Here is a 225,842-nt window from a genome sequence, read left to right as displayed (position 1 = left end):
CCAAGTCTCCATGATTTGGGTGTGCTGTTTCTGGTTGCCTGTTTTGCCACACTTGGACACTATCTGATGACCTTGGCCCTGCAGGCCGCCCCCGTAGCAGTGACGCAGCCCGTCACATTCTTACAGCTGATCTGGGCCACGCTGGTTGGGGCGTTGGTTTTCCACGAAAGCGTAGATTTGTGGGTGGTCGCCGGGGGCACGCTGATTCTGTTGGCAGTCAGTTTTATTGCCTGGCGCGAGGCCGTGTTGAACCGCAGCAGCCTGACGACCCCCAGTATTGCACCTAAACTTTAGCCGATTTCGGCCGAAAAAACGTTATTAATTGACGAGTCAATAAAAATCTCCTAGCGTTTTTCTATCAAAAGCAGTTGAGGGGTACGGATGCCGAAACTCGGAATGGAGCCAATCCGCCGTGATGCGATCGTAAAGGCAACGATTGCTGAGCTCGGGTCGAAAAAATCCCTCGATGTAACCGTCAGCCAGATCGCTAAGCGGGCTGGCATGTCCAGCGCGCTGGCACATCACTATTTCGGCGGTAAAGATCAGATTTTTCTGGCAGCGATGCGTCGCATCCTGTCGGATTTCGGGGCAGAGGTCCGGTCCGAACTGAAAGCAGCCACGCCAAGTGGACGCGCGCAGGCGATCATCCGGGCATGCTTTGCCCCATCCTGTTTCACGCCGGATGTGACGGCAGCGTGGATGACGTTCTACGTTCTTGCGCAGACCAATGACGACGCTCTGCGATTGTGGCAGATTTATCAGGCCCGTATCCGGTCGAACCTGGTTTATGCGCTTCGCCCGCATTTGGCCGATCCGGTTGAGGCGGCCGGGAACATGATCGCCTTGATCGACGGACTTTATATCCACGCCGCGCTGAGCGCCCCGGAAGAACCGCAACTGGCTGTAAACCACGCGATGCGCGTGCTCAGCACCTTGCTCGAGGCTGAGAAATGACAAAACCTAATATTCTGATCCTGATGGTGGATCAGTTGAACGGGACCCTTTTTCCTGACGGTCCTGTCGATTGGCTGCATGCGCCAAACCTGAAAAAGCTGGCCGAACGATCCACGCGATTTGCGAATGCCTATACGGCGTCGCCCCTGTGCGCGCCGGGTCGGGCCAGTTTTATGTCCGGTCAGTTGCCGTCGCGCACTGGTGTCTATGACAATGCCGCCGAGTTTGGCAGTGATATTCCGACATATGCCCACCATCTGCGCCGTGCAGGGTACTATACCTGTCTGTCGGGCAAGATGCATTTCGTCGGGCCCGATCAGTTGCACGGGTTTGAAGATCGCCTAACCACCGACATCTACCCCGCCGATTTCGGCTGGACCCCGGACTACCGTAAACCAGGCGAGCGGATTGACTGGTGGTATCACAATATGGGTTCGGTCACGGGCGCAGGTGTAGCCGAGATTTCCAACCAAATGGAATATGACGACGAGGTGGCCTATAACGCCAAGTCCAAGCTATACGATCTGGCCCGTGGCAAGGACGACCGTCCATGGTGCCTGACTGTAAGCTTTACCCACCCGCATGATCCCTATGTTGCACGTCGCAAATACTGGGACCTGTACGAAGATTGCGAGCACCTTCTGCCCGAGATTGCCGACCTTGGTTATGATAATCAGGACCCGCATTCGAAACGGATTTTTGACGCCAATGACTGGCGCAGCTTTGACATCACTCAAGAAGATACCCGCAAATCACGCCGCGCCTATTTCGCCAATATCTCTTATCTGGACGACAAGGTCGGAGAAATCCTCGAGGTGTTAGAGACCACGCGGCAAGAGGCGATCATTCTGTTCGTTTCGGATCATGGCGATATGCTTGGTGAACGCGGATTGTGGTTCAAGATGACCTTCTATGAAGGGTCATCCCGCGTCCCGCTGATGATCTGTGCGCCCGATCTGCCAGCGGGCCGGATCGACGCTCCGGTTTCGACCATAGATGTGACGCCGACCTTGGGTGCTCTTGCCGGTGTCGATATGGCAGAGATCGCGCCGTGGACAGATGGCGAAAACCTTGTGCCGCTGGCCATGGGGCACGAGCGCAGTGAGCCGGTCGCGATGGAATATGCAGCCGAGGCCTCTTATGCGCCACTGGTGTCCTTGCGCTATGGCAAATGGAAATACAACCGATGTGCGCTAGACCCTGATCAACTGTTCGACCTCGAGGCGGACCCTTCCGAGTTGGAGAACCTTGCAGACAGGCCAGAGCATGCAGGAACGTTACAGACCTTGCGTGCCAAGTCCGATGCCCGTTGGGATCTGGATCGGTTCGACGCCGAAGTTCGCGCCAGCCAGGCGCGTCGCTGGGTCGTGTACGAGGCGTTGCGCCAGGGCGGGTATTATCCTTGGGACTACCAGCCCCTGCAGAAAGCATCTGAGCGGTACATGCGTAACCACATGGATCTGAATATCGTCGAGGAAAGCCAACGCTTTCCACGCGGAGAGTAACAACCCGAATTAACAAGACCCTCTCCGGTCAGGCAGAGATTTTTCGATGAAAAATCTTGGCTCCGGTTGAGAATGGAGACCCGAAAATGGAAGCAGATTTCGTCATCGTCGGCGCAGGTTCCGCAGGCTGCGCGATGGCATATCGTTTGAGTGAGGCCGGCGCCTCGGTTCTGGTGATCGAGCATGGCGGTACCGACATGGGCCCGTTTATCCAGATGCCCGCCGCGCTAAGCTATCCGATGAACATGTCGCGCTATGACTGGGGCTATCAATCCGAGCCTGAGCCGCATCTGAACAACCGCCGCCTGGCCTGCCCGCGAGGGAAGGTGATTGGTGGGTCCTCTTCGATCAACGGAATGGTTTATGTGCGCGGCCACGCCCGGGACTTCGATACTTGGGCCGAGATGGGCGCGGATGGCTGGTCTTATGCGGATGTGCTGCCATATTACAAACGGATGGAGACCTGGCATGACGGCGGTCATGGTGGGGATTCCGCGTGGCGGGGCACTGACGGGCCGCTGCATGTGTCGCGGGGCCCGCGTGCGAACCCGCTGTTCCAGGCCTTTGTCGATGCGGGCCAGCAAGCCGGGTATGAAGTCACGGGCGACTATAACGGTGAAAAGCAAGAAGGCTTCGGCCCGATGGAGCAGACCGTCTGGAAAGGGCGGCGCTGGTCGGCGGCAAATGCCTATCTGCGGCCTGCGCTCAAGCGCGAGAACTGCGATATCGTGCGCGGTCTTGCGACCCGGATTGTTCTGGAAAACGGAAGCGCTGTTGGTGTTGAACTGATCCGTGGCGGCAAGACAGAGGTCATCCGCGCCCGCCGCGAAGTGGTCATCGCAGCCTCGTCCATCAACTCGCCGAAGCTGTTGATGCTGTCTGGAATCGGCCCGGCTGCGCATTTGGCTGAGCAGGGGATCGGAGTTGTTGCAGACCGTCCGGGAGTTGGCGCAAATCTACAGGACCATTTGGAGCTGTATATCCAGCAAGCCTCGCTTCAGCCGATCACGCTCTACAAACACTGGAACCTGGTCAGCAAAGGCCTGATCGGGGCGCAATGGCTGTTCACCAAGACCGGCCTTGGTGCCTCGAACCAGTTCGAAAGCGCGGCCTTCATCCGATCAAGGCCGGGTGTCGAATACCCCGACATCCAGTACCACTTCCTGCCGATGGCGGTGCGCTATGACGGGCAGGCTGCGGCCGAGGGGCACGGGTTCCAAGCACATGTGGGTCCGATGCGATCGGAATCACGGGGTGCTGTGACATTGCGCTCGGCTCGACCCGAGGACGCACCTGTCATCCGGTTCAATTACATGAGCCAGGAAAAAGACTGGGAGGAGTTCCGCACCTGTATCCGCCTGACGCGAGAGATTTTCGGGCAAGAGGCGTTCAGACCCTTTGCCGGGAAAGAGATTCAGCCCGGTGCTGCGGTACAAACAGATGAAGAGTTGAACGCCTTTATCGCTGAGCATGCCGAAAGTGCCTATCATCCCTGCGGCACCTGCAGGATGGGACGGCTGGATGACCAGAACGCGGTTGTCGACTCCGAAGGCCGGGTGATCGGCGTGGATCGGCTGCGTGTGGCGGACAGTTCGATCTTTCCGCAAATCACCAACGGCAACCTTAATGCGCCGTCGATCATGGTGGGCGAGAAAGTCTCAGATCATCTGCTGGGCAAAGACCCGTTGCCCAAAGCCAATGATCAGCCTTGGATTCATCCGCAATGGGCTTCGGCGCAGCGCTGATTTGATCCGCGTCAAAGCGGAGGGAGTGGGACCAATATAGACCTGAATCGCAACGCATTTTCTAAGGAGCGAACAGGAATGTCCCACACCCCGCACGAATTGGCCGAAGAGTTTCCCGACAAGGTCGAATTGATCAGTCAGCTTAAACAGTCCGATGCGCATTTTTCTCGGCTGGCCGAAGAGTATCATGAGGTCAATCGTATCGTGCACCGCGCGGAAACCAACGTCGAGCCGATGGAGGATCTTGCCGAAGGCGAGCTGCGCAAGAAACGCGCCGCACTGAAGGATGAGATCTGGGCGATTTTGTCGAACGCTTAAGGGTTGGGCGGGGGCATTGCCCCCGTTTCGGCTGGCCGCGGTTTTAGGCCGGGTAAAGCTCAGGTGACTTCATAGGGTAGGGTTCCGCGGGTATGAGTGTCGATGGACAGGCGACGTTCCAGCGGAGGAACTGACCGTTGGTGGCAGTTCTGGCGTTCGCAGATCCGGCACGAGATACCTATGGGCTCGTAGGCACTGGCGTTTGAGATATCCAGATTGTCCGCATAGACCAACGCTTCGGCGTGGCGGACCTCGCATCCCAGCGCAATCGCATAGCGCCGGACAGGCGCTCCGTACGAACCGCCCGATTTCGAAACATCCCGCGCTAGCGAGATATAGCGGACCCCGTCCGGGGTTTCGGCAAGCTGCCGCAGGAAGTGACCCGGAGTTTCAAAGGCGCGGTGCACATTCCACAACGGGCACGCACCGCCAAAGCGCGCAAATTGCAGGCGCGTGGCGGAGTGGCGTTTTGTGATCGTTCCGGCCTGATCCACCCGAACAAAGAAGAATGGTATCCCCTTTGCACCGGGGCGCTGCAGCGTCGAAAGCCTGTGGGCCACCTGTTCGATGGATGCTCCAAAACGATTGCTGAGCAATTCCAAATCATGGCGGTAAAGCTGGGCTGCACTGAGAAATTCGCCATAGGGCATCAGAGAGGCGCCAGCGAAATAATTCGCCAAGCCGATCTTCGCAATCGCGCGCGCCTCATCACTGTGAAATTTGGCGAAATCCAGTGTCGCTTCAAGCAGCTTGTCCTGATTGATTAGGGATACCTGCAAGAGCAGCTGAAACACTTGTGTTTGCGGTGCAATCCGTGATGACAGCAGCAATGTTTTGCTATCCGCATCGTATTTCCGGGTTTCTTCGATATCCGGGAACTGAACGCGAATACCATTTTCACCCAAGCTTTCGATTGCGGCGGCGCGAATTCCGCCTTTGTCCTGGGCGCGGCCAGAAAATCGTTCCGCAGCCCGGTCAACCGCGTCAATGTAGTTGTCGCAATAATGGAAAAAGTCTCGCACTTCTTCCCAGGGGCTGGCCTGAATCTGTGCGTCTTCACGTCCCAGGGCTTCGTCCAGCGAGGCCAGCCTTTCATGCGTCTGGCGATACGTGCGGTGCAGGGCGATAAACGCTCGGGCCATTGCGGGGGCGTTTGAAGCTGTCAGGCGCAGATCAGCGAGCGGTGGCATGGCGTCATCAAACACGGGGTCCGCCAGCGCCTCGCGCAGGTCTGAGACCAGACGTTCGCTGTCGCCAGTGCTAAGTTCGGTCACGTCCATGCCGAATTCCTGCGCCAGAGCCAGAACAACCGTGGTCGAGATCGGGCGGTTGTTATTCTCCATCTGGTTCAGATAGGGAAGCGAAACCCCCAGTTTGGCTGCGAATTCCTTTTGTGTCAGCGTCAGGCGCGTGCGCATTTCACGCAGTTTTGCACCAGCATAGAGCTTTTGGGTCGCCATGGCGTGCCTTTGCAACTTTTCTAATCTTGAACGCTAGCTTTGCAAACCGTCCTGCGCAAGGCGTGTTACAGGCCCAAATACCGTTCGCGCCGGATCACGATGGCAATAGCAACGATGGCAAATGTTGCAGAGGCCAACATCAGCCACAGCAGCGGCATCGCGCCTGTTTCATGGGTTAGTATTGCGCCCGTGAGCGCGCTCAGGCCAGCTCCGCCGCCCAGCATGATGGCCCCGCTCAGCCCAGATGCTGTCGCGGCCAGGTGCGGGCGGACGGACAGTGCGCCTGAAGTTGCGTTTGGAATGGTCATACCATTGCCCACACCAACAATGGTCATGAACCCAAAGAAGCTGAGAACCGAGCCGAAGCCCGTAAGGAACACGATAGTCGACAGTGCAACGCCGGTTGCGTTCATCCAGCACCCCCAAAGAACCATCCGGTTCACGCCAAAGCGGACAGAGAACCTGCCGCTGAAGAAGTTGCCGAAGAAATAACCCACCGCAGGGGCGCCGAAGTAAATGCCCAGTTCTGACGCTGTTAGGCCGAACAGTTCAGTCCCGACGAAAGGCGCGCCGCCCAGATAGGCGAAAAAAGCGCCCGACGACAGGGCTGAGGCCATGGAATAGCCCCAGAACCGAGGGGATCTGAGCAATTCCGGGTATTCACGAAACTGCTGCAGCAAGGTCAGCCCGCTTTTGCGGGATGTTTCTCCGAAGTCGGAATAGGTCAGCATTAGCGCCAGTAGACCCAGCCCGAAAGGAAGCCAGAAATTTGCCTTCCAGCCAAAGCTCTCTTCCAGAAAGCCGCCGATGGCAGGGCCAATCATTGGAACAATGGCCATTCCCATGGTGACATAGCCGATCATCGAAGCGGCCTGATCTGCTTCGTAAAGGTCTCGCACCGCTGCACGGCTAAGGACCATTCCAACTGCGACGACCGCTTGAAACATCCTGAAGGCCAGAAATACTTCGGCGTTCGGGGAGTAGATGCAACCCAGTGTCGCAATCAGAAACAGAACCAATCCCCAGAGAATAACTGGCCTGCGGCCAACCTTATCTGCGATGGGGCCGATCAGAATTTGGATTACTGCGCTGATCATCAGATACAGAGCGATCGACAGCTGCATGACTTTGTAGTCTGCGTCAAAATACGCGGCCATATTGGGCAGGCTGGGAAGGAAAAGATTCAAGCTCAGCGCTGACAGCCCGGATAGCATCACAAGTGTGGCAATGGTGGGGGGCGAACGACGCGCTGGCGAAAAAGTAAACTGCATGGTTCACATGTATAGTGACGGTTTTTGGGATTGCCATCCGTGACCGTGTCTCAGTGCGAAACTTTGCATGTTTACAATTACCCGAAACTGTATTTTCAAAGATTTGCAAATTTGCCGAATGAGGCTTTGGTCTGAACGAAACTAAGTATAGTGTCGCGCCAAATTTCAAAGGGGATCATCGTTATGAAAGACATCCTTTCCGAGCTTGAAGGCCGCCGCAACGATGCACGGCTGGGAGGTGGGCAAAAACGTATTGATGCGCAGCATGCGCGGGGCAAGCTCACCGCACGCGAACGCATAGAGCTGTTGGTGGATGAAGGCAGTTTCGAAGAATTCGACATGTTTGTCAGCCATCGTTGCACGGATTTCGGGATGGAAAATCAAAAGCCTGCAGGCGATGGTGTCGTCACCGGATGGGGCACAATCAATGGTCGTATGGTCTATGTCTTCAGCCAGGACTTCACCGTTTTCGGCGGGTCTCTGTCGGAAACCCACGCGCAGAAAATCTGCAAGATCATGGACATGGCAATCCAGAATGGTGCTCCGGTGATCGGCATCAACGATTCGGGTGGTGCGCGAATCCAGGAAGGTGTGGCCTCGCTTGCGGGTTATGCCGAGGTGTTCCAGCGTAACATCATGGCCTCGGGCGTGGTTCCGCAGATCAGTGTGATCATGGGCCCCTGCGCCGGTGGCGCCGTCTACAGTCCGGCGATGACCGACTTTATCTTTATGGTCAAAGACACCTCGTACATGTTTGTGACAGGCCCCGATGTCGTCAAGACAGTCACCAATGAGGTTGTAACCGCCGAAGAGCTGGGTGGTGCATCGACCCATACCAAGAAATCCTCGGTTGCCGACGGTGCATTCGAAAATGATGTCGAAGCACTGGCCGAAGTGCGCCGTCTTGTCGATTTCCTACCGTTGAACAACAAGGAAAAACCGCCCGTTCGTCCCTTCTTTGACGAGCCGGGCCGGATTGAGGCTTCGCTGGATACGTTGATTCCGGACAACCCGAACACGCCTTATGACATGAAAGAACTCATTGCCAAAGTGGCGGACGAGGGTGATTTTTACGAAATTCAAGAAGATTACGCCAAGAACATCATCACGGGCTTTATCCGTCTGGAAGGTCAGACCGTAGGTGTTGTAGCCAACCAGCCGATGGTGCTGGCCGGCTGTCTGGATATCGACAGCAGCCGAAAAGCCGCGCGCTTCGTCCGGTTCTGTGATTGCTTTGAAATTCCGATTTTGACACTGGTCGACGTGCCGGGCTTTTTGCCGGGAACCTCGCAGGAATATGGCGGTGTGATCAAACATGGCGCAAAACTGCTGTTTGCCTATGGCGAGGCGACCGTTCCGAAGGTCACAGTGATCACCCGAAAGGCCTATGGCGGTGCCTATGACGTGATGGCATCCAAACATCTGCGTGGCGATTTCAACTATGCCTGGCCAACCGCCGAGATCGCGGTGATGGGGGCCAAGGGCGCGACCGAAATCATCCACCGTGCGGATCTGGGCGATGCCGAGAAAATCGCACAGCACGCTCAGGACTATGAGGACCGGTTCGCCAATCCGTTTGTGGCTGCGGAACGTGGATTCATTGATGAGGTGATCATGCCGCATTCGACCCGCCGCCGCGTATCGCGAGCTTTTGCAAGCTTGCGTAACAAGCAACTGAAAAACCCCTGGAAAAAGCACGATAACATTCCGCTGTAAGCTGAAGGTCGCGGGGCAGGTGCTCTGGTGTGCCTGCCTCTCGGCACGTTGGTGTAAAGACCCCCAAACGGCGAATTTGACTTTGAGAGCAAAGCTGCTAGATGAAATGCCTTATTGGACATAGAAAAGCGCGGGCCAGTAGGCATGCGCGCGCGATCCCGGAGAGAGGAGCTCGCCTTTGGTGGGTCTGGGATCGCGCCTTATGTCTGGCAATTCTCTGTCTTGGTTCGCCTACATTCGCTGAAGCATTGGTGCCGGTGCCCTCTGGGCAGCCTGTACATCTGAACGACGTCCTGCTGGACAACAATCCGGGCGAGTTATGGCTGCGCTTTCGGTTCATCGCGCCAAAGATCGGCTCGGATGTGGGACGCATTGGATATGATGTCGCCACGATCGACATGGAGCACCTGTGTCAGACGCTGGCAGTGGCCTATGTCGCGCACCACAACCTGGAACCAGCCAGGGTTGTGATTTCCCTGTCGAACAAGCCGATAGATTTTGGCCATACCGCGCCGGATGCCACGCAGTTCTTCGAAGCGTATCTTCTGCAGGATTCCCAATGTGTCTGGGATGGAGGGATTTGAGAATGGTTGTCAATTACCACAATTTCTGTGCATTCCCCTTCGCCTCAAAGGACCTTAGCGAAGAGGCGCTGAAATGTTGAAACATCGCGGATTTCCCGGCCGTCTGACCGGGACGGATTATCAATTCACTATCAGACGGGCCAACCCAAAGGGTGTTACCCCACTGACAACGCGTGAACGGTTCCGGGATCGTAAACCTGCTGATCGTCGCGCGGATGCAGCCTTTATCGAGGCCTTGTGGGAGCATTTCGGCGACCAGCCATTCGAACGTGGCAATCTGGATGCCGGTCGCCTGAGCTGGTTTTTCGGGCGTGAGGTCATTCCGGCGGAGGATCCGTTTGACCCCGCCAGCTATGATGCATTGCTGGTCATTGATCCGAGCGTGGCCAGAGCCTCGTTTCCTGACATTTTCGGCGGGGATAGCTGAAGGTGATCGACGTCGTCGCACATAAACGCCTTGGAAATTCCAACAGGGTTTCTTTGCCCCGGTTGGGCCAAGAAGGATATGTGCGCTGTGCAGATCGGGCGCGTGACAATCGCGCAAAATACCTGAGGGAAACGGCGCAAACCGCTGATTCTATGGCGTGTATCACCCGTGGCTTGGTGGTGGGAGAACCTTCAAGGCTTGGGCAGGAAAAAGGCCAGTCGGCGGGGGGTGGCCGCGGCGACTTAGGATCGAATTCTTCAGGTCATTCGCTCTCAGGTAGCGCTGATAAAACAAAGGTTTGCGTAACTGTCGGGGCGCGAATTTCACCCTGCTCAACCAAAGTTCACGCAAGCGGAATCGGCGCGTTTCTGCGCGATATTTCGCTGAATGGGCAGATTCTGGCCGGAAATTTCACCACTGGCCAATCCCGGTTTGCAGGTGCAACCGGGCCGTGCATGGTGAGCGGGTCGTGCGGCTCTACTTTGCCTGCGTCGCACGCGCACCTACTATTCCGTACCCCTTCCTTCCGCGGGCAGGCTTGTGGTTTTCACAATGTCCTGCCCGCGTTTTTCTTTGTGCAAACTTCAGTCATTGGATGGCATAAAACTGCGCAAATGGGCATTTCGGTAGGCTCGTTATTGAATAACAGTGGCGATTTCCCGCATCTGGCTCTGAAATTGTTAAAAAACCAAAAAGGGCAGACATCATGCGAATCTCGAAAGTCATTCTTGCAATGGCGACCTGTGCAGGGCTCGCGGCGTGCGGAGACTCGACCGGGGAGCAGGCGTTGCTTGGCGGCGGAGCCGGCGCCGTTGGCGCGGCAGTCGTCAGTGCCGACCCGCTGTTGGGTGCCGTGGTCGGCGCGGCAGGCAACGTGCTTTACTGCAAGACCCAGAACAACTGTAGATAACGAAATCTTCGGGGCCCCCGTCGCCCCGACCGTCATCGCGCGACACGCCGTCGTGGGGCCATTGCCCCGCGGCGGCGTTTTGCGTTTCCAGAACTTCAAGACAGAGGACGTTCCATGTTCAACAAGATCCTGATCGCCAACCGGGGCGAGATCGCCTGCCGGGTTATCAAAACCGCCCGCAAGATGGGCATCGGCACGGTCGCCATCTATTCTGACGCGGACAAGAACGCCCTGCATGTATCGATGGCGGATGAGGCGGTGCATATTGGCCCACCGCCTGCAAACCAGTCCTATATCGTCATCGACCGGGTGATGGAGGCAATCCGTCAGAGCGGCGCACAGGCGGTTCACCCGGGGTATGGTTTTCTGTCGGAAAACTCGAGATTCGCCCAAGCGCTGGATGCCGAAGGCGTGGCCTTTATCGGCCCTCCGGTCGGTGCGATTGAAAGCATGGGTGACAAGATCACCTCTAAAAAGATCGCGCAAGAGGCCGGCGTCTCTACGGTTCCGGGCTATATGGGCCTGATTGAAGACGCCGACGAGGCCGTCAAGATTTCGAATGAGATCGGATATCCGGTCATGATCAAGGCCAGTGCTGGTGGCGGTGGTAAGGGTATGCGGATCGCATGGACCGACGACGAGGCGCGCGAAGGGTTCCAGTCCTCCAAGAATGAAGCCGCGAATTCCTTTGGCGATGACCGGATTTTCATTGAGAAGTTCGTGACCCAACCCCGTCACATCGAGATTCAGGTTCTGTGCGACAGCCATGGTAATGGCATCTATCTGGGCGAACGCGAATGCTCGATTCAGCGCCGAAACCAGAAGGTTGTGGAAGAGGCGCCATCGCCTTTCCTGGACGAGGCGACACGCAAGGCGATGGGCGAACAGGCGGTGGCCTTGGCCAAGGCTGTGGATTATGCCAGCGCTGGCACGGTCGAGTTTATCGTTGATGGTGACAAGAACTTCTATTTTCTGGAAATGAACACACGCCTGCAGGTGGAACACCCGGTGACCGAACTGATCACCGGTGTCGATCTGGTCGAACAGATGATCCGCGTCGCGGCCGGTGAGAAGCTGTCGATCTCGCAGGACGATGTCACACTGACCGGCTGGGCGATTGAAAACCGTTTGTATGCCGAAGATCCTTATCGTGGTTTCTTGCCGTCCATTGGTCGTTTGACGCGCTACCGCCCGCCTCAGGAAACTGCCGCTGGTCCGCTGTTGGTAAATGACAAATGGCAGGGTGAGGCCCCCGGCGGAGAGGCCGCCGTTCGCAACGATACCGGCGTCTATGAAGGCGGCGAGATCAGTATGTATTACGATCCAATGATCGCCAAATTGTGCACCTGGGCCCCGACCCGTGATCAAGCGATTGAGGCGATGCGGGTGGCGCTGGACAGTTTCGAGGTCGAAGGCATCGGGCACAATCTGCCGTTCCTGTCGGCAGTGATGGATCACCCGATCTTCATCAAGGGCGAGATGACTACCGCGTTCATCGAAGAACAGTACCCCGATGGGTTCCAGGGCGTAGAGCTGCCCGAGGCTGACCTGCGCCAGATCGCAGCCTCTTGCGCCGCCATGCACCGGGTGGCCGAGATTCGCCGCACCCGTGTATCGGGCCGGATGGACAACCATGAACGCAAGGTCGGCAAACGCTGGGTCGTGACCCTGCAGGGCCAGGAATACGCAGTTCAGGTGAATGCCGATAAAGAGGGCGCGACGGTCAAATTCGAAGACGGCGCGACATTGCGCGTGGCCTCGGAGTGGACGCCGGGCGACCAACTGGCGGTGCTGGACGTAGACGGTAGCCCGCTGGTTCTGAAGGCCGACAAAATCTCGGGCGGGTTCCGGATCCGCAACCGGGGCGCGGATATGAAGGTGCATGTGCGCCGTCCGCGTCAGGCGGAACTGGCCAAGCTGATGCCCGAGAAACTGCCGCCGGATACCTCGAAACTGCTGCTCTGCCCGATGCCCGGCCTGATTGTGAAGGTCAATGTCGAAGTGGGCCAAGAAGTGCAGGAAGGTCAGGCGCTGTGCACCATCGAGGCGATGAAGATGGAAAACATCCTGCGCGCCGAGAAAAAAGGCACCGTTGCCAAGATCAACGCAGGCCCCGGCGACAGCCTTGCCGTGGATGATGTGATCATCGAGTTTGAATGATCATGACCGTGCGTTTGTCATATCCTGCAAGGGAACCGGCGGTCGCCGCCGGGGCCGCCGGGTATGGGAAACGCGTTCAGCCGCCCTCGCGCCGTTCACGGATTTCGCGTTGGCGCAGGGGGGTCTTGTCGATGGAGCGACCGATTTCACGCACGCTCCAAGGGGAAGGTTTGCGCAGTTTGACCACGCCGTCCTTGTCGACAAACACCATCTGGAACCCGCGCGGGCGCAGTTTTGACCGGATGGGCGAGCGGGCGTCAGGGTCAGTGTCGATCAGAACGACCACATCGCGGTCGCGCATGACGTCCTCCCCTTCCAAAAGCATGTCGACCTGCTGCTGGAATCGCGGGTCAGCAGGTGTATCGGCAAAGACAACAATGGGCCGCTTGATCCACAGATATTCGCTGAGCTCGCTATCCCCCACAGGGCGGATAAATTCATCGTCAGCCGGGGCTGCCCCGTCAGCTGCAAGGGCCGCCAGTGGAAATAGCGCCGAAAAAACAAAGGCTAGCGTTCGTGTCATTGGGCCTCCTGTTGGATTGAATATAGTCCCTGCGCGCCCGAATGCGACCAACGAAATGCACGCAGCCCATAAAATATTGCGTCCCACCCAATTCGAATGGGCGCAACCACGGATGATAACGCGCGGGCCATGCCCTTGCGCGACCCGAATTGAGAAAAGGATATCGCAATGACCAATAGGAAAGACTGGCAGGCGCTGGCCGAGAAAGAGCTGCGCGGTCGCCCGTTGGACGACCTGACAAAAGAGACGCTGGAAGGCATCGCCGTCAAGCCACTCTATACACAGGAAGATACGGCTGATCTGCCGCATATGGGCTCCATGCCCGGGTTTGGGCCTTTCACGCGCGGGGTGAAGGCCACGATGTATGCCGGTCGTCCCTGGACGATCCGCCAATATGCTGGGTTTTCCACCGCCGAAGAATCGAATGCCTTCTACCGTCGCAATCTGGCGGCGGGTCAGCAGGGGGTCTCGGTGGCTTTCGATCTGGCCACGCACCGCGGATATGACAGCGACCACCCACGCGTTGTCGGCGATGTGGGCAAGGCCGGTGTGGCCATCGACAGCGTAGAGGACATGAAAATCCTGTTCGACGGCATCCCGTTGGACAAGGTCTCGGTCTCGATGACCATGAACGGTGCCGTGGTTCCTATCCTGGCAAGTTTCATTGTAGCGGGTGAGGAACAGGGCCACGACAAATCCGTCCTGTCCGGCACTATTCAGAATGACATTCTGAAAGAATTCATGGTGCGTAACACCTATATCTACCCGCCTGAGCCTTCGATGAAGATTATCTCGGACATCATCGAATATACGTCGAATGATATGCCCAAATTCAACTCGATCTCAATCTCGGGCTATCACATGCAAGAGGCCGGGGCGAACCTGGTGCAGGAGCTGGCCTATACGCTGGCTGACGGGCGCGAATACGTTCGTGCAGCGACACAGGCCGGAATGGATGTCGACAAATTCGCTGGTCGCTTGTCGTTCTTTTTTGCCATTGGCATGAATTTCTTCATGGAAATTGCCAAGCTGCGTGCGGCCCGTACCCTTTGGCATCGGGTAATGACCGATTTCGGCGCGAAATCCGAGCGCTCTAAGATGCTGCGCACCCATTGCCAGACCTCGGGCGTGTCGCTGCAAGAACAAGACCCCTATAACAACGTGATCCGCACCGCCTATGAGGCGATGAGTGCGGTTCTGGGCGGCACCCAATCGCTGCATACTAACGCCTTGGACGAGGCGATTGCGCTGCCCACCGATTTCTCTGCTCGCATTGCACGGAACACTCAGTTGGTGCTGCAAGAGGAAACCGGGGTGACCGATGTGGTCGATCCGCTGGCCGGGTCTTACTATGTTGAAAGCCTGACCAATGAGCTGGTCGAAAAAGCCTGGGCTCTTATGGAAGAGGTCGAGGAAATGGGCGGCATGACCAAGGCCGTCGCATCCGGCATGCCAAAGCTTCGGATAGAAGAAAGCGCCGCCCGACGGCAGGCGATGATCGACCGGGGTGACGAGGTAATCGTCGGCGTCAACAAGTACCGCAAGGAACGGGAAGACCCGATAGACATTCTGGATGTCGACAACGTGGCTGTCCGCGAGGCGCAGTTGGCACGTCTGGAACGCATCCGTGCCACGCGCGATGAGGCTGCCTGCCAAAAGGCGCTGGACACCCTGACGACCACCGCCCGCGATGGCGGCAACCTGCTGGCCGCTGCTGTCGAAGCCGCCCGTGCCCGCGCATCCGTAGGAGAGATCAGCATGGCAATGGAAAAGGAATTTGGTCGCCACCGCGCCGAGGTCAAAACGCTGGCCGGTGTTTATGGGGCCGCCTATGAGGGCGACGAAGGCTTTGCCGCCATCCAGAAGTCCATTGAGGATTTTGCTGAGGCCGAAGGCCGTCGCCCGCGCCTGCTGGTCGTCAAGATGGGGCAGGACGGGCATGACCGGGGGGCCAAGGTGATCGCCACAGCCTTTGCCGATATCGGCTTTGACGTGGACGTTGGCCCGCTGTTCCAAACGCCAGCCGAGGCAGCACAAGACGCGGTGGACAATGACGTCCATGTCGTCGGCATTTCGTCTCAGGCAGCCGGGCACAAGACGCTGGCCCCGCAGCTGGTCGAAGAACTGAAAAAGGCGGGGGCTGAGGATATCATCGTCATCTGCGGAGGTGTCATCCCACAACAGGATTATAAGTTCCTCTATGATCACGGGGTTAAGGCGATCTTTGGTCCGGGTACGAACATCCCAGAGGCGGCACAAGATATCCTGAGTTTGATCGGCGAAGCCAAAGATTGACCCGGCGCCAAGTTTTTTCGTCGAAAAATCTTGTGATCCAGCGCCTTTGAGGAAAACATACGGCCAGACCCTTGCGGTCTGACCGTTTGTCATCTGGGGGGCTCATCCGTGTTACTTGATCACTTGGCGGTTGCTGGCGAAACGCTTGAACAGGCTTCGGCTCATGTCGAACAGGCGCTGGGCGTACCCTTGCAGGACGGCGGCAAGCACGAGAAATTCGGAACTCATAACCGGTTGTTGGGCCTGCGGGACGGTTTGTATCTGGAAGCCATCGCGATTGACCCCGATGCACCCAATCCGCAAAGAACCCGCTGGTTCGATCTAGATCGGTTTCAGGGCGCTCCCCGCTTGACCAACTGGATTTGCCAGGTTCCGGATATCGAGGGCTCGCTGACGGTCTTTCCGGACGGAGTCGGTCAACCGATCGACCTAAACCGTGGCGCGCTGCGTTGGCGCATGGCGGTGCCTCCCAATGGGCGCCTGCCGTTTGATAATCTTTTCCCGGCGCTCATCCAGTGGCAGGGTGATCTTCACCCGGCAAACATGCTGAACGACTGTGGCTGCCAGCTGCGCCGCCTAGTCGTCTATCACCCTGATGCGCTGGATCTCGCCAAAGCGGTGGGGCCGTTGGGGCAAGTTGAGTTCGACAGCGGTCCGGCGGCGTTGCGTGCCGAAATCGACACACCGCACGGGGTACGGGTATTGGAATGAACATCCGGCAAGCCCAGCCAGAAGATGCACCCGCTGTTGCGGCAATCTGGAATGCGATAATCCGCGATACGCTGATCACATTCACCACTGAATTGCGCAACGATGACGCCGTTGCCTTGGATATCGTCTCCAGGGGGGCGACGTTTCTGGTGGCCGAGCGTGACGGCGTTGTTCTGGGCTTCGCAACCTATGGTGCGTTTCGGTCAGGGCCGGGCTATGCCCATACGCGTGAACACTCGATCCTGTTGGCACCGCAGGCGCGGGGCCAGGGGATAGGCCGCGCATTGTTGCAGGCCTTGGAAGCCCGCGCACAGATGGACAATGTTCATGTTCTGATTGCGGGCATTTCCTCGGCCAACCCTGCGGCCATCGCTTTCCATACGGCTGCCGGATTTACACAAGTGGGCCTGATGCCCGAGGTGGGGTTTAAATGCGGTCAGTGGTTGGATCTTGTGCTGATGCAGAAAATTCTTGCCCCGCAGTGATCTGTCGCACCTGACAGTCGCGAAGGAGCGGGTTAGGGTGCACTCATGTCGATTTGGACCCGTATATCCGATGCGCTAAGCGCGCTTGCACAGGGCGAAAGCCTGACGGCCGTGTTCGAGAAACTGCGCACGCCGCCGGAACGCTCGGTCGCCTTTGCGATTGCGGTCATCGCCCTGGGGGCCAAGATGGCCAAGGCCGACGGGCAGGTCACGCGAGACGAGGTTACTGCCTTTCGGGATGTATTTCAGATCGCACGCGAAGATGAGGCCGGTGCAGCTCGAGTCTTTGACATGGCGCGCACCGATGTCGCCGGGTATCAGGAATATGCCAGCAAAATTGCCTATATGTTCGCAGAAGACAGCACCACCTTGTGCGACCTGATGGAGGGGCTGTTTCATATCGCAATGGCCGACGGGTTTTATCATCCCAACGAAAATAAGTTTCTGGAAGATGTCAGCCGGATATTCGGTCAGACCGATGCTCAGTTTCTGGCCTTACGCGCACGGTTTGTACCGGATGCACCAAAGGATCCTTATACGGTGCTGGGTGTGCCGCGGAATATGCCTCTGCCCGACATTCGTAAGGTCTGGCGGCAACTTGTACGCGACACTCATCCCGACGCCATGATGTCACGAGGCGTTCCGGAAGAGGCCATTCGTCTGGCCGAAAAAAAGATGATCGACATCAATCGCGCCTGGGATGAAATCAAAGGCGCGCAGGCCTGAACCGATGCGATTGGCAACCTACAATATTGAATGGTTCGCCAATCTCTTCGACCGGCAAGACCGTTTGATCGTAGATGACAGCTGGTCCGGCAGATACAATGTCACCAAAGCTGAACAGATCGAGGCCATCGCAAAAGTGCTGACGGCAATCGACGCGGATGCCGTACTGATTGTTGAAGCTCCGAATACTGGTAAGACGCAGAACACCGTGCGTGCGCTGCAAGGGTTTGCCGAAGCGTTCGATCTCCGCATAGGAAACGCGATCATGGGGTTTCCGAACGATACCCATCAGGAACTTGCGTTTCTTTTCGATCCTCAGATCCTGTCATTGCGCCATGATCCCAAAGGAAACAAGGAGGGAAAAGGGGCTGCCCCTCGTTTTGATGGCGTGTTCAAGATCGACCTGGATATAGATGCAACCGAGGATCATGTGCGCTTTTCCAAGCCGCCAATGGAGTTGTCAGCGCAAACGTCAGGCGGGGCGACGTTTCGACTGATCGGAGCGCATCTGAAATCCAAAGCCCCGCATGGGGCAGAAAGCCGCGATGAGGCGATCCGGATATCCATCGCCAATCGACGCAAACAGCTTGCACAGGCTGTCTGGTTGGGGCGGCGAGTACAGGCACATATTGCGGCTGACGAGCATGTCATCCTTTTGGGCGATCTCAACGACGGGCCGGGCTTGGATGAGTTTGAAAACCTGTTCGGACGCTCATCTGTCGAAATCCTGTTGCAGACCGGTCTGTTCGATCCGCATGCGGTGATGGCAAACGAGGCTGAACCCGAAATCTTACCCTCGTCCGCGCGCTTTGTTCGCCGCGACAGGGCTGATCATCTTGAGGCGCTGTTGGACTATGTCATGATCAGCGAAGGGCTGCGTGTTAAGCGCCCGAAATGGCGCATATGGCATCCTTTCCAGGACCCTGCATGCTATGCCTCGCGGGACCTGCACGAGGCGCTGCTGACAGCCTCGGATCATTTCCCTGTCACGCTGGATATTGATCTGTGACCTTTCATCGCCGGCGTGGGCGACTTATATCTGAAGCATGAAAAAGTTCATTTCAATATGCGTGGTCACAGCGGCCATGGGCGTTCCGGCACAGGCAGAGGACGACACAGGCAAATCCTTGATGGAACAAGGGGCTGAGTTGTTCTTTGAAGGGCTGCGTCAGGAAATGGAACCCGCGCTTGAAGATTTGTTGGGGCTGGCAGATCAATTCGGCCCCGCGATGCAGTCGTTTTTTGAGGAAATGGGACCGGCCCTGGCGGAACTGGCCGCCGAAGTACAGGACTGGAGTGTTTATGAGGCTCCGGAATTCCTGCCGAACGGGGATATTATTATCCGCAAAAAGCCGCCCGAGCCCGAGGTTGAGCCGGAAAAACCCGAAAATGAGCCCGAAGGCGAGATTGATATCTGAGGGTCAGCCTTTGATGATCAAGCGGGGTTCGGATTTCAGCGTGCTTGCCAATGAGTTCAGTCGTGCTTCGGCCACTTCGCTAAAGAGAGGGGCTGCGGCTTCGGGCAAAATCAGCTCTAGCTGACGTTTTTTAGGGTATAGCCGAAGCGTGCCCATCGTGGCTTCGTTCTGCATCCACAGCATTGCACCAAAGCGCATGGCTTTGCCCAGAATCTCGGCCTGTTCCTGATCTTTTTCGCCCAACAAGTCATAGAGAGGGGTAAACCGGTTGCCCTCACGCTTGTTGCGATACCTGTGCTGCAGGGCCAGCCCGATATAAACCCGTTCGGAATGCTTTAATCCGCCCAAGTTGGCGCGAGTTACGTAATCAAAGCAGGTTTCAGCCCGGTAATCCGGATGGGCGCGCCAACTGACATCGTGCAAAAGACACGCAGCCTTGATCAGCCTGACCCGCGCGGCCGGCGCGGATTTGAACAGAGGCATGACGAATTCGAACAGATGTTTGCCAAACCCGGGCAGGCGGGCATCTTTGGCTTCGGAAAAGTAGCTGGCTTCGATCAAAGGGTCACGATCGCGCAGGATTTGTGGCATCTGTTCGTAAAGCAGGCCTTCGCGGATGCCATAGCTGGAAACGGCAATGTCCTTGGGTTTGAACGTTCGCACCAGTCGCGCAAGCACATCCATAGCATAAGGGATCAGCGCCATCCGAGAACCCGAGACGCCTGCCAGACTGCGCAGTTTTTCCGGGTCACCCTTTTCGATGAATTTGATGGTCTGATGCACCTGCTTTGTCGTCATCCGATATTCATGCAGCACGTTCAGGGGATATCCCCGGCGCAGCATGTCGAGCCTTGCAAAGGCCCGCCAGCTTCCGCCCACCAGAAACAGACGATCGCGCTGAGGGCCCATCTGGTCGCGCAGGTTTTCCATCGTCTCCTTGATTTGCGCCTTGCGCGCGCGACGACCGCCCTTGATATCCCGCAGCTTCAGCGGACCTAGGGCCGACGACAGGCGACGACCAACGTCTCCGCCACCGATCTCGGCCAGCTCCATCGAGGACCCGCCGATATCACAGATCAGACCATATGCACCGGGCCAGCCCAGTAAAACGCCCTGAGCGGACAGGCGTGCCTCTTCCCCGCCGTCGATGACCGAGACCGTCAACCCGGTTAGCGCGTGAACTTCGGCGCAGAAATCCGGGCCATCCTTGGCCTCTCGCACGGCGGCGGTGGCCACGACGTGCAGCCCCGGCAGACCCAGATCGTCTGACAGCCGGGAAAAACGCTTCAACGCAGCCAGGGCACGTATCCTGCCAAGCGGGTTCAGGCGGCCGGTCTCGGACAGGCCCGCGCCAAGCTCGCACATGACTTTTTCATTGTAGAAATAGGCAGGCGATCGCGCCGCACCATCAAAGATCACCATCCTGACCGAGTTTGACCCTACATCAACAACGCCGACGCGCGACAGGGCGCGGGCCTCGGGGTTGTCAAACAACGGCTTTCCGAAAGGTCCCCAGTCGGGAATGTTGGTATCTACGGCTTGATCCATATCTCGTCCAGATATTCCAGGCTTAAGATGCGAAATCACCGGGGACGGGTCAATCGCTGGTTTCGGCATCTTCCAGTTCCGCACTCAGTACTCGTACGGCCAGAGCCCGCGTGATGTCTCGTTTCTCAGACAGCGCCAGTTGATCCAGCAGCGCCACAGTGCTGGCGGCGGTTTCGAAACGGCGATCCATATGTTTGACGAGGTAAGCGATGACCTCGGGTCCGGGGTTCAGCTGTCGGTCTACGAACAGTTTGGCCAGCACGGCGCCCAGTAGCGCGTCATCGGGCGGGTCCAGCGCAACGTGATGTGCGCCTTCGATCCTGCTTTGCAGGTCAGGCAAGGGCAACTGCCAGAAATTTGGCGCCAGGCGCCCGGTCATCAGCAGGGCGTGGCCTTCTGCCAACACAAGATTGTGCAAATGGAATAGAGTTTTCTGCTGGTCCATATCGCCAGCAATCATGGGGACATCTTCCACTGCGATCGGTGTTTGGGCGAGGTCAGGAACCTCGTCGTGCTTGATCTGCGAGGCCTGCACAATTCGACCACCGGTCTCTGCCGCCCACACATGGGCCAGATGTGTCTTGCCCGCGCCAGCAGGTCCGCTGAGCACCAGTTTATTCCCCGGCCATGAGGTGGCCGAGATCATGGCTACGGCCAGAGCATTTGCGGGCGAGACGAAAAAATCCTCGCGCCCCAGCGCAGTCTTGGCCGGTAGATCAAAGCTCAGCTGTAGGGCCATTCAATCGTTTTCCTGGTCCAAACCCACAAGGCCAGTATACAGACGGCTATCCAAATAGATCGACGTGGCAAAGCGCGCCAGAACGCCAAGTGCTGCAGCGACCGGCACCGCGATCAGCATCCCGACAAATCCGAACAGGGCGCCAAAGACCGACAATGCCAGCAACAGCCAGACCGGGTGCAACCCGACCGAGCTGCCGACGAGCTTTGGCGTCAGAAAATTGCCCTCGGCCACCTGACCCAATGCAAAGACCGCTGCGACCAGCCCAATTTGCGTCCAGTCTCCCCAGAACTGGAACAGTGCCAAACCAATGGCCAGTGAGCCCCCGATCAGGGCGCCCAGATAAGGGATAAACGTGACTAAGCCGGCGATAAATCCAACGACCAGCCCGAACTGCAGTCCGACGGCCATCAGCGCGACGGCGTAATAGGTGCCCAGGATCAGGCAGACTGTGCCCATTCCACGTACAAATGAGGCCAGAACGCTGTCAATCTCACCAGCCAGCCGCTTGATGGTGGGGGCGTGGTCGCGGGGCAAAAGCTCTGCGATACGAGCAATCATGCGGTCCCAGTCCAACAACATGTAGACGGTGACCACTGGGACAATCACCAGCAGAACCACCACGTTGATGGCTGATCCAAGCGACGCAGCGACAGATTGCAGGACATCACCAGTTTTGGACTGAAGCGTCTCACCCAAGGACACCAGAAACTGGTGCGTGTTGGATTCGCGGTCCAAAAGCGACGGGAATTGCTGTTCGATAAACCCTCTTAGCTGCTTGAGAAGGCTGGGCATAACCTCGACCAGGTCGATCAACTGGGTGATCAGCGCCGGAACGACCATCAAGATAAGCAGTACGAAACCCAAAACGCCGACAACCGTGATTACCCCCGTAGCGGCCATGCGGGACAGGCCCAGCTTTTCAAGCCTATCCGCAACAGGATCAAGGAAATAGGCAATCGCGCCACCGATTACAAAGGGCAGCAATACATCGCCAAGTGCCCACAACAGCAGTACAATAACCACTGCGGCGATGCCCCAGTACCTGAGTTGATCTCTTACCGGCAAAGCCATGGTGGTCCCCTTGTTTCGGCACGTGCAAATGTTCTTGGCGTATGCGGCCCCACGATGCAAGCGCTTCATGACCCGCCAGAATCGCGCGGGGCTAGTCGCTTAACGTGCCCAGTTCAGGGGTGGCGTCATGGGCTGTTTCGTCGGGCCAGTTGGTGCGCCAGATTTCGGCAGACCAATGGCCGCAATGAACGGATGGACGGTCAAAGCCGGGCAGAGGCGTCAAAAGCGGTTCGACAACCACATCATGCCGCGGCACCGCGAAATACGGGAAGGAATAGCGTTCTTGACCCGATCGGTTGACCACCCTGTGAGGGGTGGATTTCAACCGGCCACCCGACCAAAGCTCTAGCATGTCGCCGATATTGACGACAAATCCATCCGGCGGGCAGTCGGGTGTGATCCAGCCGCCATCGCGGGTCTGAACTTCAAGCCCGCCGACCGGGTCAGGGGCGATGATGGTCAGCGCATCTGTGTCCTTATGCGGGTGGATGCCATAGCCGGTATCGTCCGGGGCCTGCGGGGGATAGTGCAGCAGGGACATATTGGTCATAGGATCATGAAACGCGTCTCGCAACTGGTTCGCAGGTAGCTTCAAACCCACCTCCAGCGCGCCCAGCAGCATATGCGCGACACCGTCCAGCTTTGACCAGTAATCCAGAATCACTGCCTGTGCCCGTGGAACATGGCGGGGCCAGATATTTGGGCCATAGAGGGCACAATCTCGGCGGATGGGCGCTTCGATGGCCATTTGAAAGTGCAGCTTATAACCCTCGTATTTATCCGCTTTGCCCGACCCGTCATTCGGGGTGAAAAATCCCATGGGTATGTATCCGCGATAGTTCTCGCGTGTGATCGCCTGATCCCATTTCGCTTCATCGTCGATGTCGAAAATCGCCCTGACGCAAGTGCGCATGTTGTTGACGGTGTCCCGCGAAACGCCGGTGCCGGTAATCGACAGGAACCCAATCCGGGTGCAGGCATCCATGACTGCCTGAACGGTTGCGTAGAAATCGGGGTGGCTGGCGTCACCCAGCGGAGCAATGTCGATTGTTGGGATGTGGTCCATCAGCGTATCCTCACGCCTTGCCGTGCCAGTTCTTTATGCACCGGGGCAAGGTTCAATTTATCGAGGTCTTGGTTGCTTTTGAGTGAAAGCGCAGCAGCAATCCCCGCGCCCTGACCCATGACCGCACAGCAAGCCATGTTGCGCGTCGCCGCATGGGCAACCCGGTCCGCCCCATGTGACCGGCCCGCGACCAGCAAGCCTCTGATCCCTTTGGGCAACATCGACCGATAGGGGATATGCATGTACCGACCAGTCGTGGGCAGGATCAGAATGCCATAGCCGTCGATGAATTCGGGATAGATGCCGATGGTGTCTTCGAACCGGCCCTGATGGCGGGCATCATCCTCGGTCATGTTGTACACCGCGTCGATCTTGCGGGTGTCGCGGATGCCGATGGTCATCCCGAAATTCCGCAGCCGGGCGTTCTCACACCCGGGCATGAACCGGCGCAGCGCCTCGATGGCGAGCATTGACTGACGCCGCCCTTCGATCTCACCGCGGGTCATGCTGTCGGGATCGGTGCCATCGATCTCGGCCAGATGAATAAGGTTCATATAGGTCAGCTCACCGGTGTCATGCATCGCGCCCCAAGTACCCGCGATGGTGTTCAGATGTGCTGGGATCAGCCCCTGATCAATCGCCTGCTGGAACGGTTTGTGCACAAAGGGCGAGTACATGTCGTCCTCTTTACCGCTGGTCTCAATGTTCCATTCGCTACCACCGCCCCAGTCCTTATAGGTCTGGGGGTCGGCCTTGACGCCTTCGATAAAGGCGCGCTTGTCGACGCCCGCCAGATGGAACATGACCGAGGCCGCCATCATGTCTTCGCGTGCGGTCTTGTGTGTGGGCGCACCGGCGCGATGGGCGACATCTGCGTCCCCGGTAGCGTCAATGACAACCTTCGCCAGTATCGCCTCGCGCCCGGCTTTGGATTCGGTGATGATGCCGGTGATCCGGTCGCCGTCCATGATCGGAGCCACGAATTGCCGGTGCAGCATCGGATGCACACCGGCCTCTTCGATCAGTTTGTCGGCGACCAATTTGAACCCTTCGCTATCCAGCTCATAACTCAGCGACTGGCTTTCTGGCACCGCCGCGCCCATTTCTTTGGCGCGGGTTTCGAACTCCATGCCGATGCCGCCAGCCTCGACCGTTTGCTCGTGGCGATACCAGGCAAAGCCTTCAACGCCGACAGCAGTGATATTGCCGCCCATGCAGCCGAAGCGGTCGACCAGCGACACTTCGGCCCCGGCCCGTGCGGCCGCCAGCGCTGCGGCCAGACCTGCAGGGCCAGAGCCTACGACAAGAATATCTGTGCCGTGCACAACCGGGATCTGACGGGCGGGTTCTTGAATGGTCTGCATGGGCGCCTCGGTGACTTTACATTGCCGCCACATTTGACGCAGCTAACTGGCGGGTCAATCAAAAAACCGACAGGCCCGTGGTCGTAAAACCCCAATGCGTGATTGCCCCCGGCGGGGCTTTGGCATAATCACCTTTGAAGTCGAATTTTACCTCTAAAGGTCAAGCCATGCGCCTCAGCCGTTACTTTCTGCCCGTTCTCAAGGAAAACCCCTCCGAGGCTCAGATCGTCAGCCACCGGCTGATGCTGCGCGCGGGCATGATCAAGCAGGCCGCTGCTGGGATCTATTCCTGGCTCCCGCTGGGGTTCAAAGTTCTGCGCAAGCTGGAAAACATCGTGCACGAAGAACAGGCGCGAGCGGGTCACATCGCCATTCAGATGCCTGTCATGCAATCGGCAGATCTGTGGCGCGAATCCGGACGTTATGACGACTACGGCCAGGAAATGTTGCGAATGAAAGACCGGCATGACCGGGACATGCTTTTTACCCCGACTGCAGAGGAACTGGTGACCGACATTTTTCGGGGTCATGTCAGTAGCTACAAGGACCTGCCGCTGACGCTCTATCAGATCCAGTGGAAATTCCGCGATGAAATCCGTCCGCGTTTCGGCGTGATGCGGGGCCGCGAGTTCTATATGAAGGACGGTTATAATTTCGACCTGACCAAAGAGGATGCGTTGCACGCCTATAACCGCCACCTGGTTACATATCTGCGCACCTATGAGCGCATGGGTTTGCAGGCGATCCCGATGCGCGCCGATTCCGGCCCAATCGGTGGCGACGATACGCATGAATTCCTGGTTTTGGCTGAAACCGGCGAGTCTGAGGTATTCTATGACAGCGCCGTCACCGACCTGACTTTTGGCGACCGTCAGATTGACTATGACGACCGTGGTCAATGTCAGTCCATTCTGGAAGAGTTCACTTCAAAATACGCCCGCACCGACGAGACGCATGACGAGGCGCTGTTCAATCAGGTGCCGGAAGATCGGCGCCGTGTGGCGCGCGGGATCGAAGTTGGCCAGATCTTCTATTTCGGCACAAAATATTCCGAACCTCTTGGGGCAACCGTTCAAGGCCCCGATGGCAAACCAGTTCCGGTCCATATGGGTAGCCACGGCATCGGTGTCAGCCGCTTGGTTGGCGCGATCATTGAAGCCAGCCATGACGACAAGGGCATCATCTGGCCAGAGGGTGTGACCCCGTTCCATTGCGGTATCGTGAACCTGAAACAAGGCGATGACGAAGCGGACGCAGCCTGTGAAAAACTCTATGCCGCGCTGACCGTGCTGGGGTTGGAGCCACTTTATGATGACCGTAACGAACGGGCAGGCGGTAAATTCGCCACGATGGATTTGATCGGCCTGCCTTGGCGGATCACGGTCGGTCCGCGCGGCCTGAAGAACGGTGTGGTGGAACTGACTTGCCGCCGCACAGGCGAAAGCGAAGAGTTGAGCCCCGAAGCCGCCGTCACCAAGATCGCCGAGATCTATGAGCGTATCGCCTGAAACCGACGCGCCGCTGATCTCGGTCATCACGGCGACATATAACCTACTGTCCCAAGGGCGGCAGGACAGTTTCCGCGAAGTCATAGCCTGTATGGCCCGGCAGAGTTGCGACCGGGCCGAACATATCATTCAGGATGGCGCATCGGATGACGGCACTGTGGCGTTTCTGGAAGAGCTGACGGCAGGTGCACCACGAACGCGCGTGATCAGCGCGCCTGATACTGGCCTGTATGATGCCATGAACAAAGGCGCCGAGGCTGCACAGGGTGAATATCTGCTGTTCCTGAACTCGGATGACTCGCTGGCATCGGATGGCATTTTGAACACCCTTGCCGACCTGCTTGCGGAATCTCGACCGGATTTCCTGTATGGCTCGACCCTGCGCAAATACGAGGACGGTTCGGAAAGTCGGGAAAAGCGCATGTCGCTCAAAGCGATCCTGCAGCGGATGCCGTTCTGCCACAATTCGGTGTTGCTGCGGCGGGATGTGTTTCAGGCGCTTGGCGGGCATGACACGCAGTTTCGGGTGGCTGCGGATTATGACCTGATGCTGAGGCTTGTCGCTACCGGATATCAGGGAGAGCGCACGGATGAGCCTGTTTCCATGTTCTGGGGCAGAGGCGTAACCAGCGACATTGTCAAAACCGCCGAGGATTATGCCCGCGTCTGGGTTCAATTCTATTCAGGTTTCAATGCAGCGCGGACCCTGACCCAACAGGATTTCTTCCGGTTCTACCGCCGCGGACATATGCCCGCCAATCTGATGATTGAATTGCTGCGGCGCCCAGATACTCCGGTCGGGATCAAACTGGCGGCACGCCATAGCCTATGGAAAACGGCCCGCCGATCCGTACAGTTTTGGCGGCGCTATTAGTGGCCTGTCGCAGTCGGTCGGACGGATAGCAGATCGCCATCAGCCTCGGATCCGCGTGGAACAACGATCGGACGGCCCAAGCGATTGACCAGGTCCTTAAATTCGAACCCCAGAAAGCGTATTCCGCAAACACGGTCGCCAGTCATGCGATCGGTGATACAGAGCCGCCCCTGTCGAAACGCCAAATGGTACCCTTTATCTTTCAGGATATCCGTCAGATTGCCCCAGCTTGCGGCACCGGAAAATATCGGGCGTATCGCCGCGCGCAGCAGTGCTGCGGTCTCGCAATCAATTTCTGTAGATAGTTTCCGGGCCGAAATTGCGCCCGGTTGTTCTGTTTCAGTACGAATATTCATGAGCGACCCCCGCTCTGGAAATGAATTCCCCCACAAAGTAGGGTGACAAAGTTTCTTTAAATAATCAAAAAGCGAAATAATATTGCGCCTAAAATGTTGCATTTTGAGTGCAGTTTCACCCTGAATGCTCACATTGACTTCATAGCTGAAACAATGCGGTGCTGTCTGTGAAGGGCTTCACAACCAAGGGTATAATGCGGCATGTGGAAATCATCCGTATTTTGAAAAACCCCGACCTGATTCGCCGATGGTTGAATTTCTTGCGGAATTGGATCACCTGGAATTTGCTGATACACGGGCCGAAAATCACAAAAGGATCCACGGTTTGCTGAGCTTCACAACCGTCGTCTATTCCAAAGACTTCCCCTTGCTTGAATTGCAGGCATTGTCTTTTGCCCGATTTGTTGACCCTGATCAGGTCGGCTCGATCCGGGTGATCATGAACGATGTGGGCGAACCGGCACTGCGCGCGATGGTGGAACCGATTTTGGCTTCTTACGGTCCGTTGCGACCCAAAGTTGAAGTCCTGAGCGGCGATGACGTTTTGCTGGCTCCTGGGCAATGCGCGCGCCGGTCGATCTCGGACAGGATATTGGTCGAAAACCGATACCGCATTCCGGGCGCGCGCAAGGGTGGATGGCGTGGCAACAACGGATACCGGACACAGCAAGTTTTGAAATTGGGATCTGCTCGGGCTGCCTCGACAGAAAACATTGTAATACTGGACACCAAGAACCTGTTTCTGCGCCCCTTTCAGGAGGCCGAGTTTTTCTCGGACAGTGGTGCGGCGCGGATTCCGTTTATCGGTGTGAACAGCGATTATCATAGACGCTGGCTGGAACAGAGCTTTGATGCGCTGGGCGCGTCGATCCCGGAAACGGACGGCATTCAGACAACAAATTTCGCAACGCCGTATCCTGTGCGCCGGTCGCTGATCCTGAATCTGCTGCAAGAGATAAATGCGCGCCACGGATCGGTTCAGTCGCTATTTGCCTCTCGCAGGCGCCCGTCTGAGTTTATGTTGTTGAATGCATTTTGTCTGAAATCCGAAGCCGGTTTTGCGCCTTGGTTCGAACCCTCGGGAAACACTAGCATAGGGCTGTGGCCATCCTTTTCGGCGCAGAAACTGACTGATGAACTTTCCCGCCTCGACGATCCGGAAACTCTGACCCTAGGCTTGCATAACAGAGCGCTTTACAAGCTGCCCGCCGACATTCGAAACCGGGTGTTTCACGAGCTGGAAAGCCGCGGTATCTGCGATCGTTCCATCGCCGAGGTCGCCTTGAACAGAACCGCTGCTTTGACGGGGCAAGTCGAAGTGGGCGGATAACCGGCTTGACCCCCGGTCGATTTGCCGAGAGGGTCGCCACAAAACAAAACCAGCGGAGCAGACATGGCCAAGAAACCACCGCCATTTGCGCTTTTTGAGTGGAAAATCGCTTGGCGATACCTGCGTGCGCGCCGTGCTGAAGGTGGCGTCAGCGTGATGACATGGATTTCGCTGATTGGGATTACCCTGGCAGTGTTTGCGCTGATCGCCACATTGGCCGTCAGGTCCGGTTTCCGGTCCGAATTTGTTGGAACCATTCTGGGGGCTAACGCCCATGTGACCGTGTATTCATCGGGTGAGTTCACTGCGCAGGGGCAGGTCGATCGCACCATTGCGGATTATATGGACATGGCCGACCGGGTCGCTCAGGTACCGGGCGTTCAGCGTGCAGCACCTTTGGTGAAAGGCCAGGTTCTGATCACCAATCGCGACCGCAGCAGCGGGGTTGAGGTATTTGGCATCCAGCCCGAAGATTTGCTGGAGCTGCCCGGTGTCGCCGAAAGCGAACAGGCGGTTGGTGATCTGTCGATGTTTCAGAACGGCCAGGACGTCATTGCCATAGGTTCAGGCGTCGCGCGCAGCATCGGGGCGACGGTGGGCGATACCATCAAGCTGACCTCACCCAATGGGGTGAAGACCGCGTTTGGCACCTCTCCCCGAGTGAATGCCTACCAGGTGGTTTATGTGTTTTCTGCTGGGCGTTATGACATCGACCGGACGCGGGTCTATATGCCCTTCGAACAGGCGCAGGGTTTTTTCAACCGCGAGGGCGTGGCTGATGAGATCGAAGTTATGGTTGACCGCCCCGAAGAGCTGACGCCGATCCTGATCCCTATCCTTGAAGCCGCAGGCGAGCGCAGTCAGATCTGGACATGGCAGGATGCCTCGGGCGGGTTCCTCCGCGCGCTTGAAGTGGAAGACAACGTCATGTTCATCATCCTGTCGATCCTGGTTCTGATCGCGGCGATGAACATCGTCTCGGGTCTGATCATGCTGGTGAAAAACAAGGGCCGAGACATAGGCATCTTACGCACCATCGGGCTGAGCGAAGGCTCGATCCTGCGCGTGTTCTTTATCTGCGGGGCATTTACGGGGATCATCGGCACTGCGTTGGGCGTGGTGCTGGGCTGTCTCTTTGCAATCTATATCGACCCAATCTTCAGTTTTGTGAACTTTGTGATGGGGGGCGGGGTTTGGGATCCGTCCATCCGCGGCATCTATGCGCTGCCTGCCGAGCTGCATCTTTCGGATGTGCTCAAGGCCGTTGGCCTATCTCTGGGCTTGTCATTCCTGGTCACTTATTTCCCCGCCCGTCGCGCGGCGCGGCTGAACCCTGTTGAGGCGCTGCGCTATGAGTGATGTAATGATGCGATTGGCCGGTCTGACCAAGACTTACCTCAAAGGCACGCCGGGCGAAGTTCAGGTGTTGCGCGGTGTCGATTTGGACTTGCATGCGGGCGAGGCCGTGGCCCTGGTCGCGCCCTCGGGTGCCGGTAAGTCGACGCTGTTGCATATTGCCGGATTGTTGGACACACCCGACACAGGATCGGTTGAGATTGCAGGCCAGAACGTGACCGGGAAAGGTGATCGCACACGAACTGCGTTGCGGCGGCAGGATGTCGGCTTTGTCTATCAGTTCCACCATCTGTTGCCGGAATTCACCGCGCTGGAAAATATCACCCTGCCGCAGCTGGCCAATGGCGTGTCCGAGAAGGCCGCTCAGGAACGGGCGATGTCCCTTCTGGATCATGTCGGCGTCGCCGCGCGCGCCGATCACCGGCCGGCCGCCCTGTCTGGCGGTGAGCAGCAACGCGTGGCCTTCTGCCGCGCATTGGCTAACAAGCCGCGGGTTCTGCTTGCGGATGAGCCGACGGGCAATCTGGATCCTGAAACCTCGGATCAGGTGTTTGACGCTTTGATGGCTTTGGTGCGGGACGAGGGGCTCTCGGCTCTGATCGCCACGCATAACATGCAGCTTGCCGCCCGGATGGACCGAACACTGAGGCTGGACGGAGGCGCGCTTAGGCCAGTTGAGTGATGGCAACGCCTGCAGCCATCACTGCGATACCGCTTGCGCGAATCCATGTCAGCGGGGTGACCTGCGCGCCAAACAAGCCGAAGTGGTCGATGGCTGCAGTGCTGACGAGTTGCCCAAGAAGGACAAAGAACACCGCGTTGCCGACCCCAAAATGTGGCGCAACATGGGTGATCGACAGAACGTAAAAGGCGACAAGCACACCGGCCAGAAGCAGGTGCTTGGGGGCATCGGCAATTTTTGAAAGGGCTCCAAAGCCGGGAAAAACCACCATCAACGCTGCACTTGATGCAAAGGCTATCGCAAACAGGACCACAGCCGCTGTTGTTGGCGACCCGATCAATTTGCCCAATGCGGCATTCAACGCGGCAAGGATCGGAACCCCAATTCCAGCCACAAGCATAATAGCAGCATATTGTGTCATGCGGTTTTCCTATTGCCTCGTTGATCTGGATCATTGCGCCAAGCCCAGGCACGGGCAAGCCTGAAAATGTCAAATCTGACAGGAGGATGTGATGATCAGACAGGCAATGGGGGCGCTATCGATAGCGGCGTTTGTGACGGCGTCTCAGGTCAGCGCGCAGGATGCAGATACCGGCGCCGAGCTGTACCAGCATTATTGTGCAACCTGCCACGGGATCGACGCGACGGGCTATGGTCCAATGGCAGGCGTCCTTGTTATTCAGCCAACTGACCTGACGCGGCTTGCAAGCAGCGAAGGGGTATTCCCGACCGCTCGTGTTGTGGCGCGCATAGATGGACGAGACCCGCTGGTCAGCCATGGCAGCCCGATGCCAGTCTATGGACCGTATTTCGAAGGGCAGGATACGGCGATGAAAACACCAGATGGGCAGCCGATCCTGACCAGCCAGCCGATCGTGGATCTGGTGGCTTATCTGCAGACGCTGCAGGCCAACTGAACGTCACCGACAGATTCCTTCGATCTCGGCATCGGCCCAGGGGATGACCACTGCGCTTTGACGCTTGTCACCACGTAGCGGAGCCAGATCGAAATGTGCGCCCAGCATCTCGTGCAGACGTCTGGTGCGGGGTGCCGAAGGATCCAGCGCCCGGCAACAAATGTATTCTTCGACAATGGCGCCCTGCTGTTCGAACCCGTAGGAAAGGAAATCTGGCGAGCTCTCCAGGTCGAATTGATAGGGGTCGTTATTCCCGCCATGCTCGGCTGCGGCGCGCAGCGGATGATAGCCGGTCTTCTTGCGGTTTTGCCATTGCCACACATGGGTCAGTTCATGACCCAGCAACATCGCCGCGATCAGGTTCATCCGATCCGGGAATTCGGACATATAATCGTCCAGATACCAGTCCCGGGTGAAATAGACTTTGTTGAACAGGGCCACTGCCGCGGGTTTTGCGGTGACGACACCTTCTTTCGGGGCGGGAAAAATGCGCTCGCGGCAGGCAAGGCGTGACCGATCTTTACGATAGAAAGTTATTGGCGCGACTGGTGCGCCTTCGACCAACCGCACTTTGTTGAGTTTCAGCGTATCACCCTGAAGTGTGCGGGTAAAAGCAGCCTCCTGATCAGTCAGGGGGCGACCGCAAGCGGTGAATACCAAAAGGGACGTCATCAAAATGAGGCGCAACATGACAAAAAATCTATTCTGGCAGCACTCGTGTGCAAATGGTTTTTTACAGGCTCATTGCCAGGACGCGGCTGATTTCCGTCAGAGATCGCCCGGACTGTTCCATCCATGTGTTGAATGCCGCTTGAACCGAGGCCATTGCCTTTTTCGATGTCGGCGGCTTATCGACCACGCCCTCGGCCACCAGCCGTGCGGTCACATCCTGCGAAAGGATGAAACTGTCACGCCCCGCAAATCGCATCGCATATTGCGCCGATGCGCCACCCAGGCGCGACCCTCGCTTGCTCAGCATGTTCAGCAAACCGACATAGTCATCCGAAGGCCACCCTCCCAGAATCTTTCCGACGCCACCTTCTTGGCGCAGTTCCAGCAAAAAGGCAGCATTGTCGCGGACCGTGGCGATCTTAGTGCCATTGCGCACGATCCGAGTGTCCTGCAGCAGAGCATCGAATTTTTCGTCGTCCATAAAGGCGCAGCGTCCAATGTAGAACCCGTCAAAAGCAGTTTCGAACCCGTCCCATTTGTTTTCTATGACCTTCCAGTTAAACCCGGCCTGAAAGATGCATTTCGTGATAATCGACAGCCAGCGATCTTCGGGCATTTCAGCCAGTTCCGCAGGGCTTTTGGGTTTGGAAAGCTTGTTGCTCAGGGCATCTGTCCCGCCGTGACGGCTGGCGGCTATGGCGAAAATCTCGTCGAAATGGCGCATCTGAAGAATCCTCCAAACCTAGCGTCGCGTTTTGCGGTCGGTGTTGCAAGGTGGCCCGGGACACATGCCTGCCAAGGTAAAAAAAACATCCCAAGCCCAAAAGAAATGCTCGACAAAGTGGGTGATTCTGGTTTGTGATTGACTCGTCAATCAATATCCGCACCGCAATGCTGGGGAAATGCAGTGGGCGCGGGCGCCTAGCATGATGCTGAAAGAGGGAAAACACTGGGGCAAAGGGGCGAGTTATTCCGTACCGCGCCGAACTGTCTGCTTCCCTTCTTCGCCAGTTTTTGTGCATGTTGCGACATGGATTTGTCACATGACAAGCCGACTGGCGCGTAACAGCGCGCCGGACCGGGCAAAACGAATATTGCAGGGAGAAAATCAATGAAAAAACTGAGTGTAAGCCTGATGGCGCTGACCGTTGCAGGTTCTGCCTATGCCGCCGAGATGGGGGCCGTGGATCAGCCGATCAAACTGGCGATCAACGAATGGACTGGCCAGCACGTGACCACCCATGTCGCGGGTGAGATGCTGAAAGCTGCCGGGTACAATGTGGAATATGTGACCGCAGGCATGATGAATCAGTTCCAGGCGCTGGCCGATGGTGACATCGACGCGACCCTGGAAATCTGGTCGTCCAACGTATCGGATGAATATGCCAAGAAGATCGACGAAGGCACCGTCGTTGAAATCGGCGATCTGGGCCTCGACGCCAAAGAAGGCATCGCCTATCCCGCGCATGTGGCTGACCTGTGTCCCGGCCTGCCCGCATGGGAAGCGCTGAAGGACTGCGCGCAGGTATTTGCGACGGCCGAAACACTGCCCGGGGGCCGTCTGGTCGATTACCCGGCTGATTGGGGTACGCCCGGCGCTGACCGTATGGTGGGCCTGGATCTGCCGTTCAAAGCGGTTCCCGCAGGTTCCGAGGGGGCTTTGATAGCCGAGCTTCGGGCCTCGACCGAGCGCAACTCGCCGCTGCTGATCACCTTCTGGCAGCCGCATTGGGCCATGTCGGCCTATGATGTGCAATTCGTCGAACTGCCAGCCGGAGAAGACGCCTGTTTCACCGATCCCGCTTGGGGCCCGAACCCGAACGCTGTGAACGATTGCGATTTCTCGCCGTCGCGCATCTTCAAGGCGGGTTGGAGCGGCATGGAAGACAAATGGCCCGCAGCCTATGAAATCCTGACTAACTATCAGCTGGCGGTCGAAGATCAGCAGCCGATGATGGGTGCGATCGACGTTGATGGTGGTTCCGTCGAAGAGGTCGTCGCCGCTTGGATGGCTGAAAACGAAGGCAAATGGCGCCCTGTTGTTGACGCGGCAACGCAGTGAGCTGACATCAGTGACTGACGTAGATTCGCCAGCCATCGCCTGCCAGAATCTCTGGCAGGTGTTTGGCCCCGGCGCTGACAAAGCCCTGACCGACGCGCTGTCTCGGTCAGGGAATGACGCTGACAAAGCCGCTGCCGATCTGCGGGAAAACGGGTTCATCCCCGCCGTTCAGGATGCCAATTTCGAGGTCAAGGAGGGCGAGCTGTTTGTGATCATGGGCCTGTCCGGTTCGGGCAAGTCCACTTTGATCCGCTGTATCTCGCAGCTTTTGCCGGGCACGGGTGGCGAAATCCGTGTGGATGGCGAGAACGTCATCGGCGCGTCAAAGAAAGCCATGACCGAGCTGCGCCGCAAAAAGCTGGGCATGGTATTTCAGCATTTCGGCCTGTTCCCGCATATGACCGTTGCCGAAAACGTCGCCTATCCGCTGCGTGTTCAGGGTGTTAGCGGCAAAGAGCGGATGGCCCGCGCGCAGGAGGTGATCTCGTTGGTCGGGCTGGAAGGGCGCGAAGACAGCTTCCCGCGTCAGCTTTCGGGTGGTCAGCGGCAGCGTGTCGGGATTGCCCGGTCTCTGGCCGTGAACCCCGATATCTGGTTTTTGGACGAACCGTTCTCGGCCCTCGATCCCTTGATCCGCCGTCAGTTGCAGGATGAATTCCTGCGCATTCAGGCGACGTTGCAGAAATCCATCGTCTTCATCACCCACGATATTCAAGAGGCGCTGAAACTGGCCGACCGGATTGCCATCATGCGCGACGGCAAGATAGTCCAGATCGGTACACCCACCGATATCGTACTGCGCCCGGTGGATGATTACGTGCGAGAGTTTTCAAAGGATGTCGCCAAGGGTCAGCATGCCAAGGTCGCATCGGTCATGCGCCAAGACGGAGAGCGGGGACCAGATGACCCTGGCCTGACAACATCGATGACATTGGACGCTGCATTGGCGCATTGCATGGAGTTATATGAACCGGTGCCCGTCAGGGATGCCGATGGTAACATCGTCGGAACGGTTCATCCGTCCGATCTGGCCGCCGCCCTGCAGGTTGATGAAACATGACTGTAGCGACGGAAGTTTCTGTGCCGCAGGCGCGCCTGAGCATTGGCGCGCGCGCCGCACTGATCACAGTGATCGTCGGTGCGTTGTGTCTGGCGCTGGAAGGCGTCGCGCCCTGGCTGGTCAAATGGCCCGCAGGCTGGGAACTGCCTGCAACGCAATGGGTCGGCACGTTTCTGGACTGGTTCCTGAACGGGATCAAACCGGTGGCGCGGCTGTTTTCCGATCTCATGGCCTATCCCATGAACTGGGCCAACTTTGTTCTCGGCAATACGCCATGGCCCATCCTGATCGGTCTGGTGACTGCGCTGGGTTGGTATCTGGGCGGCTTGCCGATGGCGGCGCTGGGCTTTGTGGGCCTTAGCTTTGTGTTGGCATCGGGCTATTGGGCCGAAAGTATGAACACCCTAGCGTTAGTGGCCGTTTCCGTGCCGGTTGCGCTGATCATGGGCGGAGCTATCGGTATCCTTGCCAACGAAGTTCCGCGCGTGAAGTCATTTGTGCAGGCCGTGCTGGACGTGATGCAGACCGTGCCGACATTCGCTTATCTGACGCCGCTGCTGCTGCTGTTTGGTTTCGGTCCTGTGGTTGGGCTGATCGCCTCGGCCATCTATGCGGCCCCTCCGATGGCGCGCAACGTGATGTTGGGGCTGGAGCGGGTCGAACCGGAAATCAAAGAGGCTGCCATCATGTCCGGCGGCACGCGGTTTCAACAGCTGTTTCAGGTCGAGATCCCGGCTGCAGCCACGCAGATCATGGTCGGTGTGAACCAGTGCCTAATGGCTGCGCTGTCGATGGTTATCATCGCAGCCGTCATTGGCGGCTTCAACGATATCGGTTGGGAGGTTCTTCTGACCATGCGCAAGGCACAGTTCGGCGAAGCCTTGATGGCCGGTCTGGTGATCGTGGTCTTTGCCGTCGTCATCGACCGGATGAGCGGGACGCTGGCGACCGAACGTAAACGCTATGACCAGCGTGTCGCCTGGGCAGTAATTGGCGTTGCCGTGCTGTTCACCGCTGTCTTCTGGTCCAGGCTGCCGAACCCGTCCGAACTGACCATTCTCGACCCGCTGGCCGGGGTGATTGACGGCGGGCTGACGGCGTTTACCCAGGCTAATGGGCCTTGGCTTGACGCGCTCAAGAACAACTCTTTGTTCTATGTGCTGCTGCCGCTTCGGATTGGTTTGGACCAGGCCGTGCTGCCGTTCACATGGGGTTTTCAGTGGACGCCCGTGATGAGCTATGGCCTGTTCGCCGCCGCCGCAGCGATTGCTGTGCTAATGGCATGGCGCGGACACCTGACCGGCGGGCTGGTGATGCTGATCCTGATCGGGATGCTGGAAACCGGCATTGCCAATCTGCCCTGGCCTTTCGTTCTGACTGCCGCCGCCGCGTTGGGTTGGGTGGCAGGGGGCTGGCGATTGGCGGCGCTTTCGGTCGGATTGCTCTGTACCATTCTTGTCTCGGGCCTGTGGGAACGCGCGCTGTTATCGCTGTATCTGAGCGGTGCTGCGGTGTTTTCCTGTGCCGTAGTCGGTGGTGTGATTGGTCTGGCCAGTGCAGTCTGGTTGCCTGTTTGGAAGGTGGTCCGCCCCGTCTGTGACATGTTGCAGACGATCCCACTGTTCGTGTTCTTGATTCCTGTACTGATGGTGTTTCAGATCGGCGAGTTTTCGGCCTTTCTGGCAATTTGCGCCTATGCCGTTGTTCCGATGATCCGCTACACACGGCACGGGCTGGTCAATACACCGGATGAGATGATGGAGGCCGCCATCTCTAGTGGCGCGACCGAGTGGCAGATCATGCGTGACGTGCGCGCGCCTTATGCTGCGCCGACTATCTTACTGGGTCTGAACCAGACCATCCTTTACGCCTTTGCCATGCTGGTGATCGCTGCGCTGATCGGAACCACCGGTCTGGGCCAGTCGATCTACCTGGCGCTGGGCCAGGCGGATGTGGGATTGGGGATTTCAGCAGGGGCGGCGATGGCTATCCTTGCGCTGATAGCTGACCGCATCGTGCAGGGCTTTGCCGAGGAACGTCGCAAGGCGCTGGGCCTGTAAACATCGGTAGAAAGGCGGAACAACCGCCTCTCTGCCTCATTTGATTTCGGGCAAGGACGTTCCGGCGCAGGTGATTAAACCTGGCGCAAATGATCGGAGACTACCATGGCAGGCTGGCCCCTATTCTTTGCTGCACTGATAGCGTTTCTGGCGACCCATGCGATACCAGCGCGCCCCGCTGTGCGCGATCGCCTGATCACTACGTTCGGACGGCGCGGGTATTTCGTGGCTTATTCCATCTTGTCTCTGCTGGTTCTGGGTTGGTTGATCATCGCCGCAGCGCAAGCCCCGTATGTCGAGGTGATCCCACCCATTTGGATATTCCGCTGGATTCCCGTTCTGATGATGCCCGTTGTGTGCTGGCTCGCGGTTGCGGGCTTGACGATCCAGAACCCGTTTTCATTTGGTGGCTTGGGCCAGCGCCCGTTCGATCCGGAAAAGCCCGGCATTCTGCGCACCACGCGCCACCCGGTTTTGGTGGCGCTGTTGGTGTGGGCTGTCGCTCATCTGCTGGCCAATGGCAGCCTGTCCCACGTGATTTTGTTCGGTTTGTTTGCGGTATTTGCTGCGATGGGGCTGCCGCTGATTGATCGACGCAAGTCCCGTCAGATGGGTGCTGAATGGGGTCGGCTGTCGCGCAACACTGCAAGGTTTTCTTTGCGTGCGCCACGCCCTTGGCCGCCTGTTTGGATCGGGTTTGTAGCGCTGGTGGCATTTGCAATCCTGCTTCACCTACACAAACCGGTGATCGGATTGTCTCCGCTGCCATAAGCTGAGTGGTGGTCGGGGCGGGTCGTGCGTGCTATTTGATGTTTCGAATTGTTGCGACAAGGGGATTTGCATGTACCTCGCCTATGTTACGACCACCGACCGCGGTGCAACCGACCGTCTGCTGAGCGCGGCTGCGGATCGCCTTTTGGCCGCAGATGCGCAGTTGGCGGGTGTGGTGCAAACCAACACCGAATGCGCCGACAGCAGCAAGTGCGACATGGACGTCCGTGTCCTGCCCGAGGGCGAGACCATCCGGATTTCGCAGTCTTTGGGTACACAGTCGCGCGGCTGCCGTCTGGACCCTGCGGCACTTGAGCGGGCAGTTGGATATGTGACGGCATCGCTGGCAGAGAATCCCCATTTGCTGATCGTTAACAAGTTCGGCAAGCACGAGGCGGATGGGCGCGGTTTTCGCCCGGTCATCGCTGAAGCACTGGCGCAGGACATTCCGGTTCTTGTCGGGGTGAACGGTTTGAACACGGCCAAATTCGAAGAATTCACGGGCGGCGGTGCCGAGCAGATTGAGCCCGACCTTGAGGCGATCTTGGCCTGGTTTGACCGGGTCACTGCGCAACGTGAAGCTGCCGCCTGACAGAACGGTCATAAGGCGGGGCCATCGGTCCTGCCAATTTCTGCTTGGTACGGTGTGATCAGCCATCCATCACTCGCGCTGGCAAAGCTTGCTGAATGTCTGGAAGAAAATGGTGGGCGACCCTGGAATCGAACCAGGCGTGCGTCTCCGCGAGGGAGTTACAGTCCCCTGCCACACCTTGCGGCCTGTCGCCCACTGTCAGGCGTTGCACCTGACGTGGAGGCGTGATTACTAGCGCTCTAAAGGAGCGTCAACAGGAAAATACTGCTTTGACGCAGGAAACCGAATTCGCGGCCCGGAGGCCAAAGAAATGAAGAAACCCAAGTGGGTCGTCGAAAAAGAACAGGCGCGCAAAGCTGCCGCATCCGAAACTGTTTGGCTGTTTGGTCTGCATGCGGTGCGGGATGCGCTGATGAACCCAAACCGCACAAAATTGCACCTGATTGTGACGCGGAATGCGCGGGACAAGCTGGTGGAAGCCATTGAATTTGCAGGTATTGAGCCCGAGATGGTTGATCCACGCAAATTTACCGCTCCGATCGACCCGGGGTCGGTTCATCAGGGCGCGGCCCTTGAGGTTAAGCCTTTGGAATGGGGTGGTCTGGCGGAAAACTGCATCGGGCGCGAACACCCGCGCGTCATTTTGTTAGACCGCGTAACCGACCCCCATAATGTCGGAGCGATTCTACGGTCAGCTGAGGTTCTTGGGGCCAGCGCTGTAGTCGGTATGCGCCATCACGCGGCGCCGGAAACTGGCGCGCTGGCCAAGACCGCCAGCGGCGCACTGGAACGTCAACCCTATCTGCGGGTGCGTAACCTGGCTGATGCCATTGTCGAGTTGCAGGGAATGGGGTTTCTGGTCCTAGGACTGGACGGCGAGGCGGACGACACGATCGAGGCCGCCTTGGGAGGTAACCCGGACCAGCCAGTGGCATTGGTGTTAGGCGCAGAGGGACCGGGCCTGAGGCAAAAAACCAAAGAAACCGTCGACAAGTTGGTCAAAATTGACGCTGTGGGCGGGTTTGGTTCTCTCAATGTCTCAAATGCGGCGGCGATTGCCCTATATGCTTCTAGGCAAAGATAACGACAGGAGAACGCCATTTCCACGCCATCCAAAATTGCGACCTGCTGTTATTGTGGGACCCGGGCAGCGCTTGTTCTAAAAGGCACGCAGCGCCAAGAGCTCAGTTGTTCAAGCTGCGGTGCCCCGCTGCATAACCTCAAGATGATGCCAAAGCGCAAACTGGACGATGCCAAGGCGAACCGTCAAACAGCCAAGCAGGATCGTCCCTACAAAGGCAAAAAGAAGAAGAAAAAAGGCGTTTTCTCACGGGTGCTGGATGAAGCCTGGGATGTGATCGAGGACATTTTCGACTAAAGGCTGGCGTTGCCGGTTCGAATGTTCACAAGCGCGTTAAAAGGGGTTTCAGTTGCGATAATAAATTGCATCTTGATACCCTGAGTTTCTATTTGTGATCCGATGACCATGAACAGACGTTTCCTTTTTGGCGCGATTGCCGCCAGTGTGATTGCTCTTCCTGCGTTTGCGCAGGATCTGCCCGTCTTCTATCGGACGGACGGTGCAGCCATGGCCGGATATGATGCGGTGTCCTATTTCAATGGCGAAACACCTGTTCGGGGTCAGCCTGAATACGCGGTTATGTGGAAAGGCGCCGAATGGCACTTTGCCACCGCTGAGAATCGGGACGCGTTTGAGATGAATCCGCGTGCCTATGCACCTCAGTTCGGCGGGTACTGCGCCTTCGCAATGGCGCAAGGAGAGCTTGTCAGCACCGATCCGACTATTTGGCAGGTGATTGACGGTCGGCTATATCTGACCCACTCGCCAGAAATCGAGCGCATCTGGCAACGCGATACCGCAGCTTATATCCGCGAGGCCGAGGCGCATTGGCCAAGCGTTCTATATGAATAACAGGGCGGCGGCCGTTTTTTCTGATCTGTCATCACAAAATCGCGCGCTACCTCTTTTTTTCTCTGAACTCATGCTTAAATGTCACAGTGACCGCGGAACGGAACTGCCGCGGGTCATTTCACTGTCCCTCGTTCCAACAACTGGCGCTCAGGTATTCCTGGGCGCTTTTTTCTTTTGAAAACGGCGGCTAGGGTGGTCGAATGACTGAGTATTCCGATGAATTCCTGACCCAGATCCTGAAACATACCAAAACCGTTGCTGTGGTTGGGGTGTCGATGAATCCTGTGCGACCCAGCTATAATGTGGCGCGGTATTTGTCACTCAAAGGATACAAGGTGATCCCTGTTAACCCCGGTCATGCGGGCAAGATCCTGTTTGGCCAGACAATCCGTGCGTCGCTATCCGAGATTTCCGAACCGGTAGACATGGTCGATATCTTTCGCCGATCCGAAGCTGTACCGCCCATAGTGGACGAGGCGCTTGAGGCGTTTCCCAATCTGCGCACAATCTGGATGCAGATTGGGATAGAACATGCCACGGCTGCGGCCACAGCGCAGGCGCGCGGGGTGGATGTCGTGATGAACCGCTGTCCGAAGATCGAATATCAGCGTTTGTTCGGCGAATTGCGCATGGGTGGTTTTGCCACCGGAATGATTTCGTCGAAACTCTGAGCGGTTATTCACCGAGATATGGTTGCAGTTCGCCGAATTGTTCCAAACGCCGCTTTTCCAGAACCACTTCGCGCGGGACCCAGTCATAGCGCGTGTCTTGTGGTAAGGGCGTCCAGTACAGCACGCCGCCATAGCGCCAGGGGTCCAGCACAACACCGTCATACATTGTCTCGCCTTTGCGACTGATGATTGCCGTGCTGTGGTCGATCCGGAATGGGTTGTCGGCATTAGCGATGGCGCGGTGCATTTCCAGCGTCTGGAAGTTTTCCTGATCCAGCCGCCGTTCGATATCCTCGGCCCAGTGCCAACACAGTCCTCGCGGCTTCAGGCCCTTGTTGACTTTGGCATTGTGGATCAGTGGCGGGTCGGTGATCTGGTATTCCTGAGCCAGTTGATCGGTGTAGGCATAGGCAATGCGCGCGGCGCGGTTGGCCTCTTCAGGGTCGATGTCAGGCCCGAGGTTGCGGATTTCAGACGCCAGGCGCTGAACTTCATCACTGGTGGACGGCGGGGCAATTGCGCAGGACCCCAGAACGGCTAGCGCCAGTCCAAATACCAAAGCTCTGATCATCTGCGCGCCCTTTGACCTGCGAACCTGTCAGGATCAGAATAAAGGATCGACAACACCTGCGTCACCCCTTGGGTCGCGCGGCCTTTTCCGCGATGCCGCTGGTGCCCTGACGCCGCACCAGTTCGGCCAACACATCATCCAGCGCCACATCGCGCGCGGCCAGCATGACCAGCAGGTGATACAGTACATCCGCCGCCTCTGAGGTCAGCTTGGCCTGGTCGCCCTTGACCGCCTCAATGATGGCCTCAACCGCCTCTTCGCCGAATTTCTCGGCGCATTTCTCGGGGCCTTTGGCCAACAGCTTGGCGGTCCAGCTGCCTTCAGGATCCGTCCCTTTGCGGGCCTCAATCGTTTGGGCCAGGTCGTGGAGAATGCTCATGTCAGCCTCATCGGGATGCCAGCGGCGGCCATGTGTTCCTTGGCCTCGCGGATGGTGTATTCGCCGAAGTGAAAGATCGATGCGGCAAGGACAGCGCTGGCACCGCCTTCGGTGACGCCTTCCACCAGATGATCCAGAGTTCCAACCCCGCCCGAGGCGATCACTGGCACATTCACAGCATCCGAAATGGCGCGTGTCAGCGGCAAGTTGAACCCGGCTTTGGTACCATCGCGATCCATCGAGGTCAGCAGAATTTCACCCGCGCCCTTGGCGACGACGGTTTTGGCGAACTCGACCGCGTCGATGCCAGTGGGCTTGCGTCCGCCATGAGTAAAAATTTCCCACTTGCCGGGACTGACAGTCTTGGCGTCGATGGCACAGACAATGCACTGGCTGCCGAATTGATCGGCGGCTTGGGCGATCACATCCGGGTTTGCCACTGCCGCCGAGTTGAAGCTGACCTTGTCTGCACCGGCCAGCAACAGAGCGCGCACGTCTTCCTTGGTCCGCACGCCGCCGCCAACGGTCAGCGGTACAAAGCACTGTTCCGCTGTGCGCTGCACCACATCGAACATGGTCCCGCGGTTTTCATGGGTGGCATGGATGTCCAGAAAGCAAATCTCGTCAGCGCCTGCCGCGTCATAGGCCTTGGCGGATTCCACCGGGTCACCCGCATCGCGCAGGCCAACAAAGTTAACGCCTTTGACAACGCGGCCATCGGCGACATCCAGACAGGGTATGATACGGGTTTTCAGCATCTCTCGTCCTTTGTTGGCGCACCTCTAACGGCAAAGCCCCGCCGATGCCAGACTTGTGATTGTCACAACTCTGGAACCTGTGAAAACTGTCCCCAATTCATCAGGAGATCAATGAGATGCGTAGACTCTTTTTAGCAACCACTTTCATTTTCGCAGGAGCAGCTGCCGCAATGGCTGACGATATCATCAAGATGAAGACCGACAAATCGGTGACCCAGGCGCTGGACGCGCTTGAGACGGCGATTGGCAACGCTGGTGCAACGGTTTTTGCGCGGGTTGACCACGCGGCCGGGGCCGAAAAGATCGGAACGCCAATACCACCCAATCAGGTGCTGATCTTCGGCAATCCTGCGCTAGGTACGCCTGCAATGCAGATCGACCCGCGTGCCGGACTGTTCCTGCCGCTCAAGGTGCAAGCGTATGAAGATTCCGACGGTCAGGTTTGGCTGATCTATGAAGATCCAAAAGAGACGATGGATGAGTTCGACGCGGTCGAAAACTCTCCCATCATCGAGAAAATGCGCGGGGCGCTGGCAAAGCTGACTGCGGCTGCCGCGCAGTAAATCAGGTCAGGGCGCGAATGGCCTCTGCCAGGTCAATCGCGCCGTCATACAGCGCCCGACCGGAAATCGCGCCGTTCAGTTCCACACCGCAATCACGCAGAGCAATCAGATCATCCAATGAGCTGACGCCGCCTGACGCGATCACCGGGATCGATACGGCACGGGCCAAGTCCGCGGTGGCCTCAATGTTAGGGCCCTGCATCGCGCCATCGCGGTTGATATCAGTATAGATGATTGCAGCAACACCGGCATCCTCGAAGCTGCGCGCCAGATCAGTGACCTGCACATTCGTCTCTTCAGCCCAGCCTTTGGTCGCGACCATGCCGTTGCGGGCATCAATGCCAACGGCAACTTTGCCGGGAAAGGTTTTGGCCGCTTCGCGCACCAGATCCGGATTCTCGACCGCGATTGTGCCCAGAATCACTCGGGCCAGACCTTTGTGGATCCAGGTTTCAATGGTGGCCATGTCGCGGATACCGCCACCAAGCTGGGCGGGAACGTTGCATTCCTTCAGAATTGCCTCGACTGGGGCGGCGTTGACCGGCTCACCGGCAAAGGCACCGTTCAGGTCAACCAGATGTAGCCATTCGCACCCCGCGTCGACAAAGGCACGGGCCTGGGCGGCGGGGTCTTCATTGAACACGGTCGCTTTGTCCATTTCTCCGCGCAGCAGGCGCACGGCCTGTCCGTCTTTGAGGTCGATGGCAGGATAGAGGATCATGTTGTCAGGCCTTGAATCGCTGTTTTCCCGGCGGGATATCGCACAGGCAGGGCAGGGGATGCAACGCGACGCAAAGTCAATCTTGCCCCACGTCCACCAGCGCGCCAGACTGCTGGTCAAATAGGGAGGATTTTATGAAGAAAACAACTTTTGCAGCAGCCTTGGGGCTGGCATCTCTGATTTCGGGAGCGGCGATGGCCGACCCGGTAGACGGTCTTTGGAAAACCCAGCCCGGAGACACCGGCGGATATCTGCATGTTTCGATCGCCGAATGCGGCAGCGCGATTTGCGGTACCATCGATACCGCTTTTGACAAAGACGGGAATGAACAGTTGGAATATGAAAACCTCGGCAAGCAGATCATCTGGGATATGGTGCCCGATGGCGACGGCACCTATGGCGGAGGCAAGATCTGGGCTCCGGACAGAGACAAGACCTACAGCTCGAAAATGACCCTGGACAGCCAGAACAAGCTGACCGTCAAAGGTTGTGTTGCGGGTGGATTGGTGTGTCGCGGGCAGGACTGGACACGGGTTCAGTAACCACTCAGGGCGTCCAGGTCAGGAAATTCCCGATCATGCGCAGGCCCACATCCTGGCTTTTCTCAGGATGGAACTGCATCCCGACCATAGTGTCACGGCCAATTACGGCCGTGACGTCCTGACCGTAATCCACATAGGCCAGACGCTGTGCCGGATCGCTGACCCGGAAATGGTATGAGTGGACGAAATAGGCGTGATCGCCTGATGTGACCCCGGCAAAGACAGGGTGTTCGCTTTCCAACACCAGATCGTTCCAACCCATATGCGGCACTTTCAGCGACCGGTCTGACGGCGCAATCTGCACCACATCCCCGGCAATCCAGTCCAACCCATCGGTGTCAGTGTACTCATGACCTTTCGAGGCCATCAGCTGCATACCCACGCAGATACCCAAAAATGGGCGGGCTTTCTGCTCGACCGCTTCGACCATCGCGTCATAGATACCCTTGTGCCCGCGCAGCTCAGCCGCGCAGGCAGGGAAAGCGCCGTCGCCGGGCAGCACCAGCCGGTCGGCGCGTGCAACGACATCCGCGTCTGAAGTTACTACGACCTCGCCGGCGTCCAGTTCCCGCGCCATGCGCTGAAACGCCTTTTCAGCGGAATGCAGATTGCCGCTTTCATAGTCGATAATGGCGGTGAGCATTTACAACGCGCCCTTGGTCGACGGAATCGCATCTGCTTTGCGCGCATCGGTCTCAACCGCGTCGCGCAATGCGCGCGCGACAGCTTTGAACGCCGCTTCTGCGATGTGGTGGCTGTTGAACCCGTGCAACTGGTCGATATGCAGCGTGATGCCGCCATGAGTGGCCAGTGCCTGAAAGAACTCGCGCACCAGTTCAGTGTCGAAGGCGCCAATCTTGGGTGTCGGCAGGTCTACGTTCCAGATCAGAAACGGTCGCCCTGACAGATCCAACGCACAGCGCACCTGTGCATCGTCCATCGGCAGGTGACATTCGCCATACCGCCGGATGCCCTTTTTGTCGCCCAAGGCCTGTGTCAACGCTTGCCCCAGTGCGATTCCGGTATCCTCGACCGTGTGGTGGTCGTCGATGTGGTAATCGCCCTTGGCGCGGATCGTCATGTCGATCAGAGAATGGCGCGCTAACTGATCCAGCATGTGGTCAAAGAAACCGACGCCGGTCTGATTGTCATACTGGCCAGTCCCATCCAGATTGACCTTGACCGTGATCTCGGTTTCGGCGGTCTGACGGCTGATCTTTGCGCTGCGCATGGGCGAATTCCTTTTACTACAGGCGTGCTTATAGACGGGGTAGGGCGGGTTGATCCAGACCATCCGTCGCAATCGCCGCAAACTGTTGCAGGGGATTGCGCCCGGGCGCAGCCCATGTCAGCCTGCGGCCAACTCAACCAACAAGGCTCGGCCCATGTCCACTTGTGTTTTCATCCAGATCCGCTGCAAACCTGGCACCACTTACAAGGTGGCTGAAGAGATCGCGTTGCGCGAAATCCACTCGGAGCTCTACTCTACCAGCGGCGAATATGACCTGCTGCTGAAGCTTTACATCCCCGAGGCCGAGGATGTGGGACATTTCATCAATGAAAATCTGCTGGTGATCTCGGGTATAGAACGCTCGCTGACCACAATGACGTTCAAGGCCTTCTAGCCCTGCTCAAACGTGGTCACGCGGAAGATTCGGTCCGGGTCGTGATTGGAGTACTTCGGCGCGGTGTCAAAGACGTTCTTACGCGCCGTCCGCGCGGCCAATGTGAAGGCGGCTTTGTTCGGTTGCGGCATATGAACATATACGCGGGTCATGCTTTTCAGCAGGCCGCGCCATAAGAAAACAGCGTTGAGTGAGAGGGTTTGTATCTGGAGCGGGCGAGGCGATTCGAACGCCCGACCCTAACCTTGGCAAGGTTATGCTCTACCCCTGAGCTACGCCCGCATCAGATACATATTTGGTCCGGAGACCTCTCAATGGAGCGGGCGAGGCGATTCGAACGCCCGACCCTAACCTTGGCAAGGTTATGCTCTACCCCTGAGCTACGCCCGCGCCGTTGAGTGAGGCGTGAAGTATTAATTCTGGCGGAAAGCTGCAAGGGGAAAAACGCGACTTTTGCAAAAAATCTTCTCGTGCGGAGGAAATCCAGACAGACTTGACCTCGCGTAGCAGCAGCCCGGTTCAACTGGACCGGTCGAGATTCCGCGTTAAGCTTTGCCCAGAGCTTAGGAATATTAATAGACGGAGCCACCCATGCTGACAATTACACCGGTTTATGCGGCATTAGCCGCCTTTTTGTATCTGGCGCTGAGCCTTCGGGTCATTGGCCACCGACGGGGCGAAAAGGTTTCCTACGGGGATGGTGGCAAGGGGCAAATGATCAAGGCGATCCGAACTCATGGCAATTTCGCGGAATACGCGCCGTTTGCGCTGTTATTGATGGCGATGGTTGAATTGCAGGGCGCCAGCGGGTTGCTGTTGAACCTGTTGGGATTGGCCTTGCTGGGTGGTCGCCTGCTTCATGCATATGGGTTTGGCAGGTCTCCGCAGATCGTTATCCTCAGGCAAATCGGAATGCTGCTGACATTTGGTTCAATCCTCGTAGCTGCAATAGCCAATATTGTGCTGGCGGTGTGAGCGCGGTGGGTCGCTCACGCCGAAAAAGGCCACCGTTTTACCCAAATTCAATTATTAACTAACTGTCAACATTATCTCAGGCGCTTGATTTTGTGGTATCTGCTGCCACTGCTCAAGAAGGACAGGTGAATAATATGAAACGGTTCCTGTTACTTTCGCGTGTAGTTGCGACCTCATTTCTGCTGCTTGGCGCTGTAAGCTTTGTGGCAGTTGTTGCCGCACCTGATATGGCCATCGCCAAAAATGGTGGCGGCAAAGGTAATGGCGGTGGCAAAGGCAATGGCGGTGGCAAAGGCAATGGTGGTGGAAATGGGAACGGCGCGGATAAGTCTGGCGACAAGTCCTCACAGGTGAAAGGTGGCAAGTCCTCGGGTAAAAAGGGGACGGGCAAAGGGTTGCTCGCCAGTCTTGGCCTGAAAAAGCAAAAAACTGCCAAAACGGGCGCTACGACTCAAAAGAAAAACGGGCTGGTCGCTTCGATTGGTAATCTGGTCAAGGGCAATAAGAAACCTGCCAAGATGACCAAAGTTACCACTGCTGTCGTTGATGAGAAGCCGGTTCACCCCAACAAGCACGGCAAAATTGCATCGGAGCTTAAAGGTCTGAACGCGGCCCATGCCAGCCAAACGGCTCTCATGAATGCGTCCCCGAACAGTATGCCAGGAAAGCTGTACTCTTATCAGCAGAACATCCTTGGTCATACCGACGCGACGACAGATCTGCAGGATAAGAACGACGAACTGGAAGACCTGCAGGAACTGACCGCAGAAGAGATCGAAGAGGCCTATGAGCCGACCGAGGACGAGCTTGCCGAGGGCATCACCGCTCAGGACAAGTACGACGACGCGGTCGAAGCGGCTGAGCTGGCTGTAGAGGAGGCCGAGACAAACCTGGCCGGATCTTCTGACCCGCAAGAGGCTCTGGATACTCTGACCGGCGGTCGCGAGTTGTCTGACGACGCCCTGAACGAGCTGCACGACCTGCTGGGTCTGCCGGCGCTTGCGGATTATGATGTTTCTGATGATGAAACAGAAAAGGCATTGGTCGAAGATGAGGTTGAAGAAGAAACCGTAGACGGCTGAACCTTAACCCAATGAAATGGAAAAGGCGCGCCCCAGAGGCGCGCCTTTTTTTGCTATTCCAGCTCGATCAGCAGGTCCTTGGCGTCAATTTGACCGCCTGGCTGAACGTGGATGGCTTTGACTACGGCGTCCCTTTCGGCGTGAATGCCAGTCTCCATCTTCATGGCCTCGATGGTCAAAAGCATATCGCCTTCTTTGACCTCTTGTCCCGAAGTAACCGCAACGGTTGCCACGACACCCGGCATCGGTGCGCCGATATGTGCGAGGTTGCCGATTTCCGCTTTGGGTCGGGCCTGCGTGGTTGACGTCACCAGACGGTTTGGCACCCGGATCACACGGGGCTGACCGTTCAGTTCAAAGAACACTTTGACCTCACCATTTTCATCGGTTTCACCGATGGCCTGACAGCGAATTTCCAGAGTCTTGCCGGGATCGATTTCCGCGGCGATCTCTTCGCCGGGCTCCATTCCATAGAAGAATGTGCGCGTGGGCAGGGTGCGGACGGGGCCATAAATCCGGTGGCGACCCATGTAATCAAGGAACACCTTGGGATACATCAGGTATCCGATCAGATCCTCGTCGTCGACCTCTTTGCCGTCAAGTTGTTTGGACAGTTCGGCGCGCGTTTCCTCCAGATCGACCGGGGGTACGTCTTTGCCGGGGCGGTCAGTGTTGGGGCTTTCGCCCTTAAGCGCCTTGCTGATGATCGCATCAGGGAACCCGCCCGGAGGCTGCCCCAGATTGCCGCGCATCATGTCGATGACCGAATCCGGGAAGGCCACGTCCGAGTCCGGGTTTTCGACATCGGCGCGCGTCAGCCCTTGGCTGACCATCATCAGCGCCATGTCGCCAACCACTTTTGACGAAGGCGTGACTTTGACGATATCGCCGAACATCTGGTTCACGTCCGCATACATCTGCGCCACTTCATGCCAACGCTCTTCCAGGCCAAGGCTGCGCGCCTGAGCCTTGAGGTTAGTGAACTGGCCACCGGGCATCTCGTGCAGATATACCTCGGATGCAGGGGCCTGCAGGCTGGATTCAAAGGCCGCATACTGGCCTCGGACCACCTCGAAATAGTCGCTGATTTCGCGGATGGCCTTGATGTCCAGACCGGTGTCGCGTTCCGTATGGCGCAGCGCTTCGACCACAGTGCCCAATGTCGCCTGAGAAGTGTTGCCACTGAAGCTGTCCATCGCGCAATCCACTGCGTCCACACCCGCCTCGGAGGCGGCCAGAATGGTGGCGCTGGCGATACCGGCAGTGTCGTGCGTGTGGAAGTGGATTGGCAACCCGACCTCTTCTTTCAGCGCACGGATCAAAATCTTGGCCGAGGCTGGTTTCAGCAGGCCGGCCATGTCTTTCAGGCCCAGAATATGAGCCCCGGCATCGCGCAGCTCTTTCGCCATGCCAACATAGTATTTTAGGTCATATTTGGCACGGTTCGGGTCCAGAATATCGCCAGTATAGCAAACGGTGCCTTCACAGATTTTACCGTTCTCGACCACCGCATCCATCGCGACACGCATATTTTCGACCCAGTTGAGAGAGTCGAAGACGCGGAACACGTCGATATTTTCCGACGCCTGACGAACGAATTCCTGCACCACGTTGTCGGGGTAATTGGTGTATCCAACCCCGTTTGCGCCGCGCAAAAGCATCTGGGTCATCAGGTTCGGCATCACCTCGCGCAGGTCACGCAGACGTTGCCACGGACATTCCTGCAAGAACCGATAAGCCACATCGAAAGTGGCGCCGCCCCAGCATTCGACGCTGAACAGCTGCGGCAGGTTGGCCGCATAGCTCGGGGCCACTTTGATCATGTCGATCGACCGCATCCGCGTCGCCAGCAGCGACTGGTGCCCGTCGCGCATCGTGGTGTCGGTGATCAGCAACTGGCGCTGAGCCTTCATCCAATCGGCCACCGCCTGCGGGCCCTTTTGTTCTAGCAGATTGCGGGTGCCCATCTGCGGTTCACTTTTCAGAGCCGGGGCCTTGGCCTCTTTCAGATCGGTACGCGGTTCGGGACGATCCTTGGTTTCGGGATGCCCATTCACGGTGATATCCGCAATATAGGTCAGAACCTTGGTGCCCCTGTCACGGCGTCGTTTAAAGGTGAACAGCTCGGGCGTCGTGTCAATGAACTTGGTGGTGTATTCATTCGACAGGAAGGTCGGGTGTTTCAGCAGGTTGATGACAAAGTCGATATTGGTGCTGACGCCACGAATACGGAACTCGCGCAGCGCTCGGTCCATTCGCGAAATCGCGGCCTGTGGCGTCGGGGCCCAGGCCGTGACCTTGGTCAGCAGCGAGTCGTAGTACCGCGTGATTACACCACCCGCATAGGCCGTGCCGCCATCCAGGCGAATACCCATGCCAGTAGCCGAGCGGTATGCGGTGATGCGACCGTAGTCGGGAATGAAGTTGTTCTGCGGGTCTTCGGTTGTGATCCGGGTCTGAAGGGCATGACCGTTCAGGTGCACATCCGCTTGGCTGGCGGCGCCGGTGGCTTCGGCCAACGATTTACCCTCGGCAATCAGGATCTGTGCCTGCACAATGTCGATACCTGTGACTTCCTCGGTGACGGTATGTTCCACCTGAACGCGCGGGTTCACCTCGATGAAGTAGAACTTGCTGGTTTCCATATCCATCAGGAACTCGACGGTGCCTGCGCATTCATAATTTACATGGGCGCAAATCTTGCGGCCCAGTTCGCAGATTTCCGCGCGTTGTTCTTCGCTGAGATACGGGGCAGGCGCGCGTTCCACGACTTTCTGATTACGGCGCTGGACCGAGCAGTCGCGCTCATACAGGTGGTAAATTTCGCCATGTTTGTCGCCCAGAATCTGCACCTCGACATGGCGGGCGCGGATAATCATCTTTTCCAAATAGCCCTCGCCATTGCCAAAGGCAGCCTCGGCTTCGCGGCGGCCTTCCAGGACCTTTTCTTCCAGTTCGTCCTCGGATTCGATTGGGCGCATGCCGCGGCCACCTCCGCCCCAGGATGCTTTGAGCATCAGGGGATATCCGATCTCTTTGGCTTGTGACCGGATCGCGTCCATATCGTCGCCCAGCACTTCGGTCGCTGGGATCACCGGAACTCCGGCGGCGATGGCCACGCGGCGGGCGCTGGCCTTGTCGCCCAAGGCGCGCATGGTTTCGGCCTTTGGTCCAATGAAGGTGATCCCGTTCTGGACGCAGGCATCCACGAAATCTGGGTTTTCCGACAACAAGCCATAGCCCGGGTGGATGGCATCCGCACCACATTCCTTGGCCACGCGAATAATCTCGTCAATGCTGAGGTAAGCGGCAACCGGCCCCATCCCCTCGCCGATGCGATAGGCCTCGTCCGCCTTGAAACGGTGCAAGCCAAGCTTGTCCTCTTCCGCATATACGGCGACTGTGCGTTTGCCCATCTCATTCGCTGCGCGCATCACGCGAATGGCAATCTCGCCGCGGTTGGCGATCAGGATCTTGTCGAAATGTGTCATATCAGGTCCCGGTCCTGTTTGTTTGGCGAACTTCTAGGCGAACAATACGCGCAGGTATATCGGTGATTTGGGTAGAACCGGCATGTTAACGCTCGCAAACGCCTCCTGTTGGTGAATGCTTGATAGCCTTGCTGCGCTGCGGCATCAAGACTGGTGAATTGCGGCGTGATTTGGCGTGTTCATTAAAGACTTTTTGGCCACGGTCGGCAGGTGCTTTCCCAAGTTTCGACATAGCAGGCAAGTTGCGCGCATGGTCGTGCCGGGTGCCGAGCCGATTGACTTCAAGCACGTTGGGAATGAAAGGCCTGACCGCGCCCGGTTTTCGTGGATGTGCAGCCCCGAGAGGTTTCGGGCAGATCGTTTGCGTACCGCTTGCCTCAAATCATTGCGTCACTTCTTTATCCGATCCTCTGAAAGATCACCGACCGTTTAAGAGTCTAGGGATTGTGCTGCTCAAAAGCGATAGGGCTGGCTAGGACGGTTGGCAAGATCGCGATGTGGCCAAGATCTTGGAGAAAGCTAACAAGTATAGAAGTGGCTACCTTGCCCGCGCAGTCAGGCGCCGGGTAACTGAAGTTTTTGCTAAGTATTAGCAAGAGCTTCACGCCGCCGCGACTGGGCCTGAAGTCCGAACCTTTTGGCCGTTGCTATCAGCGGACCCGGTTTCGGTTGGCGTTCCCTTGGCGACTTGCACCTGATTGCGCCCTTTGTCTTTTGCCATATATAGCGCGTCATCAGCGGCGCGCATCAAATCTTGCGGCATGGTGCCATGCGCCGGGTAATGCGATACACCAACCGAAATCGTTATTCGCGGCAGCGACTTGTCACCGTATCGGACCGAGACCGCTTCGACCGACTGCCGTAATTTCTCGGCACGGCTCACCGCGTCATCCGGGGTGTTGTCCGGCAAGATCAGCATGAATTCCTCACCACCAATACGGCAGGCAACCTCGTCCCGGTCACAGCCCTGTTCCAAGGCGGCTCCGACTGCGCGCAGCACCATGTCGCCTGCATCATGGCCATGAGTGTCGTTGAACTTCTTGAAATGATCGACATCAACGGCGATCAGGCTCAGCGGTACACCGGTCTGTTGACTGCGTGAAATAGACTTGCGCAGGGTTTCCGTCATATGACGACGGTTGAACAGTCCGGTCAAAGGATCACGCACGGACTGGTCGTGCAGCTGATCGCGCATCCTCACATTTGCAATGGCCATGCTGATCTGTTCAGCGCAGAGCTGCGCCAGTTTCCTGCTGACGTGAAACTCTTCTTCGCAGTTTTCATGTGCCCGAAGATGCAACAATCCAACCGTCTCGCCATGAGCCAGAATCGGAAAGCAGAAATATTGGCGCCCGTCATGCGGTTCAGCATGCTCGCAGATGAAATCAATCTCGGAGGCGCCGAATTCATAGGTACGCCCCCGGCGCAGACCCCAGCACCCCTCGGGGTGGATATGCGCTTTATGGGTGCCGCCGTTCCAGCTGGCACATCCATCCAGCACATCGCGCGAGTTCGAGTAGACGTAAACGCTGCCCTCTGCTTCGGGCAGGATATGGGTCATAAAACGTGAGACCATGTCGAACAGCTCATCCAGAGAACGGCTGGATTGCAGCCATTCGTTTAGCTCTCCCAGCAGCCGCACCTCACGCGCCAGCCGCAACTGGTCAGCCATCAGATCACGCTCTTTCTCGGATTGTTTGTGCAAAGAGCGCAGTTGCGCCCGGTTGGTCCTGTAGGTCACCAATGACACCATCGCCAGCGCCAACAGGGCCACACCGCTTAGAACGATCAGCGAAATTCTCAGCCGGGTTATGAAGGTCGCCCGCAAATCCGAGATATCGGTAAAAAACTCTATCGCACCGATGAAGCGACCGTTTTTTGTAACCGGCATAAAGACTTTGACTATGTGATGCGCACTGGAGATCTGAATGTTGCCTGTGTGCAAATCCAAGCCGTCAATCTCGGATAGGGGCACAACCTCTTGTAAATAGTACACCATTCCCCGGGCAACATCGGCGCGAAAGAACGCGCTGTCTTCGCGCAGGCCGACCTCACCTTGACGAGTGGACCAGACCACGCGTCCACTCGTGTCGAACAACCTGAACCGGTAGACATCCGATGCTTCGGGCATCGAGGTCAGAAACTCTGCGTCATGCCCGTCTATATGGCCGGTTCGCAGCGTTGTTTCGGGGTCTTCAAGGTGCAAAACAACCCTGCGTTTCCACAATTCTGACTGCTTGAGGATATCTGTCCGCAGCATCCGTTCCACCAAGGGCGCAGGGAGCCTATAGACACCCCAGCCCGCTCCAATGGCGAGGCTGATCAGCAATAGGGTGATCCCGGTCCATTTGAGTCGATGATTGATCGTCCCCCGCTCAGCCAATGCCATATCCATATGCTCCCAAACCTTTGAGCCAAGCATCTGACCTAAGGCTTTACAGAGAGTTAATGGCATCAGTCGAACACCGCTTCATTTGGTTAGAATTGAACGCAAGGAAAATCTTAAAAGCTTGTGAACAAGCCGTGAACAAAGCCTTTCCCTTTGCGCCCATCCGGCGTAGTTTGAGAGTATGAGCAGTTTTGACGAAATGGACGCCTTCGAGGGCGCATCGCTGTCGGCGCGGGCGATGCCTGCGGTGGCTGCCGACTATTTGAACGACCTCAACCCGGCACAGCGCGAAGCGGTCGAGCGGCTGGACGGTCCGGTTTTGATGCTGGCAGGTGCCGGCACGGGCAAGACCAAGGCACTGACCGCGCGGATCACCCATCTGCTCAGATCGCATCGGGTACGCGAGAACGAGATTTTGGCCGTGACCTTCACCAACAAGGCCGCGCGCGAGATGAAAGAACGGGTCGGGCGCATGCTGGGCCGACCTGCCGAAGGGATGCCGTGGCTGGGAACGTTCCACGCGATCTGCGTCAAACTGTTGCGCCGCCATGCCGAACTGGCGGGCCTCAAGTCGAATTTTACCATTTTGGATACGGATGACCAAAAGCGCTTGCTCAAGCAACTGACTCAGGCAGCCAATATCGACGACAAACGCTGGCCTGCGCGGATGCTGGCCGGGATCATTGATGACTGGAAAAACCGCGCGCTGACACCAGATAGAGTGCCTGCTGCGGATGCCGGAGCTTATAATAACAAAGGCATTGAGCTTTATGCCCAATACCAGACCCGCCTGCGTGAGCTGAATGCGGTGGATTTCGGCGATCTGCTGTTGCACGTGGTGACGATCTTTCAAACCCACCCGGATGTGCTGGAGCAATACCAACGCTGGTTCCGCTACATCCTTGTCGACGAGTATCAGGATACCAATGTCGCCCAATATCTCTGGCTGCGTCTGCTGGCCGGGGGGCATAAGAATATCTGCTGTGTTGGCGATGACGATCAGTCGATCTATGGCTGGCGCGGGGCTGAGGTGGGTAACATCCTGCGGTTTGAAAAGGATTTCCCCGGCGCTTTCGTGGTGCGGTTGGAGCAGAACTATCGCTCGACCCCGCATATTCTGGCCGCCGCCTCGAATGTGATCCGTGGCAATGAAAAACGACTGGGTAAAGAGCTTTGGACCGACCGGGAAGAGGGCGAAAAGGTTCGCCTGATCGGCCATTGGGATGGCGAGGAAGAGGCGCGTTGGATCGGCGAAGAGCTTGACGCGATGCAGGTCGGGACGCGTGGCGTGCGCCCGATGAACTTGGACGAAATGGCTATCCTCGTGCGTGCGTCGCACCAGATGCGCGCGTTTGAGGATCGGTTCCTGACTATCGGGATGCCCTATAAGGTGATCGGCGGGCCGCGGTTTTACGAGCGGATGGAGGTTCGCGATGCCATGGCCTATTTCCGGTTGGTGGTCAGCCCCGAGGATGATCTGGCGTTCGAGAGGATCGTGAACACGCCCAAGCGCGGCCTTGGGGACAAGGCGCAGCAGACCATTCAGGTGGTGGCGCGTGAAAACGGAGTGTCTCTGGTCGAGGGCGCGCGGATCGTAGTCGAGCAGGGGTTGATCAAGGGCAAGGGCGGCAAGGCGCTGCGCGAGTTGATCGACGGGCTGGCTCGGTGGAATGCGATGACACGTGGACCACGGATTGAAGTGGATGATGACACCCTTATTGATGACGGGGTGTCTCCGATCCGCTATGGCGCGCCCGAGCACACGCATATCGAACTGGCGCAGATCGTGCTGGACGAGTCCGGCTATACCGCCCATTGGCAGAATGAGAAAACGCCCGAGGCGCCGGGGCGGCTGGAAAACCTCAAGGAACTGGTCAACCAGCTGGACAATTTCGAGAACCTGCAAGGGTTTTTGGAACATGTCAGCCTGGTCATGGACAATGAAAAGGAAACGGATGGGGCAAAGGTCTCGATCATGACGTTGCATGCGGCCAAAGGGCTGGAGTTTCCTGCTGTATTTCTGCCGGGGTGGGAGGATGGCTTGTTTCCGTCGCAGCGGTCGATGGACGAGACCGGAATCAAGGGGCTCGAAGAGGAACGGCGTCTAGCCTATGTGGGCATCACCCGTGCCGAAGAGGTCTGTACGATTTCCTTTGCCGCCAACCGCCGGGTGTTCGGGCAATGGCAGAATTCGATGCCATCACGGTTTATTGACGAACTGCCCGAGGAGCATGTCGAGGTTCTGACGCCTCCGGGGCTCTATGGCGGGGGGCAGCCCTCGGCCGGGATCGAAACCCGCGCGGCTGAGGCAAATGTCTATAACTCACCCGGCTGGAAACGGCTGCAGGCGCGGCAGGGACAATATGGCATGTCGCAACCGCGCGAAACACGCAACACGGTGATCGACGCAACCGCGGTGGCAAGTTTCACACTGGGTGAACGGGTGTTTCACAAGAAATTCGGCTATGGCGCAGTGGAGGGCATCGAGGGCGACAAGGTTGAGGTCGCGTTCGACAAGGCGGGCACCAAGAAGGTTGTTGCCCAGTATCTTTTTCCGAAGGACGACGTTCCGTTTTAACCAAAAGGAATGCGCCTGACGGCGCATGCTCAATGTTTTGAAAGGCGCCTGGGTGGGCGCCTTTTTCTTTGGGGGAAACGAAAAACGGCGGTTCCCAGGGAGGAGGAAGGAAACCGCCGTTCTTTTCAACACCAAGGCAGGGAGGAGGAGAGCCCCGATGTATCCGAACCCGGGTTTGATCCCGGTATGAGGAAGACGCGGCGACGTCAGGGAGGAGGAGAGACGTCGCCGCGTACTTTCAACATCAGGGCAGGGAGGAGGAGAGCCCCGATGTATCTGCTTCCGGCGTTCAGGGCCGGTATAAAAGGCGGCAACGTCAGGGAGGAGGAGAGACGTTGCCGCAGATTACTGACCCAAGGGAGGAGTAGGGTCTGATCTCTGTATTGCTGTGCGCTTAACGCGCGAATTGTTCTTCTGCGGCCTGCATTGCCAGCCGACGGATCATTGAGCGGTGCAGGCCCAGGTCGGCCAACTCGCGATCGGACAGCTCGGACAGTTCGTTAACCGTCTGGCGGTAGGCCCGATAGCGTGCAAACCGGGTCTTTGCGGTTTCGATCATCGAGGCCAGGCCGAATGCCGGAGCGCTTCTCAGAGCGGTTTGTTGTGTTGCTACACCCATCTGCGTAACCCGTTTCGTATGTTGGTGCCGAAGTGTATCGGCGTTTGCTTGAGGATGAAAATAAGCAAATGCTGCGATTGCACAATAGTTGACGTCGTCAATGCTGCTATGCAGCAAATGCATGGATATCAAAGAGTTGGATGTTGGCAATCGAAAATGCCTTAAAAATATGGGTTTGAGTTGCGCCAAGGGTGTCGCTTCTAATGCGGTTCCACTGAAAACCATAGGATCGTGACGTAAGGTCCGATTGCTTCGGTACGGTTATCGAAGAAGCCGAATGGCTGTGGTCGTGCGTTTATGGGAAATCGTGGGTTCAGGTGGTTTTTAGTAACTTGGGAGTGCGTGGGAACCGAGCCACCTTTGTTGATTCGTAGTTTGGAATGGAGGATTTGCTGGCTCTATCTACGGGGAATCGATGAAAGTGAAAAAATGTTGGGAATTCATGGGATGCTCATAATTTCTCTGATTTGTCTATATATGGTTGCTTTGAGGTAGTTGTGTTCTAATTCTGGTGTATAAATAGAGCTTCCATTCATTTTCTTATCGATTGCATTGTGAGTTGGGACGTGAGTGTGAGAAATTTTCTATTGATTTCCATGAATTCCCATGCCATCCCTTGGTTATCCGATGAGGACGAGGCACATGGGGCGCTAAACGACCCCGAACCAATAAAATCAGGTTTCATACAGGCATCTCGCTTTCATCAATCAAGAGATCCGGCGCGCGGGCGAGCAGACATCCCCCCAGGTGGCGCGCGCAGCTGGACATCCCGCAAAGCGGGTCAATGCGGCGGGTTGATCAGTGGCAGCAGATCAACCCGCCGTTTTAATTCTGGGGGGAGTGAGAATTTCAAGTGGGGCGCAAGCGAAAGGGACAGTCGTCTTGGCGCGCAGGTTTAGAGGTGAAAGCCGCCATAAGGTGGACACGAAGGGCAGGGTCTCGATCCCGGCCTCGTTTCGCCGTGTGCTTGAAGCTTCTGATCCCAACTGGCAGCCCGGTGACAATCCCGAACTTGTAATTGTTTATGGCGACCACCGGCGCAAATTCCTTGAATGCTATACTATGCAGGCGATTGACGAAGTTGACGCCAAGATTGATGCGCTTCCACGGGGCTCAATGCAGCGGAAGACATTGCAGCGCATGTTCCACGGACAATCCTTTCCGACAAACGTGGATGAGACCGGGCGTCTGGTTCTACCCGCCAAGCTGCGCAGCAAGATTGACCTAGAGGGTGAAGCCTTCTTTATTGCCGCTGGCGACACGTTCCAGATCTGGAAGCCTGAAACCTACGAGTCTGATGAATTGGCGGCGGCCGAAGAATGGCTGGATGATCAGCCCGAAGATTTTGACCCTCTGGTGTTCCTAGATGGCGTCGGGGACGCGTGACGGCATGGCCGGTGCGCAACCCTCTTCTGACAAACCACATATTCCGGTATTATTGCGCCCCTTGCTGGCTGCGGTCTCTCCGGTTTCGGGTGTTTGGTTGGACGGAACCTTTGGTGCCGGGGGATATACCCGTGGCCTGCTCGAGGCAGGCGCGGACAAGGTCGTCGGCGTTGATCGTGATCCGCTGGCCTTTGAAATGGCCGCGGACTGGGCCAAGGGCTATGGCGATCGGCTGGTGATGCAGCCCGGCGTCTTTTCGCGTCTGGACGAATACGCGCAGGACTTGGACGGGGTGGTGCTTGACCTTGGGGTTTCCTCCATGCAGCTGGATTTGGCCGAGCGTGGCTTTTCCTTTATGAAGGACGGCCCGCTGGACATGCGCATGAGCCAGGACGGCGAAAGCGCGGCTGATCTGGTCAACACTGCAAGCGAAGCGCAGCTCGCCGACATCCTGTTTCACTATGGTGAAGAACGCGCCAGCAGGCGAATTGCCAGGGCTATCGTAAAGGCGCGGGCGGAAGAGCCGATCACAACCACTTTGCGGTTGGTGGGGCTTATCGAATCCTGTCTGCCTAGGCCCAAACCCGGTCAATCGCATCCCGCGACACGCAGCTTTCAGGGGCTGCGCATCGCGGTGAATGCAGAATATGAAGAATTGTTCCAGGGCCTGATGGCCGCTGAGCGTGCGCTGAAACCTGGCGGGCAGCTGGCTGTTGTGACGTTTCATTCGATCGAAGACCGCATGGTCAAGCGGTTCTTTCAGTCGCGGGCTGGCAAAACAGGTCGGGCAAATCGCTATGCGCCCGAAATTGCGCAGGACCAGCCGCAATTTACGCTCAAAACCCGTAAGGCAGTGGGGCCGGACGAGCAGGAATTACAAGAAAATCCGCGTTCGCGCTCAGCCAAGCTGCGTGTCGCTGTGCGCACCGAGGCTCCGGCGGGGGAAATTGAAGCTCGCGCCATTGGGATGCCGCAACTAGGGGGAAGGGCAAAATGAAGAGTGTATTGTATGTGTTGACTGCCTTGGCCGTGTTCGGGGTGGCCCTTTGGGCGTATCAAGAGAACTACCGCACCCAGCAAGTTGTGAAAGAAACGCAAACACTGCAACGAGAGATCGGCGTGGCACAGGTCCGACTGGCCGTTCTGAATGCGGAATGGGCTTATTTGAACCGTCCTGATCGTCTTCGAGAGCTGGCGGATCTGAATTTTGAACGTCTCGGCCTGCTGCCCTTGCGAGCAGAGCAGTTCGGACGCGCGGATCAGGTTGCCTATGCCGAGGATCCTGATCTTCCGATTGTCGATCCCATCGAATTGCAGGCGATAACCAACATTAAGGCGTTGGGAGAGGTGCAGTTCCCATGACGCGCACGCCCCTCCGCCCTCTGGCCCGTGTCCTGGATGCGCGCGCACGCGGTGAAAACCCCAAGGTGATCGAGCGCGAAAACATCCAGAAACGCCACGAAGATATGAAGGACAGAGCCCGCGCTCGGGCCGAGGGCCGTTTGCTGGTGCTGGGTCTTTTCTTCTTTTGCGCCTTCTCGGTGGTTGGCGTTCGGATGGGGATGCTTGCGACATCCGAGGCGCAAGAACCCTTGGCCAACGCCCCCGGTGCCACAATCGCGATGCAGCGCGCCAATATTGTTGACCGTGAAGGGCGCATTCTGGCGACCAACCTAGACACCTATTCCGTCTATGCCCAGCCGCCGTTGATGATCGACCCGATTGCCGCCGCGGATCAACTGGTGGCAATCTTCCCGGATTTGGAAAAAGAGCGTCTGATCAAGGATTTCACCGGCAACCGCAAGTTCCTGTGGATCAAAAAGCGTATCTCGCCCGAGCAGAAGCAAGCCGTGCATGACATCGGTGATCCAGGTATTCTGTTTGGCCCCCGCGAAATGCGCCTTTACCCGAATGGCAAGCTGGCAGCACATATCCTTGGCGGGTCAGGTTTTGGGCGTGAAGGCGTGAGCGCTGCCGAGGTGATAGGCGTGGCCGGGATTGAAAAGCAGTTCGACGATTATCTGCGGGACCCTGCCAACGGAAACAAGCCGCTGCAACTCTCGCTGGATCTGACTGTACAGGCCGCTGTCGAACAGGTGCTTTTTGGTGGCATGAAGATCATGAACGCCAAAGGCGCCTCAGCCGTTTTGATGGATGCGCATACGGGCGAGGTCATCTCGGCGGCGTCGCTGCCATCCTTTGATCCCAATGATCGCCCGCGCCCCCCGACCTCGGGGTTCGATCCATCGGACAGCCCCTTGTTCAACCGCTATGTGCAGGGCGTGTACGAGTTGGGATCGGTGTTCAAGATATTCACCGCCGCGCAGGCAATTCAGCTTGGTCTGGTGAATTCTGAAACGATCATCGACACCTCGGGTCCGATGAAAATCGGTCGTTTTCCGATTGGTGAGTTCAACGGCAAGAATTACGGCAAGATCAGCGTGGCGGATGTGATCGTCCACAGCTCGAACCGGGGTACTGGGCGTCTGGCGCTGCAAATTGGCGCGCAGCGGCAACAGGAATTCCTGCGTTCGCTGGGCATGTTCGAACCGACCCCGTTCGAGATTGTCGAAGCAAAAGGTGGGGAGCCGCTCAAGCCCAAGAAATGGGGTGAGCTGAGCACAGTGACCATTTCTTATGGCCATGGCTTGTCGACCAGCCCGATGCATCTGGCTGCGGGGTATGCGGCGATTGCCAATGGCGGATACTATGTCAGCCCAACGATTCTGCGCAGGAGCGGGTCACAATATGGCCCGCGCGTGATGTCGTTGGGGGCGGCCACTCAGGCGCAGAAGATGCTGCGCAAGGTTGTCACCGACGGCACAGCGAGCTTTGGCGATGTCGCCGGCTATGACGTGGCAGGTAAAACCGGTACGGCAGACAAACCGAAGCCGCGCGGTGGGTACTATGATGACAAAGTCATCGCCACTTTTGCGACGATCTTCCCGGCCTATGATCCGAAGTACGTACTTATCGTCACTCTGGATGAACCTTCCATCGTGGCCTATGGCGAAAAACGCCGTACAGCAGGGTGGACAGCCGTACCTGTGGCTGCGGAGCTGATCGGGCGTATCGCGCCTTTGTTGGGATTGCGCCCCCGGCTTGAGCCTGAGGCGCGCGCTGCTATAACGCTGACCTCGAATTAGGCGTCCGGCGAAAGGTGGGTCATGGGCACTAGGACTAAGAAACTCAGCCAACTGGCCCTGACCGCACGTGCGGGTGCAAACCCTGAGATTACCGGGTTGGCCGTTGATAGCCGCGAGGTCAAAGACGGTTATCTGTTTGCGGCACTTCCGGGAACGCGGGTCCATGGCGCAGAGTTCATTCAATATGCTCTGCGCATGGGGGCCGCCGCAATCCTCACCGATGCCGAAGGGGCCGAGGTCGCAGCGGGCGTGCTTGCGGGGACGGATGCCGCGCTGGTGGTGGTTGAAGACCCAAGGCAGGCGCTGGCAGGATGCGCAGCACTGTGGTTCGGAAAGCAGCCTCAGACCATCGTGGCTGTGACGGGGACCAATGGTAAAACCTCTGTCGCGACCTTTGTCCGCCAAATCTGGATGGAACTGGGTCATGCGGCCGTCAACCTGGGCACAACCGGGGTCGAGGGCGCATGGACTGCCCCTCTGGCGCATACAACGCCCGAACCGATCACCCTGCATCGGTGTTTGGCCGAGGCGGCTGAGAACGGTGTGACACATGCCGCGATGGAGGCATCCTCGCATGGTCTCGAGCAGCGCCGCCTCGACGGGGTACAGTTGGCGGCAGCGGGTTTCTCGAATTTCACCCAGGATCATCTGGATTATCACGAAACCTTCGAGGCGTATTTTGCCGCCAAAGCAGGACTTTTCGACCGCGTGTTGCCTCAGGACGGCACGGTTGTGGTCAACATGAGCGATCCAAAGGGTGGGCAGGTTCGTCGTATCGCTGAAACCCGTGGACAAAATGTGCTGACCGTTGGATTGGGTGATGCAGATCTGTGTCTGCTCAATCAGCGCTTTGATGCAACCGGGCAGGATCTGCGGTTTTCGTGGCAGGGTAAGGTGTATCAGACCCGATTGAACCTGATCGGTGGGTTCCAGGCTGAAAACATCCTGCTGGCATGTGGGCTGGTGATCGCTGGTGGCGAAGATCCCACGCGTGTTTTCGAGACCCTGCCGCATCTGACGACGGTCCGGGGACGGATGCAACTGGCTGCGACGCGTGAAAACGGGGCTGCTGTGTTTGTCGATTACGCCCATACGCCAGATGCTTTGGCCACGGCACTCAAGGCTTTGCGCCCTCATGTTATGGGCCGGCTGATTGCCGTCATCGGTGCCGGCGGAGATCGTGATGCGACCAAGCGCCCGCTGATGGGCAAGGCTGCGGCCAATAACGCTGATGTGGTATTTGTCACCGACGACAATCCCCGCACAGAAGACCCAGCTACCATTCGTACTGCGGTGATGCTGGGCGCGCCCGAGGCGACCGAGGTGGGTGATCGTGCCGAAGCCATCCTGCGCGGCATAGATGCCCTGCAACCGGGTGATGCGCTGCTGATCGCCGGAAAAGGGCACGAGACGGGCCAAATCGTGGGCGATCAGGTTTTGCCGTTCGACGACGTAGAACAGGCCAGCATCAGCGTGGTCGCCCTCGATGGGAGGGTGGCATGACGCTCTGGACTGCGGCTGAGGCTGTTGCGGCCACTGGCGGGCGTGCCACCGCCGATTGGCAGGTCAATGGCGTATCCATCGACACCCGCACATTGCAGCCCGGAGATCTGTTTGTTGCGCTGAAGGCGGCGCGCGATGGTCACGACTTTGTGACGCAAGCGCTTGAGAAGGGCGCAGGCGCAGCGCTGGTCTCGCAGATACCCGAAGGCGTTTCCCCGGACGCGCCGTTACTGATCGTCGAGGACGTGCAGACCGGGCTTGAGGCGCTGGGGCAGGCGGCCCGCGCGCGGACAGAGGCGCGCGTGATTGGCGTGACCGGGAGTGTCGGCAAGACATCGACCAAGGAAATGCTGGCCAATATTCTGGAAACGCAGGGGAAAACCCATGCCAGCGTTGCCAGTTACAACAACCATTGGGGTGTGCCGCTGACGCTTGCCCGGATGCCGCGCGACACTGAATTTGCCGTGATAGAAATCGGGATGAACCACCCCGGAGAGATTGCTCCGCTGGCGCGTCAGGCCCGCCCGCATGTGGCCTTGGTTACCACCGTCGCGGCAGTCCATCTGGAAGCCTTCGAGTCCGTCGCAGGTATAGCGAAAGAGAAAGCCGCGATATTCGAAGGGTTGGTCCCGGGCGGTGCGGCCATCGTGAATGCGGATATCGAACACGCCGACATCCTGCGCCAATACGCAGATGAGGCCGGAGCAGTGATCGTCGATTTTGGGCGCGCTGCGTCAGATTACGTGCTGACCGATGTTGCGCAGAAACCGGACTCGGTCCATGCAACGGCCAGGGTCGACGGAAAAGCCATCTCCTTTGATGTGCAATCAGCAGGCACTCATTTTGTCATGAATGCACTTGGGGCATTGGCGGCCTGCGTTGAACTTGGTGTCGACCTGAACGAAGCCATCGCAGGCTTGGGCAACTGGTTGCCGGTAAAAGGTCGCGGCGTTCGCGAGCAGATTTCACTGGCGGATGGTGGTCAGGTCGAATTGCTGGACGACAGCTATAACGCCAATCCAACTTCGATGGAGGCTGCCTTGGAAGTTTTGGCCGCCTCACAGGGCAGGCGCCGGATCGCGTTTCTGGGTGATATGAAAGAGCTGGGCGCGCAAGAGATCCCCATGCATGCAGCGATGGCGAATGTCGCGGCTATGACGCAGATGGATCAGGTTCACTGCATTGGCCCGCTTATGAAAGCGCTTTACGATGCGTTGCCAGCGGAAAAGCGCGGACTTTGGTTTGAGACCAGCGTTGAGATGGCTGAACGGCTGCCAGAGCTGATCTGCGCAGGCGACACTGTTCTGGCCAAAGGATCACTCAGCATGGCGCTGGCGCGAATTGTTGACGGTTTGCGGGAAATGGGGCAAGGGGACGCGCTTGAGCCATGATCGCCGCACGGGAAAGGTATTGATATGCTCTATTGGTTGACCGGCCTGTCGGACGGAGGGGATTTTTTCAACCTCTTCAGGTACATCACGTTCCGGGCAGGCGGTGCCTTTATGACAGCGCTGATTTTCGGGTTTATTTTTGGCAAACCGCTGATCAATGTTCTGCGTCGCAAGCAGGGCAAAGGGCAACCGATCCGGGATGATGGCCCCGAGGGGCACTTTTCCAAGGCGGGTACGCCGACCATGGGCGGCTTGCTGATCGTGGGCGCGCTTGTCACATCGACACTGGTTTGGGCACGGTGGGACAACCCCTATGTCTGGATGGTCTTATTCGTAACGTTGGCCTATGCCGCCATTGGGTTTGCAGATGACTATGCCAAGGTCTCCAAGCAAAACACCAAAGGTGTTTCTGGAAAAATGCGGTTAGGACTTGGTGTGATTATCGCGGTTCTGGCGTCTATTTGGGCCACGATGCACCACCCTGAGTCGCTGCAGAATCAGCTTGCGGTGCCGGTATTCAAAGACACGCTGCTCAATCTGGGGATATTCTACATTCCCTTCGCGATTGTCGTGATCGTTGGGTCAGCAAATGCGGTGAACCTGACCGACGGGCTGGACGGGCTGGCGATCATGCCCGCAATGATCGCCGCATCGACCCTGGGGATTATCGCCTATGCGGTGGGCCGGGTCGACTTTACCGAGTATCTGGATGTGCATTATGTGCCCGGAACCGGCGAAATCTTCATTTTCACTTCGGCCCTGTTCGGTGCTGGCCTTGGGTTTCTATGGTACAACGCGCCGCCTGCTGCCGTGTTCATGGGCGATACTGGATCGCTTGCCTTGGGCGGCGCTTTGGGAGCGATTGCGGTGGCCACCAAACACGAATTGGTGTTGGCTGTCGTCGGAGGTCTGTTCGTGGTCGAAGCGCTGAGCGTGATCATCCAAGTGCTGTATTTCAAGCGCACTGGTCGTCGCGTGTTCCTGATGGCCCCGATCCATCATCACTATGAGAAAAAGGGGTGGGCAGAACCCACCATCGTGATCCGGTTCTGGATCATCTCTCTGATCTTGGCGATGATTGGGCTTGCGACGCTGAAGGTCCGGTAGGCTCCCGCCAGGTTCGGAGGACAGCCGGCCCGCCGCCTCCTGTTGGGCCGGGCTCGCGCTGCGCACGAACCTGCTGTCGATCTTGCCAATGGCAGGTTCATCTGTGCAGTGTGTCGGCGCATTTGAAGTCGAAAGAAGGTGGGAAATATGATCCCGGTCAAAGGGTTTTCAGGACAGAAAGTTGCGGTTCTGGGGCTGGGTCGGTCTGGCCTGACCACGGCGCGCGCCTTGCGGGCCGGTAAGGCTGAACCCGTTTGCTGGGATGACAACCCGGCGGCTCGTGCGGGGGCCGAAGCCGAAGGGTTTACGTGTCAGGATCTTGGGCGTCACGGGGCGTTCGATGAGGTTGCCTGTCTGATTGTCTCGCCCGGGATACCGCATCTCTACCCATCGCCGAACCCTGTGGTGGCGGCGGCGCTTGAGGCCGGGGTGCCGGTGGATAACGATATCGGTTTGTTTTTCCGCTCTTTTGCCGGGCCGGAATGGGACAATCTGGATACTCCGCCCCGCGTGGTCGCGGTGACCGGGTCGAACGGCAAATCAACCACCGCCGCCCTTATCCATCATATCCTGACCGAAGCTGGCCGTGAGGCACAGCTGGCGGGGAATATCGGCCGAGGCGTATTGGACATTGATCCAGGGGGCAATGGCTCGGTCGTGGTGTTGGAGTTGTCGAGCTATCAGACAGAGCTTGCGCGGTCGCTGACACCTGATGTGGCCGTTTTCACCAATCTGTCACCGGATCATCTGGATCGTCACGGTGGCTTGGGTGGCTATTTCGCCGCCAAGCGCCGTCTGTTTGCCGAAGGTGGCCCTGACCGTGCCGTGATCGGAGTGGATGAGGACGAAGGCGCCTTTCTGGCCGGTCAGCTGGCCGAAGCGCCAACGGATGACCGGGTGATCCGTATATCAGTTGCCCGCAAGTTGACCGGACCCGGATGGCAGGTATTTGCGCGCAAAGGGTTCCTGTCGGAGTATCGCAAGGGGCGACAGGCGGGGTCGATTGACCTGCGCGAGATCAAAGGTCTGCCCGGTGCACATAATCACCAGAATGCCTGTGCCGCCTACGCCACGTGCCGCGCGTTGGGGTTGGCCCCTCGGATCATTCAGGATGCTTTGCACAGCTATCCGGGCTTGCCGCATCGCAGTCAGATCATCGCCGAAGCGGATGGGGTCACCTATGTGAACGATTCAAAGGCGACCAATGTCGACAGCGCAGTAAAGGCGTTGAACGCGTTCAAGAAGGTCCGCTGGATCTGTGGCGGGCTTGAGAAAGAGGGCGGGTTGTCTGCACTCAACTCAGCCAGTGAACATGTGCTCAAGGCTTATGTGATCGGGCGCGAAGCTGCCGGATTTGCAATGCAGTTACAGGCAGATACCCTGGTTTGCACCACAATGGCAGAAGCCGTTGAACAGGCAATGAACGACGCGCAGTCGGGCGAGACGATTTTGCTAGCCCCTGCCGCAGCCAGTTTTGATCAATATGACAATTTCGAACAACGCGGTGAGGATTTTGCCGAACAGGTTCGCAAACGGCTTTAGGACACGCCATTTGCAATAGATCGCCGGTTGGGCCAAGCTGAGAAGCTATCAGCTTGACGCGCCATATTTTTTGGTTTTGCTACCCGTCAAATTCAACACGAGGTTATGACTATGCCATATCGTAAGTTTTCCCTGATCCTGCCTGCCATTCTGATTGCGGGTGCCTGCACCAACACTGGCGCAAACTACCAGCCGATCATTGATGGTCCGGTTGGCCCTAATTACAACGTTGATCTGCAGCAGTGCCAACAGCTTGCGGCATCGCAGGCATCTGTTGATGGCACCACGGCCGGGAATGCAGCCATCGGCGCCGTTGGCGCAGCCGCAGTGACCGGGATCGTACAGGACAGCAGCGATAATCTGGGCCGTGCTGCAGTTGCAGGTGCGTTGGTTGGCGCCGGTGCGGACGTGATCAACAAGAACCAGAACAAAGAAGTGTTGGTGCGTAACTGCATGCGTGGCCGTGGGTACAACGTCGTCGGCTAGTGCCGCGCAAATACCGTGTCGGCTAACCACGGCTGGCGATTGCAGTTCCAGCGGCATGGCCTGAGGACCATGCCCATTGGAAATTGTACCCGCCCAGCCAACCGGTGACATCCACCGCTTCACCTATCGCATAGAGGCCGGGGACATCCCTGGCCTCCATCGTTTTTGACGACAGATCATCGGTGTCGATGCCGCCCAGCGTGACCTCGGCGGTGCGATAGCCTTCGGTCCCGGACGGGGTCAGATGCCAGTTCGACAGGGCCTCGACCAGGTCCGAAAGGGCGGTGTCCGATTGGTCGGCCAAATTGCCTTGCATGGGAATGTGTTGGCTCAGGAAATCGACCAATCGCGCGGGTAACTGCCGGGAAAGTTCAGTAGTCAGGGCTTTGCGTCCGCTGTTTTGGCGCTGATCTCGCAGCAGGTCGAACAGTGGCATATCCTGGATCAGGTTGACCCGGATCGCCTCACCCTCGCGCCAGTATGAGGATAGTTGCAGCGCAGCTGGTCCGCTGAGGCCGCGATGGGTGAAAAGCAAAGCCTCGTCAAAGCTGGTCCGGTCGTTCGACAGCCGCGTCGGCAGCGAGACACCGGACAGGTCCTTGAACCTGCCATCGGAAAAGGTGAACGGCACCAGAGCCGCGCGTGTCTCGGTCATCCGCAATCCAAACTGGTGCGCGATGTCATAAGCCAGACCTGTCGCCCCCATTTTAGGGATCGACTTGCCGCCTGTGGCCAGTACCAGATTGGTGCAGGTCAGGGCATGACGCTGCCCCTCGCGCTCAACCGTCAGCGCGAAACCAGTGTCGGTTTTGCACAGGTCCTTCATCTCGGTCCTTACCCACAGCTCGGCCCCGGCGCGCTCTATTTCATCCAGCAACATTTGGATGATCTGTTTCGAGGAACCGTCGCAGAACAGCTGTCCCAGTGTTTTCTCGTGCCACGCGATGTCATGACGCCCGACCATTTCAATGAAATCCCACTGCGTGTAGCGCGCCAATGCGGACTTACAGAAATGCGGGTTCTGAGACAGGAAGTTGCCCGGCCCCGCGTACATATTGGTGAAATTACACCGCCCGCCGCCCGAGATGCGGATTTTCTCGCCCGGCGCCTTGGCGTGGTCGATCACCAGAACGCGCCCGCCGCAATGGGTCGCGCACATCATGCCAGCAGCACCGGCGCCAAGGATGATCGTGTCATAGGTCATGCGCAGCCCTTGGCCCGGATTGCCCGCGATGGCAAGCCGAAGTCGGTCCCGGCAGGGGTGTTTTATCCGCCTGGTCTGCATGATCAGTGCCTGCAAGCCCCCAAAACCTGCCGTCAGATCCCGGAACAGGCCACGCGGGCCGAGGGCATTTTGATGTATCATGGACACAGTTATGCCTGCACATATCTGCGGTGCTTGACCGGTTCTGGTAAGGCTCTCTATCAATTCTCAACCGTGACCCTGGTTAAGGGCCCGTTACAGAGTTTGGTGGAGTATCACCCCGATGCCGACAACAATCTTTGGCGCATTGCGCAGCGATTCAACCCTGACGGATGCCGGGGCCTCGTCTGCAGTTGTGGGGTCGATCTTCGAGATCTCGGAATACAGCCAGATCACCATTGAGGAAGGCGCTGACGGGACAGTTTTTGACGGTGACAATATTTCCAATGAAACCGCGAATGATCCGACCCAGACACTGAACGGTGACATCATATTCTGGGACTTCACAGTCGAGGTGACGGATGGCACCAATACCTACCTGATCGGCCTGTTCGACTATGATCTCAACAGTGATGGGGATTCGATCGGCGTTGATGCCGAAGACGGGTATTTCATGGCGTTTATCGATGGCACCATACCCCCGTTGGATACGCCGCTTGAGATCGTGGCGATTGTCGATAACGGGCCCAACATCGATATCGATACCGTTGTTCCCTGTTTCGTTTCCGGCACCGGTATCCGGACGCCCAAGGGGGTGCGGCGGATCGAAACGCTCAAGGCAGGGGATGTGGTTGATACCCTGGATAATGGCCCACAGGTGATCCGTTGGATCGGATCGCGGTCGCTGGACGGTATTGACCTGACACTCAAACCCAAACTGCGCCCGATCCGTTTTGCACAAGGTTCTCTGGGGCAAGGTCTTCCCGAACGTGATCTGTTGGTGTCGCCTCAGCATCGCATGCTCGTCCGCTCCGTCATCGCTGCCAGAATGTTCGCCAAGCAAGAGGTGCTGATCGCCGCCCATAAGCTGGTTGGAATGCAGGGCGTTACGGTCGAAGAAGACGCGCAGAACGTCACCTATTTCCACATGCTGTTCGACCGGCACGAGGTCATTTTTGCCGAAGGCGCCCCCTCGGAAAGCCTGTTCACCGGCCCCGAAGCGCTCAGGGGCATCGGACAAGCAGCCGTGGCTGAAATTCAGGCTCTCTTCCCCGAGATAAGCGCGGACCAATACGCTCCTCAGCTGGCCCGGCTGACCCCGGCGAAAGGGAAACAGGTCCGCACGATGGTCGAACGGCACAAGAAAAACGGCAAACCGCTGTTATCCTGACCGTCAAGCCACCCAAAGCCCGTAATGATCACGTCTTGGCGAATTTCCCAAACCGCTGTCATTCCACTGGCCCAAACGCAAAAATACCGGTAAACTCTCAATCAGATCCCGAAAACGGGACGTTAACGAGGCAGATAGTGGCGGTATCTCATGACTGAGATGGTGTATGGCGCGGTCCAGGACCAGCGCGGAGAACCGATTCTACCAAAGTGGTGGCGGACGATTGATCGTTGGACGATGTCCTGCGTTCTGATCCTGTTTGTCATCGGGCTGTTGCTGGGGCTGGCCTCATCGCCGCCGCTGGCCGGTCGTAACGGGTTCGACCCGTTCCATTACGTCGAACGCCAGGCGTTGTTCGGCGGAATGGCGCTTGTTGCGATGCTGCTGACTTCGATGATGTCACCCACGCTTGTGCGGCGTCTGGCGGTGTTGGGGTTTCTTGCTGCTTTTGTCGCGCTGGTCTTCCTTCCCGTCTTTGGCACAGATTTTGGCAAAGGTGCGGTGCGTTGGTATTCGCTTGGCTTTGCCTCGCTGCAGCCGTCTGAATTTCTGAAACCCGGGTTTATCGTTGTGGCGGCCTGGTTGCTGGCCGCGTCACAACAGATCAACGGCCCGCCCGGTCGGCTATGGTCTTTTGCGCTGTGCATGGCGATTGTCGCCATGTTGGTTATGCAGCCCGATTTTGGTCAGGCCTGCCTGATCCTGTTTGGCTGGGGCGTGATGTATTTCGTTGCCGGTGCGCCGATGTTGTTGCTGGTTGGTATGGCGGGGTTTGTCGTGCTTGGCGGTATGTTCGCCTATTCCAACTCGGAACATTTCGCCCGACGCATTGACGGGTTCCTGAACCAAGAGGTCGATCCGACCACTCAGCTGGGCTATGCCACCAATGCGATCCGCGAGGGCGGGCTTTTCGGTGTCGGTGTGGGTGAAGGGCAGGTGAAATGGTCGCTGCCCGATGCGCATACGGATTTCATCATCGCTGTCGCGGCCGAAGAATATGGCCTGATCCTGGTGTTGATCATCATTGCACTGTATTCGCTGATCGTCGTGCGGTCATTGCTGCGGCTGATGCGCGAGCGCGACATGTTCATCCGTCTGGCGGGTACCGGTCTGGCCTGCATGTTCGGGGTTCAGGCGATGATCAATATGGGCGTCGCCGTGCGCCTTTTGCCTGCCAAAGGCATGACTTTGCCGTTCGTCAGCTATGGTGGGTCCTCGCTGATTGCAGGTGGTATTGCAATCGGCATGCTTCTGGCGTTTACCCGCACCCGCCCTCAGGGCGAACTTGGTGATATTCTACGCGGACGAGGCTGATGGGCAAACCCTACCTTCTGATTGCGGCTGGCGGGACCGGGGGCCACATGTTCCCGGCTCAGGCGCTGGCCGAGGCGATGCTGCACAGGGGCTGGCGTGTGCGCTTGTCCACCGATACGCGCGGCGCACGATATACGGGTGGCTTTCCGCATTCGACTGAAATTGTCGAGGCGTCCTCGGCCACATTCGCCCGTGGCGGACTGCCCGCCAAACTGATGGTCGGTCCCAAGATCGCAGGTGGTGTCGCCGGTATGGCGTTTCAGATGTTGCGCGACCGACCGGACGTCGTGGTCGGCTTTGGCGGCTATCCCTCAATCCCGGCGCTGGGCGCTGCGACGATGTCGAAGATCCCGCGCATGATCCATGAACAGAATGGCGTTTTGGGCCGTGTGAATCAGCTGTTTGCGACTCGCGTGGCGCAGGTGGCTTGTGGTGTCTGGCCGACTGATCTGCCGGACGGTGCAAAGGGCATACATACCGGCAACCCGGTTCGGGCCGCTGTGCTGGACCGGGCTGCGGCGGGCTATATCCCACCAGGTGATTACCCGATGTCGATCCTGGTGATGGGTGGCTCGCAAGGCGCGCGCATCCTTAGCAAGATTGTGCCCGAAGCGATTGCCGCGCTGCCTGATGAGATGCGCCGCCATATTCGTGTCGCGCATCAGGCCCGCGACGAAGACGGTGCCCGTGTTTCCGCGTTTTATGACGACCACGGTATCCGTGCCGAAGTGAAACCGTTCTTTCAGGATGTGCCCCGTCGTATGTCCGATGCGCAGCTGGTGATATCACGCTCAGGTGCGTCAAGTGTGGCGGATATATCCGTCATCGGGCGGCCCTCGATCCTGATCCCGTATGCCGCCGCCGCGGGCGATCATCAGACCGCCAATGCACGCGGGCTGGTTCAGGCCGGAGGGGCAATCATGATCCCCGAGAACCTGCTTGACGTTCCTTCGCTGACGCAGCAAATCACCGCAGTTCTGACAAACCCTGAAGCCGCACAAAAGATGGCCCATGCCGCCTTATCGACCGGCGCACCGGACGCGACCGAGCGTTTGGTCGCCCAGGTCGAACAGTTGGCCCAGAAGGAGACCGCATGACCCCAGCAACCAAACTGCCGCAGGATGTCGGGCCGATCCATTTCGTGGGTATCGGCGGGATCGGGATGTCGGGCATTGCCGAGGTGCTTTTGAATCTGGGCTACCGGGTGCAGGGCTCGGACCTGAAAGCGTCGAAAATCACCGACCGCCTTGCTGGTCTGGGCGCCGAGATCTTTGTCGGTCAAAGCGCTGAAAACCTTGAGAACGCCGCCGTGGTTGTGGTGTCGACCGCGATCAAACCGGGCAACCCGGAGCTGGACGGTGCCCGTGCGCGGGGCCTGCCAGTGGTGCGTCGGGCCGATATGCTGGCCGAGTTGATGCGCTTGAAATCCAACATTGCCATTGCCGGAACCCACGGCAAGACCACCACCACCACGATGATGGCTGAACTGATGGTGGCAGGGGAATTTGACCCGACCGTGATCAATGGCGGTATCATTCACGCTTATGGCTCGAATGCGCGAATGGGGCAGGGCGAATGGATGGTGGTCGAGGCGGACGAATCCGACGGCTCGTTCAACCGTCTGCCTGCGACCATTGCCATTGTCACCAATATCGACCCCGAGCATATGGAGCATTGGGGCGATTTCGACCAGCTGCGCGACGGGTTCTACGAATTTGTCTCGAACCTGCCGTTTTACGGGCTTGCCGTCTGCTGCACCGACCACGCCGAAGTGCAAACACTGGTGGGTCGCATCACAGACCGGCGCGTGCGGACTTATGGTTTCAACGCGCAGGCGGATGTGCGGGCCGAGAACCTGACCTATAAGGGCGGCGTCGCACATTTCGACATTCACCTGCAATACGAAGACAAGAGGATCGAGGGCTGCACCCTGCCGATGCCAGGCGACCACAACGTCTCGAACGCGTTGTCTGCGGTTGCTGTTGCCCGCCATCTGGGCATGAAAGCCGCCGAAATCCGCGAAGCGTTGGCTAATTTCGGTGGCGTCAATCGTCGCTTTACCAAAGTGGGTGAGGTCGATGGTGTCACGATCATCGACGATTACGGTCACCACCCGGTTGAAATCGCAGCGGTTCTGAAAGCCGCACGCCAGGCCACCGAAGGCCGTGTGATCGCGGTCCATCAACCCCACAGGTATTCGCGTTTGTCTCATCTGTTCGATGATTTCTGTACCTGTTTCAATGACGCCGACGTTGTTGCCATCGCCGATATTTTCGCTGCCGGAGAGGACCCGATCGAAGGGGCGTCCCGCGATGACCTGGTTCAGGGGCTCATCCGGCATGGGCATCGACATGCCCGCGCTTTGATGGACGAATCCGATCTTGAACGTCTGGTTCGTGAACAGGCCCGCCCCGGAGACATGGTTGTCTGCCTTGGAGCCGGTACGATCAGCGCCTGGGCCAATGGCCTGCCTTCGCGCTTGCAGAAATAACAGGCGATGTGACGTAATGGACTCTTTTGTGGTGCAACCCTAAAGAGTGATCGTGCAACCGCAGAAAAAGCGGTCTCGGAGGCAAGATTTGGCGTACTCGGTATTATTTGCAGGGTTGTGGGTCATAGCGTCGACTATCGTGGCCATGCTACCGATGCGCCTGCAATTTCCACCGGGGATTGTGTTGGTTATCGTTGCGCCGGCGCTGATTGTCTGGCTGGGTTACGATTTCGGCTGGTTCTTTTCGGTCCTGGGCTTTGCGGCTTTTGCATCCATGTTCCGCAACCCAATTCGCCACTATTGGCAACGTTGGACAGGCCGAGGGGACGACGAATGAATTGGTCCATTGCCCTTGCCGCCCTGTGGGGAGTTGTTGCGAATGTCCTGGCGATGATCCCCAGCAAGGATAATCACTGGACCCGCGCCTATTTCTTGATTGCTGCGGGTATTCCTATCGTTGGCTATGTCACGCTGCAGAACGGCCCATGGATCGGGTTGATTGTTCTGGTTGCTGGGATCTCGGTACTGCGTTGGCCCGTGATTTATCTGGGCCGGTGGTTGCGGCGGATCCTGGGTGCCGCGCAATAGCGGATACAGCTTGCTTTGGCGGTTCAAATCCGCGAATTATCGGCCATGACTTCTGTTCCCTCGCCACGCGGCAAGCTCACCCAGAACCGCCCGCTGAATGATCTGACCTGGTTGCAGGTCGGAGGACCGGCGGATTACCTTTTTCAACCCGCCGACCAGGAAGACCTGCAGCAGTTTCTGCGCGACTTGCCTGACGATATCACGGTTTTCCCGATGGGCGTCGGCTCGAACCTGATCGTTCGGGACGGAGGGCTGCGCGCCGTAGTGATCCGGTTGGGCCGGGGATTTAATGGCATCTCGATTGAGGGCAACATTGTCACCGCAGGCGCGGCGGCGCTGGATGGGCATGTGGCGCGCAAGGCAGCTGATGCGGGCGTGGACCTGACGTTTTTGCGAACCATTCCGGGGTCGATTGGCGGCGCTGTGCGGATGAATGCGGGATGTTATGGCAGCTATACGGCGGATGTTCTGTGCAGGGCGACGATCATCACGCGGCAAGGGCAGGTCGTCGATCTGACGCCCGAAGAACTGAATTTTCGCTATCGTCAGTCGGATCTGCCTGAGGGTGCGGTGCTGATCTCGGCCACGTTCGAAGGCCTCCTAGGTGATCCTGATGAACTGCATGCCCGCATGGACACGCAGTTGAAAAAGCGGGATGAGACCCAGCCGACCAAAGATCGCAGCGCGGGCTCGACCTTTCGCAATCCGGCGGGGTTTTCCTCAACGGGCCGCGCAGATGATGTGCATGACCTCAAGGCCTGGAAGGTGATCGACGACGCGGGAATGCGGGGTGCCATGCAGGGCGGAGCGCAGATGAGCCCCAAGCATTCGAATTTCCTGATCAACACCGGCACCGCAACCGCCGCCGACCTCGAAGGGTTGGGCGAAGAGGTGCGAAAAAAGGTTTACGAAACAAGCGGCATCACGCTAGAGTGGGAAATCATGCGGGTCGGTGATCCGCTGACAAATTAAAGCTCCGACCGTCAGACCCAAAACAGGCAAAATAGGGCGACGGATCAAAGGCATAAAGCAGGACGGACCACCACATAAGGTCCGCAGGATTTGAGGCGCACGACGTGGGTAGTTCGAGCAGGACAAACCCCAAAGTGGCGGTATTGATGGGTGGACCCTCGGCGGAACGTGAGGTGTCTCTCAGCTCTGGGCGCGAATGCGCAGCCGCCCTAAGGGGAGAAGGCTTTGAAGTGGTCGAACTGGACGCGGGTCCGGACCTCTATGCGCGCCTTTTGGATATCAAGCCGGATGTGGTCTTCAACGCTCTGCATGGTCGCTGGGGCGAGGATGGCTGCGTGCAGGGTCTGCTGGAGTGGTTGCGTATTCCCTATACCCATTCGGGTGTGCTGGCTTCGGCGTTGGCCATGGACAAGCAGCGCAGCAAAGCGGCGTTTGGTATTGCGGGCCTGCCAATTGCCGACAGTGTGATCGAGGCCAAATCCGAAGTTGCCGCGCGTCACACGATGGAACCGCCCTATGTGGTCAAGCCCAACAACGAGGGTTCCAGCGTCGGCATTTATCTGGTGCATGAGGGCGCCAACACTCCACCGAAACTGGCAGACGACATGCCCGAACTGGTAATGGTCGAACAATATGTGGCTGGCCGCGAGTTGACCGTCACAGTCATGGGCGACCGCGCTTTGACCGTGACAGAAATCATGACGGATGGCTGGTACGATTACGATGCCAAGTACAAGCCGGGCGGGTCGTGGCATGTGCTGCCTGCTGAAATCCCGCAGGACATTTTTGACCTGTGTATGGGCTTTGCCAAACAGGCGCATGATCTGTTGGGTTGCAAAGGCGTCAGCCGCACAGATTTTCGGTGGGATGACAGCAAGGGCGCAGAGGGCTTGTTCCTGCTGGAAACCAACACCCAGCCAGGAATGACGCCGACGTCACTGGCTCCGGAACAGGGCGCGCATTGCGGGATAACCTTCGGCCAGTTTTGCGCATGGATGGTGGAGGACGCATCATGCGACCGCTGACAGCCACCCGTGCGCCGGTTATCCATCGGTCAAAGCCACTTGCCGGTCCGGATGCCGATTTCGCTTCGGGGGACCGCAACAATGTAGAACCCAAGTTCCGCCTGCGGCGACTTTGGGGGCGTAAGTCATCGGCGTTTGATCCGGCGCCGTCCCGCCTAAGCTATCGGTTGCAGCGCTGGATGTTGACGCCTGGTGTTCGCCGTGGCCTGAAATACGGGCTGCCGGTCTTCGCTGTGTGTGCTGCGCTTGGCGGGTATTTCAGCTCTCAGGACCGGCGCGAAGCGATTGTGGCTCATGTCCATGATGTGAAAATCTCGATCCAGCAGCGACCAGAATTCATGGTCAACCTGATGGCGATTGATGGGGCGGGAACCAACCTTTCGGAAGACATTCGTGAAGTGGTGCCGCTGGACTTCCCAATCAGTTCTTGGGACCTGGATGTCGAACAGATGCGCGAAACGATCACAGGGCTGGATCCGGTTAAATCCGCCTCTGTGCGCATCCGTCCCGGAGGTATCCTGCAGGTGGATGTTGTCGAACGGCAGCCCGCCATTGTCTGGCGTACCCGCCGAGGGGTCGAATTGCTGGATGAAACCGGCGCGCATGTTGAAATCATCGCATCGCGGCAGGATCACTCCAATCTGCCACTGATCGCGGGTGAGGGCGCGGATTCCTATGTACCCGAAGCGCTGCAACTGACGGCCACAGCCAGCAGTCTTGGCAATCGGGTGCGCGGTCTGGTGCGAATTGGGGAACGTCGCTGGGATCTGGTTCTGGATCGCGGTCAGCGCATCATGTTGCCGACAGAACGGCCAGTGCGCGCATTGGAACGCGTGTTGGCTGTGAACGAGGTTCAGGATCTTCTGGAACGCGATGTGGCCGCGGTGGATATGCGCCTGGGTCAGCGACCGACAATCCGAATGACCAAAGCCGCCAGCGAAGACTGGTGGAATACAAAAGTAGATGTGAGTAGCGGGCAGTAACGACAATGATGACCGATCTTTATCAGTCCCAACGGGCGATGCGGCAGATGCGCAGGCAGGCAATGCAACGCGGCGTCGTCGCCATTCTGGATGTCGGGAGTTCGAAGATCTCCTGCCTTGTGTTGCGGTTCGACGGTGCCGGACGCCTGCACGAGGACAGCGGCATCGGGTCTCTGGCCGGACAATCCGGGTTTCGGGTGATCGGTGCCGCGACCACGCGTTCCCGTGGTGTGCAATTTGGCGAAGTCACTGCGATGCAGGAGACCGAGCGCGCCATTCGAACCGCGCTTCAGGCCGCGCAGAAAATGGCGGATATCCGTGTCGACCATGTGATCGCCTGTTTCTCGGGGGCAAACCCGCGGTCCTATGGTTTGGATGCCCAGGTGGATCTGGAAGGTCAGCTGGTAACCGAGGCCGAAGTCGGCCGGGTTCTCAATGCCTGTGACGTGCCCGACTATGGTGCGGGCCGCGAAGTCCTACATGCTCAGCCGGTGAATTTTGCGCTGGATAACCGATCGGGCTTGATCGACCCAAGGGGTCAGATGGGGCAATCGCTGGCCGTCGATATGCACATGCTGACCGTGGACGCGGTTGCAATCCAGAATATCGTGCGCTGTATCAAGCGTTGCGATCTCGAATTGGCCGGTATCGCGAATTCGGCCTATGTCTCGGGCATCTCGGCGCTGGTTGAGGATGAACAGGAACTGGGTGCCGCCTGTATCGACATGGGCGGTGGCACCACGAGCGTGTCAATATTTATGAAGAAACACATGATCTATGCCGATTGCGTGCGCATGGGTGGGGATCATGTGACCAGTGACATCTCGATGGGGCTGGGCGTTCCGGCGTCTGTTGCCGAACGGATCAAGACATTCAATGGCGGCGTTCACGCGACCGGCGCGGATGACCGCGACCTGATCGACATTGGCGGTGATACCGGCGATTGGGAACATGACCGCCGTACCGTCAGCCGGGCAGAGTTGATAGGTATCATGCGTCCACGTGTCGAAGAAATCCTGGAGGAAGTGCGTGTACGGCTGGATGCGGCTGGCTTTGAGCACATGCCCAGCCAGCAGATCGTCCTGACCGGAGGCGGCAGCCAAATCATGGGGCTGGACGGGTTGGCCTCTCGTATTCTGGGGCAGCGTGTTCGCCTTGGTCGCCCGCTGCGGGTCCATGGGTTGCCGCAATCGGCCACAGGGCCGGGGTTCTCTTCGGTTGTGGGGCTAAGCCTGTTTGCAGCCAACCCACAGGATGAATGGTGGGATTTTGAAATCCCCGTAGACACCTATTCCGCACGCCCGTTCAAGCGCGCTGTGCGGTGGTTCCGTGACAACTGGTAAAGCCGCGATCGCGGCGCTGGTCATGGCTGTGCCGTCAGCGATAGAGGCTCAGACCCGTATCACACCCGAAGCCTTCCTGGGGGCCGTTCAAGGAAAGACCGTAAAGTTTCACGTCTATGACAGCGGTATGCTGGTCGGCACCGAAGAGTTCCTGAGCCCGACTCTCTCGGTCTGGCGTATGGAGGGCAAGGGTTGTGTGTACGGGAAAATTACAACTCCTAATGGGCAGATTTGCTTTCTGTACGACGATGACGAGGATGGTCTGCCAGTTTGCTGGTGGCCGTTTTTGTATGAAGACCAGTTGATGGTGCGAATGGTCGGTTTCTCCAGGACAGAAATTCAAGAGGTCAGGGACATTTCTGAGAATGGTCTTAACTGCCCAAGTGCCCCAATTAGCTAAAGAAATATCTTGCAGGGGCTGTCAAAATCCCGCAAGATATCCACAGGGCCCGTCAGAGGCCTTGCGAGAGGGCTTGAGCAGTTTTCCGCAGACAGAATGTGAATGAATTGCAAGTGACGCGCCCGTCAATAGTGGCGCGAGCGTCGCATGTTTTGTGGTGCTTTGAGATAATTCCGCAACATCTGGCAATCTCTGCCAAATACTGTTTCCAGGTGCCTTATTTCCTCCATATTTTGTGGATTTTCGCGATTTTTGGCGTGACGTTTGCCGTTTGGATCGGTAGGATTGTTAGTGGATAGGTAAGAAAAACACCGCGTTGGCGGGTTATATAAACAGGCGGACAGAAGCATGACATTGAATCTTTCGATGCCCGGGCACGACGAGCTGAAGCCTCGGATTACAGTTTTTGGCGTTGGCGGAGCGGGCGGTAACGCCGTCAACAACATGATTGAAAAACAGTTGGACGGTGTCGATTTTGTCGTTGCCAACACCGATGCCCAGGCGCTGCAGCAAAGCCAGTCTTCGTCACGAGTTCAACTAGGCGTGAAAGTCACCGAAGGTCTGGGTGCGGGCGCGCGTCCGACAGTGGGTGCGGCAGCAGCCGAAGAAAGCATCGAGCAGATTGTAGACCATCTGGCAGGCGCGCATATGTGCTTCATCACGGCCGGTATGGGCGGTGGCACCGGCACGGGTGCCGCACCGATCATCGCGCAGGCAGCGCGTGAATTGGGTGTTTTGACCGTCGGTGTTGTGACCAAGCCTTTCCAGTTCGAAGGCGCCAAGCGGATGCGTCAGGCCGAAGACGGTGTTGAAGCCTTGCAGCGCGTTGTCGACACGCTGATCATCATTCCAAACCAGAACCTGTTCCGTCTGGCCAACGAAAAGACCACGTTTACCGAGGCGTTTTCGATGGCGGATGACGTTCTGTATCAGGGTGTCAAAGGCGTGACCGACCTGATGGTGCGTCCGGGCCTGATCAACCTCGACTTCGCGGATGTTCGCGCCGTTATGGACGAGATGGGCAAGGCGATGATGGGCACGGGCGAAGCCACCGGCGAAGATCGCGCCGTACAGGCCGCCGAGAAGGCCATCGCGAACCCGCTGTTGGATGAAATCAGCCTCAAGGGCGCCAAGGGCGTTCTGATCAACATCACCGGCAGCCACGACCTGACCCTGTTCGAACTGGACGAAGCCGCAAACCGTATCCGTGAGGAAGTGGATCCTGAGGCGAATATCATCGTCGGCTCCACGCTGGATACCGCAATGGAAGGCGGCATGCGCGTTTCGGTTGTGGCAACAGGTATCGACGCCAGCGAAAAGCAGGATGATGTGCCTGTCGCGCGTCGTTCGATGTCGGCACCGCTGACCCGTTCGGTTTCTGCAGAGGAAGCGGCCCTGGAAGAAATGTCAGTGGCGGCAAGCGCCGAACCTGAACCTCAGCCCGAACCAACGCGTGAACCTTCGCTGTTTGAGGCAACTGAAGAGCCGATGGAACCGCAGTTCCAACCGCGCGCAGAACAGGATGATGACGGCCTGCCACCCCCGGCTTATCAACCGCGCGTGGCCGAATTCGAGCCGACTCCCGAGCCGGTCGAATACGCCCCAGAAAGCTTTGTCGCACCTCAGCCGCAAGCACCCGCAGGATCGCCGTCACCTGAAGCGCTGAGGCGCTTGCAGGCAGCCGTCCAGAATGTACCTCCGGCTGAAAGAGGTCATCCTGCGCCTCGGCCACAGGAGGTCTCCGATAGTCATGGAGATGCCGACCGCCCGCGGTTTGGTTTTAACCGCCTGATTGATCGCATGACCGGCCACGCAGCCGATACTCCGGCGCAGCAACCGGCCCGCCAGCAGCCGGTATTGCGCCAATCTGACGCTACGGCACCTGCACATGTCGAGGACGACCCGGAGCAGGATCGGATCGAAATACCGGCCTTCCTTCGCCGTCAAGCCAACTGATCGCGGTAACAATATACTAAAGAGGGGCTGCCATTTGGCGGCCCTTTCTTATTTTAAAACAGTGCATTATCCCTATGTGAGCAGGGTTTTGCCGACCTGTCACATTCATGTTTCATTCGGTTGCAAAGAGTGAGTTGAGCCTTTTGACCTGCTTCCTTAGTTGAATGCCAACACGGCCATCACAGGTCGGACGCCACTCACTGAGGTCACACTTGCAACATACGCTCAAATCTCCGATCACGTTTACAGGCCTCGGGCTGCACAGCGGTAAGCCTGCGACGATGATCCTGAAGCCGGCTGCTGCTGGCCACGGCATCTGGTTCAAACGGACGGATATCGAGCTGGGCAATGCGTTGATCCCTGCAATCTACGATGTGGTCGATCGTACCCCGCTTTGTACCCGACTGGTCAATGAAGCGGGCGTTACGGTTTCCACCGTCGAGCATATCATGGCAGCTTTGGCTGGATGCGGTGTCCACAATGCGCTGATCGAGATTGATGGCCCCGAGGTGCCGATCATGGACGGGTCTTCGATTGAATTCGTTCGTGGCATCATGTTGAAAGGCGTGCGTCGACAGGCAAGCCCGGTCCTGGCCTATGAGGTTCTTAAACCTGTGACCGCAACCCGTGAGGGTGCCAGTGCTTCGATTGCGCCTGCGGACGGTTTGATTATCGATTTTCATATCGATTTTGAAGACAGCGCCATTGGTCGTCAGACTAAGAGGCTGGATATGTGCAATGGCTCTTTTGCACGCGAGCTTAGTGATTGCCGGACATTCTGCCGTCGTACCGACGTCGAAGCGATGCGCGAGAACGGCTTGGCTCTTGGCGGCACGCTTGAAAATGCTGTGGTCGTTCAGGGCGACGAAGTTCTGACCCCGGGTGGCCTTCGCCACGCAGACGAGGCAGTGCGTCACAAGATGCTAGATGCTCTGGGTGACTTGTATTTGGCGGGTGGACCGATTCTGGGTCATTTCACCGGCGACAAGTCTGGTCATGCGATGACAAACACGCTGCTGCGCAAGCTGTTTGAAACGCCCGGTGCTGTGCGTCCGATCCTGTGTACCCCCGAACAGGCCGCGCGTCTGCCCGGGCAGGGTCTGGTCTGGGACGAAATCCCCGAAGTCGCCTGATTGGTTCCACTCTGCTGACAAATCCGCCAAAGGGCCTACTAAGGCGTTTTGCACTGGAATTTTATGTGCTAGACCAAGGCCCAAACCGGGGTATTCCCATTAAGCAAGACGACAAGGATTGGCGGAATGATAGGCACCAAAGCGGCGGTCAGATTCGCAGGGGCGGTACTTCTGACAGCAGTTTTGACAGCGTGCAACAGCGGGGGCGCTGACCGCAATCAGAACCTAGAAGGGTTCACCCCCGAACAGATTTTCACGCGTGGGGAATTTGAGCTGTCGGAGAATCGTTCCGACGATGCGGCGTGGTACTTCTCCGAGGTTGAACGTCTTTACCCTTACTCTGACTGGGCAAAGCGCGCGCTGATCATGCAGGCGTTTTCGTACCATGCAGATGAGAATTACGAAGAAAGCCGTGCAGCAGCACAGCGCTATATAGATTTCTATCCAACTGACGAAGATGCGGCCTATGCCCAATATCTGTTGGCACTCAGCTATTATGACCAGATTGACGAGGTGGGCCGCGATCAGGGCCTGACGTTCCAGGCGCTTCAGTCATTGCGCACGGTGATCGAGGTCTATCCGGACAGCGAATATGCCACCTCCGCCGTGTTGAAATTCGATCTGGCCTTTGACCATCTGGCTGGCAAAGAAATGGAGATCGGACGTTATTATCTGCGTCAGGATCACTATACTGCCGCGATCAACCGGTTCCGCGTTGTGGTAGAGGATTTTCAGACAACTTCGCATACCGCTGAAGCGCTCTATCGCCTGATCGAGGCCTATCTCTCGTTGGGTCTGGTGGATGAGGCGCAATCGGCCGGTGCAATTCTGGGTTACAACTACCAATCCTCGGAATGGTATGACGCTGGCTATAAGCTGCTGACCTCTCGCGGGCTGAAACTCAAAAGCCGCGGCAACAACTGGCTCAGCACGATTTATCGCCAGACCGTCAAAGGTCAGTGGTTGTAATCGCCATGGCTAAAGGCGTGGGACGCTGAGACCCGATGCTGCGCGCCCTTGATATCCGCGATATGCTGATCATCGACCGGTTGGAACTGACGTTCCAGCCGGGATTGAACGCGTTGACCGGCGAAACCGGCGCGGGCAAGTCGATCCTACTGGATTCGCTTGGGTTCGTTCTGGGCTGGCGCGGGCGGGCAGAGCTGGTACGTCAGGGGGCCGCTCAGGGCGAAGTTGTGGCCGAGTTCGAGCTGCACGAAAACCACCCCGCACATGCGATTTTGGCCGAAGCCGGATTGCCCGGAGGCGAAGAGCTGATCCTGCGCCGCGTGAACACAGCCGAGGGTCGGAAAACCGCATGGGTCAATGACAGGCGTTGCTCGGGCGAGGTGCTGCGGGCCTTGTCGGAAACCCTGGTGGAACTGCATGGCCAGCACGATGATCGCGGCCTGCTGAACCCACGTGGCCACCGCGCGATGCTGGATGATTTTGCCGGGGCAGGGGGGCAACTGGCCACTGTGCGCTCCGCATGGTCCGAGATGTCGCGCGCGCGCAAGCTTTTGTCTGAGGTCGAATCTGCCTTGGCTGCCATGCGGGCAGAGGAAGAATTTCTGCGCCATGCGGTCACTGAGCTTGATAAGCTTGATCCGCAGCCCGGCGAGGATGCCGAACTGGATGCAAGGCGCCGCATGATGCAGGGGGCAGAGCGGATTCGCGATGACGTCGCCCGTGCCTATGACTTGCTTGGCAGCGATGGGGCCGAGGGCGCGATGTCTGATGCTCTGCGCTGGTTGGAAGGCGTGTCCGATAATGCGGGCGGGCAGTTAGAAGAGCCTGTTGCCGCACTGGGGCGTGCACTGGTCGAATTGGGCGAGGCGCAAGATGGCGTTAATGCCAGTCTTCAGGTGCTGGACTTCAATCCGGCTGAACTGGAGGCAGTCGAGGAACGGCTTTTCGCCATTCGTGCGTTGGCCCGAAAGCATGACGTTGCCCCGGACGACTTGGGTGGGTTCGCGGAGACCCTGCGTGAGCGGCTGAACCGTTTGGATGCTGGTGACGCTGATCTGGCCGACAGGCGCTTTGCGGTTGAGACTGCGCAGGCAGTTTATCACAAGGCTGCGGAAGCACTCAGTAGCCTGCGCCAACGGGCAGCGGGTGAACTTGACACCGCTGTGATGGCCGAGCTTGCACCGCTGAAAATGGAACGCGCTGTGTTCCAGACCGAGATCACCCCGTCCGATCCCGGCCCCGAAGGTGCGGATGCTGTGGCGTTCACCGTTGCCACCAACCCCGGTGCACCGTCTGGACCGTTGAACAAAATCGCCTCGGGCGGTGAACTGAGCCGCTTCTTGCTGGCGCTCAAGGTCTGTCTGTCCGGCGATGACAGCGCGCGCACGATGATCTTTGATGAGATCGACAGGGGTGTTGGCGGCGCGACCGCGGATGCTGTTGGTAGGCGTCTGGCTGCGCTCGCGCAGGGCGGGCAGGTATTGGTCGTGACGCATTCCCCGCAGGTCGCCGCACGTGCCGCCTATCACTGGCGTGTTCAGAAACATGTGACCGATGGGCAAACTCTGTCGACCGTGGTGCCCTTGGCCCAGGCCGACCGGGTGGACGAGATCGCCAGGATGGTCGCCGGAGACACGATCACGGACGAAGCGCGCGCCGCTGCCCGTGCTCTTCTGGACGCATAGGCCCTCACAGACGCGCGATCCGGCTTTTAACCGTGCCCTCCGTGGCTTAGTAAGGGGTGTATTCTGATCCCCCGAGGGCAAATGACCCAGTCAACCCGCACCGTTCTGCGCAACCAGCTCAATCAGGCTCTGGCCGCGATGAAGGACGCGTGGCGGGTGATGCGCAGGCGCGGGCCCAGCCAAATTCAGTTCTGGTTCATCGCGCTGGCGATTGGGATTGCCGCAGGCTTTATGGCATTGGGATTTCGTAAGGCAATTCAGGCATTGCAGGCCTATGTCTACGACACCGGGGATATCTCGTTACTGCACAGCCATGTGGAAAAGCTACCCTGGTTCCTGATCCTGATCACACCGATCATCGGCGGTCTTATCGTTGGCATCATCCTGCACCGGTATACCGATGACGGGCGCGTGCGTTCAGTTGCCGACGTAATCGAAGGCGCTGCCCTCACCGATGGTCGGGTCGAAGGCAAGGCGGGTATCGCGTCTTTTTTCTCCTCGCTGATTACGCTCAGCACAGGTGGGTCCACGGGTCGAGAAGGGCCGGTTGTGCATATGGCAGGCGTGATCTCGACCTGGGTCAGTAATCGTATCCATGCCGACGGAATTACCGGGCGTGATTTGCTGGGATGTGCGGTGGCGGCGGCAGTTTCGGCCAGTTTCAACTCACCCATTGCCGGTGCTTTGTTCGCACTTGAGGTGGTGTTGCGCCATTTCGCGGTGCATGCTTTTGCGCCCATCGTTATCGCTTCGGTCGCCGGGACGGTGATTAACCGGCTGGAATACGGCGACGTGACCGAATTCACTCTGGATACGCCCGGATCCCTGCAATTCTATGTCGAGCTGCCCGCGTTTCTGATCCTTGGGTTGATCTGCGGGTTGGTGGCCTTGCTTCTGATGCGGTCGATCTTCTTTGCAGAAGATATTGGCAATCACATTCAAAGCCGGCTGTCCTTGCCCGGATGGCTGCGTCCTGCTGTATCAGGCGCAATGTTGGGACTGATCGCGATCTGGTTTCCCCACATCATCGGCGTTGGATACGAAACCACGATCCGGGCTCTGGCCGGAGATTTGGTTCTGACAACCGCCATCCTGTTCGCAATCATCAAAACTGTGGCTGTTGCGATCACGATGGGGGGACGTATGGGTGGCGGTGTGTTTTCACCCTCGCTGATGATAGGTGCGTTAACCGGGTTGGCATTCGGGTTGATTGCAACGGGTTTGCTGCCCAATGTATCGGGGACCCATACCCTTTATGCATTTGCCGGGATGGGCGCGGTGGCCGCTGCCGTGCTTGGTGCCCCGATTTCGACCACGATGATTGTCTTTGAACTGACCGGAGATTGGCAGATCGGTCTGGCGGTGATGGTGTCGGTTTCAATGTCCACGGCGCTGGCTTCGCGCCTCGTGGATCGATCCTTCTTCCTGACACAACTGGAACGGCGCAATGTGCATCTGGCCGCGGGGCCACAAGCCTATCTTCTGGCAATGTTGCGCGCAGGCGCAGTGATGCGACCGCTTGGCGATGCACGTTCAATCACCCGGGAAGAAGCACAGGTTTTGATTGATCAAGGTCTTTTTGTTCAAGCAAGCGCTACGCTTGAGGCGGCGATGCCGTTCTTCGACCGAGACGAAATCCTCTGCATACCGGTGGTTGTGAGCGGTGATGACGGAGCTGAGACCCCAGTCGGTACGCTCTACCATATTGATGCGCTAAAGGCCTATAACCGCGCGTTGGCAGCCACGGCTGCAGAAGAACATTCATAACAGGGGCCCCTGCAACATTGGTCCTTGTCAATCTTGTTCCTTGAAACAGGCGAGGCATTAACGCGATACGATCTTTGGATCTGCACTTGCCGGGCGTGGCCAGTCGAAATCCAGAGGCTCATGTGTTCGATCTGACAAGCTGTGCAGAACTGAGCTTTCTAGCTGAAAAACATTAGGCCTTGGAGCGCTGGTGAAGGACTAACTTTACCTCACTGACGCTCTGGAATTTGTGGAACGACGCGCAACTTTGAGCCGTCGACAGCTTCCCAGGATATTTTCGAGCCAGCGGGTCATGCAATATTGGCCGTAACATCGAGAAATTCTGATCTATTGCGGACTCTTGTCGGTATCTGGCCAAAAAACGGCTGTGCGGCGTAGCCCAGTTCCGCTGCGGCTGCACCAATGTCTGATTTTGAAAGTTAGATTCAATTTCCGCAGAATCCGATTTGCACACTCCTTGTCTGTCATCGCGCTCTGAGGGCAACAATCCGAGCGAGTGATGAACTATGCGCCAACACCGCTCCTTACGATCTGTTGGCATTCGCCGCTGGAAGGAGGCCATCCGGGCGTAACAGCAACAACAAGATGACTGAGGCCAGAACCATTGCATCCCGGTATGGGGCCAGACTGTCTGGCAGGAAAGCCTGTAGCAGAACCTCCAGCCCGCCGACGATGAACCCACCAAGGACAGCGCCGCCCAAGCTGCCCAAACCCCCAAGTACGGTCGCAATGAAGGCCTTGAGAACGGGGAAAAATCCCATCAGTGGATCCACTGACCCGCGTTGTGCCGTCCAGATGACAGCGGCAATACCCGCAAGTAGCCCTGACAGGGCAAAAGCTACAGCAACGACCCGGTTGGCCTTGATACCCAGCAGTTTGAGCATCTCGATATCTTCGGCAGCGGCGCGCATGGCCATGCCAATCGTTGTGCGCCGCAACACGAATGTCAGGCCTGCAAGGGCTGAAAATGTTACGATGATTGATACGGTCGGGATAATGCCAAATGTCGTCTGGCCGATATGATAGGTGCCAGACCATGACGCTGGAAAAGAGATCGGGACGGGTCTGGCGGAAATTCCGTTCTGGAACAGAACTTTGAGGATCTCGGACACAGCGAAAGATGTGATCAAAAGTGCAACGACATCCGCGCCGCGCATGGCGCGAAACGCTGTACGCTCCATTGCCATGGCCATGAACACAGAAGCCCCAAGCCCGACAACAAGAGCGGCGATCGGCGGCAGGCCAAAGCTCATGGCCAGAAAGATGCCATAGCCCCCGAACGTCATGATTTCGCCATGCGCGAAATTGATCAATCGCACAATAGAGAACACAATCGCCAGCCCCAGGGCCAGCATCGCATAAATTCCCCCAAGGCTAAGCGCGTTGATCATTTGTTGAAGAAGAACTTCCATCGCTCAAGCCGCCAGATATGCGGATTGCAAGACCGCGTTATTTGCTAGTTCCGACGGTGCACCGGCAGCGGCAACAGCGCCATTCGCCAGCACTACGGCATGATCGGCAATGTCCAGGGCAAGAGCCGCGTTTTGCTCGACCAGAAGCACTGAAATACCGTCGGCTTTCAATTCTTCTACGATGTCGAAAATCTGATCCACGACCTGCGGCGCAAGGCCAAGCGACGGTTCGTCCAGCAACAGCAAGCGCGGTCCGCTCATCAAGGCACGTCCCACCGCCAGCATCTGTTGTTCGCCCCCCGACAAAAGCCCCGCCATCTGACGGCGGCGTTCGCCCAGGATCGGGAAGCGCTCTTTCATCTCGGCCAAACGTTTGGCGCTGAGCGTCTCGTCGCCCAGAATTGATCCGGCCAGCACAAGATTTTCTTCGACCGTCAGCTGCGCAAACACGCGGCGTCCTTCCGGTGAGATGGCCACACCCGCCCGCACAATGGCGTCGGGTGTGGCCCCTGTCATATCCTTGCCAAAAAGGGAAACAGCGCCCGATACCACGGGCAAAGCACCTGCGATGGCCATGACCGTCGTTGTCTTGCCTGCGCCATTGGCCCCTAAAAGCGCCGTTATGCCGCCTTTGGGGACGATCAGGTCAATGCCCTGAACCGCGCGGATTGGGCCATAGCGGACGTGCAAGCCTTGGATATCGAGTGCTGTTTCCATTGGGTTCAGACCTTACGGCTGTGGCAGGATTGCGGGATCAGCTGAGGTGCGCAGGACAAACTCTTTTTCGCCTGCATCGGTAATCCGTGCGACCACAACATCACGCAGAGGCATCCGGTCGGTCCCCGCGAAAGTGAAGTTGGACATGATACCCTCACCATTCTCAATGCCGGCCATTGCGGCAGTCACGGCAGCAGGGTCTGTCGTGCCAGCCGCTGCGACAGCATCCTCGATCATATGCGCAATATCGCAGCCATTGACGTAGTAATTGTTGTCAGGCGTGATCCCCTTTGCAGCAGAGAACCGCGCGATGAAATCGGCATAGGCAGAGCCTTCGTCTGGGAAGCCACCAGATGTATGCGCTACGCCTGTGACGACATCACCAAGGCCGCGTACGGTTGGTGAATCGAGTACGTCACCTCCCATCACCTGGGTATCAACCCCGGCACCGCGCAGCGCACGGATGAAGGCAGGGAAATCAGGCTCCCAAGCCCATGTGACGATCACATCCGGGGTGGTATCCGCATTCTTGATGGTCGTCACGATGGCAGAAAAGTCGGGCTGGTTCAGCGAATAGTTGCTTTCCCCGACAACGGCACCACCAAGCGATGTGAAGGCCTCGCCAAAGTACTCGGGCCCACCCAATGTGTAGGCACTGTCTGGGGATTTCACGAGCCAGACACGTTCGAACCCTTGCTCGCGTGCGTGGCCTGCTAGTACGGCGGCCTGCTGGTTGTCCGCAGGGTAACTGCCAAAGACATGTTCACCGACTTGCGTCAGAACCGGGGCTGTTCCGGCAAAGGTCATTGTTGGGATGCTGTCAGCCGCTGTGATCTGGGCCGCGGCGATTGTCGGATCGGCATCGGCTGACGCCACGATGAACTGCGCGCCGTCATCGATCATTTCCTGTACAACTTTAACGCCTTCGGCGATGTCAGACCGGGTGTCGCGCACAATCAACTCAACCGGTGTTGTGCCGTTCAGGCCCCCCTTGGCGTTCATTTCGTCAATGCAGAACTGGAACCCGGCATAGGCGGGTCCGTCATAGGGGGCCAGATAGCCCGATTGCGCGGACATTACGCCGATTTTATAACTCTCAGCCATCGCTGTTCCAGCCAGGCCGGTGATAACTGCTGTTGAAAGAAGAAGGGCATTACGTATCATTTTATTGCTACCTCTGTTGGTTGACTTCGGTTGGTTTCGCTAATTTCTGCTTTTTGGGCTGTGCGCCCTTTGCCGATGTAAGCCTCGATGACTTTGGGATTTGCGCGCACGTCTTCAGGCGTGCCTTGCGCGATGACGCCACCTTGGTGCATCACCACGATCCAGTCCGACAGGCGGTTCACGAACCTCAGGTCATGATCGATCAGAAGGACACCGGTGCCGCGTGTTTTGCCGACCTTAATCAGCCGATCAGCCAGGTCATCTGTTTCGCCGGGATTCATGCCAGCGGCCGGTTCATCCAGTAAAAGAATCTTAGGGTCTTGTGCCAAAGCGCGGGCGATTTCCAGGCGCTTGCGGGCACCATATGGCAGGCTGTCGGCGCGATACCCGGCGACTTCCCCAAGATCAAAGGCATCCAGTTCACGCAGGGTGATAGCCGCGGCAGTCTTGCGGTCGTGACCTGCGGCCAAAGCGGCAACAAGAACATTTTCATAGGCTGTCAGACCGCTGAACAGGCGCAAGTTCTGGAAGCTACGCGAGACACCAAAGCCTGGCACTTTGTGATGCGCGACACGGGTCAGGTCAACCTCGCCCATATGCGCAGAACCGGTGTCCGCCTGATAGGCGCGTGTCAGCAAGTTAACAAGCGTGGACTTGCCAGCACCGTTGGGGCCAATCAGGCCAGTGATGCGCCCAGTCGGAGCTTCGAAACTGACGTCTCTTACGGCTTTGACGCCTGCGAAACTTTTTGACAGGTTTGATGCTTTCAGCGTGGCTGGGACGACGGGCTCGGGCGTGCGCGCAGGAGTTACTCGGGACTTCAGGCGCCCGAGCAGATTTGCATCGGCGCCAGGGCCAAGTTCAAAGCCTCCGACCAGACCCTGAGGTCGCGCCCAGATCACCAGCAGGATGGCAAGCCCCAAGACAATCGTCGTCAGGCCAAAGACCTCGGGCAAGGTGACGCCAAGCACAGTTGAGCCGCCTTCGAACTGGCGCACAGTGTCCTGCAGCAGCGTCACCGCGATCACCCCGACCACTGCGCCGCCAACCGATGACATTCCGCCGACAATCATCATGACCACCTGCGCAAAGACGAGCCCAAGGTAGAAGGATGCGGGTGAAAATGCCCCCAGCATATGCCCGTAAAGTGCACCCGCGACTGTCGCCATGGTACCAGAGGCACACCAAGCGATGAATCTTGTGCGTCGGGCATTGATGCCAAGTGCTGTTGCGGCATCCTCATCGTCACGGGCCGCGCGGGAAAACAGGCCCAAACGGCTTTCGCGATACCAACGGGCCAGCAGGATTGCGACCGTGGCCGCGCCGAGGGCCAGAACCAGATCTGTCACCCTTGGCACACCGTAAAACGTCTGGCTGCCGCGTGTGATCTCGCGTGCGGCGATGGCCACGCCATGGGCGATGATCAGCAGGCCAAGCGTGGCAATCGTGGCAGACGCACCCACAAGCCGAGCGATGGCGCTTCCGGTTAGAGCTGCAAAGGCAAGTCCAGCAAGGGCGACCACCGGCAGCGACACCCAGATCGTTACTTCATGGCCTGCCAGAAATGACGGTAGATCCGGTAGGGCAGAACGTTGAAGAGCAGCAGGCATGGTGAGAATGCCTGACAGATAAGCGCCTAGCGCCAAAAACGCGCCATGCCCGAAAGACACAATGCCCGTGTTGCCGCAATAAATCGCAAGGGCCACTACAGCGACCACATTGACACACATCTGTACAGCAATCCGCTCGCCAGTGCGTCCAAAAATCAACGTCAGCCCAAGCACCACAGCCAGCAGCACAGCAACCGCCGCCGCCGTCCGGAGCAAGTTGGACGCCCGCAAGCGTCCGGGATGTGTATGAAGGGGGGCGATGCTCATGAGGGAATGTCCGCTACCGCTGTAAGGATTGCGTCTGCCAGCAGATCCGCCCACAGCCCGACTTGTGATTGTTCGCGGATTTGATCGTTTCGAATTTCAATCAGGCAATGCACAAGCTCACGGGGTTCTGCATGCGCTGGAATAAACCAATCGCCCTCAGTTTCGATCTGATAGGGCTTGTTCAACGCAAAGGTCATGTCAGGGCGGTGCTGCGCGATATGTGCCATCAATGCTTTGGCAGCACCGCCTGTACCGCGGCTTAAAAAGCCTGCCTGCCAAGGCCGGTCCTTGCCATCGAGATGCGGTGTAAAGGAATGGATCGAAAACGCGGCACGACGCGGACGGTTGGCAAAGAGCCGATTCAACTCTGCATCCATAGGTCGAAAGATTTCATCGACACGCATGGCCCGGCTCAATTCGGTGATCGCGCTGTTCCCCGGCACCTCAACCTGGTCGCTGATCGCAGGGACCGCCAAGGGGCTGTCAGGGGGACGGTTACAGTCAAATACCAGCCGTGAGTAATTTTGGACGACGAGAGGCGCGTTCAACTGTTCAGCCAACTGGCGCGCTACATTCTGAGCACCAATGTCCCAGCCGCGGTGGCTTTCAATGACGTCGCGGTGGACGCCCAAATCTCCAAGCATCTCGGGGACCGCATTGCCTGCATGCTCACACAGCAGCACGATCTCCGACGTGCTATCTGCATTAACGACGTCAATCGGCGCAGGATCGTTCGGCCCCAATAAGGTATGAGTACACAAATTCATGCAGCTTGGACCGCACGGTGTGTGTATCGTCTTATCATACCGAGCAGATCCTTGGGATCGTGCGGGTCGGCAATCAGATCCAGCATTTCGCTTGGGGCGCCGTCAGTCGCTTTTTTGTGCAGCCAGCGCGTGGCCGAGAAATCCTCGACCACAAAGCCAACACCATCGAAAACCGTGATCTGGTCTTCGGAGGTTCGTCCCTTTTTAGAACCCGTTAGAACCTGCCACAGTTCGTTGACCGCGTGATCCGGGTCGAGTTGCTGGATATCGCCCTCGATGCGCGTCTGTTTTGGGTACTCTACAGAAATGTCATTGCGCATCAGAATATCCCGTTGCCGATACTCGCAGCGGTTTTAGCTGATTTGGGGGCCAGTATACGCGTCACCATCGCCGTTGTTGCCGCCGTGCGAAGCGCCGTCAGAAGGGTCATTTCAGAAATGAGTCGTCGATAGCCGGTATCTACAGAGTCCAGCACACCAACGGCGGTTAGGGTTTGCAGGCCGACCTTGGTGTTCGATCGGTGCCCGTTCCTGGACTTGAAGGTGTGATCCACACCATCAGAGGTTGGCATCAGTTCAATCGCACCGACCTTAGAATGGGACGCCACGCGCGGTGTCTTGTCAAATACCGGCCAGCGTTTGAAATCGGCTTCGATCATATTGGCCAATTCTGTAAGGCAGTCCCATAGGCCATGCTTATGGACCAGGGCCCGCATGTTTTCGACGCTGACAAATGGAACCAATGCTCTGTCAGAGGGCGCGCTCATCAGTATGTTCCTTCATACGCGGCGCATTTCTGTGCTGTGTCCATGTCTTTTACCGCGTCGATTTCTGCAGCCTTATGGGCGGCGTAGACACTCGCGAAATCTGGTCCGAACCAACCGGTGACTGTCGTATCCGCCTGAAACGCCTCAAGGGCGGCCTCAAGCGTTTCGGGCAGGCGCACAAAACCACGCGCCGTGAGATCATCCGCTGACAGAAGCGACAGGTCTTCCTCGGTCGGCGCAGGCGCTTTCAGCCCATCTTCGATCCCCTGAACACCAGCATGTACAACAGCGGCCAAAGCCAGGTAAGGCGACGCCGCTGCATCCGCCGCGCGGTATTCAATGTTGAATTGTCTGGCGATTGAAGCGGGGTCCTTTGCCGTCACAGGGCAGACCCTTAACGAGGCCTCGCGGTCTCGGAACCCGAGATTGTTATACGCAGCCGACCACCGGTGCGGAGTAAGGCGTTCGTATGACACGACAGACGGTGCCGTCAGCGCTAAAATGTTAGGCAGGTATTTTAGCACGCCAGCAGCGAACCCATCAGTAAGTCTGGACATCCCGCAGGGGCCGCTTGCATCAAATGTGACCGGCTCGCCGGCATCGTCGACAAAGCTCATGTGGATATGAACGCCATTGCCGACGCTCGCCACATCGCGGATTGGCGTAAAGGTTGCAGCCTCACCCAGGTGACGCGCTGCCGAGCGAGTAAGCTCGCGCAGGATTACTGCCGCATCTGCCGAGCGCACACCTTTGGCAGGGCCGATAACGACCTCGTATTGATTGGGGCCGAATTCCTTCATGATACTGTCTGGCTCGAGCCCGTTTTCGGCGAGTGTCGCCATCAGCACTTCGCAAAGCTTCCGCTGAATCTCGAACCCTTCGCGTCCGTATCCCTGGTTTTCCACCGCCGGTGGGCTTTTCAGTTGAAACTCGTGCTCGAACGCCGAGATCAGATGAACGCCTGCTACATCATGCAGGCGCTTCAGCGCGGATTTGAGGATAGCGCGCGTACAAAAGGCCCAAGGATCCCCGTCAAGCGTGACGACATCGCCCATCAGGAAATGCTCGGTCACATCTCCAAATGTCGCCCGGGCCTCTGCGTTTGCATCGGGAATCAAAAGCAAATCACCTAGCGCGCCGAACGGGCTGTCAGCGATTATGTCGAAACAGGTGATCTGCACATTGGTAGGGGTCCAGCCGACCCCCCGCACCAGCCGTTTCTCCAACTGATCAGCGGGAAAGGCTTTGCCGCGCACCTTTCCGGCAACATCGGATATGGCAGCAAAAATTAGCGGCAGGGTCATTTTTCATTTTCCTCTTGAGTAAAGCGCAAAGCATCCCAGGCCTTGATACGTTCTCGGGTCTGATCCCAGTTGTCCTCGGCGATCCGCGTCACGATGGCCTCGGTCACCGAGAGAGCCGCTGAGTAAGTATCCCACAAGGTGCCGCTATCAATTGGCACCGGCATGACCTCATGGGCGTGTTTGGCAATCGGTGAAATCCATTTGTCCGTCATCAGGATCACACGGGCACTCCGATCGCGTGAGGCAACAAGCGACAGCTGCTCCAGCGCGGGTTGGTAGCGGCGAAAATCAACAGCATAAAGGATATCCCCGGGCCGCATCCGCAACAGATATTCTGGCCAGCCTTCAGGCGTATCAGGCAGATGAAACACATCCTTGCGGATCTGACGCAGGTGGAACGAAAGATGCTTGGCGATCGTATCGCTGATCCGGCCACCCAGCACGTAAACGCTGCGTTTCGGGTCGGTCAGAAGGGTGCAGATCTGGTTAAACTGATCTTCGGTGATAGCATCAGCCGCCATGGCCATCTGGCTGGCCGATTTGGAAATAAAGTCCTTCAGATATCCCTCATGAACGGGCCGTTCCGCCTGGTGGAGTTGAACCGGCGAGCGGTGCCCTTCTTTCAATTCCGCGATAAGATCACGTTGGAAATCCTGATATCCATCAAGTCCAATCTTGGTAACAAACCGTGAGATTGAAGGCGGTGACACCTCGGCGTGTTTTGCCAGCTCCTGGATCGAGGAAAGGCCGGCAAATGGGTAATCCGACAGGATAGCTGCAGCAAGTTTGCGCTCTCCGCTGGTTAGCATATCGGCTGCGTTTTCGATGCGGTCTCTGATCAACATGCGCTATATGGTGATGGAAAAATATTTTCTGTCAATCTAAATTGAATTGACTTTGGAATTTTATTTTCTTTAAGTATGGACGTCATGATCGCCCTCATTCATAAAATTAAACCTCTTGGGCAAATATTTGAAAGCAGAGACAGACATGGAAATGACCCGCGATCTTCCACTAGAACATGACCAATCGGGATTGCTGTTTATTGACGTGCAGAACTTTGCAGCCCACAGGGATGGTGCCGAATTCGAAGGGCTGACAAATGCCGATTTTGACGCAAAGTTTGGCTGGTTTTTTGAGCAGCTGAAATCCCGTATCGTACCTAATATGCAAGCCTTGCAAAAGGGATTTCGCGCGGCAGGAATCGAGGTTCTTTACACAACGATTGAAAGTCTGACCAAAGACGGGCGCGACAGATCTCTGGATTACAAAATCACGGGCTTCAACGTGCCCAAAGGATCCTGGGACGGCAAGGTGATCGACGAACTGGCACCAGCCGATGATGAGATCGTGTTTCCAAAATCTTCGTCCTCAGTCTTTGTCTCGACCCACATAGATTACGTGTTGCGCAATCTCGGCATAAAGCAATTGGTGCTGGCGGGGATCGTGACCGATCAATGCGTCGAAAGCGCAATTCGCGATGCCTGTGATCTGGGCTATCTGGTCACCCAAGTGACGGATGCTTGCATGACCTACACGCAAGAGCGTCACGACAATTCCCTGCAAACGATCAAAGGCTACTGCCGTCAGGTGACGACAGCCGAATTGCTTGACGAAATCGGTCGTGGCTAGGTCGGTGAGGCGCCCAGCCGATCCGTTTGACGGCGCGTCTCAGGCGTTACCCACACCCGTTTTCTCGCCAAATTCCGATTTTCCCCTGCGCGTCAGTTCAACCTGTCATCATCCAAAAATTCGCTCAGAAATATTTGGCGAGGCACACTCAAAACAGCATGTGAGATCAGAGACAAATCCACACTTTTCGGTAAAACGTCCGAGCATTATCTGCCCTCACTACATGTTTTCCTTGATGCAGCGAATGCCAGTTTCAGAGTGACATACTAAAAAGGCTACATAAGTGGTCACGGATTTGCCGATACACAAAGCAAATGCCAGGTTGAAACCATTTTTTTGATCGGTATCGGGGCCTTGGGAACAGCGGTAAGGCCACGAGCGTTGTAATTGCGTCTCCAAGTGGTTATATAGGAACCACTAAAGTTCTGGTTTTCTGCAGCCCAGGCGTATCGCCTGCTAGAGTGAACTAAGTTCTTCCATCATGAAAATTCAGCTGTCACGTCCTCTACTTGGATATGATGTTTGGGAAAGTTGCCGATGTTTTCGCGCACGACCACATCGCTTGTGACGTTAGTTGATCCGTTTGTGGTGATCAGACGCACCGATGGCTTGCCAATAAACCACAACGCAACCGTTGATCAAATGAGCTTCCGATAGGCAAGAACTGCGCCTATCGACCATCGCGTCCTGGGATTGGCCCGGGCGCAAGATCAAGATTGCGCAGAAAGACATAAAACAGCGAGGCGGCGCTTTCTCCGCCAGAGGATCGAAAATGACATTTCCAGAATGGACGAAACCAGGCATCTACGGTGCTTTGTGTGGTGCGGTTGCGGTCTCAATCCTTGGCTTTACCTGGGGCGGATGGACAACCAGCGGCAGCGCTCAAGAGTTGGCGAAAGACCATGCAAGCGAAGAAGTAACGCTTGCGATGGTGCCGGTCTGCCTGAACAGGTCAACCGCTGATCCCAAGCGCGAAGAAATAATCGAAACACTGCAAGAGGCCTCTGGCTTCAACCGCCGCAAGGCCATGATGGATACAGGTTGGGCAACACTGCCGGGGTCAGATTCGCCAAGCCGCGACCTCGCAGATGCCTGTATCGCGGGGCTTGAGCTGGATGGATCATAAGGCAAAGGCAATGCCGCAACTCTTTCGGACGACTTGGCGCGCAAATCTGTCACTAGGCATTCAGATGAGTGCGGCGCTGATTGGGTTTACACTCGGTGCTTTGCTTTTATTTTCGATGCCTGCATTCGCTCAATCTACATCGCAATCGGTGCCAGAAAATGCCACTGCAACGAGCTACGGCGACGGTTGGAAATGCAACGCCGGGTATAGGTTGAGTGGCGACGTCTGCGCAGCTGTCGTAGTGCCAGAAAATGCCTATCCGACCAACCGTACCTATGGTTTGGGTTGGGAATGTCTTCATGGTTTTCGCGAGAACGATGAAGCGACCTGTGTTGCGGTGATTGTACCCGATGGCGGATTCCTTGATTCATCAGGTGAACGTTGGCATTGCTCTCGCGGTTTTCTCAAAATCGACGATACGTGCCAAGAAATTGTCGTACCCGCAAACGCTTATCTGGCTGATACGACCTATGGACCCGCGTGGGAATGCAAACGTGGGTTCGAAGCATTGGACGACCGTTGCGTCGCCATTGTGGTCCCGGCCAACGCGTATCTGAATTCATCAGGATACGGCCAACCCTGGACATGTGAACGTGGATATTTTGTACAGGATGGCACGTGCGCGGCCGTCGTGATCCCTGAACATGCCTACTTGGACGATGCAACGTACGGCACGGGATGGAAGTGCGAGCGGGGATACGCGACCTCAGGTGTGAATTGCGAAACAATAGAGCTTCCTGCGAATGCCCATCTTGACAGGTCCGGAAACCGTTGGAACTGCAACAAGAATTTCAAGTCATCTAAAGGCCTGTGCGTTCTCGATAACTGAGCGCGCGGCGCGACTATTTCGACTTTGGTATCCGATGGTGACGACCGTGTTGCCTTGGGTGTCGACCACACAAAGGAAACATCATGAAAACCGACTTTAACGTGGCAAACACGATCCGTCGTCCTGTTAGCGGGGCGCAGGCGCCGCCATTGACCAGCGACGAACCCATAAGATCAACTTCTGCCACTCAGATCATCTTGCCGCCAACTGCGATTGTCTATTGCCAAGGTAACTTTGCCAAGGCGGATGGCAAAACTGCAAATGGCCTCGTTCGCCATTCAGAGGCCTACAGGATCCTGTCTGTCATAGATAGCGATCACGACGGCAAAGACAGCGGGTTGGTTCTTGACGATACTGTAAACCACATTCCGGTCTTCAGAAGTCTGGACGCTGCTGTTGTCCATGAAGCCGTAATCCCAGATACCCTCATTTACGGGATGGCACCATCTACAGGCAGGCTCTCATCGACAGATCGTGACGTTGTTCTCGACGCGATATCACTTGGTATGAACATCGTCAGTGGATTGCATGAGTATCTGGGCGATGATCCAGAAATCGCCTCTTTTGCGGCCGAACGCAAAGTCACCATCCGAGATATTCGCAAACCTAAACCCAGCAAGGATATGCGCCTGTTCGATGGAAGTATTGCAGGTGTGAAAGCACTGCGCATAGCGGTTCTTGGAACCGACTGCGCCATTGGAAAACGGACAACAGCGACCGTATTGGCCCGTGCTTTGAACGCAAGAGGCATCAAGACTGTCCTTGTTGGTACGGGCCAGACAGGTTTGATGCAGGGTGCAAAATATGGGGTGGCAATGGATGCCGTGCCGCCGCAGTTCTGTTGCGGCGAACTTGAAGGCGCGATTGTTGACGCATCCGAGGTTGAACGACCCGATGTCATATTGATCGAAGGCCAAGGGGCGTTGAGCCATCCGGCATTCTGCACATCCGCCTTTATCCTGCGGGGCAGCCAGCCGGACGCCGTAATCCTCCAGCACGCTCCAAAGCGCGCGCATCGCTGTGACTTTCCCAATATGCCGATGCCCAAGCCTGCAAGTGAGATTGCCCTTATCGAAGCATTTGCTGACACAAAGGTCATTGGTGTCACGCTCAATCATGAGGGGATGTCCGAGGCCGAGGTAACCGACACGATCGCCGCACAGTCACAAATACTCGGGCTGCCGGTAACGGATGTACTCAGCCGGCCGGCTTCGCATTTGCTTGCAATGGTTGTTGCCGCTTATCCTGGGTTACATCACTCGACACCCGTGGCTGCGATATGAGTACCCCTCGCATTGAGGTGCATCTGAGCAAGATACGTCACAATGCGAAGACTGTTGTCGAGCGCCTCAAGACACGCGGCATCGGTGTCACCGGTGTGACCAAGGCAGTGTGCGGGCATCCAGCCATCGCTCAGGCAATGCTCGACGGCGGCGCTGTGGGGCTTGCGGAAGCGCGGCTTAGTAACGTGCGAAGGTTACGCAACGCGGGCATGACATGCCCGATCACATTGATCCGTACACCAACGCTGAGCCAGGTCGATCAGGTCATCCAATACTGTGAGGCGAGCTACAATACAGAAATCCTCGTGATTACCGCTCTGGCCGCCGCCGCGATCCGGAAAGACTGCATTCACGGCATTATCCTGATGGTTGAGATGGGCGATCTGCGCGAAGGGATCATGCCAAAGGACCTCGGCTCGGTTGCACAGCAAGTGGTGGACATGCCCGGCGTTACGCTGAAAGGCATCGGAGCGAACTTTGCATGTCTGGGGGGAATTGCCCCGAATGCTGCAGATATGGAGGCCCTATCTGACCTGGCGAATGAAACAGAGGGGCAGTGTGGTCCCTTCCTTCACACGGTATCTGGCGGAAACTCGGCCAACCTTCCTTGGGCCCTCGGCGGACACCCAGTTTGTCGCATCAATGATCTAAGGCTGGGGGAAGCAATACTTCTGGGCGTTGATCCGGTTTCCGGAGATCAGATAGGCGGGATGTATACGGATGCATTCACGCTTGTCGCTGAGGTAATTGAAACAGGGTCCAAACCTGCATCTCACCCTCAGAGCATCTGCGATCCGGTATTCAAAAGACTTCACCTCGTCCCGAAAAGCGGACAGAGCACACAAATAATTCTGGCCGTTGGTCAGCAAGATACGGACATTTTGGGGCTTTCGATGCCCCCTGGATACAGGTTTATCGGTGCAACAAGCGATCATCTTGTCGTTGGCACTTACCATTCGACGCAAAGCGTAGGATCGGAAATGAAGTTCCAAATGAACTATAGTGCATTGATGAATGCTATTTCCGCTCCTGACGTTAAGACAAAGCTGCTCCGTGGCAGTCATTCACGACACGCGCATGTCTCTCAAGGATCAGGCAATCACCTGGCATCGATTTGAACACTCAACTGATAAATGCACCGTTGAAAACGGTTAGGAGAATAACCATTGGCAAAGCTGACAAAAAAAACTGTCTTCAATGCACACGTTCCCAAGGCGGAAACACCGATGGACAAAACAACGCGGATCGTTAGAGAAATGGTCAACGAAGAAGCAGAGCAAAGACAGATCAAGAATGCCCGGCTCCGCAAAACTCGGCTCGAAAGGGATGCGAATACATTATCTGAAGCCTGTCCGCCGAAGCCCGTCAAAAAGCGGTGACAGGATAGTCGCCCCTTCTTTTTGCGCGACTGGAATGATCGAAACACGAACAAAGCGGCTAGCGAGCATTTTTTTTCCCATGCATCAATCGCACCCATACTCATTTTACGGATACTGCCATGACAATCTCAGATGAGAGCTCAGAAAAAATTCACTATATCTGCCAGACATATGTGGAAAATAAGCCCGGTCGCGGAGGGCAAGGAAGCTTGAAAATTGGCAAGCAATTTGAATATTCCACGGCAGCAGAGGCACAAAACAGAGCAGAAAGGGAAGCGCTATCCGACGATTGCGCTGGCGCTGATGCCTACATGGTCAGTGAGGACCCGAACAGTGGCGAGGTCGGGGCGCCGAGTTTCATCATTAGGCTTGGAAATGTTCCGGAATTTGATGAGTTTTAGATCTTGAGCAGGCTTCAGTTTAACTCTCTAAACTCACATTAATTGCGGCATTAGATCGACAAAAAGTAAATCTATTTGGTGCCAGAAAAACAGACCATTTTGGGCGTGGGTTTTGCCAAGAAACTGCGCCATGAATACCGGAAAAAAGCAGTTTTTAGTGTAGGCGCAGCGAGAAATCCCAAGGTGCAGGTCGGGCTCGTTTGATACTTTCGTGGTATCCAGCGTAAAGGATCGTTCTCTTACTTCGAGCCAGATTTTGACGTGAAGGCCAAAGCGATCTGGCCTTTCATATTGTGCAACAACTAGATTGAGTAGAGGTATTGCGCATCTGGGACATACGTCAGATTTGTTCGACCTTCACGGAATCAAGCGGGTAGAAGGCGACATGGCCTTTGATGTCTAAGGCAGAATGGATCGGGTCTTCATAGCTCCAAGCAGCGTTTTCAGTGACCGAGGATTTGTTGACGATCGAAAAATGCGTGGCTTGGCCCTTGTGTTTGCACTGCGTGACCTTGTCGGTAACATCCAGAAATGCCATCGCGATATCGGTACGAGGGAAATAGATGACCGGATCAAGATCGCCCTCGAGCAATTCCAGAGCATTTGTGGTTTCACCCAGAATGGCGCCTCCTGAACGGACGCTCCATTTGCCTGGTGTCTTGCGAATGGTGATCTCGGTCATCTTTGCTCTTTCCTCTGGTCCGGTTTCCCGCTTGTCCACTGCCCGGTATATGTAACGATGCGGTGTCAGATCAGTGCGGTTGCGGCATCCAACCACAGTTGGGCGTCATCTCCCAGCCTTGGTCGAACTTTTTCGGCAACTTCGCGGTGATATGCGTTCAGCCAGTCGCGTTCGACTGCCGTCAGCATATCGGTCAGAACCAAGCGTCGGTCGATAGGGACATAGGTCAATGTGCGCCATTCCAACATGGGACGTTCCGCGTCACCACTGGGCAGGGTAGGGGCAGATTGCACCACCAAAAGGTTTTCAATCCGGATTCCAAAGGCACCTTCGCGGTAATAACCCGGCTCATTCGACAAGATCATGCCCGGCAGCAAGGGCTCATGGCTGGCTTTGGACAGACGCTGAGGACCCTCATGCACACTCAGATAGGCACCGACGCCGTGCCCGACACCGTGATTAAAGTCCTGACCCGCTGCCCATAGGGGCACACGCGCCACGGATTCGATATCACGTCCAGCCAACCCGGCAGGCCAGCGCAGCATAGACATGGCGATCATGCCTTTCAGCACGCGAGTAAAGCAGGCTTTTTCTTCTTCACCCACATTGCCGATAGCAATGGTCCGGGTAATATCAGTCGTGCCATCCAAATATTGTCCGCCGCTGTCCAGCACCAGGATATGACCGTCTTGCAGCAGGTTGTCGGTTTCCTCGGTCACCCGGTAATGCATGATCGCGCCATTGGGTCCTGTCCCTGCAATCGTATCGAACGAGATATCCTGCAGGGCATTATCCTTACGCCGGTTCTCCTCAAGCCGAGTGACCACCTGCGTTTCCGTAACATTGCCAGCGGCCTGCGCATCCAGCCAGCACAGCGTTTCGATCACAGCGACAGCATCGCGCAGATGTGCCTCGGCACTGCCTGCGATTTCGGCAGCGTTCTTGCAGGCTTTGGGCAGCCCACAAGGGTCGCCGCCATCGACCATCTGCCCCTCTAGCACATCGGCCACTGCCTGTGGCAGCGTACCAAGATCAACCTGGACCTTGCCGTCAAGCGCTGCGACAGCCGTTAAAAACGTGTCCGGCGCATGAACTGTGACTGAATCGGCCATCGCCACGTTCAGCTTTTGGTGCGCCATGAACAGATCCACGCGGCCATCCGCATGCAGTATAGCAAACCCATGCGCCACCGGGTTGTACCCGATATCGGAGCCCCGAATATTCAACAACCACATGATCGAGTCGGGCAGGGTAATCACCGCTGCGCCACAGCCCGCGTCCTGCAGGGACTGCGCCAGACGCGCGATTTTGCTGTCTGCGCTTTCGCCCGCGAATTCGATCGGGTGCAGCTTTACCGGGTTCATTGGTGGATCGGGTTGATCCCGCCAAACCCGGTCCACCAGATTGTCGCTGCGCACCAGTGTAATATCTCGGCCTTCAAGGTCGGTCTGCGTTTTCGCGATCTGACCCGCCGAATGTAGCCACGGATCAAAGCCAACCCGACCACCCTGCGGGAGTTGTTCCTTTAGCCACGCGGCAAGGCTGACCTCGGGCCATGGAACAGGTGTGTAATCGGCGGCGACCTGCGCTTTGACCTGCGTGCGATAACGTCCGTCAATGAAGACGCCGGCCTTATCTGCCAAAACCACGCAGAACCCGGCCGAACCTGTGAACCCGGTCAGCCAGGCAAGCCGTTCGTCGCGCGGGGCCACATACTCGCCTTGATGCACATCCGCGCGCGGGACCAGGAAACCGTCCAGCCCATCGCGTGCCAATTCGGTCCGCAGATCGGCCAGCCGGGGCGGGCCCTGTTCCGGCCGTGCGGTCACGGCGAAGGACTGAAACATGTCATACCTCTATCAGTTTGGAGCGCGCGACGCCATGTTATGGAAAAGGCGATTCAGCCTACTCTCTTCATTCCCATCACCCGTGCTCGTGCGCGCGGATCACTGTCAAACAGAGCGGCCAGTTGCTCGGTCATGGCTCCGGCCAGTTGCTCGACATCCGTGATGGTCACGGCGCGGTCGTAATACCGGGTCACGTCATGGCCGATGCCGATGGCAAGCAATTCCACCATCTTGCGCTTTTCGACCATCCCGATCACATCGCGCAGGTGCTTTTCCAGATAGTTTGCTGGGTTCACGCTGAGCGTTGAATCATCGACCGGCGCCCCGTCCGAGATTACCATCAAAATCTTACGCTGCTCGCGCCTTGCCGTCATCCGGCGATGCGCCCATTCCAGCGCCTCGCCGTCGATATTTTCCTTCAGCAGACCTTCTTTCATCATCAGCCCCAGATTGGGCCGGGCGCGTCGCCACGGGGCATCTGCGCCTTTGTAGATGATATGGCGCAGATCGTTCAGACGACCGGGCTGCTGTGGGCGGCCATCGTTCAGCCAGGCCTCGCGCGCCAACCCGCCTTTCCACGCTCGCGTGGTAAAGCCCAGAATCTCGACCTTGACGTTGCAGCGTTCCAGCGTGCGTGCCAGAACATCCGCGCAGATCGCCGCGATCGAAATAGGTCGCCCGCGCATCGAGCCCGAATTATCCAACAGCAGCGTCACCACCGTATCGCGGAACTCAGTGTCCTTCTCGACCTTAAAGCTCAGCGGTGTGGTTGGGCTTGCAACAACACGCGCCAGACGGCCCGCGTCCAGAATGCCTTCTTCGCGGTCGAATTCCCAGCTGCGGTTCTGTTGCGCCTGCAACCGGCGCTGCAATTTGTTGGCCAAACGGCTGACGGCGCCTTTCAGCGGTTCTAGCTGTTGATCCAGATAGGCCCGAAGGCGTTCCAGCTCAGCGGGCTCCGCCAGATCCTCGGCGGCGATCTCTTCGTCATGGGTGCTCAGGTAGACCTTATAGTCGGGATCAGCATCGGATGCAGGCGGAGGGGCAGGCGGCTCCAACGGGGCCTCGCCCTCGGGCATCTCGGCCTCTTCTCCCATTTCATCCTCGGCCATCTCATCCATGGAGACTTGGGCCTGAGACTGATCCTGCTGTTCTTCCTGTGACTGCTCAGGCGTCGCATCCGCGTCCTGTTCGTCCTGATCATCCTGACCAGTGCTGTCGGGGTCGGGCTGTTCTTCGGCGTCGTCTTCGGCCTGATCTTCCTGATCTTCGTCCAGCTCATCCGGGTCATCGCCCAGCTGATCGCCATAGCCCAGATCCTTGATCATCTGGCGTGCAAACTTGGCGAATTCGGCCTGGTCCGAAAGCACCTCGTCAAGGTTCTCCAGTACGCCCCCTGCCTGATCTTCGATAAACCCGCGCCACAGGTTCATGACATTGTCAGCCGCAGGCGGCAGGTCGCGACCAGTGGCCAGGTGCCGGATCAGATAGCCGGCGGCCACCGAAAGAGGCGCGTCAGCTGGCTGTTTGCACTGATCATACCCACGCCGGATCGCTTCGTGCCCGATCTTGACGTCGATGTTGGACGCAGTGCCTGGCATGTCCCGCGCACCCATCGCTTCGCACCGGGCAACCTCCATCGCCTCATACAGATCGCGGGCCATGTCACCCGGAGGCGCATAGCGATTATGAGTAGCATCATCGTGATAGCGTCGCTGCAAAGCCAAAGCATCCGCGGTCCCGCGCGCCAACAGAACCTCTTCCCGCGTCATGCGCCGCGAGACCTGAGGCAACCGCATCGACTCACCCGACAGGCCCGACGGGTCGACCGTATAGCTCACCGTAAGTTCCGGATCGTCGGCCATCACTTTGGTGGCTTCGGCCAGAGCTTTTTTGAACGGATCAGCGGGGTTGTCTTTGGGTTTGCTCATCGGTGGCAGGTCCGGTCTTGTTCTACTTGGGCAACCTAGAGCCAATCATAGGTCTTGACCATAGGGTCGGCCTTGTTTTCCGGGTAATCAGCGGCACGCCCGAATTGCAAAAACGCCGGACTTGTAGAAAAGGGGCAACGCCCGGCTTCTGCGTGGCCTGTGATTCTAACTGGGGGTGACTTTTCCATCAGTACAATGCAAAACGAACGGTACACGAACGCGTGATATAGTTATTTGTTTGGGACGGTTTTATGGGACTCTGAAGACAAATTCGAAAATTGTTCGGGATCAAAAGGCAGACCATAGATTTACAGCCCTCGGGCTGGCTAGCCGAGAATGTTTTCTGTCAGTCACCCTCAACGCCGCTGAGTGAGATAGTTCACGTTTTCGATCCCAAATACAAAGATCCTGACCCAATCAACCTAGTGCATATCGTCAATTTCTTTTCTGTCGACGGAGCGATGAATGATGTCCAGCGCGCTACGTTGGATAGCATGGTGACTGCCTAATCAGATCCGTTGGCTGGTGAAGGTGAAACAACTTTGGTGTAGGTTCCGGTGCATGGGGACGAAGATCTGATTCAGGCCCATTACGGCCTGCAAGTTGCGACAAAACTGAAACGCACGGTTCTGGATGTCGGAACGTTTCGAATTCCTCGGCCTTTGCCACTTTTGTTTGATGTTCTGGAAAAGGGTGCATCCGTTGCGAAACCCGGAGATTTTGTAATCTACACTAATGCAGATATTTGTCTTCAGCCCTATTTTTATGGCGCGGTACGTCAGCTTATTGCGGGTGGTTTCGATGCCATCACGATCAATTGTCGGACATTTGGCGATGCGCATGGGTTTTCCCATGACCCCCTGTCTATGGGTGAGGTCGGTATGCAGCATCCGGGTTTCGACTGCTTTATTTTTTCCAAAGAAGTTTTCGATCAATTTGTCCGCACAGATTCCTGCCTCGGGATGTCTGGGGTCATACAGCCAATGCTATTCAATCTCGCTGCGCACTCGAAACGAATGCTGATGCTCAAGAATGTCAGTCTGACGTTTCATTTCGGCGATGATCGGCCGTGGAAAACCCAGGACTTTGATGATTATGCCATGCATAACTTCACAGAGGCGGCAGATAGTTTAACCAAATTGGCGGAAGACGTCAGTAAACGCGGTCATCTTCGCGAATTCTGTGACAATCACATTGGAATCTGGAAACTTGACGACGATGGATTGTTGGCTCCAGATGCGGCTCAAGAAGTTGCACAGGCACATTTGGCCAATAATGCATAAAGGCTAACTTTCGTAGCATTTGATGATGTGGCCCTACCAGAGCTTCCGAAAGCCTGTGCCACGCACAAGCCCCCGGCAATTCCGTATAATTTGTTATCCCAAGCTGGTGCTTGCAGCGCTTTCCGGGAGTTCCTCGTCAAAACACCGCTGATAGAACTCGGCCACTGTCTGGCGCTCCAGCTCGTCGCATTTGTTCAGAAAGGATAGGCGGAAAGCATAGCCGACATTGCGGAAAATCTCGGCGTTTTGGGCCCAGTTGATTACCGTTCGGGGGCTCATCACGGTCGAAAGATCACCGTTCATGAACGCAGTCCGAGTCAGATCGGCAACGGTGACCATCTGAGCGACGATCTTGCGGCCCTCGGCAGTGTTGTAATGCGGCGCTTTGGACAGAACGATCATCGTTTCTGCGTCATGGCTAAGGTAGTTCAGCGTCGCGACCAGAGACCAACGGTCCATCTGGGCTTGGTTGATCTGTTGTGTGCCGTGATACAGGCCGGTCGTGTCACCCAGGCCAACAGTATTGGCGGTGGCAAACAGGCGGAAATACTTGTGCGGGGTCAGAATCTCGTTCTGGTCCAGCAGGGTCAGGCTGCCATTGGTTTCCAGAACGCGCTGGATCACAAACATCACGTCTGCGCGCCCGGCGTCGTATTCGTCAAAGACGATCGCAACAGGGTTACGCAGAGCCCAGGGCAGAATTCCTTCGTGGAAATCCGTAACCTGCTTGCCGTCGCGCAGTTTGATCGCGTCCTTGCCGATCAGGTCGATCCGGCTGATATGGCTGTCGAGGTTCACACGCACAGCCGGCCAATTCAGGCGTGCGGCAACCTGTTCGATATGGGTCGATTTACCGGTGCCGTGATAACCCTGAATCATCACGCGGCGGTTATGGGTAAACCCTGCGAGGATTGCCAGCGTCGTATCTGGGTCGAACTTATATGTCGGGTCGATCTCGGGAACCCGTTCTGTCTGTTCGTAAAAGCGTTTGACCTGCATGTCAGAATCGATGCCGAACACATCTCGGACCGAAATCTCTTCTGTTGGTTTTGCGTTTGCGTCAATCGGCCAATCCATGCCTGTCGTCCTTATCCTGATACCGCGGCCCCCGCGCGGGCTTCTGAACCCGTGTGTGGTGCAACATATTGCGGGTAAGGGCAAGAGGAAGCGGCGAGGCTAAAAGGCTGAGGCGCAGTTTCATTCGTATTGACGCACTCGGCATACCGCCTCCGTTCGTTTCAGATAAAGGCACAGTGCCCAATCGGTTTACACATAAGGAGATGGTCGTGGTGAAATTGCACTTTTACATCAGGCGATATTGTTGGCCAGCAGGCAACAATATGCATTCAAATATGAAAATATCACTTAGTTTGGGGGTAACTGTGTTTTAGACTGAACATATTGGTGAGTTTTGATGGGTTCCGAGTGAGGTGGTTTATGAGAAGCTTGGTTCAGGCTGCATTCAGTTCTGTACTTTCCATGGTCATTTGTTGGTGCACTCGCTCGTCGGCATCCTGGGCTTGACCAATGGCTTTTGATGCCCTTCTCCATACTGTCAACAGAACCGGCCGCGGAGACCTGATCGTTCAGGACACGACCGTTCCTGCCATTATCTCTGGCTCTACGATCTCGTTCGACGGTGGGGCAACGTTCCAGACCTACACATATCTTGGCCAAGGCAATTACCGTGGCACAGGGGAATCTGGCGAGTTCATTCGGGTGGGCGGCCAGGTTTATGCCTGGGACACGGCGAACCCGACGGGCCCGATGACATTGGGGAACTGGAAGATCACGACCTCGGATCTTGATCCAACAGACCCACCCTGTTTTGTTTCCGGGACTTTGATTGATACCGACAACGGACCGGTTCCGGTCGAGAAATTGGTTGTTGGCGATAGGGTGCTCGTCTCGAATGGCGGGGCACTGCCTATTGTCTGGATCGGCAAAAGGGCTCTTAGCACTATGGCTTTGCACAGCAGGCCAAAGTTCAGACCTGTCTGCATCCGGAGAAATGCCCTGGGCAAAGGGGTGCCGGATCAGGATTTGTACGTGTCGCCTCAGCATCGGATCGTGCTGGAAGGCTGGCGGGCCGAGTTATTGTTTGGCGAAGCAAAGGTTTTTTCGGCTGCCATCCATTTGGTCAATGGCGATACGGTCTATCAAGTATCGCCCGATAAGCCGGTAGAATATTTTCACATTGCCTGCGAACGGCACGAGATTTTGACATCCAATGGCGTGCGCAGCGAAAGCCTGTTTCTGGGCGACAGAGCGCTGCAATCCTTTCACCGCGAAGACGTCGACGAATTGCGCGCGCTATTCCCTGAACTGTGTGCTGAGGCGTCGGTTCCTCGAACGCGGTTACGTTGCTTGAAGCGCCCCGAAGTGCTGGCGCTGCAGGGTATGGCCAGCAATTAAAACGCCTATTTAAAGTTCCGGCTGTCTTTGATCTGGTCCCAGGCCCAGACAACCTCTTGCAGCTGCTCTTCCTGCGAGCGGTCGCCGCCGTTCATATCGGGGTGCAACACCTTGATCAGCTTTTTATAGGTCTTTCGGATTTCGGCCTTGGACCAGCTGTCATTGGCTTCCAGAATCTCGATAGCGCGACGTTCGGTCGGGGGCAGGCGGCGGCCGCCTCCGCCTGTAGTGCGCCCTTTGTTCTGGGTACTGTTCGCGCCCAGCACCTGGTGCGGGTCTTCGATTCCCAAACGGGCCCAGGCACGTGCCTCGGGATCGCCCATGGGTTTGGTTTCACGCTCCCAGACTTTGTCCTTAGACTGTTGAGCATTCATTTCGGCCTCGGTCGTGCCGTCGAAGAAATTCCATTTCTGGTTATACTCGCGCACATGCTGCTGGCAGAACCAGAAGAAATCATCCAAAACATCCGGTGCTTTCGGGGCCCGAAATTTACCAGGCTCTTCACAGCCCTCATGGTCACAGATTCGCACCGAAGTTTCAGACGCGCCAGACATACCACGCCGTCCACGCGGGTTTTTTTTCTTCGCGCTGGAGACGGACATATCGAATCCAAATGGGTCTGATTTCGTCATGCTATGATCCTTAAGAACGCATCTTCTCGACTCGGAGGCAGCAGTTTAGTCTAAGCAGCCGAAAGTAGAAGAGGGGGGCGGTAATATTTTTGCCGCTGAGCGTAAAAATGACCGTGACCGAAGAAATGCGAAGCCGCCTGCAATCGGCGTTTGATCCACATGAGCTTGAAATCGTTGACGACAGCGAAAGCCACCGCGGGCATGCCGGATTCCAAGAAGGTGGTGAAAGCCATTTCAACATCCGAATCCGCGCGGCTGCATTCGAGGGGCAATCTCGCGTTGCCCGCCACCGCGCAGTGCACAAGGCGCTTGGAGATATCGTGCCGCGGATCCATGCTCTGGCATTGGATATAGGTGTTTAGGCAGGCTTTTGTAACGCGGCCCGGAACGGTCGCACCCCTGCAGAGAAGACAATTCGCGGGTTTTGCCGTGATCGTTCAGAGATTGGTACAGGGTCGCGGGTTGGATAGGTGAAAGCCGGCCGGTAATTTTTCGGTGTTTTGGTGATTTCGACCGGTTTCTTGCACTGATTGCAACAAATCAGGAAATTCAGCCTGAATGTGAAAACATTCCATGCATAACAGTTGCTCGAACGCGGGCCCTAATCTACCCTCCATTGACGGGATGTTTTTCAGGTATTTGGTTTTGAGAGTTCTTTTTGTGCAGGCTGGATTTGGGCCTGGGGGGGCAGAGAAAGTAATCGCCATGGTTTCAGGGCATTTTGCCCGGCGCGGTTGTGCTGTTCACGTTACCGGTTTTCAGATGCCGACCGATGGTCCCTATTTCCCGATGCATCTCGATGTTGCACTCAGCGTTGCAGAAAAGGCGACGGGACAGGCGTCACGTATTACGCATATCCGCTCTGTCATAAAGAAATTCCGACCGGACGTTGTAATCTCATTCCTGACCAAGGTGAATGTTCAGACTCTTCTGGCAAGCGTTGGAACCGGGATTCCCGTTATCATTTCTGAACGCAACAATCCGCTGCGACAGGACGCACATCCCCTTTGGGCACCGCTTCAGGGGATTGCGGGGATAAAGGCAGCAAAGGTTGTCGGGCTGACACATCGCGGATTGGCGGATCTTCCCTTCACTTTGCGCAAGAAGGGGATGGTTATTCCGAACCCGATCCTCCCCTTTGAGCGAGTTGAAACCTCTGGCACGAGGCGGGGTGTGCAACTGGTCGCGGTTGGCCGCCTCGTTCGGCAAAAGGGGTTCGACATGCTGCTGCAGGCGATGCAGCGCATTCATTCCCAAGCTCCAGATACCAGGCTGATTATCTATGGTGAGGGCAGCGAGCGGGAAAATCTGCAGAAACTGCGCGATGATCTGGGGCTACAGTCGGTTGCTCGGCTGCCCGGCAATACGATCGAAGTCGGGGAATGGGCGCAGCGCGCAGACATTCTGGTAGCGACCTCGCGGTTCGAAGGGTTTCACAATGTCGTCGCTGAGGCGGCGGTCAGCGGGATACCGGTCGTGTCTTTCGATTGCGATTACGGTCCGTCAGAGTTTATTCAAAACGGACGGAACGGATATCTGGTTCCCGTCAACGATGTCAGTGGTTTGGAACAGGCAGTGCTGAAGCTGATCCATGAACCCGACCTCAGGGCGCAGATGTCCAAGGTGTCACCTACGCTAAAGGCCGATCTGTCCCCGGATCAGGTCTTTGCCCAATGGGACACGCTAATTCGCGACGTCACGAGCTGAGATTCAAAACGCTACTCCTGACAGCTGTTTTTGACAGACCCGGTAAGGGCAATCAGGTTTTTTGACCTTCAGTCTCTGCAGTTTCGTCTTCCGATTTTTCTGTTTCAGCACCTTTCAGCGACAAAGGCGGCTCTTTGGCCTGTTCAGCAATGGGGGCCGGGGCCTGAACGGTATCGGGACCAGGAACAGGTTGAGCAAGAGCAACGCCATCCTTTGTTTCGGTCGGGCCAGGTGTCGGGGCAACAGGCACATCAATTTCACGGCGGAATATCAGCACATTGCGCCAGTTCACGGTGCTGCCGGTCAGGCCGGAGCGTTCCTCGCTGGGCAACAACTCGGCGCGTTGATATTCCCAGCCATCCTGCCCCATCTGGTTTAGCACTTGTTCAATAGAAGCAGCGAAACGTCCCTCGGCTGACTTTTCACCCTTGGTCTTGGCAGACTTTTGGGGGGAAGGGACAACTTTGTATTCGTAGCGGGGCATCGGAATTCCTACCTGTAAGTTCCGGGTAATCTAGCAGGTTGATCACAATGGGAAAGTCATCATAGCGCAGCGGGCGAATTCCGGCACATCTGCTGGTGCGGGCCTGGTGCCACAAATGACAAGCGGCGGGACTTTGCGCAAAGGCTAAAGTCCCGCCGCCGAAATCAGTAAAACCGAAAGATCTACGATCCCAGTTTCTTGGCAATCAGCTCGTTAACGGCCTTGGGATTGGCCTTGCCGCCAGTCGCCTTCATTACCTGACCAACGAACCAGCCGGCCAGTTTCGGGTTTACCTTGGCCTTCTCGACCTGTGCCGGATTGGCGGCGATGATCTCGTCCAAAGCGGCCTCGATCGCGCCCGTGTCCGTCACCTGCTTCATGCCGCGGTCTTCGACGATCTGCGCCGGATCTCCGCCTTCGGTATAGACGATTTCGAATAGGTCCTTGGCGATCTTGCCCGAGATCGCGTCCGAGGAAATCAGGTCGATGATGCCGCCAAGCTGTGCAGGTGAAACCGGCGAGTCGGTGATCTCGTGATCTTCCTTTTTCAGGCGGCCAAACAGTTCGTTAATGACCCAGTTTGCAGCCAGTTTGCCATTGCGACCCTGCGCGACCTCTTCGAAATAGGCAGCCGATTCAACATCAGCAGTCAGCACCGATGCGTCATAGTCCGTCAGTCCGAACGTGCTGATAAAACGCGCTTTTTTATCGTCAGGCAGCTCGGGAAGGTTGGCGGCGATGTCGTCAACCCAGGCCTGCTCGATCTCTAGCGGCAGCAGGTCAGGGTCAGGGAAGTAGCGATAGTCATGCGCTTCTTCCTTGGACCGCATCGAACGCGTCTCGCCCTTGTCCGGGTCATACAGGCGGGTTTCCTGATCGACCTTGCCACCACCTTCGACGATGGCGATCTGGCGGCGGGCCTCGACCTCAATGGCTTGCTGGATGAAGCGCATCGAGTTCATGTTCTTGATCTCACAACGGGTGCCCAGATGCGAGAAATCCTGTGTTTCCTGATACTTTTCATAGGCCCCCGGCAAACAGATCGAGACGTTCACGTCTGCCCGCAAATTGCCGTTCTGCATGTTGCCATCACAGGTGCCCAGATAGCGCAGGATCTGACGCAACTTGGCGATATAGGCGGCGGCCTCTTCCGGGCCGCGAATGTCGGGGCGGCTGACGATCTCCATCAGGCAAACACCGGTTCGGTTCAGGTCGACGAAGGACATATGCGGGTCCATGTCGTGGATCGACTTGCCCGCGTCCTGTTCCATGTGGATGCGTTCGATCCGCACCATGCGCGCGGTGCCGTCGCCCATCTCGACCAAAACTTCACCTTCGCCGACAATAGGCTGATAAAGCTGGGAAATCTGATAACCCTGCGGAAGGTCGGGGTAGAAATAATTCTTGCGGTCAAAAGCCGATTTCAGGTTGATATCGGCTTTCAGGCCCAATCCAGTGCGCACGGCCTGTTCGACGCAATATTCGTTGATCACCGGCAGCATCCCCGGCATTGCCGCGTCCACAAAGGCCACGTTCGAGTTCGGCTCGGCCCCGAATTGGGTCGACGCGCCAGAGAACAGCTTGGCATTGGACGAGACCTGCGCATGCACCTCCATCCCGATTACCAGTTCCCAATCGTGCTTGGCCCCGGCAATGGTTTTGGGCTTAGGCATTTCGTATGTCAGGTCGAGCATGGCGCGCCTCATTTCCGCAGAAGTCTAAGCCTGCGTATTAGGCCCGGCGCGCCAAAGGGGCAAGGGGGAATCAGTGTCCTGACAGGTGCAACCCTGTCGGAGTAAAGGTCACATCCATGCCGCTGCGCAGTTCCTCGCGAAACAGGTCACCGATTGCCCGCAACGCATCGCGGTGCCCGCGGGCTGCAAACCGTTCGGGCGAGTTGATGCGGACCGAGTTATTGAACCCTTGTGCCGCATGGGCCCAGATCAGCGGATGCAGTTCGGTCAGGTGATCACGGATCAGCCAGTTGGCCGCGTCGTGGATCTGAGCGCGCACCGCGTCGGCCTTTTCATTCCCCCCAAGGCCGTTCTGGATGGTTATCGCACAATAGGCAGCCAGCATATTGACCATCTGCTGGTCGGGGCGGTTGCGCAGAATATCGTGCAAACCCTGCAGGAAATATTCGATATCCAGCCGTGCGCAGGCTTCGTCGTCCAGGGCGATGGCATCAAACTGGACCCAAGTGTAGCCACCGGCGCCCCAAAGGTCATGGGTACGGGCTGCATTGCGCAGGGCCTGAACCTCAAGCTCTTCATAGCTGCCGAACCAGCGTGGCAGCAAGTGGGTGCCCATTGCACGCATATGGCGTTGGTTATGCGGGTCCAGCGTAATCAACTGTTCATACTGATCAGCCACGCGCAGATTGGACTTGCGCTGACCTGCCAGCAGAGCACAGCCAACAGCCGCAACCAGCGCATTGTTGGGCGCGGCTTCGCGGCATTTTGGCAGGATATCGGCCGCGCGGTCGAAATGGGCGGTGCAGCGAGACCGGTGCAAGGGGGGAAGAACTGCGTTTGTCGCAGTGCCGCGCCACGCCCAGGCCAGGTCAATATGCGCCATAGCCACAACAAGGGCGATCATCGGATCATCCTCATGCGCCCGCATTTCATCCTCAAGCTCAGAAATTCCGCCAAGAAGATCATAGTCTGACAATGCCCGATAATCGGACAGAGCGTGTTCGACCGCCAGCACTACATCGGACCGAGCGCCGAATGCCAGCAAATCCGCGATTGGCATCCCATCGGGCGCAGTTTCGCGCGCGTCATCGGCGGCACGCATCTTTGCAGAAAGGTCTGCCCACCGATCCTGGCGGGCCAGATCGCGGCCAAGTTCGATGACGTCCTGACCGATCAGTTCATCGGCCGAGACATTTGCGACGGGGATATTTACCGAACCCTGATCTGGCAGAGCAGCGGCCAGCACTGCATCGGCGGCGTCGAAATCTGACGCAATTTTCAAGGATTGGTGTGGAACGCGGGCCTTTTGGGCCATCAGAAACCGGAACATGCTTACACTCGAAACAAAAAAAATCGTAACCTAGCTTTAGAGACTGGCCTCTATTTGGCTCAAATTCAAGCTACAACCGTCTTATTGTCGCTTTGTTCCGGTCAATGCGCCCTGAGGCTCGAGATCGTTTCAAAATGGGCCGAAATGATGCCGTTCAACCTTTAGACCAGCCTCTTTCAGGCGGGACTCGAGTTTCTTATGCGGAGGGGTCGACTCATCGGGCAGGCGAATCCGCTTTTCCGAGGTCAGCACCAGCGACATGCGCACCGAGAAATCCCAGCGTGTATCCAGACGCACATGGTCGATTTCGCTCAATCTTACGCCAGCCTCGCGCCGCCCCGAGAACCACCGCAGCCCATCCTGATCCAGCCGGAGCCCCGAACGGGTGTTTTGTGCAAAGTCCCATAATGCGGGCAGGGTGAACAGGGCCAGCAGGCCAATCAGCCACCAGACGGCATCAAAGGCGATGACCAACACAGCCAGCGCGGAATAGACCGACAGCAGAATGGCGATGACCTGCGGTGACCTGTTATGCCGTGTATAGGAATAGGGGGTCATGCGTTCAGGATGCGCGTCACCATTTCGGTCGTGTCCCGTGAAAGGTCTGGCGTTTCGGCGATGCGAGTCAGCTGGGTGCGGATAAGGGCCTGGCGATCTACGTCATAGCGCTTCCACGTCTGGAATGCCGAACACATCCGCGCCGTGGTCTGCGGATTGACCGGATCTAGTTTGATCAGCCAGTCCGCCAGCAGAGAATAACCAGCTCCATCAGCACGGTGGAAACCGGCGTGATTCGTCGCCAACGCCCCCAGAACAGCCCGGAAACGGTTCGGGTTCCTCCAGTTGAAATCCGGGTGCCCGGTCAGGTGGCTTACGATATCTGCTGTCTCTGCCGGGGCTGACATCGCCACCTGCAGGCCGAACCATTTGTCCATCACCAGCCGGTCATCTTGCCACCGGTCATAAAACGCGTTCAGTTCCTGTTCCCCTTTGCCCGCACGCAACAAGCAGGACAAAGCCGAAAGCTGAAGGGTCATGTTATCGGCGCGCTGATAATCCTCGGCCGCTTTTGCACCCCCGTCCAGCCGTGAGGTCAACGCCAATGCGGCCCCACCCAGAGCCCGCTGGCCGGCTTGTTCTGCGTCCGGGCTAAAGGCGGCTTCGATGCTGGTTTCGCTGTGCAGGCGGGGCAGCAGATCCTGAACGTGCTGGGCCGTTACCTGCCGCAGCGTTTCAACAGCGGTCCAAATGGCCATCGGGTCGGGCGTGACACCCTGTTCATGCATCATCGCAGCAAGTTCAGATTGGGAGGGCAACCCCAGCATCAAGGCACGATAAGACGGGTCAAGATCGCTGTCGCGCAATACGGCGAGGATGCCATCGAGATAATCCGTTTCCGGTGCCGCATCCGTCAAGATCATCTTGATCAGCGTGTCTTCGGCTAAAGATCGCCCTGCTTGCCAGCGGTTGAACGGGTCGCTGTCATGAGCCAGCAAAAAAGCTCGCTCAGCGCTGCTCTGGTCATGTTCCAGAATCACGGGGGCCGAGAAATCGCGCAGGATTGAGGCCGTGGGTTTGGGCGGATTGGCACCGGACACGCGTTCCGCTCCTTCGCAACCCTGCAAGCGCCAGCCTTCTGCTGTGTATTCGAAAGCAAAGCTCTGGGTTTCCTGCGTGAACTCCAGAATGGTTGTGGGCATGGTTTCATCCCCGTTCGCGCCGATCAGCCCGACCGCAACGGGGATAACCTGCGGCAGTTTTTCTGACTGTCCGGGGGTCGGGTCGGTGCGCTGTCTCAGCGTCAAGGTGTAGATGCCATCAGTCCATTCTTCGGTCACCGATACGCGCGGGGTGCCAGATTGGCTGTACCAGCGTTTGAACTGGGTCAGGTCGCGACCTGTGGTGTCTTCAAACACCTTGATCCAGTCCTCGATGGTGCAGGCCTGACCATCATGCCGATCAAAATACAGCTCCAGCGCCTGTGCATAGGCCTCGTCACCTACCAGACGTTTCAGCATTCCGATCACCTCGGCGCCTTTTTCGTAGACCGTCGCGGTGTAGAAGTTGTTGATCTCCTGAAAGCTCTCTGGCCTTACCGGATGTGAAAGCGGGCCGTTATCCTCGGCGAACTGGCGCGCCCGCAGGTCTATGGCATCGTGGATGCGCTTCACCGGGGCTGAACGCATGTCCGAGGTGAATTGCGCATCGCGGAACACGGTCAGACCCTCTTTCAGGCACAGCTGAAACCAGTCGCGGCAAGTGATGCGGTTGCCGGTCCAGTTGTGGAAATACTCATGCGCAATGATCGCCTCGATCCGTTCGAAATTCATATCGGTGGATGTCTCAGGGCTGGCCAGCACGGCGGACGAGTTGAAAATGTTCAGACCCTTGTTTTCCATCGCCCCCATGTTGAAATCATCGACGGCGACGATGTTAAAGACATCCAAGTCGTATTCGCGGCCATAGACGTCCTCGTCCCATTTCATCGACTTCTTCAGCGCCTCCATACCGAAGGCGCATTTTCCCTCATCACCGGGGCGCACCCACAGGTTCAGTTCAACCTCGCGGCCCGATTTGGTTGTGAACTGACCGGGATGTGTAATCAGGTCGCCTGCGACAAGGGCGAACAGATAGGCGGGTTTGGGCCAGGGGTCATTCCATTCGGCCCAGCCATCCCCCTTGCCGGTCGGGTTGCCGTTCGAGAGCAGAACCGGCAACGCGCCATTAATGCGTACGGTGAAGATCGACATCACGTCGGGTCGGTCGGGATAGAAGGTGATCTTGCGAAACCCCTCGGCCTCGCATTGGGTGCAATACATGCCGTTCGACATGTAGAGCCCCTCAAGCGCAGTGTTGTTGCCTGGGTCGATTTCGACTTCGGCTTCCCAGACAAATGCCGCGTCGGGGACAACCGCTGTCAGGCCGGTCTCTGTAACGTCTGGAGTGATCTCAACCCCGTCAACAGTAGCACGGATCAGTTTCAGTTGCTCACCATGCAGGAAAAACTGACGGTCTGAGGCATCAGGATTGGGCCGGAAGGTGATGCGCGAAGTCACTCGGGTCGCATTTGGGGCCAGATCAAAGGTCAGATGTACGCTGTCCACCAGATAACCAAACGGTGTGTAGTCTTTCAGATAGATCGTCGTGGGGGCTGCGTCGCGCATCGGTGGCCTCGAATGGGTTGGTATCAGGCGCGACGTTATGGGTTGCTGCGATGGGCTGCAAGCGGTGCAAGTAAGCTTGCTCAATAGGCGATAAGTATCTGTCGATGTCGAAGTGGCCTGACGACCAAAGACCCAAACTGACCAAGACATGTTGCCTATCGGAAATATCCGCCCTAATTGGGGCCTGTATACAACGGCGTACATACGAGGGAATGTGGCATGAGCAGCAGACAGGTGCGGAGCGGACTCAAGGTCGACGGGATTCTGACCGAATTCATAGAAGGGCATGCTCTGTCTGGAACAGGCGTTGCGGCTGACACCTTCTGGAACGGGCTTGCGCAGATGGTTCACGAGTTGGGCCCAAAGAACCGTACACTTTTGGCAAAGCGGGCCGATATCCAGGGGCGCGTCGATGCCTGGCATCTGGAAAACAATGGCCAGCCGCATAATGCTGCCGCCTATCAGGATTTCCTGCGCGAGATCGGTTATTTGGTGGCTGAAGGCAGGGATTTTCAGATCGAAACTGACAATGTGGATCCCGAGATCGCGTTGATTCCCGGTCCTCAGCTGGTGGTTCCTATTACCAATGCGCGTTTTGCACTGAACGCTGCGAATGCGCGCTGGGGCAGCTTGTATGACGCGCTTTATGGCACCGACGCGATGGGCGATCTTCCCGTCGGTGGTGGTTATGATGATGCGCGCGGAGCACGCGTGATTGCTTGGGCCAAAGCGTTTCTGGACGATGCCGCCCCGCTGGCCAGCGGATCGTGGGCTGAAATGTCAGAACTGCGCGTTGAAAATGGGGTTCTGGTGCCTGCGCTGGCAGATCCAGCGCAGTTTGTGGGTTTTGGCGGTGCCGCTGAAAACCCGGACTTTGTTCTGCTGAAGAACAACGGTCTGCATGTCAAAGTCGTGATTGACGCTTCCAGCACCATTGGCGCCACCGACCCGGCCGGTATTGCTGACGTGCATCTTGAATCGGCGCTGTCGACGATTATGGACTGCGAAGATTCAGTCGCCTGTGTTGATGCCGAGGACAAGGTGGTTGCCTATGGCAACTGGCTGGGCCTGATGAAGGGTGATCTGACCGAAGAGGTCAGCAAAGGCGGCACGACTTTTACACGCAAACTGTCCGATGACCTGACCTTTACCGCGGCGGACGGTGGCGCTGGTGTTCTTAAGGGCCGGTCGCTGATGCTGGTCCGCAATGTGGGGCACCTGATGACCAACCCCGCCGTTCTGGATGCCGAAGGGCGCGAGATCGGCGAAGGTCTGATGGACGCGCTGTGCACCACTCTGATTGCGATGCACGACCTGCAGCGCGATGGCGGCAACTCGGTCACTGGTTCGGTCTACGTGGTAAAGCCTAAGATGCACGGACCTGAAGAGGTTGCCTTTGCCGTCGAAATTTTCGATATGGTTGAAGACATCCTTGGCCTGCCGCGGAATACCGTTAAGCTCGGTATTATGGATGAAGAGCGCCGCACCTCGGCGAACCTCAAGGAATGTATCCGCGCCGCCAAATCGCGCGTGGCCTTCATCAACACCGGCTTTCTGGACCGGACCGGGGATGAGATCCACACCTCGATGGAGGCAGGACCAATGCTGCCCAAGGGCGACATCAAGAACACGCCGTGGATTGTGTCTTATGAAGATCGCAATGTTGATATCGGTCTGGCATGTGGCTTGAAGGGCAAGGCACAGATTGGCAAAGGCATGTGGGCGATGCCCGACCGTATGGGTGACATGCTGGACGCCAAGATCGGTCACCCGAAATCGGGCGCAACTTGCGCCTGGGTGCCGTCGCCGACTGCCGCGACACTGCACGCAACACATTATCATAAGGTCAACGTCCTAGAGCGCCAGGACGAATTGGCTGCCGGTGGCGCACGTGGTACGCTGGATGATCTGCTGACTGTGCCTTTGCTGGGCGGCCGCAACCTCAGCGATGATGAGATTGCGCGTGAGATCGAAAACAACGCGCAAGGCATCCTGGGCTATGTGGTTCGCTGGGTCGATCAAGGCGTTGGCTGTTCGAAAGTGCCGGACATCAATGATGTTGGCCTGATGGAAGACCGTGCCACCTGCCGGATTTCGTCTCAGGCCTTGGCCAACTGGCTGCATCATGGCACTGTCGATGAGGCGCAAGTCATGGCCGCGATGCGGAAAATGGCCGTAGTGGTCGATCGGCAGAATGATAGCGATCCGGCGTATCGCCCAATGGCTCCCGGTTTCGACGGCATCGCCTTCCAGGCGGCCTGTGATCTGGTTTTCAAAGGCCGTGTTCAGCCCTCGGGTTATACTGAACCTGTCTTGCACGCCCGCCGTCTGGAGATGAAAGCCAGCCTTTAACCCAACAGAAATGACTGGATCGAATATGGTAATTTCTTTGCGCAAAGCCCGTACCCTTATCCGCAAAGCCCTTGAAAAAGGGCGCGAGTTGGGGCTGAAACCCCTCTCGGTCATCGTTCTTGATGCTGGTGGCCACGTCATCGCGTTTGAGCGTGAAGACGGTGCTGCCCCTGGTCGTTTTGCGATTGCGCAGGGCAAGGCCTATGGCTCGGTCATGCTGGGGATGGCGGGCACAGCCCAGATGCAACGCGCCGAGGCGCAGGCCTATTTCATGGCCGCCGTAAACGGTGTTTATGGCGGTCAGGTCGTGCCGGTTCCGGGCGGTGTTCTGCTGCGTGACCGAAAAGGTGCCGTAATCGGCGCAGTCGGTGTGACCGGCGACACGTCGGATAACGACGCCATCGCTGCCATGGCCGGGATCGAAGCGGCCGGGCTGACTGGCGAAGTTTGACCTTTGGTGAACTCGGAGAGCCGGCAAAGGCTCTCCGATCTTTACGCGGCACAAGCGGCGCGCAAAGCGAACAGGGCCTATTCGGCGGTGGTCCGATCAGGCCCCTTGTTGTGCAGGGGTGAACAGAGACTTGCGCTGACACACAGGCTATGTGCTATTGCGCGCCTGTGACCCTGTCGATACCTTTCCCGGAACGTGCGGAAAGAACTAGGAAAGAATAATGGCTCGACCTGTCGTCGGTATCATCGGCAATTCATATTTGATGAACGATCAATATCCGACTCATGCCGGCGGCACGATGAACTCGGATGCGGTGGCCAATGTCTCGGGTTGCTTGCCGATGCTGATCCCTGCCGACCCGCGGTATGTCTGTGTTGAGGAACTGTTGCAAGTCTGTGATGGCTTCCTGCTGACAGGAGGACGCCCCAATGTACATCCCGAGGAATATGGCGAACCCGCAACCGAAGCACACGGTGATTTCGACCGGGCTCGCGATGCGATCACGTTACCTTTGGTGCGGGCCTGTGTCGAAAGGGGGCAGCCCTTTTTCGGTATCTGCCGCGGCTTTCAAGAAGTTAACGTGGCCATGGGCGGAACACTTTATCCAGAAATCCGGAATTTGCCGGGGCGAATGAACCACCGGATGCCACCCGACGGCACGTTGGAAGAAAAATTTGCCCTGCGCCATGTGGTCAACCTGACCGAGGGGGGCGTGTTTCATCGGTTGATGGGCGCTGCCGAGGTGATGACCAACACGCTGCACGGGCAGGGGATCAAAACGGTTGGACATCGCATTGTGATTGACGGCGCTGCACCAGACGGCACGCCCGAGGCGATTTATGTGCAGGACGCGCCCGGTTTCACCCTGTCGGTGCAATGGCACCCGGAATGGGACGCGGTCAATGACCCTGTCTCGCGGCCGCTTTTTGAGGCGTTTGGCGATGCGGCACGCGACTGGTCCGCAGGAGTGCGATCGGGATTGGTTAAACAAACCGCCTGAGTCCCTGCGCCGGCCCTGATTGAAGGGACCGGCGCTTTGCTATCAAACCAGCAGATCGAATTGGTTGATCAACGGCAAGCTGCGGGCGCGCTTGCCGGTAAGGTCGAATAGGGCGTTGCCAAGTGCTGGCATCGACGGAGGCGTCCCCGGCTCGCCCACACCACCCAGATGGCGATTGGTTTCCAGAATGCGGACCTCGGTCACCGGGGCATTATGCATCCGCAGCGCGTCATAGTCGGGGAAGTTATATTGCTCGACCTCACCGTCGGCGAAGGTGATCTCACCCATCACGGCTGCTGACAGGCCATAGATCATGCCACCGAACATCTGCGCCTCAATCGTTCCGGGATCCAGCGCCAGCCCCACATCGCAGGCAATCCACGCCTTTGCGATGCGAATGGTGCCGTCCTCATCGACCACCTCGATCACCTGCGCCACCGGGGTGCCAAAGCTATAGGTCATTGCCACGCCACGACCAACACCGGCAGGCGTATCACCCGTCCAACCTGACATTTCCTTGACGGCTTGCAGGACAGCTGCCGAAGGCGCGTGCTCATTTTGGGCCAGCTCAAGTCGGAATTCCAGCGGATCGCGACCGGCGACCAGGGCCAGCTCGTCCATGAATGTCTCGTGGAAGAACCCGTTATGGCTGTTGCCGACAGAGCGCCAGAACCCCACAGGTACATCCAGATCGGCGATGTGGCCGCTGACGCGGTAGTTCGGCACGGCATAGGGCTGGTTAAAAAGACCTTCGACCAGGACCTTGTCGGGGCCAGCGCCGGGCAGGCCCGATATGCGTTCCACGGCCTGTTGCGTGCAGGATTGCGATGCAACTCTGGCGTCGATCAAAACCGCCTTGCCGTCTTTGACTGCGCCACGCATCCGCGCCAGTGCACCGGGTCGGTAGAAGTCATGGCGCATGTCCTCCTCGCGGCTCCAGGTGGTCTGGACCGGAGTATTGGGCATGGCCATGGCAACTTTGGTTGCGATTTCGATGAAATCCAGCTCTCCACGACGACCAAATCCGCCCCCAAGATAGGTGGTGTGAATCTCGACCGCTTCTTTATCCAGATTCGCCGTGTTTGCAGCGCGGGTCAGAAGGAAAGTCGGCGCCTGGTTGCCACACCACAGCTCGAGCCTGGAACCAGTGAACAGCGCGGTGGCGTTCATGGGCTCCATCGTGGAATGCGCCAGATAGGGTACCTGATATTCAGCGGTGATTTCGGTGGCCCCTTCGGGCAAGGTTTCAACATCGCCATCGTCACGCATGGTCGAATTTGGCGAGTCGTCAAACGCCTCGGCAATTTTTGCGAATATACCGTCAGTATCCGGCGGGTATGGGGCGTCGGCCCAATCGACGTCTATGGCCTCAACCGCTTGAATGGCCAGCCAGGTGTTATTGGCAATAATCGCCACGCCGTTGCCCAGATCGACCACCTTTTCCACGCCGGGCATGGATTCCGCAGCGCTGGCGTCAAAGCCGTTCATCGCACCGCCCAGTTTTGGGTTCATCCGGACCGAGGCGAATTTCATACCTTCGGGGCGCACGTCGATGCCAAACTCGGCCGTGCCCGTGGATTTTCCAACCATGTCGACTCGTGGCAGATTCTGTCCCAGCAAACGCCAGTCTGAGGGATCGCGCAGCTCGACCTGCATGGGTTCGATCTGCCCGGCGGCCTCAGCCAGTTCGGTATAGGGAATGCGCGTCCCGTCCGGCGCGATCACGGCGCCGTTTTCGGTCTTCAACTGGTCACGCTCCAGGCCCAGACGATCAGCCGCTGCTTGTTTCAGCGTTTCCCGGGCTGTGGCCCCGGCTTCGCGCATGCGTTCGAACCCATCGCGCATCGAGGTCGAGCCGCCTGTGACCTGCAGACTGACAACCTTGCCCAGAACGCCCAACGACTGTGCCAGATTGTGCTGGAAATTCGAGATGTCATATCCCTTGTTCGGCAGGCTCTCACCCAAAATGGCCGAGTTGTAATAGGCGGCTGCCGCAGGCCCGTGAAGGACCCGGATATCGTCCAATTCGACGTCCAGTTCTTCGGCAATTAGGGCTGCCCAAGTGGTCATTACGCCCTGTCCCATCTCGGCACGTGGCGCGAACAGGGTTACGCCCTGCTGATCAATCAGGATGAACGGGCTAAGCGCGGTTTCCCCATCGCCAGGCTTCAGCGGGTTGCCTGCCGGGCGGCTGACATAATAGGCGCCAAACGCGACGCCGCCAACAATGGCGGCTGAGCCGATGAGAAACGTGCGGCGAAGAATTTTTCCTACGGAGGCCATCGCTTATGCCTCCTTCAGTCTGGAGGCTGCGTCATGGATCGCGGCACGGATACGGGGATAGGTGCCGCAGCGGCACAGATTGCCCTGCATCGCATCGTCTATGTCCTGATCCGTGGGGCTGGGGTTCTCGGCCAATAGCGCGGCGGCATGCATGACCTGACCCGACTGGCAATAACCGCATTGCGCAACCTGATGGTCAACCCAGGCCTGCTGTATCTTGGCCATCGCGTCCGGGCTGCCCAGACCTTCGATTGTGGTGACGTCACCCCAGACATCGGACAAGGCAACCTGGCAAGAGCGCACGGCTTCTCCGTCTATATGAACGGTACAGGCGCCGCATGCCGCAACCCCGCAGCCAAACTTGGTGCCGGTCAGTCCGATCTCGTCGCGCAGAACCCATAAAAGGGGGACATCCTCGGGTAGATCGACCTCATATGACGTCCCATTTATCTTTAAGCTGGCCGTCATGGCTGCGTCTCCCTCTTGGCATTTAGTGACGTTCTGACATAAATGGGTGTGAGTGTCAGAGTGTCAACTGACAAATTGAGTGAAAAGTGTCAAAAGGTTCAGATGAGAGATTTCGTGCTAGACGCAAAGTACCTTGCCATACTGGAATCGGCGCGTAAGGCATTCGCGGCTTACGGCTTTAAAAAGACGTCGATGGATGAAATCGCAAAGGGCGTGGGGATCTCGCGCCCTGCATTGTATCTGTATTTCGACAACAAAGAGGCGATCCTGCGCAGACTCACCGAGTTGCACTATGAGGAGAAGATCGAAGCCGTTGCGAAAGCCCTTCATGCAGACGGCTCGGTTTCGCAGATCATCGGCCAGGCAATCCACGTGCAGACCGATGGTATGGCTCAGATCATGTCCTCTCCACACGGGATGGAACTGTTGGATGCAGGAAAGTCGCTGGCCTCGGATATAATCACGCAGGGCGAGGCCCGGCTGCAATCTTTATATACCGGGTGGCTACAGAAAGAAGCGTCGAATGATCGTGTCCGTTTGTTTGATGGCGCAAGAGAGACTGCGGAGACCATTGCCTCTGCGCTGCGGGGAAACAAAATCAGCGCGACGGATTTTCAAGAATTCGACCGGATGAACTCGAACCTTGCCGCCATGATTGGTGCAGCGTTGGAAATCAGGTAACCCGCTGTCTGACTTTGTATTCCGGTGCGTCCCATAACCGGTTGGTCATGATGTCGGCCAGAATGTCCACCGCGCCGTTTACATCCTGCTCATCGATATAGAGCGGGGTGAACCCAAAGCGCATGATGTCCGGGGCGCGGAAATCACCGATCACGCCGCGCGCGATCAAGGCCTGCATTGCGGCATAGCCATCGGCGAAACGGAATGAAACCTGACTGCCACGCTGCGCAGGGTCGCGGGGGCTGGCCAGTTTCAGGTTAGGGCAGGTGGCCTCGACGCCCGAAATAAACAGCTCGGTCAGTTCGATTGACTTGGCGCGCACGTCTTTGATGTTGGCCATGTCCCAGATGTCCATCGCCGCAGACAGCGCGGTCATCTGGATGATCGGAGGTGTGCCGACACGCATCCGCTCGATACCCTGTCCGGGGCGGTAATCTAGATCGAACGTGAACGGGGCTTCATGGCCCAGCCACCCGGATAATGCAGGGCGCACGCGATCCGCATGGCGGGGCGCCACATAGATGAACGCCGGCGCGCCAGGGCCTCCGTTCAGATACTTATAGCTGCAGCCAACGGCAAAATCCGCATTGCAGCTGGACAACTCAACCGGGATCGCCCCTGCGGAATGGGCCAAATCCCAAACGGTTATTGTGCCGTTCGCATGGGCCTGTTCCGTCAGCGCCTTCATGTCATGGATCCGGCCAGACCGGTAATCGACCTCGGTCAGCATCAGAACCGCGACGTCTTTGGTGATGTTTTCGGAAACTTCCTCGGGTGCGACCACCCGTAATTCGTATTCCGATCCGAGTGAACGCAGCAGGCCGTCGACCATATAAAGGTCCGAAGGGAAATTGCCGTTATCAGACAGCACAACCTTGCGGTCGGGGCAAAGCTCCAGCGCCGAGGCAACAGCCTGATAGACCTTGATCGACAGGGTATCGCCGGTCACGATGGTACCCGGTTCCGCCCCGATCAACCGCCCGATACGGTCGCCAAGCCCGGTCGGAAGCCCCATCCACCCGGCCTTGTTCCAACCGGTGATCAGCATTTGACCCCATTCGTGTGTCATCATTCCACTCACCCGCTCGGCGGCAGCACGTGGCAATGGGCCAAGCGAGTTGCCGTCCAGATAAATGGTTCCATTCGGCAGATCGAACATGGCTTTGGTTGCAGCGAAATCAGTCATGGAGGTCCTGTGCAGAATTCTGACAAATGTCTGACTAAAGGGCTATCTGATCAGTTCTGCCGTGTCTACGCGTTCGGCCGAAAATGCACAGATGCGACCAACTGTGGTTTTGCTTTCGTGGATGCAAAGCGGTACATACCCCGACAAATGCGACATCCATACCGCAGGATCAGAGGAACAAGCATGAAGCGCAAACTCGACATTCCGCCCGCTTGGTTGGTGGCCTTTGCTGTTCTCGCCTGGCTGCAGGCGACCTATGCGTCCTTCGGTCTGTCGCTGGCCAGCGGGTTTACCGACCTGCTCAGCGGCCTTCTGATCGGGGGCGGCGTCGTTCTTGTCGTGCTGGCGATTGCCGAGTTTCGTCGGCATCGAACGACCGTCCTGCCGCATGAAACTCCATCGAGTCTGGTTCAAACAGGTATCTTCAAGCGCAGCCGCAATCCGATCTACGTTGGCGATGTACTTATTCTGGCCGGCATGATTCTGCGTTTCGACGCGGTGCTGTCCTTGGTGTTGTTGCCTGTTTTTGTCTGGATTTTGGAACGCAGGTTTATTGTGCCGGAAGAAAGCCGTATGCGCCGTGCCTTTCGCACGGATTTCGCCAGATATGAAAGGCAAACCCGCCGCTGGATCTGAGGTGGACGGGATTTTACACGACGTAACAATGCTGCGCTTGCGAAATAATCTTGCGCAGTTAAAACTGGTTCTTCAGATAGAATGCCAACTATCCTTGCGAACTGACCGAAAATTAGGGGGACGCGCCGTTGAAGATTGGAACGCCAAAGGAAACATTTGACGGTGAGAACCGGGTCGCGATGACTCCGGATTCAGCCCGTCAACTGCAAAAGCTCGGGTATGAGTGCCTGATCGAGAAAGGGGCCGGCGCTGCGGCCGGGTTCTCGGACGCCACATATAAAGAGGCGGGTGTCGAGGTTATCGGAACCGCGGCTGCGCTGTGGAAAGCCGCCGACATCGTCGCCAAGGTACGTCAGCCAAATGAAACCGAGCTGAAGCGTCTTGCCAAGGGCAAGACATTGATCTCGTTCTTCAACCCCGCAGGGAATGAAAAGGGCATGGAGGCCGCCAAGTCCAAGGGCGCCAACGTGATCGCCATGGAAATGGTGCCGCGTATCAGTCGTGCCCAGAAGATGGACGCTCTGTCGTCGATGGCCAACATAGCGGGCTACCGCGCGGTGATCGAAGCGGGTAACAACTTTGGCCGGTTCTTCACCGGTCAGGTGACGGCTGCTGGTAAAGTACCGCCTGCCAAGGTTCTGATCGTAGGTGCCGGTGTGGCCGGTCTGGCCGCCATTGGCACCTCGACCTCTCTGGGTGCGATCACCTATGCGTTCGACGTACGCCCCGAAGTGGCGGAGCAGGTTGAATCCATGGGCGCCGAATTCGTCTATCTGGACTTCGAAGAAGACCAGCAGGACGGCGCGGCAACCGGCGGTTACGCGAGTGTTCAGTCCGATGAATTCCGCGAGGCACAGCTGGCCAAGTTCCGCGAGCTTGCTCCGGAAATGGACATCGTGATCACCACCGCGTTGATCCCCAACCGCGAAGCGCCCGAGCTTTGGACCAAGGACATGGTCGAAGCGATGAAACCGGGTTCGGTGATCGTGGACCTTGCGGCGGAAAAAGGCGGCAACTGCAAGCTGACCGTTGCTGACGAGAAGATCGTGACCGATAATGGCGTGACCATCATCGGCTATACCGATTTCCCAAGCCGGATGGCGGCACAGTCTTCGTCGCTTTACGCAACCAACATCCGTCACATGATGACAGACCTGACGCCTGAAAAGGACGGTCAGATCAACCATGACATGGAAGACGACGTGATCCGCGGCGCAACCGTGACGCATGCAGGTGAAATCACCTTCCCGCCACCGCCGCCGAAAGTTCAGGCGATTGCCGCTCAGAAAAAGCCTGAGGTCAGGGAGCTGACCCCGGAGGAGAAAAAGGCGCAGGAAGTTGCGGCCTTCAAGGCGCAAACCAAACAGCAGTTCACCTTGCTGGGTATCGGCGGTGCGCTAATGCTGTTGATCGGTCTGATTGCTCCGGCCAGCTTCATGCAGCACTTCATCGTCTTTGTGCTGGCGATCTTCGTGGGATTCCAGGTGATCTGGGGCGTCGCGCACAGCCTGCACACGCCTCTGATGGCGATTACCAACGCGATCTCGTCGATCATCATCGTTGGCGCAGTGATGCAGATCGGATCCGGGTCGTTCCTGGTTATTCTGCTGGCGGCTCTGTCCGTATTCATGGCCGGGATCAACATCTTCGGTGGCTTCCTCGTAACTCGGCGCATGCTTGCCATGTTCCAGAAATCTTAAGGAGGCCGGGCACATGGATTATGGCTTCACCACTGCCGCCTACGTTGTTGCGGCTGTTCTGTTCATCCTCTCGCTTGGCGGCCTTTCGAACCAGGAAAGCGCCAAGCGCGCTGTCTGGTATGGCATCGTCGGTATGGCGCTGGCGGTTTTCGCTACGCTGGTCGGCCCCGGTTCGGGCTTGTGGCTGCTGTCACTGCTGCTGATCATAGGTGGTGGTCTGATCGGTCAATATGTGGCGCAGCGCGTCCAGATGACCGAGATGCCACAGCTTGTGGCTGCGATGCATTCGCTGGTTGGTTTGGCGGCTGTGTTCGTGGGTTTCAACGCGCATTTTGAAATCAAGAATGTCGCCGAAGTTTTTGCGGTTGTTGATGCCGCCAAAGACGTCGACCTGTCCGACCTGGGCGCGTTTGCCAAGCTGATCGCCAAGAAGACAGCGGCAGAGCTGGCAATCCTGCACGTGGAACTGTTCCTGGGCATCTTCATCGGCGCGATCACCTTTACCGGTTCGGTCGTGGCTTATGGCAAGCTGGCTGGCAAGGTCACATCGACGGCAACCAAACTGCCCGGTGGTCACGCGCTGAATGCGTCTGCGGCGGGGCTCTCGCTGATCTGTCTGGTCTGGTACACGTCCACGGGCGGATTCCTGCCCCTGTTCCTGATGACGCTGGCCGCCTTGTTTATTGGTTATCACCTGATCATGGGCATCGGCGGTGCCGACATGCCGGTGGTTGTGTCGATGCTGAACAGCTATTCAGGCTGGGCGGCTGCGGCCATCGGCTTTTCGCTGGGCAACGACCTGCTGATCGTGGTCGGTGCGCTTGTGGGCTCGTCCGGTGCGATCCTCTCCTACATCATGTGTAAGGCGATGAACCGGCACTTTGTCAGTGTGATCCTGGGTGGCTTTGGTGGTCCGCAAGGTGAGCAGATGGCTGTCGAAGGCGAGCAGATTGCAATCGAGGCCGACGGTGTTGCCGCAGCCCTGAATGACGCCGACAGCGTGGTGATCATTCCGGGCTATGGCATGGCCGTCGCGCAGGCACAGCAATCGGTGTCCGAACTGGTTCGCAAGCTGCGGGCGCAGGGCAAGAATGTGCGCTTTGCGATCCACCCGGTTGCCGGTCGTTTGCCGGGCCACATGAACGTTCTGCTGGCCGAGGCCAAGGTGCCGTATGACATCGTTCTGGAAATGGACGAGATCAACGAGGACTTCCCGGAAACGGATGTTGCCATCGTCATCGGTTCGAATGACATCGTGAACCCTGCAGCACAGGAAGACCCCAACAGCCCCATCGCCGGGATGCCGGTTCTGGAATGCTGGAAGGCCAAGCAGGTGTTCGTGTCCAAACGTGGTCAGGGTACGGGGTATTCGGGTATCGAAAACCCGCTGTTCTTCAAAGAGAACACCCGCATGTTCTATGGCGACGCCAAAGCAAGCTTGGACAAGCTGCTGCCGATGATCGATTGATCTAAAGCCTTAACCAAAATGCAAAGGGCGCCTTCGGGCGCCCTTTTCTTGTTTGTCATGTTGGGGGCTTTGCCTCCAAGCCCCCAAGATTTTTCTGGCCAGATGAGGCGGGCGGAATGTGGTATCCTTGGGCTATTATAGAAAGACTAGGAGGTGCCCCATGGAAAAGGTCAACGGCATAGGTGGCGTGTTTTTTCGCGCCAGAGATCCGGAAGCGCTGCGGGATTGGTACGAGACCCATCTTGGCGTTCATCATTACGATCCCGTCCCCTGGAAGCAGCGCGAAGGCTATACGGTCTTTGCCCCGTTTGCGCAGGACACCGATTATTTTGGCCGCGCCGAGCAGCAGTGGATGATCAATTTTCGGGTTGATGATCTGTCTGCCATGACGACCCAGTTGCAAGCCGCAGGCATTGCCGTCGAGACCAATCCGGAATGGGATAGCGAGGTTGGAAAATTCGCACGTATTCACGACCCTGAGGGCAACCCAATCGAACTGTGGCAGCCAAATCAATGACATAAGGGGTTTGTATACCGTAGTATCCATGTAAGTTATTGAAATAAAAAGATAATTGATGTATTTTTGAACTGTCGTATAGTGCGCCGGACAACGCCGGAGCATTCAATGACGCCGATCGACGATCATCCATTGCGCTATTCGCTGGCCAACGAGTTGCATGCGCGCCCGTTTCCCGTGGCCTCGACGCCATGCACCGTTGCGTTTTTGGCCATCAAGAAACCCGTGGCGGCGGTAGCGAGGGACCGGAGCGAAGACATTGCCCATCTGGTCAATCTTCTGGACCGTCACGGTGCGCAGCACCCGCAGCCGGACGCGACGCATTACGCGGGTCAGATCGGGCGTCACTGGCTCAAGTGGGAGCAGCACACGGAATTTGTGACCTATACGGCGATCACCCGGAATGTCAGTGACCGGGCCTTCAACCCCGCTGATTTTGAAGCTTTCCCACCTGATTGGCTGATGGCCAGCCCGGGCCAGAGGATAACCTCGGCCATGGTTCGGGTGACTGAAAGACCAGATGATGAGGCGGTAAAAGCCGCGCTGGCCGAATGGTTCGAACCCGAAAGCCTTGCGGTTGCGCGCGTGCTGGATGATGCTGCGATTTGTGCCAGTGACTTTCGGATTGATCCGGCTGGGCATATGCGCTTCGCGCTCTTCGTGACCAAGGGAACAGGACAGCGCCGAACCGGGCGCATCATCCAGCGCCTGTGCGAGATCGAAACCTACAAAGCCATGTCCATGTTGGGCTTTGCTCGAATCAAGCAACTGATGCCGAAAATCGGAGAGCTGGATGGAAAGTTGACCCGGCTTATGGGGCAGATGACAGATAACTCGGCGCATCCTGACGAACTACTGCCCGATCTGCTGTCAACATCCATCGAATTGGAAACACTTTCTGCCCGATGCGCATTTCGCTTTGGGGCTACCGGGGCCTATGAGGCCATCGTGAACCAACGGATCGAGGTATTGCGCGAGGAAAGGTTCGAGGGCCGTCAGTCCTTTGCCGATTTCATGATGCGCAGGTATGAGCCCGCAATTCGGACAGTGAAAGCCACGGAAAGTCGGCTGCAGACCTTGTCCGACCGGGCGATCCGGGGGGGTGAGTTGCTGCGGACCCGGGTAGATGTGGAACGCAGCGCCCAGAATCAGGCCTTGCTGGAAAGTATGGACCGCCGTGCTGATCTGGCCCTGAGGTTGCAGCACACAGTCGAGGGGCTTTCCGTGGTGGCGATTAGCTATTATGCGGTCTCACTGGCCAGCTATCTGTTGTACCCGTTGACCGCCACCGGGATCAGCAAGGGGATGCTGACCGCGGCGGCAACCTTGCCGGTTGTCCTGTGTGTCTGGCTGGGTATCAGGCATATACGAAAGCGGTTGGCCTAATCCGCGTTTGCTAAACCTTCCCTAGGCTGTAGAACTGACAGGGGCGGGCGCGGAGCAAAGGAAAATACGTGATCGGAATTATGGCCGCTTGGCGGGCCGTGGCGGCCATGTTCATTTTGAACGGCGCTTTGTTCGGGATCTGGGCCTCGCGTATTCCCGCAGTCAGGGATCACCTGGACCTGTCGCACGAAGCGCTTGGCTACGGCTTGCTGTTCATGGCGGCTGGGGCTGTGTGTTCGTTCCCGGTTACCGGACGTCTGACAGATCGGTTCGGGGCTGTGGTGATCACACGGATCATCGCCATTCTTTATACCGCATCCCTTATCTTGCTGGCCTTTGCCGGAAGCTTTTGGGCATTGGCGTTTTTCCTGTTCGTATTCGGGGCCTTCCACGGCTCAATGGATGTGGCGATGAACGCCTGGGCAGCAGAGGTTGAGCGCGCTTATGACAGGCCCGTTATGTCGTCTTTTCACGCGATGTGGAGCCTGGGGGCCGGTCTGGGAGCGCTGAGCGGATTTGGTGCGATACAGATGGGCCTGACGGTGTCACAGCACTTTTTACTGGCCGGTGGCATCGTAGTTGGGCTGACACTGGCTCTGTCCCGTGTGCAGTGGAATTCGCACCGTGTTGTGGCCGCGGGCGGGGCGATATTTGCACTTCCGTCGGGTGCGTTGATACTTGTCGGATTTATTGCCCTGTGCGGGGCATTGGGTGAAGGGGCCGTCGCGGACTGGAGCGCGATTTTCCTGCGGGATGTGACTGGTGCGCCCGAAAGCGTCGCAGCGCTGGGATATGCAGTCTTTTCGGTGACAATGGTCGCGTTCCGTCTGGTGGGTGGTGTCGTGATCGCGCGGTTCGGACCAACCGCGACGGCCCGTTTCGGAGGGGTATGCGCCGCTTTGGGGGTGCTGGCTGTGGTATCGGCCTATGATGCCGGGATTGCTCTGGTTGGGTTTGGACTGATGGGGCTTGGATATGCAGTGATCATGCCGCTTGCGTTCAGCAGGGCGGCAAATGATCCGCATGTCCCGCCTGGTCAAGCCATCGCCAGCGTGGCCACATTAGGGTATGGCGGGTTGTTGATTGGCCCGCCCCTTATTGGGTTTCTGGCAGAGATGCTTACATTGCGTCTTGCATTCATGGCCTTGCTGCCGCTGGCTGTTTTCATTGTCCTGTTGTCAGGCGCGTTGCGTCCCGGTGACAGCGACGAACGATGATTTTGGGAGATACACATGCCGATCAAAAACCGGTTCGCAGAACTGCAGAGTGAAATCACGGAATGGCGGCGTGATATCCACCAAAATCCAGAGATCCTGTTTGAAACCCATCGCACCAGTGCGCTGGTGGCGGAAAAGCTGAAAGAGTTCGGCTGCGATGAGGTGGTAACCGGAATTGGCCGAACGGGCGTGGTGGGTGTGATCAAGGGCAAGGCGGACACGGGCGGTAAGGTTATCGGTTTGCGTGCCGATATGGATGCGCTGCCGATCCATGAGGCGACCGGATTGGACTATGCCTCGAATACCGATGGGGCGATGCACGCCTGCGGCCATGATGGTCATACTGCGATGTTGTTGGGGGCGGCGAAATACCTTTCGGAAACGCGGAATTTTGACGGGACAGTGGTGGTCATTTTCCAACCTGCCGAAGAAGGTGGCGGCGGTGGTCGTGAGATGTGTGAAGACGGGATGATGGATCGCTGGGGCATTCAGGAAGTATACGGAATGCATAACTGGCCCGGCCGTCCGGTGGGCAGTTTCGCCATCCGTCCTGGCGCGTTTTTCGCAGCTACTGATCAGTTCGACATCGTTTTCGAAGGCAAAGGCGGCCACGCAGCCAAGCCGCACGAAACCGTGGATACAACTGTGATGGCGGCGCAGGCGGTTCTGGCGCTCCAGACCATCGCGGCGCGAAACGCTGACCCGGTGGATCAGGTGGTTGTTTCGGTGACCTCCTTCGAAACCTCTTCAACCGCATTCAACGTGATCCCTCAGACTGTAAAGCTGCGCGGTACGGTCCGTACAATGAGCCGGGACATGCGGGATATGGCCGAAAAGCGCGTGACCGAGATCTGCACCGGAGTGGCCGCCACATTTGGAGGAGCGGTTGAGGTGACCTATTACCGGGGATATCCGGTAATGGTGAACAGCGATGATCAAACCGATTTCGCAGCCCAGGTGGCGCGGTCGGTCTCGGGCGATTGTGACCAGGCACCGCTGATCATGGGCGGCGAGGATTTCGCCTTTATGCTCGAAGAGCGTCCGGGTGCCTATATTTTGGTGGGTAATGGGGACACCGCAGCAGTTCACCATCCCGAATATAACTTCAACGATGAGGCTATCCCTGCAGGATGCAGCTGGTGGGCCGAAATCGTGGAGCAAAGGATGCCAGCGGCGTGATCCCAAGGGGCAGGCAGGTGCTCTGCCCCTAAACGCCGGTGGTCTTCAGGCCAAGCCGGTCGCACAGGGTCTCGACAATGGAATCGAGCGCGGATTTCTGCGTGTTGACGCAGGATTTTGCGGCATCGCGCGCTGTATCCAGCGCGTCCTGATCGCTGAGCCAAACCGCGACCGCGTCTGCCAGGGCCTGCGCCGAGTTCACCTCAACCGCGCCACCGGTTTCGATGAGCGGCGCAAAGGTCTCGGCAAAGTTGAAGTATCCGGGACCGGTTATTACCGCCGCCCCAGCCTGCGCGGGTTCGAACGGGTTATGGCCGCCGATCTCGTGCAGCGAACCGCCCAGAAATACGATTGGGCACAGCGCATACCACGTGCCCGTCTCGCCCAGTGTGTCGGCAACAAAGACCTGTGTTTCAGTTTCGATCCGCCCCTCCGATGTTCGGAAAACTGCGGATTGACCGGCCTGTTTCAACAGCGCGGCCACATCCTGTCTGCGTTCGGGGTGGCGCGGGATCAACAACAGCAGCAGGTCGGGCCAACGTTCCAGCAATTTTGCATGGGCAGCCAGAACGATTTCTTCTTCTCCGGCATGGGTCGAGCTGGCGATCCACACAGGACGCCCTGCAATCTGGGTCTGAATATCTTCCAACACAGAATTATCGACCGGAAGCGGATCGGACATCGCTTTGAGGTTGGTTCCCGGTTGCACGCGGTCCGCCACAGCCCCCATGTCCACCAGATTAGCGGCGGTTTTGCCATTCTGGGTCAGGAACAGGCTGAAATTGTCCAAAATGAATCGTGCGGTTTGTGGACGTTTTTTCCAACCTTCGACGGATTTATCTGAAAGGCGCGCATTCAACAGGGCCAGAGGGATTCCCCGTCCAGCCGCGTCAACGATCAGGCGTGGCCAGATTTCGCTTTCGACAAATACTCCGGCTTCGGGGCGCCAGTGATCCAGAAATCGCCGGACCGGCCCTGCGGTGTCCAGCGGCGGATACTGGTGTCGCGTACGGGGTGGCATCCGTTTTTCGATCAGCGCCGCCGAAGTTGGGGTGCCCGAGGTAACCAGGAACTGGGCATCCGGCAGGCGTTCACCCAGCCGTTTGATCAGGCTGATGACCGACAGGGTTTCCCCCACACTTGCAGCGTGGAACCAGATCAATCGGCCCTTGGGGCGTGGTAGGCTGGCATGGCCGAGCCTTTCATGCTGGCGAATTGTCGGGACATCTGCCGCCAGGAGTTTCTTGCGCACGGTGCGCCAAGCCAAAGGTGCAGCAACGGCGGTCAGGCTGCAATACAAACGGTAAAGCAGCGTCGGCTGGCCAGAGGGGGCGGTCATGTCAGCCGCCCGTATGGCTCATATGGCGGCTCATCTTGCCGTCGACCGCCTGGCGGGAATAGTCGAAGTCGTGGCCTTTGGGCTTAAGATTTATCGCCGCGCGGATGGCCTGTTCCAGCGGCGCCTCGGTATCGAGATGATCTCGCAGGGGGGCACGCAGATCGGCCATATCCTCTTGCCCCAGACACATATACAGCTCACCCGTACAGGTCAGGCGGACGCGATTGCAGCTTTCGCAGAAATTATGCGACAGCGGTGTGATAAAGCCGATCTTCTGGCCCGTTTCTTCAAGCCGCGCATATCGCGCTGGTCCACCAGTGCGTTCTGCCAGATCGGAGACGGTATAGTGGCTTTCATATTCCTTGCGGACATCCTTGAGCGACCAGTACTGATCCAGACGGTTCTCGTTCCCGATATCGCCCATCGGCATCACCTCGATCCAGGTCAGATCCATGTCGCGCTCAGCGCACCATTGGGTGATTGTTGGAAGTTCGGCCTCGTTGAAACCCTTCAGGGCCACAGCGTTGATCTTGACCCGCAGGCCAGCCTTTTGGGCAGTATCAATTCCGTTCAGAACCTGTTTCAACCGGCCCCAACGGGTGATCTGGCTGAATTTCTCATCATCCAACGTGTCCAGCGACACATTCACCCGGCGCACGCCCGCCGCATAGAGATCGTCAGCAAAGCGGTGCAGTTGCGAGCCATTGGTTGTCAGCGTCAGCTCTTTCAACGCGCCGCTGTCCAGATGCCGGGTCATGGCATTGAAGAATGACATGATGTTTCGGCGGACCAGCGGCTCGCCCCCGGTGATGCGCAGCTTTTCCACGCCCATCTTCACGAAGGTCGTGCACATACGGTCCAGCTCTTCCAGCGTCAGCAGGTCCTTTTTCGGCAGGAACTTCATGTCTTCGGACATGCAGTAAACACAGCGAAAATCACAGCGATCCGTAACGGAGACGCGGAGATAGGTGATGGCACGTGCGAACGGGTCGATAAGCGGAGCTGTCATGCGTCATACGTAAAGCGGCGACTGGCCTGCGACAAGCCTGAACTGTGCTTTGTGCTGGCACAGTCCTGTGAGGGGGGCTAAGTTCAGGCCATGAAATACGCTCTGCTGACCATTTGTATCCTTGTTGCAGGCTGTGACACTGTCCGCTCGACAACTGATCGAGTTTTCGGTCGCGACAAACCTGCGGCTGAACCAGAGGTCGCCGCGGAAGCTGACGTCACCGAATCCGTTCCGGTCCCCGCAACCGCCGCTGGTTGGGTTGGCGCCAAGACCACCATTGCCAGCTTGGGTGATCCGACAACGCCTGGACGCTGGATGGAAACGCCTTTGGTCGAGACAGAGTTCACAGGACGTGTTGTTGTGCCCAGAACAGGGGCGCAGGCCTATATCACGCTGGTCCCGGCCCGTGGGCCCGAAAGCGGCGGCAGCAGGCTGTCGCTGGATGCAATGCGGGCGCTGCTTTTGCCTTATGACGAACTTGTCGAGCTGGAAGTTTATTCCAACTGACCTTTCAGATATTTGCCAGCTTCACGCCGGGCAAAGGGCTTCATGGCCGCACTATGGTCGCGCAGAAAGTTAACCACTCGGTCCGCGTCATGTTTCGACAGCTCGCGCAGCCACCATGCGATTGCTTTCTGGATGAACCAGTCACGGTCGGGCACATAGCCCGCTGCCCAGCCAAGAATACGGTCGCGCCGGTTCAGGTCTTCTGGCTTGGGGTGGTTCTGCTTGGTCCAAGGCAGGGTGGCCACCAGCGCGGCGCGCCGTGTCCACATGTGGTCTGACGCTGTCCAGCTTTCGACCTGTTCCAACCGCGCCGGGTCCGCAGACAAGCGTTTCTGCATCGCCATACAGGCGTGATCTGCCACCGCCCAGGCGTCGAAATCTGGTAACCAGCTTTGCAGCAGGTCCCAAGCAGCCTCATCGGGGCGGATACGGGCTTGGGTTAGCAACTTGGCTGCGGCCAGACGGCCCTCATGGATATCGGTCTGCCAGAGGGCGTCAGCCAGATCCACCCGCGCAGCAACGTCCAGTTCCTGTCGCCATAGTTTGCTCAGGTCGTTCAGAACCGGATTTGCAACGCCCAGATAGAGGCGTTCGACCTTGTGATAAGCCGCCATCTGCACGGCGCGCTCTGGGTCGGCATGGGCCCGGATCTGGTCAAGATAGGTGACGGGCGTCATAGGTCCGCAGCGCGTGTTGGCTTGCCGTCGATCGTCTGATGGTTCCGCTCAACCCAATAATCGCGGATATCGTCATCGGACTTACCGTCGACCCATTTCTGCATCGTGTCCCGTTCGGACTGGTATTCCATGAACGGTACGGCATATCCGCAAGAGGTCTGAACCATGTCAATCGCAAGGTCATAGATCTGGCGGGCGCTGCGGTGGTCGGGAAACAGCCCGGCCAACGCGTCCCAGCCCTCGTCCCCGGCATGCAATGTACGCGCGGTGCCATAGGTCCGCAGGATCAGCGGGCGTGTGGTGAAGGAACACCACATGAGGGTCATGCGATTGACCTCCAGCAAATGTCCGGCGGTTTCATTGCCACTGCCGGTCAGGTTCATCCAGACAATCCGATTGGGCCCCAGTACCTGCAGCGAGTCCATCCCTTTGGGAGAGATATTGACCCGTCCTTCAGGTCCGGCGGTGCCGACGAAGAACAGATGCTGATCCTCGATAAACTTGCGATGGGCGTCATCCAGCGCCGGAAATTTCTTGGACATGTGTCACTCCACCGTTACGGATTTCGCCAGATTGCGCGGCTGGTCCACATCCGTACCCTTGGCCACCGCCGTATGATAGGCCAGCAACTGAGCGGGCACCGAATAGAGGATCGGTGCAAGGCTGGGGTGCACATGCGGCATGCGGATCGTGCTCCAGACCCCGTCTTCGGCCTCGGCGATGCCGTCATCATCGGACACCAGGATGACTTTACCCTTGCGTGCCATGACCTCTTGCATATTCGACACGGTTTTGTCGAACACCGTGTCTCGCGGGGCCAGAACCACCACGGGCATGTGTTTATCGATCAGGGCAATGGGGCCGTGCTTTAGCTCACCCGAAGCATAACCTTCGGCATGGATATAGCTTATTTCCTTGAGTTTCAGCGCCCCTTCCATCGCCAGCGGGTACATCAGGCCGCGTCCCAGAAACAGAACATCGCGCGCCTCGGACAAGCGCTGGGCGGATTTCCTGATGGCCCGGTTCTGATCCAACGCGGTGTTCAGCACCGAAGGCAGCCCGCGCAACGCGGCGGCGTGATCGGCAAGTTCCTCGTCGCTCAACGTGCCACGGTCCGCAGCAGCCTTGAGCGCCAGCATCAGCAACACGCTCAGCTGACAGGTGAAGGCTTTGGTCGAGGCGACGCCGATCTCGACCCCGGCATGGATCGGCAGGGCGATGTCGCTTTCACGTGCGATCGAGCTTTCTGGAACATTGACGACTGAGACGACCTTGTCCGCTTTGCCGTCGCAATACCGCAGGGCGGCCAGCGTGTCGGCGGTTTCACCCGATTGGCTGACAAACAGCGCCATAGTGCGTTCCGGGATCGGAGGTTCACGATAGCGAAATTCGCTGGCGATATCGACTTCGACCGGTATTCTGGCAAGTTGCTCGAACCAGTATTTGGCGGTCAAACAGGCGTAGAAAGCAGTCCCGCAAGCGACCATCGTCAAACGGTCCAGCTTGGTGAAATCCAGATCCCCCGGCAGAACGACCTGATCACCGGCGGCGGGCAGGTAGGACCGGATCGCCTCGGCAACCACAATCGGCTGTTCCGCGATTTCCTTGGCCATGAAATGCTTGTGCCCGGCCTTGTCAGCGCGGCTGTGATCCACTTTGATCTTGCGGGTTTCGCGATTGGCAAGCTCACCTGCTTCGTTGCGGATTTCCAGCGATGTGCGAGTCAGAACCGCACGGTCACCTTCTTCCAGATAGGTGATGCGATCCGTCAGCGGCGCTAGAGCGATGGCGTCCGAGCCGACAAACATCTCTCCGTCCCCGTGCCCGATTGCCAGTGGCGAGCCTTTGCGCGCGGCTACGATCAGGTCATCTTCGCCGTCAAACAGAAAGGCCAGGGCAAATGCGCCGACCAACCGGTCGATGGTATTATAGGCGGCCTCAACCGGGGACAGCCCTGATTTGAGGTAATGTTCCGCCATCAGGGCGACGGTTTCCGTATCGGTTTCGGTTTCGAACCCGATCCCGTGTTCCGCCAGCTCTGTCCGCAGCTCCCGATAGTTTTCAACGATGCCGTTGTGAACAACGGCAACCGGCCCGGCCCGGTGGGGATGCGCATTCGAAACTGTCGGCGCGCCATGGGTGGCCCAGCGGGTATGGCCGATACCGGATTTACCCGGAAGCGGGTCATGCACCAGCAGGTCGCTGAGGTTTACCAGCTTGCCTACAGCCCGACGCCGACCCAGGGATCCGCCATTGACCGTAGCAATGCCTGCACTGTCATACCCCCTGTATTCCAGCCGTTTTAGGGCCTCGACCAGGATAGGGGCAGCTTCGTGCTTGCCCAATACGCCTACAATCCCACACATCTGTCAGGCTCCTTTGTCGCGACGAGCCTTCTTCGCCGTCAACATGTCAAACAATTTACGCGCATAACCGGGCTTGTTGTCCTGCTTGGCGCGCGCAACGGCCAAAGCATCCGCTTCCACATCGCGCGTCACCACGGTTCCGGTGGCCGTCATCGCGCCGTCACCAATGGTGACAGGTGCCACCAACATGGTGTTCGATCCGACAAAGACGTTCTGGCCGATGGTCGTTTGGTGCTTCATCACGCCATCATAGTTGCAGGTGATCGTGCCCGCGCCGATATTTGTCGCCGCCCCAACCGTTGCGTCCCCGATATAGCTGAGATGGTTGACCTTGGCGCCTTCGGCGATTTCAGCATTCTTGATTTCAACAAAATTTCCGACGCGGGTGTTTTCTGCCAGCTCAGCGCCGGGGCGCAGGCGGGCATAGGGGCCGACGATGGCGCCGCGGCTGACATGGCAGCCCTCAAGATGCGAAAACGCGCGGATCGTTGCACCGCTTTCCACCGTGACACCGGGGCCAAAGACCACGTTGGGTTCGATCACCGTATCGCGGCCAATGACGGTATCAGCGGCCAGATAGACGGTTTCCGGCGCCATCAGCGTGACCCCCAAATCCAGCAGTTCGGCGCGGGCACGGGCCTGAAAAACCGCATCCGCAGCGGCCAGGTCAACGCGTGAGTTCACACCCAGCGTCTGTGCCTCGTCACAGGCGACTGCGGTGACATTCAGGCCACGGGATCGGGCGATTGCCACGACATCCGGCAGGTAATATTCACCGGCGGCATTGTCATTTCCCACGCTGTCGATCAGCGAAAACAGTAATTCAGCGTTACAGGCCAAAAGACCAGAGTTACAAAGTGTTATATCGCGCTCTTTATCCGAGGCGTCTTTGTATTCGACGATGCGTTCAAGGGCCTGTCCGTTCATGACCAACCGGCCATAGCGTGCAGGATCTGCGGCCTCAAAACCCAGAATAACCAGATCGTTCTTGGCCCGTGCTTCGATCATACGTTCCAACGTATCGGGTTGCAAAAAGGGCGTGTCCCCGTACAGAACAACCACGTCGCCGTTGAAACCCTGCAGCGCTTCGCGCGCCTGTGCGACAGCATGGGCGGTGCCCAGCTGTTCGGCCTGAATGGCGATTTGTGCGGTCTCGTCCTCGGCCAGGGTTGCTTTGGCAACGGCTTCGGACCCGTGCCCGGTGACAATGACGGTCCGCTCGGGCGACAGAACAGCACCAGCGCGCATGGCATGGACCAGCATAGGCGCCTGAGCAATCGGGTGCAGGACTTTCGGGATATCCGAATTCATCCTGGTGCCTTTACCGGCAGCAAGGATGACAAGGGCGATACTCATGAAATCGTTTTCTCTTTGTGTTTTGTTGCAGTCCGTTTTATCCGCTGAGGGTAAAGTCGCAAGCGGTTCAGCCATCAAACTAGATTGCCGTTTGCAACAAGACGTGGCGAAAACCCGCCGAGGCAGGAGGCGTAATGCGAACAGTCATCTTTGATCTGGACGGGACACTGGCGGATACTTCCGGGGATTTGCTGGAGGCCGCAAACCATTGTTTTCGCGATATGGGGCACGGCGATGTGCTGGTCCACGGGCAGGATGCTGGTATTGCTTTGCGTGGTGGGCGGATGATGCTGACCCACGGTTTGAAGCGGGTTGGGGCCTATGACGAGCAGGCTGTTCACGCTTATTACCCGATGCTTTTAGAAGCGTACTCGGAGGCGATTGACACCCATACCCGGTTTTATCCAGGCGCGCTGGACGCGGTTGGAAAGTTGAAAGAGGCCGGCTATGGCGTTGGTATCTGCACTAATAAACCCGAGGCTCTGGCACATCAGTTGCTGACCCAAATGGGTGTGCGCGACCGGTTCGGCTCACTCGTCGGTGCGGATACTTTGCCGGTTCGCAAACCCGATCCGGAGCCCCTGCGTGAAGCTGCCCGCCGGGCCGGCGGACACCCGGATCTGTGCGTTCTGATCGGGGATTCCGACACCGACCGGAATACGGCGCGTGCTGCAGGTGTACCTTCGGTGCTTGTAACATTCGGGCCATCTGGCGACGACATGGCTGCGCTGAAACCCGAAGCGCTGTTGCATCATTTTGATGACCTGCCGAAACTTGTTTTTGATTTGGTCGGAGCTGCAGCCTGACCCCTTGACCCCGGCCCATCGCGGCCGCAAGAGCGAAAAGATGACTGAGAAGTTTACTGGCAATTTCACCCAGCAGGAACCAATCCCGGATGAGGCGATCGAGGCGGCTCTGGCCGTTTTGCGTCATGGCCGGCTGCACAGATATAACGTGTCGCCCGGCGAACTGGCCGAGACCGCCCTGTTAGAACAGGAATTTGCCGCGCAGACCGGCGCAAAATATTGTCTGGCGGTCTCCTCGGGCGGCTATGCACTGGCGACAGCATTGCGCGCGATAGGGGTGCAGCCCGGAGATACGGTTCTGACCAACGCTTTCACCCTGGCGCCGGTGCCGGGGGCGATTGCCTCGATCGGAGCCAAGCCGGTATTTGTCGGTGTGACCGAAGCGCTGACGATTGATCTGGATGATCTCGAAAGCAAACTGGATCAGTCTGATGTGCTGATGCTCAGCCATATGCGCGGGCATCTGTGCGACATGGATCGGTTGATGCAAATCTGCGATGCCGCCGGTGTGGCTGTGATCGAAGATTGCGCGCACACGATGGGCGCCGCATGGTGCGGGCAAAAATCCGGACGGCAGGGCGTTATCGGGTGTTATTCCTGCCAGACCTACAAGCACATAAATTCCGGTGAAGGCGGGTTGTTGATCACCGATGACGAGGAACTGGCTGCCAAGGCGACGGTCCTTTCAGGATCCTACATGCTGTATGAGCGCCACCTTGCAGCGCCGGGCCCAGAGGTGTTCGAGCGGATCAAGTACACCACGCCCAACGTCTCAGGGCGCATGGACAATTTGAGGGCCGCGATCCTTAGGCCGCAGCTTCGCAATCTGGAACAACAGATTGACCGGTGGAATGAGCGCTATGTCGAGATCGAAAAAGGGCTGCGCGGCACGCCGGGACTTACCATTGTCGAACGGCCCGAGGCGGAAACTTATGTGGGCTCGTCTATTCAGTTCTTGCTGCTGGACTGGTCACCCGAACGGATTGCTCTTGTGATGCAGCGCTGCGCGGCGCGTGGTGTGGATCTGAAATGGTTCGGCGGAGCAGAGCCCACCGGGTTTACCTCGCGCTATGACAGTTGGCGATATGTGGAAAGCGCGCCTCTGCCTGCGAGTGACCGCATTTTGACCGGGATCATGGATATGCGAGTGCCATTGACTTTTTCACTGGATGATTGCCGGTTGATCGCACGGATCATTCGCTCCGAAGTCGGCGCGGTGTTCCAGTCCTGATCACATTACCTGTGACTCGAGCGGGGATTTTTGGTTCTTCCGCAGCCGCTCGACCAGTCTTTTTTGCAGCCGAATTTCAGGGATCGGATAAGACGGCACCGTATTCTTGGCTTCCAGCAGATTCGGAAAGATCATTTGGATTTCTTCGCGGGCCTGCGCCGTAACGGATGCCAGCGACGTGTCGGTCAGCAACAGGCTTTCGCTCGGGGCGCCATTTGCAAAAACGATTTCGTGGTTGTCGAACAGCAGGTGGTAATACACAACCTGATCAAGGCTGTTGTCTATCTCGATTCCCGGCAATTCCGACAGCTTGATGGCCGCGACCAGCACATCCGGCGATCCGAACATGCGCTGCGCCACCGCCGAAGAGATTTGCATTCTGTGCTGCCGGGAAACCAATAGATCCTGTTTCGGCAAACCGTCCCCCAATGCGGATTTCGCGATTCGAACCGGATTCAGGTTTGGATTGATTGCCAGATCGGTTGCCGAAAGATGCCGCTGTCCGATCCATCTGACAGGTTTCAGCCCCGATCGGGTCAGCACAAGATCACCTTCACGCAAGGTTTCAACGGGACGTTCCCCGAATTCCGTCTCGATCAGGGTGCCCTGACAAAAACACACCAGTAACTCGATGTTATCGACAATGGCGCCAAGGCTATCATTAGGGCCAAGTTCGGAAAGGCGCAGGGTATAGTCACCGGCGGAAGGGAAATCGACCTGCATGGTGAATGTGGAAAAGCTGTTCGCAGTCGGCAGAACAGTCATCGAGGCGATAACGACGCCGTTGCTGTCCAGAATCTCGACGGTAAATCCTTCGCTGCCTGCATTCGAGTTAGATGCCGTCCTAAGTGCGGAATCCAGACTAAGCTCGCCGGATTTGGGGTCATCCAGCGTAAAGGTTTGCTCCATCACCGTGACTTGGCTTGCGTTGCCATCCATTTCGGCCACACGATTCGATGAACCATTCCCGAGATAGGCACCTTCAGTGTGGTCAGCTTCGATATCCGTACCAGACCAATTTGCGGAACCGCTATTAAAAGTACCATTTACGATGACATTGGTTGGGGCCATTCGCAGAATCCTAGAAGCAAAAAACCTTAACGGCTTTGGCGATCTAATCGTCGAGTATGGTGAATTTGTGACGCTCCGGATCGGCTCGCGGGTGAACCTTTTTCGGTCAGCGCTTGACCCGGGTTCATGGTCATGGCAGATTATTTGAACAATCGTTCATTTACTGGGAGAGTTCGATGTTCACGGCGGCCATGCAATTCGATCTGGGTGAAGATGTGAACGCACTGCGTGAAATGGTGCATCGCTGGGCGCAAGAGCGGGTGAAGCCGATGGCCGCGAAGGTCGATGCCTCGAACGCGTTTCCCAATGAGCTTTGGCGCGAGATGGGCGAATTGGGCCTGCTGGGAATTACAGTGTCCGAGGAATATGGTGGCGCGGCCATGTCCTATCTGGCCCATACCGTCGCAGTCGAAGAATTGGCGCGGGCCTCTGCCTCAATCTCATTGTCATACGGGGCGCATTCAAACCTGTGCGTCAATCAGATCAAGCTGAACGGCAGCCCCGAGCAAAAGGCGAAATATCTGCCTCGGTTGATTTCCGGCGAACATGTGGGCGCGCTGGCCATGTCTGAGGCGTCCGCCGGATCAGACGTCGTTTCGATGAAGCTGAAGGCGGAAAAGCGCAACGACCACTACCGGCTGAACGGAAGCAAATACTGGATCACGAACGGGCCGGACGCGGATACTCTGGTCGTTTACGCCAAGACGGATCCTGATGCTGGATCCAAAGGGATCACCGCCTTTCTGGTCGAAAAAGAGATGACGGGCTTTTCCACGTCGCCCCATTTCGACAAGCTGGGCATGCGCGGATCAAACACGGCGGAATTGATTTTCGATGACGTCGAGGTGCCCTTTGAAAATGTTCTGGGCGAGGAGGGTAAGGGTGTCGCGGTTCTGATGTCAGGGCTGGATTACGAACGCGTCGTGCTCGCCGGGATCGGAACCGGAATCATGGCCGCCTGTCTGGACGAAGTCATGCCGTATTTGGCCGAGCGCAAGCAGTTCGGCAAACCGATTGGCAGCTTTCAGCTGATGCAAGGCAAGATTGCTGACATGTACACGGCCATGAATTCTGCCCGGGCTTATGTCTACGAGGTCGCCAAGGCCTGTGACCGTGGGGATGTGACCCGGCAAGATGCGGCAGCGTGCTGTCTGTATGCTTCGGAACAGGCCATGACGCAGGCCCATCAGGCAGTTCAGGCTATGGGCGGCGCGGGGTTCCTGTCGGATTCGCCGGTCAGCCGCATATTCCGCGACGCCAAGCTGATGGAAATCGGCGCCGGTACCAGCGAAATCCGCCGGATGCTGATCGGACGGGAACTGATGAACGAAATGCTCTGAGCAAAAAAAAACGCCCCGCCGACGAGGGAACGGCAGGGCGTTCTGTGTAAAGGATCAGAAGCGGTGAACGTAGGATACGCCGACCAGCCAAGGATCGATTTCAGCGGTGCCGATATCGGTGCCATTCAGTTTGACGTCCGAGTCGATGTCGAACCAGCGTACGTTCAAACGCACGGCGCCTTTTTCGGTGACCATATAGTCCAGACCGGCCTGCAGTGCGAGGCCGACCGAGTTGTCGAGTTCGAGATCACCCAGAGCCGATTTTTCGTCGAAGAAGATGGTATAATTGATACCCGCACCGACATAGGGTTTCCAGACCGAGTTGGTCGGGAAGTGATAGTTCAGCGACAGTGTGGGCGGCAGGTGTTTGACGGTCCCAGCGTCGAGGCTGCCACCCAGTGTGACCTCATGGCTGAACGGTGTGGCGGCCAGCAGCTCGATACCCAGATTATCCCGAACGAAATACTCGGCAGTAAAGATCGGGCGTGTGTCGGAATCGACATCTGCATCCAGCCCGGCGAGGGACCCATTGTCGGATTTCGGGTCGAGATAGCCGACACCGACACCAACGGTCCAGTCGCCCTGATTTTGGGCGAAAACGGGCGCAGCAAACGCGACGAGCGCGGTCGAAAGAGTCAAAGCGGCGAGTTTCTTGGTCATTTTACGGCCTTTGGATTTGTTGATGACCGGGTTTTGCATGAAGCAAAGCCCGCCGACTCTGATCTGCATCAAATTCCCGTGACCGTCTTTGGTGGCTCGATTCAGAAAAGAACGAGAAAAACAAAGGGTTTCGGTAATGTGTCCCGCTGAAAGCATACCTGGTTTGCATCAGGGTGGGGGCTGGGACCTGCCGGACCGGTTGAACATGGCGCGGCAATGCTTGGAACAGCCCCTAGAGCAGACGGCGATCATCGACCTGACCGGGGGTGAGGGCAAGGTCGTCACGTTTGCACAACTCGGACGCTTGGCCGATGACATCGCACTCGCCTTGCTCGATCGGGTGCGGCCTGGGGATCGCGTTGGAGTACTGCTCAGCCAGTCACCCGGCTGCGCGGCGGCGCATCTTGCGATCTGGAAGATCGGCGCGATTTCGGTGCCTTTGTTTAAATTGTTCAAACATGACGCGCTGGCCTCGCGTGTCGCGGATGCAGGGGCGCAACTGGTGTTGACAGACGCAGAGGGTGCTGCGCTGCTGGGGGATTTGGCCGTACCGGTTCGGGTCGATCAGATAGCTCCGTCTGATGATCCGGTGCCCTTTGCGGATACCGGCCCCGAGGATCCGGCAGTTCTGATCTATACTTCCGGCACCACGGGCAGCCCCAAAGGCGCGCTGCATGGGCATCGGGTTTTGACCGGCCATTTGCCGGGGGTCTCGATCAGCCACAACCATCTGCGCGAAGGTGACTGTCTGTGGACGCCCGCCGACTGGGCATGGATTGGCGGGTTGTTCGATGTGTTGATGCCAGGGCTGGCGCTGGGCATTCCCGTTGTGGCGGCCCGGCTTGAGAAATTCACCCCAGAGGCCTGTGTGGATGTTATCGCACGTGGCGGGGTACGGAACGTGTTCTTTCCGCCTACCGCATTGCGGATGCTCAAGGCCACGGATCAGGCGATCCCCGGTCTGCGCTCGGTCGCTTCCGGAGGGGAGCCGCTGGGTGCCGAGATGTTGGAATGGGGGAAGCAGGCGTTCGGCCTGACGTTCAACGAATTCTACGGCCAGACCGAATGCAACATGGTGGTGTCTTCCTGCGCTCAGGATTTTCCCGTGCGCCCGGGTTGCATCGGTAAACCGGTTCCGGGGCATGAAGTTGCAGTGATCGACCAGGATGGCCAGCCCACAGATCAAGAGGGCGACGTGGCCATCCGCCGAGGCTCGGCCTCGATGCTGCTGGAATACTGGAACCGGCCTGAGGCCACGGCCGAGAAGTTCCGCGGCGATTGGCTGATCACCGGAGATCGCGGCGTGTGGGAGGGTGAGTACTTACGCTTTGTTGGCCGCGATGACGATGTGATCACTTCCGCCGGGTATCGCATCGGCCCCGCCGAGATCGAGGATTGCCTACTGACCCACCCGGCGGTGGCGACAGTTGGTGTGGTCGGCAAGCCCGATCCGTTGCGGACCGAGATCGTGAAGGCGTATGTGGTGTTGAAACCGGGAGCCACGGTTGCGGAGCGAGAGTTGCAGGATTGGGTCAAAGACCGTCTGGCGCAGTATTCCTATCCGCGCGAGGTGGCGTTTCTGGAGGAACTGCCGATGACTGTGACGGGGAAAGTGATCCGGAAGGAATTGAAGGCGCGGGCGGCGGGGGAAACTGAAACGCAGAAGAGGCCGAAATCATGAGTAAGATGTTTTGGCCGGGGTTGGTTGCACTGCTAATTTCCGCGGCGGCCCTTGAGGCGGACGAAAGCATGGGGCAAGCTTTGGAGCCGGTCATAGGTGTCGAAAACTGGTTGGATGGGTGTACGCAACTTAGCAAAACGACGGTGATGTCTGTTCCAAAAATGACGTTGGATATGGATTGTGTTGCATCTGCCTTGGATTATTGCACAAATAATCAGGAAAACTCCTACCAGGACATTTGTCACGAGATTTTAATTGAGCACATTCGTCTCAGAAGTGCAGAAATTTCGGGGAATTTACCAGCGAACCCAAACCTCAAGGGTTTCAAGCGCTCCTCTTATGCGAATGCGCGGCGGCGAACTTCCGAAGATTTTCAAACGAAATGCGAAGCCGACATGTCTGAAAATGAATGCCTATTGTTAGATGCTACTATGAAGTGGCTGAACTTGCGATTGGTCGAACGGCTTTTGGAGGGTAAACACCAATGAAACTCACATCCAAAGCCATGCCCGCCTCTGAGGGTTTCAAAGCAAACCGCGCGGCCCATCTCGACGCGCTGGCGCAGATCTCTGCCGCTGCTGAAGCGGCTCGTATGGGGGGCGGCGAAAAGTCCCGCGCGCGGCATGAATCGCGGGGCAAGATGCTGCCCCGGCGCCGGGTTGCGAACCTGCTGGACCCGGGGTCCCCGTTTCTGGAAATCGGCGCGACGGCGGCGCATGGGATGTATGGTGATGCCGCGCCAAGCGCTGGTGTGATTGCGGGCATTGGCCGGGTGCTGGGGCGCGAGGTCATGGTGGTTTGCAACGACGCCACCGTGAAGGGCGGCACTTATTATCCGATGTCGGTCAAGAAACACCTGCGCGCGCAGGAGATTGCCGAGGAAAGCCAACTCCCCTGTATCTATCTGGTCGACAGCGGCGGGGCGAACCTGCCCAACCAGGATGAGGTCTTTCCCGACCGCGACCACTTTGGCCGCATCTTCTATAATCAGGCCCGAATGAGTGCCAAAGGAATCCCTCAGATCGCGGTGGTCATGGGTTCGTGTACGGCGGGCGGGGCCTATGTGCCCGCGATGTCGGATGTGACGATCATCGTCAAAGATCAGGGCACGATCTTTCTGGCCGGTCCGCCCTTGGTCAAAGCCGCGACCGGAGAGGTTGTCAGCGCCGAGAATCTGGGCGGTGGCGACGTCCATACCCGTCTGTCCGGCGTGGCCGATTACCTGGCTGAGGACGACGCCCACGCGCTGGCCTTGGCGCGGCAAGCGGTGGGATCGTTAAACCTGCGCAAGCCGCGGACCGTGGATTGGGCCAGCCCCGAAGATCCGGCCTATGACCCCGAGGAAATTCTGGGCGTTGTCCCCGCCGATCTACGCACGCCCTATGATATCCGCGAGGTGATCGCGCGGCTGGTCGATGGCTCGCGCTTCGACGAATTCAAACCGCGCTTCGGTGAGACATTGGTGACCGGATTTGCCCATGTAAAAGGTTGCCCCGTCGGGATCATCGCCAACAACGGCGTCCTGTTTTCCGAGGCCGCCCAAAAGGGCGCGCATTTTGTCGAGCTGTGCTCGCAACGCAAAATCCCGCTGGTCTTCCTGCAAAATATCACCGGCTTTATGGTGGGCCGCAAATACGAAAACGAAGGCATCGCGCGGCACGGGGCAAAGATGGTGACAGCCGTTGCCACGACCTCGGTGCCCAAGATCACCATGCTGGTGGGCGGCTCGTTCGGGGCCGGGAACTATGGCATGGCGGGGCGGGCCTATCAGCCCAGGTTCCTGTGGACTTGGCCGAACTCGCGTATTTCTGTAATGGGGGGCGAGCAGGCGGCGGGCGTGCTGGCCACCGTCAAACGAGACGGGATCGAGCGGCAGGGTGGCAGTTGGTCGGCTGAGGAAGAGATCGAATTCAAGCGCCCAACATTGGATATGTTCGAGGAACAATCTCACCCACTCTATGCCTCGGCGCGCCTATGGGACGACGGCATCATCGACCCGCGCAAAAGTCGCGATGTTCTGGCCTTGTCGCTGAGTGCCGCCCTGAATGCCCCGATTGAGGAGACACGTTTCGGCGTGTTCAGGATGTAAGATGAACGTTTCTTTGAATGATGTCATGGCCCGCTATCCGGGTGCTCAGACTTTCAAGTTTGGTGACAACGCAACGTTGAGCGCAGAACTTTTGGCCTTAGTGCGTGCAGGAAGGAAAACAGCAACCTGCGGTGCTTTGCGAGACTATCCCGAAGGCAGTGCTGATACTCCGGTCGTTGGGCGGCGCGATATCGCTTTGGACTGGGATGGCCGTCCCGCGCTGGTGATCGAAACGATTGAGGTAACGACCTGCCGATATTGCGATGTGACCGAGGATTTTGCGCTGGCCGAGGGCGAGAATGAGACGCTTGAAGGATGGCGCGAAGATCACCGCCGGTATTTCGAGCGAAACGGCGGGTTTGATCCCGAAATGGAATTGCTCTGCGAGCGGTTCCGACTTGTCGAAGATCTCGGGGTTGAGGGGTAAGCCATGTTCAGCAAAATCTTGATTGCCAACCGGGGTGAGATTGCCTGTCGGGTGATGGAAACGGCTCAGAAAATGGGTGTGTCCTGTGTTGCAGTGTATTCGGACGCGGACGCCTCGGCCAAGCATGTGCAAATGGCGGATGAGGCGGTGCATATCGGTGGAGCGGCCCCGGCGGACAGCTATTTAAAGGGTGATGTGATCATTCAGGCAGCGTTGGATACAGGCGCGCAGGCGATCCACCCCGGCTATGGGTTTCTGTCTGAAAACCCCGGTTTCGTTGACGCGGTTGAGGCTGCGGGTCTGATCTTTATCGGGCCCTCGGCGGATGCGATCCGCAAGATGGGCCTCAAAGACGCGGCAAAAGTGTTGATGGAGCAGGCGGGCGTGCCCGTGGTTCCGGGTTATCACGGCGATAACCAAGACCCTGATCATCTGGCGGGCGCGGCCCAGACCATCGGCTATCCAGTGCTGATCAAAGCCGTTGCGGGGGGCGGCGGCAAGGGGATGCGGCTGGTAGAGCACCCCGAAGACTTTACTGAGGCTCTAGACAGTGCGCGGGGAGAGGCAAAAACCGCCTTTGGCAACGATGCCGTTCTGGTCGAAAAATTCGTATCCAAGCCCCGGCATATCGAGGTGCAAGTGTTCGGCGATGGCACCCAAGCGGTGCATCTGTTCGAACGCGATTGTTCGCTGCAACGGCGGCACCAGAAAGTGATCGAAGAGGCCCCGGCTCCTGGAATGACAACTGAAATGCGTGAGGCCATGGGGCAGGCGGGCGTGCGCGCCGCCGAGGCGATTGGCTACAAGGGCGCAGGCACGGTTGAGTTCATCGTCGATGCCTCGGACGGGCTGCGCCCGGATCGGTTCTGGTTCATGGAGATGAACACGCGCTTGCAGGTGGAACACCCCGTGACCGAGGCGATTACCGGCGTTGATCTGGTCGAATGGCAGTTGCGAGTCGCTTCGGGTGAGGCGTTGCCAAAAACGCAGGATGACCTGACGATCAACGGGCATGCGTTCGAAGCCCGGCTTTACGCCGAGGACGTGCCCAAAGGGTTTCTGCCCGCAACAGGTACGCTGACACATCTGCGCTTTCCTGCGGAATGCCGCGCCGATAGCGGAGTGCGGTCCGGCGATACAATCAGCCCCTGGTACGATCCGATGATTGCCAAGGTCGTGGTGCATGGCCCGACGCGTGCGGTGGCGCTGGAAAACCTGCACCGGGTTCTGCGGCGGACCGAGGTTGCCGGGACGGTCACGAATCTCTCGTTTCTTGGCGCGCTGACCCGGCACCCTGGATTTGCGGCGGGCGATGTCGATACCGGGCTGATCGGTCGGGATATCGACGGGCTGGTCCGAACTTCTGACGCGGGCGCGCGCTTGATTGTTGCAGCAGCCATGACGGCGCTTGATCTGGTCGAGACCGGGCCCGACACGGGTTTCAGCCTGTGGGCGCCGCTGCACCGGGCCGTCCAGTTGAAGTGCGATAGCGAGCTCATTGATCTAGACGTACAGGTCGAAGGACCTGACCGGCAGGTCTGGCAGATCAAGGACACAACGGTTCTGGCGCAACGGCGCAATGGAGGCTGGTACATAGATGACCGCCCGATGCCGCCCGTGGCACTGGCTGATGCGACAATCACAGTATTCGATGACTATGGGCAAGTGTTTGAGCATGTCGATCCGCTGGATCGCGATGCAAGCGCCTTGGGCGATACGAATGTGGTCGAGGCGCCGATGCCCGGTCTGGTCAAGGCCATGTTCGCCACCGTAGGGCAAGCCGTCTCAGAAGGTGATCGACTGGCCATTTTGGAAGCGATGAAAATGGAACATTCCTTGCTGGCCGCCCGCGATGGCGTGATCGCCGAGGTGCTGGCCGAAACCGGCGCTCAGGTCGAGGCCGGCGCGGCGCTGGTCCGGCTGGAGGAGGAATGATCTGTCCCGCTGCGCCGCAACGTGGCACAGTCGGGACAACACGGCATAACGGGAGGCGAAAGCTATGGGTGAACGGGTCGACATTTTTGAAGTAGGGCCACGTGATGGGCTGCAGAACGAACAGCGGGAAATTCCTGTTGCCGAGAAGGTCGCTCTGATCGATTGCCTGAGCAAGGCGGGCTTCAATCGGATCGAAGTTGCCAGTTTTGTGTCTCCGAAATGGGTGCCCCAGATGGCTGGCAGTGCCGATGTTCTGGCCGGGATCCAGCGGGTTGGTAAGGTGCGCTATGCGGCGCTGACGCCGAATATGCGCGGGTACGAGGACGCCTTGTCTGCCAAAGCGGATGAGATTGCCGTATTCGCATCTGCCTCGGAAGGGTTCTCGAAGGCCAATCTCAACGCGACCATCGCCGAATCCATTGAGAGGTTCAAACCGATCCTAGAGGCTGCGCGCCATATTGACCTGCCGGTGCGCGGTTACGTGTCCTGCGTGACCGACTGCCCCTATGATGGTCCGACCCCACCCGAGAAGGTGGCCGAGATTGCGGACACATTATTTGCGCTGGGCTGCTATGAGGTATCGCTGGGGGATACGATCGGGCAGGGAACACCGGACACTATCGCCCATATGCTTCTGGCGGTGCGTGAGACGGTGCCTGTTACCCGCTTGGCGGGACATTTCCACGACACCAATGGTCGGGCCATCGACAATATCGACGCTGCATTGGCGCTGGGCGTGCGGACATTTGACTCAGCAGTCGGGGGGCTGGGCGGTTGCCCCTATGCACCCGGCGCCGCAGGGAACGTGGCCACCGAAGCCGTGGTCGCGCATCTAGAGCGTCTTGGATACGAAACGGGGCTTGATCTGGGGATCGTGGAACAAGCGGCACAAATGGCACTGGCCATGAGGGCGGAGTAGGCGATGTTTGAAACGATCTCGGTCACGGTTGATCCACGTGGCGTTGCAACCCTGACGCTGAACCGCCCCGAAAAGCATAATGCGATGTCCGCGCAGATGATCCGGGAACTGACACAAGCGGCGGTGCAGTTGGGCGGCGATGGCACTGTGCGCGTCGTCGTTCTGACCGGAGCAGGCAAAAGCTTTTGTGCCGGTGGGGATCTGGGCTGGATGCAAGACCAGATGGCGGCGGATCCTGAGACACGCTTTGTCGAGGCGCGAAAGCTGGCCGAGATGTTGCAGGCGTTGAACGTGATGCCCAAACCGCTGATCGGAGCGTTACAGGGCAACGCCTTTGGTGGCGGCGTGGGCCTTGCCGCCGTCTGCGACGTGGCAATAGGTGTCGAGACCCTGAAAATGGGCTTGACCGAGACGCGACTGGGCCTGATCCCGGCCACCATCGGCCCCTATGTTGTCGCTCGGATGGGGGCGGCACGTGCGCGGCGGGTCTTTATGTCGGCCCGATTGTTTTACGCGGCCGAGGCCGTCAATTTGGGCCTATTGGCCAAAACGGCCTCAGCAGAAGATCTGGCGGACGCTGTCGAGGCCGAGGTTGAACCTTATTTGTCATGTGCGCCTGGTGCGGTGGCCTCGGCCAAGGCCTTGGTCCATAGTCTGGGGCCGCGTGTTGACGATCCCGTTATCGACCAAACGATCCGGGCGCTGGTTGCGCGCTGGGAAACCGACGAGGCGCATGAGGGAATCAGCGCATTCTTCGACAAGCGAAAACCTGTATGGAATAGTTAGGTTTACGTTCTGTCGGTCTGTGCGTTTCACGGATCGAAGTTCGGCTGGAATGAAACGGAATATTAGGGTGCCATGCGGTTGTGTTTGGTTGACCCTCTGACCCCGCGCGGATAGAGAATGTCCAGTCAACACGCTAATTGACGGCGCTCCCCTACGGGGCACGCGCAGGAAAGGAGCTATTCGTGGAAGACCTGCTGCGGGAGTACCTCCCGATCCTGGTGTTTCTGGTCGTCGCTGCGGGCCTTGGAATCGTCTTGATTCTTGCCGCTGTGGTGCTGGCCGTCCGCAATCCCGACCCTGAAAAGGTCAGCGCTTATGAATGCGGCTTCAACGCCTTCGACGATGCGCGGATGAAATTCGACGTCCGGTTTTACCTGGTTTCGATTCTCTTCATCATCTTCGATCTGGAAATCGCGTTCCTGTTTCCCTGGGCCGTCGGTTTCAAGGACATCAGCGATGTGGGCTTCTGGTCCATGATAGTATTCCTGGGCGTTCTGACCATCGGCTTTGCCTATGAATGGAAGAAAGGGGCCCTGGAATGGGAGTGATGACGGGTGCAAACACCGCCGGCGTCGACAAAGAAGTCGCCACCCAGGCCCTGAATGCCGAGCTGCAGGACAAAGGCTTTCTGCTGACCTCGACGGAGGACATCATCAACTGGGCCCGAACCGGGTCGTTGCACTGGATGACCTTCGGGCTGGCCTGTTGCGCAGTTGAGATGATGCACACCTCGATGCCGCGTTATGATGCAGAACGGTTCGGTATCGCGCCACGCGCGTCCCCACGTCAGTCAGACGTTATGATTGTGGCCGGAACGCTGACCAACAAGATGGCACCGGCGTTGCGCAAGGTCTATGACCAGATGCCCGAGCCGCGCTATGTGATCTCGATGGGGTCCTGCGCCAATGGCGGCGGTTATTATCATTATTCCTATTCTGTTGTGCGCGGCTGTGACCGCATTGTGCCGGTCGATATCTACGTGCCCGGTTGCCCTCCGACGGCTGAGGCGCTGTTGTATGGTCTGATGCAGCTGCAGCGCAAAATCCGCCGCACCGGCACCATTGTACGCTGAGGAGGGGGTAATGAGCGAAGCACTCAAAGAACTCGGCGCGCAGCTGGAACTCAAACGGACCGATTGCGTTCTGTCCTGGGATGTCACCCATGATGAGTTGAACGTGGACGTGGCCCCGTCGAGTCTTGTGGAATTTATCGAATTCCTGAAGGGCGATGCCAGTTGCAAGTATTCGACCCTGGTGGACATCACAGCCGTTGACTATCCCGAACGGGCCAAGCGGTTCGATGTGGTCTATCACTTCCTGTCGATGTATCAGAACCAGCGTATCCGCCTGCGCGTGTCGATCCGTGAGGATGACATGGTGCCGTCGATTGTCGACGTTCACCCCTCGGCCAACTGGTTCGAGCGCGAGGTGTTCGATATGTTCGGCATCCTTTTCTCGGGCCATCCTGATCTGCGGCGAATCCTGACCGACTATGGCTTTCGTGGCTATCCGCTGCGCAAGGATTTCCCGACCACCGGTTATACCGAAGTCCGTTATGACGAGGCGCAAAAGCGTGTGGTCTATGAGCCGGTCAATCTGGTGCAGGAATACCGTCAGTTTGATTTCATGTCTCCGTGGGAGGGTGCGAATTACATCCTGCCCGGCGATGAGAAACAGGAGAACGAATAATGGGTGGCATTTGGTGGCTGATCCTATCTGCACTGACTATCATCCCGATGGTGAAGATTTTGCCGTTCTTCGGGATTAACAAATACTGGTGCCTGCTCTGTCTGATTCCCTTTGGCACGATCGCGTTGCTGTGGTGGGTCGGGCTGAAACTGCAAGAGCTGGAGCGCCGCTGAGATGATGATGCTGGGGGAACTGATCGTGCTGGGTGCGCTGGGGGTCCTTCTGGCGGGGGCTGCAGCCAAGGCTGCCGAGGCCGAAAAGGTCCGGGTTCGGGCTGATGCAAAAAAGAATAAGCGGGGGCGTTGATGGACGGCTCAAGATACGATGACGGCAGCACGGACGCGCTGAGCGGAGAACAGAAGATCCGCAATTTCAACATTAACTTTGGTCCGCAACACCCTGCAGCGCACGGGGTTTTGCGGCTTGTACTTGAGCTGGATGGCGAGATTGTTGAGCGTTGCGACCCGCATATCGGTTTGCTGCACCGTGGCACCGAAAAGCTTATGGAAAGCCGGACGTATCTGCAGAACCTGCCGTATTTCGACCGTCTGGACTATGTGGCGCCGATGAACCAGGAACATGCCTGGTGTCTGGCCATCGAAAAGCTGACCGGGGTCGAGGTGCCGCGCCGCGGCTCATTGATCCGGGTACTGTATTCCGAGATCGGGCGCATTCTGAACCACTTGCTGAACGTGACCACCCAGGCGATGGATGTGGGCGCGTTGACCCCGCCGCTTTGGGGTTTCGAAGAGCGCGAAAAGCTGATGGTGTTCTATGAACGCGCCTGCGGTGCCCGCCTGCACGCGGCCTATTTTCGCCCCGGCGGCGTACATCAGGACCTGCCGCCGGAACTGCTGGACGATATCGAGACGTGGAGCCATGAATTCCCCACCATTCTCGACGATATTGACGGTCTGCTGACCGAGAACCGCATCTTCAAACAGCGCAACGCCGATATTGGTGTGGTGACTGAGGATGACATCCAGAAATACGGTTTTTCGGGTGTAATGGTCCGTGGATCGGGTCTGGCCTGGGACCTGCGTCGCGCGCAGCCCTATGAATGCTATGATGAATTCGAGTTCCAGATCCCCGTCGGCAAGAACGGCGACTGCTATGACCGCTATCTCTGCCGCATGGAAGAGATGCGTCAATCACTGCACATCATCCGTCAGGCCATCGCCAAAATCCGGGAATGCCCCGGAGACGTTCTGGCCCGTGGCAAGATCACCCCGCCCAAACGCTCGGACATGAAGACCTCGATGGAAAGCCTGATCCATCACTTCAAGCTGTACACCGAAGGCTTCCACGTGCCTGCGGGCGAGGTCTATGCCGCCGTCGAGGCCCCGAAGGGCGAATTCGGCGTCTATCTGGTCGCCGATGGCACCAACAAGCCTTACAGAGCCAAACTGCGCGCGCCGGGCTTCCTGCACCTGCAAGCCATGGACCACATTGCCGGAGGCCACCAACTGGCCGACGTCGCCGCCATCATCGGCACCATGGATGTCGTATTTGGAGAGATTGACCGCTAATGCTCCGCCGTCTTCATCCCGAACAACCCGAAAGCTTCGCCTTTACCGCTGCCAACCAGCAATGGGCCAAAGCGCAGATCACCAAATACCCCGAGGGGCGTCAGGCCAGCGCAGTCATCCCACTGCTGTGGCGCGCGCAAGAACAAGAGGGCTGGCTGAGCCGTCCGGCGATTGAATCCGTCGCCGATATGCTGGGCATGGCCTATATCCGCGTGCTCGAAGTCGCCTCGTTCTATTTCATGTTCCAGCTGCAGCCAGTTGGATCGGTGGCGCATATTCAGGTGTGCGGGACTACCTCTTGCATGATCTGCGGGGCCGAGGATTTGATTGCGGTCTGCAAGGACAAGATCGCCGCCAAGCCGCATGCTTTGTCCGCCGATGGCAAGCTGAGCTGGGAAGAGGTCGAATGCCTTGGCTCTTGCACCAACGCGCCAATGGCGCAGATCGGCAAGGACTATTACGAAGACCTGACCGCCGAGGGTTTTGGCAAGATCATCGACGATCTGGCCGCTGGCAAGGTACCGACACCGGGCCCGCAGAACGGGCGCTATGCGGCAGAGCCCTTGAAGGGACTGACCAGCCTGTCAGAGTATGACAGCGGCCGAACCCAGTATAATGCCAGCGTTCAGTTGGCGACTGATCTGGGGGATACCGTCAAACGCATCGACGGGACCGAGGTTCCGATCCTTACGCCATGGCTGGGCAAGGATGGCAAGGCAGCGGCGACAAAGGCTGCTCCGAAACCTCCCAAGGCCCCCGCACCTGCCAAACCTGCGGTGAAACAAGCGGCTGAAGCGAAGGCGGTCAAAGAAGACCAGCCCGACACGCTTTCGGGTGCGCGGGACGGCAAGTCGGACGATCTGAAGCTGCTTAAAGGTGTCGGGCCTAAGCTTGAGAAGACGCTGAACGAGCTGGGCTTCTATCATTATGATCAGATCGCCAAATGGACGCCCGAGCAGGTTGCCTGGGTTGATGCGCGGTTGAAGTTCAAAGGCCGGATAGAGAGAGACGGCTGGATTGATCAGGCCACCAAGCTGGCGGCGGGTGAAGAAACCGAGTTCGCCAAGCGGGCCAAGAACGACGGTACATACGAAGACTAGGATGCGTGCCCGCTCTGGGCATTTAGGACAAGATGGACAAGGACAAGGAACAGGCCATGGCCCGCAAGGGTCGACATATCGGGGTGGTCATCGCCGTGACCATGCTGCTTTGGCTTGCCATGACGATGTTCATTGGCCCCGCGATGGAACTGCCGGGACGCTATGCGCTGCTGTTTGATTTTGCCGCACTGGCCGGGTTCATCTATGCGGGCGTCAACATTTTTCAACTCTGGCGCATGCGTCAGGACAGCTGAAGGTAACACATGATGCTGAAGGATCAGGACAGGATCTTTACCAACATCTACGGGATGCATGAGCGTACATTACGCGGTGCACAGGCCCGGGGGCATTGGGACGGCACCGCTAGCCTGATCGGCAACGGGCGCGACTGGATCATCCAGACGATGAAGGATTCAGGGCTGCGCGGCCGGGGCGGCGCGGGTTTCCCAACCGGTCTGAAGTGGTCCTTCATGCCCAAGGAAAGTGACGGTCGCCCGTCCTATCTGGTGGTAAATGCGGATGAATCCGAGCCTGGCACCTGCAAAGACCGTGAAATCATGCGCCACGATCCGCATACGCTGATCGAAGGCTGCCTGATAGCCTCTTTCGCGATGAATGCGCATACTTGCTATATCTACCTGCGCGGTGAATACATCCGCGAGCGTGAGGCGCTGCAGGCCGCGATTGACGAGGCCTATGACGCCGGTTTGTTGGGCAAGAACGCCGCTGGGTCAGGCTGGGACTTCGATCTGTTCCTGCATCACGGGGCGGGCGCCTATATCTGTGGTGAAGAAACTGCCCTGATCGAAAGCCTTGAGGGCAAAAAGGGCATGCCGCGGATGAAGCCGCCGTTCCCGGCGGGCGCAGGTCTGTATGGGTGCCCAACCACGGTGAACAATGTGGAATCCATTGCGGTAGTGCCGACGATCTTGCGTCGCGGAGCCGACTGGTTCGCAGGCTTTGGCCGTCAGAACAATGCAGGCACCAAGCTGTTTGCGATCTCGGGCCATGTGAACAACCCCTGTGTGGTCGAAGAGGCAATGTCGATTCCGTTTGAACAGCTGATCGAAACCCATTGCGGCGGCATTCGCGGCGGCTGGGACAATTTGCTGGCGGTTATTCCGGGTGGTTCGTCGGTGCCCTGTGTGCGCGGTGAGAACATGCGCGACGCGATCATGGACTTTGACCACCTGCGCAACGATCTGGGCTCGGGCCTGGGTACGGCTGCCGTGATCGTGATGGATAAATCCACCGATATAATCAAAGCGATCTGGCGATTGTCGAAGTTTTACAAACATGAAAGCTGCGGTCAGTGCACACCGTGTCGTGAAGGCACCGGATGGATGATGCGCGTCATGGATCGCCTTGTGCGCGGTGAGGCCGAGTTGGAAGAGATCGACATGCTGTTTGACGTAACCAAACAGGTGGAAGGCCACACGATCTGTGCCCTCGGTGATGCGGCAGCCTGGCCAATCCAGGGCCTGATCCGCAATTTCCGGGAAGAAATCGAAGACCGCATCAAGGCCCAGAAATCGGGCCGCACGGGTGCGATGGCAGCGGAGTGATTCAAATGGAAGTATTCTTGGACTATGGCCATGCACTTGCATCGGTGATGATCTTCACCCTCGTCGTCCTGTTCCTAGCCCCATTTTCGGCAATGGCCAAACAGGGCAAAGGGCTGGCGCCAGGCGCCACGCCCGAGCAAGATTATTCAGACAGGGCCTATCGGTTGAACCGTGCTTATCTGAACGGCACTGAAACGCTTCCTGCTTTTGCGGCGGTTACGATCGCGGCAATTTTGGTGGGGGTCAGCCCGTTTTGGGTAAACTTGCTCGCCTCGGTGGCACTGGTTTCGCGTCTGGCAATGCTGTTTGTTCATCTGCGTGGACTGGGTAAGCCGAACTCTGGCTTGCGCTCGGTTCTTTACGTGGTTGCCTGGCTTTGCATGTTCGTGATGGGGATCATGGCATTGGTGGCGGCGTTTTAATGATTGAACGAACTGTTGATCTTGTGACCAGAACCAAGAATGTTTCCTTCATCGGCGCAGTTTTACTGTTGGCGGCGGTTTCGGCCTGCGGGCTGATTAAGCCTTCGGAAGATCGTATTCTATTCGATGGCAAGTCGTTCAGAGCCAAAGCAAAGCACATCAACAAAAAAGCGTCTCCTTCGGATTTCACCGTTGTGATCAAAGGAGTATCTGCCTCTTTGGATGGTGCGCGCGAGGCTGGCCGTTATGAGGGCACCAAGTTTTGCATCGCGAATTTCGGATCCTCCAGGATCGACTGGAAGGTCGGGCCGGATACCGAACCACAAAACCTTCAGATCAACGATGACAGACTAACCTTTGCCGGGAGCTGCCGCCGTCCATGAAGCGGGTTTTTGCATATCACGCCGTGACAGGCCCATTGCTATTGCATAGCAATGCTGGCCTCCGTCGTCTTGGTCTTTCCAAGACGAAAGGATTTGTCATGTCTGGTATCAAAATGCTTGCCGTTGCAACGGCGCTGACACTGCCTGCGGTCGCTTTGGCTAAACCTCCCTTGCGCGAAGTCAAAGAGATCGACAACGAACTCTATTACATCGCTATCGCGAACGAAATTTCGGAATACTGCCCCTCCATCAGCGGGCGGCGTATGAAGGCGATTGGTGTGATGTGGGGCTTGCGGTCGAAAGCGAACCAGTTGGGCTATTCCGACAGTGAAATCCGCTCTTATGTCGATTCGGATGCAGAAAAAGACCGGATGCGCGCCAAGGGCGAGGCCTATCTGGCCCAAAATGGCGTGTCGTATGGCCGGCCGAATTCTTTCTGTACGCTTGGGCGTGCGGAAATTGAAAGAAACAGCGCCATCGGCGTGTATTTGAGGGCGAATTGAGTATGGGTTTCAGAGCTTTGATGATGGGCTTTGCTGGTGTTTTGCTTTTGGTCTTAGCTGGATGCGAGTCAACATCCAGCCAAGCTTTGGACGCTGACACATCTCGCGCTCAGTTTCGTACACAGGTTCCGCAGGGCCTCTATGATGTGGCCTTTGCCAACGCTATGGCAGAGCAGATTGCAGGCGGTTGTCCGAATTTGTCGCTCAATCGTTCGCAGATCAGGCAAAGCATGAAAACGGTAGCTGACGACCTAGAAGCCAAAGGGTATCGGGAAAGCGATTTTGCCTATCTCGAAAGAAATTTGCCGCGGAAGCGGATACAGGACGACGCTATTCGCTATATCCAAGGAAACGGCATCGTGATTGGCGTTCCAGATACGATGTGCTCGGCAGGGCGAAGCGAAATCGCCAAAAAATCTGCTATCGGCACATTCCTGAAAGGGTAGTTTAAATCATGTCTGACCTCCGCAAAGTTAACATCGACGGACAGGAAATCGAAGTCGATGGTGCGATGACCCTGATTCAGGCCTGCGAACAGGCCGGGGTCGAAGTGCCGCGCTTTTGCTATCACGAGCGTCTGTCGATTGCCGGGAACTGCCGGATGTGTCTGGTCGAAGTTGTTGGGGGGCCGCCCAAACCTGCGGCCTCTTGTGCCATGCAGGTGCGCGATCTTCGTCCGGGGCCGGAAGGACAGGCACCGGTGGTCAAAACCAACTCGCCCATGGTCAAGAAGGCTCGCGAAGGAGTGATGGAGTTCTTGCTGATCAACCATCCACTGGATTGCCCGATCTGCGATCAGGGTGGCGAGTGCGATCTGCAGGATCAGGCGATGGCTTATGGCATGTCGGGCACGCGGTTTAAGGAAGCCAAGCGCGCGGTCGATGATCTGGATCTGGGTCCGCTGGTTGGCACCGCGATGACCCGCTGCATCAGCTGCACCCGCTGCGTGCGCTTTACAACCGAAGTGGCCGGGATCACTCAGATGGGTCAAACCGGGCGGGGCGAAGACGCCGAGATCACGTCATATCTGAACCAGACGCTGGATTCGAATCTGCAAGGTAATATCATCGACTTGTGCCCTGTCGGGGCGCTGACCTCGAAACCCTATGCTTTCACCGCGCGCCCTTGGGAACTGACCAAGACCGAAAGCATCGACGTGATGGATGCCTTGGGTTCGAACATTCGAGTGGATACCAAAGGGCGCGAAGTCATGCGCTTTCTGCCGCGCAATCATGATGGCGTGAACGAAGAATGGATCAGTGATAAGACGCGTTTTGTGTGGGACGGCCTGCGTCGTCAGCGGCTGGACAAGCCATACCTGCGTGAAAACGGTAAGCTGCGCCCGGCGACGTGGCCCGAGGCGTTGACCAAAGCGGCCGAGGCGTTGAAAGGGGCTGAAAAGCCCGTCGGTATCGTGGGCGACTTGGCCCCGGTCGAGGCTACGTTTGCTCTGAAGCAGATGATTGAAGGGCAGGGCGGGGTTGTCGAATGCCGTACCGATGGCGCCAAGTTGCCAACGGGCAACCGCGCGGCCTATGCCGGGACCGCTGCGATCGAAGATATCGACAGCGCCGAGCGCATTCTGCTGATCGGAACCAACCCGCGCGATGAGGCGCCGGTGCTGAACGCGCGCATTCGCAAAGCCTGGGCGCATGGGGCCGAGATTGCTGTGGTCGGCCCGGCTGTCGATCTGACCTATGACTACCACCATGTCGGCGATGATCGTGCGGCATTGCAGCAGGTGGTGGATATGGGCGGAGATGATGAGGTCAAGGGCAAAGGCTCGTTGGTCATCATTGGTCAGGGTGCATTGCAGGAAGCGGATGGCGCTGCGGTTTTGGCCGCTGCGCAAACCATTGCGGCGAATACCGAAAGCGGTTTGATTGTCCTGCACACAGCCGCCTCACGTGTTGGTTCTATGGATGTCGATGCCACCAACGAAGGTGGCATGGATGCAATCAGCGCGGCGGATGTGATCTATAATCTCGGTGCCGATGAAGTTGAAATCGGCGACGGCGCCTTTGTCATCTATCAGGGCAGCCATGGCGATCGAGGTGCGCACCGCGCCGACGTGATCCTGCCGGGCGCAGCCTATACCGAGGAAAACGGCCTGTTTGTGAACACCGAAGGCCGCCCGCAACTGGCGATGCGTGCCGGGTTTGCACCAGGTGAGGCGAAGGAAAACTGGGCGATCCTGCGCGCTTTGTCTGCCGAACTGGGTGCGACACTGCCTTATGACTCGCTGGCGCAACTGCGCACCGCGTTGATCGAGGCGGTGCCGCATCTGGCCCGTATCGACGAGGTGATCGAAAACGAGGTTCAGGCGCTGAAGCTCGGCCCGCTGGGCAAGGCGAGCTTCCGTCACACCGTCAAGGACTTCTACCTGAGCAACCCGATTGCACGGGCCTCGCAGTTGATGGCTGAGCTATCGGCGCAGACGCAGGCACGCAAAGGCGAAAAGATCGCGGCGGAATGAACCGAAACTCTGTCATATCGCATTTCGACCCTGTGCTGGTCGGACAGGGGCTCGCCCCTGTTTTGCCTATGAAACGGAATAAAAAGGGTGGCGTAGAGGCTGCAGATGCTGTTTACACCAACGCGCCGACCCAGACGCACTTTGCGCAGGCACATGGCCTTAGCATTTCGTGCGGAAAACGGAATACCCACGGTGTGAGGACCAATGGCTGAATTCTTTAACACCCCAGGCGGAATAGCCCTCATCATTCTGGCACAAGTGCTTGCCGTTGTGGCCTTTGTGATGATCTCGCTGTTGTTCCTTGTCTATGGAGACCGGAAGATCTGGGCGGCGGTTCAGATGCGCCGTGGCCCCAACGTGGTGGGCGTCTATGGCCTGCTGCAATCGGTGGCCGACGCACTGAAATATGTGGTTAAAGAGGTGGTTATCCCAGCGGGTGCAGATCGCACCGTCTTTATCCTCGCGCCGTTGACCTCATTTGTTCTGGCGATGATCGCCTGGGCTGTGATTCCGTTCAACGACGGCTGGGTGCTGTCGGATATAAATGTCGCCATCCTGTATGTCTTCGCCGTGTCCTCGTTGGAGGTTTATGGCGTGATCATGGGGGGGTGGGCGTCGAACTCAAAGTACCCTTTCCTTGGCTCATTGCGCTCTGCCGCTCAGATGATTTCCTACGAGGTCTCGATTGGTCTGATCATCATCGGTGTGATCCTGTCGACCGGGTCGATGAACTTCGGTGACATCGTGCATGCGCAAGACGGGCGCTTTGGGTTCTTCAGCTGGTACTGGTTGCCGCATTTCCCAATGGTCTTCCTGTTTTTCATCTCGGCGCTGGCCGAAACCAACCGCCCACCGTTTGACCTGCCAGAGGCGGAATCCGAACTGGTCGCGGGCTATCAGGTCGAATACTCGGCCACGCCTTTCCTGTTGTTCATGGCTGGCGAATATATCGCCATTTTCCTGATGTGCGCGCTGACCACGCTGCTGTTTTTCGGCGGCTGGCTGTCCCCGATCCCGGGCCTGCCCGACGGCGTGTTGTGGATGGTCGCGAAGATGGCGTTCTTCTTCTTCCTCTTCGCAATGGTCAAGGCGATCACGCCGCGCTACCGCTATGACCAGCTGATGCGGCTGGGTTGGAAAGTCTTCCTGCCGTTTTCGCTGGCCTGGGTGGTATTCGTGGCCTTTGCGGCAAAATTCGACTGGTTCTGGGGTGCATTCGCTCGCTGGAGCGTAGGAGGCTGACATGACCCAAATCGACTACACCCGCGCCGCCAAGTACTTCCTGCTACAGGACTTCTGGGTCGGCATGAAGCTGGGACTGAAGTACTTCTTCGCACCGAAGGCCACCCTGAACTACCCGCATGAAAAGGGTCCTCTGTCTCCGCGTTTTCGCGGTGAACACGCCCTGCGTCGTTATCCCAACGGTGAAGAACGCTGTATTGCCTGCAAACTCTGCGAGGCGATCTGCCCTGCACAGGCCATTACAATCGACGCCGAACCGCGCGAAGATGGCAGCCGCCGTACCACGCGCTATGACATCGACATGACCAAGTGCATCTATTGCGGTTTCTGCCAAGAGGCCTGCCCGGTCGATGCCATCGTCGAAGGTCCGAATTTCGAATTCGCCACGGAAACCCGCGAAGAGTTGTTCTACGACAAGGAAAAACTGCTCGACAACGGCGAGCGCTGGGAAGCCGAGATCGCCCGCAATCTGGAAATGGACGCGCCGTACCGATGACTGACGCCTCGACAAATCCGTTTGAGCTGATGATGAAGCAGGCGCAGGACATGGCCAAGGCGATGAACCCTGCGATGGAGAGCTTCTCGCCCAAAGGGTTCGAAACTCTATGGCCGACCATGCCAAAAGAAGTCATGGAGATGATGTTCGGCAACACCGTCAACAAAGACGGGTTGGATGCCAAAACGCGCCTGTTGCTGACACTGGCCGGGCTGACCTGTCAGGGCGCGCAGGCGGATGCGGCGGTGCGTCAGACCGTGCGCCACGCTGTGGAAGCCGGTGCCAAGAAACAAGAGATCGTGGAAACGATCGGTCAGATGTCGGTCTTTGCCGGCATCCCGGCCATGACCCGCGCGCTGGAATTGGCGCAAGAGGTCATGGGCGATAACGAGGATGAGGATCAATGACCGTCTTTGCCTTCTATCTGTTCGCCATCAGCGCCATCACCGGCGGACTGTTCACGGTGATCAGCCGCCAGCCGGTGCATTCCGTGCTGTGGTTGATCCTGTCCTTCCTGTCCGCGGCAGGACTGTTTGTGCTGCTGGGGGCTGAGTTCGTGGCGATGCTGCTGATCATCGTCTACGTTGGCGCGGTCGCGGTTTTGTTCCTGTTCGTCGTGATGATGCTGGACGTGGATTTTGCTGAGCTCAAGGCCGAGATGGCGCGCTATATGCCGTTGGCCCTGCTAATCGGTCTGGTTATCCTGATGCAGTTCGTCATGGCCTTCGGGGCTTGGGACAGCGCGCAGGGTGCTTCCGCCAATCTGGCACAGCCGGTTCCAACCGACCGCCACAACACCGAGGCACTGGGTGTCATCCTTTACGACCAATACTTCCTTCTGTTCCAACTGGCGGGCCTGATCCTGCTGGTGGCCATGATCGGTGCCATCGTTCTGACGCTGCGCCACCGTCAGGACATCAAGCGTCAGGACATCATCGGCCAGATGATGCGCGACCCGGCCAAGGCGATGGAGTTGAAGGACGTGAAACCGGGGCAGGGGTTGTGAAGTTCATGATGGCCGCTGCAATACTCATATGTTCGGTTACGACGTCTCACGCGGAGACAAGCCTAGTACCGCCGGAAGGTTGTACTGGATTTGATGGTACCTTTGAATTTGATATTCCCGGCATTCATGACTGGTGGGTTGCGAGAGAAATTGGTTGCGAAAACCCCGGTTACTCTTGGTCCGTCATGTCATGCGCCACGGGTGAAACACTCGACGTTATTGTCAAAGGTTTTAATGCAGACAATCTGAAATTTGATCTGAGTTTGGAATTGAAGGTGCTCAGAGAAGAATATGCCAACCTCGATACTCCACCAATGCTGACCGAGGTTATTTCCGACCTCTCGGTGATCGGTGCCGACCCAATTGTGCGCGATGAGCATCTTGATCCTGGGAAATTCTGCAACACGAAAACTGTCTCAGATGAAGGCGAAGCGAAGCTATGATCGGACTTGAACACTATCTTACGGTCGCGGCGACGCTGTTCGTCATCGGCATCTTCGGTCTCTTCCTGAACCGCAAGAACGTCATCATCCTGCTGATGAGCATCGAACTGATGCTGCTGGCGGTGAATATCAACCTTGTGGCGTTCTCCAGCTTCCTGGGCGATCTGGTCGGGCAAGTGTTTACGCTGTTCGTGTTGACCGTGGCGGCGGCCGAGGCGGCGATCGGGCTGGCCATTCTGGTCTGTTTCTTCCGCAACCGCGGCTCGATCGCGGTTGAAGATGTCAATATGATGAAGGGGTAAGGGCACATGGAAACCACCATCCTCTTTGCCCCGCTGGTGGGCGCGATCCTGTGCGGGTTCGGCTGGAAGTTCATTGGCGAGAAAGCCGCCATGTGGACCGCCACGGGCCTGCTGTTTCTGGCCTGTCTGCTGTCGTGGATCGTCTTCCTGACGTTCGACGGCCACACCCAGCAGATCGAGATCATGCGCTGGATCGAAAGCGGATCATTGTCGACAAGCTGGGCCATTCGTCTGGACCGGCTGACCGCGATTATGTTGATCGTGGTGACGACCGTCTCGGCGCTGGTGCACCTGTATTCCTTTGGCTACATGGATCACGATCCACAATGGCGCGAAGGCGAAAGCTATAAGCCACGCTTCTTTGCATATCTGTCCTTCTTTACCTTTGCCATGCTGATGCTGGTGACGGCGGATAATCTGGTTCAGATGTTCTTTGGCTGGGAAGGTGTGGGCGTCGCGTCCTATCTGCTGATCGGTTTCTATTACCGCAAGCCAAGCGCCAATGCGGCGGCGATGAAGGCGTTTATCGTCAACCGGGTTGGGGACTTTGGCTTTGCGCTTGGCATCTTTGCGCTATTCCTGCTGACCGACAGCATCAATTTCTCGGACATCTTCGCCTCTGCCCCGGCATTGGCCGAAGAGAAGCTGCACTTCCTGTGGGGTGAATGGACCGCGATCGAGGTGATCTGCGTTCTGCTGTTCATCGGTGCGATGGGCAAATCGGCACAGTTGTTCCTGCACACCTGGTTGCCGGACGCGATGGAAGGTCCGACACCTGTATCAGCCCTGATCCACGCCGCGACCATGGTGACCGCTGGTGTCTTCCTGATCTGCCGCATGTCGCCGCTGATGGAGTTCGCGCCGGGGGCTACTGGGTTCATCACCTTCCTCGGCGCTTCGACGGCTTTCTTTGCAGCGACCGTGGGATTGGTTCAGACCGATATCAAACGTGTTATCGCCTATTCGACCTGTTCGCAGCTTGGTTACATGTTCGTGGCCGCAGGCGTTGGCATGTATTCGGCGGCGATGTTCCACCTGCTGACTCACGCGTTCTTCAAGGCGCTGCTGTTCCTTGGGGCCGGTTCTGTGATCCACGCGATGCATCACGAGCAAGAGATGACGGAATATGGCGGGTTGCGGAAGAAAATCCCCTATACGTTTTGGGCGATGATGATCGGCACGCTGGCGATTACCGGGGTTGGCATTCCGCTGACCACATTCGGTTTTGCCGGGTTCTTGTCCAAGGATGCCATCATCGAAAGCGCCTTTGCCGGAGGCACCGGCTATGCGTTCTGGATGCTGGTGATTGCGGCGGTATTTACGTCATTCTACAGCTGGCGTCTGATTTTCCTGACCTTCTATGGCGAGCCGCGCGGGGACAAACACACGCACGACCATGCGCATGAAAGCCCGTTGGTCATGCTGGTTCCGCTGGGCGTTCTGTCGCTGGGTGCGGTTTTCGCCGGGATGATCTGGTATGGCAACTTTTTTGGCCACACCGACAAGGTCGGCCAGTTCTATGGCATTCCGGTTGCAGAGGCTTCGGTGGATGGCCACGCGGCAGAGGGCGCGCATGGGGACGATACCCATGCCGAAGATGATCACGGCGACGATACGCATGCGGATGCTGGTCACGCGGAGGACAGCCATGGTGAGAAGGACGCGCAGGGCGGCGATCACCATTATGCCTTTGTTGGCACGCCCGGAGAAGGCGCGCTCTACATCGCACCGGACAATCATGTGCTGGACGATGCGCATGCTGTTCCGAAATGGGTCAAGGTCTCACCCTTCGTTGCGATGCTGCTTGGTTTCATCGTGGCCTATTGGTTCTATATCGTGAATACGACGTTGCCCGCGCGCTTGGCAGCAAACCAGCGTCCGCTTTATCTGTTCCTGCTGAACAAATGGTACTTTGATGAGATCTATGACGCGATCTTCGTCAAACCTGCCTTGGCACTTGGGCGGTTCCTGTGGAAACGCGGCGACGGCAACACGATTGACGGTTTCCTGAACGGGGTAGCGATGGGCATCGTGCCATTCTTCACCCGCCTCGCAGGCAAGGCGCAGACTGGTTACATATTTACCTATGCCTTCTGGATGGTCCTGGGAATTGCTGCCCTGGTCACCTGGATGTCGATCGGCGGAGGCGCACACTAATGGACAATATCCTCTCGATCGTCACCTTCATCCCCGCAGCGGCGGCCGCCATTCTGGCGCTGTTTCTGCAGGGCGACGACGCAGCCGCGCAACGCAATGCCAAATGGGTGGCCATGGTTGCGACGACGGTGACCTTCCTGGTCTCGATTGGCATCTATACTGGCTTTGATCCTGAAAACACCGGCTTCCAGATGGTGGAAGAGGGCCAGTGGCTGATGGGTCTGAAATACAAGATGGGTGTGGATGGCATCAGCGTCCTGTTCGTGTTGCTGACCACTTTCATTATGCCGCTGACAATTCTGGCCAGCTGGAATGTGACAGACCGCGTCAAGGAATACATGATTGCTTTCCTGCTGCTGGAAACGCTGATGCTTGGCGTGTTCATGGCGCTGGACCTGGTGCTGTTCTACCTGTTCTTCGAAGCGGGTCTGATCCCGATGTTCCTGATCATCGGCATCTGGGGTGGTAAAGAGCGCATCTATGCCAGCTTCAAGTTCTTCCTCTACACGTTCCTTGGCTCTGTGCTGATGCTCGTGGCTATGGTTGCGATGTATGCGGATGCAGGCACGACGGATATCGAAGCGCTGATGGCGCATCATTTCTCGTCCGACAGCTTTACCGTTCTGGGCATCCATATCGTAGGCGGTATGCAGACGCTGATGTTCCTGGCGTTCTTTGCCTCATTTGCGGTGAAGATGCCGATGTGGCCGGTCCACACCTGGCTGCCGGATGCACACGTGCAGGCGCCGACCGCAGGGTCGGTCGTGCTGGCGGCGATCCTGTTGAAGATGGGTGGCTATGGCTTCCTGCGGTTCAGCCTGCCGATGTTCCCGGTGGGGTCGGCGGTGATGACCGATCTGGTGCTGTGGATGTCGGCCATCGCTGTGGTTTACACATCGCTGGTTGCTCTGGTGCAGGAGGATATGAAAAAGCTGATCGCTTATTCCTCGGTCGCACATATGGGCTTTGTCACCATGGGCATCTTTGCGGCAAACCAGCAGGGTGTCGACGGAGCCATCTTCCAGATGCTCAGCCACGGGTTCATCTCGGCGGCACTCTTCCTGTGTGTCGGCGTGATCTATGACCGGATGCACACCCGCGATATCGAGGCCTATGGCGGTCTGGTAATCCGGATGCCTGCCTACGCGCTGGTCTTCATGCTGTTCACCATGGCCAATGTTGGCCTGCCGGGCACCAGTGGGTTCATCGGAGAGTTCCTGACCCTGATGGGCGCATTCCAGGTCAATACCTGGGTGACTGCTGTGGCCGCGACTGGTGTTATCTTCTCGGCGGGATATGCTTTGTGGCTGTATCGTCGGGTCGTATTTGGGGATCTTATCAAAGAAAGCCTCAAGGCGATGACTGATATGAGCTCGCGCGAGCGGTTGATATTTGCCCCCCTGATCGTCATGACGATCCTGCTGGGTGTGTATCCATCGCTGGTAACAGATGTGATTGGCAACTCGACTGCCGCGCTGATTTCGAACTATGATACGGCTCTGGCCGCGGCTGAAACCGCGACCCAGACAGCCGCCTCGCATTAAGGAGGCTTTGGAGACATGATCCAGGCTGATCTGACAATTATCCTGCCAGAGATCGTTCTGGCACTATATGCGATGGCGGCATTGCTTGCGGCTGTTTACACCACCAAGGACGGGCTTGCGCCGACATTGGTCTGGGTGACAGCAGGGCTGATGGCGCTGCTGGCGTTCTGGATCGCCACCAATGGCGACGGGACGAACATCGCGTTTAACGGCATGTTCGTTGATGACGGATTCGCGCGCTTTGCCAAAGTGGCGATCCTGCTATCTGCCGCTGCCGTTTTGATGATGAGCCAGGACTATATGACCCGCCGCGGGTTGTTGCGTTTCGAATACCCTTTGCTGGTGGCGCTTGCCGCTGTCGGCATGATGATGATGGTCAGCGCGGGTGACCTGATGTCTCTGTATATGGGGCTCGAGCTGCAGTCGCTGGCACTCTACGTTGTGGCTGCGCTGCGTCGTGACAGCGCCAAATCCACCGAGGCTGGCCTGAAATATTTCGTTCTGGGCGCGCTTAGCTCGGGCTTACTGCTGTATGGGGCTTCGCTTGTCTACGGCTTTACGGGTACCACGCTGTTCTCGGGCATCATTCAGACCGTTCACCACGGCGATGTGACCCTCGGGTTGCTGTTCGGGTTGATCTTCCTGATCTCGGGGCTCGCGTTCAAGGTTTCGGCTGTTCCGTTCCACATGTGGACGCCGGATGTCTATGAAGGATCGCCCACACCAGTCACTGCCTTCTTCGCCACGGCGCCCAAAGTGGCCGCCATGGCCCTGTTTGCCCGCGTGTTGCACGACGCATTTGGAGGTGTCGTAAAGGACTGGCAGCAGGTGATTGTACTCTTGTCTGTTCTGTCTATGCTGTTGGGGGCCGTGGCTGCCATCGGACAACGCGACATTAAACGGCTGATGGCGTTTTCGTCGATTGCCCATATGGGGTATGCGCTGATCGGACTGGCGGCTGGGACCGAGCTGGGTATCAAGGCGATGCTGATGTATCTGGCGATTTACGTGACCATGAATGTCGGAACTTTCGCCTTTATCCTGATGATGGAACGGGACGGTAAACCTGTTACCGACATTGACGCTTTGCGCCAGTATTCCAAACGCGATCCGGGTAAGGCTCTGGCCGTGCTGATCCTGATGTTCAGCCTTGCCGGTGTTCCACCGATGCTTGGGTTCTTTGCGAAATTCGGCGTCTGGCAAGCGGGTATTGAGGCTGGCCTGACCGGGCTGGTTATCATGTCTGCCATCGCCTCGGTGATCGGTGCATTCTATTACCTACGGATCGTATACTATATGTATTTCGGTGCCGAGAATGACGACCCGATCGACGCAAATTCGTCTCCGGTTCTGTGGGTTGCTCTGATGGGGTCAGCTGCATTGATGTTGGTTGGCGTATTCTATCAGTTTGGGATTGAGGGCGCAGCGGCAGCTGCAGCGGCGACGCTTGTTAACTGATTTCGACCATTGCCCGCGGCCTAATGTTCTTGTGACATGAGCGATTGGCCGGATGGATATGGCCTGCATGTATTGCAAGAGGTCGATAGCACTCTGAACGAAGCCGCCCGGATCGCGCCGATGGCTCAGGGTCCGGTCTGGATCCTGGCGCACCGCCAGACACAGGCGCGCGGTCGGCGCGGACGGGTCTGGACCAACCCCGAGGGAAATCTTGCCGCAACGCTGCTGATGCGGCCCGCAGGACGCCCGGAACAGGCCGCTCTGCGCAGTTTTGTCGCCGCCTTGGCCCTGTTTGATGCATGTGTGGCGGTCACCGGACGCATATCGGGTTTGTCGCTAAAATGGCCCAATGATGTGTTGCTGAACGGTGGCAAGCTTGCGGGGATACTGCTGGAAAGTACCGGGCAGGGGCGGGACGTCTCGCATTTGGCAATCGGCATCGGCGTCAATCTCGCGCAGGCACCGGCTGCAGATAAAGTCGAACCAGGTGCGCTAAGGCCGGTTTCGCTGTTGTCCGAGACAGGGGCAGATGTCACCACCGAAGACTTTTTGACCGAGCTTGCATCGGCCTATGCGCGTTTCGAGGCCCAGTTTGTAACCTACGGGTTCGAACCCATCCGCGCTGCCTGGTTGTCCCGCGCAGCTAAGCTGGGTGAGGTCATCACCGCGCGTACTGTCACCACTGAGACCGTCGGGACCTTCGAAACGGTGGACGCACGGGGTAACCTTGTCCTAAACACCGCGAAGGGCCGCGTCAGCATACCTGCGGCAGACGTATTTTTCTGAAAGGGGCACCAATGCTTCTAGCCATCGACTGCGGCAACACCAATACCGTTTTCTCGATCTGGGACGGTGAGGAATTTGTCTGCACGCTGCGCACGTCTACACACCATGCCCGAACGGCGGATGCCTATTTCACTTGGTACTCTACGCTGGTCAAACATTATGAGATCGAAGCTGATATCACCGATGTGATTATCGCCTCGACCGTGCCGCGTGTGGTTTTCAATCTGCGCGTCTTTGCGGACCGGTTTTTTGGCTGTCGCCCATTGGTCGTGGGCAAGCCAGAGTGTCTGCTGCCTGTCAGCCCGCGCATAGACGAGGGTACGGTCCCTGGCCCGGATCGCCTGGCCAATGCTGCCGGGGCGTTTGAACGGCATGGCGGGGATGTGGTTGTTGTCGATTTTGGAACGGCCACCAACTTTGACGTGGTGTCTTCGGATGGAGCATATGTCGGCGGCATCATCGCCCCAGGTGTAAACCTGAGCCTTGAAGCGTTGCACCAGGGGGCCGCCGCGTTGCCGCATATCGACATTACACGTCCCGAAAAAGTGATTGGAACAAATACGGTTGGCTGCATTCAATCTGGCGTGTATTGGGGCTATTCCGGTCTGATCGAAGGGCTGATTGCCCGGATCAAGGCGGAATATGGCATGCCAATGAAAGTCGTGGGAACCGGGGGGCTTGCGCCTCTGTTCGATCAGGCAGATGTTGGGTTTGACGCTATAGAAGACGATTTGACGATGCACGGACTGACCGTGATCCATCGCTATAACAAGGAAAATGGCTCAACATGAGCAGTGAACGACTGATCTATCTGCCCCTGGGCGGGGCGGGCGAAATTGGGATGAATGCCTATGTCTATGGCTATGGCAAGCCGGGAAAGGAGAAGCTGATCCTTGTCGATCTTGGTGTAACCTTCCCAGATATGGACACAACACCCGGTGTCGACCTGATCCATGCCGATATCAACTGGCTAAAAGAACGTGCCGACCGGCTTGAGGCGGTATTCGTCACCCATGCGCACGAAGATCACGTCGGCGCTGTGGCGCATTGCTATGACGACTTGGGCGCCCCGATCTATGCACGCGCCTTCACCGCAAATCTCGCGCGTCGCAAGATGGAAGAGAAAGCCCATCCGACAGACGCGGTTCAGACCCTGTCAGCCTGGCCTGAACAGGTGACGGTTGGCCCGTTTACAGTCGGGTTTTTGCCGGTATCTCACTCGATCCCCGAAAGTGCAGCGCTTGTCATAGACTCGCCTGCGGGGCGGATCGTGCATACAGGGGATTTCAAGCTGGATGCCAACCCTGTGGTAGGTGAACCGTTTGATCAGGACCTTTGGGCAGAGATTTCAAAGGACGGTGTGAAAGCATTGGTCTGCGACAGCACAAATGTGTTTTCAACGCATGCGGGCCGCTCGGAATCCGAGGTCGGGCCTGAGATCACCAAATTGGTCGAAAATGTCAAATCAATGGTGGTTGCGACGACTTTTGCCTCGAATGTCGCACGGGTGAAGACGCTGGCCGAGGCTGGGCAGCGCGCGGGACGCTCGGTCGTTCTGTTAGGTCGTGCGATGCGGCGGATGATCGAGGCCGCAACGGAAACCGGTATTCTCACGGATTTTCCCAAGGTTATCAGCGCCGAAGAGGCCGTAGATATCCCGCGCCAGAACCTGATGCTGATCGTAACCGGCAGCCAGGGCGAACGCCGTGCGGCCAGTGCCCAGCTTGCACGCGGTAAATACCGCGGGATCGAGTTGAAGGAAGGCGATCTGTTCCTGTTCTCGTCGAAGACGATACCGGGCAATGAGAAGGGCGTGATCTTCATCATGAACCAGCTCAGCGAAAAAGGCGTTGATGTGGTGGATGACAGCTCGGGTCTGTATCACGTCTCTGGCCATGCCAACCGGCCTGATCTGGAAAAAGTGCACGCCATAGTCAACCCGCAGATGGTTATTCCCATGCATGGTGAACACCGACATCTGCGCGAACATGCTAAACTGGCCGAAGCGGGTAGTCGTACCGGGGTTGTGGCAGTCAATGGCACGATGCTGGATCTCAGCGGCAATGCCCCCAAGGTCGTCGACTACGTCGAGACAGGCCGAACTTATCTGGATGGATCCGTAAAGGTCGGAGCCTTGGATGGAGTTGTCCGCGACCGCATTCGCATGGCCTTGAACGGGCATGTAACCGTGACGGTTATTTTAGACGAAGAAGACGAACCGTTGGGTGAACCGTGGTGCGATACGATGGGCTTGGCCGAGACCGGAACATCGCGCGCAGCACTGGTCGAAGTTCTGGAAGAGGACCTGAACCAGTTCCTCATGCGGGCGGATACCAAAACCCGGCGCGACGATGACAAGCTGGAAGAGGCATTGCGCCGGATCGTGCGTCAGACAGCAAAGACCGAGATCGGCAAAAAGCCCGAGGTGACCACGGTGATCAGCCGAATGAAGTAGGTTCGGCTAGAAGTCCTGTTCGGACATTGGATAGCCTTTGATCTGTAAGAACAGGCTTTGTTCTTCTTGATTGAGGAAGAACGGAACGCTTTGGGGTGGTTCGGGTCGTGTGACCCGGGCTGCAACTTCGGCCAGAACAACTTCGGTTATGAAGGGAAGATCAAGCTCGCGCGCCTTGTTCAACGGAACCCATTGCAGGTGAGACAACTCATCCGAAGCGCGGCCAAAGTCATCCAGATCGCCTTGCAGGGCGTCTGCATCTACCAAAAAGAATCGTGCATCAAACCGGCGCGTACGGCCGGGCGGGGTGACGGCGCGAAAAACAAACTGCAATGCCTGTGCAGAGGGCAGAAATCCTGCCTCTGCATAGCTTCGCCAGTCAATCGGCACCTCACCTGTCCAAGCGCCGGGAACTCCAAGCACCAGGCCGGTTTCCTCCCAGAGCTCGCGGATTGCGGCGGCCGCCAAAGCATTCTGCAGCCCGGGCGGAGACTGTTCAGTAAGCCGATCGCGGCAGAGCTGGGACATGTCAGCCGATAGCGGGACCAGGGCGTCCTCTGCGTCTACCGCGCCACCTGGAAACACGAATTTGTTCGGCATAAAAACGGCTTTTGCGCCCCTTTGACCCATCAAAATGGAAGGGTTCGTCATCCGGTCCCGCAACACGATAACTGTTGCAGCGTCCCGTATAGCCGTTTTGTCTGTACTCATCTCAGGGCCGACCCAATCATTCCAGTCATCGGTCCGTTTCGAACCCATGCATCCGTCGTGCCCACTGATAGGCGACAACGGCCCCTTTCATTCGCGGTAGCAGGAACAGTGTCAAGGCTGTACATCCGAATGCAAAAATCAGGAACATGTTCAGCGGGTCAGGGCGCCACTGGACATAAGAGATGTGCAAAGCGGGCGCCAGCAGGTGACCGACCAACAGGATCGTCAGATAGGCTGGACCGTCATCCGCACGGTGATGAAACAGTTCCTGACCACAGCTGCTGCAGCTGTCATTCACCTTCAGGTAGCTGTGCAACAGCTTGCCTTCACCGCATTTTGGGCAGCGGCAACGGAAGCCTTTGATTAGCGCAGGCCGGGTTGGACGGTCGTTCTCGGATATTGTGTCGATCGTTTGATCTGTCATTTTGAAACTCGCGCATTCAGATTGCCCTGATATTGCGCTTGTTTTGCCCCACAGAAAAGGGGGGTGCGTCGCTTTGTGCCGCGATGAGATGTCCGGAAATTATGTGGTCGTTGGCAGTGAGCAACAGAAAAAAAATAAAATTGGGCGACGGAAACCGAAAACTGCACCGTTTTAACCTATGTGAGCAGCGACAAACCGGTCGCGAGAAACAAAGGAAAACGATATGAAAAGCGCGAAACTTATCCCGGCCATTCTGGTATCGGCCATTGCATTGACAGGCACAACCGCCTTGGCTGTCGGTCCGAAAGGCCGAGAGGACGTGACCTTTCAAGAGCTGGACCTGAACAATGATGGTCAGGTCACGCAGGAAGAAATGCAAACCTATAGGCAACAGCGTTTCACCAATGCCGACACCAATGGCGACGGCATGTTGAGCGTCGACGAGATGCAAGCGGCTGGCCAGAAGAAGGCGAATGAGCGTGTGAATCAAATGTTCGAAAAGCACGACGCCAATCAGGATGGCCTCTTATCCGATGATGAGTTGCCCAAGCCGCGCCGTGCTGGCAAGATGTTTGACCGCATCGACGCGGACAAAAATGGCACGATCTCGGAACAGGAATTTGCCGATGCGAAAAACCGGATGGGCCGGCATCACAAAAAACGTGACAAGGCTGGCACAGACGACAGCTAATGAAGGATGCGGGACCTGAGTACCTCATCAACGAGGGCTCGCAGCCAAAGTCAGGCTGCGGGCGACCCCGGAGACGATGCATTGTTGCGGCGGTTCGCCGAGGGTGACGCTGATGCGGCACGCATTTTGACCGATCGGCTTGGGCCGCGCAGTTTTTCGGTGGCGCTCAGGCTGTTGAACGACCGGGCCGAAGCCGAAGATGTCACACAGGAAGCCATGATGCGCCTATGGAAGATGGCGCCGGATTGGGTTGCTGGACAGGCAAAGGTGTCGACTTGGCTTTACCGGGTCACTCTGAACCTGTGTGTCGATATTCGGCGGAAGAAATCGGCGGACAGTCTTTCTGATGTTGCCGAACCTGAAAGCGATGCGATCAGTGCAACCGAACACCTTCAGGATGCCGCTAGGTTGGACGCACTGCAGTTCGCGTTGGCGCAACTTCCGGATCGGCAACGTCAGGCTGTTGTCTTGCGCCACATCGAAGAGTTGCCCAATCCCGAAATCGCGGGAATCATGGATATTTCCGTCGAAGCTGTAGAGAGTCTGACAGCTCGGGGAAAGCGGGCACTGGCACAGCAGTTAGCCGCAAGAAGAGACGAGTTGGGATATGCCGATGGATGAAAATAGCGACCTGAATCACCTGTTTTTACGTGCCCGTCAAGAAGATGAGCCGTTACCCGATGCTCTCGCCCGTCGTATTCTGGTCGATGCGGAAACCGTTCGTTTGCAAAGGCTTCAGAAATCGCCCCAAGGGTTCTGGGCACAGGCATTGGATAGTTTCTTTGGCTGGCAGGGGATGGGAGGTTTGGCGGTCGCGGGCATTGCTGGCATCTGGATTGGATTGACTGCCCCGGCCTTTTTGCCCGATCCGGCGACGTTGCTTTATTCGCAATCCTCTGGCTTTGAGGTTGCGGATATGGATCTGAATACAATCTTCCTGGAGGAAGGCGAATGAGCGAACAGTCAAAACCTAAACGCCGGTGGATGCCTGTTCTGCTGATCGTGTCCCTTGCTATCAATCTGCTAGTCATCGGTGCGGTTGTTGGCACGGCGCTGCGCATCAGAAACAATGACCACGTCAAAGCCCCTCCGGGATTTGGATCGGCGCTTTATCGCGCGCTTCCCAAGCATGAACGCCAGGCGATGCGGGCCGAGCTTTCGGGCCTGCACCGCCAAGGTGTCGATCATCGGACGGCGGATTTTCAAGCCCTTGGCGACGCACTTCGTGCCGAACCCTTCGCGGTTGACGCTGTAGAGACTTTGTTGGGTCAGCAGGCGCAGGTGATGTCAGAGATGCAGTCTGCTTTGCAGGAACAGTGGCTGATCCGTGTGTCAGCCATGAGCCCGAAAGAACGCGTCGAATACGCTGATCGTCTGGAAGATGTGGTGCACCGAAAATCGAAAGCGGGCAGAAAGCGCGACTGACCGGATCAGGCTGCGTGATTCTGGACCATGACCTGATTGCGTCCCGCCTTTTTCGCAGCATACAGGGCCGTATCCGCAGATTTTATCATGTTGTCCAATGGTGCGGGTGGGATGCCCTGGCGAAACGTGTTGTCATCAGCTGTAATGAGGCCGATGCTGATTGTCACTGCGATTGGTTCGGCGGCCTCGGATAGGTCAAATGGACACTGGCAGATGTCGTCGCAGACGGTTCGTGCGATCTCCAATGCCCGCGGCCCCGTAGTTTCAGGCAGACCAATCAAGAATTCTTCGCCCCCGATCCGTGCCACAAAGCCGTCAGAACCAATGGAATTGCGCATGCGCTTGGCTGTTTCGATCAAGACCTGATCGCCTCCGGCATGGCCAAACTTGTCGTTGATTGATTTGAAATGGTCCAGATCGGCCACCATCACGGTAAACCCGAGCCCGGTCTGCGCAGACTGCCGGGCGATTTGCTTCAATGCTCGCATTGCATAGCGGCGGTTATGCAGGCCGGTCAGTGGATCCACCCAGGATTCCGCGATGCCACGCCGCAAAGAATCCCGCATCTGGTCAATTCGGCTTTTGCGGGCGAGCTGGTTATCAAGCCGCAACAGAGTTTCACGGGGGCAGAACCCCGCCATACAGATGGCATCCGCGCCACGATCCAGCGCTTCGGCAGCCAGAGACGCGTCATCCTTTCTCAAGATGCCGATCAGCACCGTGTGCCGTGTTGCCCCGCGCGATTTCAAATCCGCCAGAATACTCAGGCCTGAAGATTCGCCATCAATTTCGACAATAATCGCGTCCGGGATGGGGCCGGAAAGCAGGCGGTGAAGGTTCGATATCGTGTGAATTGACAGACTGTGATGCGTATGTTCGGACAGCGCCTTCTGCCAAAGTGCCCCGGTTTTAGCGGATTGCGTCAGTAGGGCGGCGCGCGCAGCTTTGGGTGGCGTGGCAAAGGCGCTTGTCGCTTCGGCAAATCCCAAACATGGCGATCCGCTATTGTCTTGCAATTCCTGCGTATCGGCGCGTGCCCGTAACAAGCTGCGAACCCGAGCTAGCAACAACGTGTCCTTGAACGGGTGCGCCAATACATCGTCCAACCCATCTGACAATGCCCTCAACCTTGCGGATTTGTCGTTTTGCGGCGCGATAGCGACAATGGGAATATCCGCCAGATCCGGGTCGGCCATTACCACTTTCTTGACATCTGCCGCCGTTCCATCCGGCAATGACTGCGCGGTTAAGATCAAATCGGGGCGCACACGTTTCAACAGCCCATCAAGACCCCGCAGATTTTCCCCCTGTGCGACGTGATACCAGGCCGCAGTAAGCTGTACCTTCAGCATAATTCGATTGGTTGAGGTCCCGTCCAGGACAAGGATCGTTCCTTGCACCGACATATCAGTCACCGTTGATTGCATGCGTTGCTAAAGTGTTTATGACTCTGGTTAACAAACCCTTTCCAATATCAGATCAGGGGCTTCTTTATGCCAATTTCCGCTCAATCCGCCGAAACGCTGGCGCTGAATGCCCTTGCCTGGCTTGTCGGCAATGATGACCTGCTGCCTGTATTTCTGGGTTCGACGGGGGCTTCGGTGCAGGACATAAAAGACAGGGCAGCAGAGCCGGAGTTTCTGGGTTCAGTTCTGGATTTTCTAATGCTTGACGATTCGTGGGTAGTCGAGTTTTGTGACGTCAATTCTGTGCCGTATGATCAGCCGGGCCAGGCCCGCGCCTTGTTGTCTGGTGGCGCGGAAGTTCATTGGACCTGAAAGCCTACCGGGCAGGAGTTTCACAATGCCAATCCAAGCCATCCTGTTCGACAAAGACGGTACCCTGTTTGATTTCGCGGAAACCTGGGGTACGTTCGGGCGCAATTTTTTACTGCGAGTGACGAACGGAGATCATGCCCGGGCGGCCGAGCTTGGGCAGGTGATCGGCTTTGACCTCGAACAGGTTGCCTATTCTGAGGACAGTGTTGTCATTGCGGGCACCGTCGAAGAAATTGCCGAGGTTCTAGAGCCGCACCTCCCGGAAATGCCGCGCGAAGAGTTGGTGGATCTGTTGAATGCCGAATCGGCCTCATCTCCGCAAGCCCAGGCCGTTCCGCTTATCCCGTTCCTTGAGGGGCTGCGTGAGGCAGGGCTGAAACTGGGTGTTGCGACCAATGACGGAGAAATGCCCGCATCCGAGCATCTTTCGTCTGCAGGAATCCGCGAACATTTCGATTTTGTCGCCGGTTATGACAGTGGGCACGGATTCAAGCCAGGCCCGGGTCAACTCTTCGCCTTTGCTCAGCATGTGGGGGTAAACCCAGAAAACATAGCAATGGTGGGCGACAGCCTGCATGATCTGCAGGCCGGACGGGCAGCAGGTATGAAGACGATCGGGGTTCTGACGGGTCTGGCGCGTGCAGAAACGCTCGAAGCGATGGCGGATGTCGTCTTGCCAAACATCGGACATATACCTGCATGGTTGTACGAAAATGCGTGATCGGGCTGTGAATTCGGCGGTTCAGACGTCGAAACCGACATAGCCTGTCGCAGACAGAGCGGCCAACAGTACGCGTTCGGGGCTTGCTTCTAGAAAGCCAAGTTCCGAGGAGTGTCCAATGGCCGACAAGAAAGCACGCAGAGGTCGCAGCGGAGGACGGGCCGGTGCCGCCGAGAGACGGGGCGCAGCGGTTATTGATCAGATGCCGTGGAGCCCTCCGATCAACACCGACAAACCAACCGAACCGTTGGACGAGATTGGCGTTGCGGCGATCCATGAGGGCGCAATGCGGATTCTCGAAGAGATCGGGATCGAGTTCTACAACGAAGAGGCAATCGGAATCCTGCGTGAGGCCGGATGTACGATCAACGGCGACAACGTTCGAATGGGCCGGGACTTTGTCATGGAAATGGTGCGTAAAGCCCCATCCACCTTTACCATCACACCGCGTAATCCCGACCGCGCAATCGAGATCGGGGGCAAAAACCTGCTGTTCGGAAATGTGTCGTCCCCGCCGAACTACTGGGATATGGAGATTGGCACCAAGGTACCGGGAAATCGCGAGATGTGCCGGAACCTGTTGAAGCTGACGCAGTATTTCAACTGTATCCATTTTGCCGGCGGATACCCGGTCGAGCCAGTGGATATACATGCCAGCGTCCGGCATCTGGATGTTCTCTACGACAAGCTGACTCTGACCGATAAGGCGATGCATGCCTATTCGCTGGGCAAGGAACGCGTCGAAGACGTCATGGAAATGGTGCGGATTGCAGGGGGTCTGAGCCATGAAGAATTCGAAGCCAAGCCGAGGATGTATACCAACATCAACTCGACCTCGCCGTTGAAGCACGATCAGCCCATGATCGACGGTTGCCTGAGGTTGGCGCGGCGCGGGCAGGCGATTGTTGTGACGCCGTTCACCTTGGCCGGGGCGATGGCCCCCGTCACAATGGCCGGTGCAGTAGCGCAATCCCTGGCTGAGGCTCTGTGCGCGATTGCATTGTTCCAATATGTGCGACCAGGAATTCCTTGTGTCATCGGTACGTTCACCTCGAATGTGGATATGAAATCTGGTGCTCCGGCTTTTGGAACGCCGGAATACATGCGGGCGACACAGATGACCGGCCAGATGGCCCGATTTTATGACCTGCCCCTGCGGTCTTCGGGTGTCTGCGCGGCAAACGTTCCGGATGGCCAATCTGTATGGGAAACCTCGAACTCATTATGGGCGGCGGTGCAATCGGGCACCAACATGGTCTATCACGCTGCAGGTTGGCTTGAGGGTGGCCTGATCGCAAGCCCTGAAAAGTTCATTATGGATTGCGAGATATTGCAGCAAATTCAGCGGTATATGCAGCCGGAATTGACGGCAACCGGCCCTGATGAGATTGCTCTGGATGCGATCCGGTCAGTCGGCAATGACGGGCATTTCTTTGGCATTCAGCACACTCAGGACCGCTATACCACCGCGTTTTATCAGCCGTTTCTGAGTGACTGGAAGAACTATGAGGGTTGGGAAGTCGCAGGAGGCGTCTGGACCGCTGAGCGCGCGCATCACATGTTCAAGGAAATCATCACCAGCTTTGAAGCTCCGGCAATGGATGAGGGCATCCGGGAAGAGCTTGCTGACTTTGTCGCACGACGCAAAACCGAAGGCGGAGCGCCGACAGATTTCTAGCGTAATCTCAGTCACTTCCACTTCGATACTTGCGTGAATTCTATGTGGTGACGCCCGAGTGTTGGGTGTTTGTTAACAAATTTCAGAGCACACTGCGTGAGAAACCAATTTGAGGTCTCTCATGCATGGTCTGATCAACCGGGCGATTCAATCCTTTGTTGCGGTGACCTACGGGCAGCCGTGCTGGATGCGCGTGATGGATTCAGCCGAACTGGGCTTTGCCGAGTTCGAGGCCATGCTTGTTTACGACGATGATATTACCGAGCAGGTATTGGATGAGGTATGCACGGTCCTGAAACGTTCACGCAGTGACGTTCTTGAAGACTTGGGAACGTACCTTGTGTCTCATCCCAACATGGAAGACCTGCGCCGTCTGTTGCGATTTGGCGGTGTCAGCTATCTGGAATTTCTCCATTCGCTTGATGATCTGTCTGACCGGGTCAGATTGGCCGTATCGGATCTAAATCTTCCGGCACTTGAATTGCACGAGCTTTCACCGACGGAATACAGACTGTCCTGCCATCCAGGCCTGCCTGGCTTTTCAAGCGTCATGGTTGGTGTATTGCGCGCGATGGCTGATGATTACGGGGCTCTGGCCATGCTATCGCATGAGGGCCAGCAGGATGAGATCGAGTTTATCTCAATCGTTCTGGTAGAAAGCGCTTTTTCAGAAGGTCGGCATTTTGATTTAGGGGCGCGAAAAGCATGATGAACGCGAATAATCTGGCAGAGCTTTTGCAAACCCTGTGCCCGATGTTTTTGCTGGTGAACGAGGATGGGAAAGTGACTCGCGTCGGATCAACCTTGCAAAAGCTGCGCCCTGAAAAGCCGATGGAAGGTCAAAGCTTTCTGGATATCTTTGAGCTGCTTCGCCCTAGGGCGGTTACCACGGTTTCAGGCTTGATGTCCCAGGCCGGCACCAAGTTACAGCTCAGGTTCCATGACGCCCCGCGCACAGCATTGAAGGGCCTTATCGCTCCGCTGCCCGAGGGGAAGGGGGCGGTGATCAACCTGTCCTTTGGGATTTCGATCTTGGATGCTGTCCGGGATTATGCCCTGACCAGCGCTGATTTCTCGGGCACCGATCTGGCAATCGAGCTGTTGTACCTGGTCGAGGCGAAATCGGCAGCGATGGAGGCGTCCAGATCTCTGAACCTGCGCCTTCAAGGGGCGATGCTTGCCGCCGAGGAAAAGGCATTTACAGATACACTGACGGGGCTGAAAAATCGCCGGGCGATGGATGTTCTATTGGATCACATGATCTCGTCCAAATCTCCATTCGCGCTGATGCATTTGGATCTTGATTTTTTCAAATCGGTCAATGACCAATTCGGGCATGCCGCGGGCGACTATGTGTTGCAACAAGCGGCGCGGATCATGGGTGAGGAAACCCGCGGAGACGATACAGTGGCGCGTGTCGGCGGGGACGAATTTGTAATTATATACAAAGGATTGACGGACGAGGGTGTTCTCTCTGCAATCGCCAGCAGGCTGATCGAACGTCTGCGGGAACCGATGATGTTCGACAACGTGTCGTGCCAGGTTTCAGCCAGTATAGGCACGGCGCTTTCGACCCAGTTTCCATCGCTTAAACCGGCTGAGATTTTGCATGCGGCAGACCTTGCCCTGTATGCGGCCAAGCGAAATGGCCGGTCTCGCCACTGTCTATATTCGCAGCTTGTGGATCACTCACACAGATAGGTTTCCCCCTAAAGGAACCGGCAAAGTGTATGTGGTCAGACGACTCTACTTCGATGAAGAAAAAGCTTTGAGAACGGACGCTATGTGTTGCTGCACCAGTGGCAGTTCACCCACAACCGGTAAAACCTGTCCCTTGAACTTGGCCTTGCTTAATTCTTGCGGCACATCCTCAAGAACATGGCCACCCGTGCAGGCAAAAAATGGCAAACACAGGGTTTGGGCGCCGGTTCCTGCGGCGGCCACAGAAATCGAAGGGGCCTCTTCGACAAACCCAAGGCGCAGGGATCCAAGTGGTATCAGCTGCAACAAAGCGTCGCCGAATGCCGTTGCAACGGCGGAAGGGTTTCTGCTGCGGCCCGATCCATGCGCAGCGATCACAAGGTCCGTTTCTTGTGACCGCCAGCCTTTGTCTTGCAGCGTTCCCTCAAGAGTTTGCGCGACCAACTGGGGCAATTCCGGGTCCGCGCCCAAAGGATCCAGAATAGGGTTTCGGCGGTCACCAATACGCTTCGGCAGCACATCTGTGACAAACCACCCTTTGGCCATGAACAGGGGATAGATGACGGCGTTGCAGGGAATCTTGTCCAGTGCGCTGTCAAGCGCCTCAGGGGCTGCCAGCGTTGCAGAATGAACCGAAACACCGGCACACAGGGCATTTACATCGGCCGCATAAGCCGCCAAGGCCGCTTCGGCTGGTTCTGGGTCAGAAGGTTGGCCATGGGTAACGATAAGGGCGTGTGTCATAAATCTGTCCTGTCCGCTTTAGCGATAGGTGCGCCGCGTCGTGTAAAAGTCAATCCGCCAGCCGTACCGTCAGCCCAATAGGGTCAGCCAAAACCAGACGCTCAGGATAGATACTGCCGTCCCCAACAGAACAGAGGATGCAGCAACCCGTTTGGCGCGGCCATAGATGTTTGCAAAGATATAGGCGTTGAAACCAGGGGCCATGGCGGCTGTCATCACTCCGGACCGGAATAGATCCTGTGGCAGTCCAAGGGTGGATCCGAAAAGCCAGAAAAGGCTCGGGTGCAGCAGCAGAGAAACGCCGCAGACAAAGGCGATCGCCCTTAGGTCACCTTCGGGTCTGTATTTAACCAGAACGCCCCCAAGCGCGAATAGTGCGCCGGGAAGGGCCGCGCGGGTCACCAGGCCAAGGGCATCATCCACAACGGCTGGCACGCCGAGCCCGGACAGATTTACGATGAAACCCAGTGAGATCCCGACAATCAGAGCGTTGCGAAACATCGCGGTCAGGACCGAGCGAACCATTCGCGATCCTCCGTGACCCCGGTTCCGGATCACCTCCATTACCGTGATGCCTAGGCCGTAACAAAACGGCGAGTGAAAGGCGATGACGGCATAATTGCCCGTAAGGCTTTCAGGGCCATAAGCCCGTTCAGTAATCGGCAATCCCAGCAGGACGGAATTGGAGAACAGGCAGCAAAAACCGATTGCGACGCAATCTTCCCATTCGCGGTTGAAGATCAGTCGCGCGCCGAACAGGCCGGCACAAAAGCAAAGCGCAGCAGCAGAGTAAAAGCTGATCAACAGCTTGGGATCAAAACTGACACTGAGGTCGAGATGTGAAATCGCAAGAAACAGAAGGCAGGGGATTGCAAAACCCTGAGTGAACTTCATCAGGCCATCAATGTGGTTTTCCTTGAAGTATCCAAGAAGAGTGGAGACGTAACCGGCTCCAATAACAAGAAAAACTGGAAGGATGACTTCAATGAGATTTTGCAGCATGTCAGCGTTCCGCAACAGTTATTCGCGCGGGAAGGGATATCTGCATGATCTCGGCCAGGGCTCTACAGAGCCTGATGTATCACCATGCCGTCATAAGCAGGGGTGATGTTATCTGCGGTTTCTGCGTCGACCGTGGCATAGTCAAGATCGATATGCATGTTGGTCAGAACCGCGGTTTTTGGTTGCAACAGGTCGATCCAGCCAAGGGTCTTTTCCAGATGCGCATGGGTCGGGTGCGGGGACCGGCGCAGCGCGTCGATCACCAGACAGTCCAGACCCTCTAATGTGGTCCAGGCATCGTCATATATCTCTGCCACGTCCGGCAGGTAGGCCAGATTGCCCATTTTGAATCCAAGCGCGTCGATTGAACCGTGGTTCACCTTAAAGGGGTGAAATGGGATAGGGCCTCCGGGGCCAGTGATCTCGAACGGGCCGTCGATTGTCTTGAGGTTGAGGATCGGCGGGTAGGGTGAGTTTTCGGGTTGGATGAAGGCATAGCCAAATCGGCCCAAAAGATCATTCTGGGTGTCGCCATCAGCCCAGACCGGCACCCGTTCGCGCATGTTGAAGACAATCATGCGCAAGTCGTCAATGCCGTGGACGTGGTCGGCATGGGAATGGGTATAGACCACCCCGTCCAACCGCCCGGTGCCGGTGTCCAGTAGCTGGCTGCGCATGTCCGGCGTTGTGTCGATCAGAACCGTGGTGGTGCCTTCGGGCCCGTCACGCTCGACCAGCATCGAGCAGCGGCGGCGGGTGTTCCTGGGGTTTTCGGGGTCGCAGTCGCCCCAGTGACCGCCAAGACGTGGCACTCCACCTGACGAACCGCAGCCCAAAATGGTGCAGCGCAGCGTGGTCATGCCGCCGCCTTGTAAGAGGCGACCTTGGTGAAAAGTCTTTCGAAATTGGCCTGCGTCTGCGCCGCGAAATCGGCATAGCCCATGCCAAAGACCTCCGCGCCTTTGCGGGCGGTGTGGGCGGTATAGGCCGGTTCATTCCGTTTGCCGCGAAACGGGGGCGGCGCCAGATAGGGCGCGTCGGTTTCAACCAGGATGCGGTCTACTGGCGCATTTGCGAAAATATCGCGCAATTCCTGGCTTTTGGGAAAAGCGGCGATGCCCGACATGGACAGGTAAAACCCAAGATCCAGGGCGGACTGTGCCAGCTCGGCCGAAGACGAAAAACAATGCATCACACAGGAATAGGGGGCATTGCCGTGTTCTTCGGCCAGAATGCGGGCCATGTCTTCGTCCGCCGCGCGCGCATGAATGATCAAAGGCAGTCCGGTACGCTGGGCGGCCTCGATATGAACGCGCAGGGATTGCTGCTGAACCTGCGCACTGTCGGCGGTATAGTGATAATCCAGCCCGGTTTCACCGATACCAACAAATTTGGGGTGCTGTGACAGTGCCACCAGCTCGTCCACAGTTGCCATCGGTTCATCGGCTGCACTCATCGGATGCGTGCCTGCCGCGTAGAATACCGGCGCGTGAGCCTCAGCTATGGCGCGCACAGTGGGTTCGTTCCTCAACCTGGTGCAGATCGTCACCATCCGGGTCACACCGGATTCGGCCGCATTTGCGACGATCAGGTCCAACTGTCCTTCAAAATCGGGGAAGTCCAGATGGCAATGGCTGTCGGTGATTTGGGGGGTGTCGCTCATCTGTTCTGACCGGCGGTTTCCTGTATCTTGAACACCGTATCTAGGACCAGAGCGGCAGGGTCAAGGTTCACCGCCTGCCCGTGGCGGGCGCGGGCGGTGATCTGGGCTGCGGTTTCCGCCCAAAGGCGTGCCTGCTCCGGCGATCTGGACAAACGGGACAGGATATCACCTTCGTTTGGCGCGGCCTCTGGCGATGGCGGAGCACCAGTCGCACCGGTCACAGCAAGACGTGACAAGGCAATGTCGATCAGCGTCAACAGCAATTCAAACCGCTCAGCTGCTCCGCGCTGTGCGGCAGCCTCGGCCAGAGCCAGAGCGCGTTGTCTGTCCAGCCGGGGCAGGGTGCCCAGGATCGCAATGAGCTCGGCATATATTTCGAGCCCGCTCAGGTTTATCAGGCGGACGGCGTCCCCAACGGACCCGCTGGCCAGAGCGGCCAGATGGTCGGGGTTTCCAGTCAGCTCAACCCCGGTCTGGGTCAGTGCGGCGTTCATATCTTCCGCGTTCAACGGCGAAAGGCGCAAGGTACGGCACCGGGATCGGATCGTGGGCAAAAGGCGGGACGGTTGGTGCGAAATCAACAGCAGCGTCGTCCGCGCGGGCGGTTCTTCGAGCATTTTCAGCAATGCGTTGGCGGCGCTGACATTCATTTCATCCGCAGAATCTACGATGACGACACGGCGGCCCCCATCGGCCGAGGACAGGCCGAAGAACTTCCCAAGTTTGCGAATGTCGTCCACAACGATTTCATTTCGCAACCTGCCCTGATCGTTCACGGATCGTTTGATGGCGGCCAGGCCAGGCTCGGCACCAGCCAGAATACGATGAACAACCGGGTGATCTGGTGGAACCTCAAGCGTTTCAGGGGGAGGTGGCGCGCCAAACAGCCCGTCCTCTTCGACAGCCGGGGTCGCCAGCAGAAACCTCGCGATCCGCCAGGCCAGCGTCGCCTTGCCCACACCTCGGGGGCCGGTCAGCAGCCAGCCATGGTGCAGGCGATCAGAAGCATAAGCGCTAAGAAAGGCCTGCTCAGCCTCTGCCTGCCCAAACAGATGTGGCGTTTCGCGCGGATGAAGGGCACCGGGTGCCTGGTCCGGGATTGGGATGTCGTTGTTCATCAATCGTCCGTCACAAGGCTTGCATGACGATATCTGTCACATCGCGGGCAACACTGTCCATGTCCCTGTTGCCATCGACCAGGCGAAACCGGTCGGAAAATTCATCCGCCAGTTCCAGAAAACCGGCCCGCATCTTCTGTTGCAGGTGAATGCCGAAATCCTCGAACCGTTCTTCGGTGCCCTGCCGGCCCTTGGCCCGAGAGAGGCCGGTTTCAGGATCCATGTCGATCAACACGGTCAGATCCGGTTCACGTTTGATCATCAGCTTATGCAACTGATCGACCAAACCACGCAGGTCGCCGCGTGATAGGCCCTGATACATGCGGGTGCTATCGGCGAAACGGTCGCAGATGACGATCTTGCCCGCAGCCAAAGCGGGTTCAATGGTGCGTTCCAGATGGTCGCGGCGCGCAGCGGTGAACAACAGGATTTCCGTTTCGGCCGACCAGCGGTCGGGATCGCCCTCAAGAACCAGCCTGCGGATTTCCTCGGCCCCGGCTGAGCCGCCAGGTTCGCGCGTCAGTACGACATCATGCCCGAGAGCGCGCAAATGCTCGGCCAGCAGGCGCGCTTGCGAGGATTTGCCCGATCCGTCAATGCCTTCGAAGGTCAGAAACAACCCGCCCGCCGTCACATCGCGCCCAACGGGTTACCGATGACATCTTTCGCAACAATGCCGCCAACTGTCATAATCCGCACGAAGAAACCACCCTTTTCGACGCTTTCCGCTGCAACCAGGGGTCTGCGTATCTCGGGCAGGCCATCGGGTTTGATGACAAGCTCAGCGATTTCCTGTCCTTTGGCGATGGGGGCCTCAAGCGGACCGTCATAGACGATTTCGGCCTCAACATTCTTATCCCCGAGAACAGGCAGCAGCAGTGTCAAATCCTCTTGCGGGACAAGATCAACCGTTTTCGAAGTGCCCATCCAGATATCGGCTTGTCCTATCGGTTTTTCTGCTTCGGCAAGCTGCCTCTCGACAAAATTGCGAAACGACCAGTTAACGACGGCCTCAGCCTCCTCTGCGCGGCGAGCGACGCTGTCGAGCCCCGACAAAACGAAAATGACCCTGCGATCCCCCTGCTGTGCCGATCCTACAAGGCCATAGCCCGCTTCTTGCGTGTGGCCAGTCTTTAGCCCATCCGCACCAATCCCAAGTTTCAGTAAGGGATTCCGGTTACGCGAATTTGACGGCACCCGGTTGTCGAATTCGAACTCTTCCTCGGCGAACAGAGGGTAATATTCGGGAAAGTCGCTGATCAGATGGTCGGCCAGAATGGCGAGGTCATGCACAGACATCATGTGGCCTGCGGCTGGCCATCCGTTCGAATTCGCAAAGTTCGAATTATTCATGCCCAGCTGTTGCGCGCGTTGGGTCATGAACCGGGCAAACCCAGCTTCGGTTCCGTCCGGGCTGAGGGCTTCGGCGATAACAACACATGCGTCATTTCCTGACAGGACTATGATCCCGCGCAGCAGGTCTTCGACCCGTACACGGTCCTGCGTGTTCAGGAACATGCTTGAGCCCTTATAGCTGGTCGCATGTTCGGAAACCGGAAGTTCCTCATTCAGTTCCAGGCGACCGTCCCGCAGCGCTTCGAATGCTACAAACAGGGTCATGAGCTTGGACATGGACGCGGGCGGCAACGGCTGGTCTGCGTCTTTGGACAAAAGAACGGTTCCTGTCGTTTGGTCCATGACATAGGCAGCACGGGCTTGCGTATCGAAAGCTTGTGCGGGCAGGGCAAACATAGCCAAACCGAGGGTCAGTACAGATGATCGAAATGAGGACAGCACGAGGGGGACCTCCTTTTGCTTAATTCTTCACGGTATAGGCGTCAGAAAAGCCCAGATCTTTGACGTCGCTTTGCATTGCGTTTCGTTCCGCCCGCGTCAAAGCAGGACCAACGATCACCCTCCAAACAGTTTTGCCATTGGCTTCGAGTTTTTGAACTTTCGCAGGCAACCCGTTTCGCCGAATTTTCTCGGCAGCACCTTCGGCATTTTCTTCAACTGTGAAGGTGCCCACCTGAATAAACGGTTTTGAAAGCGATGAAACGGTGGTTGCCTCAGTGCTGGCTGCGGTTGCTGCCGGGGTAGGGGCGGCCTCTTCGATGGCCGCTGCAGCGCCCTCAATCGGGTCCAGAGGTGTTTCGGTGATTTCGTCGGCAGGCTTCTTTTGCCACCATTTCCGCTTCGGTGCAGCCTCGGTTGGCGGCGTGACAGTGGGATCGGTCAGATTTGCGGTTGGTGCTGGCTCAGGCGCCGCCTCGATAATCTCTGTTGCCGCCTCATCGGTCTTTTCTGCGGTTTCAGCCACGGCTGCAGCTGTCGCAGCACCAGCTGCGGCAACTGGAGCCTTCTTTTGCCACCATTTACGCTTGGCTGGTTTATCAACGTCTTCGGACACATCTGCCGTGGCCTGGCTATCGGTTTTCTTGTCCTGAGGTTCAACCGCCTCAGCCGTTGGGGTCTCTTCGGGTTCAGCGACCTCTTCGGGCTCAGGAGCTTTTTCTTCTACTTTCTCGGCAGGCTTGCGCCGCAGGGCAACAACTTCAACCCGAGTCGGTGCGCCTGCGAGGATACCCAGTTTTGCGGCGGCAGCCGAAGACAGTTGCAGCGCAGGGCCCGGCAGGTTGCGTTCACGGCGGAAAAGTGCGCCGGTTACGGATTTGTTGTTCTTTGTATTCGTTATCCGAACACGTTCAGGCTGTGTAACGTCCGGGTGCGCGACCCAGATTCCGCCCAACGAGGGGCGCCCATCCCACAAACCGGCTTCGGTGACCTTGAAGACATCAGGAGCTTCAACATCATCACGCGCGTTCCCTGTCGTTTTGGGAAACAGCTCTAATTTGCCGTCGTCCTGCACGCTTTCGTCCGCCTGCTCGGTGGATTTTCCACCCGATGTCAGGGCCTCGTCGCACCCTGACAGAGCAGCAACTGTTATTACCAGAACCGCCAGTGCCCGCGGTTTTGCGCGTGTCGTGGTCGCTCGATCCATATTTGCAATCCCTTGCCTGTAAGGGGCCTCTTTCATCGTACCCCGCCGCCGATCGCTGGTTCTGAACTGCCAGCCTGTCACGGTCTTTCACGCAAAGCATAGCCTGCACGTTCGGCCATGGAAAGTCTGCTGCACAGGCTTCGGCAAGATTTCCCTATTTGGTCTTGCCACCGTTTAAAGATAGCCTTAGACCCGGCCCCACGCGGGGAGGTGGCAGAGTGGTCGAATGCGGCGGTCTTGAAAACCGTTGGGCGTGAGAGCGTCCCCAGGGTTCGAATCCCTGTCTCCCCGCCACTCATACTTGTCTCACTTCAGTTGTGTTTTCTGATCCGGAATTGTGCCGCAATTCCCGCGAGTTGGCGCATTCGCTTTCAATCAGAGACGGAGCAAACCGTACACTCAGAACGCAATTCAGGCCTCAGTCTCAGTGGCGCATTTTGGCGGGGTCGTTTTGGGAGGGATTTCCCTGATACCCGGCAATTAACAGGGAATTTTCGTGAGATGGGTCTGGAACCCAGAGTTTCTCCTCTCAGAAATGTATGTTTTTCAGAGGTCTATGCTGCAAATTCCCAAAAAGGTGGAGTAGGGAATTGTTCCCACAGATCAAGGAGGGCGAACCCTGTATCTGGGAGGCCGGTTCTTGAGGTGTCAAAAGTCGAACGACATTCCTGTTCGGCCCAATCAAGTGCGTGGGTAACGCTGACCAGACGCTTGAGTGTGAGCTCGGGCGGCCGGGTGCCGTCGAGAATCGCGACCTGAATCTTCGGTGAGAGAAAGGCAGTCAGGTCGCAACTCCCGATGAAGCGAGAGAAATCCTGGACTTGAAAGGAGGGGACCGCGTCGCGTTTTGAGGATAGGATGACTGACATCAACTCCCATCGAGCAACATATTTTTGGATTTCTGAAAACCCTAAGGAGATCGAACCATGCGAGTGAGTGTTTTGACATTCAGCGCGCTTCTTACTGGATTTACTGCCGTTCAAGCTCATGCTCAGAACGCGGCTCAGGACATCACCAATCTTTTGCCCAGCAACCGGTCTGGAGACTGCGCGGACTATGCTGGAGTATATTCTGCTTCAGTGGAAGACGTCACGCGACAACAATAATTTAGGCCCATTGATTTCCGTTTGGCTGCGTGATTCATCGCGTTCAAAATGAGCGGTGCACATGTCTGATCGGGCACACCAAGGCCGGCATGAACACAAAGTTGCATGCGGTTTGTGACAGATGAGCCCTTTTGCGCTATTGGTTCAAGCACAATGGCGAATGAAACCCCTGGAATCTGTTTGTCACTTCCGGTTAGGTCAGCACCTACATTAGCGCGAGGGCATTGGTCAGCAGCCCGCCAAATGTCGAATGGTTGCTGGGTGAGCGCGGATATGATGCCGATTGGTTTAGAGAAGCGTTGAAAGACAAAGGGATACGCGCGTGCATCCCAGGCCGCAAACAGCGCAAGACAACTGTCCGATACGACAAGTGCCGCTACAAACGTCGCAATCGGATTGAGATCATGTTTGGCAGATTGAAGGACTGGCGACGCGGTTCGACAGGTGTCTCAAAGTCTTCCTCTCAGAAATCGCTCTCGCCGCTTTGGCATCTATTCGCTATGTGTCCTGAGCCTAATGCTTCCTATCTCGACCTCCCTTTTGCGTTTAGACGAAGCAACCGCGGCGAGAACGATGGCCAATGATTTTAGGTTGGTTCTTGCAGATGTTGAGGGCTCTCGGTCGTCTTCAATTGAACAAAGAAGCTCCCCCATGGCGCCACGAAACCCGTCGTTGAACCATTGTCCTTCGAGTGCAGGCCGCGCAATGCCATGCGCTGTCTCAAGTGTCACAGATTGCGTCGACAGATCCGGTCCAACTGATGTCAGGCTACCGGTCGTACCTGCAACGTATGTTGTATCGCGAGGCCCATAGGGAACGCCCCCGTCAAAAACCAGGCTTGCTTGGCCTTGGTCCAAACGAACCAGAGCCTGCGACATCAGAGGCACTTTGTTGGCCTGGCCGCGTGCAGATGTAGCAGTTGCAAAGACGCTTTCTGCTCTATCTCCGACAAGAGACGCAAGAAAGTCGAACCAGTGAATTCCAAAGTCGTAAAGTATCAGCTGGTCGATTTCGTCAAACGGGGTACCTGCAGTCCAGCTGTGATCCCAGTGAATTGAGATATGGGCCGACAGAACATCACCGATCAATCCGGCTGAAACCGCCTCACGCATCCAGGACAGGTGCGGGGCCCAACGACCGTTCTGGTTTACCGCTAGTTTAACGCCCTGATCATCTGCCAGCTTCACAAGGTCATTACCCAGATCGAGGTCGGTAACAAAAGGCTTCTGGCTGAGCACGTGTTTGCCTGCTTGCAGGGCAGCTCTGATGATTGGCACGCGATGTTCAGGGTGCAGCGTGACATCGACAACGTCGATCTCGCTATCGGCAAGAAGCGCCTCCCAGTCATTTTCGATGCGGGCAGACGGGCAGTAAACAGCAGCTTTCTCTTCAGCCTTCGCGCGCGTACGGTTCCAGATTGCAGCGACGTCCCAGCCTGCTGTTCGGTAGGCATCAAGATGGCTTGCAGAAATCCCACCCGTACCAATAACCCCGATCCGGGGTCTATAGCGTCGAGGCATTGGTGGAAGATACTGCAGATCCGGCGCATCGATTTCGTGCCGATGCGCAGATTTTAGTGCGTACTGGTCTGTATTGGCACTGTTTGAGGTCATGCGAGTAACCGAAGTGTTCGTTTTTCATATGCCGAGCGGAGCGCCGTATCGACGATCCGTTGCGCTGTCAGGCAAAGTGCTGGATCCAGTGGCCCTTTGACCGGGATTTCTCTGGATATGCAGTCAAGGACGTACTCAATCGCATTTCGTTCACCTAACGGTAGCGGAGTCACTGGTATCTCGTGCCGGTCAGGTCGTGTGCGGGTTTGAATCGTTATGTGATCGGCATAATCGGGCGATGAAATGGTGCCGTCTGTGCCCACAAAGACGAATCCGCAAGTTGGTTGAGGTTGCGCTGTCCACGGGTCGGTGAAGGTGCCCCAGCGCGTTTCCATTTTTGAGAGCCCCGTTTCATAACGGCAAACGGCAATGGCGTGTTGATCGACCTCAATCCCCGGCGTCTCATCGACTGTGCATGTCACCTCGATCGGCTCCTTTCCCCCTAAATACCAAGTTCCAAGCGTCGCGCCGTAGCCAAGGTAATCCAACAGCGACCCACCACCCGATGCCCGCTTATACCACCATGAGTTCGGTTTCTGACGCTCAACCTCCTCCGGGGTGACTTCGACCTTGTCGGCCAGATGGTATAGGGGGCCGCGATTTCCGTCGTAGAAATGCACTTCGCGCAGGTTGCCGATCATCCCCTCATCAATCAACCGTTTGGCCGTGACGTGGCTTTCGACCCATCGTAATGGCCAGTTGATGATCAACTGCTTGTCGGTCCTATCCATTGCAGCCATCATGCGGCGCGCATCATCAGAAGATGCGGCAAAGGGCTTTTCGACAAAAACATGCAGGTCGTAAGAGGCCAGACGTTCAGTATATTCCGCATGCTGAGCCGTTGCCACGCAAAGAATTGCCATGTCGTAGGGTCCCGCAGCCATGCATGTGTCGAAGTCGGTAAAGATCCGATCTTCGGGAACGCTGAATGCCGTTGCCGCCGCCTTCATCTTGTCCCAATCAGGATCGAATATACCGGCGATTTCAGCGTCAGGGTGATCGTGCACCATCCGAAGCAAGTCACCCATATGCATGTGATCGAAACTGATGCCGACGATCCGGAATTTGGCCATTGGAAACTCCCTTTAGCGCGTGCCGGTGATCCTGACGTAGAGTGCGGTAACTGCAAGAATGATCAGCCCAAACAGGGCCGTGCGCGCACCTTCCGGCATTTGCATCAATGTTAGCATAGTATCCAGCACACGCAGAATAAGTGCGCCCACAATCGCACCTGCGAAACTGCCACGACCTCCGAAGATTGATGTGCCGCCAATCACCGCCGCAGCGACAGAGGGTAACAACAAGGGGTTGGCAAGGCTCAGCGAAGTTTGACGGATCATGCCGAGATAGAGCAAGCCAGCCAGCGCAGCGATCAAACTTGAAAGCACGTAGAGCCCCAGATAGACCTGCCATGCTCGGACCCCGGACAGCTTAGCGGCCTGCTCATTGGAGCCTAGGGCGAACAGCAGCCGACCAAATCCTGTATAGCGCATGAGCCACAGGATAAAGAGCGCAAACGGGATGAATACAAAAAGGCCGTTCGGCATTCCAGCGGTGCGGCCGGTTCCGAGCCAGGCAAGGAAGGCGGGAATTTCGGTGCCAGCATTGATAACGAGGCGTTGATAGACCTGCAGACATCCGGTGGCGATTAACCCCGATCCCAGTGTCATGATCAATGGATGGACCCGGACCAATCCCACACCGATGCCATTTACAACGCCCACAACTAGGCCAGCTGACAGCGCGATCAATACTGCAGGTGTCACGCCCCAAATCGCACTAAGTGTTGCGCAAACGAAGGCTGACACGGTGGCAACTACCCCGACCGAGAGATCAATTCCTGCGGTTAGCATTGTCAGCACCTGACAAGCCGCAAGCATCGCCAATGGAATTGCGAACTTGATCAGGTTGCCAACCCAAAAGGTTGAAATCAGCCCATCCCGACCTGCTCGGACCGGGGTAACGATACCTGGCCGCAATACTTCCAGCACAGCGATCATCAGGACAAGGAAGACCAATAGCGGAATAATTGGGTTGTCGCGCAGATAACGGCCAAAGCGGACCATCGGTGGATCTATGGTGTCCATGCTCATCGGCGGGCTCCCTTTAGTGAAGCCGCCGTGCCCAACATAACGACGAGAACCATAATTGTGCCTTCGATAATTGTGGTCACGTTTGGATCGACGGCCAGCAATGTCAGGATCGTCCGAATGATCCGCAAAATGAACACCGCGATGATCGGTCCAAGCAGACCGCCTTTGCCACCGCCCAGCACGACACCGCCCAGAACTACGGCCGCGACCGAGGCCATAAGATATGGCCCCGGTACCGGCTCTCCAATCCCGGTCAGCGCAGCGAGGCTTAGACCGCCCATGGCACAAAACAGCCCGCATAGCGCATAGGCTGCTATCTTTGTTCTTCCCACTGAAACACCAGAGCGGAAGGCGGCAAGCTCGTCTGATCCGGTGGCGTAAATCGAGAGCCCGAGTTTGGAGCGCCGGACCGGCAACCAGACAACAGCGATGCCCAAGGCAATGACAAGCAATGCCTTAGGCAGCCCGTCGAATAGAAACTGACCGCGTATTGCCTGTTCCAGCCAATCTGCAGTCGCGCCGCCCGGTGTCTCAAGGATCAACAGCGCGACGCCTTCCCACACAAACAGCATGGCGAGTGTCACAACGATATCGGGCACGCGCGTTACAACGATCAAAAGACCATTGATCAACCCCATCAAAAACCCGACCCCCAACACGATAAACAAGGCCGGTGCACCGGCCATGCGCTCCATCAGAACGGCTGCAGTCACAGCACAGACAGCCATCATAGACGCAACAGACAGGTCGATACCGCCGACAATTACGACGATGGCCATACCGGCGGTTGCGAAAGCAAAGGGCAGGGCGGCGCGGGCAATACTCTCCAGTCCTGACGCACCGAAAGTTGGTTGTATCAATTTTGTGATGGTCAAAAGGACCATGAGAAGAACCGCTAACCCCATGACCCATGCGTGTTTTCGGATGGCCACGCTCACGCCGCGCCCTCCGTTTCGGTCAGGCCATAGGCCGCACGCATCAGTGTTTGTTCATCCGCGTCAGCGGCATCAATCACATCAACCACGCGACCGTTGAAGATTACGACCGCGCGGTCACAGGCAAGTGGGATTTCTTCCAACTCGGACGTGTAGAATAGAACCGCCGCTCCTTGATCTGCCAACTCACGGACAAGCGGGTAAATCTGGCGTTTTGTGCGCACATCGATGCCACGGGTCGGATCGAATAGAAGCAGGGTTTCGACACCTGTCGCGAGCCAGCGACCAATGGTGACTTTCTGTTGGTTGCCACCTGAAAGCCTTTGCACCTCGCCCTGCGCGCGTGTGTCGATCTGCAGTTTCTCGACCGCATAAGCGACCCGATCGCGCTCATGCCGCAATTTTATTGGTCCCCAGTTCTTGAGCCGGGCAGAAAATGGCAGAGCGATGTTTTCTTTAACTGACCTTTGCGCCAGCAGAGCGTCTGAACGATCGCCCGGAACGAAAGTTATCCCGACGGCAATGGCGTCGGCGGGGTGGGCGAAGTTTACGGGCTTTCCATCAACTTCCATCGATCCTGAAGACGGGCGATCAAAGCCCGCCAGAACCTCAAACAGTTCATCCTGCCCCTGACCCTCAAGCGCGACCACCCCTAGGACCTCGCCGGGGAATAAGTCGAACGAAACATCCGAGAAACTGGGCTCAAAAGCCAGTGACTTAATGCCTAGGCGCGGTGTCTTGGCCTGTGGTTCATTTGCTCGAAGGATCTGACGTGTTCCAATGTCAATCTTCTGACCCAGCATCAATTCGACCACGCGTTCTTCTACGCCGGGTTCAATGTCGAGATCTCCGACAGACATGCCATCCCGCAACACAGTGGCCCGATCGCACAGTTCCGAAATCTCGGTGAAACGGTGAGAAACATAGATCACACCCATCCCGTCATTTGCTTTGCGCCTTACGGTCTTCAATACGCGTTCAACCAGATCCGTCGGCAGCGCCGCGGTCATTTCGTCCAGCAAGAGGACATCTGGTTCAACTGCCAGCGCGCGTGCCAGATCGAGGATGCGCAGCGTAGCAAGTGGCAGGTCGCCAATCATTGCCGATAGTTTCAGGCCTTCGATGCCAAGTTCTGTAACCCAGTTTTGAAACTGATCGACAGGTGTGTCTGTCAGCCGAAGATTGTCGGATACGTCGAGATCAGGAATGAGTGAGGGTTCTTGATAAACCGGCACCAAACCGGAACGGCGCGCCTCGGCGGGGCTTCCGACAAACGCTTGTTTGCCTCTGATCAATACCTGACCAGCGTCGGGTTTAAGGGCACCGGTAATGATCTTGACGAAAGTGGACTTGCCAGCGCCATTTGCGCCCATCAAGGCAACGATCTCGCCTTCGGCAACCGTGAGGTGCGCATTGGTCAACGCCCGTACGGCGCCAAAACTTTTGGCCACGTCAGACGCGTCGAGAAGTGGTGTGCTGCTCATGGAAGTCCTTGAATGCCGAGTGGGTTGGATTTGCCTTCCGCCCAGCTAAAGGCGGAAGGCCAGTCAATTCGGATCAGCCCTCGCCGGGTCCCTTACAGTCGATGATTTGTTCCATCGTGTAATCGGTCCAGCCGGGAACGGTCACTGATACGGGCCACTCTGGGTCAAGGTTAGGATTCTGAGCCGCTGTGATCGTTTCACGGCCTGCGTCCGTCGCATTCTCCCAAAGCACAGGATCTACAAGAACGGTTTTGTTCTCAGGTGCCTTGCCGTTCAGAATGTCGACAGCCAGAGCAATGCCTGCGCCGCCGACTGAGCCAGGATTTGTCACGGCCGCGCCGTTCAATCCCTCAACCTCGGTCAGATATTGAACAAATCCTGCGTTGTCTGCGCCAACGATCGGAACCAGGGGAGCGCCGGATTCAGTGAACGCGTCGACAATTACATTGTCGATGCCGCTGGTCCAGACACCGTCAAACGGGATGCCGGTGGCCAGGTAATCAAAGATCTGTTGCTTGCCCTGGTCTTGCTGCCAGCCGGTGAAAACTTCATGCACCACATTGATATCGGGGTGTTCTGCCAACGCGCGTTTAAAGCCGTTGTCGCGGTCAGTATCCGCCGAAACCCCAGCAATGCCACGCATATAGACAACGTCACCTTTGCCACCAAGCTGTTCAAACAACCACTTGGCGCCAAGATAGGCGTATTCTTCTTGATTGTTTGAAAGAATGTAGGCGCCTTCAGCCGAAACGCCGGCATCCACAGCAACAACTACGATGTCCTGAGACAGCGCCTTTTCCAGTGCCGAGTTTAAAGCATCGGGGTTGGATGGGTTCAGCACGATGGCGTCTACACCCGCTTCGATGAGGTTGTTGATGTCTTCCAGTTGCCCGGCTGAATCGGTGTTGCGATGCGCAACGATCAGGTTCGTCACATCGGCTTCGACCAGAGCTTGGGCACGCATGGCGCAAATCATCTGTTCGCGCCAACCATTACCTTGAACGGTGTTGGACACTCCGATTGTGTATTGCTTGTGCCCGTCAGCCATCGCCACAGTTGAAAGAGACGCTGAAACTGCAAGAGCAGCAACACCATAAAGTAGGTTCTTCATTTTAGTTTCCTCCCAGTTTTAGTCATTTCAAATTTGATAATTTCTTCACTTGATGAATGGTGACAGGACATCCCGGGCCAGCAGAAAACCCCGCTTGACCTTTTCGTCAGCCCCTTCGAACAATCTGTCTTCATGTTCGATAATGATCGGACCGTCGTATCCGGCGCGGTACAGGCCGGAAAAGAAACCGGACCAGTCCACATCGCCCAGCCCGCAAAGCCGTGGGATTTGCCATCCCATGCCGGTAGACATCACACCGTTCTCATAAAGCCCGTCCTCATCAACCATCACGTCTTTGGCATGGGCATGAGCCATGTGAGAACCGAACTCCTTGATGAACCGTGTCTGATCGATGAACTGCCAGATCAGATGTGAAGGATCGAAGTTCATGCCAACCGCATCGCCCCATTCCTCGAATATTCGCCGCCAGATTCTTGGCGAGTAAGCAATGTTGTGACCCCCGGGCCATTCGTCATAGCTGAAGATCATCGGGCAGTTCTCAAAGCACAGACGCACACCAGAGTTTTGTGCATGCTTCACGATCGGATCGAAAATTTCGGTGGCACGCTCCCAGTTCGCGTCTAGATGCAGAGTGCGATCTCCGCCGACGAATGTGTTGACAACTTTGATGCCCATAACACCGGCGGCGGTGATTACTTTGTTAAGATGTCCAATAACTTCAACCCGATACTCTTCATCGGCGTGGAGCGGGTTGGGATAGTATCCCAGACCTGAAATCTCGATCCCCTGATCGCCGAGTTGCCCGACAATTTCATTGCCCTGATCCGCGGAAAGGCCATCTACGTTGATGTGGCTGGTTCCCGCATAGCGCCGTTGTTCGCCACCTGAAGATGGCCAGCAGGCGACCTCCATCGCCGAAAACCCATTGGAACCGGCCCAGGCCGCCACCTCAGTCAATTGAGAGTTTTCGAATGGTGCAGTCAGTAAGCCCAGTTTCATGTCATCGCCCTCAAATCTCGCTCAAATCGACCCAGCGGCTCTCACTCGCCGATTTCACGACGGCATCGCAGAACTGCATCTCATAGTGGCCGTCCTCAAATGTCGCCCATGTGCTGCCTTGTTGCCGCCCGCCTGCGATGACGTCGGCATAGACCGCCCGGAAAAAGTTGAAGAATGAATCTGCGAAACCTTCGACATGCCCGGGCGGCAAGGTGGCGGCTGCGATCCCCGGACCGTTCATCAAGGTGAAGTCACGCATCAGGGTCTGGTTGGGCGCGTCACGATGCCCAATGAACAGATGATCAGGAGTTTCACTGTCCCAAGCCGCACTGGCATTTGCTCCGGCGATGTCCCATTGCAATGAGTTCTTTCGCCCCATATTCACTTGGGATGTGCTCATCACGCCGCGTGCTCCGTTTTCGTAACGGATTAGGATCATAGCAGCATCATCGGTATCGATATGCACACTTTCGGTTTCGCCGGTTCCGCTGGCAAACGTCTCAACCGAGCCGAGAGGTTTCTGGCGTTCCGGGATAAAAGTAGCCAGTTCCGCCATGACCGATGCCGCTTTCAAGCCAGTGACAAAGCTCGTCAGGTCAACCCAGTGCGTTCCAATGTCACCGACCGAACGCAACACACCACCCATTTCGCTTTCCAGCCGCCAGTTCCAGTCGTTGGGCTTGGCAAGCCAGTCCTGATGATAGTGCCCGGTAACAAAACGGATATCACCCAGATCCCCGGCCATAACCATTCCGTGAGCCTGCTGGTTCAGTGGATAAAACCGAATGTTGTAGCAAACCGCTGCAACCTTGCCAGAAGCCTTGGCAAGGTCGACCATTTCGGCGCTTTCTACGGACGTCATGGCAAGTGGTTTCTCGCAGATGACGTGTTTGCCCGCAGTCAGGATCGATTTCACTTGCGGATAGTGTGCGTGGTTAGGGGTCGTTACGTGTACTATATCGATGTTTTCATCCGCCAACAGATCCTCCAGAGAGTCATAAGCTCGGGCCACGCTCATTGCCCGCGCTCGTTCCCTTCCGCGCTCTGGCGATGACCCAAGAACACCTCTTACGTCCACGCCCAGACGCCGAAGCGCCTGAACGTGCACTGTTCCTATGAAGCCGGTCCCGATCACCGCAGCGCGGATTTTTGCGAAGTCACTCATCGTGCGCTCCTGTCAAACAACCGAATACCCTCCGTCCACGATCACGCAGGCACCGGTCACAAAGGCTGCCGCATCGGATGCGAGAAACAAGGCTGTTCCAGCGATATCTTCTGGGTGACCCCAGCGTGCCAAGGGTGTGCGTGCTTCTACAGCTGTTGAGAAACTGGCGTCTTTTCGGGCTTTCGCCGATTGCTCGGTCACGATGAACCCGGGCGCGATCGCGTTCACCCGAATACCGTCTTTGGCCCACGCAATCGCCAGTGATTTTGTTAGTTGTTCCACGCCGGCTTTTGATGCGCCATAGGCTGGGTTGAGCGGTGAACCAAAGCGCGCATACATGGAGGCCACATTTATGACGCGCCCTTTCGCGACCGAAAGGGCAGGGTGCAGCGCTTCGGCGCAGCGAAAAGACCCGGTCAGATTTACGTCCAGCACGTGGGAAAAGAACTCAGGTGCCATTTCTTCACCGCGTCGAGTCACCGCCGCACAGTTTACCAAGACGTCAATATGGTCCCGCTCACCTGCAAAATTGTAGACTTCCTCGGTGTTGGTTACATCCAGTTGAATGTAGTCAAACCGGGCGGCGTCCTCTTCGACGCATTGCGGTTCCACACCGGTAATCTCCACTGTGGCACCCGAGTCCTGGAATTCTCTTGCAATAGCGGCACCAATGCCGGCTCGGCTGGCACCGATCACCAGGACCTTTGCCCCGGCAAAGTCGAATGTGACCTTCGAAACCATCAAAGAACCCGGCTTTTGTTGCGTTTGAATTCGGATGCCATCAGTTTCCCTCGTTTGGCGAAATCGTTACTGCAAACGATTACATTTTGGGAAATACCTACTTTCCAAATTGTGTAAACGATTACATAATCGGCATCACATGAGATTCGAGTCAAGCCAGAAATCGACTGCCAAGCAATGAGCAAGATACCCAAACACGCCACAATACAGGACGTCGCACGTGTTTCGCAGGTGTCGACAGCCACTGTCAGTCGTGTTCTGTCCAATCCCGATCTGGTGTCAAAATCAACACGTGTTGCTGTTTTGGAAGCTATTCGCGAGACGGGATATCGCGTTAATCAGGCAGCCCGAAACCTGCGGATGAAAAGGGCGGGGGCCGTACTGATCCTTGTTCCCAACCTCGGCAAACCTTTCTATTCGGGCATACTTGCCGGTATCAGTGAGGGGTTTGCGGGCTCGGACTATGCAGTTCTGATCACCGACACCGAAAGCAATCCGCTTCAGGAAGAAACTCTTGCTGGGTACTTTCGAGACGGCCGGATAGATGGCGCAATCTCTTTGGATGGTGGCATTCCTTCGACCGCACTTCAGCAATGCGTCACATACGGCGCGGGCGACCGCATAGTATTTTTGTGTGAATGGGTGGAAGGCGAGGCCTTTCCGGTGATTTCCAGCGACAACGCCGAAGGTGCGCGATTGGCGATCAGGCATCTGCATGATTTGGGCCACAAAAATATCGCGCATGTTACCGGTCCCGACGGGAATGTTCTGACGACCGCTCGGCGTAAGGGCGTGGTCGAAGAACGGACACGCCTGGGGCTTCCAGCGCGGCCCGAGTGGATTATCAGGGGCGACTTTTCGCTGGAATCCGGACATGAGGCCGCCAGACGAATACTTGCGATGGATGAGCGCCCAACGGCGGTGTTCTGCGCCGCGGATATGGTTGCCTTTGGGTTGATTTCTGGGCTGGTCGCGGGTGGTTTGAAGGTGCCCGGTGACATTTCGGTTGTTGGTTTCGATGATATCGAAATGTCAGGATCTTATGTTCCGGCTCTGACAACAATCCGACAGGACCGACACCAACTGGGACGCCGTGCGGCAGAGGTTTTGCTTGGCCAGTTGGCGAACACTGGCAAAGCGCTTCCAATGAAATCAGCGCTTCCCGTAGAGCTTGTAACGCGGGCGAGCTCTGCGCCGCCCAATTAGCGAAGTCAAAATTTTGGCGCCTTTGCTATAGTCAACGAAGACGCGCTGTGAGCGATGGAGACAGGGGAAATGAGTAAGTCGACCACACCCATTGGCTCTGAACTCACTGTTCGGGATTATTCCCTGACTGGTGTGAATACGCGTCAAGCGATAGAAAACGGTCTTTCGGCCGCAGAGTGGTACCACAGCGATGTTCCTCGTAAGAAGCTGAAATCGCTTATGAAGCGCAGGGATGCGCCGGCCATTCGTGACACAGTGATCTGGATCGCTTTGCACTTTGTATTTGCGGCTGGCGGGCTATACTTCTGGGGTAGCTGGCTTTGCGTGCCTTTCTGGTTTGTTTACGGTGTCGTGTATGGTTCGGCCTGCGACAGCCGTTGGCACGAATGCGGACACGGAACAGCCTTTCGAACCCGATGGATGAATGACGTCGTGTACCACATCGCGTCCTTCCAGATCATGCGAAACCCGGTCAATTGGCGATGGAGCCACGCGCGGCATCACACCGATACACTCATTGTTGGCCGCGATCCGGAAATAGCGTGGATGCACCCGATCAGCCTGATCCTGAAGGCGCTTGCATTTGTAGGGATTTTTGAGACCTGGACTTCACTCAAAGTTCTAATGCGAAATGCCATGGGGAACTTGTCGCAAGAAGAGCAGGATTACATTCCGGAAAGCCAATGGCCCAAAGCGGTCCTTTGGGCGCGGATTCACATTGCGATCTACGCCGCTGTTTTGTTGATTTCATTTGTTTTGCTTGTCTCCGGGGCCGCATGGAAATCCCTGATCCCCATACTCTTGATCGGAGGTCCTCGGGTCTATGGGTGTTGGCATTTTGTAATGACGGGGTTGCTTCAGCATGGAGGGCTTGCGGAGAACGTTCTTGATCACCGTTTAAATTCACGTACACTTTATATGAACCCGATAAGCCGTTGGGTTTACTGGAACATGAATTACCATATTGAGCATCACATGTTCCCGATGGTTCCGTATTACTCTCTTCCAGCGCTTCATGATCTGATCAAGGATGATCTGCCGCCGCCGAATACTTCGATTTGGGACGGCTACAAAGAAATGATGGGTTCCGTCATGAAGCAGCGTGTTGACCCGAGTTACGCCATACGAAAGTCTCTCCCGCCGACGGCCCGCCCATATCGGGAACATTTTCACTTGGGAGTTCCGGAGAGAAACACGGGGTTAGAAATCGGTGATCGAGGAGGAACGTAATGCCTTGGGTTGACGCATGCGCCGTAGACGATGTTGAGGAAGAAGATCTCATTCGTTGGGACCACGACGGTAGAACCTACTTGATTGTTCGCAGTTTGGACAATGAGTTCTATTGCACCGACGGCCTCTGTACACACGAACAAGTGCACTTATCGGACGGTCTGGTGATGGACAACGAGATAGAGTGCCCCAAGCATAATGGGCTATTCGACTATCGCACGGGCAAAGCTTTGAGGGCACCCGTATGCGAAGATCTTCGCACCTACGAAACCAGAGTAGGAAATGGTCGCGTTATGGTATTGGTGGAATGATTTTTTGGGCTAGGAGTGGTTAGTGATCGAGCTGTCTGCAACAGGTATCCGGCTTTCATTCGACTTGCAGTTGGGGTTGATCGAGAGTTTCAGTGTGTACGACGGTGACGCTGAGATTTCACCGCTGCATCGCGCACCTTGGGTCGGCACAGACGAAGTTATGCCCGAAGGTATAGCACCTCATTTGGAAAAACTCGGCGGTGATTTCTTCTGCGCCCCATTCGGGTCAACTGAGGGGACATCGCCGCTGCATGGGTGGCCAGCTAACTCTCGTTGGAGACTTGAAGAAAAGACCGACAGCTATTTGCGCGCTGAGCTCGACAGAACGGTCTATGGAGCTAGGCTGCAAAAAGAGATTACACTGCATCCTGAGCATCCATTCGTCTACCAGCGTCACACTTTCATTGGTGGCGACGGCGCGATGCCGGTTGCAAATCACGCAAATGTATCCTTGCCCAATGGTGGGATCATTCATACTTCTCGAAAGCAGTGTTGGAGAACGCCTAAGGTTGAACAGGAAGTTGATCCGGCCTTAGGCTATTCAGCGCTTAGATATCCGGCTGAAAGCCAAACGTTGGCGTCTTTTCCCGGGAAAGACCGCGAAGTGAATCTGTCAAACTACCCATGGTCTCCACAGAGTGAAGACTTTGTTGTTGGATTGGATTCGCCTGATGAGAAATTGGGTTGGACCGCGGTAACTCGCCCCGTGGAGGGCGACATGTTCCTGTCGCTTAAATCGGCTCAGGCTTTGCCGATGACGATGTTGTGGCATTCGAACGGTGGTCGATATTATGCTCCTTGGTCGAGCCGCCACTTCGCCTGCCTTGGGGTTGAGGAGGGGGCCGCTTCGCCCATCCTGGGAAATGTCGAAAATAGTTTCCCGAACGATCACGGCGTCATTCATCTAAACCCCGATCGCCAAGTTGAGGTTACACATGTCATCGGGGCGCTTCGTTGGCGTAGTGGAGCCAGGGTGATTGCAGTTGAAACTCTGGGAAACCAACTTTTGATCCGAGGTACAGAAAATCAGGAGATTCTTGTGCCATTCGATCCGCAAGCCCTGAACATTTGAACGGGTGGTGCAGGGGAAATTGGCTTGAGACAGGCAGGGCAGTTTCGTAGCTTCGCTTGATGACAAAAACGCTCACTTTTATGCTGCTTCAAAACCAAGCCTGAGATCATTCGTCTAGCAGTGATGGTGTATGTTCGATTCTGGTTGAATAGGTTTGGCCCTATCTGTGCCGCAGAAAATAGCCGAAAACGCATAGATCGGATGCGATGTTTCGCGAATTGGTAGCGGCATCTAAATAAGGTTATTGTTGAAGATCACCGGCAAGCAATATTACCTGTGGCGGGTAGCCGACCATGAAGGCGAGGTGCTGGATATCTATGTCACGAAGCGCCGGGATCGTGTTGCGGCCTTTCTACACTTGAAGAAAGCGATGAAACGATACGGCCAGTCAGGTTTCGTCGTCACTGACAAGTTGCACTCTTACGACGCGGCGATGAAAGTCATAGGTAATGCCTCAAGGCAAGAAACTGGCCGTTGGAAGAACAATCTTGCTGAGTATTCACATCTTCCGTCGGCGAAAAGAACGTGCGATGCTCTGCCTCCGGCAAATGTGATGTTTGCAAAATTTTGCCGCAGACGACACTTCCGTCCATAGTCACTTCAATCATGAACGGCAGCTTTACTCACGCGACAAGTTCAAACTCAGTTGAACCGCCGCTCTTTCGGCGTGGAGCCAATTTAGTTTCGCCTAATTTTCAGCTTTCTGAGGTAGACTGAGACTGGTTCGAATTTGGCTGACAGCACCGCCACTCAGCCTGTTTCACCAAGCAACCTGCGATTTCTTTCTTCTGCAAACGCGGATTGGCTTCGCTGCAAGAATGTGCGTCGCGCTGCAGATCTTTCGAAATTATTTCCCACGAATAAGGGTCAGTTGCCCTGATTGCGGGCTTCCAACCGTTCAAGGTTCACAACGGTCGACAGCATCAACCTGTCATGGCTCCAGTCGTCTACAGGCTGCAATGACGCAGCGCCTAACGCCAATATCACAGCAAAAGCCACGCTTAAGGCAAAGAACAGAGGGGGCATTGTGGGTTGGATTGCAGGGGCATCTGCCAGGGCAATCACACGTTGACGCAAGACGCGTTTGGCCTTGCCCCCTTTAACCAATGCTACGTTCAATACACGCGGGCGGCCGCGCATTACTGAATTGGAGCAATAGTTCAGCAGGCAGGACGTGTATTCGACCGCGTTGATTTCACGGCGCGAAACGACGGATTGATCACAGGCCAGCTCGCGCAGCCGATCGAATTGAAACTTGAGAATCAGATATGCCGGGTTCCAGAACAGGAACGGCCGCAAAAGCTCGAACCCCAGTTCCCATTCAACATCGGCAGCCCTTACATGTTGCAGCTCGTGTGCAAGGGCAAACCGCATATCGCTGGGGGTGTTGAGCAGATGGCTGGGCAATACCACATGCCTGCGCCACAAACCGCGAACGGCGAAGGGGACTGTGACCCGGTCGGACAGGCGGATATCGACCTTTTCCGAGCTTCGCCACAGATAGCTGGAGCGAACAATGCCTCGGATTGCCAAACCGTCACGGATAATGCGCAGGATGCAGACCGCAGAATAGAGCGCCATTACCACCAAGATTGCCGATATAATCGGGTTTTCTCCTGCAAGGGTCTGTTCGATCCACCTTTGCCGGGTATTGAGCAGGGCCTCGAACTGGGTGGCGGGCATGGCGATATCGCCACGCAGATAGGCGGCAACGGCAAGATCCCCAATGGCGACCCCGCCTTCAACGGAATACATCGCCATGACCAAACCAGCCCCGATTGCCAAAAGGGGGCTGAGCAGTACGCAAAGACACAGAATTTTCAATGCGCGCAGCTGTGCAACAAACCCGTGTCGCATCTGCGTCATTGAAACCACGTATCTTGCCGCGATCCATACAATCGCTGCTAGGGCAAGAACCAGATTCAGTTCGAGAAATGCGTCGAGAACCGGTTTAACCGCTGTCATTTTGCAGTCTCCTCTCTACCAGTGCCCGAATATCCTCAAGATCTGCCTCGCTCAGACCGGCGTCATCTACCAACCGTGCAACCAGCGTGGCTGGTGTGTCATCGAACAAGGTTCGTGACAGGTTCTGCAGTGAGCGCGCCTGATACCTATCCTTTTCGAGAAGCGGCGTATAACTCAGGGTCTTGCCGTTTTTGCGACTTTCTACAAAGCCTTTTTCGTCAAGAATGCGAAGGATTGTGGCCCCTGACGTATAGGCCAGGTTCCGATCTGGTGGCAGCCGGTCCAGTACATCACGCACCGAGCCCTGACCCAGAGCCCAGAGTTCGTTCATGAACTCCAGTTCGACCTCGGTCAGCAGGTTTGTCGTCTTTTTCTTTCGCATTGATCCCAGTGCCGTCATTTTACCTGTGCCTGACAGACAAGCATCCTTTGATGGTTTCGCAAAGCTTAAACTTTCCAGAACACGAAAACGCCCCAGCCGATGGACAGGAACAGCGGTGTCCAGACCGGTTGCCCGACTAGCCCTAACCAGGCCAGAAAAATGTAAGCTGCCCCAAGCAATGTGATGAACAGCCGGTCGCCCAATGTGGTGGTCAAGCCCAGAACGCCGCGCCGTTCAATCCCGTCGCGGTATTTGAACCCTTCCAGCAGACCGATCAGCGCGATGGCTGAAAAGATGCCGACAAATACGGCCAGGGTCGCCGGTGTCCACGCCATCCAGAAATCCGGCCACAAGGGCGCGGTCCAGGAAAACTCTTTTTCTTCGGGCTGACCCACACTTCCCCACCCGGCCTGTGCTTGCGCCAAGGCCGAACCGGGGATCAGAAAGGGGATCAAAAGCAGTTTACGCATATCGAACCTCATACACGCCCCATCGCGAAACCACGCGCGATGTAGTTGCGGACAAACCAGATGACGATGGCGCCGGGGATGATGGTCAGCGTCCCGGCGGCGGCCAGCAGGCCCAATTCGTACCCGGCGCTGGACGCGGTTCGGGTCATTACGGCAGCGATGGGTTTGGCCTCGACCGCTGTCAGAGTCTTGGCCAACAGCATTTCGACCCATGAGAACATGAAGCAGAAGAATGCCGCGACGCCTACACCCGCTTTGATATTTGGCAGGAATATCGTGACGAAAAAGCGCGGAAAGGAATACCCGTCCACATAAGCGGTTTCGTCCAACTCTTTGGGGATGCCACGCATGAACCCTTCCAAAATCCACACCGCTAGCGGCACGTTGAACAGCGTATGCGCCAGCGCCACCGCCAGATAGGTGTCAAACAACTGAATTGACGAATAGAGCTGAAAGAACGGCAAGGCGAACACAGCAGCCGGTGCCATCCGGTTGGTCAGTAGCCAGAAGAACAACTGCTTGTCCCCTAGGAACCGATAGCGTGAGAACGCATAGGCCGCTGGCAGGGCTACACAGACGGAAAGTACCGTGTTCAGCGTCACATAGGTGATCGAGTTGATGTAGCCCCAATACCACGTCGGGTCTGTGAAGATCGTGATGTAATTTTCCAGCGTAAAGGTCTGCGGGAACAGAGAAAAGCCCGACAGGATCTCGTTCGTGGTCTTGAAGGACATCGCCACTAGCCAATAGATCGGCAACATCAGGAACGCGATATAGAGGATCGGGATGAGGGAGCGCTTTTTCATTCGGCGTCATCCTTTGTCATCAGAGTGTAGAAGACCCATGAGACCAGCAGTGTGATGGCGAAATAGATCAAGCTCATCGCAGCCGCAGGGCCAAGGTCGAACTGTCCCAGCGCGATCTTTACAAGATCAATCGACAGTAAGGTGGTCGAGTTTCCGGGACCCCCGCCAGTCAAAACGAAGGGTTCGGTGTAGATGTTGAAACTGTCCATGAACCGCAGCAGGATGGCGATTGTCAGAACCGTCTTCATCTTGGGTAACTGGATATACCGGAACACTGACCACGGGCTTGCACCGTCGATCTTGGCCGCCTGATAATAGGCGTCCGGGATCGAAACCAGGCCCGCGTAGCACAGTAGAACCACCAGCGAAGTCCAGTGCCAGACATCCATGATGATGACAGTGATCCAGGCCGACAATGGTTGCTGTGTCATGTCATAATTGATGCCCAGCACGTCATTCAGAAAATACCCCAGCAGGCCGATTTTTGGCAGGGTAAAGATGTTCCACATCGAGCCGACTACGTTCCAGGGGATGAGCATCGGCAGAGCCATCAGCACCAGACAGACCGGCACCCAAAAGCCTTTGCGCGGCATCGACAGGGCGACAATGATGCCCAGCGGCACCTCGATGATCAGGATCATGAAGGTAAACAGGAACTGTCGCCCCAAAGCGGCCTGAAAACGGTCGGAGCGCAGGATTTGTTCGAACCATCCCAGCCCTTCCCAGAAGAACTGGTTATTGCCGAAGGTCTCCTGCACCGAGTAGTTGACCACTGTCATCATTGGCACCAGCGCGTTGAACGCGACCAGTGCCAGAACCGGCAGGACAAAGAACCATGCTCTTTGGTTTATTGTTCTCATTGGGCCCGCTCCTGCGTTGCGATCCAGCCGTCGCGATAGACGCGGGACTGCTCGGGTTTGAATTGCAGAAAGACCATCGAGCCTTGTTCGGGGGCATTGTGTTCGGTGACGGCCTTGATCGGCGTGTTCCCAACCATGGCACTGACCACGTAATGGCGCCCGATATCGGCCACTTTGGTGACATGTGCCGGTATGCCGGATTGGCCGAAGCCTACATATTCCGGGCGTATTCCCAGATCGGTGCGACCACCTTCACCATGGGTCGGACCTTCCAAGGCCACCTCATGCCCTTCGAAAATAGCGCGATCGCCCTTGGTCTCGCAGGGCAAGACATTCATGCCGGGCGAGCCGATAAAGTGACCAACGAATGTATGCTGAGGCCGCTCGAACAGTTCAACCGGCGTACCAATCTGAACCACTTCACCATCCTGCATGACCACGACTTCATCAGCAAAAGTCAACGCCTCGGTCTGGTCGTGGGTGACGTAGATCATTGTGGCTTTTACGCGCTGGTGCAGCTCTTTCAACTTGGACCGCAGTTTCCATTTCAGATGCGGGTCGATCACGGTCAGCGGCTCATCAAACATCACCGCATTCACGTCATCGCGCACCAGTCCGCGCCCCATCGAGATTTTTTGCTTGTTGTCCGGGCTCAGGCCAGAGGCTTTGGTGCCCAGCATATCCGTGACATCCAGCATTTCGGCAATCTCATCAACACGCCGCTTGATGGTTGCAGCGTCAACGCCCCGGTTTTTCAGAGGAAAGGCTAGGTTCTCGCCTACGGTCATCGTGTCGTAGATCACTGGAAATTGAAAAACCTGCGCAATGTTGCGCTGATCAGGGGGCAGGGCGGTCACGTCGCGGTCATCAAACAGGATCTGCCCCTCAGAGGGCGTCAGCAGGCCCGAGATGATGTTCAGCAGCGTAGACTTGCCGCAGCCCGATGGCCCCAGCAGCGCATATGCCCCACCATCGCGCCAAGTGACGTCGATTTCCTTCAGCGCATAATCTTCGGGGCCTTGCGGCGATGGCATATAGCTGTGTCGAAGGTTTGAAAGCTTGATCTGTGCCATGTCAGGCCACCCTTTTGCCGTCTTGGCCGAAATACCGGCAATGGGCCGGATTCATATAGAAACTATGGTCTTCGCCAACCTGATAGGGATGTACGCCCGCCGCCAATGAAACCCATGCGTCGTTCCCATGTTGGAAATGCGCACTGGAGTCAGATCCGGATAGCTCGGTCACGATCACACGCCCGGTCAATTCTACATCTGCGTCCGATGTGCGGAATGGCGTCACGCGATGCGGGCGTACCGCAACTGTGTATTCACCGTCTGCGATGCCGGTGACGGCCCATCCACCGCCCCCTGCAAGTTGCGCCTGCGCACCCGAGACGGTGATATGCGCGACGTTGATGGGCGGATCCGAGAACACACGTGCGGCAGCGATGTTTTCCGGATTGCGGTAGATATCAGCGGTTGACCCAAATTGGGTGACCCGGCCGTCTGCCATCAGAGCGGTATGACCACCGAGCAGCAATGCTTCTTCCGGTTCTGATGTCGCATAGACCACAACGGCCCCGCGTCCGGCAAAAAGATCAGGAAGTTGCTCGCGTAGCTCTTCGCGCAGTTTGTAGTCCAGATTGGCAAGGGGTTCATCAAGGAACACGGCCCGGCTTTCCTTGGCAATCGCGCGGGCCAAAGCGGTGCGTTGTTGTTGCCCACCCGACAGCTCGTGCGGGCGGCGCTGCAGCATCGGACGCAGTTGCAGCAGATCAGCGGCCTCTTCCACGCGGCCTTCGATTTCGCTTTTCGCCATGCCTGCCACGCGCAGGGGCGAGGCAATGTTGTCGAAAACGCTCATATGGGGGTAATTGACGAAAAACTGGTGCACCAGACTGATCTTACGCTTCTGCGTATTCAGCCGAGTCACGTCCTGACCGTCCATCAGGACTTTGCCTGTGGCGATCGGATCCAGTCCAGCCATCATCTTGATCAGTGATGTTTTCCCGGAACCGGTGGCACCCAGTAACACATTGAAATGGCCTGTTTGCAGCGTCAGATTCGTGGGTTTGATATGGATGACGTTGCCGACCCGTTTGGTCGCGTCTTGAAGTTCGATCATCTGGTGTTCTCTGGGGGTATTTGGGGGTAGGCCGGGTCTGAGCCCGGCCTACGAGTTTACGCTTACTGGGACTGCCAGCGCTGAACCAGTTCGTCATAGTTGACGGTCTGGCCTTGCGGCTTTTCGTTCTCCAGCTTGGCTTTTGGCGAACCCGGCTTTTCCAGCCAGAAGGACGCATCCTGCGGCTCGTTCAAGCGCGGACCACAACCGCCGTAGACACCGGCGCTTTCATCCGCGGCCTGCATCCGGCCCATTGTGATGTCCATCTCTTCGGCCAGACGATCCATCGCTTCTTGCGGAGTGAAGGCACCCGAGTTCACGTCACCGATCTGCTGCCACCAGATCTGGGCCAGCTTTGGATAATCCGGCACGTTGATGCCGGTCGGCGACCATGCCACACGGTCAGGCGAGCGGTAGAACTCGACCAAACCACCCAGCTTGGGCGCGCGTTCGGTGAACGACTCGTGGTTGACCGAGCTGTCGCGGATGAAGGTCAGACCCACGTGGGACTTCTTCACGTCGACCGTCTTGGACGTCACGAACTGGGCATAGAGCCAAGCCGCCTGAGCACGATCCGCCGGGGTCGACTTCAGGAAGGTCCAGGATCCCACGTCCTGATACCCAACCTTCTGACCGTCTTCCCAATAGGGGCCATGCGGGCTCGGCGCCATCCGCCAAAGCGGTGTGCCTTCGTCGTCGACTGTGTTGTTGCCTTCGGACTTCGGCTTCACCATGTCGGCGGTAAAGGCGGTGTACCAGAAGATTTGCTGGGCCACGTTGCCTTGGCTAAGCGCCGGCAGCGACTGGTAGAAGTCATAAGACGCGGCACCTGGAGGCGCATAGTTGCGCAGCCATTCGTCCCATTTGCGGATCGCATAGACCGCAGCCGGACCATTTGCAGCACCACCGCGCGACACAGATGCGCCAACAGGGTTACAAGTGCCCGCTTCCATGCGGATGCCCCATTCGTCAACGGGGATACCGTTCGGCTCACCCTTGTCGCCAGCACCAGCCATCGACAGCCAAGCGTCGGTCATACGCCAGCCAAGGTCAGGCGCGCGCTTGCCGTAATCCATGTGGCCATAGATCGCGGTACCGTCGACTTCTTTCACATCGTTGGTAAAGAAATCGGCGATGTCTTCGTAAGCGGACCAGTTGACCGGAACGCCCAGATCATAGCCGTACTTCTCTTTGAACGCGGCTTTGTTTGCCTCATCGTCGAACCAGTCCTTGCGGAACCAGTAGAGGTTCGCAAACTGCTGATCAGGCAGCTGATACAGCTTGCCATCCGGACCGGTGGTGAACTGAATGCCCATGAAGTCATCCAGATCCAGCGTCGGAGAGGTCGTGCCCGCCCAGTCGCCACCCATCATGTCGGTCAGCGGATACGCCAACTGCAGACGCGAGTGGGTGCCGATCAGGTCACTGTCGTTCACGTAGCCGTCATACAGGTTCCGACCTGTTTGCAGCTGGGTTTGAACGGCTTGAACTACTTCGCCTTCACCCAGAATCTGGTGATTGACCTTGATGCCGGTAATTTCTTCGAACGCCTTGGTCAGAACCTCAGATTCGTAAGAGTGCGTAGGGATGCCTTCGGACAGGACGTTGATTTCCATGCCATTGTAAGGCTGTGCAGCTTCGATGAACCATTGCATCTCGGCCATCTGTTCGTCTTTCGACAGGGTTGATGGCTGGAATTCGTCGTCGATCCAGCGTTGTGCTGCGGCTTCGTCGGCCCAAACGGGACCGTGCCCCGCAATGACGGCAGCCGCCGCCACTGCGGAAAGTAGATGTCTCCGCATCTGTTTCCTCCCAAAGATAATGTGATCCGGCGCAGACCGGATGACGATCAGCATCAGCGATTTGCCTCCTGCGTGTCAAACTAAATTTTTAGTAATTGAGGTGATGACCGCTATAAATTTCTGAAAATGAATTGATTTATGTCATGTTTTAAAGCACCATTTACCCATTAATTTCAGTTTGCAGACCCCTTGAATGCAGGGTCGCGCGCATGGTTCTTCGGCAGACGCTGTGATGTGGGTCGATTTGAAAAGCAGACCTTTGTGACCGTTTGCTGCACGATTTGAGTTCAATCAAGTTTTCAGGCTAGAAGGATCAGAAATGTCCCGAAGTCTTCTGAAATTTACCCGCGTTCTCGAGATCGTGGGGGATACGCTAAAGATAAAAGTTCCGAATGACGGGTCCGCTGACGCGACGGTGCGTTTCAACGATCTGGCCGTGATCGAAACCGTCGATGGGCACAGAACGCTGGCGCAAGTCATCTTCATCGACCGCGATGTGATAACCTTGCAAGTGTTCTCGGGTACCAAGGGGATTTCGACCGAGGCGACAGCAACGTTCCTTGGTCATCCGATGCAAACCCCGTATTCGGCCAATATTCTGGGCCGGGTGTTTGACGGCGCAGGCGAGGCGATTGACGGCGGTCCGGACTTGTCTGCCGAACCGCGCATCGACATTGGGGGACCGACGGTGAATCCGGTTGAGCGGTCGGTTCCCAACAAGATGATTCGCACGGATGTGCCGATGATCGACGTGTTCAATACGCTGGTCGAAAGCCAGAAGATCCCAATATTTTCGGTATCCGGCGAGCCGTTCAACGCGTTTCTCAGCCGCATCGGCATTCAAGCGGATGCGGATATTGTTGTGTTTGGCGGGCTAGGGCTGATTTTTGACGACTTCCACACGTTCAGAACCTCGTTCGAGGATGCGGGCGTGTTCTCGCGGACCGTGATGTTCGTCAATCAGGCCATGGACCCGTTGGTCGAACGCCTGCTGGTGCCGGATATGGCGCTGGCCGTTGCCGAGAAATTCGCTGTGGAAGAGGGCAAGCGTGTTCTGGTCCTGCTGACGGATATGACCGCCTATGCCGATGCGATGAAAGAGGTTGGGATCAGTCAGGAGCGCGTCCCATCGCAGCGTGGATATATGGGCGATCTCTACTCGCAACTGGCACGACGGTATGAGAAAGCTTGCGACTATGCCAAAGGTGGATCGGTTACTGTGCTGACTGTCACAACCATGCCCGGGAATGACGTGACGCATCCGGTGCCGGACAACACCGGATATATCACTGAAGGCCAGTTTTACCTGCATTCCGGGGTGATCGACCCGTTCGGCAGTTTGTCGCGCCTCAAGCAGAATGTAATCGGCAAGACCACGCGCGAAGACCACGGCCAGATCATGAACACGATGATCCGGTTCTATTCCGAAAGCCGAGATGCCGCGCAGAAACAGGCCATGGCGTTTGACCTATCGGATTATGACAACCAGTTGCTGAAATTCGGCGCTTTGTTCCGAAAACGCTTTATGGACATCAACGTCTCGATCCCGCTGGAGGATGCGTTAGATCTGGCATGGAAGACACTAGCTGATTGCTTTGCCCCCGAGCAGTTGCTGATGAAGCAGGATCTGATCGACAAATACTTCCCAAAGGATGCACATGGCGCGGTTGCAGCTGAATAAATCGTCGCTTGCGCGCGAGCAGACGCAGCTGAAAAGCTATGAGCGGTTCTTGCCGTCTCTGGGCCTGAAGCGTCAGCAACTGATGGCTGAACGGGCCAAGGCACGTAAAAATGTGCAGCACCTGCAGGAGGAGGTGACGCGCTTGGCACAGCAGGTCGGGGAAAAGCTGCCCATGCTGGCGCAACAAGGTGTCGACCTGGAAGGGTTGGTCGAACTAAAGGATTACCGGCTGAAGAAGGTCAACGTGGTTGGCGTTACCATGCCCGATCTGGACCGAATCGAGGTCGCGGTACGTCCGTATTCCCTTTTGGCCAAGCCACATTGGGTGGATGCAGTGGCGCGTTTGTTGCATGACATGATCGAAGCCCGATTGCGCGTGAAAGTGGCCGAAGAAAGGGTCAGGATTTTTGACAAATCAGTCGCCACGATCACCCAGCGCGTCAATCTGTTCGAGAAGGTGTTGATCCCGCGCGCCAGGGCCAACATCAAGAAAATCCGCATCTATCTGAGCGATGAACAGATGCAATCCGTTGTGCGCTCGAAAATCTCCAAACGCAAACATGCGAAGGAGGTAGCGGCATGAGTGTTGCAAGGCTGAAAAAACTGTCTTTGGTCGGCCGCGCCGCGAACAAGGGGGACACTCTGGGCGCGCTGCAGACATTGGGATGCATGCATGTTTTACCTTTGGCACCGCCGCCGGCAGAGCCAGAGCGGATCAACGAGCGTGGAGCCCGAGATGCGTATAAAGCATTGCGGTTTTTGAAAGAATCGTCGGAAACGCGCCGTCAGGTTCGGCGCGATTCTGGTTTTGATATGGACCAGTTCGTCGGTGAAGTCCTGGACTTGATGCAGCGCATAAGGGATATGACCGACCACCGGGATTTTCTATCCCACCGGATCGCTCAGGTGCGCCCGTGGGGAGATCTGGATTTTCCGCCGAGTGATGTGTTGGCAGGCAACCGGCTTTGGTTCTATCAACTGCCGCTAAAGCACCGCGAGGCACTGGCGGAGCTTCAGTTGCCCTGGGCCATCCTGCAAGAGGATCACCGGTTTCTCTACGCCGTTCTGATCGCCCCGGAAGATCCCGAAGACGACATACTTCCAGTGCCGCGCACCCATACGGGTTCGTTGCCCATTCACGAGCTTGAAGCTCAGCTGGAAGAGGCCGAAATCGCCATTGAGGCGCTGGAAGCCGAGCGTATCGGGCAGACCCGTTTTCTGACGTTGATGCGGCGTAATCTTGCCGCCGCCGAAAGCGCAGCCGAACTGGCCCATGCCACGCAAAAGGTCCGCGACGAAGGCAAAGTGTTTGCCCTGCAGGGTTGGGTGCCCAGCGATCAGGTCGAGGCTGTCCTGGACATGGCCAATTCGCAGAACGCCGCTGTTTTGATCGAAGACCCGGGCCCGAACGAGATGCCTCCGACGCTGCTTGAGCAGCCGGAAAATCGCAGTGCAGCGGTAGACCTTGCCCTGTTCTATCAGGTTCCTGGGTACCGAGAATGGGACCCCAGCATAATCGTGTCCGTCTCGTTCGCGATCTTCTTTGCGATGATCGTTGCGGATGCCGGCTATGGCCTGGTTATCCTGCTGGGGCTGTTGGCCTTCTGGAAACGTCTCGACAATACACCGGCGAAAAGATCGTGGCGGCTTTATGGTCTGATCATCTCGGGCGCGACGGTCCTATACGGGATTTTGGTTGGAAGCTATTTTGGCGCTTCCCCGGCCTCGGGCACGATCTGGGGGAAACTCAAGCTGTTGGACCTGAACAATTTCGACTCCATGATGATGATTTCAATCGTGGTCGGCGTTCTGCACCTGATATTGGCGAATGCGCTTGCAGCACGCGCGTCTTGGGGGCGGCGCAGTTCCGTTGCCAATCTTGGCTGGATCGCGGTGTTGATCGGCGGGTTCATACTGTGGCTGAGCTATATGAAAGGCGGACCCACAGCACCGGGTGCTGCGATTATGATCGCAGGCGCTTTGGCGATCCTTCTGTTCACCAGCGAGCGCGAGATTGCCAAACCGTCAGACTGGCTTTGGCGCCTTATAGAAGGAGTGCAGGGGCTGGCCGGGGCGATGGGGGCCTTTGGCGATGTGCTTAGCTACATGCGCCTGTTTGCGCTGGGGCTGGCCTCGGCTTCGCTGGCGATCACGTTCAACGATCTGGCGGTCTCGGTGATGCAGTCCCTGAAAGGGCTGGGCCTTCTGTTCGGAGTGTTGATCCTGATCGCCGGGCATATCCTCAATTTCGCGCTCGCCATGATGAGTGGCGTCGTTCACGGATTACGTCTCAATTACATCGAATTCTTTAAATGGGGCCTGCCGGATGAAGGCATCGTCTTTCGCCCGTTCGCCCGCAAGGAGGTTCAGGAATGAATGAGCTTGTACTTACATTGGGCTGGTTGGGAATCTATGCCCCCATGGCGCTGGGCGCCGCAGCAAGCGCGATTGGCTGTTCCATTGCTGGACAGGCCAGTATCGGAGCGATGACGGAAACCGAAGGCGGGTATGGCCGGTTTATCGGCGTGTCGGCCTTTCCATCGACGATGGTGATCTACGGCATCGTCATCATGTTCACGCTGAACCGCGATGTGACGCCTGAAAATGCAGGCGGGCTGTTCGGGATCGGTATCCTGTCGGGCATCGCCCTGATGTATTGCGGCATCTGGCAGGGAAGGGCCTGTGCTGCAGCGATCAACGCAACCAAGGAAAAGCCCGAGATTTTTGGCCTGGCACTTGCGCCGGCTGCAATCATTGAGGGCTTTGGCGTATTTGCCTTTGTGTTTGCTTTGGTCATCAGCGCGGGGATTAGCTGATGGCACAGGACGGGATTATTTCGCATGGGGTGGATGCGCTGATCGACAAGCTGCGCAGCGATGGTGTGGCTGCCGGTCAGGCCGATGCAGACAAGCTGCGCGCTGAAGCCAAAGCCGAGGCGGCCAAAATTCTTGCCGATGCCAAGCGCGACGTAGATGAGTATCGGAAAAAGGCCCGTGCCGAGGCGGATAATTATCGCACAGCCGGAGAAGAGGCGCTGAATACAGCGATGCGTGATGCGGTGCTTACAATGAAGGCCGGTTTGACAGATCGATTCCGCAAGGATGTTGAACGGCTGGTCACCCAAGAAATGACTGATCCTGAACTGCTGAAACAAATGATCCTTGAAGTCGTCGGTCGCGCCGCGTCAGACGCCAGACTGGAAGGGCCCGCGCAGGTCATACTGCCTCCCAGGGTCGCCACTCAGGATGACATCAAACAGAACGCCGATGATATTCAGTCGGGAAAGCTGACGCGTTACGTTCTGGGACTGACGGCTGAAATGCTGAAGGAACAGGTTGAGCTGCACAGCGCGGATGACACCCAGAATGGCATCCGCATCCGGGCTGATGAACAGGGGGTTGTTCTGGATCTGACCGATAAGGCCGTCGCCTCGTTGTTGATGGAACATTTGCAGCCGCGCTTTCGTGCCGTTTTGGAAGGTGTGATCCGGTAACATGTCGGACCCTGACGCCTATATCGCGCTGATCAGCAGCCTGCCGGGCTCGGAACGGTTGTTCATCGCCAAACAACCTCCGCTGTCGCGGCTCAGGCTGGACCGGCGATTGCGGGTGCTGACACCAGCGGATGCGCGGGTTCTGGAGGTAATGGAACACGCTCTGAACTGGAACAACTATGATATGAACGTCTCGGATGCACAGACCATTGAGCGATGCAAAGAAGCGCTCCGGCACATTCCACAACCGACCTTGCGCAAGCTGTTCATGGAACGGATGGATTTGAGGACTGCGGTTGCCGCGCTGCGCCTGCGCAAACAGGGGGGTGCTGCACCTAGTGGCGTCTATGGCATTGGACGCTGGAGCCGACACATTCCAGCCAACTGGGGCGACCCTGCCTTTCGGCTGGAAACCCCAATGCCCTGGATCAAAGAAGCCAAACACTTGCTGGATGTCGATGACCCCCTGGGGCTTGAACGGTTGCTTTTGTCGGTCAGCCATATGCAACTGAAACGCTACGCCGCGCGCCATCTATTCGATTTCGAAGCCGTGGCGATTTATGTTCTGATCTGGAATATTTTTGATCGCTGGGCGCAAAGCAATGCGCGTGACGCGGCAACGCGCTTTGAGAAACTGGCGCAACACGCCATGGCAAGTGCGATCGACTTGGATTTTGAGGGAGTAAGCGCATGACAGCCCCAACCTCCGCCACGCAGACCTCTACTGCCCGCGTCGTCTCGGTACAGGAAGGGCTGGTACAAATTCAGGCGAACCCTGATGCCACGGGCCATCCCGGACAGCTGGTCAAGAATGAGGTCGTTTTCATTCTGCCCACGCGGCCCGGCCCCGGTGGACGTCAGGAACGTCTGAAAGCCGAAGTGTTACGGGTGCGGGGCGACACTGCCGATGTGCAGGTATACGAAAGCACTGACGGCGTCGCCGTGGGCGACCCGGTCGAACAATCCGGGCAGCTGCTCTCGGTCGAACTTGGTCCCGGGTTGTTGGGGCAGGTGTTTGACGGCTTGCAGTCGCCTTTGGCCAAAGTGGCGGCAGAATTCGGAACCTTTCTGCCGCGTGGGGCGGACGTGGCGCCGCTGGACACTCAGGCAAAGTGGTCGTTTACCCCATCGGTCAAGGTGGGCGACACGGTCACTGCAGGCGACAGCATCGGGGCGGTGCCCGAGGGGCATTTTACCCATAAGATCATGCTGCCCTTTAACTGGGTTGGGGATTACAAAGTCATTTGGGTTCAGAAAGGTGCGGCCATGATCCATGATATCGTGGCGCGGCTTGAAGATGCACAGGGGGGTGAGCACACGCTGACCCTGTCGCAGAAATGGCCGGTACGGCGGGCTTTGCCGGAAAACGTTCTGAAACGCACCCTGTCCGAGCGGCTCTATCCGACCGAACCTGTCCTGACCTCTCAGCGCCTGATCGACACGTTCTTTCCGATTGCCCGCGGTGGGACGGCCTGTATTCCCGGTCCGTTCGGCGCAGGCAAGACGGTGCTGCAGAACCTGATTGCACGCAACGCCAAGGTGGACATCGTGATCGTGGTGGCCTGTGGTGAACGCGCGGGTGAGGTTGTCGAGACGATTGCGGAATTCCCGAAGATGACCGACCCGACCACTGGCGGCAGTCTGATGGACCGGACGATCATCATCTGCAACACCTCCTCGATGCCCGTAGCCGCGCGCGAAGCGTCTATATTCACCGGGATCACTCTGGGCGAATATTACCGTCAGATGGGGTACGACGTGCTGCTGATTGCGGACAGTACCAGTCGCTGGGCTCAGGCCATGCGCGAGACATCCGGCAAACTGGAAGAAATCCCCGGCGAGGAGGGCTTTCCCGCCTATTTGGAAAGCTCAATCAAAGGGCTGTACGAGCGGGCCGGAGCGATGAAGACCAATGATGGCGACACCGGCAGCCTGACCCTGATCGGGACCGTGTCACCGGCAGGTGGAAACTTTGATGAACCGGTCACGCAATCGACGCTGTCCACGGTGAAGTGTTTCCTCGGCCTGTCGTCCGAACGCGCCTATAAGCGGTTCTATCCTGCGGTCGATCCGATGCTCAGCTGGTCGCGTTATCTGGAACAGCTCTCGGACTGGTACGACACCAACGCCGAGGCCGGATGGACGGGCAAAGTGCGCGACTTGCTGGCATTGATCGAAAGGGGCGAACAGGTTGACCAGATGATGCAGGTGACCGGCGAGGAAGGGGTCACGATCGAGGATTTTGTGACTCAGCAAAAGGCGCTGTTTGTCGACATGGTCTATCTGCAGCAGGATGCCTTTGACCCGGTGGATGCGTCGGTGCCGCTAGAGCGTCAGAAGATGACGTTCAAACTGGTCTATGGCGTCACTCAATCCACCGCGCAGTTCGCCGACAAGGCCGAGGTGCGCCAGGTCTTCACTCAGCTTACGGGATTGATGAAGAACTTCCACTATGCCGCCGAAAACACGCCGGAATTCAAATCTGTCTGGGGACAGGTGCAGGCCCTGTGTCAGGAAAAGTTCGGTGTGTGAAAAAATGGTAGCCCGTAGGGGAATCGAACCCCTCTTTCCAGGTTGAAAACCTGGCGTCCTAACCGATAGACGAACGGGCCAC

General features: G+C 57.2%; 221 protein-coding genes, 5 tRNA genes and 3 pseudogenes (1 of these 229 running past the window's edge). 144 read left to right on the top strand and 85 right to left on the bottom strand.

Features of this window, described 5'->3' with window-relative positions; all coding sequences use genetic code 11:
• From AC2FH9_RS13080 to AC2FH9_RS13060, 5 genes are all read left to right on the top strand, one after another.
• A protein-coding gene (locus AC2FH9_RS13080; protein WP_496871820.1) for a DMT family transporter crosses the window boundary here: on the top strand, window positions 1-294 show its end. The gene continues 615 nt to the left of window position 1, outside the view; the window shows 294 of its 909 coding nt (coding positions 616-909); the start codon falls outside the window, past its left edge; it ends in the stop codon at window positions 292-294.
• Between the two features lie 87 nt (window positions 295-381).
• On the top strand, window positions 382-954 hold the full coding sequence (betI, locus tag AC2FH9_RS13075; RefSeq protein WP_271949443.1) for a choline-binding transcriptional repressor BetI: 573 nt from the start codon (window positions 382-384) through the stop codon (window positions 952-954).
• On the top strand, window positions 951-2,459 hold the full coding sequence (betC, locus tag AC2FH9_RS13070; RefSeq protein WP_496712807.1) for a choline-sulfatase: 1,509 nt from the start codon (window positions 951-953) through the stop codon (window positions 2,457-2,459). The genes betI and betC overlap by 4 nt, the downstream gene beginning before the upstream one ends.
• A gap of 86 nt (window positions 2,460-2,545) precedes the next feature.
• A complete protein-coding gene (gene betA, locus AC2FH9_RS13065; RefSeq protein ID WP_496871818.1) occupies window positions 2,546-4,204 on the top strand; it encodes a choline dehydrogenase in 1,659 nt (552 codons plus the stop codon).
• Between the two features lie 78 nt (window positions 4,205-4,282).
• A complete protein-coding gene (locus AC2FH9_RS13060; RefSeq protein WP_142636790.1) occupies window positions 4,283-4,522 on the top strand; it encodes an HP1242/YdcH family protein in 240 nt (79 codons plus the stop codon).
• 59 nt (window positions 4,523-4,581) lie between these two features.
• On the opposite strand, the gene AC2FH9_RS13055 is transcribed toward AC2FH9_RS13060, so the two are convergent.
• On the bottom strand, window positions 4,582-5,982 hold the full coding sequence (locus AC2FH9_RS13055; protein WP_142636792.1) for a helix-turn-helix domain-containing protein: 1,401 nt from the start codon (window positions 5,980-5,982) through the stop codon (window positions 4,582-4,584).
• A 65-nt stretch (window positions 5,983-6,047) separates the two neighbouring features.
• Window positions 6,048-7,253, bottom strand: coding sequence for a multidrug effflux MFS transporter (locus AC2FH9_RS13050; protein ID WP_281972733.1), 1,206 nt, complete (start codon window positions 7,251-7,253; stop codon window positions 6,048-6,050).
• 183 nt (window positions 7,254-7,436) lie between these two features.
• Between AC2FH9_RS13050 and AC2FH9_RS13045 the strand changes: the two genes are divergently transcribed.
• The 5 genes from AC2FH9_RS13045 to AC2FH9_RS13025 all read left to right on the top strand — a co-directional run bounded on the left by AC2FH9_RS13045 (window position 7,437) and on the right by AC2FH9_RS13025 (window position 13,050).
• Window positions 7,437-8,969 carry an acyl-CoA carboxylase subunit beta gene (locus AC2FH9_RS13045; RefSeq protein ID WP_142636795.1) on the top strand — a complete coding sequence of 511 codons (1,533 nt, stop codon included), beginning with the start codon at window positions 7,437-7,439 and terminating at the stop codon, window positions 8,967-8,969.
• Between the two features lie 257 nt (window positions 8,970-9,226).
• Complete coding sequence (locus AC2FH9_RS13040) at window positions 9,227-9,553, top strand: DUF6497 family protein (protein ID WP_496750235.1); 327 nt, start codon at window positions 9,227-9,229, stop codon at window positions 9,551-9,553.
• 73 nt (window positions 9,554-9,626) lie between these two features.
• Window positions 9,627-9,980 (top strand): hypothetical protein, encoded by a 354-nt coding sequence (locus AC2FH9_RS13035; RefSeq protein ID WP_142636799.1) that lies wholly within the window; start codon window positions 9,627-9,629, stop codon window positions 9,978-9,980.
• A gap of 706 nt (window positions 9,981-10,686) precedes the next feature.
• On the top strand, window positions 10,687-10,890 hold the full coding sequence (locus AC2FH9_RS13030; protein WP_142636801.1) for a hypothetical protein: 204 nt from the start codon (window positions 10,687-10,689) through the stop codon (window positions 10,888-10,890).
• Window positions 10,891-11,004: 114 nt separating this feature from the next.
• Window positions 11,005-13,050: an ATP-binding protein gene (locus AC2FH9_RS13025; RefSeq protein WP_496871816.1), complete on the top strand. Its 2,046-nt coding sequence runs from the start codon at window positions 11,005-11,007 to the stop codon at window positions 13,048-13,050.
• A gap of 76 nt (window positions 13,051-13,126) precedes the next feature.
• Here AC2FH9_RS13025 and AC2FH9_RS13020 read toward each other — a convergent pair whose 3' ends face one another.
• Window positions 13,127-13,573 (bottom strand): DUF4174 domain-containing protein, encoded by a 447-nt coding sequence (locus AC2FH9_RS13020; RefSeq protein WP_496677726.1) that lies wholly within the window; start codon window positions 13,571-13,573, stop codon window positions 13,127-13,129.
• Between the two features lie 168 nt (window positions 13,574-13,741).
• On the opposite strand from AC2FH9_RS13020, the gene scpA reads away from it, so the two are divergent.
• From scpA to AC2FH9_RS12990, 6 genes are all read left to right on the top strand, one after another.
• A complete protein-coding gene (scpA, locus tag AC2FH9_RS13015; RefSeq protein WP_496677727.1) occupies window positions 13,742-15,868 on the top strand; it encodes a methylmalonyl-CoA mutase in 2,127 nt (708 codons plus the stop codon).
• A 108-nt stretch (window positions 15,869-15,976) separates the two neighbouring features.
• Window positions 15,977-16,579, top strand: coding sequence for a VOC family protein (locus tag AC2FH9_RS13010; protein WP_496871813.1), 603 nt, complete (start codon window positions 15,977-15,979; stop codon window positions 16,577-16,579).
• Window positions 16,576-17,064 carry a GNAT family N-acetyltransferase gene (locus AC2FH9_RS13005; protein WP_496871812.1) on the top strand — a complete coding sequence of 163 codons (489 nt, stop codon included), beginning with the start codon at window positions 16,576-16,578 and terminating at the stop codon, window positions 17,062-17,064. The genes AC2FH9_RS13010 and AC2FH9_RS13005 overlap by 4 nt, the downstream gene beginning before the upstream one ends.
• A 45-nt stretch (window positions 17,065-17,109) precedes the next feature.
• Window positions 17,110-17,790, top strand: a complete 681-nt coding sequence (locus AC2FH9_RS13000; protein ID WP_142636813.1) for a molecular chaperone DjiA — start codon at window positions 17,110-17,112, stop codon at window positions 17,788-17,790.
• 4 nt (window positions 17,791-17,794) lie between these two features.
• Window positions 17,795-18,799 carry an endonuclease/exonuclease/phosphatase family protein gene (locus AC2FH9_RS12995; protein WP_142636815.1) on the top strand — a complete coding sequence of 335 codons (1,005 nt, stop codon included), beginning with the start codon at window positions 17,795-17,797 and terminating at the stop codon, window positions 18,797-18,799.
• A 37-nt stretch (window positions 18,800-18,836) separates the two neighbouring features.
• Window positions 18,837-19,208 (top strand): hypothetical protein, encoded by a 372-nt coding sequence (locus AC2FH9_RS12990; protein WP_496693827.1) that lies wholly within the window; start codon window positions 18,837-18,839, stop codon window positions 19,206-19,208.
• 3 nt (window positions 19,209-19,211) lie between these two features.
• On the opposite strand, the gene AC2FH9_RS12985 is transcribed toward AC2FH9_RS12990, so the two are convergent.
• The 5 genes from AC2FH9_RS12985 to AC2FH9_RS12965 all read right to left on the bottom strand — a co-directional run bounded on the left by AC2FH9_RS12985 (window position 19,212) and on the right by AC2FH9_RS12965 (window position 24,999).
• The gene (locus tag AC2FH9_RS12985; RefSeq protein ID WP_496689682.1) at window positions 19,212-20,756 is read right to left on the bottom strand and encodes a Ppx/GppA family phosphatase; all 1,545 of its coding nucleotides are present in this window, start codon (window positions 20,754-20,756) and stop codon (window positions 19,212-19,214) included.
• 49 nt (window positions 20,757-20,805) lie between these two features.
• Entirely contained in the window at window positions 20,806-21,495 is a 690-nt protein-coding gene (locus AC2FH9_RS12980) for a P-loop NTPase family protein (protein WP_142636820.1), read from the bottom strand.
• Entirely contained in the window at window positions 21,496-22,569 is a 1,074-nt protein-coding gene (locus tag AC2FH9_RS12975) for an AI-2E family transporter (RefSeq protein WP_496871809.1), read from the bottom strand.
• 91 nt (window positions 22,570-22,660) lie between these two features.
• Entirely contained in the window at window positions 22,661-23,635 is a 975-nt protein-coding gene (locus AC2FH9_RS12970; RefSeq protein WP_496871807.1) for an isopenicillin N synthase family dioxygenase, read from the bottom strand.
• Window positions 23,635-24,999: an FAD-dependent oxidoreductase gene (locus tag AC2FH9_RS12965; protein ID WP_496871805.1), complete on the bottom strand. Its 1,365-nt coding sequence runs from the start codon at window positions 24,997-24,999 to the stop codon at window positions 23,635-23,637. Before AC2FH9_RS12965 ends, AC2FH9_RS12970 begins: the two co-directional genes overlap by 1 nt.
• A gap of 167 nt (window positions 25,000-25,166) precedes the next feature.
• On the opposite strand from AC2FH9_RS12965, the gene proS reads away from it, so the two are divergent.
• Both proS and AC2FH9_RS12955 read left to right on the top strand, forming a co-directional pair.
• Window positions 25,167-26,507 (top strand): proline--tRNA ligase, encoded by a 1,341-nt coding sequence (gene proS / locus AC2FH9_RS12960; protein ID WP_271949474.1) that lies wholly within the window; start codon window positions 25,167-25,169, stop codon window positions 26,505-26,507.
• On the top strand, window positions 26,491-27,381 hold the full coding sequence (locus AC2FH9_RS12955) for a glycosyltransferase family 2 protein (RefSeq protein WP_282027547.1): 891 nt from the start codon (window positions 26,491-26,493) through the stop codon (window positions 27,379-27,381). The genes proS and AC2FH9_RS12955 overlap by 17 nt, the downstream gene beginning before the upstream one ends.
• On the opposite strand, the gene AC2FH9_RS12950 is transcribed toward AC2FH9_RS12955, so the two are convergent.
• Window positions 27,378-27,737, bottom strand: coding sequence for a hypothetical protein (locus AC2FH9_RS12950; RefSeq protein WP_281994920.1), 360 nt, complete (start codon window positions 27,735-27,737; stop codon window positions 27,378-27,380). The genes AC2FH9_RS12955 and AC2FH9_RS12950 overlap by 4 nt on opposite strands.
• A 247-nt stretch (window positions 27,738-27,984) precedes the next feature.
• Between AC2FH9_RS12950 and AC2FH9_RS12945 the strand changes: the two genes are divergently transcribed.
• From AC2FH9_RS12945 to AC2FH9_RS12935, 3 genes are all read left to right on the top strand, one after another.
• Window positions 27,985-29,067, top strand: a complete 1,083-nt coding sequence (locus tag AC2FH9_RS12945; RefSeq protein WP_496871803.1) for a DUF6492 family protein — start codon at window positions 27,985-27,987, stop codon at window positions 29,065-29,067.
• 63 nt (window positions 29,068-29,130) lie between these two features.
• On the top strand, window positions 29,131-30,426 hold the full coding sequence (locus AC2FH9_RS12940; protein ID WP_496871801.1) for a lipoprotein-releasing ABC transporter permease subunit: 1,296 nt from the start codon (window positions 29,131-29,133) through the stop codon (window positions 30,424-30,426).
• Window positions 30,419-31,105 (top strand): ABC transporter ATP-binding protein, encoded by a 687-nt coding sequence (locus AC2FH9_RS12935; protein WP_496871799.1) that lies wholly within the window; start codon window positions 30,419-30,421, stop codon window positions 31,103-31,105. The genes AC2FH9_RS12940 and AC2FH9_RS12935 overlap by 8 nt, the downstream gene beginning before the upstream one ends.
• On the opposite strand, the gene AC2FH9_RS12930 is transcribed toward AC2FH9_RS12935, so the two are convergent.
• Window positions 31,089-31,526 carry a DMT family transporter gene (locus tag AC2FH9_RS12930; protein ID WP_142636840.1) on the bottom strand — a complete coding sequence of 146 codons (438 nt, stop codon included), beginning with the start codon at window positions 31,524-31,526 and terminating at the stop codon, window positions 31,089-31,091. The two genes, AC2FH9_RS12935 and AC2FH9_RS12930, sit on opposite strands and share 17 nt — an antisense overlap.
• Window positions 31,527-31,617: 91 nt before the next feature.
• On the opposite strand from AC2FH9_RS12930, the gene AC2FH9_RS12925 reads away from it, so the two are divergent.
• Window positions 31,618-32,022, top strand: a complete 405-nt coding sequence (locus AC2FH9_RS12925; protein ID WP_496690926.1) for a c-type cytochrome — start codon at window positions 31,618-31,620, stop codon at window positions 32,020-32,022.
• A 3-nt stretch (window positions 32,023-32,025) separates the two neighbouring features.
• Here AC2FH9_RS12925 and AC2FH9_RS12920 read toward each other — a convergent pair whose 3' ends face one another.
• Both AC2FH9_RS12920 and AC2FH9_RS12915 read right to left on the bottom strand, forming a co-directional pair.
• Window positions 32,026-32,712: a hypothetical protein gene (locus tag AC2FH9_RS12920; RefSeq protein WP_496750225.1), complete on the bottom strand. Its 687-nt coding sequence runs from the start codon at window positions 32,710-32,712 to the stop codon at window positions 32,026-32,028.
• A 43-nt stretch (window positions 32,713-32,755) separates the two neighbouring features.
• On the bottom strand, window positions 32,756-33,418 hold the full coding sequence (locus AC2FH9_RS12915; protein ID WP_496871797.1) for a DNA-3-methyladenine glycosylase I: 663 nt from the start codon (window positions 33,416-33,418) through the stop codon (window positions 32,756-32,758).
• Between the two features lie 387 nt (window positions 33,419-33,805).
• On the opposite strand from AC2FH9_RS12915, the gene AC2FH9_RS12910 reads away from it, so the two are divergent.
• From AC2FH9_RS12910 to AC2FH9_RS12890, 5 genes are all read left to right on the top strand, one after another.
• Window positions 33,806-34,756 carry an ABC transporter substrate-binding protein gene (locus tag AC2FH9_RS12910; RefSeq protein WP_142636848.1) on the top strand — a complete coding sequence of 317 codons (951 nt, stop codon included), beginning with the start codon at window positions 33,806-33,808 and terminating at the stop codon, window positions 34,754-34,756.
• 10 nt (window positions 34,757-34,766) lie between these two features.
• Complete coding sequence (locus AC2FH9_RS12905) at window positions 34,767-35,816, top strand: quaternary amine ABC transporter ATP-binding protein (protein WP_496871795.1); 1,050 nt, start codon at window positions 34,767-34,769, stop codon at window positions 35,814-35,816.
• Window positions 35,813-37,876 carry an ABC transporter permease gene (locus AC2FH9_RS12900; RefSeq protein ID WP_496871794.1) on the top strand — a complete coding sequence of 688 codons (2,064 nt, stop codon included), beginning with the start codon at window positions 35,813-35,815 and terminating at the stop codon, window positions 37,874-37,876. The genes AC2FH9_RS12905 and AC2FH9_RS12900 overlap by 4 nt, the downstream gene beginning before the upstream one ends.
• Before the next feature lie 105 nt (window positions 37,877-37,981).
• Complete coding sequence (locus tag AC2FH9_RS12895) at window positions 37,982-38,647, top strand: NnrU family protein (protein ID WP_496750222.1); 666 nt, start codon at window positions 37,982-37,984, stop codon at window positions 38,645-38,647.
• A gap of 70 nt (window positions 38,648-38,717) precedes the next feature.
• Entirely contained in the window at window positions 38,718-39,239 is a 522-nt protein-coding gene (locus AC2FH9_RS12890; RefSeq protein ID WP_496694801.1) for a DUF2478 domain-containing protein, read from the top strand.
• 110 nt (window positions 39,240-39,349) lie between these two features.
• On the opposite strand, the gene AC2FH9_RS12885 is transcribed toward AC2FH9_RS12890, so the two are convergent.
• Window positions 39,350-39,433 (bottom strand) — tRNA-Tyr (locus AC2FH9_RS12885).
• A 116-nt stretch (window positions 39,434-39,549) separates the two neighbouring features.
• On the opposite strand from AC2FH9_RS12885, the gene rlmB reads away from it, so the two are divergent.
• The 4 genes from rlmB (at window position 39,550) to AC2FH9_RS12865 (ending at window position 41,843) form a co-directional block, all read left to right on the top strand.
• The gene (gene rlmB / locus AC2FH9_RS12880; RefSeq protein ID WP_142636858.1) at window positions 39,550-40,323 is read left to right on the top strand and encodes a 23S rRNA (guanosine(2251)-2'-O)-methyltransferase RlmB; all 774 of its coding nucleotides are present in this window, start codon (window positions 39,550-39,552) and stop codon (window positions 40,321-40,323) included.
• A gap of 15 nt (window positions 40,324-40,338) precedes the next feature.
• Window positions 40,339-40,617, top strand: coding sequence for a hypothetical protein (locus AC2FH9_RS12875; protein ID WP_142636860.1), 279 nt, complete (start codon window positions 40,339-40,341; stop codon window positions 40,615-40,617).
• 108 nt (window positions 40,618-40,725) lie between these two features.
• Window positions 40,726-41,172, top strand: coding sequence for a YHS domain-containing (seleno)protein (locus tag AC2FH9_RS12870; RefSeq protein WP_496694802.1), 447 nt, complete (start codon window positions 40,726-40,728; stop codon window positions 41,170-41,172).
• A gap of 200 nt (window positions 41,173-41,372) precedes the next feature.
• On the top strand, window positions 41,373-41,843 hold the full coding sequence (locus AC2FH9_RS12865) for a CoA-binding protein (protein ID WP_496871791.1): 471 nt from the start codon (window positions 41,373-41,375) through the stop codon (window positions 41,841-41,843).
• 4 nt (window positions 41,844-41,847) lie between these two features.
• Here AC2FH9_RS12865 and AC2FH9_RS12860 read toward each other — a convergent pair whose 3' ends face one another.
• The 3 genes from AC2FH9_RS12860 to hisF form a co-directional block, all read right to left on the bottom strand.
• Window positions 41,848-42,414, bottom strand: coding sequence for a hypothetical protein (locus AC2FH9_RS12860; protein ID WP_142636866.1), 567 nt, complete (start codon window positions 42,412-42,414; stop codon window positions 41,848-41,850).
• A 61-nt stretch (window positions 42,415-42,475) separates the two neighbouring features.
• Window positions 42,476-42,793 (bottom strand): phosphoribosyl-ATP diphosphatase, encoded by a 318-nt coding sequence (locus tag AC2FH9_RS12855; RefSeq protein ID WP_496689697.1) that lies wholly within the window; start codon window positions 42,791-42,793, stop codon window positions 42,476-42,478.
• Window positions 42,790-43,551 (bottom strand): imidazole glycerol phosphate synthase subunit HisF, encoded by a 762-nt coding sequence (gene hisF, locus AC2FH9_RS12850; RefSeq protein WP_281994914.1) that lies wholly within the window; start codon window positions 43,549-43,551, stop codon window positions 42,790-42,792. Before hisF ends, AC2FH9_RS12855 begins: the two co-directional genes overlap by 4 nt.
• Window positions 43,552-43,721: 170 nt before the next feature.
• Between hisF and AC2FH9_RS12845 the strand changes: the two genes are divergently transcribed.
• The gene (locus tag AC2FH9_RS12845) at window positions 43,722-44,114 is read left to right on the top strand and encodes a DUF302 domain-containing protein (protein ID WP_496871788.1); all 393 of its coding nucleotides are present in this window, start codon (window positions 43,722-43,724) and stop codon (window positions 44,112-44,114) included.
• Between the two features lies 1 nt (window position 44,115).
• Here AC2FH9_RS12845 and hisA read toward each other — a convergent pair whose 3' ends face one another.
• Entirely contained in the window at window positions 44,116-44,835 is a 720-nt protein-coding gene (gene hisA / locus AC2FH9_RS12840) for a 1-(5-phosphoribosyl)-5-[(5-phosphoribosylamino)methylideneamino]imidazole-4-carboxamide isomerase (RefSeq protein ID WP_496871786.1), read from the bottom strand.
• A 134-nt stretch (window positions 44,836-44,969) separates the two neighbouring features.
• Here hisA and AC2FH9_RS12835 point away from each other — a divergent pair, with 134 nt between their 5' ends.
• Entirely contained in the window at window positions 44,970-45,377 is a 408-nt protein-coding gene (locus tag AC2FH9_RS12835; protein ID WP_142636876.1) for a DUF2147 domain-containing protein, read from the top strand.
• A gap of 4 nt (window positions 45,378-45,381) precedes the next feature.
• Here AC2FH9_RS12835 and hisH read toward each other — a convergent pair whose 3' ends face one another.
• Window positions 45,382-46,020, bottom strand: a complete 639-nt coding sequence (gene hisH / locus AC2FH9_RS12830) for an imidazole glycerol phosphate synthase subunit HisH (protein ID WP_496690913.1) — start codon at window positions 46,018-46,020, stop codon at window positions 45,382-45,384.
• A complete protein-coding gene (gene hisB / locus AC2FH9_RS12825) occupies window positions 46,021-46,608 on the bottom strand; it encodes an imidazoleglycerol-phosphate dehydratase HisB (RefSeq protein WP_496793243.1) in 588 nt (195 codons plus the stop codon).
• Window positions 46,609-46,762: 154 nt separating this feature from the next.
• Between hisB and AC2FH9_RS12820 the strand changes: the two genes are divergently transcribed.
• Window positions 46,763-47,002 carry an Lrp/AsnC family transcriptional regulator gene (locus tag AC2FH9_RS12820; RefSeq protein ID WP_142636899.1) on the top strand — a complete coding sequence of 80 codons (240 nt, stop codon included), beginning with the start codon at window positions 46,763-46,765 and terminating at the stop codon, window positions 47,000-47,002.
• Here AC2FH9_RS12820 and AC2FH9_RS12815 read toward each other — a convergent pair.
• The 3 genes from AC2FH9_RS12815 to AC2FH9_RS12805 form a co-directional block, all read right to left on the bottom strand.
• On the bottom strand, window positions 46,999-47,154 hold the full coding sequence (locus AC2FH9_RS12815; protein ID WP_496690911.1) for a hypothetical protein: 156 nt from the start codon (window positions 47,152-47,154) through the stop codon (window positions 46,999-47,001). The two genes, AC2FH9_RS12820 and AC2FH9_RS12815, sit on opposite strands and share 4 nt — an antisense overlap.
• Window positions 47,155-47,209: 55 nt before the next feature.
• Window positions 47,210-47,284 (bottom strand) — tRNA-Gly (locus AC2FH9_RS12810).
• A 33-nt stretch (window positions 47,285-47,317) separates the two neighbouring features.
• Window positions 47,318-47,392: transfer RNA gene (locus tag AC2FH9_RS12805), tRNA-Gly, on the bottom strand.
• Between the two features lie 201 nt (window positions 47,393-47,593).
• Between AC2FH9_RS12805 and AC2FH9_RS12800 the strand changes: the two genes are divergently transcribed.
• Both AC2FH9_RS12800 and AC2FH9_RS12795 read left to right on the top strand, forming a co-directional pair.
• Window positions 47,594-47,977: an MAPEG family protein gene (locus AC2FH9_RS12800; RefSeq protein ID WP_496690910.1), complete on the top strand. Its 384-nt coding sequence runs from the start codon at window positions 47,594-47,596 to the stop codon at window positions 47,975-47,977.
• 134 nt (window positions 47,978-48,111) lie between these two features.
• Complete coding sequence (locus AC2FH9_RS12795; RefSeq protein ID WP_496750213.1) at window positions 48,112-49,059, top strand: hypothetical protein; 948 nt, start codon at window positions 48,112-48,114, stop codon at window positions 49,057-49,059.
• A gap of 53 nt (window positions 49,060-49,112) precedes the next feature.
• Here the strand turns inward: AC2FH9_RS12795 and AC2FH9_RS12790 are convergent, their stop codons facing one another.
• Together AC2FH9_RS12790 and AC2FH9_RS12785 are read right to left on the bottom strand one after the other, a co-directional pair.
• Window positions 49,113-52,550 (bottom strand): pyruvate carboxylase, encoded by a 3,438-nt coding sequence (locus tag AC2FH9_RS12790; RefSeq protein ID WP_496871784.1) that lies wholly within the window; start codon window positions 52,548-52,550, stop codon window positions 49,113-49,115.
• A gap of 601 nt (window positions 52,551-53,151) precedes the next feature.
• Window positions 53,152-54,939 (bottom strand): sensor domain-containing diguanylate cyclase, encoded by a 1,788-nt coding sequence (locus AC2FH9_RS12785; RefSeq protein ID WP_496871923.1) that lies wholly within the window; start codon window positions 54,937-54,939, stop codon window positions 53,152-53,154.
• A gap of 181 nt (window positions 54,940-55,120) precedes the next feature.
• Between AC2FH9_RS12785 and AC2FH9_RS12780 the strand changes: the two genes are divergently transcribed.
• The gene (locus AC2FH9_RS12780) at window positions 55,121-57,517 is read left to right on the top strand and encodes an ATP-dependent helicase (protein ID WP_271950299.1); all 2,397 of its coding nucleotides are present in this window, start codon (window positions 55,121-55,123) and stop codon (window positions 57,515-57,517) included.
• Between the two features lie 394 nt (window positions 57,518-57,911).
• Here AC2FH9_RS12780 and AC2FH9_RS12775 read toward each other — a convergent pair whose 3' ends face one another.
• Window positions 57,912-58,136, bottom strand: coding sequence for a DUF1127 domain-containing protein (locus AC2FH9_RS12775; RefSeq protein ID WP_142635057.1), 225 nt, complete (start codon window positions 58,134-58,136; stop codon window positions 57,912-57,914).
• A 918-nt stretch (window positions 58,137-59,054) separates the two neighbouring features.
• Between AC2FH9_RS12775 and mraZ the strand changes: the two genes are divergently transcribed.
• The 9 genes from mraZ (at window position 59,055) to AC2FH9_RS12730 (ending at window position 68,697) form a co-directional block, all read left to right on the top strand.
• Window positions 59,055-59,522, top strand: a complete 468-nt coding sequence (gene mraZ, locus AC2FH9_RS12770) for a division/cell wall cluster transcriptional repressor MraZ (protein ID WP_246097158.1) — start codon at window positions 59,055-59,057, stop codon at window positions 59,520-59,522.
• Between the two features lie 4 nt (window positions 59,523-59,526).
• Window positions 59,527-60,519 carry a 16S rRNA (cytosine(1402)-N(4))-methyltransferase RsmH gene (gene rsmH / locus AC2FH9_RS12765; RefSeq protein ID WP_496677605.1) on the top strand — a complete coding sequence of 331 codons (993 nt, stop codon included), beginning with the start codon at window positions 59,527-59,529 and terminating at the stop codon, window positions 60,517-60,519.
• Complete coding sequence (ftsL, locus tag AC2FH9_RS12760) at window positions 60,516-60,884, top strand: cell division protein FtsL (RefSeq protein ID WP_142635053.1); 369 nt, start codon at window positions 60,516-60,518, stop codon at window positions 60,882-60,884. The genes rsmH and ftsL overlap by 4 nt, the downstream gene beginning before the upstream one ends.
• Window positions 60,881-62,668, top strand: coding sequence for a peptidoglycan D,D-transpeptidase FtsI family protein (locus AC2FH9_RS12755; RefSeq protein ID WP_496690904.1), 1,788 nt, complete (start codon window positions 60,881-60,883; stop codon window positions 62,666-62,668). The genes ftsL and AC2FH9_RS12755 overlap by 4 nt, the downstream gene beginning before the upstream one ends.
• 21 nt (window positions 62,669-62,689) lie before the next feature.
• The gene (locus AC2FH9_RS12750; protein WP_496871782.1) at window positions 62,690-64,171 is read left to right on the top strand and encodes a UDP-N-acetylmuramoyl-L-alanyl-D-glutamate--2,6-diaminopimelate ligase; all 1,482 of its coding nucleotides are present in this window, start codon (window positions 62,690-62,692) and stop codon (window positions 64,169-64,171) included.
• Window positions 64,168-65,562 carry a UDP-N-acetylmuramoyl-tripeptide--D-alanyl-D-alanine ligase gene (locus tag AC2FH9_RS12745; protein ID WP_496871780.1) on the top strand — a complete coding sequence of 465 codons (1,395 nt, stop codon included), beginning with the start codon at window positions 64,168-64,170 and terminating at the stop codon, window positions 65,560-65,562. Before AC2FH9_RS12750 ends, AC2FH9_RS12745 begins: the two co-directional genes overlap by 4 nt.
• 24 nt (window positions 65,563-65,586) lie before the next feature.
• Window positions 65,587-66,669, top strand: a complete 1,083-nt coding sequence (gene mraY, locus AC2FH9_RS12740; RefSeq protein WP_496708774.1) for a phospho-N-acetylmuramoyl-pentapeptide-transferase — start codon at window positions 65,587-65,589, stop codon at window positions 66,667-66,669.
• A gap of 147 nt (window positions 66,670-66,816) precedes the next feature.
• Window positions 66,817-68,211, top strand: a complete 1,395-nt coding sequence (gene murD, locus AC2FH9_RS12735; protein WP_496750209.1) for a UDP-N-acetylmuramoyl-L-alanine--D-glutamate ligase — start codon at window positions 66,817-66,819, stop codon at window positions 68,209-68,211.
• Between the two features lie 111 nt (window positions 68,212-68,322).
• Entirely contained in the window at window positions 68,323-68,697 is a 375-nt protein-coding gene (locus AC2FH9_RS12730; protein ID WP_246097157.1) for a glycine zipper family protein, read from the top strand.
• 22 nt (window positions 68,698-68,719) lie between these two features.
• Here AC2FH9_RS12730 and AC2FH9_RS12725 read toward each other — a convergent pair whose 3' ends face one another.
• Window positions 68,720-69,901, bottom strand: a complete 1,182-nt coding sequence (locus AC2FH9_RS12725; protein ID WP_496871920.1) for a BaiN/RdsA family NAD(P)/FAD-dependent oxidoreductase — start codon at window positions 69,899-69,901, stop codon at window positions 68,720-68,722.
• 283 nt (window positions 69,902-70,184) lie between these two features.
• On the opposite strand from AC2FH9_RS12725, the gene AC2FH9_RS12720 reads away from it, so the two are divergent.
• The 16 genes from AC2FH9_RS12720 to AC2FH9_RS12645 all read left to right on the top strand — a co-directional run bounded on the left by AC2FH9_RS12720 (window position 70,185) and on the right by AC2FH9_RS12645 (window position 87,857).
• Window positions 70,185-71,231, top strand: coding sequence for a Hint domain-containing protein (locus AC2FH9_RS12720; RefSeq protein ID WP_496750208.1), 1,047 nt, complete (start codon window positions 70,185-70,187; stop codon window positions 71,229-71,231).
• Window positions 71,232-71,381: 150 nt separating this feature from the next.
• Window positions 71,382-72,545, top strand: coding sequence for a putative lipid II flippase FtsW (ftsW, locus tag AC2FH9_RS12715; protein WP_496689711.1), 1,164 nt, complete (start codon window positions 71,382-71,384; stop codon window positions 72,543-72,545).
• Entirely contained in the window at window positions 72,545-73,642 is a 1,098-nt protein-coding gene (locus tag AC2FH9_RS12710) for a UDP-N-acetylglucosamine--N-acetylmuramyl-(pentapeptide) pyrophosphoryl-undecaprenol N-acetylglucosamine transferase (RefSeq protein ID WP_496750207.1), read from the top strand. Before ftsW ends, AC2FH9_RS12710 begins: the two co-directional genes overlap by 1 nt.
• The gene (murC, locus tag AC2FH9_RS12705) at window positions 73,639-75,036 is read left to right on the top strand and encodes a UDP-N-acetylmuramate--L-alanine ligase (protein WP_496871778.1); all 1,398 of its coding nucleotides are present in this window, start codon (window positions 73,639-73,641) and stop codon (window positions 75,034-75,036) included. Before AC2FH9_RS12710 ends, murC begins: the two co-directional genes overlap by 4 nt.
• 88 nt (window positions 75,037-75,124) lie before the next feature.
• Window positions 75,125-75,373, top strand: coding sequence for a DUF2484 family protein (locus tag AC2FH9_RS12700; protein WP_142635033.1), 249 nt, complete (start codon window positions 75,125-75,127; stop codon window positions 75,371-75,373).
• Complete coding sequence (locus tag AC2FH9_RS12695) at window positions 75,370-75,624, top strand: DUF2484 family protein (RefSeq protein ID WP_142635031.1); 255 nt, start codon at window positions 75,370-75,372, stop codon at window positions 75,622-75,624. Before AC2FH9_RS12700 ends, AC2FH9_RS12695 begins: the two co-directional genes overlap by 4 nt.
• Window positions 75,625-75,669: 45 nt before the next feature.
• Window positions 75,670-76,596, top strand: coding sequence for a UDP-N-acetylmuramate dehydrogenase (gene murB, locus AC2FH9_RS12690; protein WP_496871777.1), 927 nt, complete (start codon window positions 75,670-75,672; stop codon window positions 76,594-76,596).
• A gap of 104 nt (window positions 76,597-76,700) precedes the next feature.
• Window positions 76,701-77,621 (top strand): D-alanine--D-alanine ligase, encoded by a 921-nt coding sequence (locus tag AC2FH9_RS12685; RefSeq protein ID WP_496694820.1) that lies wholly within the window; start codon window positions 76,701-76,703, stop codon window positions 77,619-77,621.
• A complete protein-coding gene (locus AC2FH9_RS12680; RefSeq protein ID WP_496871775.1) occupies window positions 77,609-78,604 on the top strand; it encodes a cell division protein FtsQ/DivIB in 996 nt (331 codons plus the stop codon). Before AC2FH9_RS12685 ends, AC2FH9_RS12680 begins: the two co-directional genes overlap by 13 nt.
• An 8-nt stretch (window positions 78,605-78,612) precedes the next feature.
• Window positions 78,613-79,947, top strand: a complete 1,335-nt coding sequence (ftsA, locus tag AC2FH9_RS12675; protein WP_281972769.1) for a cell division protein FtsA — start codon at window positions 78,613-78,615, stop codon at window positions 79,945-79,947.
• On the top strand, window positions 79,934-80,347 hold the full coding sequence (locus AC2FH9_RS12670) for a hypothetical protein (protein ID WP_496750203.1): 414 nt from the start codon (window positions 79,934-79,936) through the stop codon (window positions 80,345-80,347). Before ftsA ends, AC2FH9_RS12670 begins: the two co-directional genes overlap by 14 nt.
• 348 nt (window positions 80,348-80,695) lie before the next feature.
• Window positions 80,696-82,303, top strand: a complete 1,608-nt coding sequence (gene ftsZ, locus AC2FH9_RS12665) for a cell division protein FtsZ (RefSeq protein WP_142635025.1) — start codon at window positions 80,696-80,698, stop codon at window positions 82,301-82,303.
• Window positions 82,304-82,515: 212 nt separating this feature from the next.
• A complete protein-coding gene (gene lpxC / locus AC2FH9_RS12660) occupies window positions 82,516-83,436 on the top strand; it encodes a UDP-3-O-acyl-N-acetylglucosamine deacetylase (protein ID WP_496871773.1) in 921 nt (306 codons plus the stop codon).
• Between the two features lie 126 nt (window positions 83,437-83,562).
• Window positions 83,563-84,405, top strand: a complete 843-nt coding sequence (locus AC2FH9_RS12655) for an outer membrane protein assembly factor BamD (RefSeq protein ID WP_142635022.1) — start codon at window positions 83,563-83,565, stop codon at window positions 84,403-84,405.
• A 35-nt stretch (window positions 84,406-84,440) separates the two neighbouring features.
• On the top strand, window positions 84,441-86,090 hold the full coding sequence (recN, locus tag AC2FH9_RS12650; RefSeq protein ID WP_496871771.1) for a DNA repair protein RecN: 1,650 nt from the start codon (window positions 84,441-84,443) through the stop codon (window positions 86,088-86,090).
• Between the two features lie 81 nt (window positions 86,091-86,171).
• Window positions 86,172-87,857, top strand: a complete 1,686-nt coding sequence (locus tag AC2FH9_RS12645; protein ID WP_496871769.1) for a chloride channel protein — start codon at window positions 86,172-86,174, stop codon at window positions 87,855-87,857.
• Between the two features lie 524 nt (window positions 87,858-88,381).
• Here AC2FH9_RS12645 and AC2FH9_RS12640 read toward each other — a convergent pair.
• From AC2FH9_RS12640 to AC2FH9_RS12605, 8 genes and pseudogenes are all read right to left on the bottom strand, one after another.
• Window positions 88,382-89,269, bottom strand: a complete 888-nt coding sequence (locus AC2FH9_RS12640; protein WP_142635016.1) for a branched-chain amino acid ABC transporter permease — start codon at window positions 89,267-89,269, stop codon at window positions 88,382-88,384.
• Between the two features lie 3 nt (window positions 89,270-89,272).
• Entirely contained in the window at window positions 89,273-89,986 is a 714-nt protein-coding gene (locus AC2FH9_RS12635) for an ABC transporter ATP-binding protein (RefSeq protein WP_496871768.1), read from the bottom strand.
• A 12-nt stretch (window positions 89,987-89,998) separates the two neighbouring features.
• Window positions 89,999-91,150, bottom strand: coding sequence for an ABC transporter substrate-binding protein (locus tag AC2FH9_RS12630; protein WP_142635012.1), 1,152 nt, complete (start codon window positions 91,148-91,150; stop codon window positions 89,999-90,001).
• Complete coding sequence (locus AC2FH9_RS12625) at window positions 91,147-93,027, bottom strand: branched-chain amino acid ABC transporter ATP-binding protein/permease (RefSeq protein WP_496871767.1); 1,881 nt, start codon at window positions 93,025-93,027, stop codon at window positions 91,147-91,149. Before AC2FH9_RS12625 ends, AC2FH9_RS12630 begins: the two co-directional genes overlap by 4 nt.
• A complete protein-coding gene (locus AC2FH9_RS12620) occupies window positions 93,024-93,794 on the bottom strand; it encodes an N-formylglutamate amidohydrolase (protein WP_496871765.1) in 771 nt (256 codons plus the stop codon). The genes AC2FH9_RS12625 and AC2FH9_RS12620 overlap by 4 nt, the downstream gene beginning before the upstream one ends.
• Window positions 93,791-94,560 (bottom strand): annotated as a pseudogene (locus AC2FH9_RS12615) (Rossmann-fold NAD(P)-binding domain-containing protein). The gene AC2FH9_RS12620 and the pseudogene AC2FH9_RS12615 overlap by 4 nt, the downstream one beginning before the upstream one ends.
• Window positions 94,560-95,864 (bottom strand): glutamine synthetase family protein, encoded by a 1,305-nt coding sequence (locus tag AC2FH9_RS12610; RefSeq protein ID WP_142635006.1) that lies wholly within the window; start codon window positions 95,862-95,864, stop codon window positions 94,560-94,562. The pseudogene AC2FH9_RS12615 and the gene AC2FH9_RS12610 overlap by 1 nt, the downstream one beginning before the upstream one ends.
• Entirely contained in the window at window positions 95,861-96,709 is an 849-nt protein-coding gene (locus AC2FH9_RS12605) for a MurR/RpiR family transcriptional regulator (RefSeq protein WP_496871763.1), read from the bottom strand. The genes AC2FH9_RS12610 and AC2FH9_RS12605 overlap by 4 nt, the downstream gene beginning before the upstream one ends.
• Window positions 96,710-96,854: 145 nt before the next feature.
• Between AC2FH9_RS12605 and AC2FH9_RS12600 the strand changes: the two genes are divergently transcribed.
• The 7 genes from AC2FH9_RS12600 (at window position 96,855) to AC2FH9_RS12570 (ending at window position 102,514) form a co-directional block, all read left to right on the top strand.
• Window positions 96,855-97,496 carry a cysteine hydrolase family protein gene (locus AC2FH9_RS12600; RefSeq protein WP_496743201.1) on the top strand — a complete coding sequence of 214 codons (642 nt, stop codon included), beginning with the start codon at window positions 96,855-96,857 and terminating at the stop codon, window positions 97,494-97,496.
• 772 nt (window positions 97,497-98,268) lie between these two features.
• On the top strand, window positions 98,269-98,622 hold the full coding sequence (locus tag AC2FH9_RS12595) for a hypothetical protein (protein WP_142635000.1): 354 nt from the start codon (window positions 98,269-98,271) through the stop codon (window positions 98,620-98,622).
• Window positions 98,623-98,632: 10 nt separating this feature from the next.
• Window positions 98,633-99,451, top strand: a complete 819-nt coding sequence (locus tag AC2FH9_RS12590; protein ID WP_496871762.1) for a hypothetical protein — start codon at window positions 98,633-98,635, stop codon at window positions 99,449-99,451.
• A gap of 83 nt (window positions 99,452-99,534) precedes the next feature.
• Window positions 99,535-100,734 carry an N-acetyltransferase DgcN family protein gene (locus AC2FH9_RS12585; protein WP_496690883.1) on the top strand — a complete coding sequence of 400 codons (1,200 nt, stop codon included), beginning with the start codon at window positions 99,535-99,537 and terminating at the stop codon, window positions 100,732-100,734.
• The gene (locus AC2FH9_RS12580) at window positions 100,731-101,852 is read left to right on the top strand and encodes an alanine/ornithine racemase family PLP-dependent enzyme (protein WP_496871760.1); all 1,122 of its coding nucleotides are present in this window, start codon (window positions 100,731-100,733) and stop codon (window positions 101,850-101,852) included. The genes AC2FH9_RS12585 and AC2FH9_RS12580 overlap by 4 nt, the downstream gene beginning before the upstream one ends.
• Before the next feature lie 48 nt (window positions 101,853-101,900).
• The gene (locus AC2FH9_RS12575) at window positions 101,901-102,113 is read left to right on the top strand and encodes a hypothetical protein (RefSeq protein WP_281972780.1); all 213 of its coding nucleotides are present in this window, start codon (window positions 101,901-101,903) and stop codon (window positions 102,111-102,113) included.
• Between the two features lie 119 nt (window positions 102,114-102,232).
• Window positions 102,233-102,514, top strand: a complete 282-nt coding sequence (locus AC2FH9_RS12570; protein ID WP_282021446.1) for a hypothetical protein — start codon at window positions 102,233-102,235, stop codon at window positions 102,512-102,514.
• A gap of 340 nt (window positions 102,515-102,854) precedes the next feature.
• Here AC2FH9_RS12570 and AC2FH9_RS12565 read toward each other — a convergent pair whose 3' ends face one another.
• From AC2FH9_RS12565 to cobT, 3 genes are all read right to left on the bottom strand, one after another.
• Entirely contained in the window at window positions 102,855-103,196 is a 342-nt protein-coding gene (locus AC2FH9_RS12565; protein ID WP_142634990.1) for a DUF427 domain-containing protein, read from the bottom strand.
• A gap of 65 nt (window positions 103,197-103,261) precedes the next feature.
• Complete coding sequence (locus tag AC2FH9_RS12560) at window positions 103,262-105,043, bottom strand: aminopeptidase P family protein (RefSeq protein WP_496871759.1); 1,782 nt, start codon at window positions 105,041-105,043, stop codon at window positions 103,262-103,264.
• A gap of 53 nt (window positions 105,044-105,096) precedes the next feature.
• Window positions 105,097-106,974, bottom strand: coding sequence for a cobaltochelatase subunit CobT (gene cobT, locus AC2FH9_RS12555; RefSeq protein WP_142634986.1), 1,878 nt, complete (start codon window positions 106,972-106,974; stop codon window positions 105,097-105,099).
• Window positions 106,975-107,531: 557 nt separating this feature from the next.
• Between cobT and AC2FH9_RS12550 the strand changes: the two genes are divergently transcribed.
• Window positions 107,532-108,257: a hypothetical protein gene (locus AC2FH9_RS12550; RefSeq protein WP_496871757.1), complete on the top strand. Its 726-nt coding sequence runs from the start codon at window positions 107,532-107,534 to the stop codon at window positions 108,255-108,257.
• A gap of 93 nt (window positions 108,258-108,350) precedes the next feature.
• Here the strand turns inward: AC2FH9_RS12550 and cobS are convergent, their stop codons facing one another.
• Window positions 108,351-109,334: a cobaltochelatase subunit CobS gene (gene cobS, locus AC2FH9_RS12545; RefSeq protein ID WP_496690879.1), complete on the bottom strand. Its 984-nt coding sequence runs from the start codon at window positions 109,332-109,334 to the stop codon at window positions 108,351-108,353.
• Window positions 109,335-109,784: 450 nt separating this feature from the next.
• Between cobS and AC2FH9_RS12540 the strand changes: the two genes are divergently transcribed.
• Window positions 109,785-110,672 carry a Hint domain-containing protein gene (locus AC2FH9_RS12540; RefSeq protein WP_496871756.1) on the top strand — a complete coding sequence of 296 codons (888 nt, stop codon included), beginning with the start codon at window positions 109,785-109,787 and terminating at the stop codon, window positions 110,670-110,672.
• A 5-nt stretch (window positions 110,673-110,677) separates the two neighbouring features.
• Here AC2FH9_RS12540 and AC2FH9_RS12535 read toward each other — a convergent pair whose 3' ends face one another.
• Window positions 110,678-111,304 (bottom strand): J domain-containing protein, encoded by a 627-nt coding sequence (locus AC2FH9_RS12535; protein WP_496689725.1) that lies wholly within the window; start codon window positions 111,302-111,304, stop codon window positions 110,678-110,680.
• A 107-nt stretch (window positions 111,305-111,411) separates the two neighbouring features.
• On the opposite strand from AC2FH9_RS12535, the gene AC2FH9_RS12530 reads away from it, so the two are divergent.
• Complete coding sequence (locus AC2FH9_RS12530) at window positions 111,412-111,666, top strand: BolA family protein (RefSeq protein WP_142634975.1); 255 nt, start codon at window positions 111,412-111,414, stop codon at window positions 111,664-111,666.
• A gap of 298 nt (window positions 111,667-111,964) precedes the next feature.
• Window positions 111,965-113,011: a glycosyltransferase family 4 protein gene (locus AC2FH9_RS12525; protein WP_496871755.1), complete on the top strand. Its 1,047-nt coding sequence runs from the start codon at window positions 111,965-111,967 to the stop codon at window positions 113,009-113,011.
• 52 nt (window positions 113,012-113,063) lie between these two features.
• Here the strand turns inward: AC2FH9_RS12525 and AC2FH9_RS12520 are convergent, their stop codons facing one another.
• The 5 genes from AC2FH9_RS12520 to pepN form a co-directional block, all read right to left on the bottom strand.
• Window positions 113,064-113,495: a DUF4177 domain-containing protein gene (locus tag AC2FH9_RS12520; protein ID WP_281972785.1), complete on the bottom strand. Its 432-nt coding sequence runs from the start codon at window positions 113,493-113,495 to the stop codon at window positions 113,064-113,066.
• 182 nt (window positions 113,496-113,677) lie between these two features.
• A complete protein-coding gene (gatB, locus tag AC2FH9_RS12515) occupies window positions 113,678-115,189 on the bottom strand; it encodes an Asp-tRNA(Asn)/Glu-tRNA(Gln) amidotransferase subunit GatB (RefSeq protein WP_271950243.1) in 1,512 nt (503 codons plus the stop codon).
• A gap of 70 nt (window positions 115,190-115,259) precedes the next feature.
• Complete coding sequence (locus tag AC2FH9_RS12510) at window positions 115,260-116,519, bottom strand: hypothetical protein (RefSeq protein WP_496871754.1); 1,260 nt, start codon at window positions 116,517-116,519, stop codon at window positions 115,260-115,262.
• A 129-nt stretch (window positions 116,520-116,648) separates the two neighbouring features.
• Window positions 116,649-117,077, bottom strand: coding sequence for a hypothetical protein (locus AC2FH9_RS12505; RefSeq protein WP_496871752.1), 429 nt, complete (start codon window positions 117,075-117,077; stop codon window positions 116,649-116,651).
• Complete coding sequence (gene pepN / locus AC2FH9_RS12500) at window positions 117,074-119,683, bottom strand: aminopeptidase N (RefSeq protein WP_496871750.1); 2,610 nt, start codon at window positions 119,681-119,683, stop codon at window positions 117,074-117,076. The genes AC2FH9_RS12505 and pepN overlap by 4 nt, the downstream gene beginning before the upstream one ends.
• A gap of 219 nt (window positions 119,684-119,902) precedes the next feature.
• On the opposite strand from pepN, the gene AC2FH9_RS12495 reads away from it, so the two are divergent.
• The 3 genes from AC2FH9_RS12495 to AC2FH9_RS12485 all read left to right on the top strand — a co-directional run bounded on the left by AC2FH9_RS12495 (window position 119,903) and on the right by AC2FH9_RS12485 (window position 123,486).
• Window positions 119,903-122,035, top strand: a complete 2,133-nt coding sequence (locus AC2FH9_RS12495; RefSeq protein ID WP_496871748.1) for a malate synthase G — start codon at window positions 119,903-119,905, stop codon at window positions 122,033-122,035.
• Between the two features lie 25 nt (window positions 122,036-122,060).
• The gene (locus AC2FH9_RS12490) at window positions 122,061-122,486 is read left to right on the top strand and encodes a GlcG/HbpS family heme-binding protein (protein ID WP_271950308.1); all 426 of its coding nucleotides are present in this window, start codon (window positions 122,061-122,063) and stop codon (window positions 122,484-122,486) included.
• A 220-nt stretch (window positions 122,487-122,706) separates the two neighbouring features.
• Window positions 122,707-123,486, top strand: coding sequence for a gamma-glutamyl-gamma-aminobutyrate hydrolase family protein (locus tag AC2FH9_RS12485; protein ID WP_496694845.1), 780 nt, complete (start codon window positions 122,707-122,709; stop codon window positions 123,484-123,486).
• Window positions 123,487-123,528: 42 nt separating this feature from the next.
• On the opposite strand, the gene AC2FH9_RS12480 is transcribed toward AC2FH9_RS12485, so the two are convergent.
• Window positions 123,529-125,769, bottom strand: coding sequence for a xanthine dehydrogenase family protein molybdopterin-binding subunit (locus AC2FH9_RS12480; protein WP_496871746.1), 2,241 nt, complete (start codon window positions 125,767-125,769; stop codon window positions 123,529-123,531).
• A gap of 3 nt (window positions 125,770-125,772) precedes the next feature.
• Window positions 125,773-126,237, bottom strand: coding sequence for a (2Fe-2S)-binding protein (locus AC2FH9_RS12475; protein WP_496871745.1), 465 nt, complete (start codon window positions 126,235-126,237; stop codon window positions 125,773-125,775).
• A gap of 102 nt (window positions 126,238-126,339) precedes the next feature.
• Here AC2FH9_RS12475 and AC2FH9_RS12470 point away from each other — a divergent pair, with 102 nt between their 5' ends.
• Window positions 126,340-126,918: a TetR/AcrR family transcriptional regulator gene (locus AC2FH9_RS12470; protein ID WP_496871743.1), complete on the top strand. Its 579-nt coding sequence runs from the start codon at window positions 126,340-126,342 to the stop codon at window positions 126,916-126,918.
• On the opposite strand, the gene kynU is transcribed toward AC2FH9_RS12470, so the two are convergent.
• Complete coding sequence (gene kynU, locus AC2FH9_RS12465) at window positions 126,911-128,104, bottom strand: kynureninase (protein WP_496871741.1); 1,194 nt, start codon at window positions 128,102-128,104, stop codon at window positions 126,911-126,913. The genes AC2FH9_RS12470 and kynU overlap by 8 nt on opposite strands.
• Before the next feature lie 183 nt (window positions 128,105-128,287).
• Between kynU and AC2FH9_RS12460 the strand changes: the two genes are divergently transcribed.
• The 7 genes from AC2FH9_RS12460 to AC2FH9_RS12430 all read left to right on the top strand — a co-directional run bounded on the left by AC2FH9_RS12460 (window position 128,288) and on the right by AC2FH9_RS12430 (window position 136,207).
• The gene (locus AC2FH9_RS12460; protein ID WP_496789530.1) at window positions 128,288-128,740 is read left to right on the top strand and encodes a methyltransferase family protein; all 453 of its coding nucleotides are present in this window, start codon (window positions 128,288-128,290) and stop codon (window positions 128,738-128,740) included.
• Between the two features lie 128 nt (window positions 128,741-128,868).
• A complete protein-coding gene (locus AC2FH9_RS12455) occupies window positions 128,869-130,440 on the top strand; it encodes a Re/Si-specific NAD(P)(+) transhydrogenase subunit alpha (RefSeq protein ID WP_496701713.1) in 1,572 nt (523 codons plus the stop codon).
• A 13-nt stretch (window positions 130,441-130,453) separates the two neighbouring features.
• A complete protein-coding gene (locus tag AC2FH9_RS12450) occupies window positions 130,454-131,908 on the top strand; it encodes an NAD(P)(+) transhydrogenase (Re/Si-specific) subunit beta (RefSeq protein WP_282021433.1) in 1,455 nt (484 codons plus the stop codon).
• Window positions 131,909-132,068: 160 nt separating this feature from the next.
• Window positions 132,069-132,425: a VOC family protein gene (locus AC2FH9_RS12445; protein WP_142634943.1), complete on the top strand. Its 357-nt coding sequence runs from the start codon at window positions 132,069-132,071 to the stop codon at window positions 132,423-132,425.
• A 108-nt stretch (window positions 132,426-132,533) separates the two neighbouring features.
• Entirely contained in the window at window positions 132,534-133,811 is a 1,278-nt protein-coding gene (locus AC2FH9_RS12440) for a DUF3422 family protein (RefSeq protein WP_142634941.1), read from the top strand.
• A 68-nt stretch (window positions 133,812-133,879) separates the two neighbouring features.
• Window positions 133,880-135,028, top strand: coding sequence for an MFS transporter (locus AC2FH9_RS12435; protein WP_496690867.1), 1,149 nt, complete (start codon window positions 133,880-133,882; stop codon window positions 135,026-135,028).
• Window positions 135,029-135,043: 15 nt separating this feature from the next.
• Entirely contained in the window at window positions 135,044-136,207 is a 1,164-nt protein-coding gene (locus AC2FH9_RS12430; protein ID WP_496690866.1) for a M20 aminoacylase family protein, read from the top strand.
• A gap of 28 nt (window positions 136,208-136,235) precedes the next feature.
• Here the strand turns inward: AC2FH9_RS12430 and AC2FH9_RS12425 are convergent, their stop codons facing one another.
• Entirely contained in the window at window positions 136,236-137,546 is a 1,311-nt protein-coding gene (locus AC2FH9_RS12425; protein ID WP_496871739.1) for a 3-deoxy-D-manno-octulosonic acid transferase, read from the bottom strand.
• Window position 137,547: 1 nt separating this feature from the next.
• Window positions 137,548-138,555 (bottom strand): GTP 3',8-cyclase MoaA, encoded by a 1,008-nt coding sequence (gene moaA, locus AC2FH9_RS12420; RefSeq protein WP_142634932.1) that lies wholly within the window; start codon window positions 138,553-138,555, stop codon window positions 137,548-137,550.
• Window positions 138,556-138,645: 90 nt separating this feature from the next.
• On the opposite strand from moaA, the gene AC2FH9_RS12415 reads away from it, so the two are divergent.
• The gene (locus AC2FH9_RS12415; protein ID WP_496750179.1) at window positions 138,646-139,062 is read left to right on the top strand and encodes a hypothetical protein; all 417 of its coding nucleotides are present in this window, start codon (window positions 138,646-138,648) and stop codon (window positions 139,060-139,062) included.
• On the opposite strand, the gene AC2FH9_RS12410 is transcribed toward AC2FH9_RS12415, so the two are convergent.
• Genes AC2FH9_RS12410 through glmU form a run of 4 tightly spaced genes read right to left on the bottom strand, consistent with a single transcriptional unit; the run spans window position 139,050 to window position 143,461 of the window.
• Window positions 139,050-139,739 (bottom strand): DNA alkylation repair protein, encoded by a 690-nt coding sequence (locus AC2FH9_RS12410; RefSeq protein ID WP_496713049.1) that lies wholly within the window; start codon window positions 139,737-139,739, stop codon window positions 139,050-139,052. The genes AC2FH9_RS12415 and AC2FH9_RS12410 overlap by 13 nt on opposite strands.
• Window positions 139,736-140,281 (bottom strand): pyridoxamine 5'-phosphate oxidase family protein, encoded by a 546-nt coding sequence (locus tag AC2FH9_RS12405; protein ID WP_496871737.1) that lies wholly within the window; start codon window positions 140,279-140,281, stop codon window positions 139,736-139,738. The genes AC2FH9_RS12410 and AC2FH9_RS12405 overlap by 4 nt, the downstream gene beginning before the upstream one ends.
• Before the next feature lie 3 nt (window positions 140,282-140,284).
• Complete coding sequence (gene glmS, locus AC2FH9_RS12400) at window positions 140,285-142,105, bottom strand: glutamine--fructose-6-phosphate transaminase (isomerizing) (protein WP_496871735.1); 1,821 nt, start codon at window positions 142,103-142,105, stop codon at window positions 140,285-140,287.
• Window positions 142,106-142,108: 3 nt separating this feature from the next.
• Window positions 142,109-143,461: a bifunctional UDP-N-acetylglucosamine diphosphorylase/glucosamine-1-phosphate N-acetyltransferase GlmU gene (glmU, locus tag AC2FH9_RS12395; RefSeq protein WP_496871733.1), complete on the bottom strand. Its 1,353-nt coding sequence runs from the start codon at window positions 143,459-143,461 to the stop codon at window positions 142,109-142,111.
• 134 nt (window positions 143,462-143,595) lie between these two features.
• Here glmU and AC2FH9_RS12390 point away from each other — a divergent pair, with 134 nt between their 5' ends.
• Both AC2FH9_RS12390 and AC2FH9_RS12385 read left to right on the top strand, forming a co-directional pair.
• On the top strand, window positions 143,596-144,267 hold the full coding sequence (locus tag AC2FH9_RS12390) for an HAD-IA family hydrolase (protein WP_142634920.1): 672 nt from the start codon (window positions 143,596-143,598) through the stop codon (window positions 144,265-144,267).
• A 40-nt stretch (window positions 144,268-144,307) separates the two neighbouring features.
• Window positions 144,308-145,498 carry a DegT/DnrJ/EryC1/StrS family aminotransferase gene (locus AC2FH9_RS12385; protein WP_496706480.1) on the top strand — a complete coding sequence of 397 codons (1,191 nt, stop codon included), beginning with the start codon at window positions 144,308-144,310 and terminating at the stop codon, window positions 145,496-145,498.
• On the opposite strand, the gene AC2FH9_RS12380 is transcribed toward AC2FH9_RS12385, so the two are convergent.
• The gene (locus AC2FH9_RS12380) at window positions 145,499-146,569 is read right to left on the bottom strand and encodes a Hint domain-containing protein (RefSeq protein ID WP_496871730.1); all 1,071 of its coding nucleotides are present in this window, start codon (window positions 146,567-146,569) and stop codon (window positions 145,499-145,501) included.
• Window positions 146,570-146,745: 176 nt separating this feature from the next.
• Here AC2FH9_RS12380 and AC2FH9_RS12375 point away from each other — a divergent pair, with 176 nt between their 5' ends.
• Complete coding sequence (locus tag AC2FH9_RS12375; RefSeq protein WP_496871729.1) at window positions 146,746-147,909, top strand: isovaleryl-CoA dehydrogenase; 1,164 nt, start codon at window positions 146,746-146,748, stop codon at window positions 147,907-147,909.
• A gap of 54 nt (window positions 147,910-147,963) precedes the next feature.
• On the opposite strand, the gene AC2FH9_RS12370 is transcribed toward AC2FH9_RS12375, so the two are convergent.
• Window positions 147,964-148,569 (bottom strand): OmpW/AlkL family protein, encoded by a 606-nt coding sequence (locus AC2FH9_RS12370; RefSeq protein ID WP_271950306.1) that lies wholly within the window; start codon window positions 148,567-148,569, stop codon window positions 147,964-147,966.
• 136 nt (window positions 148,570-148,705) lie between these two features.
• On the opposite strand from AC2FH9_RS12370, the gene AC2FH9_RS12365 reads away from it, so the two are divergent.
• From AC2FH9_RS12365 to AC2FH9_RS12205, 33 genes are all read left to right on the top strand, one after another.
• Window positions 148,706-150,250 (top strand): AMP-binding protein, encoded by a 1,545-nt coding sequence (locus AC2FH9_RS12365; RefSeq protein ID WP_496871728.1) that lies wholly within the window; start codon window positions 148,706-148,708, stop codon window positions 150,248-150,250.
• Window positions 150,247-150,738: a hypothetical protein gene (locus AC2FH9_RS12360; protein ID WP_496871726.1), complete on the top strand. Its 492-nt coding sequence runs from the start codon at window positions 150,247-150,249 to the stop codon at window positions 150,736-150,738. Before AC2FH9_RS12365 ends, AC2FH9_RS12360 begins: the two co-directional genes overlap by 4 nt.
• Complete coding sequence (locus AC2FH9_RS12355) at window positions 150,735-152,339, top strand: carboxyl transferase domain-containing protein (protein WP_496871724.1); 1,605 nt, start codon at window positions 150,735-150,737, stop codon at window positions 152,337-152,339. The genes AC2FH9_RS12360 and AC2FH9_RS12355 overlap by 4 nt, the downstream gene beginning before the upstream one ends.
• A 1-nt stretch (window position 152,340) precedes the next feature.
• Window positions 152,341-152,766 carry an ASCH domain-containing protein gene (locus tag AC2FH9_RS12350; RefSeq protein ID WP_496690855.1) on the top strand — a complete coding sequence of 142 codons (426 nt, stop codon included), beginning with the start codon at window positions 152,341-152,343 and terminating at the stop codon, window positions 152,764-152,766.
• A 3-nt stretch (window positions 152,767-152,769) separates the two neighbouring features.
• Window positions 152,770-154,701 carry an acetyl/propionyl/methylcrotonyl-CoA carboxylase subunit alpha gene (locus AC2FH9_RS12345; RefSeq protein ID WP_496871722.1) on the top strand — a complete coding sequence of 644 codons (1,932 nt, stop codon included), beginning with the start codon at window positions 152,770-152,772 and terminating at the stop codon, window positions 154,699-154,701.
• 64 nt (window positions 154,702-154,765) lie between these two features.
• Window positions 154,766-155,620 carry a hydroxymethylglutaryl-CoA lyase gene (locus tag AC2FH9_RS12340; protein WP_142634903.1) on the top strand — a complete coding sequence of 285 codons (855 nt, stop codon included), beginning with the start codon at window positions 154,766-154,768 and terminating at the stop codon, window positions 155,618-155,620.
• Between the two features lie 3 nt (window positions 155,621-155,623).
• The gene (locus AC2FH9_RS12335) at window positions 155,624-156,406 is read left to right on the top strand and encodes a crotonase/enoyl-CoA hydratase family protein (RefSeq protein WP_496793182.1); all 783 of its coding nucleotides are present in this window, start codon (window positions 155,624-155,626) and stop codon (window positions 156,404-156,406) included.
• Window positions 156,407-156,588: 182 nt separating this feature from the next.
• The gene (locus AC2FH9_RS12330; RefSeq protein WP_142634899.1) at window positions 156,589-156,954 is read left to right on the top strand and encodes an NADH-quinone oxidoreductase subunit A; all 366 of its coding nucleotides are present in this window, start codon (window positions 156,589-156,591) and stop codon (window positions 156,952-156,954) included.
• Window positions 156,945-157,478: a NuoB/complex I 20 kDa subunit family protein gene (locus AC2FH9_RS12325; protein ID WP_037307875.1), complete on the top strand. Its 534-nt coding sequence runs from the start codon at window positions 156,945-156,947 to the stop codon at window positions 157,476-157,478. Before AC2FH9_RS12330 ends, AC2FH9_RS12325 begins: the two co-directional genes overlap by 10 nt.
• A gap of 10 nt (window positions 157,479-157,488) precedes the next feature.
• Window positions 157,489-158,094 carry an NADH-quinone oxidoreductase subunit C gene (locus tag AC2FH9_RS12320; protein WP_496871720.1) on the top strand — a complete coding sequence of 202 codons (606 nt, stop codon included), beginning with the start codon at window positions 157,489-157,491 and terminating at the stop codon, window positions 158,092-158,094.
• Complete coding sequence (locus AC2FH9_RS12315; protein ID WP_170433422.1) at window positions 158,094-158,267, top strand: hypothetical protein; 174 nt, start codon at window positions 158,094-158,096, stop codon at window positions 158,265-158,267. The genes AC2FH9_RS12320 and AC2FH9_RS12315 overlap by 1 nt, the downstream gene beginning before the upstream one ends.
• A gap of 1 nt (window position 158,268) precedes the next feature.
• A complete protein-coding gene (locus tag AC2FH9_RS12310; protein ID WP_271950199.1) occupies window positions 158,269-158,400 on the top strand; it encodes a hypothetical protein in 132 nt (43 codons plus the stop codon).
• The gene (locus AC2FH9_RS12305; RefSeq protein WP_281994873.1) at window positions 158,400-159,623 is read left to right on the top strand and encodes an NADH-quinone oxidoreductase subunit D; all 1,224 of its coding nucleotides are present in this window, start codon (window positions 158,400-158,402) and stop codon (window positions 159,621-159,623) included. The genes AC2FH9_RS12310 and AC2FH9_RS12305 overlap by 1 nt, the downstream gene beginning before the upstream one ends.
• A complete protein-coding gene (gene nuoE / locus AC2FH9_RS12300; protein WP_496871718.1) occupies window positions 159,623-160,723 on the top strand; it encodes an NADH-quinone oxidoreductase subunit NuoE in 1,101 nt (366 codons plus the stop codon). The genes AC2FH9_RS12305 and nuoE overlap by 1 nt, the downstream gene beginning before the upstream one ends.
• 32 nt (window positions 160,724-160,755) lie before the next feature.
• Window positions 160,756-160,977 (top strand): DUF5337 domain-containing protein, encoded by a 222-nt coding sequence (locus AC2FH9_RS12295; protein WP_496813824.1) that lies wholly within the window; start codon window positions 160,756-160,758, stop codon window positions 160,975-160,977.
• 12 nt (window positions 160,978-160,989) lie between these two features.
• Window positions 160,990-162,288 carry an NADH-quinone oxidoreductase subunit NuoF gene (gene nuoF / locus AC2FH9_RS12290; RefSeq protein WP_496785806.1) on the top strand — a complete coding sequence of 433 codons (1,299 nt, stop codon included), beginning with the start codon at window positions 160,990-160,992 and terminating at the stop codon, window positions 162,286-162,288.
• Window positions 162,289-162,293: 5 nt separating this feature from the next.
• Window positions 162,294-162,710 carry an MAPEG family protein gene (locus AC2FH9_RS12285; protein WP_271950191.1) on the top strand — a complete coding sequence of 139 codons (417 nt, stop codon included), beginning with the start codon at window positions 162,294-162,296 and terminating at the stop codon, window positions 162,708-162,710.
• Window positions 162,710-163,093, top strand: a complete 384-nt coding sequence (locus AC2FH9_RS12280) for a hypothetical protein (RefSeq protein ID WP_496690849.1) — start codon at window positions 162,710-162,712, stop codon at window positions 163,091-163,093. The genes AC2FH9_RS12285 and AC2FH9_RS12280 overlap by 1 nt, the downstream gene beginning before the upstream one ends.
• A gap of 98 nt (window positions 163,094-163,191) precedes the next feature.
• The gene (locus tag AC2FH9_RS12275) at window positions 163,192-163,596 is read left to right on the top strand and encodes a DUF5333 domain-containing protein (protein ID WP_496690848.1); all 405 of its coding nucleotides are present in this window, start codon (window positions 163,192-163,194) and stop codon (window positions 163,594-163,596) included.
• Between the two features lie 20 nt (window positions 163,597-163,616).
• Window positions 163,617-164,042 (top strand): DUF5333 family protein, encoded by a 426-nt coding sequence (locus tag AC2FH9_RS12270; protein ID WP_496871716.1) that lies wholly within the window; start codon window positions 163,617-163,619, stop codon window positions 164,040-164,042.
• Window positions 164,043-164,050: 8 nt separating this feature from the next.
• A complete protein-coding gene (nuoG, locus tag AC2FH9_RS12265) occupies window positions 164,051-166,072 on the top strand; it encodes an NADH-quinone oxidoreductase subunit NuoG (protein WP_496871715.1) in 2,022 nt (673 codons plus the stop codon).
• Window positions 166,073-166,276: 204 nt separating this feature from the next.
• A complete protein-coding gene (gene nuoH, locus AC2FH9_RS12260) occupies window positions 166,277-167,314 on the top strand; it encodes an NADH-quinone oxidoreductase subunit NuoH (protein ID WP_142634879.1) in 1,038 nt (345 codons plus the stop codon).
• 1 nt (window position 167,315) lies between these two features.
• Window positions 167,316-167,810 (top strand): NADH-quinone oxidoreductase subunit NuoI, encoded by a 495-nt coding sequence (nuoI, locus tag AC2FH9_RS12255; RefSeq protein WP_037307839.1) that lies wholly within the window; start codon window positions 167,316-167,318, stop codon window positions 167,808-167,810.
• Window positions 167,807-168,217: a carboxymuconolactone decarboxylase family protein gene (locus AC2FH9_RS12250; protein WP_496871714.1), complete on the top strand. Its 411-nt coding sequence runs from the start codon at window positions 167,807-167,809 to the stop codon at window positions 168,215-168,217. The genes nuoI and AC2FH9_RS12250 overlap by 4 nt, the downstream gene beginning before the upstream one ends.
• Window positions 168,214-168,816, top strand: coding sequence for an NADH-quinone oxidoreductase subunit J (locus tag AC2FH9_RS12245; RefSeq protein ID WP_496871713.1), 603 nt, complete (start codon window positions 168,214-168,216; stop codon window positions 168,814-168,816). The genes AC2FH9_RS12250 and AC2FH9_RS12245 overlap by 4 nt, the downstream gene beginning before the upstream one ends.
• A 5-nt stretch (window positions 168,817-168,821) precedes the next feature.
• Window positions 168,822-169,259 (top strand): hypothetical protein, encoded by a 438-nt coding sequence (locus tag AC2FH9_RS12240; RefSeq protein WP_496677478.1) that lies wholly within the window; start codon window positions 168,822-168,824, stop codon window positions 169,257-169,259.
• Entirely contained in the window at window positions 169,256-169,561 is a 306-nt protein-coding gene (gene nuoK / locus AC2FH9_RS12235; RefSeq protein WP_050602759.1) for an NADH-quinone oxidoreductase subunit NuoK, read from the top strand. The genes AC2FH9_RS12240 and nuoK overlap by 4 nt, the downstream gene beginning before the upstream one ends.
• Before the next feature lie 6 nt (window positions 169,562-169,567).
• On the top strand, window positions 169,568-171,718 hold the full coding sequence (gene nuoL, locus AC2FH9_RS12230; RefSeq protein WP_282021421.1) for an NADH-quinone oxidoreductase subunit L: 2,151 nt from the start codon (window positions 169,568-169,570) through the stop codon (window positions 171,716-171,718).
• Window positions 171,718-173,262 (top strand): NADH-quinone oxidoreductase subunit M, encoded by a 1,545-nt coding sequence (locus AC2FH9_RS12225; RefSeq protein WP_271950170.1) that lies wholly within the window; start codon window positions 171,718-171,720, stop codon window positions 173,260-173,262. Before nuoL ends, AC2FH9_RS12225 begins: the two co-directional genes overlap by 1 nt.
• Window positions 173,263-173,277: 15 nt before the next feature.
• Window positions 173,278-174,720, top strand: a complete 1,443-nt coding sequence (nuoN, locus tag AC2FH9_RS12220; protein ID WP_496689762.1) for an NADH-quinone oxidoreductase subunit NuoN — start codon at window positions 173,278-173,280, stop codon at window positions 174,718-174,720.
• Window positions 174,721-174,756: 36 nt separating this feature from the next.
• A complete protein-coding gene (locus tag AC2FH9_RS12215; RefSeq protein ID WP_281972819.1) occupies window positions 174,757-175,506 on the top strand; it encodes a biotin--[acetyl-CoA-carboxylase] ligase in 750 nt (249 codons plus the stop codon).
• Between the two features lie 11 nt (window positions 175,507-175,517).
• The gene (locus tag AC2FH9_RS12210) at window positions 175,518-176,297 is read left to right on the top strand and encodes a type III pantothenate kinase (RefSeq protein WP_496871710.1); all 780 of its coding nucleotides are present in this window, start codon (window positions 175,518-175,520) and stop codon (window positions 176,295-176,297) included.
• Window positions 176,294-177,961 (top strand): ribonuclease J, encoded by a 1,668-nt coding sequence (locus tag AC2FH9_RS12205; RefSeq protein WP_496871707.1) that lies wholly within the window; start codon window positions 176,294-176,296, stop codon window positions 177,959-177,961. Before AC2FH9_RS12210 ends, AC2FH9_RS12205 begins: the two co-directional genes overlap by 4 nt.
• Window positions 177,962-177,967: 6 nt before the next feature.
• On the opposite strand, the gene AC2FH9_RS12200 is transcribed toward AC2FH9_RS12205, so the two are convergent.
• Window positions 177,968-178,672 carry an NUDIX hydrolase gene (locus AC2FH9_RS12200; protein WP_496750159.1) on the bottom strand — a complete coding sequence of 235 codons (705 nt, stop codon included), beginning with the start codon at window positions 178,670-178,672 and terminating at the stop codon, window positions 177,968-177,970.
• A 25-nt stretch (window positions 178,673-178,697) separates the two neighbouring features.
• Window positions 178,698-179,096, bottom strand: a complete 399-nt coding sequence (locus AC2FH9_RS12195) for a DUF983 domain-containing protein (protein ID WP_142634860.1) — start codon at window positions 179,094-179,096, stop codon at window positions 178,698-178,700.
• Window positions 179,097-179,319: 223 nt separating this feature from the next.
• Here AC2FH9_RS12195 and AC2FH9_RS12190 point away from each other — a divergent pair, with 223 nt between their 5' ends.
• Genes AC2FH9_RS12190 through AC2FH9_RS12175 form a run of 4 tightly spaced genes read left to right on the top strand, consistent with a single transcriptional unit; the run spans window position 179,320 to window position 181,212 of the window.
• On the top strand, window positions 179,320-179,787 hold the full coding sequence (locus AC2FH9_RS12190; RefSeq protein ID WP_496750158.1) for an EF-hand domain-containing protein: 468 nt from the start codon (window positions 179,320-179,322) through the stop codon (window positions 179,785-179,787).
• Between the two features lie 6 nt (window positions 179,788-179,793).
• The gene (locus tag AC2FH9_RS12185) at window positions 179,794-180,408 is read left to right on the top strand and encodes an RNA polymerase sigma factor (RefSeq protein ID WP_281972822.1); all 615 of its coding nucleotides are present in this window, start codon (window positions 179,794-179,796) and stop codon (window positions 180,406-180,408) included.
• A complete protein-coding gene (locus AC2FH9_RS12180) occupies window positions 180,401-180,742 on the top strand; it encodes a hypothetical protein (protein WP_496750157.1) in 342 nt (113 codons plus the stop codon). The genes AC2FH9_RS12185 and AC2FH9_RS12180 overlap by 8 nt, the downstream gene beginning before the upstream one ends.
• Entirely contained in the window at window positions 180,739-181,212 is a 474-nt protein-coding gene (locus AC2FH9_RS12175) for a periplasmic heavy metal sensor (protein ID WP_496694900.1), read from the top strand. The genes AC2FH9_RS12180 and AC2FH9_RS12175 overlap by 4 nt, the downstream gene beginning before the upstream one ends.
• A gap of 5 nt (window positions 181,213-181,217) precedes the next feature.
• Here AC2FH9_RS12175 and AC2FH9_RS12170 read toward each other — a convergent pair whose 3' ends face one another.
• On the bottom strand, window positions 181,218-182,618 hold the full coding sequence (locus AC2FH9_RS12170) for a diguanylate cyclase (protein WP_496871704.1): 1,401 nt from the start codon (window positions 182,616-182,618) through the stop codon (window positions 181,218-181,220).
• Between the two features lie 87 nt (window positions 182,619-182,705).
• On the opposite strand from AC2FH9_RS12170, the gene AC2FH9_RS12165 reads away from it, so the two are divergent.
• The 5 genes from AC2FH9_RS12165 to AC2FH9_RS12145 all read left to right on the top strand — a co-directional run bounded on the left by AC2FH9_RS12165 (window position 182,706) and on the right by AC2FH9_RS12145 (window position 187,090).
• Window positions 182,706-182,990, top strand: a complete 285-nt coding sequence (locus AC2FH9_RS12165; protein WP_142634849.1) for a DUF3572 domain-containing protein — start codon at window positions 182,706-182,708, stop codon at window positions 182,988-182,990.
• 25 nt (window positions 182,991-183,015) lie between these two features.
• On the top strand, window positions 183,016-183,711 hold the full coding sequence (locus AC2FH9_RS12160) for an HAD family hydrolase (protein WP_271950155.1): 696 nt from the start codon (window positions 183,016-183,018) through the stop codon (window positions 183,709-183,711).
• A gap of 118 nt (window positions 183,712-183,829) precedes the next feature.
• Window positions 183,830-185,389 carry a trimethylamine methyltransferase family protein gene (locus tag AC2FH9_RS12155; protein ID WP_496690834.1) on the top strand — a complete coding sequence of 520 codons (1,560 nt, stop codon included), beginning with the start codon at window positions 183,830-183,832 and terminating at the stop codon, window positions 185,387-185,389.
• 121 nt (window positions 185,390-185,510) lie between these two features.
• Window positions 185,511-186,098 carry a heme NO-binding domain-containing protein gene (locus AC2FH9_RS12150; protein WP_496750154.1) on the top strand — a complete coding sequence of 196 codons (588 nt, stop codon included), beginning with the start codon at window positions 185,511-185,513 and terminating at the stop codon, window positions 186,096-186,098.
• On the top strand, window positions 186,095-187,090 hold the full coding sequence (locus AC2FH9_RS12145) for a diguanylate cyclase domain-containing protein (RefSeq protein ID WP_496750153.1): 996 nt from the start codon (window positions 186,095-186,097) through the stop codon (window positions 187,088-187,090). Before AC2FH9_RS12150 ends, AC2FH9_RS12145 begins: the two co-directional genes overlap by 4 nt.
• A 45-nt stretch (window positions 187,091-187,135) precedes the next feature.
• Here the strand turns inward: AC2FH9_RS12145 and AC2FH9_RS12140 are convergent, their stop codons facing one another.
• From AC2FH9_RS12140 to AC2FH9_RS12105, 8 genes are all read right to left on the bottom strand, one after another.
• A complete protein-coding gene (locus tag AC2FH9_RS12140; protein WP_496871701.1) occupies window positions 187,136-187,834 on the bottom strand; it encodes a CbiX/SirB N-terminal domain-containing protein in 699 nt (232 codons plus the stop codon).
• A gap of 69 nt (window positions 187,835-187,903) precedes the next feature.
• Window positions 187,904-188,836, bottom strand: coding sequence for an AEC family transporter (locus tag AC2FH9_RS12135; RefSeq protein ID WP_142634838.1), 933 nt, complete (start codon window positions 188,834-188,836; stop codon window positions 187,904-187,906).
• A 62-nt stretch (window positions 188,837-188,898) separates the two neighbouring features.
• Window positions 188,899-189,696, bottom strand: coding sequence for an MBL fold metallo-hydrolase (locus AC2FH9_RS12130; RefSeq protein WP_496871699.1), 798 nt, complete (start codon window positions 189,694-189,696; stop codon window positions 188,899-188,901).
• Window positions 189,693-190,499 carry a TatD family hydrolase gene (locus AC2FH9_RS12125; RefSeq protein ID WP_496871698.1) on the bottom strand — a complete coding sequence of 269 codons (807 nt, stop codon included), beginning with the start codon at window positions 190,497-190,499 and terminating at the stop codon, window positions 189,693-189,695. The genes AC2FH9_RS12130 and AC2FH9_RS12125 overlap by 4 nt, the downstream gene beginning before the upstream one ends.
• Entirely contained in the window at window positions 190,496-191,617 is a 1,122-nt protein-coding gene (locus tag AC2FH9_RS12120) for a DNA polymerase III subunit delta' (RefSeq protein WP_496871696.1), read from the bottom strand. The genes AC2FH9_RS12125 and AC2FH9_RS12120 overlap by 4 nt, the downstream gene beginning before the upstream one ends.
• A 10-nt stretch (window positions 191,618-191,627) precedes the next feature.
• Window positions 191,628-192,251, bottom strand: coding sequence for a dTMP kinase (gene tmk / locus AC2FH9_RS12115; RefSeq protein ID WP_496871695.1), 624 nt, complete (start codon window positions 192,249-192,251; stop codon window positions 191,628-191,630).
• Window positions 192,248-193,369, bottom strand: coding sequence for a D-alanyl-D-alanine carboxypeptidase family protein (locus AC2FH9_RS12110; protein WP_281994856.1), 1,122 nt, complete (start codon window positions 193,367-193,369; stop codon window positions 192,248-192,250). The genes tmk and AC2FH9_RS12110 overlap by 4 nt, the downstream gene beginning before the upstream one ends.
• A 64-nt stretch (window positions 193,370-193,433) precedes the next feature.
• Window positions 193,434-194,618, bottom strand: coding sequence for an SPOR domain-containing protein (locus tag AC2FH9_RS12105; protein WP_496871694.1), 1,185 nt, complete (start codon window positions 194,616-194,618; stop codon window positions 193,434-193,436).
• A 204-nt stretch (window positions 194,619-194,822) separates the two neighbouring features.
• Between AC2FH9_RS12105 and AC2FH9_RS12100 the strand changes: the two genes are divergently transcribed.
• Window positions 194,823-194,912: transfer RNA gene (locus AC2FH9_RS12100), tRNA-Ser, on the top strand.
• A 260-nt stretch (window positions 194,913-195,172) separates the two neighbouring features.
• Here AC2FH9_RS12100 and AC2FH9_RS12095 read toward each other — a convergent pair.
• Window positions 195,173-195,607, bottom strand: a complete 435-nt coding sequence (locus tag AC2FH9_RS12095; protein WP_496750146.1) for a hypothetical protein — start codon at window positions 195,605-195,607, stop codon at window positions 195,173-195,175.
• A 182-nt stretch (window positions 195,608-195,789) separates the two neighbouring features.
• On the opposite strand from AC2FH9_RS12095, the pseudogene AC2FH9_RS12090 reads away from it, so the two are divergent.
• Window positions 195,790-196,235: pseudogene (locus tag AC2FH9_RS12090) on the top strand (transposase); the annotation flags it as partial.
• Here AC2FH9_RS12090 and AC2FH9_RS12085 read toward each other — a convergent pair.
• From AC2FH9_RS12085 to AC2FH9_RS12045, 9 genes are all read right to left on the bottom strand, one after another.
• Window positions 196,216-197,244, bottom strand: a complete 1,029-nt coding sequence (locus AC2FH9_RS12085; protein ID WP_496871693.1) for a Gfo/Idh/MocA family protein — start codon at window positions 197,242-197,244, stop codon at window positions 196,216-196,218. The pseudogene AC2FH9_RS12090 and the gene AC2FH9_RS12085 sit on opposite strands and share 20 nt — an antisense overlap.
• An 89-nt stretch (window positions 197,245-197,333) precedes the next feature.
• Window positions 197,334-198,410: a Gfo/Idh/MocA family protein gene (locus AC2FH9_RS12080; RefSeq protein WP_496871691.1), complete on the bottom strand. Its 1,077-nt coding sequence runs from the start codon at window positions 198,408-198,410 to the stop codon at window positions 197,334-197,336.
• Window positions 198,411-198,422: 12 nt separating this feature from the next.
• A complete protein-coding gene (locus tag AC2FH9_RS12075) occupies window positions 198,423-199,430 on the bottom strand; it encodes an ABC transporter permease (protein WP_496690824.1) in 1,008 nt (335 codons plus the stop codon).
• Window positions 199,427-200,368 carry an ABC transporter permease gene (locus AC2FH9_RS12070; RefSeq protein WP_496871689.1) on the bottom strand — a complete coding sequence of 314 codons (942 nt, stop codon included), beginning with the start codon at window positions 200,366-200,368 and terminating at the stop codon, window positions 199,427-199,429. The genes AC2FH9_RS12075 and AC2FH9_RS12070 overlap by 4 nt, the downstream gene beginning before the upstream one ends.
• Window positions 200,365-201,849 (bottom strand): sugar ABC transporter ATP-binding protein, encoded by a 1,485-nt coding sequence (locus AC2FH9_RS12065; protein ID WP_496694927.1) that lies wholly within the window; start codon window positions 201,847-201,849, stop codon window positions 200,365-200,367. The genes AC2FH9_RS12070 and AC2FH9_RS12065 overlap by 4 nt, the downstream gene beginning before the upstream one ends.
• A 73-nt stretch (window positions 201,850-201,922) precedes the next feature.
• A complete protein-coding gene (locus AC2FH9_RS12060; RefSeq protein WP_496785462.1) occupies window positions 201,923-202,960 on the bottom strand; it encodes an ABC transporter substrate-binding protein in 1,038 nt (345 codons plus the stop codon).
• Between the two features lie 45 nt (window positions 202,961-203,005).
• Entirely contained in the window at window positions 203,006-203,920 is a 915-nt protein-coding gene (locus AC2FH9_RS12055; RefSeq protein ID WP_496871685.1) for a sugar phosphate isomerase/epimerase family protein, read from the bottom strand.
• Between the two features lie 10 nt (window positions 203,921-203,930).
• On the bottom strand, window positions 203,931-205,085 hold the full coding sequence (locus AC2FH9_RS12050; protein ID WP_496750141.1) for a Gfo/Idh/MocA family protein: 1,155 nt from the start codon (window positions 205,083-205,085) through the stop codon (window positions 203,931-203,933).
• Window positions 205,086-205,097: 12 nt separating this feature from the next.
• Window positions 205,098-205,826, bottom strand: a complete 729-nt coding sequence (locus tag AC2FH9_RS12045) for an SDR family NAD(P)-dependent oxidoreductase (RefSeq protein ID WP_496750140.1) — start codon at window positions 205,824-205,826, stop codon at window positions 205,098-205,100.
• Between the two features lie 177 nt (window positions 205,827-206,003).
• On the opposite strand from AC2FH9_RS12045, the gene AC2FH9_RS12040 reads away from it, so the two are divergent.
• The 5 genes and pseudogenes from AC2FH9_RS12040 (at window position 206,004) to AC2FH9_RS12020 (ending at window position 210,295) form a co-directional block, all read left to right on the top strand.
• Window positions 206,004-207,032, top strand: coding sequence for a LacI family DNA-binding transcriptional regulator (locus tag AC2FH9_RS12040; protein ID WP_496871684.1), 1,029 nt, complete (start codon window positions 206,004-206,006; stop codon window positions 207,030-207,032).
• A 69-nt stretch (window positions 207,033-207,101) separates the two neighbouring features.
• On the top strand, window positions 207,102-208,262 hold the full coding sequence (locus AC2FH9_RS12035; protein WP_496750138.1) for a fatty acid desaturase family protein: 1,161 nt from the start codon (window positions 207,102-207,104) through the stop codon (window positions 208,260-208,262).
• The gene (locus AC2FH9_RS12030; protein WP_271946204.1) at window positions 208,262-208,573 is read left to right on the top strand and encodes a MocE family 2Fe-2S type ferredoxin; all 312 of its coding nucleotides are present in this window, start codon (window positions 208,262-208,264) and stop codon (window positions 208,571-208,573) included. Before AC2FH9_RS12035 ends, AC2FH9_RS12030 begins: the two co-directional genes overlap by 1 nt.
• A gap of 160 nt (window positions 208,574-208,733) precedes the next feature.
• A complete protein-coding gene (locus tag AC2FH9_RS12025; RefSeq protein ID WP_496871682.1) occupies window positions 208,734-209,645 on the top strand; it encodes a hypothetical protein in 912 nt (303 codons plus the stop codon).
• A 105-nt stretch (window positions 209,646-209,750) separates the two neighbouring features.
• Window positions 209,751-210,295: pseudogene (locus AC2FH9_RS12020) on the top strand (DDE-type integrase/transposase/recombinase).
• Window positions 210,296-210,512: 217 nt separating this feature from the next.
• On the opposite strand, the gene AC2FH9_RS12015 reads toward AC2FH9_RS12020, so the two are convergent.
• The 8 genes from AC2FH9_RS12015 to AC2FH9_RS11980 all read right to left on the bottom strand — a co-directional run bounded on the left by AC2FH9_RS12015 (window position 210,513) and on the right by AC2FH9_RS11980 (window position 218,054).
• On the bottom strand, window positions 210,513-211,610 hold the full coding sequence (locus AC2FH9_RS12015) for a M56 family metallopeptidase (RefSeq protein WP_496871680.1): 1,098 nt from the start codon (window positions 211,608-211,610) through the stop codon (window positions 210,513-210,515).
• Window positions 211,597-211,992 (bottom strand): BlaI/MecI/CopY family transcriptional regulator, encoded by a 396-nt coding sequence (locus AC2FH9_RS12010; RefSeq protein ID WP_142634715.1) that lies wholly within the window; start codon window positions 211,990-211,992, stop codon window positions 211,597-211,599. The genes AC2FH9_RS12015 and AC2FH9_RS12010 overlap by 14 nt, the downstream gene beginning before the upstream one ends.
• 65 nt (window positions 211,993-212,057) lie before the next feature.
• Window positions 212,058-212,462: a DUF2160 domain-containing protein gene (locus tag AC2FH9_RS12005; protein WP_142634713.1), complete on the bottom strand. Its 405-nt coding sequence runs from the start codon at window positions 212,460-212,462 to the stop codon at window positions 212,058-212,060.
• An 8-nt stretch (window positions 212,463-212,470) separates the two neighbouring features.
• Window positions 212,471-213,268: a carbohydrate ABC transporter permease gene (locus AC2FH9_RS12000; protein WP_142634711.1), complete on the bottom strand. Its 798-nt coding sequence runs from the start codon at window positions 213,266-213,268 to the stop codon at window positions 212,471-212,473.
• Window positions 213,265-214,128 carry a carbohydrate ABC transporter permease gene (locus AC2FH9_RS11995; protein ID WP_142634709.1) on the bottom strand — a complete coding sequence of 288 codons (864 nt, stop codon included), beginning with the start codon at window positions 214,126-214,128 and terminating at the stop codon, window positions 213,265-213,267. Before AC2FH9_RS11995 ends, AC2FH9_RS12000 begins: the two co-directional genes overlap by 4 nt.
• Window positions 214,125-215,201, bottom strand: coding sequence for an ABC transporter ATP-binding protein (locus AC2FH9_RS11990; RefSeq protein WP_496871678.1), 1,077 nt, complete (start codon window positions 215,199-215,201; stop codon window positions 214,125-214,127). The genes AC2FH9_RS11995 and AC2FH9_RS11990 overlap by 4 nt, the downstream gene beginning before the upstream one ends.
• A 1-nt stretch (window position 215,202) precedes the next feature.
• Window positions 215,203-216,252 (bottom strand): ABC transporter ATP-binding protein, encoded by a 1,050-nt coding sequence (locus AC2FH9_RS11985; protein ID WP_496871677.1) that lies wholly within the window; start codon window positions 216,250-216,252, stop codon window positions 215,203-215,205.
• 62 nt (window positions 216,253-216,314) lie between these two features.
• Complete coding sequence (locus tag AC2FH9_RS11980; RefSeq protein WP_271946219.1) at window positions 216,315-218,054, bottom strand: ABC transporter substrate-binding protein; 1,740 nt, start codon at window positions 218,052-218,054, stop codon at window positions 216,315-216,317.
• A 319-nt stretch (window positions 218,055-218,373) separates the two neighbouring features.
• Between AC2FH9_RS11980 and AC2FH9_RS11975 the strand changes: the two genes are divergently transcribed.
• The 7 genes from AC2FH9_RS11975 to AC2FH9_RS11945 are packed head-to-tail and all read left to right on the top strand — an operon-like array spanning window position 218,374 to window position 225,760.
• Window positions 218,374-219,735 (top strand): V-type ATP synthase subunit B, encoded by a 1,362-nt coding sequence (locus tag AC2FH9_RS11975; RefSeq protein WP_496871675.1) that lies wholly within the window; start codon window positions 218,374-218,376, stop codon window positions 219,733-219,735.
• Window positions 219,713-220,318: a V-type ATP synthase subunit D gene (locus tag AC2FH9_RS11970; protein WP_496871673.1), complete on the top strand. Its 606-nt coding sequence runs from the start codon at window positions 219,713-219,715 to the stop codon at window positions 220,316-220,318. Before AC2FH9_RS11975 ends, AC2FH9_RS11970 begins: the two co-directional genes overlap by 23 nt.
• Window positions 220,315-222,111, top strand: coding sequence for a V-type ATP synthase subunit I (locus tag AC2FH9_RS11965; protein ID WP_496871672.1), 1,797 nt, complete (start codon window positions 220,315-220,317; stop codon window positions 222,109-222,111). Before AC2FH9_RS11970 ends, AC2FH9_RS11965 begins: the two co-directional genes overlap by 4 nt.
• A complete protein-coding gene (locus tag AC2FH9_RS11960) occupies window positions 222,108-222,551 on the top strand; it encodes an ATP synthase subunit C (RefSeq protein ID WP_281972343.1) in 444 nt (147 codons plus the stop codon). The genes AC2FH9_RS11965 and AC2FH9_RS11960 overlap by 4 nt, the downstream gene beginning before the upstream one ends.
• Entirely contained in the window at window positions 222,551-223,228 is a 678-nt protein-coding gene (locus tag AC2FH9_RS11955; RefSeq protein ID WP_496693897.1) for a hypothetical protein, read from the top strand. The genes AC2FH9_RS11960 and AC2FH9_RS11955 overlap by 1 nt, the downstream gene beginning before the upstream one ends.
• Window position 223,229: 1 nt before the next feature.
• Window positions 223,230-223,922: a hypothetical protein gene (locus tag AC2FH9_RS11950; protein ID WP_496689807.1), complete on the top strand. Its 693-nt coding sequence runs from the start codon at window positions 223,230-223,232 to the stop codon at window positions 223,920-223,922.
• Entirely contained in the window at window positions 223,919-225,760 is a 1,842-nt protein-coding gene (locus tag AC2FH9_RS11945) for a V-type ATP synthase subunit A (protein WP_496785440.1), read from the top strand. Before AC2FH9_RS11950 ends, AC2FH9_RS11945 begins: the two co-directional genes overlap by 4 nt.
• Before the next feature lie 5 nt (window positions 225,761-225,765).
• On the opposite strand, the gene AC2FH9_RS11940 is transcribed toward AC2FH9_RS11945, so the two are convergent.
• Window positions 225,766-225,840: transfer RNA gene (locus tag AC2FH9_RS11940), tRNA-Glu, on the bottom strand.
• Window positions 225,841-225,842 lie beyond the last annotated feature (2 nt).

The sequence above is a fragment of the Ruegeria sp. CDSC081 genome, assembly GCF_059610485.1.
The sequence above is the reverse complement of the archived record's forward strand: the minus strand, read 5'-3'. Positions and strand labels throughout refer to the sequence as shown.

Coding starts and splice junctions, on each gene's coding strand:
- AC2FH9_RS12505 (WP_496871752.1), bottom strand. CDS start 117,077: ATGACCCCCTATTCCTATACACGGCATAACAGGTCACCGCAGGTCATC.
- AC2FH9_RS13060 (WP_142636790.1), top strand. CDS start 4,283: ATGTCCCACACCCCGCACGAATTGGCCGAAGAGTTTCCCGACAAGGTC.
- AC2FH9_RS12970 (WP_496871807.1), bottom strand. CDS start 23,635: ATGGACCACATCCCAACAATCGACATTGCTCCGCTGGGTGACGCCAGC.
- AC2FH9_RS12005 (WP_142634713.1), bottom strand. CDS start 212,462: ATGCGTAAACTGCTTTTGATCCCCTTTCTGATCCCCGGTTCGGCCTTG.
- AC2FH9_RS12585 (WP_496690883.1), top strand. CDS start 99,535: ATGAAAACCGACTTTAACGTGGCAAACACGATCCGTCGTCCTGTTAGC.
- AC2FH9_RS12390 (WP_142634920.1), top strand. CDS start 143,596: ATGCGAACAGTCATCTTTGATCTGGACGGGACACTGGCGGATACTTCC.
- ftsA (WP_281972769.1), top strand. CDS start 78,613: ATGACCGATCTTTATCAGTCCCAACGGGCGATGCGGCAGATGCGCAGG.
- AC2FH9_RS12940 (WP_496871801.1), top strand. CDS start 29,131: ATGGCCAAGAAACCACCGCCATTTGCGCTTTTTGAGTGGAAAATCGCT.
- AC2FH9_RS13050 (WP_281972733.1), bottom strand. CDS start 7,253: ATGCAGTTTACTTTTTCGCCAGCGCGTCGTTCGCCCCCCACCATTGCC.
- AC2FH9_RS12865 (WP_496871791.1), top strand. CDS start 41,373: ATGACTGAGTATTCCGATGAATTCCTGACCCAGATCCTGAAACATACC.
- AC2FH9_RS12860 (WP_142636866.1), bottom strand. CDS start 42,414: ATGATCAGAGCTTTGGTATTTGGACTGGCGCTAGCCGTTCTGGGGTCC.
- AC2FH9_RS12050 (WP_496750141.1), bottom strand. CDS start 205,085: ATGAGTGACTTCGCAAAAATCCGCGCTGCGGTGATCGGGACCGGCTTC.
- AC2FH9_RS12710 (WP_496750207.1), top strand. CDS start 72,545: ATGGGCAAACCCTACCTTCTGATTGCGGCTGGCGGGACCGGGGGCCAC.
- AC2FH9_RS12190 (WP_496750158.1), top strand. CDS start 179,320: ATGAAAAGCGCGAAACTTATCCCGGCCATTCTGGTATCGGCCATTGCA.
- AC2FH9_RS12445 (WP_142634943.1), top strand. CDS start 132,069: ATGGAAAAGGTCAACGGCATAGGTGGCGTGTTTTTTCGCGCCAGAGAT.
- AC2FH9_RS12410 (WP_496713049.1), bottom strand. CDS start 139,739: ATGACGCCCGTCACCTATCTTGACCAGATCCGGGCCCATGCCGACCCA.
- nuoN (WP_496689762.1), top strand. CDS start 173,278: ATGATCCAGGCTGATCTGACAATTATCCTGCCAGAGATCGTTCTGGCA.
- AC2FH9_RS12315 (WP_170433422.1), top strand. CDS start 158,094: ATGGGTGGCATTTGGTGGCTGATCCTATCTGCACTGACTATCATCCCG.
- AC2FH9_RS12075 (WP_496690824.1), bottom strand. CDS start 199,430: ATGAGCATGGACACCATAGATCCACCGATGGTCCGCTTTGGCCGTTAT.
- AC2FH9_RS12945 (WP_496871803.1), top strand. CDS start 27,985: ATGGTTGAATTTCTTGCGGAATTGGATCACCTGGAATTTGCTGATACA.
- AC2FH9_RS12495 (WP_496871748.1), top strand. CDS start 119,903: ATGAGCAGCAGACAGGTGCGGAGCGGACTCAAGGTCGACGGGATTCTG.
- rlmB (WP_142636858.1), top strand. CDS start 39,550: ATGAAGAAACCCAAGTGGGTCGTCGAAAAAGAACAGGCGCGCAAAGCT.
- rsmH (WP_496677605.1), top strand. CDS start 59,527: ATGGCCGGTGCGCAACCCTCTTCTGACAAACCACATATTCCGGTATTA.
- AC2FH9_RS12040 (WP_496871684.1), top strand. CDS start 206,004: ATGAGCAAGATACCCAAACACGCCACAATACAGGACGTCGCACGTGTT.
- AC2FH9_RS12910 (WP_142636848.1), top strand. CDS start 33,806: ATGAAAAAACTGAGTGTAAGCCTGATGGCGCTGACCGTTGCAGGTTCT.
- AC2FH9_RS12360 (WP_496871726.1), top strand. CDS start 150,247: ATGAGTAAGATGTTTTGGCCGGGGTTGGTTGCACTGCTAATTTCCGCG.
- AC2FH9_RS12135 (WP_142634838.1), bottom strand. CDS start 188,836: ATGCTGCAAAATCTCATTGAAGTCATCCTTCCAGTTTTTCTTGTTATT.
- cobS (WP_496690879.1), bottom strand. CDS start 109,334: ATGGATTGGCCGATTGACGCAAACGCAAAACCAACAGAAGAGATTTCG.
- nuoL (WP_282021421.1), top strand. CDS start 169,568: ATGGAAACCACCATCCTCTTTGCCCCGCTGGTGGGCGCGATCCTGTGC.
- AC2FH9_RS12275 (WP_496690848.1), top strand. CDS start 163,192: ATGTCTGGTATCAAAATGCTTGCCGTTGCAACGGCGCTGACACTGCCT.
- AC2FH9_RS12985 (WP_496689682.1), bottom strand. CDS start 20,756: ATGGATCAAGCCGTAGATACCAACATTCCCGACTGGGGACCTTTCGGA.
- murB (WP_496871777.1), top strand. CDS start 75,670: ATGACTTCTGTTCCCTCGCCACGCGGCAAGCTCACCCAGAACCGCCCG.
- AC2FH9_RS12370 (WP_271950306.1), bottom strand. CDS start 148,569: ATGACCAAGAAACTCGCCGCTTTGACTCTTTCGACCGCGCTCGTCGCG.
- AC2FH9_RS12610 (WP_142635006.1), bottom strand. CDS start 95,864: ATGACCCTGCCGCTAATTTTTGCTGCCATATCCGATGTTGCCGGAAAG.
- AC2FH9_RS12645 (WP_496871769.1), top strand. CDS start 86,172: ATGACCCAGTCAACCCGCACCGTTCTGCGCAACCAGCTCAATCAGGCT.
- nuoE (WP_496871718.1), top strand. CDS start 159,623: ATGCTCCGCCGTCTTCATCCCGAACAACCCGAAAGCTTCGCCTTTACC.
- AC2FH9_RS12485 (WP_496694845.1), top strand. CDS start 122,707: ATGGCTCGACCTGTCGTCGGTATCATCGGCAATTCATATTTGATGAAC.
- AC2FH9_RS12335 (WP_496793182.1), top strand. CDS start 155,624: ATGTTTGAAACGATCTCGGTCACGGTTGATCCACGTGGCGTTGCAACC.
- AC2FH9_RS12065 (WP_496694927.1), bottom strand. CDS start 201,849: ATGAGCAGCACACCACTTCTCGACGCGTCTGACGTGGCCAAAAGTTTT.
- ftsW (WP_496689711.1), top strand. CDS start 71,382: ATGACTGAGATGGTGTATGGCGCGGTCCAGGACCAGCGCGGAGAACCG.
- AC2FH9_RS12630 (WP_142635012.1), bottom strand. CDS start 91,150: ATGATACGTAATGCCCTTCTTCTTTCAACAGCAGTTATCACCGGCCTG.
- AC2FH9_RS12895 (WP_496750222.1), top strand. CDS start 37,982: ATGGCAGGCTGGCCCCTATTCTTTGCTGCACTGATAGCGTTTCTGGCG.
- AC2FH9_RS12930 (WP_142636840.1), bottom strand. CDS start 31,526: ATGACACAATATGCTGCTATTATGCTTGTGGCTGGAATTGGGGTTCCG.
- AC2FH9_RS12375 (WP_496871729.1), top strand. CDS start 146,746: ATGTTCACGGCGGCCATGCAATTCGATCTGGGTGAAGATGTGAACGCA.
- AC2FH9_RS11995 (WP_142634709.1), bottom strand. CDS start 214,128: ATGAGAACAATAAACCAAAGAGCATGGTTCTTTGTCCTGCCGGTTCTG.
- AC2FH9_RS12535 (WP_496689725.1), bottom strand. CDS start 111,304: ATGACGAAATCAGACCCATTTGGATTCGATATGTCCGTCTCCAGCGCG.
- AC2FH9_RS12900 (WP_496871794.1), top strand. CDS start 35,813: ATGACTGTAGCGACGGAAGTTTCTGTGCCGCAGGCGCGCCTGAGCATT.
- AC2FH9_RS11970 (WP_496871673.1), top strand. CDS start 219,713: ATGGCGCGGTTGCAGCTGAATAAATCGTCGCTTGCGCGCGAGCAGACG.
- AC2FH9_RS12060 (WP_496785462.1), bottom strand. CDS start 202,960: ATGAAGAACCTACTTTATGGTGTTGCTGCTCTTGCAGTTTCAGCGTCT.
- AC2FH9_RS12055 (WP_496871685.1), bottom strand. CDS start 203,920: ATGAAACTGGGCTTACTGACTGCACCATTCGAAAACTCTCAATTGACT.
- AC2FH9_RS12815 (WP_496690911.1), bottom strand. CDS start 47,154: ATGACCCGCGTATATGTTCATATGCCGCAACCGAACAAAGCCGCCTTC.
- AC2FH9_RS12795 (WP_496750213.1), top strand. CDS start 48,112: ATGAAACGGTTCCTGTTACTTTCGCGTGTAGTTGCGACCTCATTTCTG.
- AC2FH9_RS12800 (WP_496690910.1), top strand. CDS start 47,594: ATGCTGACAATTACACCGGTTTATGCGGCATTAGCCGCCTTTTTGTAT.
- AC2FH9_RS12600 (WP_496743201.1), top strand. CDS start 96,855: ATGGAAATGACCCGCGATCTTCCACTAGAACATGACCAATCGGGATTG.
- AC2FH9_RS12160 (WP_271950155.1), top strand. CDS start 183,016: ATGCCAATCCAAGCCATCCTGTTCGACAAAGACGGTACCCTGTTTGAT.
- AC2FH9_RS12580 (WP_496871760.1), top strand. CDS start 100,731: ATGAGTACCCCTCGCATTGAGGTGCATCTGAGCAAGATACGTCACAAT.
- mraY (WP_496708774.1), top strand. CDS start 65,587: ATGCTCTATTGGTTGACCGGCCTGTCGGACGGAGGGGATTTTTTCAAC.
- AC2FH9_RS13000 (WP_142636813.1), top strand. CDS start 17,110: ATGTCGATTTGGACCCGTATATCCGATGCGCTAAGCGCGCTTGCACAG.
- AC2FH9_RS12950 (WP_281994920.1), bottom strand. CDS start 27,737: ATGAATATTCGTACTGAAACAGAACAACCGGGCGCAATTTCGGCCCGG.
- AC2FH9_RS12785 (WP_496871923.1), bottom strand. CDS start 54,939: ATGGCATTGGCTGAGCGGGGGACGATCAATCATCGACTCAAATGGACC.
- AC2FH9_RS12025 (WP_496871682.1), top strand. CDS start 208,734: ATGCCCGAAGGTATAGCACCTCATTTGGAAAAACTCGGCGGTGATTTC.
- AC2FH9_RS12775 (WP_142635057.1), bottom strand. CDS start 58,136: ATGGGTGTAGCAACACAACAAACCGCTCTGAGAAGCGCTCCGGCATTC.
- AC2FH9_RS12270 (WP_496871716.1), top strand. CDS start 163,617: ATGATGGGCTTTGCTGGTGTTTTGCTTTTGGTCTTAGCTGGATGCGAG.
- kynU (WP_496871741.1), bottom strand. CDS start 128,104: ATGACTGATTTCGCTGCAACCAAAGCCATGTTCGATCTGCCGAATGGA.
- AC2FH9_RS12695 (WP_142635031.1), top strand. CDS start 75,370: ATGAATTGGTCCATTGCCCTTGCCGCCCTGTGGGGAGTTGTTGCGAAT.
- AC2FH9_RS12080 (WP_496871691.1), bottom strand. CDS start 198,410: ATGGCCAAATTCCGGATCGTCGGCATCAGTTTCGATCACATGCATATG.
- AC2FH9_RS13045 (WP_142636795.1), top strand. CDS start 7,437: ATGAAAGACATCCTTTCCGAGCTTGAAGGCCGCCGCAACGATGCACGG.
- AC2FH9_RS12720 (WP_496750208.1), top strand. CDS start 70,185: ATGCCGACAACAATCTTTGGCGCATTGCGCAGCGATTCAACCCTGACG.
- AC2FH9_RS12835 (WP_142636876.1), top strand. CDS start 44,970: ATGAAGAAAACAACTTTTGCAGCAGCCTTGGGGCTGGCATCTCTGATT.
- AC2FH9_RS12920 (WP_496750225.1), bottom strand. CDS start 32,712: ATGTTGCGCCTCATTTTGATGACGTCCCTTTTGGTATTCACCGCTTGC.
- AC2FH9_RS12570 (WP_282021446.1), top strand. CDS start 102,233: ATGACAATCTCAGATGAGAGCTCAGAAAAAATTCACTATATCTGCCAG.
- AC2FH9_RS12620 (WP_496871765.1), bottom strand. CDS start 93,794: ATGAATTTGTGTACTCATACCTTATTGGGGCCGAACGATCCTGCGCCG.
- AC2FH9_RS13035 (WP_142636799.1), top strand. CDS start 9,627: ATGTTGAAACATCGCGGATTTCCCGGCCGTCTGACCGGGACGGATTAT.
- AC2FH9_RS11945 (WP_496785440.1), top strand. CDS start 223,919: ATGACAGCCCCAACCTCCGCCACGCAGACCTCTACTGCCCGCGTCGTC.
- hisF (WP_281994914.1), bottom strand. CDS start 43,551: ATGCTGAAAACCCGTATCATACCCTGTCTGGATGTCGCCGATGGCCGC.
- AC2FH9_RS13030 (WP_142636801.1), top strand. CDS start 10,687: ATGCGAATCTCGAAAGTCATTCTTGCAATGGCGACCTGTGCAGGGCTC.
- AC2FH9_RS12990 (WP_496693827.1), top strand. CDS start 18,837: ATGAAAAAGTTCATTTCAATATGCGTGGTCACAGCGGCCATGGGCGTT.
- betI (WP_271949443.1), top strand. CDS start 382: ATGCCGAAACTCGGAATGGAGCCAATCCGCCGTGATGCGATCGTAAAG.
- AC2FH9_RS12490 (WP_271950308.1), top strand. CDS start 122,061: ATGGTAATTTCTTTGCGCAAAGCCCGTACCCTTATCCGCAAAGCCCTT.
- AC2FH9_RS12560 (WP_496871759.1), bottom strand. CDS start 105,043: ATGTTTCAGTCCTTCGCCGTGACCGCACGGCCGGAACAGGGCCCGCCC.
- AC2FH9_RS12635 (WP_496871768.1), bottom strand. CDS start 89,986: ATGGAAACAGCACTCGATATCCAAGGCTTGCACGTCCGCTATGGCCCA.
- glmS (WP_496871735.1), bottom strand. CDS start 142,105: ATGTGTGGGATTGTAGGCGTATTGGGCAAGCACGAAGCTGCCCCTATC.
- AC2FH9_RS12215 (WP_281972819.1), top strand. CDS start 174,757: ATGAGCGATTGGCCGGATGGATATGGCCTGCATGTATTGCAAGAGGTC.
- AC2FH9_RS12200 (WP_496750159.1), bottom strand. CDS start 178,672: ATGAGTACAGACAAAACGGCTATACGGGACGCTGCAACAGTTATCGTG.
- AC2FH9_RS12205 (WP_496871707.1), top strand. CDS start 176,294: ATGAGCAGTGAACGACTGATCTATCTGCCCCTGGGCGGGGCGGGCGAA.
- AC2FH9_RS12310 (WP_271950199.1), top strand. CDS start 158,269: ATGATGATGCTGGGGGAACTGATCGTGCTGGGTGCGCTGGGGGTCCTT.
- AC2FH9_RS11975 (WP_496871675.1), top strand. CDS start 218,374: ATGTCCCGAAGTCTTCTGAAATTTACCCGCGTTCTCGAGATCGTGGGG.
- moaA (WP_142634932.1), bottom strand. CDS start 138,555: ATGACAGCTCCGCTTATCGACCCGTTCGCACGTGCCATCACCTATCTC.
- AC2FH9_RS12345 (WP_496871722.1), top strand. CDS start 152,770: ATGTTCAGCAAAATCTTGATTGCCAACCGGGGTGAGATTGCCTGTCGG.
- AC2FH9_RS13020 (WP_496677726.1), bottom strand. CDS start 13,573: ATGACACGAACGCTAGCCTTTGTTTTTTCGGCGCTATTTCCACTGGCG.
- nuoG (WP_496871715.1), top strand. CDS start 164,051: ATGTCTGACCTCCGCAAAGTTAACATCGACGGACAGGAAATCGAAGTC.
- AC2FH9_RS12590 (WP_496871762.1), top strand. CDS start 98,633: ATGCCGCAACTCTTTCGGACGACTTGGCGCGCAAATCTGTCACTAGGC.
- AC2FH9_RS12185 (WP_281972822.1), top strand. CDS start 179,794: ATGCGGGACCTGAGTACCTCATCAACGAGGGCTCGCAGCCAAAGTCAG.
- murD (WP_496750209.1), top strand. CDS start 66,817: ATGATCCCGGTCAAAGGGTTTTCAGGACAGAAAGTTGCGGTTCTGGGG.
- AC2FH9_RS12295 (WP_496813824.1), top strand. CDS start 160,756: ATGGACAAGGACAAGGAACAGGCCATGGCCCGCAAGGGTCGACATATC.
- AC2FH9_RS12225 (WP_271950170.1), top strand. CDS start 171,718: ATGGACAATATCCTCTCGATCGTCACCTTCATCCCCGCAGCGGCGGCC.
- AC2FH9_RS12870 (WP_496694802.1), top strand. CDS start 40,726: ATGAACAGACGTTTCCTTTTTGGCGCGATTGCCGCCAGTGTGATTGCT.
- AC2FH9_RS12470 (WP_496871743.1), top strand. CDS start 126,340: ATGAGAGATTTCGTGCTAGACGCAAAGTACCTTGCCATACTGGAATCG.
- AC2FH9_RS12325 (WP_037307875.1), top strand. CDS start 156,945: ATGGGAGTGATGACGGGTGCAAACACCGCCGGCGTCGACAAAGAAGTC.
- AC2FH9_RS12780 (WP_271950299.1), top strand. CDS start 55,121: ATGAGCAGTTTTGACGAAATGGACGCCTTCGAGGGCGCATCGCTGTCG.
- AC2FH9_RS12365 (WP_496871728.1), top strand. CDS start 148,706: ATGTGTCCCGCTGAAAGCATACCTGGTTTGCATCAGGGTGGGGGCTGG.
- pepN (WP_496871750.1), bottom strand. CDS start 119,683: ATGCGCGACGCAGCCCCCACGACGATCTATCTGAAAGACTACACACCG.
- AC2FH9_RS12210 (WP_496871710.1), top strand. CDS start 175,518: ATGCTTCTAGCCATCGACTGCGGCAACACCAATACCGTTTTCTCGATC.
- AC2FH9_RS11950 (WP_496689807.1), top strand. CDS start 223,230: ATGTCGGACCCTGACGCCTATATCGCGCTGATCAGCAGCCTGCCGGGC.
- hisH (WP_496690913.1), bottom strand. CDS start 46,020: ATGCTCACCGCCATTATCGACTATGAAAGCGGCAATCTGCATTCCGCT.
- AC2FH9_RS13005 (WP_496871812.1), top strand. CDS start 16,576: ATGAACATCCGGCAAGCCCAGCCAGAAGATGCACCCGCTGTTGCGGCA.
- AC2FH9_RS12655 (WP_142635022.1), top strand. CDS start 83,563: ATGATAGGCACCAAAGCGGCGGTCAGATTCGCAGGGGCGGTACTTCTG.
- AC2FH9_RS12240 (WP_496677478.1), top strand. CDS start 168,822: ATGATGGCCGCTGCAATACTCATATGTTCGGTTACGACGTCTCACGCG.
- AC2FH9_RS12975 (WP_496871809.1), bottom strand. CDS start 22,569: ATGGCTTTGCCGGTAAGAGATCAACTCAGGTACTGGGGCATCGCCGCA.
- AC2FH9_RS12350 (WP_496690855.1), top strand. CDS start 152,341: ATGAACGTTTCTTTGAATGATGTCATGGCCCGCTATCCGGGTGCTCAG.
- AC2FH9_RS12565 (WP_142634990.1), bottom strand. CDS start 103,196: ATGACCGAGATCACCATTCGCAAGACACCAGGCAAATGGAGCGTCCGT.
- cobT (WP_142634986.1), bottom strand. CDS start 106,974: ATGAGCAAACCCAAAGACAACCCCGCTGATCCGTTCAAAAAAGCTCTG.
- AC2FH9_RS11980 (WP_271946219.1), bottom strand. CDS start 218,054: ATGCGGAGACATCTACTTTCCGCAGTGGCGGCGGCTGCCGTCATTGCG.
- AC2FH9_RS12935 (WP_496871799.1), top strand. CDS start 30,419: ATGAGTGATGTAATGATGCGATTGGCCGGTCTGACCAAGACTTACCTC.
- AC2FH9_RS12030 (WP_271946204.1), top strand. CDS start 208,262: ATGCCTTGGGTTGACGCATGCGCCGTAGACGATGTTGAGGAAGAAGAT.
- gatB (WP_271950243.1), bottom strand. CDS start 115,189: ATGCTCGACCTGACATACGAAATGCCTAAGCCCAAAACCATTGCCGGG.
- AC2FH9_RS12475 (WP_496871745.1), bottom strand. CDS start 126,237: ATGACGGCCAGCTTAAAGATAAATGGGACGTCATATGAGGTCGATCTA.
- AC2FH9_RS12450 (WP_282021433.1), top strand. CDS start 130,454: ATGGATTATGGCTTCACCACTGCCGCCTACGTTGTTGCGGCTGTTCTG.
- AC2FH9_RS12165 (WP_142634849.1), top strand. CDS start 182,706: ATGCCAATTTCCGCTCAATCCGCCGAAACGCTGGCGCTGAATGCCCTT.
- AC2FH9_RS12245 (WP_496871713.1), top strand. CDS start 168,214: ATGACCGTCTTTGCCTTCTATCTGTTCGCCATCAGCGCCATCACCGGC.
- AC2FH9_RS12355 (WP_496871724.1), top strand. CDS start 150,735: ATGAAACTCACATCCAAAGCCATGCCCGCCTCTGAGGGTTTCAAAGCA.
- AC2FH9_RS12195 (WP_142634860.1), bottom strand. CDS start 179,096: ATGACAGATCAAACGATCGACACAATATCCGAGAACGACCGTCCAACC.
- AC2FH9_RS12280 (WP_496690849.1), top strand. CDS start 162,710: ATGATTGAACGAACTGTTGATCTTGTGACCAGAACCAAGAATGTTTCC.
- AC2FH9_RS12430 (WP_496690866.1), top strand. CDS start 135,044: ATGCCGATCAAAAACCGGTTCGCAGAACTGCAGAGTGAAATCACGGAA.
- AC2FH9_RS12595 (WP_142635000.1), top strand. CDS start 98,269: ATGACATTTCCAGAATGGACGAAACCAGGCATCTACGGTGCTTTGTGT.
- betA (WP_496871818.1), top strand. CDS start 2,546: ATGGAAGCAGATTTCGTCATCGTCGGCGCAGGTTCCGCAGGCTGCGCG.
- AC2FH9_RS12120 (WP_496871696.1), bottom strand. CDS start 191,617: ATGAACAACGACATCCCAATCCCGGACCAGGCACCCGGTGCCCTTCAT.
- AC2FH9_RS12640 (WP_142635016.1), bottom strand. CDS start 89,269: ATGGAAGTTCTTCTTCAACAAATGATCAACGCGCTTAGCCTTGGGGGA.
- AC2FH9_RS12480 (WP_496871746.1), bottom strand. CDS start 125,769: ATGGCCTCCGTAGGAAAAATTCTTCGCCGCACGTTTCTCATCGGCTCA.
- AC2FH9_RS12520 (WP_281972785.1), bottom strand. CDS start 113,495: ATGCCCCGCTACGAATACAAAGTTGTCCCTTCCCCCCAAAAGTCTGCC.
- AC2FH9_RS12845 (WP_496871788.1), top strand. CDS start 43,722: ATGGCTGACGATATCATCAAGATGAAGACCGACAAATCGGTGACCCAG.
- AC2FH9_RS12150 (WP_496750154.1), top strand. CDS start 185,511: ATGCATGGTCTGATCAACCGGGCGATTCAATCCTTTGTTGCGGTGACC.
- AC2FH9_RS12730 (WP_246097157.1), top strand. CDS start 68,323: ATGCCATATCGTAAGTTTTCCCTGATCCTGCCTGCCATTCTGATTGCG.
- AC2FH9_RS12155 (WP_496690834.1), top strand. CDS start 183,830: ATGGCCGACAAGAAAGCACGCAGAGGTCGCAGCGGAGGACGGGCCGGT.
- AC2FH9_RS12755 (WP_496690904.1), top strand. CDS start 60,881: ATGACGCGCACGCCCCTCCGCCCTCTGGCCCGTGTCCTGGATGCGCGC.
- AC2FH9_RS12855 (WP_496689697.1), bottom strand. CDS start 42,793: ATGAGCATTCTCCACGACCTGGCCCAAACGATTGAGGCCCGCAAAGGG.
- AC2FH9_RS12045 (WP_496750140.1), bottom strand. CDS start 205,826: ATGGTTTCGAAGGTCACATTCGACTTTGCCGGGGCAAAGGTCCTGGTG.
- AC2FH9_RS12440 (WP_142634941.1), top strand. CDS start 132,534: ATGACGCCGATCGACGATCATCCATTGCGCTATTCGCTGGCCAACGAG.
- AC2FH9_RS12790 (WP_496871784.1), bottom strand. CDS start 52,550: ATGACACATTTCGACAAGATCCTGATCGCCAACCGCGGCGAGATTGCC.
- AC2FH9_RS12145 (WP_496750153.1), top strand. CDS start 186,095: ATGATGAACGCGAATAATCTGGCAGAGCTTTTGCAAACCCTGTGCCCG.
- AC2FH9_RS13025 (WP_496871816.1), top strand. CDS start 11,005: ATGTTCAACAAGATCCTGATCGCCAACCGGGGCGAGATCGCCTGCCGG.
- AC2FH9_RS11955 (WP_496693897.1), top strand. CDS start 222,551: ATGGCACAGGACGGGATTATTTCGCATGGGGTGGATGCGCTGATCGAC.
- AC2FH9_RS12980 (WP_142636820.1), bottom strand. CDS start 21,495: ATGGCCCTACAGCTGAGCTTTGATCTACCGGCCAAGACTGCGCTGGGG.
- AC2FH9_RS12000 (WP_142634711.1), bottom strand. CDS start 213,268: ATGAAAAAGCGCTCCCTCATCCCGATCCTCTATATCGCGTTCCTGATG.
- AC2FH9_RS12305 (WP_281994873.1), top strand. CDS start 158,400: ATGGACGGCTCAAGATACGATGACGGCAGCACGGACGCGCTGAGCGGA.
- glmU (WP_496871733.1), bottom strand. CDS start 143,461: ATGAGTATCGCCCTTGTCATCCTTGCTGCCGGTAAAGGCACCAGGATG.
- AC2FH9_RS12385 (WP_496706480.1), top strand. CDS start 144,308: ATGACTGAGAAGTTTACTGGCAATTTCACCCAGCAGGAACCAATCCCG.
- AC2FH9_RS12965 (WP_496871805.1), bottom strand. CDS start 24,999: ATGCAGACCATTCAAGAACCCGCCCGTCAGATCCCGGTTGTGCACGGC.
- AC2FH9_RS12250 (WP_496871714.1), top strand. CDS start 167,807: ATGACTGACGCCTCGACAAATCCGTTTGAGCTGATGATGAAGCAGGCG.
- AC2FH9_RS11990 (WP_496871678.1), bottom strand. CDS start 215,201: ATGGCACAGATCAAGCTTTCAAACCTTCGACACAGCTATATGCCATCG.
- AC2FH9_RS12510 (WP_496871754.1), bottom strand. CDS start 116,519: ATGTTCCGGTTTCTGATGGCCCAAAAGGCCCGCGTTCCACACCAATCC.
- ftsZ (WP_142635025.1), top strand. CDS start 80,696: ATGACATTGAATCTTTCGATGCCCGGGCACGACGAGCTGAAGCCTCGG.
- AC2FH9_RS12820 (WP_142636899.1), top strand. CDS start 46,763: ATGTCCACTTGTGTTTTCATCCAGATCCGCTGCAAACCTGGCACCACT.
- proS (WP_271949474.1), top strand. CDS start 25,167: ATGCGCCTCAGCCGTTACTTTCTGCCCGTTCTCAAGGAAAACCCCTCC.
- AC2FH9_RS12035 (WP_496750138.1), top strand. CDS start 207,102: ATGAGTAAGTCGACCACACCCATTGGCTCTGAACTCACTGTTCGGGAT.
- AC2FH9_RS12890 (WP_496694801.1), top strand. CDS start 38,718: ATGTACCTCGCCTATGTTACGACCACCGACCGCGGTGCAACCGACCGT.
- betC (WP_496712807.1), top strand. CDS start 951: ATGACAAAACCTAATATTCTGATCCTGATGGTGGATCAGTTGAACGGG.
- AC2FH9_RS12405 (WP_496871737.1), bottom strand. CDS start 140,281: ATGTCCAAGAAATTTCCGGCGCTGGATGACGCCCATCGCAAGTTTATC.
- AC2FH9_RS11960 (WP_281972343.1), top strand. CDS start 222,108: ATGAATGAGCTTGTACTTACATTGGGCTGGTTGGGAATCTATGCCCCC.
- AC2FH9_RS11985 (WP_496871677.1), bottom strand. CDS start 216,252: ATGATCGAACTTCAAGACGCGACCAAACGGGTCGGCAACGTCATCCAT.
- AC2FH9_RS12680 (WP_496871775.1), top strand. CDS start 77,609: ATGCGACCGCTGACAGCCACCCGTGCGCCGGTTATCCATCGGTCAAAG.
- AC2FH9_RS12380 (WP_496871730.1), bottom strand. CDS start 146,569: ATGGCCCCAACCAATGTCATCGTAAATGGTACTTTTAATAGCGGTTCC.
- AC2FH9_RS12955 (WP_282027547.1), top strand. CDS start 26,491: ATGAGCGTATCGCCTGAAACCGACGCGCCGCTGATCTCGGTCATCACG.
- AC2FH9_RS12915 (WP_496871797.1), bottom strand. CDS start 33,418: ATGCGCCATTTCGACGAGATTTTCGCCATAGCCGCCAGCCGTCACGGC.
- scpA (WP_496677727.1), top strand. CDS start 13,742: ATGACCAATAGGAAAGACTGGCAGGCGCTGGCCGAGAAAGAGCTGCGC.
- AC2FH9_RS12110 (WP_281994856.1), bottom strand. CDS start 193,369: ATGTTTGCCCTGCCCGCACAAGCTTTCGATACGCAAGCCCGTGCTGCC.
- AC2FH9_RS12125 (WP_496871698.1), bottom strand. CDS start 190,499: ATGAGCGACACCCCCCAAATCACCGACAGCCATTGCCATCTGGACTTC.
- AC2FH9_RS12530 (WP_142634975.1), top strand. CDS start 111,412: ATGACCGTGACCGAAGAAATGCGAAGCCGCCTGCAATCGGCGTTTGAT.
- AC2FH9_RS12095 (WP_496750146.1), bottom strand. CDS start 195,607: ATGAGCTTGAACGGCAGTAAATCCAGTAAGAAGCGCGCTGAATGTCAA.
- AC2FH9_RS12750 (WP_496871782.1), top strand. CDS start 62,690: ATGGGCACTAGGACTAAGAAACTCAGCCAACTGGCCCTGACCGCACGT.
- hisB (WP_496793243.1), bottom strand. CDS start 46,608: ATGCGCAGCGCAAAGATCAGCCGTCAGACCGCCGAAACCGAGATCACG.
- AC2FH9_RS12010 (WP_142634715.1), bottom strand. CDS start 211,992: ATGCGAAAGAAAAAGACGACAAACCTGCTGACCGAGGTCGAACTGGAG.
- AC2FH9_RS12605 (WP_496871763.1), bottom strand. CDS start 96,709: ATGTTGATCAGAGACCGCATCGAAAACGCAGCCGATATGCTAACCAGC.
- AC2FH9_RS12320 (WP_496871720.1), top strand. CDS start 157,489: ATGAGCGAAGCACTCAAAGAACTCGGCGCGCAGCTGGAACTCAAACGG.
- nuoF (WP_496785806.1), top strand. CDS start 160,990: ATGCTGAAGGATCAGGACAGGATCTTTACCAACATCTACGGGATGCAT.
- AC2FH9_RS12745 (WP_496871780.1), top strand. CDS start 64,168: ATGACGCTCTGGACTGCGGCTGAGGCTGTTGCGGCCACTGGCGGGCGT.
- AC2FH9_RS12995 (WP_142636815.1), top strand. CDS start 17,795: ATGCGATTGGCAACCTACAATATTGAATGGTTCGCCAATCTCTTCGAC.
- AC2FH9_RS12285 (WP_271950191.1), top strand. CDS start 162,294: ATGGAAGTATTCTTGGACTATGGCCATGCACTTGCATCGGTGATGATC.
- AC2FH9_RS12180 (WP_496750157.1), top strand. CDS start 180,401: ATGGATGAAAATAGCGACCTGAATCACCTGTTTTTACGTGCCCGTCAA.
- AC2FH9_RS12140 (WP_496871701.1), bottom strand. CDS start 187,834: ATGACACACGCCCTTATCGTTACCCATGGCCAACCTTCTGACCCAGAA.
- AC2FH9_RS12540 (WP_496871756.1), top strand. CDS start 109,785: ATGGCTTTTGATGCCCTTCTCCATACTGTCAACAGAACCGGCCGCGGA.
- AC2FH9_RS12425 (WP_496871739.1), bottom strand. CDS start 137,546: ATGACCGCCCCCTCTGGCCAGCCGACGCTGCTTTACCGTTTGTATTGC.
- nuoI (WP_037307839.1), top strand. CDS start 167,316: ATGACCCAAATCGACTACACCCGCGCCGCCAAGTACTTCCTGCTACAG.
- AC2FH9_RS12175 (WP_496694900.1), top strand. CDS start 180,739: ATGAGCGAACAGTCAAAACCTAAACGCCGGTGGATGCCTGTTCTGCTG.
- AC2FH9_RS12460 (WP_496789530.1), top strand. CDS start 128,288: ATGAAGCGCAAACTCGACATTCCGCCCGCTTGGTTGGTGGCCTTTGCT.
- AC2FH9_RS12085 (WP_496871693.1), bottom strand. CDS start 197,244: ATGCCTCGACGCTATAGACCCCGGATCGGGGTTATTGGTACGGGTGGG.
- murC (WP_496871778.1), top strand. CDS start 73,639: ATGACCCCAGCAACCAAACTGCCGCAGGATGTCGGGCCGATCCATTTC.
- AC2FH9_RS12105 (WP_496871694.1), bottom strand. CDS start 194,618: ATGGATCGAGCGACCACGACACGCGCAAAACCGCGGGCACTGGCGGTT.
- AC2FH9_RS12625 (WP_496871767.1), bottom strand. CDS start 93,027: ATGAGCATCGCCCCCCTTCATACACATCCCGGACGCTTGCGGGCGTCC.
- AC2FH9_RS13055 (WP_142636792.1), bottom strand. CDS start 5,982: ATGGCGACCCAAAAGCTCTATGCTGGTGCAAAACTGCGTGAAATGCGC.
- AC2FH9_RS12340 (WP_142634903.1), top strand. CDS start 154,766: ATGGGTGAACGGGTCGACATTTTTGAAGTAGGGCCACGTGATGGGCTG.
- nuoH (WP_142634879.1), top strand. CDS start 166,277: ATGGCTGAATTCTTTAACACCCCAGGCGGAATAGCCCTCATCATTCTG.
- AC2FH9_RS12725 (WP_496871920.1), bottom strand. CDS start 69,901: ATGACCTATGACACGATCATCCTTGGCGCCGGTGCTGCTGGCATGATG.
- hisA (WP_496871786.1), bottom strand. CDS start 44,835: ATGATCCTCTATCCTGCCATCGACCTCAAAGACGGACAGGCCGTGCGC.
- AC2FH9_RS12925 (WP_496690926.1), top strand. CDS start 31,618: ATGATCAGACAGGCAATGGGGGCGCTATCGATAGCGGCGTTTGTGACG.
- AC2FH9_RS11965 (WP_496871672.1), top strand. CDS start 220,315: ATGAGTGTTGCAAGGCTGAAAAAACTGTCTTTGGTCGGCCGCGCCGCG.
- AC2FH9_RS12170 (WP_496871704.1), bottom strand. CDS start 182,618: ATGTCGGTGCAAGGAACGATCCTTGTCCTGGACGGGACCTCAACCAAT.
- recN (WP_496871771.1), top strand. CDS start 84,441: ATGCTGCGCGCCCTTGATATCCGCGATATGCTGATCATCGACCGGTTG.
- AC2FH9_RS12415 (WP_496750179.1), top strand. CDS start 138,646: ATGAAATACGCTCTGCTGACCATTTGTATCCTTGTTGCAGGCTGTGAC.
- nuoK (WP_050602759.1), top strand. CDS start 169,256: ATGATCGGACTTGAACACTATCTTACGGTCGCGGCGACGCTGTTCGTC.
- ftsL (WP_142635053.1), top strand. CDS start 60,516: ATGAAGAGTGTATTGTATGTGTTGACTGCCTTGGCCGTGTTCGGGGTG.
- AC2FH9_RS12130 (WP_496871699.1), bottom strand. CDS start 189,696: ATGACCACGCTGCGCTGCACCATTTTGGGCTGCGGTTCGTCAGGTGGA.
- AC2FH9_RS12015 (WP_496871680.1), bottom strand. CDS start 211,610: ATGACAGCGGTTAAACCGGTTCTCGACGCATTTCTCGAACTGAATCTG.